The sequence below is a fragment of the Allorhizobium sp. Av2 genome (assembly GCF_021462805.2).
Taxonomy (GTDB): Bacteria; Pseudomonadota; Alphaproteobacteria; order Rhizobiales; family Rhizobiaceae; genus Allorhizobium; species Allorhizobium vitis_G.
In genome coordinates this window covers 3,310,019-3,495,000 of the sequence record NZ_CP192696.1, presented here as the reverse complement: position 1 = coordinate 3,495,000, position 184,982 = coordinate 3,310,019, and the positions used below count along the sequence as shown (strand labels likewise).

The following is a 184,982-nucleotide window of genomic DNA, read 5'->3' as shown; positions in this document are numbered from 1 at the left end:
TCTCTGCCAAGACACGGATTGAAGTGGTCACGGAGGGCGTATTTGCCCGGATGATTCTGGAGGATCCCGAACTGTCAGGCATTGCCGCCGTGCTGTTTGACGAATTTCACGAACGGTCACTGGATGCGGATTTCGGTCTCGCGCTGGCATTGGATTGCCAATCGGCCCTGCGCGACGATTTGCGGCTGATCGTCATGTCGGCGACGCTGGATGTGCAGCGGGTGGCAGGCCTGATGCAGGACCCACCGGTGCTGGAAAGTGCGGGGCGCAGCTTTCCCATCGATATCCGTCACCGCGACCGGCCCGGCACCGAGCGGATCGAAGACAGCGTCACCAGCGCTATTCTCGATGCCCATGCCCATGAAAGCGGGTCGATCCTGGCCTTTCTGCCCGGACAGGCCGAGATCCGCCGCGTGGCGGAGCGGCTGGAGGGCCGGGTGCCAACCGCAACTTTGATTGCGCCGCTTTACGGCAATCTTTCGCAGGGCGAGCAGGATCAGGCCATCAAACCCGCCGCCCCCGGAACCCGCAAAGTGGTTCTGGCCACATCGATTGCCGAAACTTCGATCACCATCGATGGGGTGCGGATCGTCATCGACAGCGGGCTGCAACGCCTGCCAGTCTATGAACCCTCAACCGGTATCACGCGACTGGAAACCACCCGTGTTTCGCGGGCGTCCGCCGATCAGCGGGCCGGGCGAGCCGGACGAACCGAGCCGGGTATCGCCATCCGGCTCTGGCATGCGGGTCAAACGGCGGCGATGCCAGCCTTTACCCCGCCGGAAATTCTCGCCAGCGATCTATCCGGTCTGGTGATGGACATGGCCCATTGGGGCGTGACCGATGCTTCCGCCTTATCCTTTATCGATCAACCGCCCGCCGCCGCCTTGAAGGAGGCGCGAAACCTGCTGCTGGCTCTTAGCGCCCTGGATGATCAGGGACACTTGACGGCCAAAGGCAAGATCATGCGCGGCCTTGGCCTGCCGCCGCGGCTTGCCGCCATGGTGATTGCCGCCGCAGAAGAGGGACAGGCCAAAACAGCCAGCGAAATCGCCGTTCTACTGACCGAACAAGGATTGGGTGGAACGGATATCGATCTGGAAGAACGCCTGCGCCGGTTTCGGTCGGACCGTGGCGAGCGAGCCGGTGCAGCGCGCAAGCTGGCGGATCGGTTGACGAAAGACCTGCCGAAACATCAGGCTGCCGCCACCCCGGCCCTGGCCGGAATGCTGCTTTTACATGCCTATCCAGACCGGATCGCGCTGAAACGGGGCGCACCCGGGCGATATGTCATGGCAAATGGGCGCGGCGCGGAACTGGCGCAAACCGAACGACTGGCGGCAAGCGATATGCTTGTCATTGCCGATCTGACCGGGCGGGCAGCGCAGGGGCGAATCCTCAGCGCGGCGGAAATCCGCCTTTCCGATATAGAAGAGAGCCTGCCAGCGGCAATCATTCAGGGCGATGAGAGCTTTTTCGACCCGCCAAGCGGCCAGGTCCGGGCGCGGCGGGTCAAGCGGATCGGTGCGATCATTCTGGAGGAAACACCGCTAGGGCGGCCCAGTGGCGAAGGCGCCACCAGGGCACTGGCTGAGGGTTTGCGGCAATTGGGCCTCGAACGCCTGAATTTCAGCAAGAATGCCGAGCAATTGCGCCAGCGCATCGGTTTTCTGCATCGCACGCTCGGAGCACCCTGGCCGGATATGCATGACGAGGCCCTGCTGGATCGGCTTGAGGACTGGTTCATTCCCTTCCAGACCGGTGTGCGCAGCCTTGCCGATATTTCCATGGGCGGCATCATCGACGGGCTGAAGGCGCTGGTGCCTTACGAGGCGCAGCGTGATCTGGACCGGATGGCGCCGACCCATTTTACCGCGCCGACCGGCATGAGCCATCCGATCCAGTATGACGGCGACGAGCCGAAGCTGACGATCCGCGTTCAGGAGCTGTTTGGCCTGAAAACCCATCCGGCGATTGGCGGCGGACGGTTGCCGCTGCTGCTGGAACTGACGTCGCCAGCGCATCGGCCAATCCAGACCACCCGCGACCTGCCCGGTTTCTGGGCCGGATCGTGGAGTGACGTGCGTGCCGACATGCGCGGGCGCTATCCCCGCCATCCCTGGCCGGACGACCCTGCGGCTGCTGCCCCCACGACACGGGCCAAACCGCGTGGTACATAGACCTTGCCCGAAGGAGGACGGGCGGGGGGAAACGTGAATGAGCGCAAAGACGGATATTCGCATGCATTTTGGTACATCCAGCCGCAGATTGCGGCTTGAAACGCTGGTTCGGCTTCGCTGGCTGGCGGTTGCAGGGCAGACCATCACCCTGGCAATTGTCGCGCTGGTTCTGCAATTTCCAATGCCGGTACTGGCCGCCGCCATCTTGATCGGTGCCTTGGCAGTGGTGAATTTCCTGCTGCAACTGGCCTTTCCGTCCACCCAGAGGCTGGAACCGATCTGGACCTTGGCGATTCTGGCGCTGGATCTCTGCCAGATGGGTGCGCTGCTGTTCATCACCGGTGGACTGGCCAATCCCTTCGCGCCGCTGATCTGCGTACCGGTCATCGTGGTTTTTGCCTCCCAGCCGCTGCGCCATTCCATGGCCTTGCTGGGCCTGGCGATGGTCTGCATTTCGGTGCAGGCTTTCACGCCTTTTCCTCTGCCCTGGTATGCCGACTATATCGATCGCGGCGGCCCTGTGATGCTTACGGCAATCTGGTGCTCGATTGTGTCGATGACCGCCTTTGCTGCTTTCTATGCCTATCGCGTATCCAAGGAAGCCAATCTTCTGGCCGATGCGCTGGCGGCAACCGAATTGGTGCTGCAAAAGGAAAAGCATCTTTCCCAGCTGGATGGACTGGCGGCGGCAGCGGCCCATGAATTGGGGACGCCTCTGGCGACGATCAGCGTCGTTGCCAAGGAAATGGAACGGGAATTGGGTAAAGACCCCCGGTTTGGCGAGGATGTCCAGTTGCTGCGCAGCCAGAGCGAACGTTGCCGCGACATTCTCAAACGGTTGACCACCCTGTCCGCCGAGGATGAGGCGCATATGCGGCAATTGCCGCTCTCTTCCTTGATTGAGGAAGTGATCGCGCCTCACCGGGACTTCGGCATCAAGCTGACGGTAGTTGAGGTTTCGGACCGCACCAGCGAGCCGGTGGGTAACCGCAATCCCGGCATTCTCTACGGACTTGGCAACCTGATCGAGAACGCCCTGGACTATGCTCGGGATCAGGTCACCATCACGGTAGAGCATGACAACCGTCATGTGACGATCATGATCGAGGACGATGGAGAAGGCTTTGCGCCCGATATCCTGCTGAGAATCGGCGAGCCTTATGTCACCAGCCGCAAAAGCGATGCGCGGGCGGGCGGGCTTGGGCTGGGCCTGTTCATTGCCAAGACCTTGCTGGAACGTTCCGGGGCTGTCCTGACCTTTGAAAACCGGGGCGTTTCCAACCCGGGGGCACGGGTAACAGTGCGCTGGCCGCGCCGGGAAATGGAAACACCGACAAAGTGACTTTACCGACAGAGGCGAGTGCGCAATAACGCTGCAGACACTAGAGTGTCTCTGCTCTTCATGGAATCGCAGCAACGCTCTAGCTCGTCGTTTTTACGCATTTCCGGACGGAAAACCGGTTTCCACTTTTCCTGGAAATGCTCTAGGGATTAAGAGAACATGACCCAGGATATGCCGATCACCCACGAAGACGGCGCTGCCGATCTCGGCCCGGACGCCACCTTGTTGATAGTCGATGACGACCAGCCCTTTCTGCGACGGCTGGCCCGCGCCATGGAAACCCGCGGCTTTAAAGTGGATATTGCCTCCTCCGTGGCCGAAGGCATTGCCAAGGCCAAGACCGCAGCACCGAAATATGCCGTGGTCGACCTGCGGCTTGGCGATGGCAATGGTCTTGATGTGATCCAGGCCATTCGCGAAAGCCGAACCGACACGCGGATTATCGTGCTGACCGGCTACGGCAATATTGCCACCGCCGTCACCGCCGTCAAACTGGGCGCGGTGGATTATCTGTCGAAACCTGCCGATGCCGACGATGTCTTCAACGCCCTGACCCAGCGTCCAGGGGAAAAGGCCGATGTGCCGGAAAATCCGATGTCTGCCGACCGGGTGCGCTGGGAACACATCCAGCGGGTCTATGAGGCCTGCGAGCGCAATGTCTCGGAAACTGCAAGGCGGCTGAACATGCACCGCCGCACCCTGCAACGCATTCTGGCCAAGCGCGCACCTAAGTAACAAGCATGCGCCGAAATCATCAGGGCAGAAATTGCGGGGCGGCATCCCATTCGGCCCGCATCAACCGCTGGGCCGCCGCACGCGAAAAGGCCAGCATAACGGATTTGCGGGTGGCGGGGGCAAGCCTGTGTTCCGGCGCATCGCGCAACAGATGCGCGCCATAGCCGTCTGAAACGATCAGGCCGCAATCCAATGGAAAAATCTCCTGCGGTACATCGGGCAGCGTGGCGAAAAACAGCCGGTCGCAATGCTGGCGATAGTCTGGCCATTTGCGGTCGACCCGGAAATCCTCGATCGAGGATTTGATCTCGGTAATCCAGATTTCACCCTTATCCGAGACGCTGATCAAGTCGGCCCGGCGGCCGCTGGCCAGCGAAAGCTCCGGCAGCACGGCATGGCGCATCTGGTCGAGGAGCAATTGCGTGCCACGGCGAATCATTAAGGCCCGCTCCGACTGCCGTCCGTCGATTAATGTATTCTTAACGGAAATACTAAGAATCGTCATAATCTTCTCTTTGCCAGCCTCAAGTCTGTTGCAAAAAAGCCAGTCTTCAGCAATTTGCGAGGCCAGAGACGGCATGGGTCTTCTGTTCCCTTGCAAACTCCACTGTAATCAAAAATATACCACTATCAAAGCTGGTAACACAGATCATTTCCCGCCCGAAAGTCGATGAGCCTCCCATGCGAATCCGCAATGCACTGACCGTGCTCGGTCTATTCTCCACCCTCGCCATCACTGGCTGCTCCACCACGTCGGAAGCCGACAGCAAAAAGACCGCTGAGGCCGCACCTGTTGTCGCCCCCGCCTCGGTCGAAACAGCACAGATCTTCGATGATTCCTATGGTCCTGTTACGGATGCCGGCTATGCGCTGCCTGGTATTCCGATCCAAAAGGTCAATCCGAAGTTCCGCCGCCAGATCATTGCTTTCGACACGACAGAGCGGCCCGGTACGATCATCGTCAACACCAAGGAACGCTTCCTGTATTACGTTCTGCCGAATGGCAAGGCGATCCGCTACGGCATCGGCGTCGGCAAGGACGGCTTCGCCTGGCAGGGTCAGGCCTATGTCGCCTGGAAACAGGAATGGCCAACCTGGCATCCGCCGAAGGAAATGGCCGTGCGCAAGCCGGAAGTGGCCAAATATGTCGAAGGCGGCATGGGCCCCAGCATCAGCAATCCGCTTGGCGCCCGCGCCATGTATCTGTTCAACGAAAAGGGCCAGGATACGCTGTTCCGCATCCACGGTTCACCGGAATGGGCTTCGATCGGCACCGCCGCCTCTTCGGGCTGCATCCGCATGATCAACCAGGATGTCATCGACCTCTACAGCCGCGTCCTGCCGGGCAAGGCCACCAAGGTCATCGTTCAGCAGTCCTGATTTCAGCCAATCGATAGCCTTCATCAAAAAGCCGCCGGAGCGATCCGGCGGCTTTTTGTTTCACGTGAAAATCATTGGCTAAGGTCTATACCGCCAAAACCGCTTCACACTTTTGCTGGAATTGGCTTCTTGCTGGCGCAATTCCGGACGCAAAACCGCTTCACACTTTTGCTGGAATTGCTGTGGCCTTCAACTCAAGCCGGCGACGGTGCAGAACCGGTTCGGTATAGCCGTTCGGCTGTTCCCTGCCCTTCAACACCAGATCAAGTGCCGCCTGGAAAGCGATGGAACTGTCGAAATCGGTAGCCATGGGGCGATAGGCCGAATCATCAGCATTCTGCTTATCGACGATGGCTGCCATCCGTTTCAACGTTTCGACAACCTGAGCCTCGGTGACAACGCCGTGATGCAGCCAATTGGCCATGTGCTGGGCGGAAATGCGCAGGGTCGCACGGTCTTCCATCAAGCCGACATTGTTGATGTCCGGCACCTTGGAGCAACCGACGCCCTGATCGACCCAGCGCACCACATAACCGAGGATGCCCTGGGCATTGTTATCCAGCTCGCGCTGAATTTCTTCCGGCGTCCAATTGGGGCGCGAGGCCACCGGCACCGACAGAATATCGGAGAGCTTGGCCCGTGTCCGGCTTTTCAACCCGGCCTGGACGCCCGCGACATCCACCTGATGATAATGGGTGGCATGCAATGTTGCCGCCGTCGGCGATGGAACCCAGGCGGTATTGGCGCCGGCTTTCGGATGGGCGATCTTCTGTTCCAGCATCGCCGCCATCAGGTCCGGCATGGCCCACATGCCCTTGCCGATCTGCGCACGGCCGGACAGGCCGCATTGCAGACCGATATCGACGTTCCAGTTTTCATAAGCCGCAATCCAGGCCGCCTGTTTCATGTCACCCTTGCGGATCATCGGCCCGGCCTCCATCGACGTATGGATTTCGTCGCCGGTGCGGTCAAGGAAGCCGGTATTGATGAACACCACCCGATCCTTGGCGGCGCGAATGCATTCCTTGAGGTTAACCGTCGTGCGGCGTTCCTCATCCATAATGCCCATTTTGATCGTATTGGGTTCCATGCCCAGCGCCTGTTCGACACGGGTGAAGATTTCGACGGCAAAGGCCACCTCTTCCGGCCCATGCATCTTCGGCTTGACGACATACATCGAACCGGCGCGGGAGTTCTGGCGACGGCCGTTCGGCCCGATATCATGCAGCGCGATCAGCGCGGTCACCATCGCATCCATAATGCCTTCCGGCACCTCGGCACCATCGCGATCCAGAATGGCCGGATTGGTCATCAGATGCCCGACATTGCGAATCAACATCAGCGACCGGCACGCGACGGTAAAGGGCTTGCCCTGCGGATCGGTGAATTCAAGATCGGGATTGAGCGTACGGGTAAAGACATGATCGCCCTTGGTAACCACTTCCTCCAGATCGCCCTTCATCAAGCCGAGCCAATTGGAATAGGCCAGGATCTTGTCCTCCGCATCGACGGCGGCAACCGAATCCTCGCAGTCCATGATGGCGGTAATCGCCGATTCCAGCCTGATATCGTTGATATGCGCCTTATCGGCAGCGCCAATCGCACCTTGGGCGTCAATACAGATTTCCACATGCAGGCCGTTTCGGCGCAGAAGATAGGACGTCACGCTGCCGTCCTCGCTTAACGTTCCCGCCAATTGCGAAGGGTCCATCAACCCGGTCGCGTCGCCGGAGGTCAGCGTCACATCGAGATAGCCATCGGCAAGCGCAAGCCCAGCCACATCTGCCCAGCGGCCACCCGCCAGTGGCACGGATTGATCCAGGAACGCCCGCGCCCAGGCAATGACCTTTTCACCGCGTTTGGGATTATACCCCCTGCCCTTTTCGGCACCGTCAGCCTCGGAGATCGCATCCGTGCCGTAGAGTGCGTCGTAAAGCGAACCCCAGCGCGCATTGGCGGCGTTCAGGGCATAACGGGCATTCATCACAGGCACGACAAGCTGCGGCCCGGCAATCGAAGCGATTTCCGCATCGACATTGCTGGTCGTCACGGAAAAATCCGGTCCTTCCGGCAGGAGATAGCCGATATCGCGCAGGAAAGCTTCGTAAGCCGCAAGATCCGAAGGAGCGCCGTTTTGCTTGTACCAGCTGTCCAGCTGCACCTGAAAGGCATCGCGCTTGGCCAGCAGGGCGCGATTCTTCGGCGCAAGCTCATGCACGAGGCTAGAGAAGTGCTGGAAGAAGGCCTCTGGCTCCACGCCTGTCCCCGGCAAGGCCTTGCTCACCAGAAAATCATAGAGATCCTGCTCGATAGCCAGACCAAACTGTTCAAAACGCGCCATTTCAACCTCCTGCGGTCATCCATTCTTCAAGGGGCAAAGCCTGTTCGCGGTGCAGTATGCGCCGACGCCATCTAGCCCTGCCTCCAGCCGCTTTCGCCGCCCACGCTACCATCCCCGTTCTTGATTGACTGTCAACCGGGCATAAATCTGAAATATCGATGCTAATTTGGGCAAAATAGGAAATCAGCCTTTTGTTGCGCCTGAACGCATCGTGCAAGACGTGAAAATCGGCACAATCGTTCAGGTGTTTTGAAAAGTCTGAAGCTCCTGTAATGCGCCGTGCAACCCCGCCTCCGTCAGCGCCACCACATGCGGCCCTTCGGTATAGACCAGCAGGCAATCGATCACTTTTCCCGGATAGAGCGGCTTCAGCAATTCGCGGTAGATGGCAAGCTGGGCCGAATGGGACAGTGGCACTTCACTTTCCTGACGCGGCGGCTGCCGGTTGGTCTTGTAATCCAGCAGAATCACTTTCTCGTCCGTGACAGCCATCCGGTCCACCCGCGCCGAGACGGCGCGCTGTTCAGCGCCAAGCCGGATGGTGCCCATCAGCGAAAATTCCGTCTGCGCGTGGCTGGAAAACACCTCGCTCAAGGCAGGATGGTCAAGAATAGCCAAAACACTATCCACCAAGCGGTCGCGCTCATGGGCGGGCCAGAACCGGGCGGCGCGCTCGCCATAACGGCGGGCGGCGGCCATCCGTTCCTCGGTAGGCAGACCCGGCAACATTTGCAGCATCCGGTGCACCAATCGGCCCTTTTGCAGGGCAAGACCTGCATCTTCACCCTTGCTGAACAACGGGGAGCGCAGCATCAGGTCGCCGTCCTCTTCATTTACCTCGATCCCGGCCCCGGACGGGCTCAAAGGTCGTGGCAGGCGTGGCGGTGGCGGCGCTGGGCGCAGCAACGCCTCCGGCAAGGCTTCCAGCTCCGGTTTTTCCCGGCGTTTTTCCTGGCGCTCGAATCGGCCCGGAACGACGGCATTTTCCCAGAGCAACCCTGTCCAGTCACCCTCTGGTCCGCCAAAGCGCTGCTGACGGCACCGCTCCGTGTCCAATTCCAGCGCAGACCAGACCATCTGGTGCCAGATTTCGGTCTGCACCTGCTTGCCGCGATAGCCACAGACCACCAGCCGGTCAGCAGCCCGCGTCATGCCGACATAGAGCAGGCGTCGATACTCCTCCTCAATCGCCTGTTTTCGCTTTGCCACGTCCTGCGCGGTCAAAGGATTATCAACCGCCTTCACCGGCACCCAGACCGGGCATTCCGGGGGCTGCGCCTCGGTGTCGATCATCCGGAATTTTGGCAGATGCGTATGGTTGAAGGCTTTGGAGCCATCATCGACCAGAAACACGATAGGCGCTTCCAGCCCCTTGGAGGCATGAACGGTCATGATGCGCACCTCGCTGCGCTCCTTGTCCTGTTCGCGCTTTACCTCAGGCGCTTCCTGCTCCAGCGTGGTGATGAAGGATTGCAGGCCCGGCAGGCCCGCCTGTTCATGGGACAGGGTAAAGGTCAGAAACTCATCGATGATGTCGCTGACCTCGCTGCCAAGCCGAGCCAGAAAGTCGCGTCGGCCTCCCAGGGGACCAAGCACCCGACCATAGAAATCATGCGGCAGAAGATCCCGCGCCAAGGCCAGATAGCGGTGCAAACGGGCAAGGGCCGCCTGCCATTTTTCCGACCCGGCCTCCGCCAGCCGGGCGATCTCGGCATAGACAGAGATTTCGCCGCGCCGCGCCGCCACTTCAAACACATCGTCTTCGCTCAGGTTGAACAATGGACTTTTCAGCAGCGCCGCCAGCGACAGGTCATCGGCGGTGAGCAGCACGAATCGCCCCAGCGCCAGCAGATCCTGCACGGCAATATGCCCGGTCAGCCGCAACCGGTCGGCCCCGGCCACCGGAATATTGCTGCGCCGCTTCAAGGCTCGCGTCAGCGCATTGACGAAAGCGCCGCGCTTGCGCACCAGAATGAGGATGTCGCCTGCTGCTATAGACCGTTCCACACCCTTTTCCACGATGGTCTCGCGGGCCAGCATGATCTCGATCCGCTGGGCGATCCGTCGGGCCAGCATGGCAGACGGTGCATTTTCCGGCGTTGCATCGAAGGGCGCAGTCCAGTCCTCTTCACTTTCGCTGCCTTCCGGCGCGATCATTTCCCAGACTTCAACCGCGCCGGGATGGCCGATGCGGCTCGACATATGCACCACTGGTTCCGCAACCGCCGAAAGGCCCCTGGCATTCTCGGTGACCGAAAACACCTGATCGACGGCAGACAACACCGCATTGGTGGAGCGGAAGGATAGCGGCAGGCGCACCGCGCTGAAGCTTTCGCCGCCACGCGCCACTTCCTGCTCGGTCTCGCGGGCTTCCTGTGAAAACCGTTCCGGCTTTGCGCCTTGGAACGAGTAGATCGATTGTTTCTCATCGCCAACAGCAAAGAAGGTGCGGCGCACCGGACGGGCGCTCAGGCCGGAGAAAAAATCCTCTCGCAGCGAGCGGATCACCGACCATTGTACCGGGCTGGTATCCTGCGCCTCATCGACCAGAATATGGTCGATGCCCTGATCCAGCTTGTAATGCACCCAGGGGCCGACCGTGCTGCGGGTCAGAAGCTCGGCGGTGCGGGCAATCAAGTCCTCGAAATCCAGCTGGCTGCTGCGCTTTTTCAGCTCTTCATAATCATGGTCCAGCCGCTCGGCCAGCGTTAGCGCCGCTCGCGTCGCCTTGAACAATCGAAACAGCCGCAGGCGCTCGCGGCAGGCCACCACATGGTCGCGGGCCGCAAAGATGGCATCGGACAGATAAGGTGCCGCCTTGTTCATGGCGGCGGCAATCAGCGAACGGTCGGCTTTCGGCTTGTCGGAGCCGGTATAGAAGGCCTCTTCCAGCAATTGCGCCCGCACGAGCGAATCAGGCTGGCGCACGGCGCGCTCCAGCGTCAGGGCGACGCCCTGCACAAGGGAACCACCCTTGGTGAGCGCCAGATCAATATAGGTGGAAAGCTGCGGACCGGAGAGGGTCGGAAGTGGCCAATAGGCCTCGGCCAGCGATATCTCGGTTTCTTCAGGCTGAAGGCCCAAGGCATTGCGCAAGGCAGTCTCCACGCCGCCCTTGCGGCGGGCCGTGGCCAGAAAACCGCGCACCGCATGGCGGTTGGCGACGATATCCGACAGCAGGTTTTCCAGCCCGAATTCATCGCCAAGGCTCAACACTTCGGCAAAGGCTTCGGCGAGGTTGGCATCGTCTTCGGCAGCGGTTGCCGTCAGAAGCGAGCGACGGGCATCAGCCAAAAGCACCGAGGCCGCGCGGTCGTCCAGCACCGAAAAATGCCCGGCCACATTGGCTTCCAGCGGAAACTGGTGCAGCAGCGCCTCGCAAAACGCATGGATGGTCTGGATTTTCAAGCCGCCCGGCGTTTCCAGGGCGCGGGCAAACAGCCGCCGCGCCTCGGCAATCTTCATGCGATCCGGCGGTCGGCGCTCGATGGTTTCAATGCGCCGGGCAAGCTCCTCATCAGGGAGAGTCGCCCATTCGGCAAGCCTGTCGAACACCCGGTTCGACATTTCAGAGGCCGCCGCCTTGGTATAGGTCAGGCAAAGAATCGAAGAGGGGCGAGCGCCCGCCAGCAGCAGGCGAATCACCCGCTGCGTCAGCACATGGGTCTTGCCGGACCCGGCATTGGCCGAGACCCAGGCGGACCGGGCCGGGTCGGAGGCCAGCGATTGCTGCCGGGTGGTCCAGTCAATGGGGTCATCGCCATCGCGCAGCATGTCCGGATCAGTCATCACTGCCGCTCTCCTCTGCCGCTTCCGCGGTGGACCATTCGGCCACACGCGCCAGATGATCGTAGTCGCCGCTGAAATCATTCATCATCGCCGGCATCAGCCGCGAGACATAGCCACGCTCGCCCGATTGCAGCAGGGTAACGAAGCGCGTCAGTTGGGCGATGGATTCATGCGCCAGATCCAGTGCCGACTTTGCCTTGTCGCCCTTGCCGGTCAGCTCGTTATTAACCTGATCGGCCTTGAAGCGCCCGCCGGGCCGCAGCCGGACATAAATCAAATTATCCGGATTCAGCCTTCCGACATCCTTGAAGGCCCCCATGGTCAGGGCCGCAGCTTCCAAGGCCAATTGCGGGTCAAGCAGGCTGCGGGCCTGGGAAACGCTGGGGTTGAGACCCGTCTTGTAATCGATGATATCGGCGTGACCGGCCCGGATATCGATCCGGTCGGCAATACCAGTAAGCCGGATATCGATCTCGCCGAGTTCCACCCCGGCGCGGGCTTCCGTTACCAGTTTGGCTGGATCGCGCTGGCGCTGCCAGTCAATGAAGGCGAGGCCAACCTCGGAGAAGCGCTTGCGCCAGACGACGTGAATATGCGGTGGCAGATTTTCCTCGGCAAACAGCGTATCAGCAATCTCGCTCATCAACTGTTCAGCGTCAGGCCCCAGCTTTTCGGGCATACGCGCCACGAATTGCTCAACAATCGCATGGTAAAGCGTGCCGCGTTCGGAGGCGCCGGGATCGCTGTTGAACGGTTCAACCGGATCGAGCTTCAAAATGCGGCGGGCATAGATCGAGTAGGGATCGCGTCTGAGACGCCCGACCTCGCTGAAGGAATAGGTTTTCGGGTGCAGATCGGCAGGCGGCTTTGGCTGTGGCCGTTGGGCGGGGGCTTGATCTGCGCCTTTATCGAGCAGGTCAGCAAAATGCCGGTAACGCTCACCTCTGGCTTTCAGGGCCTCAGCAAAATCCTTGCCACCCAGCGCCAGCAGCCGTTGCAGCCAGCGCGAGGCAACGGTTGGGGCCGACCCCTGCCGCAAGGCGCGGCAATAGATCAGGTGGCGGGTGCCATTGGCCATTTCGAAATCATGGGCAAGCTGGCCGATCTGCCGTTCCGGTGGCTCCAGCCCCATTTCGGTTTTCATGCTGCGCGACAAAAATGGATTATTGGTGGTGGTGCCGGGCCAAGAGCCTTCATTCAACCCACCGAGGATCATCGTATCAACGTTTTGCAGACGCGATTCCAGCGCACCGAAAATGAAGACCCGCGGATGGCGCAGCGATTTCGGCTTGACCGATTCGCTGGCGGTCAATGCTGCAACAATCTCGATCCATTGCGGACCATCGGCGCTCAACTGGCCATCGGTTTCCATGATTTCGCTGAGCAGCCGCGCCAAAACGGCACCGGCCTCATTGGCCCAAAGGGGGCCAAGATCGCCTTCATCGGTGCGGGCCACAGCTTCCAGCACCTGACCGGTGCGTTCGGCCCATTCCCTCAAAGACAAACGGGTGGTGAAATGGTGACCATCCGGCTTGGCAACCACATGACCGGCAAGCGGCTCCACCGCCTCTGCGATTGCCTCGGCCAGTATCCGTGCCTGCTGGCGGGTCTGATCGGTAAAAGAACGCCGCCAGGCCGGTGGATGGCGGTCATCGAACTGGGCGACTACCTGTTCATCAAACAGCGGTGCCAGCGCGGCAATATCGATGGCACCAGTGCCGCCGCGCAGCGCAATGGCTTCCAAAGCGTCGGCGGCTTCACGATGTCTATCATCGGTCAGGCCAAACCGGGCGAGTGGATGCTTGAGCAAGGAGACGATGGCAACGGGATCGCCGGGCCGCAACACGGCTTCCAGCACCAACACCAGCAAGGTGCCCTGCGGCGTCGCCGAAAATGGCGTACCCGCCGAATCGTCGGCCTCGATGCCGAATCGGGCCAGTTCTGACGCGACCCGGCGGGCAAGGTTTCGGTCAGGGGTAATCAGCGCGGCGCGGCTCTCGCCGCCATCGGCACCGGGCCGCTCCAGGGCCAGCCTGAGGGCAATGGCAATGGCAATCGCCTCTTCCCGCTCGTTTGCGGCCTCGATCAGCGCCACATCGGCAAAGGCGGCCTGAAACCTGTTATCCCCGAATGCCTGTCGCCAGGCGGTCCATTGGTCGGTCGCCTTGGCAGGCGACAGCGCCCGGGAGAGAATTTCGCTGCGGTCGGCAAGCTCGGGTTCTGCCTCTTCCAGCACGCCAACGTCGTCACGTGTCAGGCCGAGACGACCCAAAAGCCGGTGCAGCCCATATTGCGGATGGGTGCGGGCGGTTGGCTCCGGCGGCATGCCGGGAGGCTGTTCCCCGCCAACGCTTTGCCACTGATCATCAGGCATGGCCTTGTCCAACCCCGGCAGCACAATCACCCCTTGGGGCAGACGCGCCACCGCCGCGATCAGCTCGGACGCGGCAGGGATCGAGCCGGTCGAGCCCGCGACGATTACCGGATGAGGATCGGACAGTTGACCAACACGGTCGCGTTCAGTGCGCAGCAAGGCGTTGCGGTGGAGAACCGGCGAAGACCGGTTCAACTCTTCCAGCCGGGCTGGCCAATAGGCACTGGCAATGCCGAGGAAAGCCAGCGTTAGCTGCCACCAGGAGGCAAAATCACGGGCATCGAGCTTGTCGAGATCGGCCCAATCACGCTCTTCGGTTTCCACCGAATCGATCAGCTCCACCAGCGCCCGCGCCAGCCAAACCGCGTCGGCCGGGCTGGCCGGAGCGACAAGCGGGGTTTCGGTGTGAATGCTCAGCACGATATCCGGCAGCTTGTTGCGCCACGCAAGAATCAACTGCGCCAGTTCCAAAAGCCGCACCGTATTGCTGATCGGCGGGTTCAACGCCAGCAGCGCCGGGGTCTCTGCGTCGAAATAACTGGCATCGTCCTCGGCTTCACCCAGGGGCTTGATCATCGGCAGAATGGCGGATTGACCACCCAACACCTCGACGAACTGGGCGCGCAACACGCGCACCGCACGCCGAGTTGGCACCAGAATCGTGACCTTGGACAGGGACAGGGGATCGGCTGGATCATAGCGAAAGCCGGGGGCGAGACGCCCATCGCATAGCGTCTCGGCAATCAGCCGCAGGAAAGGCCGATCCGGGGGAATGGTGAAGATGCGGGCTTGCAGGCTGGACATCAGCTCAAGCGTCCTGTCGGTGGCGGGCCAGCACCGTTTCCGCCTCTTCAATCGCCTCCGGCGTACCAACCGTCAGCCATTGGCCTTCCAGCATCAGGCCGAACAGTCGGCCCTTAGCAATGGCCCGGTCGAAATAGATGTTGAGATTGAAGGCATCCTCCGGCGCATCGTCCAGCAGGGAATGCTCCATGGCCAAGGCCCCGGCATAGACCACCGGATTCGGATCGCCGGGCTGGTAGCGGGTCAACCGGCCATCGGCACCGAGATTGAAATCGTTTTTGCCATTATGGCCAGTGGTCTGTTCCAGCGTGACGCAGAGCATCAGCATGTCCATCTGCGCCGGGTCAAAGGCGTCCCCCAGTCGTTGCAGATTGGTGGGTTGATCCTTCGGCTCACCGATCCAGAACAGGTCGGCATTCATCACCAGCAGGGGGCCGGGAGCCAGATGCTTGATGCCTTTAGCCAGTCCGCCGCCATTGTTCATCAAGCCATCGCGCTCATCGGAAATCACGATGCGGGGCTGATCGCGCCCAGTCAGATGCGCCAGCATCTGCTCTGGAAAATGGTGAATGTTGACCACGGCGGCTTCTACGCCCGCCTGCTGCAAATGATCCAGCGCATAATCCACCAGCGTCTTGCCCGCCACCCGCACCAGAGGCTTCGGCAGGGTCTCGGTGATGGGACGCATTCTTGTGCCGAGCCCTGCGGCCAGCACCATGGCTTGAGAAATCTTCATGGCTCTCGTATCTGTCGGCGATCTGCGGCATCGCTCGTGTGTGACGCATCATCTTTACGAGACACGCTCTATCGCAAATCCCGCCAGAGAACCACTGTCGAGAGGACCAGAACCACTGTTCCAGAGAATGAACGTTCAACCGCGCTGTAACAGGCCGTGTGTTGAAAGCCAGTCTTTCAAAGGCGTGAGCGCCTCATGCTCCAGCGCGCCAGCGAGATAGGCGAGCGTTCGGGGCATATGCTGCACATAGCCGGGTTTGCCATCGCGTTTCATCAGCCGCACCCAAAGCCCGACCAGTTTGCAATTGCGCTGAGCAGCCATGATGGCGAAGTCTTGAAGAAAGGCGCTTTCATCAAATCCGGCTTCGGCACGGCGCAGCGTCAGATAATGATCGAGCAGCCGCTTTTGCAGCTCCGGTTCGATGGTGACACGGGCATCCTGAATCAGGGAGGCGACGTCATAGGCCGCCGGGCCGATCATCGCATCCTGGAAATCGATCAGGCCGACGCGGGCGATGCCCTGTTTCCGTTCCTGCCAAAGGAGATTGGGGGAATGGACATCGCGCAGGACCAGACTGTTGCGGTCATGGATCTGGCGAAACATGTCCGACCAGAGAGCAAGATAGGCCTCCCGTTCCTCGTCACTTGGTTGCCGTGAGAGCGTAAAAGGCATGTACCAGTCGAGCAGCAATTCCGTCTCGAACCCCATGGCCGCCGCGTCGAAATCGGGAATGCGGTGGATATGGTCAGGCGAGACAGAAATTTCACGTGAAACATTTTGCCCATGCAGGAAAGCAAGCGCTGCAACAGCGTCCATATAACGCTCGGCGACCGGCTGACCCTGTGCATCCAGAATGCCGTCCTGACCGAGATCTTCGATCAGTAAAATGCCATCGGAGTCACTGGCATAAATCTTGGGGACGGTAAGCCCCGCATCCTTCAGCAGCTGATCGATAGCCACAAAAGCCCGATGGTCTTGTGCCAGATGCACGAGTTCCGGGTAGGTCTTGCCGAGGCGGATGATCGGTGTGGCCGGTCGTTTGGGGCTGTCCATCACGATGCGCTGCGGTTGACCTTCCATCCTTGCCGTTTCATAGGCGCGGTAGTCCGCATCACCAGTCAGGAAGCGGCGTCGGGCGCCCGCCATGCCATTGGCATCGAGGAAAGTGCGGATAGCGAGCACCCGCCGGATTCGGCTCAGCCTGTCCTCAGGCCCGCTGATGGTCAGTTGACGCCCGCCATCCGGGGGGAAACCGTAATGCAGGCCGATTGTCGTCTTCGGGAGCCGGTCTTCAGCCCGTTCCGGCCATTCGACGAGGCAAATGCCGGTATCCAACGCCTCATCGAAACCCAGTTCATCAAGCTCGGAAGCATCACCCAGCCGGTAGAGATCAAAGTGAGCAGCGGGAATGCGCAACTCATAGCTTTGGACCAGCGTGAAAGTCGGGCTTGGCACTTCCAGATCATCGTCATCGGCCAAGGCCCGCAGCAATGCTCTTGCAAGGGTAGACTTTCCCGCTCCGAGATCACCATGCAGGGCAAGGCAGTCACCCGGCTTCAGGGCAAGCGCCAGATCTTCCCCGAACTGGATCGTCGCCGCCTCATCGGCAAGCGAAACATGAAGCGATGCCTGGGAAAGCGATGTTGTAGATGCGATCATTCTGCGGCGACGGAATGGACAAGCACACCGGACGGAATTCTGCAAAGAACCGTGGTGCCTTGGTTCGGAACACTGTTGATCGAGACGGTGCCGTTATGCAAATGCACGAAGCTTTCGACAATCGACAGGCCAAGACCAGCCCCGGTGCGCTTGCCGCCCTTGGCATTTGAGGAAAAACGCTTGAACACCGATGGCAGCATGTCCTCGGGAATGCCACATCCGGTATCGGAAACCGAAAATACGAAGTCCGCATCCTCGCGCCAGCATTTCAGCACGACCTTGGCGCCTTCCGGCGAGAAATTCACGGCATTGGTGATGATCTTGATCAGGATCTGCTTCAGCCGTTGCTGGTCGGCGACAATGTCGCCCAGATGCGAAGGAGCAAGGATTTCCAGCGTCACGCCGCCTTCCTGTAACCGGTCGGTCATCTGCATCGACACATCGTCCAGAAGGTCGGTGAGATCGATATCCGAATAGGTGAGCCGCATGATACCGGCATCGACTGTGGCAAGGTCGAGAATGTCGTTGACGATAGTCAGCAGCACCGCAGACGAGGTGGAGATATGATCGACATATTCCCCCTGCCGTTCATTGAGCGGACCGATGGCCGTCGATTTCAACAGATCGGTAAAGCCGATAATATTGGTAAGCGGCGAGCGCAGCTCATAGGAAATATGCTGGACGAAATCGTTCTTCAGCTCGTCAGCCTTGCGCAGGGCTTCGTTCTTTTCAAGCAGCGCCCGTTCCGCCCGAACGCTATCGGTAATGTTGACGAAGGTCAGCATCGTCTGGGCATTGGGCAGCGGGATGACCGCGTAATCCAGCACCAGACCGGACATCAGCTCAATCGTGCCCTGGCTAGACGGCCGCTCGTCCTCGAAACTGGTGATCATCTTGCCGAAGGCGCGCCAGCCATCCGGCTTTTCGTAGGAAAGAGCGCAAGCCTCTTCGATGGCGCGGATATGGGTGCCAGGTGCGGCTTGCGTCTCGGTAATGCCCCAGAGCGCCCGGAAGGCCGGATTGGACAGCCGGATTCGGCCATCGGGACCAAAGACTGCAACGCCTTCGGACAGATGATCGATGGTTTCACCCTGAACCCGGACCAGCGTATTATAGCGGGTTTCGAGATCCACCTGTTCAGTCAGGTTCTCAAACACCCAGGTGGCACCGCCCTGCGGATGGGCAGAGGCGATGACCCGCAGGGTCTGGCCGTTGGGCAGGTGCCAGAGCACGGTCTGGGTATCGATGGAGCGATAGACGGAAAGGGTATTTTCCTTCCATGCCTTCCAGCTCAACTGTTCCGGCAGTTTGCCAGCGCTGCGCAGCCGGTCCAGCAATTCGGCATGATCGGGACGGGATTCGAGGAAAGCCAGATCCAGATCCCAGAGCTGCTGGAAAGCCTGATTATAGAATTGCAGCCGCCGCTCGCCGTCAAAAATCGCCACCGGCGTTGCCAGATGATCCAGTGTTTCGGCGTGGCTTTTCAGGGTGCGGCTCAATTCCTCGCGCAGGGCTTCTTCGCGCGAGACGTCAATGGCCATGCCGCAAGAGCCCTTCGGCGTCTTGGTATCGACCACGGAAAAGAAAGTGCGGTTTCCATGCACAACGGTGGAAACCGTATCATGGTAGGGCGAAACCGGCGTCAACGTCGCGCGGATCTTTTCCCGGGTAATGGTGTTGAGGATTTCACGGCCTTCCTGTATGGCCTGATCAGGGGTCAGCGCTTCAACGGCATCGCTATAGGCCTGATTGACCCAGACAAGACGACCCTCGGAATCGCGCTGCCAGACGGGTTGTTCGACGGATTCCAGCAGGCTTTCGAAGGTTTCGATGGCGGTGGAGAGCCGGGTCTTCTCGATCTTCAGTTCGGCCAGTTCGGCGCGCAGATTATTGAGCGCCACGAAACGGGCAAAAGCCCGACCCCCGGAAACACGGCCCTGCACTTCCAGCACCTCGTCGCGATAGGTCTCGACGATCAGGTCGAAGCTCTGGGCGTTAAAGCGCAGTTTCTCAATGGCATTGTCCAGGTCGGCGGCCGAACCGGGCTTCATCCAGCGGCCAAAGGCCAGGAAATCGCCTTCGGTCTGCGGTGCGCCGGTCTCCACGGGCAATTGGCCCAGCTGTTCCGGCTTGGTTTCACCACCGTCCCAGATGACGATGCGACGGTTCTTGTCGGCAATCAGCGCCTGATAACGGGAAATGCGCTGGTTGGCATCCGACAGGGCCGATCGTATCTCCCGGCTATCCGCCTCGATACTGTTGCGCTGACGCACCAGCCAGAGTGTGGACAGAAGCGTCGCGGAAATCGCGCCGATTACCAGGGAAAGGCCAATCATTTCAGTGGATGAAAACGTGCCGATGCCGCCCGCATTCAGCTGCGGCACGGCAATCGTTTGCGCTAGGGCAGAATGGCACACGAGCCCACCAGCAAGAACCGTGCTCCCGTGCAGCCACCAGCGCGATAAACGCAGGAAGCCACGTCCGGCGATGCCGCTGGCCGCGCCTGCGCTGGGTCCTGTGTCCCCGAAGGACGCAGATTCGGCGCGCATGGTTTTACCCGCGCTTCCCCGTAGGCCCGTCCTTCCCCGTAGGAACGGGTATTTCTTCTGAACCGTCATTTCCGGTCTGTCTCCGTCCACTGTGCCGCAATTCCGACAAGACATCCCCATTTCGCGTGTGCACATGCCGAATGCATCACCCGAGGGTGACGTCATGCAAACGGCTTTTTGCTTCACGGGGTCATAGGCAGCGTGACCGGAAAAAACATCCGGTCACCAAACACTGCCTGCGCACCTGCGAGGCACACGAATCAAGTTTTAAAACAATACTGTGGATAAGATTTTGAAAAAAGGGGCAAAGAAAAAAAGAAATCGCAGCCTTTGTCAAGGCTGCGATTTCTATATCTTGTGTATATCTGGCTACGGATTAGTATCTGTAGTGGTCGGCCTTGAAGGGGCCTGATGGCGTGACACCAATATAGGAGGCCTGTTCGTCAGAAAGTTCAGTCAATCTGACGCCGAGCTTTTCCAAATGCAGGCGTGCGACCTTTTCATCGAGATGTTTCGGCAGAACGTAAACCTGGTTCTTATAGGCGTCGGGCTTGGTGAAAAGCTCGATCTGGGCCAGAACCTGGTTGGTGAACGACGCGCTCATCACGAAGGACGGATGGCCCGTGGCATTGCCGAGGTTGAGTAACCGGCCTTCCGACAGCAGGATCATCCGCTTGCCGCCTGGAAACTCGATCATGTCGACCTGTGGCTTGATATTGACCCATTTCAGGTTCTTCAGCGCAACAACCTGAATTTCATTGTCGAAATGGCCGATATTGCCAACAATGGCCATGTCCTTCATTTCGCGCATATGCTCGATACGAATGACATCCTTGTTGCCGGTGGTGGTGATGAAGATATCCGCCGTCTTGATGACATCTTCAAGCCGCACCACTTCAAAACCGTCCATAGCGGCCTGCAAAGCGCAGATCGGGTCGACTTCCGTCACCTTGACGCGGGCGCCAGCGCCGCTCAACGAGGCAGCCGAGCCCTTGCCGACATCGCCATAGCCGCAGACCACGGCGACCTTGCCGGCCATCATCACATCGGTGGCGCGGCGAATGCCGTCGACCAGCGATTCCTTGCAGCCGTATTTGTTGTCGAACTTCGACTTGGTGACGGAATCGTTGACATTGATCGCCGGGAACGGCAGCAGGCCCTTCTGGCTGAGCTGGTAGAGACGGTTGACGCCTGTGGTGGTTTCTTCCGTCACACCCTTGATGGCGTCACGCTGTTTGGTGAAGAAGCCCGGTGTTGCTGCTAAGCGCTTCTTGATCTGCGCGAACAGGATTTCTTCTTCTTCGGACGAAGGGTTGACTAGAATATTCTCACCGGCTTCGGCGCGCGCACCGAGCAGGATATACATGGTAGCGTCGCCGCCATCGTCGAGGATCATGTTCGACTGGCCACCATCGGTCCATTGGAAGATCCGGTCGGTATAATCCCAATATTCCGTCAGGCTTTCACCCTTGACGGCAAAGACCGGCACGCCCGATGCAGCGATGGCGGCAGCGGCATGGTCCTGGGTGGAAAAGATGTTGCAGGATGCCCAGCGTACTTCGGCGCCCAGCGCCGTCAAGGTCTCGATCAGCACAGCTGTCTGAATGGTCATGTGCAGCGAACCGCTGATGCGGGCGCCTTTCAGCGGCTTGGTTTCGCCAAGTTCCGAGCGGCAGGACATCAGGCCCGGCATTTCGGTTTCGGCAATATCCAGTTCCTTGCGACCGTAATCCGCAAGGCCGATATCGGCGACGATGTAATCCTGTACAGTGCTCATGGCGTTCTCCAGACCGGGTTGAAACGCAAGGCCAGCACCGATCCGAAAAGATGGCCAGGCCTATGCGCCGCCCGCCATTCTGCGGCAGGCCAGTGTCATCCGTGTATCAGGGAACGTCGGGGAAGGCAATAATCACATAAAGAGGTCTTTATATCTTTATGTTCGATCTTGGTTTACATTTCCTCGCCAAACTTGTCGCGCACCAGCGCATCCAGCGTGTCGATTGCCTTTTCAGCTTCTTCGCCTGAGGTAACGACGGTAATCGTGCAGCCGGGGCTCGCCGCTAACATCATCAGCCCCATGATCGAGGTTCCGCCGACGGTGGTTCCATCTTTGCTGACGGTGACTTCGGCATTGAAGCCCTGCACCGTCTGGACGAATTTGGCTGACGCCCGGGCATGAAGGCCGCGCTTGTTGACGATCAGCAGGTCTCTGGTGAAGGAGGTCATCTTACTCGCCGTTCCTATTTGCCGCTCAGAACGCGGCTGGCCACATTGATGTATTTGCGGCCGGCTTCCGACGCATCGACGAGTGCTTTTTCCATGTCGTTCTCGCCGCGCACTCCCGCCAGCTTGATCAGCATAGGCAGATTGACGCCGGCGATCACTTCGATCCGCCCGGTATTCATCACCGAAATTGCGAGATTGGAAGGCGTTCCCCCGAACATATCGGTCAGGATGATCACCCCATGCCCATCATCGGCGCGCATCACAGCATCCAGGATATCCTGGCGGCGCTGATCCATATCGTCCTCCGGACCGATACAGATTGTCTCGATGAATTTCTGCGGACCAACGACATGTTCCACGGCATAATGAAATTCTTCAGCCAGCTTGCCATGGGTGACAAGCACAAGTCCGATCATTCGCTTATAGCTCCCTGCTCAACTGCTGACCGCCAGTTATCGCACTGCAATAGTTTCGTCCACCGATCTGTTGAGTCGCAAGGCACGCGCTGGCACAAGAAAAGCCTTATTTGAAAATCCAACACACAACCTTTGCGAGCAACAACGCCTTGCCGATCAACTATAATTCACCCCTGAAGTCTGTCAGGTTCGGCTTGAACCAGACACCCTCTCGCTTATCTTGCTTTCGTTTGTCTTTCCGGGAAAACCGCGTTCCACTTCCCACATGACAAACTCCAATATTACCCAATCAATTCTGTGCAGTGCATCTTGGCGATGAAAACACGAAGTGCAAGTGCAAAATAGTCTTGATGCCACGCCTTTAATCTGCCGCCCACGCCTCATGCAACCGTTGCAGCCCCGCAACGCTTGGATGATGGGCCGGGCATAGGCGAAGGACAGGTAAGGATTGACCCGGAAAAAAACACCTGCTTTCAGCGCTTTGCGGCAGGCGTTCCGTCATCGACGATGGCTCCACCGAAAGGACGACGGCATCGATCACCGCCGCATCGAGGCTTGGAACGGTCACCAATCCGCTGAATCGGATTTCCATCAACCCGGCAATTGTCTGGGGGCGGGATGCGATCACTCTGCCGCCTCGGGCTTCCAGCCATACCCTATCATCAGCCACAAGAGCGGCAAAAAGGCCATTTTGCCGCGCATTTTCCAGCAGGAGGCGGGCCAGTTGCGACTTCCCCGACCCGCTCGGCCCCATGATCAAATAGCCTCGCCTGCCAAGCACGACACCGGTTGCATGCAGGTTGAGCCGGCTCTCGTTCATGGAGATGGCTCTGCCGGCAGGGTCAGGATGAAGCGGGCCCCGAGTATTCGCGCGGTTTCCGGTTCCAGGATGTTTTCAGCCCGCAACGATCCGCCATGCGCCTCAGCGATCTGCCGGCTGATAGAGAGGCCAAGCCCTGAATTCTGGCCGAAGCTTTCGCCATCGGGACGGTCGGTATAAAAGCGCTCAAAGATCCGGTCAATATTCTCGACCAGGATACCGGGACCGTTGTCTTCCACCTGCACGACGCAGCGGCTGCGGGTGCGCGACAGGCGCACCACGATACGGCCTTCCTTTTCCGGCACAAAGGAACGGGCATTCTCAATCAGATTGGTGACGATCTGGCCAATGCGCAGGTCATGACCGTTGACGATATAGCGGACCTGCTGGCCCTGCTTGTGCTCCACGACATATTCGATATCGACTGGCTTCTTGCTGCTGCGGATCTGCCTGGAAATCTCCACCAGATTGCCAAGCACGACTTCCATATCGACCGGTGCCGCATCCGTGCGCGCCAGTTCTGCATCCAGCCGCGAGGCGTCGGAGATATCGCTGATCAACCGGTCAAGCCGGCGGACGTCATGCTGGATCACATCCAGCAGCCGCTGCTTCGACACATCGGTCTTGGCAAGCGGCAGGGTTTCGACGGCGCTGCGCAGAGACGTCAGCGGATTTTTCAACTCGTGACTGACGTCGGCGGCAAAGCTCTCGATGGCATCGATCCGGTCGTAAAGCGCCGTGGTCATTTCCCGCAGAGCCACGGACAGATTGCCGATTTCATCCTGACGTGCGGAGAAATCCGGGATTTCCTCACGCTCCTTGGCGCCGCGTCGCACCCGGATGGCCGCTGCCGACAGGCGCCGCAGCGGATTGGCAATGGTCGAGGACAACAGCAGCGACAGCACGATATTGACCAGAGTGGCCACGCCGAACACCCGCAGGATCGCCAGGCGTTCCGCATGGACGATCTTGTCGATATCGCCAGCCTGTGTGGACAACAGCAGCACGCCAAGCACGGCGCGGAACCGCTGGACCGGCACCGCCACGGAGACGATCAACTCACCCTGTTCGGTCACGCGCACCACGGCGCCGCGCACCCCTGTCAGCGCATTCATCACTTCAGGATAGATCGACCCGTCGCCACCAGGCGCTTCCTTGTAGAGCGGTACATTGCTTGGTTGCAGCATTCGGTTGAATTGCTTGGCCAGCCATTCCGTCCAACTGCCGGTATCGCCCTCGACCGGTGGAAGATCGTAGCGTAGTACCTGACCACGGGAATAGAGATGACGTGAATCCAGCAACAGATTGGCGTCGGCATCAAACAGCCGCGCCCTGGTGCGGGTCGGCGAAATCAGGCGGCGCAGCACGGGGGCGACCCGCTCCGGCTTGATGGGAAATTCCAGGTCTTCGTCATTCGGCACCGGGGTGATGCTTTGCCCCGCCTGCAATTCCAACAGCTTCTGCGGGTCGATGGTGATGGAATTGGTGTCGACCGAGGCCGAGGCGGAAATCGCGCCAGCGATAATTTCGCCTTGAGTCAGCAGGCTTTCCACCCGCGCATCAATCAGCCCTTCGCGAAACTGATTGAGATACATGATACCGGCGACCAGAACGATCAGCGCCGCAAGATTGAAGAAGACGATCCGTCGCGTCAGACTGGAGAAAACGGCATTGCCGAAGATGCGTCTGATCAGCGTAAAAGGATGAGAAAAGGACAGGCGCAAGGGCAGCCTGCGGCTCTCGCCGGGATCCCCGTCCTTATCGTCCATAGGCCTTTTGGATAGAATTCCCCTCACACGGCACACTTATCCTGTGGGGCAATCGAATCCCACCGAACACCATCATGTCTGCCGTCAACGTTCATTCTCAACCGGGCCTGGTCCTAGAGTTTGTCAGGGAAACCGGTTTTCCCGAAAAGACAAACGAAAACAAGAGAATTAAGAGCCTGTCTGGTTCAATCAGACCTCGGCAGGCTCTCAATCCGCAAGCAATGCCCGCAGGCGGCATCAGGCCGTTTCGCGGAAGCGGTATCCAACGCCGTACAGCGTTTCGATCATGTCGAAATCATTGTCGACCATTTTGAACTTCTTTCGCAGGCGCTTGATATGGCTGTCAATGGTGCGGTCGTCGACATAGACCTGTTCGTCATAGGCGGCATCCATCAGCGCATCACGGCTTTTCACCACGCCTGGCCGCTGGGCCAGCGAATGCAAGATCAGAAATTCGGTAACCGTCAGCGTGACCGGATCACCTTTCCAGGTGCAGGTATGGCGCTCCTGGTCCATGACCAGTTGGCCACGCTCCAGGTTGCGGGCCTGCTGCTCGGCAGCGCTCTTGACATTGCCGGGTGCGTTTCCGGTTTCGCGATTGGCGGCGCGACGCAGAATGGCCTTGACCCGCTCTACCAGCAGGCGCTGCGAAAACGGCTTGGTGATGAAGTCGTCGGCCCCCATTTTCAAGCCGAACAATTCATCGATTTCCTCATCCTTGGAAGTGAGGAAGATCACCGGGATATCTGACTTCTGGCGCAGGCGGCGCAGCAGTTCCATCCCATCCATGCGTGGCATCTTGATATCGAAGATTGCCAGCTGCGGCGGCCGCGCCAGAAGCCCGTCCAGCGCCGAAGCTCCATCCGTATAAGTTTCGACCTTATAGCCCTCGGCTTCGAGAGCGATCGAAACCGACGTCAGAATATTCCGGTCGTCGTCAACAAGCGCAATTGTCTGCATGCCGTTTATCTCCGTCATTACCGATTGCCGCCACCGCCCATCAAGAAGGTGACGGCCCGCAGCCACATTCCATATAGGGGCCGCGAAGCGCTTCATGAGGGTAAAGGTGGAACAAATTGTGGCAAAGATAAAGGGGGCAGGCATATCCGGCGTCAACGCAGTCCCGTTTCGACAGCAAAAGACAAAGGCGCATCGCGTTTAAACTGAACCGATTTAAAACTAACATACCAGTTTAAAACGATTAAATATATGATATTATTGATGTTTTCAAGATTTTTCTCTTGCGTTTTTAAAATTCGGTCATTAGCGTTGACCCATAATTATCTGGCCATCCCGCTGAAGAAGGAATTGCATCATGGAGGAGCTTGGAGTGAACAATAGCCGTCTTGGGATCGAGACCATTGGCTTGGGCAAGGCCGCCAATGTCCATTATAACCTGCTGCCCGCCGCCCTTTATGAGCATGCGATCCGCAATGGCGAAGCTGTTCTGACCGCGGACGGCGCGCTTCTGGCCGAGACCGGACAGCATACGGGCCGCTCGCCCAAGGACAAGTTCATCCTGCGTGACGCCAATACCGATGGCCAGATCTGGTGGGACAATAACAAGCCGATGTCGAAAGAGCATTTCGACATTCTGCATCAGGACATGCTGGCGCATGTGGCTGGCAAGACCCTGTTCGTCCAGGATCTGATTGGCGGCGCCGATGCCGCCAACGCTTTGCCAACCCGCGTAGTAACGGAACTCGCATGGCATTCGCTGTTTATCCGTAACTTGCTCATTCGTCCGAATCGCTCCGCGCTTGCCGATTTCGAAGCGAAATTCACCATTATTGACCTGCCAAGCTTCAAGGCTGATCCGGCCCGTCACGGCTGCCGGACCGAAACGGTCATCGCCTGCGACTTCACCAACAACATCGTGCTGATCGCTGGCACCTACTATGCCGGTGAAATGAAGAAGTCGGTATTCACGGCGCTGAACTACATGCTGCCTGCCAAACAGGTCATGCCGATGCATTGCTCGGCCAATGTTGGCCCGGCTGGCGATTCGGCTGTGTTCTTCGGTCTGTCCGGCACCGGCAAAACCACTCTGTCCGCCGACCCTGCCCGCACGCTGATCGGCGATGACGAACATGGTTGGGGCGAGGACGGCATCTTCAACTTCGAAGGTGGCTGCTACGCCAAAACCATCCGCCTGTCGGCAGAAGCCGAGCCGGAAATCTACGCCACCACCAAGCGGTTCGGCACGGTGCTGGAAAATGTCGTTCTGGATGAAAACCGGGTCCCGGATTTCAACGATGGCTCGAAGACCGAAAACACCCGTTGCGCCTATCCGCTGAACTTCATTCCCAATGCGTCGCCCACCGGCCGCGCTGGTCATCCGAAGACCATCATCATGCTGACAGCAGATGCGTTTGGCGTCATGCCGCCGATCGCCAAGCTGACACCAGAACAGGCAATGTACCACTTCCTTTCCGGCTACACCGCGAAAGTGGCTGGCACGGAGCGCGGCGTAACAGAGCCGGAAGCAACCTTCTCGACCTGCTTCGGCGCACCGTTCATGCCGCGTCATCCGGCAGAATATGGCAATCTGCTCAAGGAGTTGATTGCCCGCCACGAAGTGGATTGCTGGCTGGTCAACACCGGCTGGACCGGCGGCGCCTACGGTATCGGCAGCCGCATGCCGATCAAGGCCACCCGCGCCCTGCTGACGGCGGCCTTGTCCGGTGAGTTGAAGAAAGCCGAGTTCCGCACCGACGCCAATTTCGGCTTCGCGGTACCGGTTGCTGTCGACGGCGTCGATACCAGCATTCTCGACCCACGCTCGACCTGGGCAAATGGGGCTGACTATGACGCGCAGGCCAAGAAACTGGTCGGCATGTTCATCGCCAATTTCGAGAAATTCGAAGCCCATGTGGACAGCAATGTCCGCGATGCGGCTCCGGTTCTGGCCGTTGCTGCGCAGTAAACGTTTCACGTGTGACGATTTTGGAAAGCCCGGCGATGACTATCGCCGGGCTTTTTCCATGGTGCTTAGGCTCCAGGAAAACAGCCTGAGATACCAAAGAACCGAGATTTGCCTGAACTGGCGTTTTCCGCTACAGCCTCACGGCGAAAAGGCTGGACAGGACCATGGCGAGCGACCCGCTCTATATCAATGACAGGATTACGATTGCCGGTTGGGAATTGACCGAGCAATTCGTGCTGGCCGGTGGTCCGGGCGGGCAGAATGTCAACAAGGTCTCGACCGCCGTCCAATTGTTCTTTCCGCTGACAAGTTCTCCCTCGCTCCCGGACCGTATCAAGACCAATGCCATCAAATTGGCGGGCCGCCGCCTGTCCAAAGAAGGCGTGCTGTTGATCGAGGCCAGCCGCTTTCGCAGCCAGGAGCGCAATCGGGAAGATGCCCGCGAACGGCTGAAGGAATTGCTGCTTGAAGCAGCCAAACCACCACCGCCGCCGCGCCGGAAGACCAAACCCACCAAGGGCTCAATCGAACGCCGGTTGAAGGCGAAGGTGGGACGCGGCGAAATCAAGAAAATGCGCGAGAAACCGGGTCAAGATTGATCGCTCCCCACACGCAGCACCCTCCAAGGCTAACGTCTCCTCGTGTCCCTGGACTTAAACCAGACTAAACACGCGAATCAAAACCATCGGTTTGGGCCGTAAGCTGTGCAGGGTGCCGACAAAGACACGGCGGTTCAGCCAGTCATGCGGTCCATCCGGTGCGGTAATATCGATATGCGAAAAAGCATATTGCGTGCCGTCCGGTTGACGGTCGATCAACACCCTGTTGTTGACGGTAATGACGGCGCCGTCATCCGCCTGCAATTCATAAAGCGCGTTGAGAAGGCGCACACCGTCCTTGCGGAGCACTTGCCGGTCGGCCCCACCAGGCATGACCCTGCCCTTGATTCGCGGCCCGGCAAATTCTCCGCCGGTAATATTGATGATACGCCTGTCCCCCAGCGGGGACGCACCCATCTCAATCGTATCCTGAAGGGTAAAAATCGCCTCGTAAACAAACTCTGTCCGGGGCAAAGTGATGGGCAGATCCGATAGCGGGCCACCGCCAGCTTTTGTATCCGCTGCCTGTCCGCTTTGCCCTGTGGCGGTCGCGGCTATCGCTGTCGCTGCCGCCCCCAGAAATACACGCCTGCCGGAAACCGGCGCGGTTTTGTGGGGATCAATCAATGTCATAACTCTCCTCCCAGAGATAAAACCTTATGAAAACATCAACTTATAATAATAGATGGGCGCATTGCCCTATAATTTTCGCAATGCCACCTGCTCTACCAGATGATTTTCTCCCTTGCGCAGGATCAAATCGGCCCGGGGCCGGGTGGGCTGGATATTGTCGCGCAGATTGATCAGGTTGATGTGGCTCCAGAGATTTTCGGCAATGGTTGAAGCTTCATCTTCGCTGATCGTCGCATAGCGATGAAAGTAGGAATTCGGATCGCGGAAGGCCGTTTGGCGCAGCTTCATGAACCGTTTGACATACCAATTGTGAATCAGGCTTTCCTCGGCATCGATATAGATCGAGAAATCGAAGAAATCCGAGACCATCGGCACGATCTTGCCATCCCTCGGCAGGTCGCGGGATTGCAGCACATTGATGCCCTCGAAAATCAGGATATCCGGGCGGTCGATGATGGTATGTTGATCAGGCAGCACGTCATAGGTCAGATGGGAATAGCGCGGCGCCTTGACATTCTGCTGCCCGGCTTTGATGGCTGACAGGAACCGCAGCAAAGCCGCCGTATCGTAACTCTCGGGAAAACCTTTGCGATTGAGCTTGTTGTCGCGCACCAGCGTCGCGTTCGAATACAGAAAGCCATCGGTGGTGACCAGATCAACTTTCGGGCTGGAAGGCCAGCGGGCCAAAAGCTCCTTCAGCACGCGCGCCGTGGTGGATTTACCCACCGCCACCGACCCGGCAATACCGATAATGAACGGCGTCTTGGTCACATTGGTACTGAGAAAGCGGTTACGCTGCTCAAACAGCAATTGCGACGATTCGACATGCGAGGATAACAGCCGCGACAACGCCAGATAGATCCGTCGTACCTCGGCAAGATCGATCGGGTCATCGATGGATCGCAGGCGATGTACTTCGTCCAGCGTCAAGGTCAGCGGCGTATCGGCCCGAAACCGCGCCCATTCCTCCGACGAAAAGAACAGATAGGGCGAGTAGCTGCCTACCTGGAAATGATCAAGGGCTTCCTCCCCCTCGGCCTGCCTGATCGCTGTCGTCATGTGTCCTACCGACTGGCCTTTTCGCTGAGGCCCGATTGGGCAGTGCGCCGTTGCAACTCTTCCATCACCGTTTCTATCGGGATATCGGCAATTTTCAATACGACCAACAGGTGATAAAGCAAATCGGCACTCTCATAGATCAGGTTGGCGCGATCATTTTTGACCGCTGCCATCACCGCCTCGATAGCCTCTTCGCCAAGCTTCTTGGCGGCCTTGTCCTGGCCTGCCGTCACCAGCTTTGCTGTCCAGCTTTCGTCCGGCGAAGCCTTGGCGCGGGTGGCAACGATGGCCTCCAGATCGGACAGCGTGAATGTGGTCATGAAATTGCCCCTTCAGGCCTGGTCGAGACGCATGGGGATACCGGCATTGGCCATATGGGCCTTGGCCTCGGCAATCGAATAGGTCCCGAAATGGAAAATCGACGCTGCGAGAACGGCAGTGGCATGGCCTTGCCTGACACCCGCCACCAGATCATCCAACGTGCCAACACCGCCAGAGGCAATCACCGGCACCCGAACCGCATCGGCAATGGCGCGGGTCAGCTCCAAATCATAACCGCTTTTGGTGCCATCACGATCCATAGAGGTGACAAGCAATTCGCCTGCGCCACGCTCGACCATTTTGACTGCAAATTCGACAGCGTCAATGCCGGTCGCATTGCGCCCTCCATGGGTATAAATCTCCCAAGCGCTGAGATTGTCGCCACCGCTGGCCTGGCTTCGGCGACGTTTTGCATCAATGGAAACCACAATACATTGATTGCCGAATTTATCGGCGGCTTCCGCAACAAAATCGGGATTGCTCACGGCTGCCGAGTTGATTGAAACCTTATCGGCACCGGCCAGCAACAGCTTGCGAATATCGCCAACCGCCCGCACACCGCCCCCCACCGTGACCGGCATGAAGCAATGATCTGCCGTGCGGGCGACGACATCAAAAATCGTCTCGCGATTATCGGATGAGGCGGTAATGTCCAGAAAGCAAAGCTCATCGGCACCGGCGGCGTCATAGGCCTTGGCCGCTTCGACCGGATCACCGGCATCGATCAGATCGACAAAGTTCACGCCCTTGACGACACGGCCATCCTTCACGTCGAGACAAGGAATAATACGGGCCTTGAGTGTCACAGGATGGCCTCTCTTGTTGTTTGCGTGTCCTCGCCGCTTTGCGGCTGCGAGCATCGCGGGCTATCCTTCACATCGAGGCAGGGAATAATACGGGCTTTCAGCGTCATAAAATGCTCCCCCCTCAGCCCTTGGCAGCTTGGATCATCGCCAGCGCTTCCACCGGATCAATCCGCCCATCATAAAGGGCGCGACCGGAAATTGCACCTTCCAGTTTGCGCGCATCCGGCTCCAGCATCCGGCGGATATCCTCTATTGACGCAAGTCCGCCAGACGCGATGACAGGGATGGAGACAGCATCCGCCAGTTCCAGCGTCGAAGCCCAGTTTATTCCGGTCAGAATACCGTCCCGGTCGATATCCGTATAGATGATTGCCGCAACGCCTGCGCCTTCAAACTTTTTTGCCAGCTCGACCACGCCAAGCTCAGAGGCTTCCGCCCAGCCTTCCACGGCCACCTTGCCACCCTTGGCATCAATGCCAACAGCGATCTTGCCGGGAAAAAGCTTGCAGGCCTCAATCACCAGGGCCGGATCGCGCACGGCGACCGTGCCGAGAATGACGCGCGACAAGCCATGCTGAAGCCAGGTCTCAATATGGGCAAGGCTGCGGATGCCGCCGCCCAGCTGGACCGGATTTTTCGTCGCCTTGAGAATGGCATCCACCGCCGCGCCATTGACGGTTTCACCGGCAAAGGCACCGTTCAGGTCAACGACATGCAGCCATTCAAAGCCCTGGTCTTCAAAGGCCTTGGCCTGCGCACCGGGATCGGGATTGTAGACAGTGGCTTGCTCCATATCGCCCAGCTTGAGGCGCACGCATTGGCCGTCTTTAAGGTCGATGGCGGGAAAGAGGATCATCGTATGCTATCCATCGGCACGGGCTCACGGCGCCCAATTGAGAAAATTAGAAATCAGCTGGAGGCCCAGTGTCTGGCTCTTTTCCGGATGGAATTGTGCGCCTGCCATATTGTCACGCCCCACAAAAGCGGTCATCGGGCCGCCATAGTCGGTCGTGGCAATGACATCATCGGCATTGCTGGCCGCCAGATGGTAGGAATGCACGAAATAGGCATGCAACCCGTCATTGCCGGTGGCAATCCCGTCAAATAGCGGATGAGGACGGGCAAGTGTCAACGTGTTCCAGCCGATCTGTGGGATCTTCAGGCCCGGATCAGAAGGCGTCATTTCCACGACATCGCCCGCAATCCAGCCGAGGCCTTCGGTGACGGTCTTTTCCAACCCGCGCGACGACATCAGCTGCATGCCGACGCAGATGCCGAGAAACGGGCGGCCCTTGACCTCCACCGCTTCGACCAGCGCTTCATGCATGCCGGGCACAGCATCGAGGCCCCGCTTGCAATCGGCATAGGCACCGACGCCGGGCAGCACGATCCGGTCGGCGGTTGCCACCCGGTCTGCCTTGTCGGTCAGTTCGATCTCGGCATCAAGGCCGGATTCCCGGGAGGCCCGCTCGAACGCCTTGGTGGCGGACCGCAGATTGCCTGATCCGTAGTCAATAATCACAACACGCATGGAGGCTCTGATCCTCAACTTGATCGTTTATAGCATTCCCTTGGTGGACGGAATGCGGCCCGCCTGGCGCGGATCGATTTCGGTGGCGCTGCGCAGGACGCGAGCGACGGCCTTGAAGCAGGTTTCGGCGATATGGTGGTTGTTGGCGCCGTAATGATTGAGGATATGCAGGGTAATACCGGCATTTTGCGCCAGCGCCTGAAAGAATTCCCGCACCAGTTCGGTGTCGAATGTGCCGATCTTCGGTGCCGAGAATGCGACGTTCCAAACCAGAAAAGGCCGGCCTGAAACATCGATGGCCGCCTTGGTCATCGTCTCGTCCATGGCCAGATCAATCGACGCATAGCGCACAATGCCGCGCCGGTCGCCCAATGCCTTGGAAATCGCCTGGCCGATGGCAATGCCAGTGTCTTCGACGGTGTGGTGATCATCGATATGGAGGTCGCCCGTCACGTCGATATCCATATCGATCAGCGAATGGCGGCTGAGCTGATCCAGCATGTGGTCGAAGAAACCGACCCCCGTCGAAATCTTCGAAGTGCCGGTGCCGTCAATATTGACGGAAACCGAGACCGAGGTTTCGTTGGTCTTGCGCGAAATGCTGGCGCTGCGGCTCTCTGCCATGGCCTTCTCCTTGAAAATATGCCGTTCCTTATCAGGCGGGGGTTGAAATATCCAGCAGGATGAGCCGGGTTTTTCGGCGATCCGGCATCAGGATAACGGCCAACCGTCTTGGCGTTTGCAATTGTGTTTTGGCCGCTTACATAAAGGTCAATCGAAGCGCCGGATTGAACGGCGATGGACTGGAACGGATCGATATGAGCGAACATAATCCCTATGGAACCATGCATGGCACCACGATCATCACGGTGCGCAAGGGCGGCATGGTGGTGATGGCCGGTGATGGTCAGGTCAGCCTTGGTCAGACCGTGATGAAGGGCAATGCCCGCAAGGTGCGCCGCATTGGCAAGGGCGAGGTGATCGCCGGTTTTGCTGGCGCGACGGCGGATGCCTTCACCCTGCTGGAGCGGCTGGAAAAGAAGCTGGAGCAATATCCCGGCCAGTTGATGCGCGCCGCCGTCGAGCTTGCCAAAGACTGGCGCACCGACAAATATCTGCGCAATCTGGAAGCGATGATGCTGGTGGCCGACAAAACGGTGACGCTGGCCATTACCGGCAATGGCGATGTGTTGGAACCCGAACATGGCACGATTGCCATCGGTTCGGGCGGCAATTACGCGCTGGCTGCGGCTCTGGCCTTGATGGACACAGACAAGTCGGCGGAAGAAGTGGCCCGCAAAGCCATGAAGATCGCCGCCGATATCTGCGTCTATACCAATGAAAACGTGCTGGTCGAAACGCTGGAAAGCGCCAACTGATCGCCCTCCTTTTCCACTCCTTCCAGGTGTAATCTCAATGACAACTTTTTCACCCCGCGAAATCGTCTCGGAACTCGACCGTTATATCATCGGTCAGAACGATGCAAAGCGTGCCGTGGCAATTGCGCTGCGCAACCGCTGGCGCCGCCAGCAGCTCGATGAAAGCCTGCGCGACGAAGTCATGCCCAAGAATATCCTGATGATCGGCCCGACCGGCGTCGGCAAGACTGAAATTTCCCGGCGCCTCGCCAAATTGGCGGGCGCACCCTTCATCAAGGTCGAGGCCACAAAATTCACCGAGGTTGGCTATGTCGGCCGCGATGTGGAGCAGATCATCCGTGATCTCGTGGAAATCGGCATCGGCCTGATCAAGGAAAAGAAGCGGCTGGAGGTGGAAGCCAAGGCCCATGCCGGGGCCGAGGAACGGGTGCTGGATGCGCTGGTCGGTGCCACCGCCTCGCCTGCCACCCGTGATAGTTTCCGCAAGAAACTGCGGGCCGGAGAGCTGGACGACAAGGAAATCGATATCGAGGTTGCAGAGACAAGCTCCGGCATGCCCGGCTTTGAGATTCCCGGCATGCCGGGGGCCAATGTCGGCATTCTCAATCTGTCCGACATGTTTGGCAAAGCGATGGGTGGCCGCACCAAAAAGGTCCGCACCACCGTCAAGACCTCCTATGCCGATCTGATCCGTGACGAATCCGACAAGCTGATCGACAATGAAGTGATCCAGCGCGAAGCGGTGAAGTCGGTTGAAAACGATGGCATCGTCTTCCTGGACGAAATCGACAAGATCGCCAACCGCGAAGGCGCCATGGGCGCCGGTGTGTCGCGCGAAGGTGTGCAGCGCGACCTTCTGCCCCTGGTGGAAGGCACGACAGTTGCCACCAAATACGGGCCGGTGAAGACCGACCACATCCTGTTTATCGCATCGGGCGCCTTCCACGTCTCCAAACCGTCCGACCTCCTGCCGGAATTACAGGGCCGGTTGCCGATTCGCGTTGAGCTAAAGGCACTGACCAAGGAGGATTTTCGCCGGATTCTGACGGAAACCGAGGCCAGCCTCATTCGTCAATATATCGCGCTGATGGCCACTGAACAGTTGGATCTCGAGTTTACCGAGGATGCCATCGACGCGCTGGCGGATGTTGCCGTCAACCTCAATAGCTCGATTGAAAATATCGGCGCGCGGCGTTTGCAGACGGTGATGGAGCGGGTGCTCGACGACATTTCCTTCAACGCGCCGGATCGCGGCGGTGCGAAAGTGATGATCGATTCGGCCTATGTGCGCGAGCATGTCGGTGAAATCGCCGCTGACACAGACCTGTCGCGCTATATTCTGTGATGTTTTCGCACCGGAATGGGGTGAAATCGGCAAATCAGCGCCCTAATTCGGCCTTGTGACCGGTCGAGAGTCGACAGTACCGGCCCTCCCTCTATAAGGAGGGCCGCTCGCCGTAATAGGGCAAGGCGGTATCGGGTTGGTGAAACATCGTTCCGATCTGCAATATATACGGGATGGAAATGGTGCGTCGCTTAGCTCTGGTCTTTATTCTTTCGGTTTCATGTGCTTTTTCCGCCGCCTTCGTGCCGGAAATCCAGGCCGCCGAGGTGCGGATGGTGCCTGCGGGCAATCGCAATGCCGAACAGCCCCCCATTCCCGGCGCATCCAAGCAGCGCACCAAGGAAACCAAGACCACCTTCGACCTGAAATACGAGAAGATTCGCGATCTGCTGATCAAGGACCGCCAATTGATCGGCAAGATCAAGAAAACCGCGGCAGCCTATAATATCGACCCGATCCACATCGTTGGCGCGCTGGTCGGTGAGCATACCTATAATGTCGATGCCTACGACACATTGCAAAGTTACTATGTGAAGGCCGCTTCCTATGCCGGTCACACCTTCCGCTTTGCCTATGACGGCGAGGAGGTCGATGATTTCGTCGCTCGCCCGGAATTTGCCGCCTGCGCCGACTTGAAGGATTCGGCAAAGCTGTGGACCTGCCGGGAAAATGTCTGGGAAGACAAGTTTCAGGGCAAGCGAGTCGGCAACAAGAGCTTTCCCAACAATCGCTTCAGCGCGGTATTTTTCCAGCCTTTCTATGCCGGGCAAACCTTTGGCCTTGGCCAGATCAATCCGCTGACGGCATTGATGCTGACCGATATGGTCCACCAGACATCCGGCTATCCCAAACTGGACGAGAAGGATGCTGCTGGGCTCTATAAGGCGATCATGGACCCGGATACCTCACTCGCCTATATCGCGGCGATCATCCGCAAATCCATCGATGACTATAAAACCTATGCCAATGTGGATATTTCCAACAATCCGGGCCTGACAGCGACGCTTTACAATGTCGGGAATTCCGAAGCGCGAGCCCGGGCGCTGGGACGTCGTGGCGGCCTGCCGGAAGAAAATTACTATGGCTGGCTGGTCAATGACCGGCTAAAAGAACTTGAAGGCCTGCTCTAGGCCCTGTGAGGGCCTCATCTGTGTAATTCCTCTGTAAGTTCAAGCATTTCAACCGCATTGCCATGCGAAACAAAAATCGGCGCGGCGCTATAACGTTTTGTGCTGGCTGACGCCCGACAATTGCAATGCGCTTTAAGTTGAAATCCTCACAATAACCATCATATATGTGACAACAGGAATTCTCCAAGGAGCAGCCAATGGCTACGGTAAAAGTCGATGCAAACAATTTCGAGGCAGAAGTTCTACAGTCTGTAGAGCCTGTCGTGGTGGACTTCTGGGCAGAATGGTGCGGCCCCTGCAAGATGATCGCCCCCAGCCTGGATGAAATTTCCACGGAAATGGCCGGCAAGGTCAAGATCGCCAAGCTCAACATTGACGAAAACCCAGAACTCGCCGCCAAATTCGGCGTCCGCTCCATCCCAACGCTCGCCATGTTCAAGGGCGGCGAAGTCGCCGACATCAAGGTTGGCGCCGCTCCGAAAACGGCCCTGTCCAGCTGGATCGCTGGCGCTGCTTGAGTGGTGGCTGGATATAATTGGATGCGAAGAAGCCCGGTTTTGCCGGGCTTTTTTGTGCGACTGTCGTAAGAAAACAAATCGCAGGGTGAATGGGGCTTGGCGCCCTCACCTTAGATGCTCCACCCTCCTGCCTTGCTTATTTTCGAAGGCTTTGGAAAAAATCGGCAGCCTCTCGCGTGATAACGATGATCTCGTTAGTATTTCCGATTTCCCATGGCGGAAGTTGTTCCCAGCATCGAGTGCTGGGCCCCCATAAAATGGCCTCCCGATGAAGTTCGCCGCCCAATGTCCACCAGCAAATTTGAATACGCACGCATCCGTCCGCGAGAGCTGATCCAATTACAAAGCCTTGCCTTGTGACTTCGGCCGGATCAATGGTCGAGACGACGCGCGATGTTATGAGATATTTCATAAGCGTTAGAACCTCTAGAGCATCAATTGCAGCTTCCGAGGTCGGCGAGGTAAGATAAAGCCTGAAACACCATCCTTGCTCGCACCAGTCTTCTTGCGCATATGTCATCGCTTCAAGAGCTTCCATCATGCTTCAGCCTCTTGCCCGGAGCAAGCGTAAAGGAACAGTCACAGCGATCACCCCGAGGACGATCAGTGTCATGCCGATGAGGACTGACCATGTAAAACTTTCCCCGAGGAAGAGAATGCCGAGGGCGACGGCGAATCCGGCGCGCAGATAGCTGCCGCTGGTGGTGCCAAGCGGGCCAAGGGTCTGCACCAGGCGAAAATATATGACCATAGCGATAGCCGTGCAGAGGACGGCGAGCACCAGCACGGCGACGATTGCCTCTGGCGTCGGGGTAAGGGTCCAAGGATGTTCGATGACGATGGCCGCTGGCAGCATCATGATTGCCGCGCAGCTCATGGCACCTGCCGCCGTGACGATTGCAGGGAGACCGGCAAAACGCTGCCCCCACATTGGAGCCACCGCGTAACAAAGACTCGCCCCCAGGACTGCCGCTTGGGCTAAAGGGGCAGCGGTGTACCCAAACGACTGAAAGCCGATCGTGATGACGACGCCAGCGAGGCCAACCACAACGCCGACGATTTTCTGCGTGGTGATGCGCTGGCCTCCATATCCAGTTGTCATAGCGATCAGCAGCACGAACATGGGAGGTGTCGCATTAAGCACCCCAGCTAGGCCGCTTGAGATATGTTGCTCGCCCCAACTGATGAGCGTGAAGGGGAGTGCGCTTTGAAGCAAACCTTGAACGAAGAACGCGGCCCATGTCGCGTCCGTTCGAGGGAGAGAAAGCCCGCGCATCTTCACAAAAAGAACCAGCAAAAGCGCCGCGATCGTTACACGCGCCGCCGTCATGGTCAGAGGCGGCACAGTGTCGGCGGCAACTTTGATCAAGGTGAAAGAGCTGCCCCAAATGAGTGACAGCAACAGCAGCAAGCCGATCTCTGCGGCAATGCGCATATGCCCTTGACCACCTGGTGCAATTCCAATTTCAGTGCCTGTTGTTTTTGATTTCACGACGATTCCCTCTCGAATTGATCGGCAAGATCGATCGGAGTCCTGAAGGATGCTCGCTGGAATCGGACTTCATCGCCCGATCAGGTCCGATTCCAACTACTCTGGGAAGGGTAGCGGCGCTAAAGTCCTTTGATGGTTATAGTTTCTCCCGACTTGCAGACGTTGCCACCGCATCTGGACCGCGAAACGTGCGATAGCGCGCGGCTTGCCCGCGATAAGACTTTTGACGGCCTGTTCTTTTCAGGTGTTCGCTCGACGCGGATTTATTGCCGCCCGGTTTGCCCAGTGCGGCCCGCTCACTCGAAGAATGTCACATTCTATGCAACAGCAGCGTCAGCGGAGCGGGCGGGCTTTCGGCCTTGCCTTCGTTGTAGGCCAGAGGCAGCGCCCGGCTCGCCAGCATGGATGGGAACAGCAACCACGGTCGCGCGCGGGATGCGCCTGATCGAACAAGGGTTCCTCGATCAAGGGTCGGTTGCCGATCTTGCCGACATGCTTGGTGTTGGCCCGCGCCATCTCCTGCGGCTGTTCAGGCATCATACAGGTGCGAGCCCAAGTGAAATAGCAGCAACGAGGCGTGTGCAGAAGGCAAAGAGGTTTATCGACGAGACGGACATGCCCCTAACAGAGGTCGCATTTGCATCCGGTTTTGGTAGCGTCCGGAGATTCAACGACTCGTTTCAGGCACTCTATAAGCGAGCGCCATCGTCGTTTCGACGTCCGAATGGCAGGGTTATCTAGGCATCAGCTCCAACCGCTCGCACCTGCGGCCACCGCTTCAGCGCGTCTTGCCCTGCATCCGTCAGCCCATAAACGCCTCGCTCAACCCGCTCAAACCAACCATAGACATTAGAGAGCAGAATCTTCCCGGCATCCGGGACCGCTTTGCGCACATCACCAACCCGCGTCGGCCCGGCGAGAAGAATTGCGGCACAGGCAAGGGCGTTCTGGCGGTAGGCGGTCATCACAGGCATTCGGGTGCTGCCGCCAAGGGCCGGGTCGCCGCGCCGGGTCTGGTGTTCGCGCATCAGGCGGGAGCGTCGTTTGGGATTAGTGCGTGGCATGGGCGAAACGGAGCCGACGATGATGCTAACGTCACCGCTGGCGGAGACGCCGAGCATGCCGATGCCGAGACGGCGGCAGAGGTCGCGGTAGCGCTTGTCGGCCTCCCTCCCCCTGCCCTTGGCGGAGATTTTCGCGGCAATCCAGACCTCGTCGGATATGGCTGCCCGGTCTACGGCCTGGAGGATGAGTTCCAGATTGAAACTCAGTTTCAGTTCGCAGATCACCACGACGGATGGATCGTCGGCGCTCAAGCCCACGAGATCACAGCCGCCGATTTCGCCTTTGACGGTATATCCTGCTTTTTCGAGAAACGATTTCACAGGTAGATAAAGGGATGTTTCCATGGGGATCGCGCATTGGGCCGGAGAATCACTCGGCCACCCTATAGTGATGCCGATGGGGAAACATCGTTTATCGCAATGTCAGGCAGGATATGACGCAGGACGCAAACGCTATCTCGGCGGCGTGCCATTATCCGCCAGCACATTGCCGACCACATAAAGCGAGCCACCAATCAGGATTCGCGGGGCAATCTCTTCTGCATTAACCCGGCTACGGATCGCCTCAAGCGCTTCCGCGACCGATGACACCGGCTCTGCGGGAATTCCGGCATCGTAGGCAGAACTGGCCAGCGCAACTGGGTCTAAGGCGGCGTCGGTGCCGCGGATTGGTACGGTGAAGGCCTGGACAGCCAAGCCTTCAAACGCTTTGAAATAGCCAAGCGGGTCCTTGGTGTTGAGCATGCCGGTGATCAGATAGAGCGGGCGGGACTGGCGTTCTTCAAAGCCTGCCATGGCCTCGGCAATCACTTCACCGGCACCGGGATTATGGCCGCCATCCACCCAGATTTCGGCGCCCTTCGGCGCATGGTCCAGCAATGCGCCTTCCGTCAGCCTTTGCAGGCGGCCTGGCCATTCGACGCTGTGCATCGCCGTTTCAGCCATGGCTTCGGTCACGGTAAAGCCAGCGGAGCGCACGGCGCGGATGGCCGCTGCGGCATTGGCGAACTGGTGGCGACCCGGAAGTTTTGGCAGGGGCAGATCCATCAGGCCCGTTTCATCCTGATAGACCAGCCGCCCATGTTCCTCAAAGGCCAGATAATCTTGACCGAACACCGAGAGCGGGCAGCCCAAACGCTCGGCAATATCCACCAGCGCCTCGCGGGCCGCGGCAAATTCCTGATGGCCGATTACCACCGGTCGCCGTCTTTTCATGATCCCGGCTTTCTCAGCTGCGATCAGTTCAACCCGGTCGCCCAGATAGGCCTGATGATCAAAAGAGATCGGCATGATGACGGAGACGGCTGGCCGGTCCACAACATTGGTGCAATCCAGACGTCCACCCATGCCGACTTCCATGATGACCGCATCGGCGGGAATTTCAGAAAACAGCAGGAAAGCGGCAGCCGTCAAAATTTCAAAAACGGTGATGTGCTGGCCCGCATTGGCTACGGCCACTCGTCTCAACGCATCGGCCAACAATCCGTCTTCAACGATCTGCCCTTTGCCGCCTTTAACGCCAATCCGGTAGCGTTCGTGCCAATTGACCAGATGCGGGGACGTGTGAACATGAGCGGCAAGGCCGCCTGCTTCCAGCAGCGCCCGGGAAAAGGCGCTGACGGAACCTTTGCCATTGGTGCCAGCCACGTGGATGACCGGCGGCAAATTGTCCTGCGGATTGCCCAGCACTTCGAGCAAGCGCCGCATACGCTCAAGGGTCATATCAAAACCCTTGGGATGCAGCTGCATCAATTCGTTGATGACCTGTTCAGCCTGGCTCAGCGTATTCTCTATCATAGTGCGGTTCCAGGCTTGCAAGTCGTTTTAAGGGCCGGAGGCAGTGATACTGCTTCCGGCTTTAAGCATGTCATGCGGCGATTGCCGTCAGTATATCACCCAAAGCGATCAGGCGGAAACGGCGCGCGAGGCCTCAATGACCGACAAGGTCTTGTCGTCATTGGCGCCAACCACCGTTGCCGGCTGCCGGGTCAGGATTTTCAGGGTGCGGGCCAGGGTGGCCGGAATATCGTGGCGCTTGACCACCATATCGACCATGCCGTGCTCCAGCAGGTATTCCGAGGTCTGGAACCCCTCCGGCAGCTTTTCGCGGATGGTCTGCTCGATCACGCGCTTACCAGCAAAGCAGATTTCGGCACCCGGCTCAGCGATATGGAGATCGCCCAGCATGGCATAAGAGGCTGTCACGCCACCCGTGGTCGGATTGGTCAGCACAACGATGTAAGGCAGGCCTGCTTCCTTCAGCAAATCGACGGCAACAGTAGTGCGCGGCAATTGCATCAGCGACAGAATGCCTTCCTGCATACGCGCCCCGCCCGAAGCCGGGAACATCACCAGTGGGCATTTTTCCGCAATGGCCCGCTCGAACGCCTTGACGATGGCTTCACCAGCAGCAATGCCGAGCGAACCGCCCATGAAGTTGAATTCATGCACGACGGCCACTAGCTTCAAGCCTTCGACCGTGCCGAGACCGGCGACAATCGTGTCTTCCTGCTCGGTCTTGGTGCGACTATCCTTCAGGCGGTCGCTGTATTTCTTCGAATCGCGAAACTTCAACGGGTCCTGCGCCACTTTCGGCTGGGCGAAAGCTTCGTACTTGCCGCCATCGAACAGATCGGCCAGCCGCGCCTTGGCAGGCATTTTCATGTGATAGCCGGAGGCGGGAACAACCCATTTGTTCTCTTCCAGATCCTTATGAAAGACCATTTCGCCGGTTTCGGGGCACTTGATCCAGAGATTGTCCGGAACATCGCGACGGCCCAGCATGGAATTGATGCGGGGGCGAACGTAATTGGTAATCCAGTTCACTTTGAATACTCCTTGATCGAGCAGTTCCGGGATCGGCGGGCCGGCATCCGAAAAGGCTGAAAACAGACAATCAGGAAGAGGTGGAACCCGCTCAGGCTCCGCGTCTTCCAAGGCAATAGCCCATTTTAGAAGGACTATTGCGCAGCCGCAAGCCGGGCGGTCTGGACGCCACTTGCCAGCCCACGCACTAGGGTTACCACCGATTGCACGGTATCTGACGTCGCCTTATCATCCTTGGTCAGGCTCAGTGCGACCTGATTGACGATGGCCGTGCCAACCACAACGCCATCGGCGCTGGCGCCAATCAGCCTTGCATGTTCTGCCGTCTTCACACCGAAGCCAACGCAGATCGGCAGATCGGTATGGGCCTTGATCCGCCCGACAGCACCGGCAACCTTGGACGGATCGGGCAAAGCCGAGCCGGTAATGCCGTTCATTGACACATAATAGACGAATCCAGAAGTGTTTTGCAGCACCATCGGCAGGCGCTTTTCATCCGTGGTCGGCGTCGCCAGACGGATGAAATTGATGTCGCGCTGGCGGGCTGGCAGGCACAATTCATCGTCCATTTCCGGCGGAAGATCGACGACGATCAAGCCATCAATGCCCGCTTCCAGCGCATCATCCAGGAATTTTTCGACGCCATAGACATAAATCGGATTGTAATACCCCATCATGACGATCGGCGTAGCCTGATCGCCCTTGCGGAATTCCCGCGCCATATCCAGGGTTTTTACCAGGGTCTGCCCGGCCTTCAGGGCGCGCTGACCGGCCATTTGGATGGCAGGACCATCGGCCATCGGGTCGGAAAACGGCATTCCAAGCTCGATCACATCGGCACCAGCCTGCGGCAGCGCCTTCATAATCGCCAACGACGTTTCGAAATCCGGATCGCCGCCCATGAAATAAGTGACGAGAGCCGGACGGCCCTCTTCCTTCAGATCGGCGAACCGCTTGTCCATACGCTGCGTCATATCAGAGCCCCATTCCCAGAATCTTGCCGACCGTAAAGATGTCCTTATCACCGCGTCCGCAGAGGTTCATCAGGATGATCTCGTCCTTGCCCATTTTCGGAGCGCGCTTCATCACTTCGGCCAGGGCGTGGCTGGGCTCAAGCGCCGGAATAATGCCTTCGGTGCGAGTCAGAAGCTGGAAGGCCTCAAGCGCTTCGGTATCCATGATCGGCACATATTCAACGCGGCCCATATCCTTCAACCAGGAATGTTCCGGACCGATACCCGGGTAATCAAGTCCGGCGGAAATCGAATGGCCATCCTTGATCTGCCCGTCGCTGTCTTGCAGCAGATAGGTGCGGTTGCCATGCAGGACGCCAGGTGTGCCAGCGGTCAGCGAGGCGCAATGCTCTTCGCCATCCAGCCCCTTGCCGCCAGCTTCGACGCCGATCATCCGCACGCTCTCATCATCGAGGAACGGATGGAACAGGCCGATAGCATTGGAGCCACCGCCGACAGCTGCCACCAGCATATCCGGCAGGCGGCCTTCAGCAGCCATCATCTGATCGCGGGATTCCTTGCCGATCACCGACTGGAATTCGCGGACCATTTCCGGATAGGGATGCGGACCGGCAGCCGTGCCGATCATGTAATAGGTATCATCGACATTGGTGACCCAGTCGCGCAGCGCCTCGTTCATCGCATCCTTCAAGGTGCCATGCCCTGAACTCACCGGGCGGACTTCCGCGCCGAGCAGCTTCATGCGGAAAACGTTCGGCGCCTGGCGCTCCACATCGGTGGCGCCCATATAGACGATGCAGGGCAGGCCGAAACGGGCTGCGACCGTGGCTGAGGCCACGCCATGCTGACCGGCACCGGTCTCGGCGATGATCCGGGTCTTGCCCATGCGCTTGGCCAGCAGGATCTGACCGAGACAATTGTTGATCTTGTGCGAACCGGTATGGTTCAACTCGTCGCGCTTGAAATAGATCTTGGCACCACCAAGCTCCGCCGTCAGCCGTTCGGCAAAATAGAGCGGGCTCGGACGCCCGGTATAATGAGTGTTGAGGTGATCGAGTTCAGCCTTGAAGCTGGGGTCAGTCTTGGCATTTTCCCATTCCGCCTGCAGATCCAGGATCAGCGGCATGAGGGTTTCGGCCACGAAGCGACCGCCGAAAATGCCGAAACGGCCATCTTCATCCGGCCCGGACCGGAAGGAATTCGGGATTGGGTTCTGGTTCACTGTACACTCCCTGAAACCGGCGCTGTGGCCGTTGCCAGCCTGACGGCGGCGAAGAACTGATCCATCCGTTCGAGATCCTTGACGCCTGGCGCGCTTTCGACGCCGGAAGATACATCCAGGCCTCGCGCTCCCGTCTCGGCAAGGGCTTGCCCGACATTGTCCTTGTTGAGCCCACCCGAAAGCATGTAATCGACCTCTGCGTCAAGATCACGCAGCAGACGCCAATCGAAGGTGACACCATTGCCGCCCGGCAGATCGGAGCCTTCAGGCGCCTTGGCATCCAGCAGAAAACGATCTGCTATCCCTATATAGGCATCAATCTGCAAAAGATCAGCGGGTTCGCGGATGGAAAACACCTTCATGACAGGAAGACCGTAGAGCGCCTTGATGGTCAGCACCTGCTCCGGGCTTTCGTGGCCATGCAATTGCAGGATATCCGGCTTCAGCAGATACACAATATCATCAAGGTCATCGGTGTCTGCATCAACGGTGACGGCAACGATCTTCGCCCTGCCCCGCGCCTTTTCGGCAATGCGTCCGGCGATATCGGGTTCGATATGTCTTGGGCTTTTCTCAAAGAAGATGAAGCCGACATGGGTGGCGCCAAGGGTCACGGCCTTTTCAACGGCTTCCTCGGTCTTCAATCCACAAATTTTGACATCAGGTTTCATGTCAGCGAAGTGACATGAAATCGGCTCGGAGTCGAGCCAAATCAGTCAAAATCGAGGGCATGCAGTTCCGATCCATGACGCTTCAACCAGCTCTTGGCCTCGTCCATGCCGGGGCAGAGACGCTTGCACAGTGCCCAGAATTGCGGGCCGTGGTTCATTTCCTTCAAATGCGCCACCTCATGAGCGGCGAGATAGTCGATCACCGAGGGCGGCGCCATGACGATGCGCCAGGAAAAGCTTAAATTGCCATCCCAAGAGCAGGAGCCCCAACGGCTGCGTGTGTCCTTCAGCGCCAGGCTCTTTGACGGTTTTCCAAGTCGCCCGGTATGGATGGCGACCAGCCGCTCCAGATCGTGCCGCGCTTCCTTTTTCAAAAAAGCCGACAGCCGGCGACCGGCATGTTCCGGGAGGCCGCTGATGCGGATCACCGGCTCGCCATTCTCCATCTGCACCTGGGTCACGCCGCGCAGCTGGCCGGTATGCTCGATACGATGCGCAATGCCGCGCAGCGAAATCACGCCCCCTGCCCTGACTTTCGTATCATCGGAAAAGCGGGCCAGTTTGTTTTCCAGCCAGCCGCGATGCCGCTCGATAAAATCGTTGACGTCGCCTTGGCGCACCCCTTTGGGAATGGTCATTTTCAGGCCCCGGCCACCGGGCTCGATCCGCAGGGTAATGCGGGTGGCGCGAAGATTTTCGCGAATGGCAAGCGGCACCGCGCGCCCTGCCACGATCAGCTCGCGGCTTTCCGGCACTTTCGTTTTTTTTGCCACTCTGGTCGGGCTTCGCAAAAACAAGGGAAACATGCGGGTCTTTTACCTGATTCGGTCCAGTCATGGCCTTATATCGCTTATCGAGAGCCATAAAAAAGGCCGAGATCCAGATGGATCTCGGCCTTTGTAGACACACATGACGGTTAGTCCTGAGTGAAGGTCTGGACATCGCTGCCACGCTCATCGCGACGGCTGGCATTGCGCTGGTTCATGAAGCGGTTGAATTCATCCTGATCCTTGGCGCGCTGCAATTCCAGGACATAGGCCTCGAATTCCTCACGCATTTCTTCAAGCTTGCGACGTTCCTGCTCGATACGCTCCAGCTCGGCCACACGCCATTCATCGAAGGCGAGGTTACCACTGGAGGCGCTAAAGCGGTTGCGATTGCGTGAGCGGCGGCTGCCGCAGCATTTTGAAAACATGGCGTCCATAGCCTCATTTGCGTTCCGTTTCGATGTGCGGAAGCGATCGCCCCATAAAATATAGGCAAGCATGGCAAGGCCAAGCGGCCAGAAGATCACGAAGCCGAGCACCATCATGGCAATCGTCGCAGGCGTCCAGCCCGGACGCAGCAATGCTGATTGGTTCATTCCATTATCCTCGTTATGTCCGGCAAGCACCATGCGACCGGACATATTCGAGATGGGAATGGCGGGTACAACCTTCAAGCGTGCGTCATTCGCAATTTGCTAAATCACTCGAAAAATTCGGGAAATTCGATTTCTCCTCAAGCTGATTTTCCACCCTTAATCACGCGCTTCACCATCGTTGCCCGCTTTACAGCCGAGGTCGGTTGATTGGAATGCTGCTTGGCAAAAGCAACGATACGCGGTGCGATCTCACGACGGAACCGAGACCCTGTGAAGACGCCATAATGACCAACATCGGGCTGCATGTAATGCATACGCTTGTCATCGGCGAGATTGGTGCAGAGCGTTTGTGCCGCCTTTGTCTGGCCGACGCCGGAAATATCGTCGTTCTCGCCTTCGACCGTCAAAAGCGCCACATTGCGGATGGCGCCACAATCGACCGGTTTGCCACGGTGCATCAGCTCACCCTTTGGCAGGGAATGCCGCATGAACACGGCTTCCACCGTTTGCAGATAGAATTCAGCCGTCAGGTCCATGACCGACAGATATTCATCGTAGAATTCCCGGTGCTTTTCGGCGGAATCGCCGTTGTTCTTCACCAGATGCACATAGAAATCTTTCTGGGCAATCATATGCCGATCGAGATTCATCGACATGAATCCTGAAAGCTGAAGGAAGCCCGGATAGACGGGCCGCAGGAAGCCCGGCTGTGGCCAGGGAACGTTCATGATGACGTTTTCCTCAAACCATTCGATCGGCTTGTTCTTGGCCAGTTCGTTGACGGCGGTCGGATTGATACGCGTATCGATCGGGCCACCCATCAATGTCATGGAGGATGGCACGAACTCATCGTTTTCCGCCTCCATGCGGGCCACGGCTGCCAAAACCGGAACGGAGGGCTGGCAGACGGCGACGAGATTGGTGTTTGGGCCGAGATGATGGAGGATCTCGATCACGTAATCGACATAGTCATCGAAATCGAAAGTTCCGTCCGTCATCGGCACCATGCGGGCATCGATCCAGTCGGTGATATAGACATCGGCACTGGGCAGCAGCGCTTCGACAGTGCCGCGCAGCAAGGTGGCGTAATGTCCTGACATCGGCGCGACGATCAGGATTTTCGGGTCGTCACTCCGGGGCTGGGTCAGGCTCCGGTTGAAATGAATGAGATTACAGAACGGCTTGGACCACGTGACTTCCTCGGTGATCTTCACAGGCGATCCGTCGATCACCGTGGTCGGAAGACCGAATTCGGGCTTGCCATAGCGCCGCGTGTTGCGCTCGATCACCTCGAAGCCTGCGGCCATTGTCCGGCCGATGACGGTATGGGTCAGCGGGTTCAGCGGATTACGGAAGGCCAGACGCATGGCATCTGCCGTGGCACGCAAAGGAGCCATGGCTGCGTGATTCATTTCATACAGTTGATAAAACATCGATGCGATCCGCCTCTTCCCTGTTGTCACTCATCCAAAGCTAAACTGGACCAGTCGAGCCAAGGTTCCGGCCGGAGTTCAAAGGGGTAAAGAAATTGCTTAGCTCCACCACTATCCAACCTTTGACGAGATAGTATGCACAGAAACCTTTATACTTCATAGATTTTATTGCGCGAATCCGCCCATGGGATTTCACACCTTGACAAAGGAGTGATGGAGCTTTCCGGTGCATTTCGGCCATGGTTGTCACACCTTGCCGGTTGCGGCCACACACCCTATGTGCCGCGAAGAGGTTTGGTCAGGTGTTTCGCAACTCTGCCGTAAAAGCAGTGACAATGTCTCGGTATAAATATGCTGATCGCAATGATGCGACCCCTGCACCTTCCTTGTTTCGAGACTTCCACATTTTGAGGTTTGATAATGACAAGCAGCAATCATCGTAACGCCACCCATGACATTCACCCGATCTTCCTCGATCGCTGGTCGCCCCGCGCCTTCACAGGCGAGACTATGAGCAAAACCGAATTGCTGACCATTCTTGAAGCAGCGCATTGGGCGCCGTCGGCTTTTAACTACCAGCCCTGGCGCTTCGTCTATGCCTTGAAGGGCGACGAACATTTCGATGCCCTGCTGGGTGCCCTGATCGAATTCAACCAAGGCTGGGCGAAGAATGCCTCCGCTCTGGTTTTCGTCATTTCCGATACGCTGAGCCGCTCGCCCGACGGCTCCGCGCCGAAGCCTTCGCGCAGCCACAGCTTCGATGCCGGTGCCGCCTGGGGTTATCTCGCACTTCAGGCCATCCATTCCGGCTTCCATGCCCATGGCATGACCGGCGTGGATTTCGACAAGGCTGCCAATGTGCTTGGTGTTCCCTCCGATTTCCATATCGAAGCCGCCGTTGCCATTGGCAAGCTGGGGGATAAATCGATCCTGCCGGAAGGCTTGCAGGCGAAGGAAGTGCCCAATGACCGCAAACTACTGGAAACCGTGGTTTTTGAGGGTAAATTCAAGGCCTGAACGGCTATTCGGAAGGGTCAGTGAAATGATCCTTCTCTTGTGGCACCGTCCACCAAAGGCAGCCTGCGCGGTGCTGTAAGGCCGAATGTTTCACGTGAGTCACGAAAAAGGCCGTGCTTTTTTACAAAGCACGGCCTTTTTATTTTACTACCTGTGAGGTCCGTCAAATGTCCAGATTGGCGACATTCAGGGCGTTTTCCTGGATGAAATCGCGACGCGGCTCCACTTCATCGCCCATAAGGCGGGAGAACAGGCTGTCAGCATCGGTGGCGTCATTGACCCGGACCTGCAACAGTGAGCGCACATTCGGATCGAGCGTGGTTTCCCACAGCTGCTCGGCGTTCATCTCGCCAAGACCCTTATAGCGCTGCATGGATAGGCCCTTGCGACCGAAGGAGAACACGGCATCCAGCAGGTTGCGCGGACCGGAAATGGTCTGCTGACCATCCTTGCGGGTCAGGACTGGCGGTTGGCCATAGATATCGTTCAAGCGGGTGGCGAGCTGGTCGATATGGCGGGCGTCTGACGAACCAATCAGCGCCACATCCAGCGCCGCCACTTCCTTGACACCACGCACCATGCGCTCGAAGCGCAGGCCGCCTTCTTCCGTTACGAAGCCTTCCCAGCCCCGTTCGGTTTCCTCGGCGATCAGGTCGAGACGCTTGGCGACTTCCGCCGCCGTCTGCTCGGCCCGTTCGCGGTTGGCGGTCAGTTCGTGATTCAATGCGCCGACAACGGCAGCCTGTTCCACGACATTGCGATTGTAGCGGGAATGCAAGCCATCGATCAGGCTGCGCAGCCGCAGCGCGTCCTGCACCACTTCGCGCAGATCCTGTCCGGCGCGTACTTCGCCGCTGCCGAGCTTCAGCGAAGCATCGTCGAGGCCCATGCCGATCAGATATTCTTCCAGCGCCTTTTCATCCTTCAGATACTGAATGGATTTACCGCGTGTGACCTTATAGAGCGGCGGCTGGGCGATATAGAGATGGCCGCGCTCGATCAATTCCGGCATCTGACGGAAGAAGAACGTCAGAAGCAAAGTGCGAATATGCGCGCCGTCGACGTCAGCATCGGTCATGATGATGATCTTGTGATAGCGCAGCTTGTCGGCATTGAACTCGTCCTTGCCGATGGATGTCCCAAGCGCGGTGATCAGCGTGCCGATTTCCTGGCTGGACAACATCTTGTCGAAGCGGGCGCGTTCCACATTGAGGATCTTACCGCGCAGTGGCAGGATCGCCTGGCGCTCACGCGAGCGGCCTTGCTTAGCCGAGCCACCAGCCGAATCACCCTCGACGAGGAAGAGTTCGGATTTGGCCGGATCACGCTCGGAGCAGTCGGCAAGCTTGCCGGGCAGCGAGGCAATATCCAATGCGCCTTTGCGGCGGGTCAGTTCGCGCGCCTTGCGGGCGGCTTCGCGGGCGACGGCAGCTTCCACCACCTTGCCCACCAAGATCTTCGCTTCGGTCGGATGTTCCTCGAACCAGGTGCTGAGCGCTTCGTTGACCAGGCTTTCGACCACGGGCCGCACTTCGGATGAAACCAGCTTGTCCTTGGTCTGCGACGAGAATTTCGGGTCGGGAACTTTGACGGACAAAACAGCCGACAAGCCTTCACGGCAGTCTTCGCCCTGAAGTGTAACCTTTTCCTTCTTGGTGATACCGGAACTGTCGGCATAAGAAGTGATCTGGCGGGTCAGCGCACCGCGGAACCCGGCCATATGCGTGCCGCCATCGCGCTGGGGAATGTTATTGGTGAAGCACAGTACATTTTCATGATAGCTGTCGTTCCACCACATCGCCACTTCGACGGTAATGCCATCCTTCTCGCCACGGATGGCGACAGGATTGCTGACCAGCGGCTTTTTCGAACGGTCGAGATAGCGCACGAAGGCTTCGAGGCCGCCGTCATACAGCATTTCTTCCTGGCGGATATCGGACTTGCGTTTGTCAGTCAGCAGAATGCGCACGCCGGAATTGAGGAAGGCGAGCTCGCGCAGGCGATGCTCCAGCGTTCCATAATCGAACTCGACCTGGGTAAAGGTTTCCGTGCTGGGCAGAAAGGTGATCTCCGTGCCGGAGCGGCCTTGATAATCGCCAGTCACGGCCAGCGGTGCATCGGCAACGCCATGGGTGAAGCTCATTTCATGAACCTTTCCATGACGGCGGATCTTCATGGAAAGCTTGACGGACAGCGCATTGACTACAGAGACACCAACGCCGTGTAGACCGCCGGAGACCTTGTAGGAATTCTGGTCGAACTTACCGCCCGCGTGCAGCTGGGTCATGATGACTTCGGCGGCCGAAATGCCTTCGCCGGTATGTATGTCGGTGGGAATACCGCGTCCGTTGTCGGTCACGGTCACTGAGCCATCTGCGTTCAGCGTCACCGTGACGATATCGGCATGACCGGCAAGTGCCTCGTCAATGGCGTTGTCGACGACTTCATAGACCATATGATGCAGGCCGGACCCATCATCCGTATCACCGATATACATGCCGGGACGTTTGCGGACAGCATCGAGGCCTTTCAGCACCTTGATGGAGTCAGCACCATAGGCAGTGCTGGCGGCATTTGCTTCATCGGTTGTTTCAGTCATTCAGCGATCTTTCCAGTGTCATAAGCAATATGCGTGGCCGCAACAAAAATTATGGCGAATCACACACGTTGGCACTTTCCGACTATAGGGATTTTGCGGCGACTTCCAAATCGCAGCTATGAAATTCAGCAGGCTTCCACGGGATTTCCAGGGTTTTGACGGTCCCGCTCGCTTCTGCTGAGGAGTGCGTTGAGATCTTCTATCACATCGGGCGACAAGGTGCGAATCATCCCTGCAAGCCGGTTGGCAAAAGCGGTATGGGCAGCAGGCAGACCAGCGGTATCCAGCGTCACCCTGGGATGGGAAAGGCCCGCTATTGCAAACAGGTCATCGGCCTCATCCCATATGATGTTGAAATAGCCGGCAATGCGCTGCAAGAGGTCGAAACTCGGCTTGCCGCGCCGTCCGTGCTCGAGCGCCGAAAGATAGGCTGGCGTCACGCCAATCGCCTTGGCCATGTCTTTCTGGCTCACGCCCTTGCGCTCCCGAAGCCCACGCACCGCATCGCCGAAGGGTGTCATTGTCCATCCCCACCAACTCTCTCTCCACCCCGGCGCGCCAAGCGGACGTAAAGCGCGCCCTCCCCGCCATGATGAGGAGCCGCTGGCTCATGGGAGGAAATCAGGTAGCGAAACTCCGATTTGGAAAACCATAGCGGCACCGCTCGTTTCAAGGCGCCTTCGCTGCCCATCGAACTGCCCTTGCCGGTGATGATCAAGACGTGCCGAAGTCCACGCTCATGGGCGCGCACCAGAAATTCCAACAGGATCGCATGGGCCTCGCTCTGGAACAGTCCGTGCAGGTCGATGCGGGCTTCCAGCTTGAGCTTGCCACGCGACAGCTTGCGCTTGACGGGACGCTCCAGCGGATGGTGGAGGCCGGAGGGCTTCTTCGGCTCAGGCTTTGCGGCAGAACTTTCGAGCGAGGCACGCATGGCGGCAAGGCCGGGTTCCAACACTTTAGACGCTTCCAATTCTGTCAAGGCGTCTTCAAAGGCAGTCAATTCTTCCAGGCGACCGGCCATGGGTCGGGTGGTGCGTGCCACCTTGCCCCACAAAATACGGTCTTCCGTACTGATCCTGTCCCTGCCCGCCATCAACCAAACCTCGACTCGACCCTTTTAGCGGCCTGTTTCGGGATCAGGATATAGAAATCCGCGTCGTTGCGCACCGCCCCGGCAAGATTTCCTGCTTCATCGCCAGAGCCGGTAAAGATGTCGCCGCGCGCCGGTCCGACAATCGCCGAGCCCGTATCGAGCGCCAGCATCAACCGCGCAAAAGGCTTGCCGCTATCCAAACCCATCGGGTCTTGGGACGTCAGGGTTTGGGAATGAATGAAAAACGGGAAGCCGAATGTATGGATCGTCCGGTCCACTGCCAGGGATCGTCCCGCCACCAGTGGCACTTTCGCCGCCGCGATAGGACCGCGCGACAGGTCACCGACCTCAGCTTCACGGAAAAAGATATAGGAGCGATTGTGCCACAAGACTTCATCGACCTGATCGGGATGAGACGCGAGCCAGGAGCGGATCGCTTGCATCGACATCGCCTCGGCAGAAATTTCACCGCGCTTTAGCAGCAACCCGCCAATACCGGAAAAAGGATGACCCGCCTTGGCGGCATAGGTAATCCGTCCAACCCGCCCATCCGCATAACGCAGCCGTGCGGCACCCTGGACATGGACGAAAAACACATCGACTTTCGATTTCGCCCAGGCAATTTCCAGCCCGCATCCCTCCAAAAAGCCCTGGTCGATGGCCTGACGATCCGGATAACAGGTTATGCCGGACTCGCTCTTGCGTGCGAACACATAGGACGGATCGATGTTTTCAGGCCGGTTTTGATCATCAAGATCGATCAAATCGTCAGGTCGGCGGTAAAAGGGAAAGCGGTAGAGATCGTCGGGATAATCGGAAACCTCGATATCCGGCTCGTAAAAAGCCGTAACGAAACCCGCCTTCCCATTCGTGCATACTACGCGGAAAACCTGGCATTCGTCTTCCAGCAGGCGCCGCAATGCGTCGCCGTCTACTCGCGGTAAAGCCGCTGCCTTTTCAAGCAGCGGCACGAGATCCTGTGCGGTCAAGCCCAACTGGCCGGGCCGGTAAGGCTTGACCGTGGTCAGATAATCCAGGCAATCGGCCATGGCCGGCAAAAGCGCCGAGGGATCATCCGCGTCCCAGCCGGGGAGTTGGTCGAAACCAACAGGCTCCAGCCGAAACTTGGTCGCTTCACCACTCATTGGTCGGATTCGGTGGCGATCAGCTTCCAGTTCGGATCGCGTGAGCGCGTGTCGCGGGCAAAGGTCCAGATATCGTTGACATCGCCAACCGATTCCGCATCTCCCTCGATCACTGCGCCTTGACTGTCATAGGTCGCGGAAATCAACTGGCTGACGAGGCGGACAGTGATCTGGACTTCCTGGCCTCGGACTTCCGCACCGGTGATTTCCGCCTTGTCGATACCAACAAAGGTTGACTTCATCACTTCGCCGCGCTGTTCGCGCTCCGTAATGGCCGTGTCGAAACCGTCATAGACCTCACGCGACAGCAGATCCTTCAAACTCTTCCTGTCGCCAGCGGCAAAGGCAGTGACGATCATTTCATAAGCCATGCGCGCACCGTTGAGGAATTCCTTCGGCACAAAGCTCGGATCAACCTCCACGACCTGGCGCAATTGCTGGTTCAGCGGGGTGCCAACCGGGGCATAGGCGTCGATTGCCGTCTGGCGTTCCTCGCCATCGGCCTCGTCGCGTCGGGGTAAAGTCACGACCCGCGCATCTTCCGCTGCTGGAGATGTAGCGTCCGGACGTCCAGCGAAAGGATCTTTCGGTGGCTTTTCATTGCCAGTGCGACGTCCCAATACGCTACGCAGCTGCCAGAAAATCAGGACCGCAGCCACCAGAAAGAAGAGAGTCACAAAATCATTAGAACCCATTGCCACCGCACCGCTGTTTAATTTGAAGCTTTCTCACTCCATATAGTCTGCCTGCATGCTGCATTCAAATAGCCGATGCCACTTCTTTAGAGTCTCACGATAATCGTTTAAAGGAAACCAAATGCGACTGACCGCCCTTTTCCTGTTGCTACTGCCTTTGATGGAGATCGCCGGCTTTGTCCTGGTCGGGCAATGGCTGGGTGTTCTGCCCACGCTGGCGCTGGTGATCGGCTCCAGTCTGCTCGGCCTGCTGGTGCTCCGCAGCCAGGGGATCAGCCTCGCCCAGCGCCTGCGCCGTCCACGTTCGGGCGATCCGGAACGAGCGGCCAAAGGCGTCCTGAGTGGCACGGCACAGATGTTCGGCGGGCTGCTGCTGATATTGCCGGGCTTCATCACGGATATTCTTGGCCTGCTGCTCCTGGTGCCAATGGTGCGCTCTGCGCTTTGGAAGATCATCAGCCCAAGACTTGTCTTCGTGCAGCGCGGCGGGCGGGGACCTGGCTGGCAAAAGCGGCCAGGCGGACCGTCGTCATCAGGACCAGGGCCGGCAAAAGCGGAGGACATCATCGATCTCGATGAAAAGGATTATCAAAGGCACAATCCCAACGGCTCCTCTCCGTGGACCCGGTTGCCAGGGGATGAGGGCAAGGGATGAGTGCCAATGGGTGAGCGCCAGGGGTGAAAGGCTTGTAAGGCCCACCTTGAAATGATAGATGGCCTCGAACCATAAAAGCCTTGAGGAACCCCAATGGCCAATGAAAACAGCAATGGGGCGGAGAGCCCGTCCCTGAATATCCTTGCACAATATATCAAGGATCTGTCCTTCGAAAATCCGGGTGCGCCGCGCTCGCTCCAGGCCCGGGACAAGGCCCCTTCGATCAACATCAATGTCAATGTCAACGCCAACCCGCTGTCGGACAATGATTTCGACGTGGTCCTGTCGCTGACCGCCGAAGCGCGCGACGACGATAAAGTGGTTTTTGCAGCCGAACTGGTTTATGGCGGCGTCTTCCGCATCACCGGTTTCCCCCAGGAACACATGCTGCCGGTGCTGTTCATCGAATGCCCGCGCCTGCTCTTCCCGTTTGCACGCCAGATCATCGCCGATGCCACGCGCAATGGCGGTTTCCCGCCGCTGATGATTGACCCCATCGATTTTGCACAGATGTTTGCCCAGCGCTTTGCCGAGGAGCAGGGTCGGGTCAACTGATCCTTGCGTCATCCCGCTGTTTTTTAAGCACAAAAAAGCCCGGTCGATCCGGGCTTTTTTTATGCCGAATAAGGCGATGACGATTATTCGACTTGATTGTAATGCGCCCAGATCGCCTTCTGGCCAAGCCGCTTGACCAGGGCTGCATGGCGTTCCTGCTCAACCTCGGTTAGACGCGGCGCCAGTGTTTTCGGACGGGCGGCAATTTCGACCGTCACATTGCTATCCTGAGTGCGGGATCGCTTGTCGCTGTTTCCAGACTGCTCAAGACCGAAGGTCGCCTGGCGGCCGCCCAGCATTTCGATATAGACTTCAGCCAGAAGTTCGGAATCGAGCAAGGCGCCATGCTTGGTGCGATGAGAATTGTCGATACCATAGCGTCGGCAAAGCGCATCGAGCGAGTTTGGACCCATCGGGTGTTTGCGCCGCGCCAGAGACAAGGTATCGACGACATGCTCCGGCCCAACCGGCGGGCGACCCAACCGCTCAAACTCGGCATTGATAAATCCCATGTCGAATGTGGCATTATGCGCCACCCATTTTGCGCCATCGAAAAAAGCGACCAGATCCTCGACAATATCGGCGAAGACCGGCTTGTCCTTCAAAAACTCCGGTGTAATGCCGTGAACCGCCAAGGCATCCGGGTGAATGGCCCGGTCGGCAGGATTGATATAGACATGAAAACTACGGCCGGTCGGGAAATGATTGAACAATTCGATACCACCGATTTCAATCACCCGGTCCAGCTTGCTTTCCAGTCCGGTGGTTTCCGTATCGAAAACGATTTCCCGCATCATTGCTCCAGTGTTTGATTTTGTGTTTAGTTTTGGCTGGTAGCAGATCGCTATTCCGACGCCACGCCAATTTCCATATTCCCAGAAAAACTTTGGCGGTTCGATGTCAGGTTTCACCGCGCAGCGTGGAAACGACGGCTTTCACCTGTGCCTGTGCCACCTTAAGGCCTTGTCCGGTGTCAATCACGAAATCCGCGCGGGCGCGCTTTTCGGCATCCGGCATCTGCCGAGACAGAACCAGTGCCAGCTTTTCTTCGCTCCAGCCCGGTCGCGCCAGAACCCTACGCCTTTGAGTATCGGCATCGCAACTGACGACAACGACCTTATCAAGTCGTTTTTCTCCGCCTGTTTCAAACAGCAGTGGAATATCGAAAACAACCAGATCGGCGCCCGCCAATTCCTGATCTTCCAGAAAGTCCTGTTGCCTGTCACGCACCAGCGGGTGAACGATTGCCTCAAGCTGCTTAAGTTTACCCGGATTCTGAGCCAGAGTCCGACTGAGAATTTCCCGATCTACGACTCCAGAAACAACCGCTTCAGGAAACACCGCGCCGATCGGAGCGACCGCATCACCCCGGTACAAGTCATGCACGGCGGCATCGGCATCATAGACCGGCACACCTTCCTGACGAAAAAAATCTGCCGTCGTTGTCTTGCCCATGCCAATCGAGCCGGTCAAACCAATGCGGATCATGGCTGCTTCTCCAGATCGGCAATCAACAACTGGCGTAACTCATCCGTCACCTGTGGCCGGACGCCGAACCATTTTTCAAATCCGGGTACCGCCTGATGCAAAAGCATACCCAGACCATCCACCGTGGCAAAGCCCGCCGCCCTCGCCTGCCGCAGCAGACCGGTTTCCAGCGGCGTGTAGACGATATCCGTTACCAAAGCGCCGGGAGAAAGCTTGTCCCAGTCGATTTGTGGAACATCTTCGCCATTCATACCCAGAGACGTGGTGTTGACCAGAAGTTCCGCGCTAAGCACAACATCCTGCAACTCCTCTCTTCCATGCGCCTGGACGGCAGCACCAAAATGATCTGCCAGATCCTGCGCTCGCGCCAGGGTCCGATTGACCACATGAACATGCTGCAATCCGCGATCCAGCAGTCCCTGGATGATCGCCCGACTGGCACCACCGGCCCCCAGCACAACAGCCTTGCGTGCCTTGTCCCAGCCCGCATATCCCTGATCCAGATTGGCTAGAAAACCGTAAACATCGGTATTGGTGGCATGAATAAGCCCATTTTCAAGCCAAAGCGTATTGGCAGCCCCAAGCTGCCTCGCCACCATGTCAGGAACATCTGCTATCTGAAAAGCAGCCTCTTTATGCGGAATGGTAATGTTACCACCGAGATAGCGGGTCTTGCCTGTTTTCAGTCTGGCGAAGAAATCTGCGATGTCTGCCGGCTGGATCTCCAGTTTCTCATAGCCACCCGCGAGACCGTGCTGCTGAAGCCAATATCTATGGATAACAGGCGAACGCGAATGCTTGATTGGATAGCCGGCAACAAAGGCGCCCTTCAGAAATGTTTCACGTGAATCATGCATGCACAATATCCAATTCGCGCAGTTTCTCCATCAGAGGCAAAAGCGGCACGCCGACGATGGTAAAATAGTCCCCGACGATATCCGAAAACAACTGCACGCCCAAGCCTTCGATCTGGTAGCCACCAACGCTTTTCAGGACCGCCTCGCCTACCTGTTCAAGATAATCGTCCAGAAACGTCTCACTGAATATCCGCATCGTCATCCGGGCCTGGGAGACATGCCGCCAGATCACCTCACCCTGTTTCGCGAGTGCCAGCGCGCTATAAAGCACATGGGTTTCACCCCGCAGGCTGAGCAATTGGTGACGAGCCGAGAGGAGATCCTTTGGCTTGTGATAGATCCGTTCGCCCAGAGCCAAAACCTGATCGCCGCCGATCACAAGACCACCCTGCGCGTGGCGGCTCACGGCCAAAGCCTTTTCGCAGGCCAATACCTGTGCCAGTTCTAGTGGCGACACGTGCTGGTGCTCGGCCCGACCTTCGATTTCGCGTTCATCGATATCGGGTGCCATAGCCGTGAAGCGCAAACCAGCCTGCTCCAGCAATTGCCGTCGGAAAGGGCTGGTCGATGCAAGAATAACGGGAATTGTCATGATTGCCTCAACTTTAAAAAACCATCCGGCATTAGCGCGGCTTGGCACGCAGCGCAATGATTGCCGCCGCTGTCTCTTCAATTGATCGCCGCGTCACATCTATCACCGGCCAATTGTGACGCGCACATAGCGAACGGGCATATTTCAATTCTTCTGCAATGCTCGCCCTGTCCGTATAATCGCTTGGATCGAAGCCGCTGACAGTGCCCAATTCACGATGGCCCCGAACTTGTGAAATCCGATCAGACGTCGCGATCAATCCAACGATCAATGGCCCTTTTGCTGCGAGCAGCGATTCGGGTAAGGGCGAGTCTGGCACGATAGGAATATTGGCGGTCTTAATGCCACGATTGGCGAGATAGATACTGGTCGGGGTTTTCGAGGTACGACTGATCCCGACCAGAACGACATCGGCCTGATCGTAATCCTCGGCCATCTGGCCGTCATCGTGATCCATGGTGTAATTCAGCGCTTCGATACGCGCAAAATAATCGGCATTCATCACATGCTGGGCCCCCACGCGACGGCGGGCCAATGGACCAAGATAGGCCTGAAACGTCCCGATAATAGGCTCAAGCACGTTCACGCTGGGTACACCGATCTCGATACAACGCCGGTCGATGAAGTCCGCCAGTTCCGGATCGACGATTGTGTAAAGAACGATACCGGGCTCCTTATCGATCGATTGGAGCACAGCATCGGCCTGCCGGCGGTTCCGCACCAGTGGATAGACATGCTCGATCGGATTGGAATGCTGAAACTGAACCGCTGCTGCCCGTCCAGCCGAGATCAGGGTTTCTCCTGTTGAGTCAGAAATCAGGTGTAGATGAAAGAAGTTTTTTCTGTTCTCCACGCTATCCTGACCCTGCTGTTGATAGACCTGTAGAAATCGGCCTCACTTTCCCCCTGGCTTTTCACCCTGGGGATATCAGCCGGTTTTTCCACAGCACTAACCCGTTCAGCGTCGTTTTCACAGGCCCTGTGCATAAGGTGGCTGATTTTTATCTGTTCAGCCGACATCCCCAATCCATCCACAGGCCGATCTCCTCTTTACGCTATCCTTATCATTTTGATTTTGATTGGTTTTTTTTGATATCTCGATATAATTATCCAAATTGCCCCCAACCCACTCCCCGCCGCACGCGCTCGCGCCTTAAAACATCGTTAATCTGTGCACTGTCTTTAACCCTTGCTACTCACAGACTCTTAGAAATAGAAAAAAAAAAGATCTCTCTTTTTATAATTTGAAAGGCATGACTTTGAGCGCTGAAAACCGTAAAGTTCTGAAAGTGCTCGAAGGCAAGAGCCTTTCACCACCGCCAATCTGGCTAATGCGTCAGGCTGGCCGTTATCTTCCCGAATATCGTCAAACGCGGGCACAGGCCGGAAGTTTCCTCGATCTCTGTTATTCACCGGAACTGGCGACGGAAGTGACGCTCCAGCCAATCCGCCGTTACGCATTCGATGCTGCCATTCTGTTTTCCGACATTCTCGTCATTCCCGATGCCTTGAGTCGAAACGTCACCTTCACCGAAGGCAAAGGCCCTGAAATGACGCCGATCACCGCCGATGAGATTCTGGCTTTACCGGAACAATCGGTTTTCCCGCATCTGAACCCGGTGATTGAAACAGTGTCGCGATTGCGCCAGACATTGCCGGATGAAACCACTCTGCTCGGATTTTGCGGTGCCCCCTGGACCGTCGCAACCTATATGATCGCCGGCCACGGCACCCCGGACCAGGCCCCAGCCCGCCTGTTTGCCTATCGTCATCGCCAGGCTTTCTTACGGCTTCTGAATTATCTCGCCGATCTTTCTGCCGAATATTTAGAGGCTCAGATCGATGCTGGTGCAGATGCCGTGCAAATCTTCGATTCCTGGGCTGGGGTTCTGGGCGAAGAGGAATTTGCGGATTTTTGCGTCAAGCCAGTCAAACGGATCATCGACAAACTCCGTCTCAGCCGTCCCGATGCGAAAATCATCAGTTTTGCAAAAGGGGCTGGAACGCTCCTGAAGGATTACCGTCGCCAGACCGGAGCGGATGCAATTGGACTGGATTGGAGTGTGCCTTTGTCCTTTGCCGCCGAGTTGCAAAAAGACGGACCTGTTCAGGGTAATCTCGATCCGATGCTGGCGGTTGCCGGTGGCCAAGCAATGCGCGATGGCATAGACAGGATCCTCGATCGGCTTGGCTCCGGTCCGCTGATCTTCAATCTGGGCCATGGGATTACGCCACAAGCCGATCCGGAAACGGTGCGAGAGCTCGTGCAGCATGTCAGGCAGAGGGTGCAATGAGATGAATGGCAGGCAAAGCGGAGAAACGACGGGCAAGACCGCACGCTTGCGGGCCTTGGTGGCCCTTGCCATTTTTTGCCTGATCGCGATTGCCTTGTTTTGGGCCGGTCCCGATCAATCCTATCTCTGGATAAAGGCCTTGCATGTCATCGCGATCATCTCCTGGATGGCAGGCCTGCTCTATATGCCGCGGCTTCTGATCTACCATTTCGATGCACCAAAGGGATCACTCCAGGCCGAGACATTTGCGGTTATGGAGCGTCGCCTGATGAATGTGATCATGCGGCCGGCCATGGCTCTGTCCTGGATTCTGGGTCTCTACCTCGCCTGGTCGGTTTTCGGATTCCAGGGCGGATGGCTGCACGCAAAATTGGCTGCGGTTGTCTGTCTCACCCTCGCCAACGAATATCTCGGCATGGCCACGAAATCCTTTGCCAAAGGCGAATATTTGAAAACCCCGCGATTTTGGCGGGGTTTCAATGAAATCCCGACAGTGCTGATGATCGTGATTGTCATTCTGGTCATTGTAAAACCCTTCTAAACCGGGGTTCCCACTGACAAGTTGACCGAAATGTGAATGAAATTTCCGCCGCCTCTTGCGGCGCGCCCTATGAATCGCTATTTTCCCTTTACCCCTCTTCATGGCATGCATTTCTCGTATTCGCCGGTCTCGCTGGCAGAACCGAATTTATCCCCCGCACGCCTTCCCCAACAGTTTTAAATTATGGTCCCCTTCATGGCTGAAATGAAGCTACAAGAACTCAAGAGCAAATCGCCAACCGATCTGCTGGCCTTTGCGGAATCGCTTGAGGTCGAAAATGCCAGCACGATGCGCAAACAGGAATTGATGTTTGCCATTTTGAAAATGCTGGCCAGCCAGGATGTCGAGATCATTGGTGAAGGCGTTGTCGAAGTCCTGCAAGATGGCTTCGGTTTCATGCGCTCGGCCAATGCCAACTATTTGCCGGGTCCGGACGACATTTATATTTCGCCATCGCAGATCCGCCGGTTTTCACTGAAGACCGGTGATACCGTTGAAGGTCCGATCCGCGGACCCAAGGAAGGCGAACGTTATTTCGCGCTGCTGAAAGTCAATACGATCAATTTCGAGGATCCGGAAAAGATCCGCCATAAGGTTCACTTCGATAACCTGACGCCGCTCTATCCGAATGAGCGGTTCAAGATGGAACTGGAGATCCCAACCTCCAAGGATCTTTCGTCGCGGGTCATCGATCTGGTTGCACCACTTGGCAAAGGCCAGCGCGGTTTGATCGTCGCCCCACCAAGGACCGGTAAAACCGTCCTCCTCCAGAATATCGCTCATTCCATTACCGCCAACCATCCGGAATGCTATCTGATCGTTCTTCTGATCGATGAACGTCCTGAAGAAGTGACGGATATGCAGCGTTCCGTCCGGGGCGAAGTCGTTTCCTCGACCTTTGACGAGCCGGCCGTGCGCCACGTTCAGGTCGCTGAAATGGTCATTGAGAAGGCCAAGCGGCTGGTTGAGCACGGTCGTGACGTTGTCATCCTGCTCGATTCCATTACTCGCCTTGGCCGCGCCTATAACACCGTCGTTCCCTCTTCTGGCAAGGTCCTGACGGGTGGTGTGGATGCCAATGCGTTGCAACGCCCCAAGCGCTTCTTCGGCGCAGCGCGTAATATCGAAGAAGGCGGATCGCTGACGATTATCGCAACGGCATTGATCGATACCGGCAGCCGTATGGACGAAGTGATCTTTGAAGAGTTCAAAGGCACCGGCAATTCGGAAATCGTGCTTGACCGCAAGGTCGCCGACAAGCGTATCTTCCCGTCCATGGATATTCTGAAATCCGGAACGCGCAAAGAAGACCTCCTTGTGCCGCGTCAGGATCTGCAGAAGATCTTTGTTCTTCGCCGGATTCTCGCCCCAATGGGAACAACCGATGCAATCGAATTCCTGATCGACAAATTGAAACAGACCAAGACCAATGGCGATTTCTTCGAGTCGATGAATACCTGATCGCTATCGCTTTCTTAAGCCGGATTCATAGTTTCAACCTCCGACCGCAAGGTCGGGGGTTTTGCATTTAAAGCATACTGGTAATTATGAGAAATTTGAAAAGCGTCCTGGTGGTGTTAGATGCCTTTCAAGTTAAAGGAGTGAGTTCAGGCAATGGCTGGCGATACAATTTTTGCCCTCTCGACTGGATCGCTTCCGTGCGGTGTAGCGGTCATTCGGCTATCGGGTCATAATGTCAAAGCGGTTCTAACAGAACTCTGTGGGATTGTTCCTGAACAACGCAAGGCCACGTTACGATCGATTCGTAACCGTGATGGACTGGTGATCGATCGCGGACTGGTGCTTTTCTTCGCTGGCCCCACCTCGTTCACTGGTGAGGACTGTGGGGAGCTGCATGTTCATGGAAGCCGCGCTGTGGTCAGCAGCTTGATTTCAACGCTGGCGTCGTTCTCTGCTTGCCGGATTGCGGAACCAGGTGAGTTTTCCAGACGGGCTTTTGAAAACGGTAAGCTTGATTTGGTCGAAATTGAAGGCCTGGCTGATCTGCTGGCAGCGGAAACAGAAATGCAGCGGCGGCAAGCTCTCGCCCAGGCCAGCGGTAACGCAACCGGTATCTATGAGAGCTGGCGTGAAAAATTGATCTATGGCCGAGCAATGATCGAGGCCGAGTTGGATTTTGCCGATGAAGGCGACATTCCCGGATCGGTGTCTGATCAAGTATGGGATAGCGTTAGGGACCTCCGCACGCAGATTTCCGCAGCTATTGCCGATGACCGGCGAGGTGAAATCATTCGTGATGGTTTTAATGTGGTGATTGCTGGGCCTCCTAATGCTGGCAAGTCGAGCCTCATCAATGCACTTGCCGGTCGGGACGTTGCAATTGTGACCCATTATGCCGGGACGACGCGGGACATTCTCCAGTGTGATATAGACCTTGAAGGATATGTCGTTCGCTTGTATGACACCGCCGGTATTCGAGAGACCGAAGAGGTCATCGAACAGGAAGGTATACGGCGGGCATTGCGCAAGGTCGAAGAAGCCGATCTCGTTTTGTTGCTTGATGACATTTCATCTCCAGGCCAGACAATCAATATTGTTTCGGTTCCGGTTGTCACCATTGGGACAAAAGTTGATCTTCTGACAGCGAGTGAAGGGATAGATCGAGATCTCGTCATTTCGACTTACGTTCGTGATGATGTGGATAGGGTTCGAAGCGTCATTCTCGATTCGATTCGGAAACGGTTTGGTCATACGGAATCAGTGATCCCAAGTCGTTTACGTCATATCGAATGTCTGAGAGACGCTCTTTCTTTCATTGATGAAGCTTCGAATAGCCGACTGAACTTGGAAATTAGAGCGGACTTCCTGCGTTTGGCAAGTGATGCGCTGGGTCGTCTAGTTGGACGTATCGATACCGAAACGCTTTTGGGTAAAATCTTTTCGGAATTTTGCGTCGGAAAATGATTCACGTGAAACATTGGTGGTCGAGATGAAAATGATGCCGCGGCGATTTGATGTGATTGTGATTGGCGGCGGGCATGCCGGCAGCGAAGCGGCCTATGCGAGTGCGCGACTTGGTGCAAAAACCTGCCTTGTAACGCATCGACGCGATACGATTGGTGTTATGTCTTGTAATCCGGCCATTGGCGGTTTGGGCAAAGGGCATCTTGTCCGGGAGATTGATGCACTGGGCGGACTCATGGGCAGATGTGCTGACGCCTCCGGTATTCAGTTCCGGTTGCTGAACCGAAAAAAGGGACCGGCTGTGCGAGGGCCGAGAACTCAGGCTGACCGGAAGCTTTATCGTCAAGCCGTACAGAATGTACTTTTCAACCATCCGCAGCTCGAGATCATTGAAGGGGACGTGTTCGATCTTGATGTCGAAAATGACACCGTTAAAGGGGTCATTTTGGCAGACGGGCAAAGCCTGTCCAGCGCATCAGTGATATTGACCTCCGGTACTTTTTTGCGCGGTCTCATCCATATTGGACAGACAAAAATTCCGGCCGGACGTGTGGGGGAAGCCCCGTCACTTGGTTTGAGTGCGACATTGGGACGGTTGGGGCTAAGGCTGGGTCGTTTGAAAACCGGAACTCCGGCCAGGTTGGATGGTAGAACCATCAATTGGTCGCAGCTCGAAATGCAGGCGGCTGATGAGCAACCGGTCCCGTTCTCTTTCATGACCGACCACATTACCAATCCGCAGATCGAATGTGGAATCACTCGAACCACTGCCGCAACCCACAAAATCATTCGAGATAATATTCATCTCTCTGCCATGTATTCCGGGCAGATCGAAGGCGTCGGTCCACGCTATTGTCCGTCGATTGAGGATAAGATTAGCCGGTTTGGAGATCGGGATGGCCATCAGGTTTTTCTGGAGCCTGAGGGATTGGATGACCACACAGTCTATCCAAACGGTATATCGACCTCTTTGCCTGAGTCTGTGCAGAAGGAGTTCATGAGAACCTTGCCGGGTTTGGAAAATGTGACGATTCTCCAGAGTGCTTACGCAATCGAATATGACCACATAGATCCGCGTGAGTTGTCGGGGAGCCTCGAATTGAAGCGGTTGAATGGTCTTTATCTTGCCGGGCAGATCAACGGAACGACTGGTTATGAGGAAGCTGCGGCACAAGGTCTGGTGGCTGGACTGAATGCCGCGCGCGCCGCGGGTGGCCAGGATGTGGTAAATTTCAGCCGGGCCCAATCATATATTGGCGTGATGATTGATGATTTGATCAGCCATGGTGTGACTGAACCCTACAGGATGTTTACCTCCCGTGCCGAGTTTCGTTTGTCGCTTCGGGCTGATAATGCCGATATCCGTTTGACGCCGATTGGTATTGAACTTGGATGTATTGCTTCAGACCAGGAGAAACGATTTAAGCACTACCAGCATCAGATTGATGAAACGATTAATTTGCTTGAGTCGAGAAAACTGACACCCAACGAAGCCGCCGCCGTTGGCATTCCAGTTAACCAGGACGGTCGGCGACGCGCTGGGCTTGAGCTTTTGGCCTATCCCGATATTTCGATTGCCGATCTCTCGCGGATTTGGCCTGACTTTTGCGCCCTGGATAATAAGGTTGCGGGTGCTGTCGAAATTCATGCGACCTATGCTGTCTATATGGATCGACAGAATGCCGATATTGCCGCAACCAAACGAGATGAAGACAGGCTGATTCCTAAGGAGTTCGATTATGCGACGCTGTCGGGCCTTTCCAATGAGCTGAAACAAAAATTGGAAAAGATCCGTCCTGAGAACCTTTCCCAGGCTGCCAAAGTTGAGGGCATGACCCCAGCGGCTATTTCTCTGCTTATTGCTTTCTTGAACAAAGGTGTGTTGCGACATGTCGGCTGATGCAATGTCCGCGAGTCTCTTTCAGCGGCTTACCGGCCTACGTGTTTCACGTGAAACATACGAAAAACTGGACCACTTCGTTGATCTGTTTGGAAAGTGGTCCAAGGTCATCAATCTTGTTGCCAACTCCACGAAAGATCAGGTCTGGCACAGGCACGTCGTTGATAGCGCGCAGCTATTTAAACTTCGCCCGAACCCTCAGCATTGGATTGACTTGGGAAGCGGTGGCGGATTTCCAGGTGTGATTACTGCGATTTTATTGACGGAAACGAGCGGCGGCTGGGTTGATTTGGTCGAGAGCAATAACAAAAAAGCAGCTTTCCTCCGCATGGCTCTGATGGAAACCGGCGCCCGAGGCAGGGTTCATCCCGTGCGAATCGAGGAGGCACATAAAAGTTTGTCGGATTGCGATTTAATTTCGGCACGAGCGCTTGCGGATCTCGATCTTCTTTTCTCTTATGCGTCTCCTTGGGCCGAAAAAAACAAAGATCTTAATTTTCTCCTGCATAAAGGCCGGGATTATCAGCTGGAAGTTAACAATGCGCGTGACCGATGGACGTTTGATCTGGTAATACATCCTAGTGTGCTTGAAGCCGACTCTGTCATCCTGGAAGTGAGCGGACTTGCACGATCAAAGTAAGATCAGTCAGGTGACCTCATGCCCTACGAGAAGAACCGGATCATAACCATTGCCAATCAAAAAGGCGGTGTCGGTAAGACCACGACCGCTATTAATCTTGCAACCGCATTGGCTGCGATTGGCGAAAGAGTATTGATCGTCGATCTCGATCCCCAAGGTAACGCAAGCACGGGTTTAGGAATTGACCGCCGTGACCGAAAATTGTCCTCCTATGATTTATTAATTGGAAGCCATAGCGTTTCCGAAACGGTTATCGATACGGCTGTGCCTAATCTGTCGATTGTCCCCTCCACCCTCGATTTGTTGGGGCTTGAGATGGAAATCGCCCAGAAAGCGGATCGCGTATTTCGCTTGAAAGCTGCCTTACAGTCGCAAGATGGATTGGCCTATTCCTATGTCCTGGTCGATTGCCCCCCGTCTTTTAATTTGCTGACAATGAACGCCATGGCTGCGGCGCATTCTATTCTGGTGCCTCTTCAATGTGAGTTTTTTGCGCTGGAAGGTCTTAGTCAATTGCTTGAAACGATTGGCCAAGTCAGGCGCAACGTTAATCCCACCTTGGATATCCAAGGTATTGTGCTGACAATGTTCGATTCGCGGAACAATCTTGCCCAACAGGTGGTGACAGACGTCCGCAGCCATTTGGGCGAAAAGGTTTATCACACGCTCATTCCGCGCAATGTAAGGGTCTCGGAAGCGCCGTCCTATGGCAAGCCGGCTATTCTTTACGACCTGAAATGCGCAGGCAGTCAGGCTTATCTGCAGTTGGCGTCAGAGGTTATCCAGAGGGAGCGGCAACGTCGCGCGGCTTAGATCGGCTTTCTTACACCTACGGGTGCGGTTCTGACGATTTGAATGGTGTTGACGTGGCGAATAAAAGCCTGTTCCAGCGTGAAGAGTGAACGAAGAGGTTCGTGATGAACGACGATATTTCGAAACGGCGTCTTGGTCGTGGTTTGGCCGCCTTGATTGGTGAGATGGATCAACCCGTTCCTGTCGATGAGAGCAGAGCCGTGGTCTCTGCTGACCGGATGGTGCCGATTGAGTTTGTGTCCCGTAACCCACGCAATCCTCGTCGTTACTTTGACGAAACGGTTCTGCAGGAGCTTGCTGGCTCCATTCGCCAGCACGGCATTGTGCAGCCGGTCGTGGTGCGAACGATTGGGACAGGCCGCTACGAGATCATTGCTGGCGAACGACGCTGGCGTGCAGCCCAGCTGGCGGGACTGGTGGAAATACCTGTTATTGTCCGCGATGTGGATGATCGCACAGCTCTGGAATTGGCAATTGTCGAAAACGTTCAACGCGCTGATCTCAATCCGCTCGAAGAGGCGATGGGATATGAACAACTGATTGCAGAACATGGATATACCCAGAATGATCTCGGGGAGATTATCGGCAAGAGCCGCAGCCATGTGGCCAACAGCCTGCGGCTATTGAAGCTTCCTGATCCCGTTCGCGATATGCTGGCCGATGGTTCTCTGTCCGCAGGTCATGCTCGGGCTTTGGTCTCGACGTCAGATCCGAATAGCTTGGCACGCCAGATCGTGTCCAAGGGCATGTCGGTCCGAGATGCTGAACGTCTGGCGCAAAACGACATCAAGGGTCAAGGCCAGCCAAAGCCACACGTGGTGCCCGTAAAGGATTCAGATACGGTCGCATTGGAGAGAAGCCTTTCGGACCGTTTGGGATTGGACGTATCGATTAACCACAAAGGTGGCGGTGGCCAGCTTCGAATCAATTACAAAACCCTAGAGCAGCTTGAGGAAATTTGCCGGTTGCTCGAGGCGCGCTAACGTCTGAATGGATTTTCTGCTGCCGTTTATCTATGGCATAGAGGCGAAGATCATTTTCTTTGCCATTTCCGACCTTGAAAAGATCAATAGGAGAAGCCGTTAGCGGCTCCTCCGCGCTGATTGCAGGGTAATGGCCAGCAGGGTTTGAAGCGACAGGCTGTCCTCGAGAGAGGGCTGTCGCCTGCTGGCGAGGATAGCTGCTTGTAGTCGCCGCATCTCGACTGCAAGGGCGTCGGACGGCCAATTCTTCAGAGATTTTTCAAACAGCGGCTTTCGCTTGAAGTGGATCTGACGGCCAAGCGTTTGCATGACTTGGCCAGCCTGTTGGCGCTTTTCATCCATCTCACTTCGCATGATGTCCAGTAACTGAAACTGTCGAAGGCATCCCTGAAGAACCAGAAACATCGGTGTTTTGGAGGTGGCAATTTTCTGGACGGCATGCAAGAGGGCATCAGCATTGCCAGCGAGCACGGCATCTACCGCTTCATCCGTCGAGACGGCGCTGGCATCGCCAATAATCTGCTCGACATGGGCTTCGTCAACCAGGTCATCATGCAGAGAATAGATCAGCAACTTGGATATTTCATTGCGAGAAGCCCTGCGGTCGCCTCCCAGGCTTTCGCTGAGCAGCGAACGAGCCGCAGGCGTCAATCTCTTTCCGGCAGCGCTAAATTCGGCATCAATCAACGCATTGATGGCCCGTGCATCGTCCTGATAGCAGGGAATAACCGCGATATTGCGGGCCGGTTCGGCTATTTTGCGGGTCGCTGATCCCTTTTTGAGATCCCCAGCCTCCAAGATCAGACAACTGGAGTCTGGTGGGTCCTTGGCAAGAATTTGTAGCCCATCCACCACGCTTTTTTCATTGGCGACACCTCTGATCCAGACAAGCCGGTCGCCGCCGAAGAGGCCGAGGGCATTCATTTCATCTAATAGTTTTCCCGGATCGCTCTGCAGGTCGCTGCTGTCCAGCCGAATGACCGAGAAGGGATCGTCCAGCACAACGCCAGTCGATTTGGCAATCGCTGCCGCACGTTCCGCCACAAGTCCGACATCCGGGCCGTAGACCAGGAACATCTTGTAGTGACGAACTGATTTTTGCAGAAAGCCATCGAATTCGTGTGACTTGACTTCAACCATGGGCTTCAAGTCTCTCCGCTTGGCCGTGTACCAGACAGGCAGTGCAGCAAATTTAGAGTGCTAGAGCAAAAAGCGTTTGATCAAACACATGTTGCTCTAGAGTTTGTCAGGAAAAAGTAGAATCGGTTTTTCAAAGAGACAAGCGGATTGAAGGATGGCTATAGCTTGTCTGTTTCAATGTGATCCCAAGCAACCTATAGCGCTGCGCTATTGCGATTTCAGGCGCATCCTCGCGAAGATACGCTGCTCTCCGTCTTGGCAAAGCCCGCAATTATTATTTACGAACCAGTAGGCTAGCCAAATCGGCTGAGATCAACTCCGCCAATTCTCTTGCAGCTCGGTTTTCGGCATCTCTTACAGCGCGCAGCTTGGCAAATTCCTGTGTCGGAAAATCAACCAATGCGACGGACTGGCGATGGGCGATACGCATGACGGAAAGATCACTTGCCTTCTTCAGCGTATAGTCAGCGCTGACTGTCACGCGACCCGCTGTCGCCCGGTCGGTACTTTCGTTGATCAGAACTTCCGTTGTGTCGGTATGTACGACCAGTGTGACCAGATATTCGGGATGGGCCGGTTCCCCCTGCCCGCCTGCGGCAAGGAAGATCAACCGGTTGCGAACTTCTTGCCCAACTCTGTCCGTTGCCGGGGAGAAGCCGATGGACGCCATCAACTTGCGAGTACCCTGGGCTTCGCCGTAGAGCGGTCTGACCTGGCAGCCCGCAAGGGCGCCAAGCAGGCCAACGGACGCGGCGAGAACCGCGCGACGGGATAAATTTACGCGTGAATCAGACGACAATGTTCACAATCCTCTGCGGAACCACAATGATCTTCTTAGGCGTCTGCCCTTGAAGAGCGGCTTTGACGGCATCCAGATCGAGCACCGCTTGGCTGACGGCATTCTGATCCGCATCGCGCGCAATTGTCAATTCGGCCTTCTTCTTGCCGTTGATCTGCACCGGCATGACCACTTCGTTTTCAGCCACCAATTCAGCGTCGAAAACCGGCCAGTCTGCTTGCGACACCATTCCGGAATGGCCCAACACCGCCCAGCATTCTTCGGCCAGATGCGGCATCATCGGAGCGATGATTTGGATTAGTATTTCTGTAGCGTTGCGCACCGCAGCGGCGAAGTCAGCATCGGCCTGTCCAGATGCCACCTGCGCCAGCGGCGCTGCCAGAGCATTGAGCAACTCGTAAATCCGCGCCACGGCCTTGTTGAAGGCCAGTTTGTCCAGATCGGCACCGACAGCCTGCAAGGTCTTGTGGGCAGCTTGAGAAACCGACCTGCCCGCACCATCCTTAGCCGGAGTCGATGCAGAGATTCTGAGCACTTCAGCAGCCTCGGAAACCAGCCGCCAGAGCCGCTGAACGAAGCGATGCGAGCCTTCGATACCGGCTTCCGACCAGATCACGTCGCGATCCGGTGGCGAGTCCGACAAAACGAAAAAGCGGGCGGTGTCGGCACCGTAGGAGCCCAGAATATCGTCGGGGTCGATGACGTTCTTTTTCGACTTCGACATTTTTTCAACGGAGCCGATCGTCACTTCCTCGCCGGAGGAGAGAAGGAAGGCGCGGCGTGTGCCATCGACATCCTCGACGCGGATATCCGCAGGCGCGACCCATTCGCCGTTTGCGCCACTACCAAGACGGTAGGTCTCGTGGACGACCATGCCTTGGGTAAACAGACCTTTGAAAGGCTCGCTGACGGCCACATGGCCGGTTTCGCGCATGGCACGGGTGAAGAAGCGGGAATAGAGCAGGTGCAGGATCGCATGCTCGATACCGCCGATATATTGATCGACTGGCAGCCAATGATTGGCCACAGCCGGATTGGTCGGCTTGTCTTCCCATGGTGCGGTGAAACGGGTGTAATACCAGCTGGAATCGACAAACGTGTCCATCGTATCCGTTTCACGCCGAGCCGCCTTGCCACAGCAAGGGCAGGAAACGTTGCGCCAGGTTGGGTGGCGATCCAGCGGGTTTCCAGGCACGTCAAAGGTGACGTCATCCGGCAGCTTGACCGGCAGATCCTGTTTCGGAACCGGAACAACTCCGCAGTCATCACAGTGAATAACCGGGATCGGGCAGCCCCAATAGCGCTGGCGTGATACGCCCCAGTCGCGCAGGCGGAAGTTCACCCGGCGCTCTGCGACAGGTTCATTGCCGAGCTGTGCAGCGGTGAGTTTGCCGGCAACGACATCGAAGGCTTCCTGTGTCGTCAGGCCATCCAGAAAACGGGAATTGATCATCACGCCATCGCCGTCGTAGGCGGTATCGCCGACGGTAAAGCTGGCTGCATCGCCATCCTTTGGCATCACAACAGGCACAACAGGCAGATCGTATTTGCGGGCGAAATCCAGGTCGCGCTGGTCTCCTGACGGGCAGGCGAAGATCGCGCCAGTGCCATAGTCCATCAGCACGAAATTGGCGACGTAAACAGGCAATTCCCAGTTAGGATCAAGCGGATGCTTGACCTTGATGCCGGTGTCCAAGCCCTTTTTCTCGGCGGTTTCCAGCGCAGCCAGTGAGGTCCCTGCCCTGCGGCATTCGTCGCAGAAGGCCGCAATGTCGGTGGATGTTTCGGACAGCGCCTTGGCCAGCGGATGGTCGGCGGCGATTGCCAGGAAGCTGGCACCGAACAGTGTGTCAGGGCGGGTCGTATAGACCTGCACGTCGGCAAAGCCCTGAGGGCCGGTACCGGCGGCGATCTCCCAGCGAATGGCCAGGCCTTCAGAGCGACCGATCCAGTTCTTCTGCATCAGCCGGACCTTTTCCGGCCAGTGATCCAGCGTGTCCAGGGCGTCCAGCAGATCCTGGGCGAAATCGGTGATCTTGAAGAACCATTGGGTCAGTTCGCGTTGCTCGACCAGCGCACCGGAGCGCCAGCCACGGCCATCGATCACCTGTTCATTGGCCAGAACCGTTTGATCGACCGGGTCCCAGTTAACCTTGGACTGCTTGCGATAGACCAGGCCCTTTTCCATCATGTCGAGGAAGAGATATTGCTGGCGTTGGTAATATTCGACATCGCAGGTGGCGAATTCACGTGACCAGTCCAGCGACAGGCCCATGGATTTCAGCTGGGCGCGCATGGAGGCGATGTTCTGGTAAGTCCAGTCCTTGGGATGAACCTTGTTTTGCATGGCGGCGTTTTCGGCTGGCATGCCGAAAGCGTCCCAACCCATCGGATGCAACACGTTATAGCCGCGCGCGCGCTTGTAGCGAGCCACGACATCGCCCATGGCATAATTGCGCACATGGCCGATATGGATGCGGCCAGACGGGTAGGGGAACATCTCAAGTACGTAGTATTTTTCGCGAGGATCGTCGTTATCGGTCTCGAAGATTTTCGCCTCAGACCATTTTTCCTGCCAACGAGGTTCCGCATCGCGCGGATTGTAACGTTCTGTACTCATGGGATGCTACGTCCGAATTGCTTGAAAATTTGGGTGGACCTTCACCATGAAACAGCCCTAGCGTCAAGGTTTTGCGCCGGAATCGGGCCATCCTGGGACGCATTCCTTGCTGCGGTGCCGATAATGCGCTTGCAAGGCTCTTGCCTTTCGCGGCCAGTGCCGCGAAAACAGGCGTAATTTTAAAATATGGATGGCTGGCGATGACCATTGAAGAACGACTGGATGAGGTACGGACCCGGATCGCCGCTGCGGCCCGCGAAGCTGATCGGACCCCGGAGGCGGTCACGCTGGTCGCGGTTTCCAAAACCTTCGATGCGGAGGCGATCCGCCCGGTCATCCTGCATGGCCAGCGGGTGTTCGGTGAAAACCGGGTGCAGGAATCGCAGGGAAAATGGCCGCAGTTGAAGGCTGAAACGCCTGAGATCGAGCTGCATCTGATCGGGCCACTGCAATCCAACAAGGCAGCGGAAGCCGTGGCGCTATTCGATGTGATCGAAACGGTGGACCGGGAAAAAATCGCCCGCGCGCTGGCCGAGGAAATGGCCAAGCAGGGCCGGCAGCTGCGGCTTTATGTGCAGGTCAATACCGGCCTGGAGCCGCAAAAGGCGGGCATTGCCCCGCAGGACACGGTGGATTTTGTCGCCCTTTGCCGGTCGGAACTCGGCCTCGATATTGTGGGATTGATGTGCATTCCGCCAGCCGATGAAAATCCCGGGCCACATTTCGCTCTTCTGGCGAAGCTGGCCGGGCAATGCGGCGTCGAGCGCCTGTCGATGGGCATGTCGGGTGATTACGAGACAGCTATTGCCTTTGGTGCCACCAGTGTTCGGGTGGGATCGGCGATTTTCGGCCATCGCTGACAACCCGTTCAATAATCGCCGCTGGCCGTCTGCAATCAAAATAAAACCCCGGGGCGGAGCCACCGGGGTTTGAATTTTCCAACGCTGATATGCCGGATCAGTACTGATCGTCTTCTTCTTCGGGAGTGGTCGATTTCAGCGATTGCAGCTTCTTGAACACGGCATTGGCGTCGATTTCCTTTTCCTCTTCCTGGGCGTAGAAATCGAGATGTTCGGTCTGCGATGCCGATTGCAGGGTGGCGCCCAGCTCGGCAGCTGTCGGCAGCGGACGGCCCTTCGAGGCCTTTTCCACTTCCATGTCCAGATCGATCTGGCTGCACAGGCCAAGCGTCACTGGGTCCATCGGCGCGAGATTGGCCGAATTCCAGTGGCTGCGGTCGCGGATCTGCTCGATCGTGCTCTTCGTGGTGCCAACCAGCCGGGAAATCTGTGCATCCTTCAGTTCAGGATGATTGCGCACCAGCCAGAGAATGGCGTTCGGGCGGTCCTGACGCTTGGAGACCGGCGTATAGCGGGGGCCACGGCGCTTCGAATCAGGCACGCGCACCTTTGGCTCGGAAATCTTCAGCTTGTGGGCAATATCTTTTTCGCCGCGCGCGATCTCGTCGCGGGAAAGCTGGCCGGTGGCAATGGGATCAAGACCCTTGATGCCTTGTGCGGCTTCGCCATCAGCAATGGCTTTTACCTCAAGCGGGTGCAGCTTGCAGAACTGGGCGATCTGCTCGAATGACAGCGCCGTATTGTCTACGAGCCATACGGCCGTTGCCTTTGGCATAAGCAGTGTCTGGGCCATGCAATTACAATCCTTCTGTAGGTACGCGCCGTCGGGCGCGAGCCGTGGATACAACCAGAATTTCCGGGAAATCAACGGCTATATACGCCGGTTGACGCAGAAATGCAATTCTTTGAAAGACAAATGACCTTTGTCTAATTGCCGCCATGTGGCGACCTGATAAGAATTGGCAGTATGACACCTATATCATGATGCAGAGCCACTGCACCGCATCATGCCGGGTCGCATGTTGAGAGAGGTGAGGAGCTCTCCGCAGCCTGTCATGGCTGCGTCACATCAGGAGGATTTCATGTCTGCGAAGACCTATCCCGTTTTAAAGGCCGCCAAGGCCCAGGCTTTGATCGATAACGACAAATACCTGAAATGGTACGAGGAAAGCATTGAGGAGCCGGAGAAATTCTGGTCGAAACACGGCAAGCGGATCGATTGGTTCAAGCCTTATACCAAGGCCAAGAACACCAGTTTCAAGGGCAAGGTGCCGATCAAATGGTTCGAGGACGGGCTGACCAATGTCTCCTATAATTGCATCGACCGGCATCTGAAAACCCATGGCGAACGCACCGCGATCATCTGGGAAGGGGACAATCCCTATATCGACAAGCGGATCACCTATAATCAGCTTTATGACAATGTCTGCCGGCTCGCCAACGTGCTGAAGGCTCATGGCGTCAAGAAAGGCGACCGCGTTACCATCTATATGCCGATGGTGCCGGAAGCGACCTATGCCATGCTGGCGTGTTCGCGTATTGGTGCTGTGCATTCGGTGGTGTTTGGCGGTTTTTCGCCTGAAGCCCTGGCTGGCCGGATTGTCGATTGCGAATCGACCTTCGTGATCACCTGTGACGAAGGGGTGCGCGGGGGCAAGCCGGTGGCGCTCAAGGAAAATACCGATGTCGCCATCGACATTGCGGCAAAACAATATGTCATCGTCAACAAGGTGTTGGTGGTGCGTCGCACCGGCGGCAAGGTCGGTTGGGCTCCGGGGCGCGATCTCTGGTATCATCAAGAGATTGCCAAGGTGAAGCCGGATTGCCCGCCGGTGAAGATGAAGGCGGAAGATCCGCTGTTCATTCTCTACACCTCCGGCTCCACCGGCAAGCCAAAGGGCGTGCTGCACACGACCGGTGGCTATCTCGTCTATGCGGCGATGACCCACGAATATGTGTTCGATTACAAGGACGGCGAGATATTCTGGTGCTCGGCAGACGTGGGCTGGGTGACCGGCCATTCCTATATCGTTTACGGGCCGCTGGCCAATTGCGCGACGACCGTGATGTTCGAAGGCGTGCCGAATTTCCCCGACCAGGGACGGTTCTGGGAAATCATCGACAAGCACAAGGTCAATATTTTCTATACCGCGCCCACCGCCATCCGGTCGCTGATGGGGGCCGGAGACGATTTCGTCAAGCGCTCCTCGCGCTCAAGCCTGCGATTGCTGGGCTCGGTCGGTGAGCCGATCAATCCGGAAGCGTGGGAATGGTATTATAACGTGGTCGGCGACCAGCGCTGCCCGATTGTCGATACATGGTGGCAGACCGAGACTGGCGGCATTCTCATCAGCCCCCTGCCCGGCGCCACGGATCTCAAGCCCGGTTCCGCGACCCGGCCGTTCTTTGGCGTCAAGCCGGAACTGGTGGACAATGAAGGCAAGGTGCTGGAAGGGGCTGCCGATGGCAATCTCTGCCTGATCGACAGCTGGCCGGGCCAGGCACGAACGATTTACGGTGACCACAATCGCTTCGTCCAGACCTATTTCTCCACCTATAAGGGCAAGTATTTCACCGGCGACGGCTGCCGTCGTGACGAAGACGGTTATTACTGGATCACCGGCCGCGTCGATGACGTGCTGAATGTGTCCGGCCACCGTCTGGGGACTGCCGAGGTGGAATCAGCACTGGTTTCCCACCATCTGGTCTCGGAAGCCGCTGTGGTCGGTTATCCGCACGGCATCAAGGGCCAGGGCATTTATTGCTATGTGACGCTGATGGCGGGCCATGAGGGCGATGAGGAATTGCGCCAGACGCTGATTAAGCATGTCCGTTCCGAAATCGGCCCGATTGCCTCTCCCGACAAGGTTCAGTTCGCTCCCGGCCTGCCGAAAACCCGGTCCGGCAAGATCATGCGTCGTATCCTGCGCAAGATCGCCGAGGACGATTTCGGCGCGCTGGGCGATACATCGACGCTCGCCGATCCTGGCGTTGTCGATGACTTGATTGCCAACCGGCAGAACAAAGCATCCGCCTGAGGCTATTTATCTCACGCTTTGCAAAGGGGGCGGGGTCTCTCCGCCCCTTTACCAAGTCGCTCACGCATTCTCGTTGTGAACGAATAAGAAAATGAACTATCGGCTTCAATGGCAGTTCATATTACCAGCATTTTCAAGCGGAACTGGCCGGGTTTTGAATGGCACTCGTAAAGTGCAATTAAACAGACTATATGGGGGATCTTACTGTGGAACGACCCTTACCTGACCTTCGAGCCGGTCGGTGACAGGCCTCCACAGTCCATTCGAGTGTTATGGCGGGTGCGCGATGTCAGTCCTGCGCGGCGCTGTAGTAGGAGTTCCCATGGCCCGGGTAGACCAATCCGACGACTGGCGCGAAAAACACGCGCCGACAATCAGCACGTTCGAGTCGCTGGCGATCGAAGCTTTCGGCAATTTGCCGAAGGAGTTTCGGGACTTGACCGGAAACCTGATCATCGAGATTGCCGATTTTCCCACCGACGACGTGTTTGAAGACATGGCCCTCGAAACGCCCTTCGATCTGCTGGGCCTGTTCGAAGGGCGCGGCATTTCCGAGCGTTTCAGCATGGAAACTGGTGAGGTGCCCAATAAGATCACCCTCTATCGCCGCCCCATTCTCGACTACTGGGCCGAGAATGAAGAAACATTGGGCGATATCGTCACCCATGTGCTGATCCACGAGATTGGCCATCACTTTGGCCTGTCCGATGATGATATGGAACGGATCGAGGAAAGTGTTGATGATGGAATGGCCGACCGGTCGTAACGTCTGCGAAAACACAACAGGATACGGGCGGCGCATCCTAAGGTACGCGCCGCCTTTTTAGTTTGTTATGCCTCAAGGCCGATCAGCAGGTCCTTGGCGTCGATCTGGTCACCGGCCTTCACCAGCACTTCGGCAATCTTGCCATCGCGTTCGGCATGCAGCGCGGTTTCCATCTTCATCGCTTCGATGGACAGCAGCACGTCTCCGGCTTTCACGGCCTGCCCTGCCGAGACAAAGACCCGCGAGATGACACCGGGCATCGGCGCACCGATATGCGCGGCATTGGCGGCCTCCGCCTTGCGGCGGGCGGCGGCACCGGACGCGCCATGGCTGCGGTCCGGCACCTTGATACGGCGTGGCTGACCGTTCAGCTCGAAAAACATCGTAACCAGGCCCTGGGCATCGGGAGCACTGGCCGCCTGATTGACGATGACAAGTGTCTTGCCCTTCTCGATTTCGGCAAACAGCTCCTCGCCATCGCCCATGCCGTAGAAATAGGAATGGGTCGGCAGGACCGAGACCGGGCCATAGGTATCGGAGGCCAGGGCGAAATCCGTGAACACCTTCGGATACATCAGGTAGGACGCGAATTCGAAGTCACTGACACTGCGCTCCAGCTTGTCCTCGATGGTCTTGCGTTCGGCATCGAGATCGGCGGGCGGTAAAAGCGAGCCCGGCACATCCGTATATGGTTTTTCGCCCTTCAACGCCTTCTTTTGCAGGCTCTGTGGCCAGCCGCCGGGCGGTTGGCCGAGGTCACCCTTCAGCATCGAGACGACCGAATCGGGGAAGGCAATGTCCTTATCCGGATTCTCGACATCGTCCACCGTCAGGTCTTGCGCCACCATCATCAGCGCCATATCGCCCACCACCTTTGAAGATGGCGTGACCTTGACGATGTCACCGAACATCTGGTTGACGTCGGCATAGGTCTGCGCCACCTCGTGCCAGCGGGTTTCCAGCCCCAGTGAGCGGGCCTGTTCCTTCAGGTTGGTGAACTGGCCGCCGGGCATTTCATGCAGATAGACTTCGGAGGCCGGACCCTTGAGATCGCTTTCGAAGGCCGAATACTGTCCGCGGACTGCTTCCCAATAGAATGAAATACGACGAATCCATTCCGGATCGAGCCCCGGATCGCGCTCGGTTCCGGCCAGGGCCTCGACGATCGAGCCCAGGCAGGGCTGGGACGTATTGCCCGACAGCGCATCCATGGCGGCATCTACCGCATCGACACCGGCATCAATGGCTGCCAGCACAGTGGCGGCGGAAATACCCGATGTGTCATGGGTGTGGAAATGGATCGGCAGGCTGGTTGCCTCACGCAACGCCTTGAACAGCACTTTCGCGGCAGCGGGTTTCAGCAACCCGGCCATGTCCTTGACGGCAATGATATGGGCACCGGCCTTTTCCAGTTCGGCGGCAAGAGCCGTATAATATTTCAGGTCGTATTTTGGCCGGGCACTGTTCAGGAGATCGCCGGTATAGCAGATCGCTGCCTCGCACAGCTTGTTCTCTTCCTGCACGGCATCCATGGAGACGCGCATATTATCGACCCAGTTCAGGCAATCGAACACCCGGAAAAGGTCGATGCCACCCTTTGCCGCCTGGCGGACGAAATATTTCACAACATTGTCGGGGTAATTGGTATAGCCGACACCGTTTGCGCCGCGCAGCAGCATTTGCAGCAAGAGGTTGGGTGCGCCTTCGCGAATCAGTGCCAGTCGTTCCCACGGATCTTCCGTCAGGAACCGCATTGAGACGTCAAAGGTCGCGCCGCCCCAGCATTCCAGCGAAAGCAGATTGGGCAGGGCGCGGGCATAGACACTGGCGATCCGGGCAATGTCATTTGTGCGCATCCGGGTGGCCAGCAGCGATTGATGGCCGTCGCGCATGGTCGTATCGGTCAAAAGCACACGCGGTTCGTTGCGCATCCACTCGGCAAAGCCCTTGGGCCCCAGCGCATCGAGTTTCTGCTTGGTGCCATCGGTGATACTGGCATCGATATAGGGAATGACTGGCTTTGCCGCCTTGTCCGAGGGCTTGGGACGGCCTTTGGTTTCCGGGTGGCCGTTGACGGTCACGTCGGCCAGATAGGTCAGCAGCTTGGTTGCCCGGTCCTGGCGCTTGACCTGGGCGAACAGTTCCGGCGTCGTATCGATGAAGCGTGTCGTATAGGTATTGTTGCGAAATTTCGGATGGCCGATGATCGCTTCAAGGAAGGTGAGATTGGTGGCGACACCGCGGATACGGAATTCGCGCAGCGCCCGATCCATCCTGCTGATCGCCTCCTGCGGCGACGCGCCAGCAGCGGTCACTTTCACCAGCAGTGGATCATAAAAACGGGTGATGATCGCGCCCGTATAGGCGGTGCCGCCATCGAGCCGGATGCCGAAACCCGCCGCCGAGCGATAGGCGGTGATGCGACCGTAATCGGGAATGAAATTATGCTCCGGGTCCTCGGTCGTGACGCGGCATTGCAGGGCATGGCCATGCAGGTGGATATCCTCTTGGCGGGGAACACCCGATTCAGGCGTGCCGATGGCAAAGCCTTCAAGGATGTGGATCTGCGCCTTGACGATGTCGATACCGGTGACCACTTCGGTCACGGTATGTTCGACCTGAATGCGCGGGTTGACCTCGATGAAATAGAATTTTCCAGTATCGGCATCCATCAGATATTCGACGGTACCGGCACCGATATAGCCGGTGGCTCTGGCAATTTTCAGCGAATAGGCGGCAAGTTCCTGGCGCTGGGCCTCGGAAAGATAGGGGGCGGGGGCGCGTTCCACGACTTTCTGGTTGCGGCGCTGCACCGAGCAGTCGCGCTCAAAAAGATGCACGGCATTGCCATGGGTATCGCCGAGGATCTGGCTTTCGACATGGCGGGCATTTTCCACCAGCTTTTCCAGATAGACTTCATCCTTGCCGAAGGCGGCCTTTGCCTCGCGCTTGGCCTCCGTCACTTCGCGGGCCAGATCGCTTTCGGAGCGGATCACCCGCATGCCGCGCCCGCCGCCGCCCCAGGAGGCCTTGAGCATCAGCGGATAGCCGATCTCGCCAGCCATTTTGGCCACGGTGTCCATGTCATCAGGCAGCGGTTCGGTGGCGGGCACCACGGGAACGCCCACTTCGACGGCCAGATTGCGGGCGGCGACCTTGTTGCCCAATTGCCGCATCGTATCGGATCTTGGGCCGATGAAAATCAGACCTGCATCGTTACAGGCATCGACAAATTCAGGGCTTTCGGACAGGAGGCCATAGCCCGGATGGATGGCATCCGCGCCTGACAATTTGGCGACGCGGATGATTTCCTCAATGGAAAGATAGCTTTCGATCGGGCCCAGATCCCGCTTCAGATGTGGGCCGCGACCGACCTGATAGCTTTCGTCCGCCTTGAAGCGATGCAGGGAGAGCTTGTCCTCCTCAGCCCAGATGGCGACCGTTTTTATGCCGAGTTCATTGGCAGCCCGAAACACGCGAATGGCGATTTCGGAGCGATTGGCAACTAGGATCTTGGAAATAGACAAATGGGCCTCCTCTTCATCAGGCGCTCATTGTGCGCCTGCGAAGAGAATCCATAGCGGTTTGCAAGACATCGCGCAATTTAGGCAAGTCAGCAGAACGATGAAAATATCAGCTGATCAGGCCAAGGCGGTAAGCAATTGCTACCATATGTTGCCGGTTCTTGGCGTTCAACTTATCCTGCAATTCGTTGACGTACCAATCGACGGTGTGGTTCGAAATTTCGAGCAATTTGCTCATCTCGTTCGAGGTCATGCCCTCCCCGAGATAATTGAGAATTTCAAGCTCACGCCGGGTTAAGCGCACATCGACTTTTTGCACCATCGACAGCAATTCGTCTTCGCCATTGATTTCCGCCAGCCGCCAGAAAGCGCATTTCGCCACCGTGTCGAACAGCATGATCTCAATCGGGGTCAGTTCCACTGGTCTCCCGCCAATGGTCATGTTGGCCAGCAATCCGCCCCGTCCGTGAATGGGGAAGATGTAGCCTTCCTCGAGGCCAAAACGCTGGGCATCCATCATCATCCGCTGCATGCGTTTGAAATGTGGGTCCTGGGCGAAGGCCGTCAGCGTTTCGCTCCAGCGGAACGGCCGTTGCGCTTGCGCCAGATAGCGAATGGCAGGGTCAATCAGCACGAATTTTTTCGTGATATAAATCTGCGGCCATTTTTCCGGCCAGCGTCCTGCAAGCACCAGCGACATGGGGTTTTGGTCAGGTTTGGGACTGCGCACTAGGCCGTAATAATCGAATTTATAAAATTCGAGGAGTTTCTCCAATTCCAGGATCAGCTCCTCGCGACTTCGGCATCCCTGAGATACAGCCAAAAACTGTATGAGATGATTGACACTCACACGCACCCCCTAGGTCCAGCACCAGACTGAACATTAACATTCTCTAATTATTATCAAACACTATTTCTTAAAATACACGTTAAGCTTATGTGTTTGTTAATTCGGCTACCTGAAATTTTACCCATAGCAAGCATGGTGAAAAAGAGAATTCCAAAACCGGACTTTGCACAACATCTGCGGGTCTGTATAGGCAGCGTTCAGGTTCGTCTCCTTAAAATATCGTGATACGATGCCTCAACCGGCCAATTCGAAGCCGATCAGGAGAAACTGACGCCATGTCCCTGTTACAAATTTATTGGCGAGCCTTGCAATATCTTGCCGCTTACCGTCTGAAGGTCAGCATCGTGGTGACGGCCAATATCATATTGGCGGTGATCACCATTGCCGAGCCGATCCTGTTTGGTTGGATCATCGATGCAATTTCCAGTGGCAAGCCGGTCAAGGATATTCTGTTCCTCTGGGGCGGCTTTGGCATATTCAACACCATTGCCTTCGTGCTTGTCGCCCGCGAAGCCGACCGGCTGGCCCATGGCCGTCGAGCCAGCTTGCTGACGGAAGCCTTTGGCCGGATCATTTCCATGCCGCTGTCCTGGCACCACCAGCGCGGCACATCCAATGCGCTGCATACGCTGCTGCGCGCCAGCGAGACACTATTTGGCCTCTGGCTGGAATTTATGCGGACCCATCTGGCGACGGCGGTAGCTCTAGTCTTGCTGGTGCCGACAGCCTTTTCCATGGATGTGCGGCTCTCCCTGGTGCTGATCGTGCTTGGTCTGATCTATGTGGCGATCGGCAAGATGGTGATGGACAAGACCAAGGATGGACAGGCCTCCGTCGAGAGCCACTACCACACGGTGTTTTCCCATGTCAGCGACACGATCAGCAATGTCTCGGTGGTGCATAGCTATAACCGGATCCAGGCCGAAACCTCGGCGCTGAAGACCTTTACCAGCAAGCTGCTCGATGCTCAGTATCCGGTGCTGGACTGGTGGGCGATTGCCAGCGGCCTCAATCGTATTGCCTCTACCGCCTCGATGCTGATCATCCTGATTATCGGCACAATGTTGGTGCAAAGCGGCGAATTGCGGGTTGGCGATGTTATCGCCTTCATCGGTTTTGCCAATCTGCTGATCGCCCGTCTCGACCAGATGCGCCAGTTTTCAACGCAGATCTTCGAGGCGCGCGCCAAGCTGGAAGATTTCTACGTGCTTGAGGATTCCGTGCAGGAGCGCGACGAGCCGGTCGGCAATCGCGATCTGACGGCTGTGCGTGGCGACGTTGAATTCCGCCATGTCTCCTTCGATTTCGCCAACACGACCCAGGGCGTCAAGGACGTGTCCTTTACGGTCAAGGCCGGACAGACGATTGCTATCGTCGGGCCAACCGGTGCCGGCAAGACCACCTTGATCAATCTGCTGCAACGGGTGCATGAGCCGCAGCAGGGCCAGATCCTGATCGATGGCGCCGATATTTCCACCATTACCCGCCAGTCGCTGCGCAACTCGATTGCGACGGTGTTTCAGGATGCTGGCATTCTCAACCGGTCGATTGCCGATAACATCCGCATCGGGCGCGAAAATGCGACGGACGAGGATATCGTCAAGGCGGCCGAGGCTGCCGCAGCCACCGACTTCATCGAAAGCCGTCTGTCTGGCTTCGATACCGATGTTGGTGAGCGTGGCAACCGTCTGTCGGGCGGTGAACGGCAGCGGATCGCCATTGCCCGTGCGATCCTGAAGGATGCGCCGATCCTGGTGCTGGACGAGGCAACCAGTGCGCTCGACGTGGAGACCGAAGAGCGGGTAAAATCCGCTATCGACCGGCTGCGCCAGAACCGCACGACCTTTATCATCGCCCACCGGCTATCGACCGTGCGCGAAGCCGATCAGGTTCTGTTCCTCGACCATGGCCGTATCGTCGAAATGGGTGGCTATGACGAATTGAGCGCCAAGGGTGGCCGTTTCGCAGCCTTGCTGCATACCAGCGGTCTGCTAAACGATGACGACAAGGCGGTGGTGAAGGCCGGATAATTCAATTGATCTAGCTGGTGAAAAGGCGCGGTTTCGAAGGGAGCTGCGCCTTTTGTCTGTCCGTGTTCGCCCTCAACGAGGGCGTTTTTGTTATCTTGGACGACCCTATTCCGGCTTTAGCCGGCTTTCCACCAGGTCCACCCAGAATGCGGTGCCGGTTGGAATGATATCGTCATTGAAATCATAGCGCGGATGATGGAGCGGCGGGTCGTTTTCGGTGCGTTTGGTGCCGAGGAAGAAGTAGGTGCCGGGCTTTTCCTGGAGCATATAGGCGAAATCCTCGCCACCCATGGTTGGACGCGGCATATCGAAAACCTTGCCTTCGCCGGCAAAGCGTCTGGCAAGATCGCGCACATAATCGGTTTCCGCCTTGTGATTGACGGTGGCCGGATAGCCCCGCTCATAGTCGATCTCCACACTCATGCCGTAGCTTGCCGCCTGCCCCTCGGCAATCGCCCGCACGCGGCTTTCCAGTTCATCGCGCACATGATCGTCAAAGCTGCGGATGGTCAGGACCATGTCTGCCCGCTCCGGTATCACATTGCTTGCGGCACCGGCATGAAAGCCGCCGACGGTGACGACGACGGGATCGAGCGGGTGGATATTGCGCGATGCAATGGTTTGCAGCGCCATGATAATGCTCGCGCCTGCCACGATCGGATCGCTGGTGCTTTGCGGCTCTGCACCGTGGCCGCCCCGGCCAATGACCGTGATCTTGCATTCATCCACCGAGGCCATGATCGGCCCTTCCCTAAAGGCGAAATGGCCAAATGCAATGCCAGGGTCGTTATGCAGGCCAAAGACCGCATCGCATGGGAAGCGCTCGAACAAGCCGTCTTCGATCATCAGTCGTGCGCCGCCGAAATTTTCTTCCGCCGGCTGGAAAATCAGATGTACGATGCCATCGAAATTGCGGCGCTCGGCCAGAATACCAGCGGCACCGAGCAGCATTGCCGTGTGACCATCATGACCGCAGGCATGCATCAGGCCGGGAGTGAGGCTTGCATAATCGAGGCCGGTTTCCTCGGTGATCGGCAGGGCATCGAAATCCGCGCGTAGTCCGATGGACCGCTGACTGGTCCCATTGCGCAGCGTGGCGACAATGCCGGTGCGGGCCAGGCCCCTGGTCACCTCATAGCCCATGGCTTCCAGTTTTCCCGCCACATAATCGGAGGTATGAAACTCCGAAAGCCCCAGTTCCGGGTGCTGATGCAGGTAGCGCCTGATCTCGACGACATCTTTCATGGCATTGGAGAAAAAGAGAGACATAGTTAACCTAAAATGTGGATGGTCTGTTTCCGATTCGCAAGCTCCGCCTCGGGCAGAGGGTCTTGGATTTGTTCTCGCTGGATTTATAGAGGGAGACCCTAACACCCGTTCAGCTTCGGTTCAAACTGAGCATTGCAGGGTGGCAGACTAGGATGAACAGTCGTGCCGACAAAACTGTCTGGACGACATCAACTGCAAAAGACAGGCAGATGGATGAGCCCAAACGAAGGAAGTGGTTATCACCGTGAAACTCTGTTTAGAGCATGTCCACCCGTCTTACTGCCGGATTACCTGGCCTGACCAAGCCTTTTTTAAGAGGCGTGTCATGGCCGCATTGATTTTCCCGCAGCCGCGGGCCTTTCCCTAGGCCCGGTTGCGCATATGTAAGTGCTGCATCCACCCCATGCGGCAGATTTCACTCTTGCTGGTAACAGATTCGAAAACATGTCCCCATCTATGACGCAATCCACAGCGCCACGCGATACAGAAACCCGCAATATCGATCATAACGATTCGATCCGGGCTACTTATCTGACAATCGATGAGTTGCAGGAGAAATCCAAGGCTCTCGCCACTTCGGTGATGAGCACGCTTCCGGGTTTCTTCGATTTCGATTTCTTCGCCCGGCATAAGGAAAACGAGCGGGAAATCCTGCGCGTCTATCGCACCACCGCCGCCGATGTCGAGGCGGGTGCGACGATTACGCCCGCTGCCGAATGGCTGCTGGACAATCACTACATTATCGAAGAAGCGATCCAGGAAGTCCGCCGCGACTTTCCCAAGAAATTCTATCGGCAATTGCCGACCGTCAAGGTCGGCGACCGGATCATTCCCCGCGTCATGGCGCTGGCCTGGCTCTATGTGGCTCATACTCATTCCACAGTGACGCGCGAAAGCATGACGGCGCTGGCGGAAGGCTATCAGTCCGAGCATTCGCTTGAAATCGGCGAATTGTGGGCCCTGCCCTCCATGGTGCGCTTCGTGCTGGTGGAAAACCTGCGGCGTATTTCGACCCGGGTGGAAAAATCCCGGCAGATGCGGCGCAAGGCCAATGAAGCCGCCGATGAAATCGTCCGGCTGAATGATGAGGCCGCCTGCCGCGAATATTTGAAGCAGCTGGAATCACTTGCCGACGACAATACATTCGCGACGCAGTTTCTGTACCGTCTGCGCAACGGTTCGCAGACATCCGCCGTTGCCGTCAGCTGGCTGGAGAAGCGGTTGGAGGCCAATGGCCGCACCACCGAAGAGGCGATGGCCGCCGAGCATAACCGGCTTTCGTCCGGCAATGTCAGCATGGGCAGCATCATCAAGGGTCTGCGCACCATCGACGATACCGAATGGTCGGTCTGGGTCGAAGAGGTCAGCCATGTCGACAAGATCCTGCGCAGCCATAGCGATTACGAAGCGCTGGATTTCGGTTCGCGCAACAGCTACCGCAACACGATTGAAAAGTTGGCGCGCCGTTCCGACAAGAGCGAACTGGAGATAGCCCAGATCGCCATCGATCTGTCGAAGGCCGCCGCCTCAACCGGTGATCTCTCCGATGCGCCGTCCAATGTCGGCAGCGTGTTGGTGGGGGCGCAGAAGGAGGCGCTGGAGCGCGCGGTCGGATACCGCGTGCCTGCGCATATTGCGGTCACCCGCAGCTTCAAGCGGTTGCATTGGTTGGCCATCGCCCTGCCTGTTCTGGCGCTGACGGCATTGGCGCTGGCGCTTGTTGCCTGGTACCTGTCTTACGCTGGCCTTTCGGTGCCGCTGATCACGCTTCTTGTCGTGCTGTTTGCCCTGCCGGCATCTGAAGGCGCGACCGGCCTGTTCAACACGCTGTCCACCTTTGTTCTGAAGCCGGCCCGTCTGGTCGGCTATGAGTTCAAGGAGGGCATTCCAGACGATGCGCGTACGCTGGTTGCCGTTCCCTGCATGATCTCCAAGCGTGACCATGTCGATGAACTGGTGCGCAATCTGGAAGTCCATTACCTGACCAATCCGCGTGGAGAAGTCTATTTCGCGTTACTCAGCGACTGGCCGGATGCCAAGGTCGAGGAGACCGAAGCCGATCTCGAGGTGCTGGAATATGCCAAGCGGGAAATGGCTGCGCTGAACGCCCGCTACAACGAAGATGGCAAGACCCGCTTCTATTTCCTGCATCGCCGCCGTCTGTTCAATCCCCAGGAAGACTGCTGGATGGGGTGGGAGCGCAAGCGCGGCAAGCTGCATGAACTGAACATGCTTTTGCGTGGCGACAAGGATACATCCTACCTACCGGGCGCTAATACGGTGCCTGATGGTGTGCAATATGTGATGACGCTGGACGCCGACACCCGGCTGATGCGCGATGCCGTGACCAAGATGGTCGGCAAGATGTATCATCCGATCAACAGGCCAGTGCACGACCCGGTAACCGGTCGTGTGGTCAGCGGCTATGGGATTCTCCAGCCGCGCGTCACCCCCTCGCTGACAACAGGCAAGGACGCCTCGGTGTTCCAGCGGGTGTTTTCGATCAATCGCGGTCTCGATCCTTACGTCTTCACCGTATCTGATGTCTATCAGGACATTACCGGCGAAGGCAGCTTCACCGGTAAGGGCCTTTACCATGTCGACGCCTTCGAGCGGGCCATCAAGGGCCAGATCGACGAGAATACCGTTCTTAGCCATGACCTTCTCGAAGGCTCGTTTGCCCGCTGCGCGCTGGTGACCGATGTCGAGCTGGTCGAGGATTTCCCGACCCGTTACGAAGTGGAAATTTCCCGCCAGCATCGCTGGGCGCGCGGCGACTGGCAGTTGCTGCCTTATATCCTCGATCCAAAGCGTGGCATTACCTCGCTTGGCCGCTGGAAAATGGTCGATAACCTGCGCCGGTCGCTGACCCCGATTGCCTGGTTCGCCGCGTCCGTCATCGGCTGGTTCGCCATGAGCCCGATCGACACGCTGATCTGGCAATTGTTGCTGATCTTCTCCCTGTTCGTTGCGCCAACCATTTCTTTGATCAATGCGCTCGTGCCACGTCAGACGGATATCGTCCCAAGCGCGCATTTCCAGTCGCTCTGGGCCGATTTGCGCGGCGCCAATGCGCAGGTGGCGCTGCGGATCGTGTTCATCGCCGATATGGCCTGCATGATGGCTGATGCCATTGTGCGCTCGATGTATCGTCTGCTGGTTAGCCGCAAGCTGCTGCTGGAATGGCGCACCGCCGCCAGCATTCAGTCCGTGGCGCAAGGCAGCATTCCCACCTATTACCGCACGATGCGCTATGCACCGACGTTGGCCCTCATCGCCTTCGGTCTGTCGGCCTATGAAGCCGGTTATGGCGCGCTGATTGGCCTGCCCTTCACGCTGATGTGGGTGCTGTCGCCGCTGGTTGCCTGGTATGTCAGCCAGTCCGCTGAAACGGAAGACCGGCTGCTGGTGCCGGAAGAAACCGTCATTGAACTGCGCCGCATCGCGCGTCGCACCTGGCGTTACTATGAGACCTTCGCCAATGCCGGTGAACATTTCCTGCCGCCGGACAATTTCCAGGAAACGCCGGAACCAGTGGTGGCACGGCGTACCTCGCCGACCAATATCGGCGTCTACCTGTTGTCGATTGTCTCGGCCCGGCATTTCGGCTGGCTCGGTTTCGAGCAAACCATCGAAAAGCTGGAACAGACCATCGGCACCGTCGAAAAGATGGACAAGTTCCGGGGCCATCTTTACAACTGGTATCATACCGATACGCTGAAATCGCTCGGCAACCGTTATATTTCGGCGGTCGATAGCGGCAATCTTGCCGGCCATCTGATTGCAATTTCATCTGCCTGCCGCCATTGGGCCGAAGCGCCTTCCGCTCATCTCCAGGGCAGCCTCGATGGCATCGGCGATGTCGGCGGTATCCTGATGGAAGCGCTGAAGGAACTTCCCGACGACCGCAAGACCGTGCGCCCGTTGCGCACCCGTCTCTATGAGCGGATCATCGGCTTCAACAATGCGCTGGCGTCAGTTAAGCGTGAGCATGAGTTCGCCTCGATCCGGGTGATCAACCTCGCCGTCTTGGCGCGCGACATCCAGAAGCTGGCCGCCAATCTTCACCACGAGCTGCGCTCTGACAAGAGCACGGACCTGTTGCGTTGGAGTGAGGCGCTGGTGGCGGTCTGCGAATCCCATATCGCCGATAGCGCCTTCGACCTGTCCAACATCGAGCCGCTGCGTCAGCGTTTGGCCAGCCTGCGTGACCGCAGCCGCGATCTCGCGTTCTCGATGGATTTCGCCTTCTTGTTCCGTAAGGAACGGCGTCTGCTCTCCATCGGTTATCGCGTCGAGACCATGGAACTGGATGAGGCGTGCTACGACCTTCTGGCCTCTGAAGCCCGTCTGACCTCGCTGTTTGCCATTGCCAAGGGCGATCTGCCCACCGAGCATTGGTACAAGCTGGGCCGTCAGGTCGTGCCGATCGGCTCGCGTGCGGCGCTGGTGTCCTGGTCCGGTTCGATGTTCGAATATCTGATGCCGCCGCTGGTCATGCAGGAACGGCAGGGGGGTATTCTGAACCAGACGAACAACCTGATCGTCAAGGAACAGATGAACCACGGCAAGCGCCTCAATATCCCCTGGGGTATTTCGGAAGCGGCCTTCAACGCCCGCGACCATGCGCTCGCCTATCAATATACCAATTTCGGCGTGCCCACCCTCGGCTTGAAGCGCGGCCTCGGTCAGAACGCGGTCATCGCCCCCTATGCGTCGATTCTTGCCAGCCAGTACGATCCGAAGGCTGCGGCTGAAAACCTGAAAAAGCTCCGGGCGCTTGGCGCGCTTGGTGCCTATGGTTTCCATGACGCTGTCGATTTCACCCCGACCCGTGTGCCGAAGGGCAAGACCTGCGCGGTCGTCTACAATTACTATGCCCACCATCACGGCATGTCGATTGCGGCGATTGCCAACGTCACCTTCAACGGCTTGTTGCGCGAACTCTTCCACGCCGATCCGGTGATCGAGGCGGCAGAACTGCTGTTGCAGGAAAAGGCACCGCGCGAAATCCCTGTGATGAGCGCCAAATACGAGCCGCAGACCCCCGGCAAGGGCCAGGCCGACTTGCTGCGTCCGGAAATCCGCACCATTACCGATCCGCTCTCCAAGGACCGCGAACTGGTTCTGCTGTCGAACGGCCATTATTCGGTGATGCTGACGGCCACCGGTTCCGGCTTCTCGCGCTGGAATGGCCTGTCCGTTTCCCGCTGGAAGGCCGATCCGACCGAAGACCGCAACGGCACCTTCATCTTCTTGCGCGATACGGCGTCGGGCGAATGGTGGTCAACGACCGCTGCGCCGCGCCGTGCGGCTGAAGAAAAGACCCGCGTCGTCTTCAGCGATGACAAGGCCGAATTTACGAAGTCCGTCGGTGATATCACTTCGACTGTCGAATGCGTTGTCGCCACAGAGCATGACGCCGAAGGCCGTCGTGTCACCCTGCTCAACACCGGCACCGAGGATCGCTTCATCGAAGTGACCTCCTATATGGAGCCGGTTCTGTCGAGCGACGACAACGACAACGCCCATCCTGTCTTCTCGCGGATGTTCGTGAAAACCGAACTGGGCCGCAAGGGCGACGTGATCCGCATCGAACGCAACAAGCGCTCGCCGAGCGATCCGGATATCTGCGTGGCGCATCTGGTCTCCGATACATCGGGACCGGGCCGCAATACCGAATTCGAGACTGACCGCTACAAGTTCATCGGTCGCGGTCGCACGCTGGCCGAGGCTGCGGCCTTCGATCCGAATGCGGTTCTGTCGGGTTCGGACGGGTTTACGCTCGATCCAATCGCCAGCTTCCGCCGCGTATTGCGCGTTCCCGCCGGCAAAAAGGTCAGCGTGGTCTATTGGACCATTGCAGCACCGAGCCGTCAGGAAGTGGATGTGGCCATCGAACGCTATCGTCATCCCGATGCCTTCAACCATGAAATGCTGCATGCCTGGACCCGCACCCAGGTCGAGATGCGCCATATCGGCATCACCTCGCAGCAGGCGGCGGCCTTCCAGCAGCTTGGTCGCTACCTGGTCTATCCCGACATGCATCTGCGGGCCGATCCGGAAACCGTGCGCGCTGGCCTTGCCTCGCAATCGGCGCTGTGGCCAAACTCGATCTCCGGCGATTATCCGATCTTCGCGGTGCGCATCAATGACGAGATGGACACCGAAGTGGTCCGCGAAGCTTTGAGTGCCCAGGATTATCTGCAACGCCACGGCGTCGTCACCGATGTCGTGATCCTCAACGAGCGGGCTGCATCCTATGCGCAGGACATGCAGCATGCCCTGGAACAGTTGGCTGAAGGCATGCGCACCAAGCAGGCCGAAGGCGGCCAGCAGCATGTGTTTGCGGTGCGTCGCGACCTCATGGACGAGAGCGGCTGGAATGCCGTGCTTGCCGCCGCCCGCGTCGTGCTCCATGCCCGCAATGGCAAGATCACTGATCAGGTGACCCATGCCGCCGAGCTGTTTGCAGCGCCGCGCGGTGTGGATGCCATTGATGCCGACTGGTATCCGCCGGTGCCGGTCATGGCTGGCCGTGCCGATCATGGTGCGCCTGCAATCGATGGCAGCGATCTGGAATTCTGGAACGGCTATGGCGGCTTTGCCGCCGACGGTGCCGAATATGTGGTGCGGCTTGGCCCCGGTCAATCAACACCGCAGCCGTGGATCAACGTGATCTCCAACGACAATTTCGGCTTCCATATCGCAGCCGAAGGCTCGGGCTTCACCTGGAGCCGCAATTCGCGTGACTATCAGCTGACGCCATGGTCGAACGATGCCGTTACCAACCGCACCGGCGAGGCCTTCTATGTGGCCGATCTCGACAGCGGCGAAGTCCTCAGCCCGATCTCGGCAGCCAGCAACCGTCAGGATGTGGTGTATGAAACCCGTCACGGTCTTGGCTATTCGGTATTCTCCACCGAAGCTGCTGGACTTGCCGTCGAGCTGACGGTCACGGTCGATCAGGTCGAGCCGGTCCGCTTTACCCGGCTTACAATCCGCAATACCGGCGATAGCGCTCGTCGTCTGCGCAGCTACGGTTATGTCGAATGGATTCTCGGCAACAATCCGCAGAAGACGGCTGCCTTTGTGCTGCCATCCCATGATGCGGAAACCGGGGCGCTGATGGCGACCAACCCCTATAGCATCGACTATTCGGGTCGCTTCGCCTTCCTGACCGCCGTGGAAACGGCATCGGGCTTTGCCTCCAGTCGCCGCGAATTCATCGGTCGGCATGGCGATATCAAGATGCCGCAGGCCGTGGCCAAGGGCTCGCCACTGTCCGGCTCCATCGATCCGGAAGGCGATCCGTGCGCGGCACTGGCCTTCGACATCACCTTGCAGCCGGGCGAAGAAGCATCCGTCACCTTCCTGCTGGGCGATGCCGAGAGCATGGAACAGGCCCGCAGCGTGATTGCGGCTGCCAAAGCCAAGGGCTTTGACGGTGCACTGGCCGAGGCCAAGTCCTTCTGGGGTGATTTCACCGGCCATATCAAGGTGAAGACCGGCGACAAGGCCTTTGACCATATGGTCAATCACTGGCTGCCCTATCAGACGCTGGCCTGCCGCATCAAGGCACGTGCCGGTTTCTATCAGGCATCGGGCGCCTATGGTTTCCGCGACCAGTTGCAGGATAGCCTGGCCTTCCTGCTCTACAGGCCGGAACTGGCCCGCGACCAGATCCTCAACGCTGCTTCACGGCAGTTTAAAGAAGGCGACGTGCAGCATTGGTGGTTGCCGCAGAACGGTGCTGGTATTCGCAGCACAATCTCCGATGACGTGGTCTGGCTGGCCTATGCTGTCCATTCCTATGTTACGGCCACCGGCGACAAGGCGATCCTGGATACAGACGTCAGCTTCCTCGATGGTCCGACGCTGGCACTCGGTCGCCACGACGCCTTCTTCAAGCCGGAGATTTCCGCTGAAAAGGCGCCGCTCTATGAACATGCGGCCCGGGCGCTCGATCTCGCCATCACTCGCACTGGCACCAACGGTCTGCCGCTGATCCTTGGCGGTGACTGGAACGACGGCATGAACCGGGTCGGCGTTGCCGGACGCGGCGAAAGCGTCTGGCTCGGCTGGTTCCTGGCCAATGCGTTGACGGTGTTCACGCCCTTTGCCGAGGAGCGCAAGGACTCAGCCCGCGTCAAGGCCTGGGCGAAATACCTGAAGAGCCTGAAGGCCGCGCTGGAAAAAGCCGGTTGGGATGGCGATCACTATCGCCGTGGCTATTTCGACGATGGCGATCCGTTGGGCTCCGATCAGTCGGACGAATGCCGGATTGATGCTATCGCCCAGTCCTGGTCGGTTCTGTCTGGCTTTGCCGAGCCGGAGCGCCAGCAGCAGGCTATGAACTCGGTGGTCGGACGGCTGATCGATGATGAAGTGGGGATCGTTCGCCTCTTCACCCCACCGTTCGAAAAGAGCCGTCTGGACCCGGGCTACATCAAGTCCTATCCGCCAGGCGTGCGCGAAAACGGCGGTCAATATACCCATGCGGCGATCTGGACGGGTCTGGCTCTTTCCAAGCTTGGCCGCAATGACGAAGCCTGGAAAGTGTTCTCGATGCTGAACCCGGTTCATCATGCCGAGACCACGGATGAAGCTGATCGTTATCGGGTCGAGCCCTATGTCGTGGCAGCCGATGTCTATGGCGGCCCAGGCTATGAAGGGCGTGGTGGCTGGACCTGGTATACGGGCTCGGCTGGCTGGCTCTACCGCTTCGCACTGGAAGGCTTCCTCGGCATCCACCGTCAGGGTGAGGGCATCAGCCTGAAGCCTGCCCTGCCATCCAGCCTTTCCTCCTATGAGGCAGAGGTCAGCATCGGCGGCAAGGCCGTGGCCATCACCGCAAGCCGCAAGGCCGATGGTTCCGGTTACGAGGTGACGGCCAATGGCGCAGCGGTGACTGAAAAGGACGGGGCTTTCGCTATAAGCCTGTAAGGCCTTCATTATCTGAAACAAAAAACCGGCTGAGAGTGATCTCAGCCGGTTTTTTTATGCAGTATTCAGATTTGAAGCTGGATTTTTCAGTTCTTCTTATCTGCCGGGTAGGGCGTTGCCAGCAGCAGGACCAGCCCAACGCCGAGAAAGATGACCAAGCTCGCCATGCCCGCCCGTGATGAGTCCGTGGCGGTGGTGATCAGGGAAAATGACAGGGTTGCCATGAAGCTGGTGGCGCGGCCTGACAGCGCATAGATGCCGAAATAACGGCCTGCTTCCTCAGGAGCGATGCTGCGGGCGAGGTAGGAGCGGGACGAGGCCTGAACCGGGCCGAAGGCAAGGCCGATCAGGATGCCGTAGAGAATATAGACTTTTTCCGCCGCCGTGCCGAACAGGCCGCCGGTACTATCAGGCGAAAGCGGTATCAGACCGAAGGCGGTGAAGCTTGGGCCGGTGGAAATAATGCCGAAGGTGGCCGTCAAAAGCAGGATCAGGCTGATGACCACCATGGTTTTCGAACCAAGCGCCGCATCCAACCGGCTGGCAAGGGCGCAGCCGAAAATGGCGATGACATTGAGAATGATGCCGTAAATGCCGATTTCCATCGTTGACCAGCCGAACATCCCGGCGGCAAACACCCCGCCAAGGATCAGCAGGCCGTTGACGCCGTCCTGATAGATCATCCGGGCAATGAGAAACCTGAGGATACCCGCTCGGTGCCGCACCTCGCGCAGTGTGGCCTTGAGGTCGGTAAGCCCGGCTCTCACGGCTTTTCCAAGCGGATCGCCCTTCTTTTGGTCGGGTGTGAAGAAGAACATTGGCAGGATGAACAGCAGATACCAGAGCGCTGAGACCGGCCCGGTGACGCGGGCATCCTCGCCCGTCGCGGCGTCCAGACCGAACAGCGGCGTGTTGCCCAAAATGGTCTTGCCGCTTTCAGGATTTGCGGCGACGAACAGCACGACGGCAATCAGCACGATCATCCCGCCGAGATAGCCGAGCCCCCAGGCCATATTGGAAATCCGCCCGACATCCTTGGCGCTCACCAGCCTCGGCATCATCGAATCGTTGAAGACGATGGAGAATTCGGCGGCGATCGAGGCAAGGCTGAACAGCACCAGCGGAAAGATTACCGGAGAGCCAGGAACGGCCTCCCAGAGCAGCAGCAGACAGGTGATCTTGATGACAGCAAAGAAGGCGATCCAGGGCTTGCGTGAGCCGCTGCGGTCGGCAATGGCGCCCAGAACCGGAGAGAGCAGGGCGATGACCACGGAGGCGACGGTGGCGGCATTGCTCCAGGCGGCTTGCGCGCTGACGGGGTCGCTGGTGAAGCGGGAGACGAAATAGGGACCGAAAATAAAGGTCGTGACCACCGTGAAGAAGGGCTGGGCGGCCCAATCGAACAGCATCCAGCCCCATATGCCGGATCTGCTGGTCTGCCTTGTCTGCGCATCTGATTGCATTGTCGTGCCTGTCGCCGCCGATGATCTCGGCGGCGACACTGGCATTATCTCATGACAGCTTCAATGGGCCTTCACGCAGCGCCTTGGGCGATGTCCGTCAGCAGGCTGGCGGCAACGGTCAAGCGCGACAGGCTCGGATCACCTTCCGTGAGCGCGATCAACTCGCTGCCCAATCTGTTGATCCGCAACGCATCCGCAGACCGCCAGGCGGCAACCGGATCGCGGCTGTCCCCGTGCTGGGTCAGGGCCTGGACGATGATATTGCGTCGCGCCTTCAGCACCAGATCCAGGCTGCGCAGTCGGGCCAGGCTGTCGTAATGGTCGCTGGTCGGGATTTTTTCGACCGACGACAGCAGCCTGCCAATCCGGAAGATTTCGCTGACCTTGTAATAACCTTCCGTTGCCTTTTGCAGGCTGGCCTCGGCCCGAAGTGCGACAGAAATCACCTCTGGGGTGACCGTCAGGCTCCACAATTCGGCGAGGTCCTCGGCCAGATCCTCCGGCACGCCCGCAGCGGTCATCGTGCTGGCCTCGGCACTGATCTGCGCTGAGAAATCGGCAGGCGTGACCGAGCGGCTGAAGCCCTTGAAGGATTTGATCGCGCTTTTCAACTTGCGCACCACATCCGACAGGTCACCGGCGGCCAATCGCGTATCAATGGCCAGTTTGGTGAAGACGCGGTAGACCGTGGCAACCCGTTGGTAGAGATCGTTCTGCGCTTCGCCGGAAATTTCCCCGTCCAGGGCATCGATCCGGTCCCAATAGGCCCGCAGATCCAGCCCATCGCGGGTCAGAAGAGCGGCTCTGGCGATATCCTCGGCTGTCGCGCCAGTGGCGTCGCTCATCCACGCCATGAAGCCGGGGCCGCCACGGTTGATGATGTGGTTGGCAAGCACGGTGGCGATGATTTCACGATGCAGCCGATGGCCAGCAATGTCATCGGCGTAACCCCGGCGCATTTTCTTCGGGAAGTAATTGCTGAGAATGCTGGCGCAATAGGGATCGTCAGGCAGGCTGGTTTCGACCAGATCGTCGAACAGCGAGATCTTGGCATAGGACAGAAGCACACCGATTTCCGGTCGTGTCAGCGATTGACCGCCAGCGTAGCGCTCGGCCAGTGCAGCATCATCCGGCAGGGTTTCGACCTTGCGGTTCAGCCGGCCAGAAGCCTCTAATACGGTCATCAACCGGGACAGCTCGTCACGATTACCGCTGCCCTGGCGTGCCACCAGCGAAATCGCCAGGGATTGGAGGTAGTTGTTGCGCAGCACCAGCTCGCCGACCTCCTCGGTCATCGAGGCCAGCAGTTTGTTGCGCGCCGGGAGATCGAGGCGACCGCTTGATACCGCCGTTGACAGGGCAATCTTGATATTGACCTCGACGTCGGAGGAATTGACGCCCGCCGAATTGTCGATGGCGTCGGAATTGCAGCGTCCGCCCTTCAGCGAAAAGGCGATGCGGCCCTTCTGGGTGACGCCGAGATTGGCGCCTTCGCCGATCACCTTGGCACCGACCTCATCCGCCGTAATGCGGATTGGGTCGTTCGCACGGTCGCCAACCTCGGCATCGGTTTCCGACAGCGCCTTGATATAGGTGCCGATACCACCGAACCACAGCAGATCGACCGGCGCCTTCAGGATCGCGGTCATGATTTCAAATGGTGTCGCCACTTTCTTGGCTAGGCCAATTGCCTCGGCGGCTTGCGGGGTCAAGGTGACGGATTTTTCCGTCCGCGAAATGATCATCCCGCCCTTGGACAGCAATGTCTTATCGTAATCCTGCCAGCTGGAGCGGGCGAGCCCGAACATCCGCTTGCGTTCCTGGAAGGATTTTTCCATGTCCGGATCGGGGTCGATGAAAATATCCCGGTGGTCGAAGGCACCGATCAACCTGATCTTGCGTGACAGCAGCATGCCATTGCCGAACACGTCGCCCGACATGTCACCAACGCCTGCGACCGTGAAGGGCGTCTTCTGGATATCGACACCCATTTCGCGGAAATGCCGCTTGGCAGCTTCCCAGGCGCCGCGGGCGGTGATGCCCATTTTCTTGTGGTCATAGCCAGCGGAGCCGCCGGACGCGAAGGCATCGTCCAGCCAGAACCCGGCCTCGCGGGCCAAACCGTTGGCCGTATCGGAAAAGGTTGCCGTGCCTTTGTCGGCGGCGACGACGAAATAGGGATCATCTCCATCCAGCCGCACCGTATCAGCGGGGGCGACGACCGCGCCATCCCTGATATTGTCGGTGATCGACAGCAGCGTGCGGATATAGGTCATATAGGCTTCACGGCCCATCCGCAGGTAGTCTTCACGGTTGGCGGGGCTTGGCAATTGCCGGGGAAAAAAGCCGCCCTTGGCGCCAACAGGCACGATTACCGCATTCTTGACCTGCTGCGCCTTGACGAGGCCGAGCACTTCGGTGCGGTAATCCTGGGCGCGGTCCGACCATCGCAGGCCGCCACGGGCGACCTTACCGAAGCGCAGATGCACGCCCTCGACCTCCACCCCATAGACAAACATTTCCCGGAACGGACGCGGTTGCGGCAGGCCGTCCAATTGCTGCGGGTCGAATTTGAAAGCCAGCATTGGCTTGACATTGCTGCTGCTGTTTTTCTGCGAAGAGGGGCTTTTCTGGAAATAATTGGTGCGAAGGGTCGAATCAACAGCGTTCTGGTAACGCCGCAAGATACGGTCCTCATCCAGGCTCGGCACGGAGGCGAGCGCCGTCTCAATACCGTCGCGCAGTTCCGCCAGTTTGCGCGGACGCGATTTTTCAGAAAGCTTCGGATCGAAAGACTGGTGGAACAGGGTGAAGAGATCGGCGGTGATCTCAGGATATTTGTTCAGTGTTTCGGCAATATAGGTGAGGGAATAGACCAGGCCCGCCTGGCGCAGATAGGCCGCATAGGCGCGCAGAATAGCCACTTCGCCGACATTCAGCCCGGTGCTCAGCACCAGCCGGTTGAAGGCATCGTTATCGACCACGCCGTTGAACACAGCGAGGAATGTGGCCTCCACGCGGGCGCCATGCCGGGCAATGTCGAACTCCTGGCCAGCACGAACCGCCAGCTCCATGTCATGCAGCACCACCAGCTGTTCCCCGGTCTTGCCAGCGGCTTGGCCAGTACCCTTGACGGTAATGTCGAAGGTTCGCTCGCTGACGACACTGAAGCCGAGATTTTCCAGCAGCGGCACGCGCCGCGACAGCGGCAGGTGATGACCGGCGTGGAACACTTTGAGATAAAGCGTCTGGCCTTCCGCCGTCTGGCGATTGTGGAAGGCGATGGAGGCTTTCGCGCCGGACAGGCAGGTCTGGATATGGCTGAGATCGGCGACGGTTTCTTCCGGTGAGAATGCATCCTCGAAAGCGCGGCTGACGACCAGTTGCGGTGATTTTGGCGGCGCAAGGCTGGCGAAGCGGTCATCCCATCGGGCGGTAATCGCCTTGACCGCCTCTTCCAGCTTGTTCTGGGCGATACGCGGTGTCTTGCCTTCCGAACGGCCGATGATGAAATGCACCCGCGCCACGCCACCTTCCGGGAAAGCCGGATAATAGGCCGAGAGACGGCCATCGTAGACATTGGTGAAATAGGCGCCGATCTTCTCGCGCACCAGCGAGTTATATTCCTCGCGGGGTACGAAAACCAGCAATGAGACGAAACGGTCGAAATGGTCGATGCGTTGCAGCACGCGCACCCTTGGCCGCTCGCTCAGATCCATGATCTGCTCGCAGAAGCGCGAAAGCGTTTCGGTATCGATCTGGAACAGGTCATCGCGGGGATAGGATTCCAGCGTGTTCTGCAATATCCGCCCGGAATGGCTCAAAGGGTCGAAATTGAACTGTTCGGTGACCTTTTCGACCTTGGCGCGCAGCAGAGGAATGTGATTGACGGAATGGGTATAGGCGGTGGCTGTGAACAGGCCGACGACCCGCAATTCACCGACAACCTTGCCCGAAGCATCGAAGCGTTTGATACCGATATAATCCATATAGGCGCGGCGATGCACCACGGATTTCACATTGGCCTTGGTGACGATCAGGTCATCTGTCCCTTGAAGAAAGGCTAGAATTTCCGGGGTGGTCGTCACCGCATTGCGGCCCTGGCGCAACACCAGAACATTGGGATCGGAGAGGATGCCCAATCCCCGGCCCTTGTCGCGCTCCAGCTTGGCGTTCGCGCCTTCGCCGGAATAGAGATATTCGCGCATGCCGAGGAAGGTGAAGTTATCGTCGCGCAGCCATTCGAGAAAGGCGATGGCTTCAGCTCGTTCCGTCTTGCGTTTGACATTGGCCTGTTCTGTCAATTCGGCCATGGCGCTGTCCAGCAGCGAGATCATCGGCTGCCAGTCGTTGGAAACAGTGCCAACTTGGGCAACGACGGATTGTAGCCGTTCCGCAAGCCCTTTGGCTTGATCTTCGTTCAAGGGCGCCAGATGCAGCTGGATATAGCTGACCCGGTCGCTGGCCTCGGTCTGAGTGTCGGCGAGTGCCCAGCGGCCCTCCGTCTGGACCAGAATGGGGTGGATGGTGAGATGAATGTCACGGAATTGGCTCGTGACCTCGCCCATGACAGAATCGTAGAGAAACGGCTTGTTGCGGTCGACGATGGACAGCACGCTGAGGCTTGCACCATCGGCGGCGATGCCTTCGACCGGGGCAATGCGCACCTGCGCTCCCTTCTCCTGCCTGTCTTGCCCCTGCCAGTCTTGCAGATCCTGGCTGGCGCGAAGCGCTGCGGCCCGAAGCATCGCGGCATCGTAATGCTGTAGATCGTCATCGCTGGCACGTCCGAACAAGGCAGCCGGATCGATGAGGCCGGGCTGGTTTTCTCCGGCTGTTGATCTGGCAAGCTCAAAGAGCTGGTCCCGTTTTACCCGTTTTGCTGCAACCACGACTTTCCTCCAAGGCATTTTGCTGCGGTATCATCGTCACTGTGCACCACCAGTGATTTCAGAATCATATCTGTTAGGGCAAATGTGGGTTCCACAAGCCGAATTTTTGTTTTTTTCATTTTTCTGAAGACAAAATCCCAAAAAGCGGTCGAATTTTCGCTGACAGCCATCAAAATTTGACAAAATGACCTCAAAAGCGTCGAGTAGGATCACACGTTCACGAGGTTTCATCCGTCCATGTCCGAAAGCCCAGTCGGTGCTGTTATCGCCATTTCCAGCCATGTCATTCGCGGATCGGTCGGCAATCGTGCCGCCGTCTTCGCGCTTGAAAGTCTTGGCTTCCCGGTCTGGTCCATGCCAACTGTGGTCTTGCCCTGGCATCCGGGTCATGGTCCTTCCACCCGGATGAGCTTTCCCGACGACGTCTTCGATGCGGCCATTGATGATCTGATCCGCGCGCCATGGCTGTCCGAGGTCAAGGCAGTCATGACGGGTTATTTCGGTAGCGCGCGCCAGCCGCTTGCGGTTGCTCGGCTGGTTCAGGCGTTGAAGCAGCAAAATCCTGATCTCGTTTATCTCTGCGATCCTGTCATCGGCGATCTGCAAGGCCTCTACGTTCCGGAGGCAACGGCGGTTGCGATCCGCGATCACTTGATCCCACTGGCCGATATCGCCACGCCCAACCGCTATGAACTGGCCTGGATGGCCGGTGCCGGGCTGGAAACCAATGCCGCGATTATCGATGCGGCCCTGTCGCTCGGGCCGTCGCTGATGGCCGTCACCTCGGCTGTTCCGATGATGACGGGCAGTATCGGCAACCTGCTCCTGTCGAACCGCAATGCGCTTCTGGCCGAACACCGGGCGATGGACGGGGTGCCGAATGGGTTGGGCGATCTGTTTTCGGCGCTGCTTCTGGCCAGGCTTCTCCAAGAGCACAGCGAGGAAAAGGCCCTGCAACTGGCGACAGCCAGCGTATACGAGGTGCTGGCCCGCTCGCTGAAGCGCCAGAGTGACGAACTGACCCTGGAGCAGGACCAATCGAGCCTGATCACGCCGATGGCGTTGGTGCAAATTCGCAGACTGCTGCATCCGGCCAGCAGGCCAGTTCGCCCATGACGTGTGAAGGCCGCGGATACTGGTGGTTTTCCTTGCTTGTCAACCGTGCTGCGCCGCGATAATCCAGAGCTATGACAGATTTTCCAGCCTCCCTTCTCGCCGGTTACAGCAACTTCATGAACGGCCGCTACAGCGACGAGCGGGACCGGTATCGCGTTTTGGCCGAGCAGGGCCAGAACCCCAAAACCATGATTGTCGCCTGTTGCGATTCCCGATCGGCCCCTGAAACCATCTTCGACTGTGGTCCGGGTGAATTGTTCGTGGTGCGCAATGTCGCCAATATGGTGCCGCCCTATGAGCCGGACGGCCAATATCACTCAACCTCTGCGGCGCTCGAATTTGCCGTCCAGGCATTGAAGGTCGAGAACATCATTGTCATGGGGCATGGGCGCTGCGGTGGTATCCGCGCTGCATTGGACCCGGATTCCGAGCCGCTGTCTCCTGGTGATTTCATTGGAAAATGGATGAACCTGATCAAGCCTGCCGCCGAGCAGCTTCAGAATGCTTCTGTCATGACCGATGCTGAGCGCCAGACGGCCATGGAGCGGATCTCTATCCGCAATTCTATTGAAAACCTGCGCACCTTTCCCAATGTCCGGGCTTTGGAAGAGGAGGGCAAGCTGGCCATCCATGGTGCCTGGTTCGATATCTCCAACGGCGAATTATGGGTAATGGACCCTGAAAGCCGCGATTTTCGACGGTTGGACCCGTAATTTTGGTCGGAAAAATGTCGCCTAACGTCAATGTATTAAAGGCTTGAGAGCCTCTTCTATGCAGCGGGACCGGATAAACCGGTCCCGTTGTTTGTTTTCAGTGGCGTATTTTATTACAGCGTCTTCAGATATTCGAGCAGTGCCACCTTGTCATTGTCGGACAGGTCGGTGCCGAACTCGTGGCCGCAGCGGCTATTGCCGGAATTTCGGTTACTGCAATCCGTTGTCTGCGTGATCGTATTCAACCCGGTTTGCGTGGCGGCGATGCCGACGAGCTTCGGGTCATAATCGGCACCGACAGCGAATTTCTGCGGTCTCTGGGCGGTCGATTTCAGCAGATCGGCAAGGGTTGGAACTGAACCGTTGTGCAGATAAGGCGCCGTCGCCCAAATGCCGTAGAGAACCCGGGACTCGTATTTGAATTCGGTGGTGGGAGAATTCGACGAATCCGGTGCCTGGCCAGCTGTGGTTCCGGTCGCTTTGAGCGCGGCATTTGCCCTTGCGGTGGAGATTTTTGCCTGGACCGCAGCCAATGTCTGACCCTGCGAGCGAGGGAAGGCATTCTTCAATTCCCTGAGATCCGAGGACAGGTTGAGCTCTGGCAGCTTCGATTCGAACGCATCGTCGATGGCGCTCTGCAACAACGGAAATTTCAGGTCGCGCAGATCGAAAATGCTCTCGGCATAATGCTGTAGAATGCTGCCTTCGACCGCAACGGTCAGAATATCGATGGACGGTGAGGTTGCGGCGAGTTTGTCGTTGGCGAAGGGAATGCGGGCGCCGGTCATCACACCGGGTGATGCTGTCCAGTTCATGACATTATATTCACGGCTATCAGTTCCGACATCCACCAGGGGTGTGGCCCAGGTGGCATTACCGAGCGAGGGCGTGCCGGGCTTCTGTCCATGGCAATCGAAACAACTGCTGCCATTTCCATTGGTACCGCGCCAAGTGTTGAAAAGTGTCTCGCCTTTGCTGGCAAGCGTCGCATCGACGGGAAAGGGGTATTTGGGCGGCCCCATCTGCTTGATCAGATCCTCCAAAGTGCTGAGCCCATCAAAGTTGAGGGAGTTACCCTTCAAATAATCATAGCCGAGCAGCGACCATTTTTCCTTGGTGGGTTCGAAAACACCGAACACCCCATAGACTTCACCCACATTGCGCGCCAAGCCCAGAATATCGCTGCCATTGGCGGCAAAGCCTGGCCATTGGGTCCGGTCCTGGATGGCGGCATTCCACAGGAACGGATAACGGACCGGGGCATCGGCGGGCTGGATATTGTCTTCTATCAACCGTGATGGCGGCGGACCGAGATCAAGGCCCGTGAGCCGGTTGAAGATCATGCCTACTGCGTCCAGTCGGCCAACACCCCAACTGTCATGGGGAACGCCCTTGCTGACGATAGCATGGTAGCGTTGTGCCCAAAGCGTAAAATCGACCTGAAATTGCGCGCGGCTGCTAGGATCTTGATAGTCTGTTCCCAGCACCGTCTTGGCAAAACGATCAAAGGCGGCGGGATCGACGACGAGTTTCTGTGTGGCTGCATCCAGATCCAGCAAGAAGCTATGAAAATCGGAGAGTGCTGGCCCGCCATCAATGCGGTATCGGATGTTGGAAACGGCAATTTCCCTCGTGTGGCAGGCGGCGCAAGTCATGCCCACCTCCTTGCGGGAATCCGGTCCCGTTACGGTAAAACCAACCGGAAGCCCGTTATTGGGGCCATCCATTGTCAGATAGCCATATCGCGCCAGATTATCGGCGAGAAACGGCGTGCCATCCGGTAAGGTGAGCGCCTGCATCCAGGAAAGCGGCATCAGGCGCGATCCCTGGTCCTGGGTGTAATAGATCGCTCGATCCATGGCGGACCAATTCTTACCCTGATCCGTATAGACAAGGCTCTGGGCGCTGGCCGAGCCAGCGATAAGACAGAGTATTGCGGCAAGTGATGATGCGACTTTGATATTTTTCACGAAGCCCCCCTCGATCATATCAACCTAAATTTGAAATTTAGAGGGTATTAATGCATGCAATAACTGATATTGCAACCAATAAGATAATTATCAAATTAGTACACTTCTAAGCAAAAAGGCGGTGCATTTTTCAATGCTCCGCCCTTCATTCATGAATTGTTGTAATCTATAGAAACGAAGCGAAAACCATGCCGGTTTTCTCCATCGTGCGATAGGTCTCAGGGTGCGTCGATCTGCTTGCCGATATAGGCAATCGCCTGCTGGTAGACCGTTGCTGCATTCCAGCCGCCGATGGCGGAGAAATTCGGCTCGCCCGGCTGATAGCCAAGGCCTGGCTGCCAGCCGTGGCCTTTCAGGAAATTAGCCGTAGACGATAGGGCATCGGCGCGGGAATGGATGAGGTCAATATGGCGGTCGCCGTCGCCATCGACGCCATAGAGCGTGACGTTTTTCGGCAGGAACTGCGTCTGGCCGATTTCGCCATGGGCAGCGCCACGGGAGTTTACGTCCAGATCGCCATCGGCCACCAGCTTCAAGGCGGCGTAAAGCTGCTCACGGAAATAATCGCTGCGGCGGCAATCGTAGGTCAGGGTTGAGACAGCGGACAGCGTGTGTTCGTTGCCCATGTAGCTGCCAAACCCGGTTTCCATGCCCCAGATGGCGATGATCGGGCCAGCTGGAACACCGAAACGCCGCTCGATGCTGGCGAAAAGTGGTGCATTGGCTCTTTTCATCGACTTACCGCGGCTGATGATGGTTTGCCCACCGCGCTTTTTCATGAATTCATCGAAGGAGAGCTTGAAGCTCTTCTGGCCGCGATCGGCCCGGATGGTCGGGACATTGTAGCGGACATTGGCAAAGGAGCGGTCGAGAACCGATTGGCTGATGCCACGGCCCGCTGCTTCCTGCTTGAAGCCTTCCACCCATTGTTCGAAACCGGCGGACGTATTGCCGCATTGGGCGGCATTTGCAGCCTGTGCTGTCGCCATTGTGGCGAGAGCCGTGAAAGCTAAGGCAAAAAACGTCCTGGTTCGCATCGATACCTCGTCTGGAAAAGGGAAGGGGGGCAGCCGCCTTTCGGCTGCATCCGGCTTATCGGCATTCAAGCCGGGCAAGGCAAAACGGCTGAGCGCGGTTGCGTCCAGCCGTTGCCGAAATCCGGTCTTCAGGCTGCCAGGGCCTTTGGCTTGATCAAGCCGCGATTGACCAGCAATTCAGCGATCTGCACGGCATTGAGAGCCGCGCCCTTGCGCAGATTGTCGGAAACGACCCAGATATTCAGGCCGTTTTCAACCGTGGCGTCCTCGCGGATCCGGGAAATATAGGTGGCATCTTCGCCAGCGCATTCGACGGGGGTGATGTAGCCGCCGTTCTCATGCTTGTCGATCACCAGGCAACCCGGTGCTTCACGCAGGATATCGCGGGCCTGGTCAGGAGAAATTTCCCGCTCGAACTCGATATTGACCGATTCCGAATGACCGATGAACACGGGAACGCGCACGGCTGTGCAGGTCACGCGGATCTTCGGATCGAGCATCTTCTTGGTTTCGGCCAGGACCTTCCACTCTTCCTTGGTATAGCCATCTTCCATAAAACTATCGATATGGGGGATGACGTTGAAGGCGATCCGCTTGGTGAACTTCTTGGATTCGACCGGATCGGCGACGAAGACGGCGCGGGTCTGGGTGAACAGCTCGTCCATGCCTTCCTTCCCTGCGCCGGACACCGACTGATAGGTGGAAATGACGACGCGCTTGATGGTGGCGAAATCATGCAGCGGCTTCAAGGCAACGACCAGCTGGGCCGTCGAGCAATTGGGATTGGCGATGATGTTGCGGTTCTTGAAGGCGGTGATGGCATCCGGGTTTACTTCCGGCACGATCAGCGGCACATCCGAATCGTAGCGCCAGGCCGAGGAGTTATCGATGACCACGCAGCCCTGGGCACCGATCTTTGGCGACCACTTCTGTGAAATCGTGCCGCCCGCCGACATCAGGCAAAGATCGGTATCGGAAAAATTATAATTTTCCAGATTTTGGACCTTCAGAACCTTGTCGCCATAAGACACTTCCGTGCCTTGCGAACGGGACGAGGCGAGTGCCACGACTTCGCTGACTGGAAAGCCACGCTCGACGAGAATGTTGAGAATTTCGCGACCGACATTGCCGGTGGCGCCTACGACTGCAACTTTGAAACCCATTTTCCTGCTCTCTTTCTGTCTCTCCTCGGTTTTTTGAGGGGGAAGGCGCGTGACCGCGTCTTCCTTGTCCCCGGCCGTGCCGGGGAGAGAGCGGAGGCCAGAGACGTCAGACGGTTTTGGTCGTCGTTTTGGCCTTGGTGGTTGAGGACATGGCAAACGCCATCATCGCCCGGGCAGATCCTGCCGGTTCCAGATGATCAGCACTGTAAAAGCCGAGTGCGCGCATTCCATGATCCTTTCGTCCTTGCCTTTACCGGGTTTTGTGCCGGTGTCAAGAAATTCACGCTGTAAATAGGGGACACATGCGTGCAAATTCCGGAACGGATTGTCCATTTGCATGCCGACGAACCGGCTATAACATTAGACGAAAGTCATAAGCCCAAAGCATGCCTCTCGATTTTCCCTGAATTCTGTCAGTCTGTTGGTAATTCGGAGCCGCGAATTGAGCCTTGGAGGAAGGTGCGCGGCCATCGGAGAACTCGTTCTGGAGGAACAGCAATGGCAAATGCCGCAAGCCTGCATGCCGCGCCGCGCAGCATGACCAAGGAAGAGCGAAAGGTCATCTTCGCCTCTTCGCTCGGCACGGTTTTCGAGTGGTATGATTTTTATCTCTACGGTTCGCTGGCGATTTATATCGGCGCGACCTTCTTTTCCCAATATCCTGAAACCACCCGTAATATTTTCACGCTGTTGGCTTTTGCCGCCGGCTTTCTGGTGCGGCCTTTCGGCGCGCTGGTGTTCGGACGGCTGGGCGATCTTGTCGGGCGAAAATATACGTTTCTGGTGACGATTCTGATCATGGGCGCCTCGACCTTCCTGGTCGGTATTCTACCAGGGTCAGCGACCATCGGCATCGCTGCCCCGATTATCCTGATCATATTGCGCATGTTGCAGGGCCTGGCGCTGGGCGGTGAATATGGTGGCGCTGCGACCTATGTGGCCGAACATGCGCCGCATGGCCGTCGCGGCTTCTATACGTCCTGGATCCAGACCACGGCAACGCTTGGCCTGTTCCTGTCGCTGCTGATCATTCTCGGCATCCAGACGGCCATGGGCAAAGAAGCCTTTGCTGCCTGGGGCTGGCGTCTTCCTTTCCTTCTGTCGGTCATTCTGCTGGGAATTTCCGTCTGGATTCGCATGCAGATGAACGAATCGCCCGCCTTCAAAAAAATGAAGGAAGAGGGCACCCAGTCGAAAGCGCCGATTTCTGAAGCGTTCGGCCAGTGGAAAAATGCCAAGATCGCCATTCTCGCCCTGTTCGGCGCCGTCGCCGGTCAGGCAGTGGTCTGGTATTGCGGCCAGTTCTATGCGCTGTTCTTCCTGCAGAATGTTCTGAAGGTCGATCCACAGGCCGCCAATATCATGGTGGCGATCGCGCTGGCGTTCGGCACGCTGTTCTTCGTGGTCTTCGGCTGGCTTTCCGACAAGATCGGCCGCAAGCCGATCATTATGGCGGGGCTGCTTCTGGCCATGGTGACCTATTTCCCACTGTTCAAGGCGATGACCTGGGCTGGCAATCCGGCTCTGGCACAGGCGCAGGATACGCTGAAGGCAACGGTCACTGCCGATCCCAAGGATTGCAATTTCCAATTCAATCCGACCGGCACGGCAAAATTCACCACCTCTTGCGATATAGCCACGGCGCTTCTGACCAAGAATTCCGTGCCGTATGAAGTGTTGCCCGGTCCGGCTGGCTCGGCTGCGACGGTAAAACTTGGCGATAGTCAGATCGAAAGCTATGACGCCGTCAAGGCTGGCGCCAACGCCAAGGCTCTGGATGCCGCCCTGCAGAAAAAGATCAATGTCGCCCTGCAACAGAATGGTTATCCGCTGGTTCGGGCGCCGGTTCAGGTCCCCGATAGCAAGCTTGACGGCTTTATCGCCGCCAATGCGGAACTGGGTCTGAGTGCCGACACTGCCCGTACTGGTGCCAAGACCATGGTGCCCACGGCAAAGCTCGTCACCGACAAGTTGCTGACCCCGGAAGAGGCAACAGCTGCCGCTGCGCCTGAAATGGCGGTCTATACCGTTGCCAATGGCGGTGCATTCAGGATGGTGGCGGACCCTGCCCAGGTCAAATGGGTGCCGCTGATTGCCGTGCTGACGGTGCTGGTGATCTATGTCACCATGGTCTACGGGCCGATTGCCGCGATGCTGGTGGAGATGTTCCCGACCCGCATTCGCTATACCGGCATGTCGCTTCCCTATCATATCGGCAATGGCTGGTTCGGCGGCCTGCTGCCAGCAACGGCCTTCGCGATGAGCGCGGCCAAGGGCGATATCTATTACGGCCTCTGGTATCCGATCATCATCGCCGGGATGTCCTTCATCATCGGCATGATCTTCCTGAAGGAAACCAAGAACAACGATATCGACGGCTGATCCTCTTCCCGTCACACGTCAAGGCGCCTGGAAATCATTTTCCGGGCGCCTTTCTTGTGCGCTAAGATCACGCCGCAGCCGCAGACAAGGACGGGTCCGGTTCCTGTTGGGGTGTCTGGGCCCTCTGCGGCATGTCATACCGTTGGCCACTATCCTGGATCAGTCTTTGCCGTAGAACGAGATTGCCGTCGGAGGAGAGGCGGAAAACCAGTCCGCGACGGGCAAAGCCGAGCGCTGTGATCCAGGCGAACCAGGCACCGAACCCCAGACCGGCCACCACGTCACTCGGGTAATGCGCACCGACCATCACCCTCGTCATGCCGAGCCAGAGGGCGGCGATGGCAAAACCCAGCCGGTAGCGGGGCGCGATCAGGGCGGCAATCATCATCAGCGCTCCGATGGTGGTGGCGTGGCCAGAGGGGAAGCTTTCAAAGCGCGCTGAATTGGCAAAGGGCAGGAAATCGAAGGCGCCGGTATCGGTGAATTGATCTGGCCGGGCGCGACCGAGGGCGCGTTTCAGCAGGTTTGCCGCAACACCTGAACCTGCGATCGCCACAAAGGCGTAGAATCCGAGCAGGGAGATAAACAGTGCTCGGCAGCGCTCCTCTGCTGTGGTGGCCAATCGTGATTTGGCCGCAGCTTGGACGGCGATCACAAAACTCGCCAAAAGACACCAGTCCGATTGGCCAATGCGGGTCAGGATTGTGGCAAGCCGGTAAAAGAATGGGCAGGTCAGGCGACCAGCATGGCCGATAGCCGTATCGAACAGCAGTGCCATCAACAGCACCAGGCTTGCACCAACCAGCAGGCATAGACGTGTTCGACAGTCGGGGACGCGGTGTCGGCCGGTCTTAATCCTGGTCAGAATTGTCATCGCGACCCCCGTGCGCTGCGTCCCTTATCAGAGAACCAGCACATACAGGCGGATGTCTTCAACTATGTGACACTGCACTCCTGTTCCAGCGCAAGCCTGCGTCTCGCGCTGGAAATCCTTCGATAAACCCGGTCGGTCAGTTCATCAGGGACTGGAATTCGGCGAGGATTGCATCGCCCATTTCGACAGTGCCGACCTGCTTGCAGCCGTCCGCCATGATGTCGCCGGTACGAATGCCCTTGTCGAGCACGTTGGCAATGGCCTTTTCCAGCTTGTCGGCTTCATCGACCATGGCGAAGGAATAGCGAAGGCACATGGCAAACGAGGCGATCATCGCAATCGGGTTGGCAATGCCGCGACCGGCAATATCCGGTGCCGAGCCATGGACGGGCTCATACAGGGCCTTGCGCTTGCCGGTCTTGGCATCCGGTGCGCCAAGCGAGGCGGAGGGCAGCATGCCGAGCGACCCCGTCAGCATGGCAGCCACGTCCGACAGCATGTCGCCGAACAGGTTGTCGGTGACGATGACGTCGAATTGCTTTGGTGCGCGCACCAATTGCATGCCGCCAGCATCGGCCAGCATATGCTCCAGCTTGACGTCGGAGAACTTGGCCTTGTGCAGCGCTGTTACCACCTGGTTCCACAACACGCCTGATTTCATCACATTGCGCTTTTCCATCGAGCAGACCGCATTGCGGCGGGTGCGGGCCAGTTCGAAGGCCACGGCAGAAATCCGCTCGATTTCGTAGGTGTCGTAGACCTGGGTGTCGATGGCGCGCTTCTGGCCATTGCCGATGTCGGTAATGGTCTTCGGCTCACCGAAATAGACGCCACCGGTCAGTTCGCGGATGATCAGGATGTCGAGGCCTTCGACCAGTTCAGGCTTCAGCGAGGAAGCAGAAGCCAGCGCCGGATAGCAGATCGCCGGACGCAGGTTGGCGAACAGTTCGAGGTCCTTGCGCAGCCGCAGAAGACCGGCTTCCGGGCGAACGTCGTACTCGACGGCATCCCATTTCGGGCCACCGACGGCACCGAACAGCACGGCATCTGCTGCCATTGCCTTGGCCATGTCAGCCTCGGAAATTGCTGCCCCATGAGCGTCGTAGGCGCAACCACCCACCAGACCTTCATCGGTCTCGAAACCGGCACCCAGCGCGGAATTCATATAGGAAACGATCTTGCGTACTTCGTTCATGGCTTCAGGCCCAATGCCATCGCCAGGAAGAAGGAAGAGTGTGCGAACTGTCATGAGCCGACCTCGTTTGAAACAGGAGTGCGGCGGTTTTATCGGGCGATCAAGGGCAATTCAAGGACGCCAGCGCTGCTATCGGTACGGTTTGGCCATGCGACATGGCAAAGAAAAAGGCGGAACCTGCGTTCCGCCTTAGCTATGACTGCCACGGGTTGTGGCGAATGACTTCAGATCACGCCCAGGGGCGCGATGCGGCGTTGGACGTCTCGAACGAAGCAATCGCGCTGGATTTTTCCATGGTGAGGCCGATGTCATCGAGGCCGTTCAACATGCAATGGCGCTTGAATTCATCGATTTCAAAGCTGATGCTGCCACCATCCGGGCCGGTGATTTCCTGGCTTTCCAGATCCACGGTCAAGACGGCATTGGAGCCGCGCTGGGCGTCATCCATCAGCTTTTCCAGGTTTTCCTGGCTGACGACGATCGGCAGGATGCCGTTCTTGAAACAGTTATTGTAGAAAATATCGGCAAAGCTGGTGGAGATCACGCAACGGATGCCGAAATCCAGCAGAGCCCAAGGCGCATGTTCGCGCGAGGAACCACAGCCGAAGTTGTCGCCGGCGACCAGGATCTTGGCGTTTTGATAGGCGGGCTTGTTGAGCACGAAATCCGGATTGATCGAGCCGTCCTGATGATAGCGGGCTTCGGCAAACAGGCCTGTTCCAAGCCCAGTGCGCTTGATCGTCTTCAGGTAATCCTTCGGAATGATCATATCCGTATCGACATTGACGACCGGCAGCGGTGCCGCGACCCCGGTGAGCTTCGTGAACTTTTCCATAGACGTTACCTTCACTGGACCTGAATGAGATTGGCTCTTCGCATAACCGAAAAGCCTGTCGATTTGAAGGAGAATCTTGGAGCCGCTTGCTTCATCGACGCATGGTCTCACGCGTGTACGGCGACCTATTACATATCGATAATGGTTCCGCGCCCATCATTCCAAATCCGCACCGGCTGCTGCTCTTCAGGCAGGCGTTTGCGGGCGTGAACGGCAACCGGCTTAGGCTTGAGCGTCAACGCACGCCAAGCCAGCGTTCCCGTCAAGACGGCACCGAGCACGAGCGTCAGCGAGAAAGTCAATAAAGCTGCCGCAGTCAAGGCGATGACCCCAAGGCCGAGCAATCCAAGAGCACGAAGGTTCTGCATCATAGTGTTCCTTTCAATGGTTTGAAGGTGGGGCTTCTCCTGACGCTTTACAAGAGTTATTGAGGTCGCAACCCTTGTCGCAATGAAGGTCAGACAACCGAAAGGCGAAGTGCAATGCAGACCAATCCGCCCAATCGCAGGCCGCGCTTTCGTCGCTCGTTGATCAGCGTTCCCGCTATCAACCTTCGTGCATTGGAAAAATCCCTGTCGCTTCCTTGCGATGGAATGATTTTCGATCTGGAGGATTCGGTTGCAGACGGTAGCAAGGCCGAGGCACGCGATATCCTGCGGCAGTTTCTGCAACACGCGGATTTGAACGGTCGTGAAGCCATTATCCGCGTCAACAGCCGTGATACGCGCTGGTTTGCCGAGGATTTGGCCCTTGTAGAGGCGATCAAGCCGGACGCGGTTTTGCTGCCCAAGGCTGAACGGGTGGAAGACCTGGACCGGCTTCGCACCGCAGCCGGGGCGGGGCCTGCCCTCTGGGCGATGATCGAGACACCGAAGGCCGTACTGGCGGCGTCGGAGCTTGCCAAGGCGGGCGCGGCACTAGGGCTGGAATGCCTTGTGGTCGGGCTGAATGACTTGCGCAAGAAAACCCGGGTGCCACCGGGCCTTGGTCGTCAATATCTGGTTCCCTGGCTGATGCAGGTGGTCCTGGCTGCCCGCGCTTACGGACTTGAGGTTATCGATGCGGTTTCCAATGATTTTCGCGATCTGGACGGCTTTGCAGCCGAATGCAGCCAGGGCCGTTCGATGGGCTTTGACGGAAAGATGCTGATCCATCCGGCCCAGATCGAGGCGGCCAACCAGTATTTCGGCCCATCTGAAGCCGAAATCGCCGAGGCGCGGGCGATTGTCGCGGCTTTCTCGGCGCCGGAGGCTGCAAATCTCAATGTCATCAATCTGGATGGCCGGATGATCGAGCGGCTGCATGTCGCCGAAGCCGAGCATCTTCTGTCCAAGCTGTCTCTTCTTGAACCAACACCGTCATCTCCAATCCAGAAAGGATGATCTCCATGAAAGTCTATCGTTTTCTCACCGGTCCCGACGACGCCACCTTCTGTCACCGGGTGACCGATGCCCTTAACAAGGGCTGGGAACTGCACGGCTCGCCCAGCCTGACATTCAACCCTGTCGTCAACCAGACCTATTGCGGCCAGGCGGTGGTGAAGACCGTCGAGGGCAAGACCTATGATCCATCCATGAAGCTGGGTGAACAATAAGCGTTTAAGTCGCTGGTAAGTCACTGGCCGGGTGCGAAAATGCATCCGGCTGGAGGGCTGGCTTGAAGGTTTGTCATTATCTCGAATTCGATGCGAATGTTTTGCAGAATTTACCTGTCATTCTTGAATTGGAGCTAATGTGCCGGAATATCGCTCTTGTGAGGTGTATTCGTGCGACCAGTTTTCAAGGCCCATTCGACCGGCAATTCCCACTCCGATTTTGAGGTGAAGCTTGCCTCCGCCCATTCGCGGATCGAGAAGTCCTTTCTCGATGGCGGCGCCGTACTGGTATCGGTAATGGACAATCTTGGCAGTCTGGTGGATAGCCTCGACCATTTGACCGGCGTTCTCGATGGCAAGACGACAGCGGACACCGTGCAGGGTCTTCGCAAGACGGTGTCCGATCTTGCCTTGCTGCCCGCACGGGCATCTGCGCGTCAGGACTCCTTCAGCCAGATCTCCGATCAATGTGCCTCGACCTATTCGCATGTCGAGGAAATGCGTGAGACCATTCGCTACCTGCGCACATTCGCCATCACCGTGAAGATCACCGGGGCGGGGCTTGCCGAGTTTTCAGGCTTTGCCGATGAAATCCGCGAACGTATCCAGTCCGGTGCCGAGGAAATCGACCGGTTTGCCGAGCAATTGGCGGGTATGCGCGGCCAATTGGACACGGCACGGGCATTTTCCGATGGCATCCTGTCGGATTTCAGCAATACCATTCCAACCATCGTCAGCTCACTGACCCTGAGCTCTGACCAATTGGCAACCCAGCACAAGTCAATGGCTGGCATTGCCAATGATGTGAAAGGGCTCACCCGCGCCATTCAGGGCAAGATCGCCAACGTGCTCTCGGCCTTGCAAATCGGTGACATCACCCGTCAGCGCATCGAGCATATTCAGAGTAGCCTGGACTATCTGGAGGAATTTTTTGCGGCTGGCGGAATGCGTGATCCGGCTGAAAAAGAGGCGCTTCGTCAGGCTGTCCTGCATCTTGCCCATGCGCAATTGCAGGAATCCCTGGATGATTTCCGGCAGAAATGCACATCGATTGCCGCCAATATGTCGAGCTTTACCAGCGATGCTGCCCGCGTTCTGGCGCTGCGTGACGAATTGAACCAATCAGGCGGCGATAATGACCGCAGCCTGCTGCGCAAGATGGAAAGCGATATCAGCCATGCCTGCGCGCTTTCGGCGCGCGTCCAGGACCGCAGCCATGAATCGGATGCTGTCGTCAGTTCCGTTACCCAGTCCGCTCAGGCGCTCCAGGAAGGCATTGAGACGATCCGGTCGATCAAGACCGATATTCACTACATGGCGCTGAATTCCAATCTTCGCTGCTCCCGTCTTGGTGATGCCGGTCGGTCCGTCAATGTCGTCAGTGGCGAATTGCGCACCTTTGCCGCCAAGCTAGAAACCCCAGCCGATGCCATTGTTGAGGACATGCGCTGCGTCGAAGAGGCGACGGCGTCGCTGACCCGCGACGACAGTGACGACATCAACCATATTCATGAGCCGCTGAACCTGGCGCTGGATAAGATCCGTGTTGTCGCGACGGATATGGAAAAGGGGCTTGAGGCCTTTGGGGCCGAAGGCCAGCTGGTGTTCAGCCGGATCAGCGCGGCGGTGACCAAGCTTGATTTCGATGGCGAATTGGGTGGTCTGCTGCTGGATTGCCTGGCAATCGCCGACCGCGCCCGCGGGCATATGCCGTCGCTATCGGCTATTCCCGCTGCTGCGCTGCCACTCAGCCAGAAAATCTTTGCCATCTACACGATGGCGCAGGAGCGCGATATCCATCAGCGTTTCCTGCCGTTGCAGGCTGGCTTGGTGGTAGATCAGGCCGAGGTTTTTGAAGACGATGAACAGTTGTTTGCCGGAGCATTGTTTTAGAGTTTTCAGCGAAAACTGGACATCCATTTTCGGAAAATCCGCTGCAAAACCTGAGCCTCAGCATCCATGGATGCGCAGAAGACATAAAAAAACCCGGCAATGCCGGGCTTTTTTATGTTGGAATGAGCAAGCTTACGCTGCTTCTTCCTGAGTTTCGTCTTCTTCCACGGACTTGCCGCGCTTCGGGCCTTTGGCAAGATTGACTTCCACCAGCCGGACGGCTTCGGTTTCAGACATCTTGTTGACGGCGGCGATTTCACGCGCCATGCGGTCCAGTGCGGCTTCATAGAGCTGACGCTCGGAATAGGACTGTTCCGGCTGGTGTTCGGCACGGAAAAGGTCACGAACCACTTCGGCAATGGAAATCAGATCGCCGGAATTGATTTTCGCATCATATTCCTGTGCCCGGCGTGACCACATGGTCCGCTTGACACGTGCTTTGCCCTGAACGACTTTCAAAGCCCGATCAACAAAATCGGTTTCCGAAAGCTTGCGCATTCCAATGGTGACAGCCTTGGTGACCGGCACTTTCAAACGCATTTTATCTTTATCGAAATCGATTACAAAAAGCTCAAGCTTCATGCCCGCGACTTCCTGCTCTTCAATGGCGGTGATCGTACCGACGCCATGGGCCGGATAAACGATCGCCTCACCTGTCTTGAAGCCCTGACGCGTCGAGGATTTTTTCTGCTGGGTCGTCATTCGCTCTAAAAACTCCCTGTTACTGTATCGGCGACAGCCGACCCCAGGCCGAAAGACCCGGATGAGACGGGGGAACCGTCGGGTGACTCCATGCTGATCCAGTTACGATCAAACGAATAAAAGCACATCAGTGACAGAACCGGCGAGGTTTACATGTCACAAACATAACTTTCGTGGATTTTTCGGCTTTCGCGGTAGGTTTGGGCACACAAATGCCCTCACGTGTGGATCAGTTCTATAGGCTTAACATAAAAAAGTGAGGAAATCAATATTTTGCTGCCTTGCGACCGCTTGACGGCGGAAACTGTTCTTCTTTAAGGGTGCGGTTTGACCTGTCATTGGCTAACCTCGCCAAGGTAAAATAAAATATCTTTTAACCTATTGATTTTTTTAGAATTTCAGAAAATCGCACACGCTGTGGCAGCGATTCTTTTTGCTGCTTTGCTCCCGACCGGTCACGTCAATTCTTCGCAGCGACACGCAATTGCATGGCTGCTGTCATAAAAAACAGAAGCTGCCATGCAGTTTTATGCGAAGTCTCAAAGATGTGAACCTGAAGGCATTGCAAATATCTCAAATGCGACAAAGGCTTGAGGTATCCGGCAAACAATAGGACGAGGTAATCTTCAACTGGCTTCGCATCGTCCGTTGCCGCCCAACAGACGACATCCGGGGGGGGCGACATCCAGAATCGGGTGAGACCGCGTCGCAACTCGCCAATCAGTCGCCCGTGCCAGGCTTTTCCGAGAAATAAAGTTCGAACTTGCCTTCGACGCCATCCATTTCCTTGGCTTCGGGCAAAGCATCGCGCTTGGTGGTGATGTTTGGCCAGATCTGGGCAAACTCCGCATTGATTTTCAGCCACTTATCGAGACCCGGTTCCGTGTCTGGCTTGATGGCTTCAGCCGGACATTCCGGCTCGCAGACGCCGCAATCGATGCATTCATCGGGATTGATGGCCAGAAAATTCTCACCTTCGTAAAAACAGTCGACCGGGCATACTTCCACGCAATCGGTATATTTGCAGCGTATGCAGTTGTCAGTCACGATATACGTCATGCGGTACTCCAGAGATCTCTCGATGGCGAGTGCGACGCCGCGTCTTGCAGGAACGAATTAGGCAAGGAAAAATCGACTGTCCCATATCATGCACAGCTTTTTCCACAAGGGCAGTGAGCTACTGCTTTCCAGACCTGTTAGCAAGGATAAATCATCCCTATCTCGATGCGATAGAGGTCGATTTTCCTAGTGGCCACCAAGCGCTTCCCAAACCGGACCGGCCAGCTCTGATACCAGGCTCAACGATGTTGGCATATCCTCGCCTTGCGCAGATTTCGAATATCTCCAATGCATCAAAGGCTTGAGATATTCGAAAATGGAAGAGGAACTTTTATTTTCGATGACCCGACGTGTCAGTCTTCGCCATCCATCAGACGGTCCACTTGCCGACGCTCGCGCTTGGTTGGACGGCCTGAACCGGGAAGTCTTTGTGCCTGTTCAAAAGCGGTGAGGGCGTCGCGGGGCTGGCGCGGCGGTGACTGGTCCTCATAGAGAAGTTTTGCCTGCTCGTAAGGGCCGCGATGCGTGCCGGGCTGGCGAACGACAAGTTTCATGTCGTGATTGGCAAGCGTAATATCCAGCACGTCGCCGGGCCGGACAATGATGCTGGGCTGCTTGGCTGGTTTGCCATTGACCCGGACCCGGCCCGAGACGATCTGCTGCTGGGCCAGCGTACGGGATTTGAAAATCCGCGCAAAAAACAGCCACTTGTCGATCCGTTGCGAGGGTCCGGCGAGTGGCTGTTGTTCGCTCATGGCTTACTTCTTCATCTGCTCCTTCAAGGCAGCAAGTTTGGCGAAAGGAGAATCCGGATCGATCGGCTTTTCCTTGCGCGGCGGCTTTGCCTCGAAACGCTGCGGCTGGGCTGACTTTGTGTCCCTGTCGCGGTCCTTACGCGGACCGCGATCATCGCGGTCGCCCCGGTTTGCGTGCTTGTCGCGGTTGCCGTCTCGGTCGCGGGGCTTGCCATGATGGCCACCCTCGCGGCGCTTATCGTCGCGGTCACGTCCACCTTCTGTACGGACACCGTCCGTACGAGCGTCTGGCTTCTGCTCGCCCTGCTGCGGGGCGCGCTTGGCACCCTGCGGACGGCGGTCGCCCTGTTGTGGACGTCCAGCCTGGCGCTGGTTGTCGTTGCGTCCGCCGGGACGCCAGAGCAGAACCGGCTTGGGTTCCGTGGGTCCTTCCGGATTGGCAAGAAGGTCAGCGGATGGAGCCTCGGTCGCTGCAACTTCGGCCTCTTTGACCTCCGCTGGTGCTTCTGGCGTTGCTTCGGCGCTGATTTCAGCACTTGGGACGGTCTCGAGCGCTGCCGGTTCAGCCGCGACTGTTTCCGCCGCCGTGGCTTCGCTCTGCTGATCTGCATCGTCTTCGTCGGCCTTTTCGACGCTTTCGGATGTCTGTGTCGAGGCATTGGCAGGTGTTGCGGCGGGCTTGTCGTCCTGGGTTCCGAGGAAGGCCTGGGCCTCTTCCGCCTTGACGGCATCGGCGCGGTAGCCGAGACCTTTGAGGATTTCTTCCATGTCATCGGGCGTTGCGCCGAGGATGGAGAGCATGGCGGTCGTTGTGGTGAACCGACGGCCATCATAGGCGCCGTCCGGACGCGGCGTGGTGCCGGGCTTCCATTGCAGCAGCGGACGGATCAGATCCGCCAACCGCTCCAGAATGTCGATGCGTACGGCGCGCTTGCCGAGGAAACGGAAACCGGCGAGCTTGTAGAAATTGCGCTCGAAGCTCGGATCGGTCACCACGGAGGTGCGGCCTGCGGCCAAAACCGGGATGAGATCGCCATAGCCGGGCTTGTCCAGGCCATCGTTCTTCAAGGCCCAGAGGAGAGTGATCAACTCGGCCGGTGCCGGCTTCAACAGGGCCGGCATGAAGATGTGATATGCACCGAAGCGCACGCCGTAGCGGCGCATGGAGGCGCGTGCATCCTGGTCCAGCGATTTCACCTCTTCGGTGACATCACGGCGGAACAGAATCCCAAGCCCTTCGACCAGCTGGAAGGCCAATCCCTTGGAAAGGCCCTGCAGGTCTTCGGCCCGCGACAGATCGTCGAGCGGCTTCAGAATGGTCGAGATATGATGATTGACGAAGCGCTCGATGCGGGCGACGACGTGATCGCGCGCATTGCCGCTCAGCGGTTCGTCCGCCAGCAGCAAAATGCGAGGGCGCATGATATGATCCGAACCGGTCAGCTTGGCGACGGGATCGCCCAGCCAACGGACGAGACCGTCGGAACTGAGCGCCAGATCTCCATTGCCGGAGGCATGCAGTCTTGCAGCCCGCGCTTCGAATTCCAGGCCAAGCGCCTTTTGGGCAGCGGTTTGCACCGCCTTGGCGTCCGGCCCCTCGGTTCCAGAGATCGGCGTAAACCGGAATCCGGAGAGTTGGCCCACGTGATGTCCCTCGACGAAGACATCACCGTTCACACTGATTTCAGCTTCCAGCATCCCATTCTCTCTCAAGCGCTTCATAAGCACAGATGTCCTGCGATCAACAAAGCGTTTCGTCAACCTTTCATGTAACGCGTCAGACAATCGATCTTCGATTTCCCGCGTCTTTTCTTGCCAGTGTGTCGGATCGGCAAGCCAACCTGGCCGGTTCGACACATACGTCCAAGTTCGGATCTGCGCAATGCGCGCAGAAAGAGTATCTATCTCACCGTCTGTCCGGTCGGAGCGATACACCTGCTCTGCCATGAAATCTTCGTTCACACTACCGTGCCGGGCAAGGTCGGAATAGAGGGTAAGAATCAGATCGGCATGTTGTGCCGGGGTAATTCGTCGATAATCCGGTAATGCGCAGGCATCCCACAGTAGCGACACCCTGTTTGGTGACGAAGCAAGGTCCTGGACTTCCGGATAGCGAGCCAGATAATCCAATGCCTGCTGGTCGATTGCCGGCAGCGCCCGCACCAGTCCCGCTACCTTGGGTGCAGCATCCAGGCTACGGCGCAGGTTGGCAATCGAGGAAAAATCGAATTGGGCGGTGCGCCATTGCAGCACCTTGACCGGGTCGAAATGATGGCTTTGCAGCCGCTCCACCAGTTCCGGCTCGAAGGGGTCGACCCGTCCCGTCACGCCAAATGTGCCATCTTTTAGATGGCGTCCGGCACGTCCAGCAATCTGGCCCAGTTCTCCGGGATTGAGATTGCGAAACTGATAGCCATCGAATTTGCGGTCCTGGGCAAAGGCAACATGATCGACATCGAGGTTCAGGCCCATGCCGATCGCATCGGTCGCCACGAGATATTCGACATCGCCGGATTGGTAGAGGCCGACCTGGGCATTGCGGGTGCGCGGGCTGAGTGCGCCGAGCACCACAGCGGCCCCGCCGCGCTGGCGACGGATCAATTCGGCAATGGAATAGACCTCGTCGGCGGAGAAGGCGACGATTGCCGTGCGCTGCGGCAGCCGGGTGATCTTCTTTTCGCCGGCATAAAACAGCTGCGACAGGCGGGGACGCTCGATAACGGTGATGCCCGGCAGCAGATGCTGAAGGATCGGCTTCATGGTCGCCGAACCAAGCAGCAGGGTTTCTTCGCGTCCACGCAGATGCAACAGCCGGTCGGTGAAAATATGCCCGCGCTCGAGATCGCCCGCCAACTGGATTTCATCGATGGCGACGAAAGCGACTTTGGTCTCGCGCGGCAGCGCCTCGACGGTGCAGACAGAAAACCTTGCATTGGGGGGCGTGATTTTTTCCTCACCGGTGATGAGGGCGACATGCGCCGCGCCGACCCGCTCGACCACCCGGGTATAGACTTCACGCGCCAGCAACCGCAAAGGCAGGCCGATCATACCCGATCCATGGGCAACCATGCGCTCGATGGCATAATGGGTCTTACCCGTATTGGTCGGCCCCAGCACAGCAATGACGCTGCGGCCGCTCAGGATCATGGGTTGCGAAGTCAAATCGTCGCTCCGGACTGCACTGTCAAAAGAGGATAGCCATAGCCGATCTTCCTTCGGGACCACACATGGCGATGCCTTGGAGCAAAGGCAAGAAAAGAATTACCCAGGCGCTGCTTTTCCGGCTCCAGAGGCGAATAGAAGGGAAATAACCTCCGGTTGTGGTAAATTTTGGTCGTTTTGAGCGTCAGGCTTTGATTCGGAACAGCTAAAGAACGAATCGGCGACGAATCACTGACTCCAGCTCTTTCATGTTTTGTTCCAGCCTTCATCTTGTGGGTCCGTAGCATGAGGGGAACAAGATAATGGAGGCCACGCACAACCGAAAACGGTGCCGGTCTTTAAAACTGTGGCTGATGGAGGAAAGGGCAGACCGGGTGGAACAATACAGGACCAGGATCATTATAGGGTCACATGAATTAAGACATGCTGAAAAGTAAAGGGAAACACCATGCTAGGCACAATTCTCGTCATCATCCTCATATTGTTGCTGCTTGGGGCGCTTCCGACTTGGGGTCATAGTCGCAACTGGGGTTATGGTCCGTCCGGCGGCCTGGGTCTGGTTGTCGTCATCATTATTATTCTGCTGCTTATGGGCCGTATCTAGTGGCTGGCCAGGCCAGGAAGAAGAGGAAGCTTTCATGAAAAAGACAGTTATTGCCATAGCCATGCTTGTGCCGATGATCGCGTCTTGTACGCCAACGGAACGTGGTGCCTCAATTGGTGCGGCATCCGGCGCTGTGATCGGTGGCGTTGCCACCAATTCGGTTGGGGGCGCTGCTGTAGGCGCCGTCGGCGGTGGCGTTATTGGTGCGTTGATCGGCCAGTCGACCGAACGTCGGGGCTACTGCGTTTACCGCGACCGTTATGGCCGCCAGTACGAGCGCCGTTGCCGCTAAATCGCATGCCATTGAATATAAAAAGCCGCCGGAGCGATCCGGCGGCTTTTTTTGGATATTAGGCCAGGGTATCAGACGAAGAACTGGCCACCATTGGCGGAAATCGTCGAGCCAGTAATGAAACCGGCGTCATCGGAAGCGAGAAACACCACGATGCGGGCAATTTCTTCCGGTTCGCCGAGGCGTCCGACTGGAATTTGCGGAATGATCCGCTCGTTCAAGACTTTTTCCGGGATCGCCCGGACCATTTCCGTGCCGATATAGCCTGGGCAAATCGCATTGACGGTGATGTTTTTGGCAGCACCTTCCTGTGCAAGCGCCTTGGTAAAGCCGAGATCGCCAGCCTTGGCGGCAGAATAATTGGCCTGGCCCATCTGACCCTTCTGGCCGTTGATGGAGGAAATGTTGATGACGCGGCCAAAGCTGCGGTCGCGCATGCCCGTCCAGACCGGGTGGGTAACATTGAACAGACCGGTCAGATTGGTGCCAATCACATCGTTCCATTGCTCAGGGGTCATTTTGTGGAACATGGCATCGCGGGTGATGCCGGCGTTGTTGACCAGGATTTCAACCGGCCCGAGGGCCGCCTCGACGGCAGAAATACCCTGCTTGCAAGCCTCGTAGGAGGAGACGTCCCATTTAAAGACCGGAATGCCGTTTTCGGCTTCAAATGCCTTTGCGGCCTCGTCATTGCCAGCATAATTGGCGGCAACCGTATATCCAGCTGCCTTCAATGCCGTTGAAATCGCTGCGCCGATGCCACGCGTTCCGCCGGTTACCAAAGCTACCCTGCTCATTCCAGTCTCCTCTCAATAAGTGTTTTCTTGTGTTGCGCCTCTCCGTACCCTAGGGGGCAAGGAGTGACATCCCCCAATTCAATGGGTGCTTCTGCGAAATACACAGAGAACGCCAGTCATTACGGTTTGACACCGGAAACATTGAACTGGAATGATGCAGGTAAAATATGGCCGGATCGGTTCTCGGCTCGTTTATTGTCTCGGCGGTGCGCATGCGGTCCGCCGCTGAAACCAGTTTCGCTGATTCCATCCGGCAAAAGGAAAGGGAGGTGATCAGGCGATACCCTCACCGTTTACGATATCAAAGCCCGATGGTTCCCCATCGGGCTTCAGGCTCGATAGGCTCAGAGACCTTCGATGCACATGGCAACGCCCATGCCACCACCGATGCACAGGGTCGCCAGACCCTTCTTTGCGCCGCGCCGTTTCATTTCAAACAGCAGGGTGTTGAGAATACGGGCACCAGATGCCCCGACCGGGTGGCCGATGGCAATGGCGCCGCCATTGACATTGACGATCGACGTATCCCAACCAAGATCCTTGTTGACGGCGCAGGCCTGGGCGGCAAAGGCTTCGTTGGCCTCGACCAGGTCGAGATCGTTCACACTCCAGCCGGCCCTTTCAAGCGCCTTGCGGGATGCAGGGATGGGACCTGTGCCCATGATCTTCGGATCGACGCCAGCCGTTGCCCAGGAGGCAATGCGTGCCAAGGGCTGGATGCCGCGGCGGACGGCTTCAGCTTCGGTCATCAGCAGGGCGGCGGCGGCCCCGTCATTGATGCCGGATGCATTTCCAGCGGTGACGGTGCCTTCCTTGTCGAAAGCGGGACGCAGCTTGGTCATGCTGTCCAGTGTCGCACCTGCGCGGATATATTCATCGGCATCGACGATCACATCGCCCTTGCGGCCCGGCACTGTGACCGGGACGATTTCGTCCTTAAACCGGCCTGCGGTCTGGGCGGCTTCGGCCTTGTTTTGCGAAGCAACCGCAAAGGCGTCCTGTTCGTCGCGGGTCAGCTGCCACTGGCGGGCAACATTTTCGGCGGTGACGCCCATGTGATAGCCGTAAAAGGCATCGGTCAGGCCGTCCTTGATCATGGTGTCGATCATTTTCATGTCGCCCATCTTGGTACCGGCGCGCAAATGGGCGCAGTGGGGGGCAAGCGACATGGATTCCTGGCCGCCAGCAATGATGATCGAGGCGTCGCCGGTGGCGATCTGCTGCATGCCGAGTGCCACGGCGCGCAAGCCGGAGCCGCAGAGCTGGTTCAGGCCCCAGGCGGTTTTTTCCTGCGGGATACCAGCCTTCATGGCGGCCTGGCGGGCGGGGTTCTGGCCCTGGCCGGCAGTCAGGATCTGGCCGAGGATCACTTCGTCGACTTCGGCGGCCTCGATGCCTGCGCGTTCCAGCACGGCCTTTATCGCGGTCGCACCCAGATCATGCGCGGCAACGTTGGCAAAAGCCCCGTTGAAAGAGCCAACTGCCGTTCGAGCCGCGCTGGCAATGACGATGGAAGGCGTAGACATGGGTATCTCCTCGATAGTGTTCTTTGCTGCGGCTGAGACTGTCAAAGCTTCCCCGAGAAGTCAAACTCAAAGCATTGGGAAATTTCAGTCTTTGGTTGCATTTCAGCGGATGGCTATCGCTGCTTTCGATAGCGCAATCCCGCGACGCACAAAGAGATTGTCACGCCCGTCGATTTGCGATTACACTTCTCTTTCAGGGAAGAGCAATAATAACGACATAAGCCGGGTTAGGAGACACAATGGCCAAGACCGATGGCGAAATCATCATTAAGAAATATGCCAATCGCCGCCTCTACAACACGGGGACCAGTACCTATGTGACGCTGGAAGATCTGGCCAAGATGGTAAAAAAGGGCGAGGAGTTCACCGTACAGGATGCAAAATCCGGCGAGGATATTACCCATTCTGTCCTGACCCAGATTATTTTCGAGCAGGAAGCCAAGACCACCAATACGTTGCTGCCGATTTCCTTCCTGCGCCAGTTGATCAGCTATTATGGCGATCAGATGCAGATGGTGGTGCCGAGCTTTCTCGAACATTCGATGAAAGCTTTTACCGAACAGCAATCCCAGATGCGCGACCAGATGACCCGGGCTTTCGGTGAGACACCGCTTGCCAAGAATTTACAGGCACCGATCCAGCTGATGGAGGAGCAGGTCAAGCGCAATACCGAGATGTTCCACCAGGCCATGCAGATGTTTTCGCCGTTCATGACGCCGACGCCAGCACGCGAGACGAAGCGGCCGGAAACCAAGGACATCGATGATCTGAAAGAGCAGTTGCGCAATCTGCAAACCAAGCTCGACAAGCTCTGACAATTGGTGCCGCAACGGCGTTGTGCAGGGGTGTTTTCCTGCACCGCGCGGTTTGTAATATCTGTGAAGGTCACTGCAAGCAGGCGGTCTTCACCAGAAAATGGCAAAGAAAAAGGCCGGAAAAACCGGCCTTTTTTAATATAGTCAGATAGAAAACGCTTATGCGCTTTCCTTCGGCGTCAGAACCTGACGGCCGCGATACATGCCGGTCTTCAGATCGATATGGTGCGGACGGCGCAGTTCGCCGGAATTCTTGTCTTCGACATAGGTCGGAGCCTTCAGACCGTCGGCAGAACGGCGCATACCGCGCTTGGACGGGCTTGTTTTTCTTTTTGGTACAGCCATTTCAATTACTCCACGTGACGGTCGAAAACCGATGAACCGGCCCTTTTGGAGCCGAACAATCACTCATCCGATCTTCGAATTTGGCGGCCTTATACATGCCGCCCAGGGGTTTGACCAGTCCCCGGCGGGATTTTTTTGACATCGTGCGGTCGCAAAACGTCGCCTCTGCCCGGCCTTTGCGGGCATCGGGCAATCAGTTCAGGCCTCGTCCTCCGGCACGATCCAGGGTTCGGCCAGGGCAGCATCGCGCCACTTGATCCAGGCGGAATGGGCCTGCATGTGATCCATATAGGCAAGACTAACCGGATCGGCGGTCAGTTGATAGGCCGAAAAACGGTTGACCACAGGTGCATACATGGCATCCGCCGCGCTGAAGGCGCCAAACAGGAAAGGACCGCCGGAGCGAGCCAATTGCTCGTGCCAGATGGTTTCGATGCGGGAGACATCGGCTTGCACTGCCGCCTTTTCTTCAGGGCTGAAGGCAAGTGCCTGTGGCGGGCGGCGGAGATTCATCGGGCAGGCATTGCGCAAGGCCCGGAAGCCAGCCAGCATTTCGAGCGAAATTGCTCGAGCAACAGCCCGGTCCGACTGCGCCGATGGCCAGATACCGGCATTGGGGAAAAGCTCCGCAGCATATTCGATAATGGCCAGCGATTCCCAGACCTTCACATCCCCATGCACAAGGACTGGCACCTGGCCGGTCGGCGATATGGCCTTGATGCCCGGATTGCCGGCTGGAAAGTCGAAGCGGATCAGCACCTCTTTGAAGTCGATCTCGGCTGCGGTCAGAGCAATCCAGGGCCGGAACGACCAGGAGGAATAATTCTTATTAGCAATATAGAGTGTTAGGTCCGTCATCGGTTTTGTCTCCTGAAATGTCCGCAATCCTAACCGGCGCATACGGCTCAAAGCCAATGCCAAGTTTTGACATCACTTATCAATGCAGCTGATATATGGATCGGCGCCCCGGGCGCGGCGCTCCACCATGGCGGCGAGCCGCCGTAGACCGGGGCCAGGCTTGCCGGCATTGCGGTCGATAGGATTTGGCAGCGAAACGGCCAGCAGGGCGGCCTGGCGGGCGGAAAGTCGGGCGGCCGGGATTTTGAAATGGTGGAGTGCTGCGGCCTCGGCACCGTAAATGCCCGGCCCCCATTCGGCGATGTTGAGGTAAATCTCCATGGTTCGGCGCTTCGACCAGACCTTGTCGGCGGTCAGTGCCAGGGGAATTTCCATGCCCTTGCGGATAAAGGACCGGCTGTTCCACAAAAACAGGTTTTTCACTGTCTGCATGGTGATGGTGCTGGCGCCACGGGTTTCCTCGCCGTCCAGCGCATCGTCGATCACCGAGCGCATCTGCACCCAGTCGACGCCGCTATGGCTACAGAATTGTCCATCTTCCGACATCATCACAGCGCGGATCAAGTTTGGCGATATGCGCTCCAGCGGCACCCATTGCCGATCATAGCCGCGAAACAGGGCGAGATCGGCCAGCATCAAGGTGGAAGGCGGGTGAATGAAGGGCAGCAGATAGAGCGCCATCAGCGCGAAAGGCAAAAGGGCAAGAGCAAGCAGTGCCTTGGCTATTCGATGCAGCACCAGCCGCCGGTCTCCTTTTTCGCCCTCCTGGTCGAGGTGCTCGTCTTGTCCGGGCACGGTCGCGTCCAGAGGGTCGATAGCATCAGGTGCGTTGTCCGTCGTCAATCCTGTCACCTGCCCCGACGCCTGCTTGATTTGCGCATTTTTTTTCTTAGCCGTGAATAAGGCCAAGCGCCAGACCAAGGCACTTTGGCGGGCCGATACCCCACAGATAGTCCCCGATACATTACAGATAGTCATTGTATCTTGCACCTTCTGAGGGCGCATGGCAAAGAGCAGCCGGCAAACCTGAGGCATGCGATGTTTGACGATCATCTCCGCGATACAGCCGCGCGCGTTCAGGCGCTGCTGACCGAGCTTTTGCAGCCCGCATCCCAATTGGATGAAATCGCCAGACCCGGTCAATTGCTGGCGGCAATGCGCCATGCCGTGCTGAACGGCGGCAAGCGGCTGCGGCCATTTCTGGTGGTGGAAAGCGCCCGGCTGTTTCGCGGCCAGGACGATGCCGCCCTGCGGGTTGGCGCTGCGCTCGAATGCCTGCACTGCTACTCTCTCGTCCATGACGACTTGCCCGCCATGGATGACGATGATCTGCGTCGTGGCCAGCCAACTGTGCATATCGCTTTTGACGAGGCGACGGCCATTCTGGCTGGTGACAGTCTGCTGACCTTTGCCTTTGAGATCATTGCCGCACCACAAACCACGCTACCTGACGCTGCCAAGACCGCGCTGGTTCTGGCGCTGGCGCGGGCTGCGGGGCTGGGCGGTATGGCGGGCGGTCAGGCGCTGGATCTGGCTGCTGAGAAACACGCTCCTGATGAGTCTGGTATCGTGACATTGCAGGCGATGAAAACCGGCGCGCTGTTGCGCTTTGCCTGCGAGGCTGGACCAGTGATTGCCGGGGCATCCCAGGAGGACCGGCAGCGGCTACGCCAGTTTGGCGAGCTGATCGGCCGGGCCTTCCAGCTTGCCGACGATCTCCTCGATTTGACGGCTGATGCTGCGACCATGGGCAAGGCGACCGGTAAGGATGCCGGGCGCGGCAAGGGGACATTGGTCGGCCTGAAGGGCCAGACCTGGGCGGAAGCCGAGCTGGACCGGCTGGTCGATCAGGCGGTCGGCTTGCTGGCTCCCTATGGCGAACGCGCCGCTGTGTTGATGGCTGCCGCCCGTTTTGTCGCCAATCGCAGGAATTGAATTGCCACTGTGACAGGTTTTCGGGTGCGCATTCCGGTTTGGTGTTTTAGGGCTCAGTGACCGTTATTCTCTCGCGAAAGCGCCTGACATGATTGCCGATCATTTTGCGCAGTTTTTCTCCGCCTATCTCGTCTATCTGGTGGCGGTGATCAGCCCCGGCCCGGCGAATATGGCGATTATCTCGACGGCCATATCGCAAGGGCGCAAGGCGGGTCTGGTGATTGCGCTTGGCATATTTGCAGGCTCTTTCACCTGGGCAATGGCTGCATCCTTTGGCCTTGCCGCGTTGCTGCATCACTATGGCCAGGCCCTTATCCTGCTGAAAATCGCTGGCGGGCTTTATCTTTTCTATCTCGCCATCAAGGCTGCAGTATCTGCCTTGCGAAAACAACAGCCCGCCGGGGAGCAGGTTGAGGCGTTCAAGCGGGCCCGTTATCGGTCAATCTTTCTGCGCGGCTATCTCATTCACTTGACCAATCCGAAAGCGATTTTCGGCTGGCTGGCGATTATTTCGCTGGGCGTGCCAGTGGATGCCTCACTGGGGTCCGTGGTGCTCGTGGTGGGTGGCTGCTTGACGACCGGTTTTACAGTCTTTTGCGGCTATGCCCTGGTGTTTTCCACCACCCGCGCCGTGCAGGTCTACAGGGCCAGCCGGCGCTATGTGGACGGGGTTCTTGCGCTTCTGTTCGGCGCGGCGGGCGTGAAAATGCTGACAACAAGCTTGTAACAGGCCCGCTTGTAACAAAAAAGCCGCCTTTCGGCGGCTTTCTTTGTCAATGAATGGACTGTGGCCTTGGCCGTCCTCAATTGTCCTTGAGCGGCGAAATCGCCACTTCGACGCGACGGTTCTGAGCGCGGCCTTGTGGCGTGGCGTTGGTGGCAATCGGCTGGCTGGGGCCAAAGCCCATGGCCGACATGCGGCGCGGATCGACGCCCTGTGAGCCGAGATAGTTCAGCACCGATTCGGCGCGGCGCTGCGACAGATCCTGATTGTGCTGCAAGCCGCCGGTCGAGTCGGTATGGCCGTTGACATCGACCAGGGTGCGGTTGAACTTCTTCAGCACAATGGCGACTGAATTCAGCGTTGGATAGAACGGCGGCAACACCTGGTCCTGATCGGTCGGGAAGGTGATGTTGGACGGCATGTTGAGGATGATCCGGTCGCCCTGACGGGTGACGGACACGCCGGTACCCTGAAGCTGGGCGCGCAGTTCGGATTCCTGATTGTCCATATAGCTGCCGATGGCACCGCCTGCCAGCGCACCGATGCCAGCGCCGATCAGGGCGGCATTGCGCTTGCCATGACCGCCGCCGCCGACCGCCAGGCCGCCGAGCGCGCCGAGGCCCGCGCCGATCATCGCGCCACCGGCGGTGTTCGACATTTTCTGTTCCCCCGTATAGGGGTCTGTGGTGGTGCAGGCACTCAGATAGGTGGCAGTCAGGGCAAGATGGACGAATTTCTTCAGCATCGGGATAGGGCTCCGTAGGTTCATTTCATCCTGAACATAGCAATTGCGGCAATATGAAGAAAACATCCCACCTGCTACAGAACTGCTTGCTGACAGAATGGGTTTCTTACTCCGCCGCCGACCGCTGACCGTAGCGTTTTTCGATATAGTCGATCACCAGGACCTCGAAATCCTCGGCGATTTTTGGACCACGCAATGTCAATGCCTTCTCACCGTCGATAAACACCGGTGCCGCAGGGTTTTCGCCGGTGCCGGGCAGGGAAATGCCGATATCGGCATGCTTGCTTTCCCCTGGGCCATTGACGATGCAGCCCATGACCGCGACATTCAGGCCTTCGACGCCAGGATATTTTTCCCGCCAGATCGGCATGTTCTTGCGGATATCGCTCTGGATCTTCTGCGCCAGTTCCTGGAACACCGTAGATGTGGTGCGCCCACAACCCGGACAGGCAGCAACGACGGGGATGAACTGGCGAAAGCCCATGACCTGCAACAGTTCCTGTGCAACCTGCACTTCGCGGGTCCGGTCGCCGTTCGGCTCTGGCGTCAGCGAAACGCGGATGGTGTCGCCGATGCCCTGTTGCAGCACATAGCCCATGGCCGCCGATGAGGCGACGATGCCTTTCGAGCCCATGCCCGCTTCCGTCAGGCCCAGATGCAATGCGTGGTCGGAGCGCGAGGCCAGCATGGAATAGACGGCAATCAGATCCTGCACCTGGCTGACCTTGGCCGACAGGATGATGCGGTTGCGCGAAAGGCCGATCTCTTCGGCCAGTTCGGCAGACAGAAGCGCCGATTGGCAGATCGCTTCACGGGTCACCTGACGGGCCGAGAGCGGAAAGCCCTTGGCCTGGTTCTCATCCATCAACTGGGTCAGCAGTTCCTGGTCGAGCGAGCCCCAATTGACGCCGATGCGCACCGGCTTGTCATAGCGGATCGCCATTTCGACGATATCGGCGAATTGCTTGTCTTTCTTGTCCTTGAAGCCGACATTGCCCGGATTGATCCGGTATTTGGCCAGCGCTTCGGCACAATCAGGATGATCGGCCAGAAGCTTGTGGCCGATATAATGGAAGTCACCGACCAGCGGCACATCAAGGCCAAGCCGCTCCAGACGGTCGCGGATTTTCGGCACGGCGGCCGCACTCTCGTCGCGGTCGACGGTGATGCGGACTATTTCCGATCCGGCTTTATGCAGGGCTGCGACCTGCGCCACCGTGCCGTCGATATCGGCTGTGTCCGTATTGGTCATCGACTGGACGACGACAGGCGCGCCGCCGCCTACAATGACGCCGCCGACATCGACGGCCACGGATGCGCGGCGTGGTTTCGGGTCAAAGTCTTCGGCTGGCGCCATGGTTGTCATCCCGATCTTGCGGATAATTCGCTTTCAGGTGGATCAATCATGGTCGCTTGTCAACATCGTGACAGCGGCGCATGTCGATCAAACTTTGGGCCGGTCGGCATGCCGAGCAAGGTTTGAGAGCAGCAGGGCAACCAGGATCAGCACTGGGAGCACGCGAAACACCAGCGCCAGCGACGTATGTTCGGCGACAAAACCAATCAACGATGGCGCCACCAGAATACCCGAATAGCCCATGGCGCTGACCACCGACAGGCCGACGCCCGGCGCCATACCCGGCAGGTTGCCTGCGGCAGAAAAGGCGATGGGGACCAGGTTGGAAATGCCGATGCCCATGATGGCAAAGCCGATGACGGCGGTCCATGGATCGGTTGCAAAGCCAGCAATGGCCGTACCTATCATGGCGATCACCGCGCAAAGCCGCATGGTTGTCACCGCCCCCAGCCTGTCGCGGACGATGTCCCCGGCAAAGCGCATGATCGCCATGGTCAAGGAGAAGCCGGCATAGGCATAGCTGGAGGTGGCAATGGAGCCGCCCAGTTCATTGCGCAGATAAAATGCGCCCCAATCAAGCACCGCGCCCTCCGGGATCATGCAAAATAGCGCGACGAGGCCGAGAAGCCAGGGTAGGGGCGTCATCGGCAGACGGGCCTTGTGGTGTTCGGCATCGGGATGGGGCGGGTCGCGAAGGGTGATCGGCCAGGCGACAAATAGCATCAGGGCAGCAAGGACAGTTGCAACAAGGCTATGCGCCGTCGATCCGGCCATAGCCAGCAGGGGGCCGCCTATGCTGGCGCCAATCAGGCCGCCGAGGCTCCAGAAGGCATGGCAGGACGACATGATCGAGCGCCCCATCTGCCTTTCTGTCTCGACCGCATTGGCATTCATCGCCACATCCATGGCGCCCATGAAGCCGCCAAATAGGAAAATCGCTATGGCCGCCAGGGGAACGTTGGGGGCAAGTGTCAGCAGCAGCAGGGTCGGTAGGAAAATCAGCGCGCAGGCCAGCGTCACCCGCCGCGAGCCGAAACGGGCGATCTGGGCACCGGCCACCGGCATGCAGGCGAGAGAGCCAAGCCCCAGAACGAGGATCATCAGACCGAGCTGTGCTTCGCTCAGGTCGAGATTGCGGGCAAATTCAGGAACTTTGGGCGCCCAGGAGCCGATGATGAAGCCGTTCATCAGGAACAGAAGTGAAACGGCCAGACGTTCCCTGTTGAAAAATCCTTGCTGCATGTCTGCACTCCTCCGAATGCGCGAAAACTCTCTTAAATCGATTAGAGTTGCAAGCGCAGACCGGGTTTGCGCTGTCACGAATCGTATCTTCCTGTTGGGAATGTTTGTTCAGGTGGGTGTTGATACCGACATTGCAATTTGGCGGCTTCCTTTCAAAGGTCTAAAACCGCCATCTTTTTTGTCAAGAAACGACGGAACCGTCCATGAGGACAAAGGCACGAACGGTATTGGATAACCTGCTCATTTTAAGAGGAAATTCGGAGCGGGCATGTTAGTTTTCGCTCTCATATCCGGCAGGATCGAAGTGGTTTGCGGGGCGGGTTTCTCTCTGGCTGCCAACTCTCATCAGGTTAAAAAAATCGTTCTACGCCATAAGTTTCCGGCGTTTTTCTTTCATGAGGCGGAGGCCTGCCTATGTGAATCCTGATTGACGCCCCTATGTCGGTTCTCTAAGTGAAGGACAATTATATCTGAGGACATCTGAAAGGCTATCAGACCTCGTTAAACTGTTGAGATCCGTAAGAATAGATGACAGTAGAGATTATAGGGCGCGCCTGCGCCGCGCCGGGAGCCACGTCTCCCGAAGAACTGTTTGATCTTTTGCGTTCCGGCGCATGCACTGTCTCGACCTTGCCCGGGGATCGTTGGGATATTGCGCGCTATTGGCATCCCGAAATCGGCACGCCTGGAAAATATTACACGTTCGCTGCCGGTGTGATGGATGGAATCTATCAGTTCGATCCCGCCCTGTTCGGCATGTCACGGCGTGAAGCCGCCTTTATGGACCCGCAGCAGCGCATCCTGCTGGAGCTGACCTGGCGCGCGCTTGAAGATGCCAATATCCCCGCCAATAGTCTGTCCGGCCAGAATGTCGCGGTCTATGTCGGCGCATCCAGTTTTGACCATGCCAATCTGGCGGCGGAAGATCCCGCTGGTCCCGGTCCGCATTTCATGACCGGCAATACGCTCTCGGTGGTCTCCAACCGTATCTCGCATGTCTTCGGCCTGAATGGTCCGAGCATGACGGTGGATACGGCCTGTTCGTCCTCGCTGGTCGCGCTCGATCACGCGGTGCGCGCCATTGCTTCGGGCGAAGTGGACACAGCGATTGTTGCTGGTGTCAACGTGCTGGTTCATCCGCTGCCTTTCGTCGGCTTCGCGCAGGCGCGAATGCTGTCGATCGACGGTTTGTGCAAGGCCTATGCCAATGACGGTATCGGGTATGTTCGCTCCGAAGGCGGTGCCGTGCTGGTGCTGCGCTCCAGCGACAAGGCAAGGCGCGAAGGCGACCGCAGTCACGCGACCATCGTTGCCAGCGGCACCAATGCGGCCGGGCGCACCAACGGCATTTCGCTGCCATCACGCGAAGCGCAGGCCGTTCTGCTGCGCGCCGTCTATGACGGCAATGGTCTCGACCCGGATCGGCTGGCCTTTATCGAAGGCCATGGCACCGGCACCAAGGTCGGCGATCCCGCGGAAGTCTGGTCGCTTGGCACGGTCATCGGCCAGCGCCGCAAGGAGCCGGTCTGGATCGGCTCGATCAAGACCAATATCGGCCACACCGAACCCGCATCCGGCCTGCTTGGCGTGGTGAAGGCGATGATGGCCTTGCAGCACGATCTGCTGCCCGCCTCGCTGCATTTCAACGAGCCAAATGACACGATTGATTTCGATGGACTGAATGTCCGTGTTGCCTCGCAGGCCGTTGCACTGGAGCGAGATGGCTTGCCGCGCCTTGCCGGGATCAACTCCTTTGGCTTTGGCGGCGCCAATGCCCATGTGGTGATTGCCGATCCCCAGATACCTGATTTGGTGTCTGGTTTGGCCACAGGCGTGGCGAATCCAGCCGGTGTCGGTCGCCTGTTCATGGCCAGCGCCCATTCTCAGGACAGCCTGAAAGCTTTGCTGGACAGCTATGACAAGGCTTTTGCAGCGGCTGACAGCGATGGTGATCTGGAAGACCTGATCTCGGCTGCCGCTTCAAACCGTGCGCCGCTCCGGCACCGCTTCGTTGCCAGTGGCAGCGCGGATGCCATCGTCAAGGCGGTGCAGGAACGGCTTGCCACGGCCAAGACCGGCGGCGAAATCGGTGAAGCCTCGTCGCGCAACGGTAAGCTCGCGTTTGTGTTTTCTGGCAATGGCGCTCAATGGGCGGGCATGGGCCTCGATGCCTATCGGGCAAATGCCCGATTCCGCGAGAGCTATGAGCGGATCGCCGCGCTGTTTACGGCGCATTCGGCTCTTGATCTCGTTGCGGCACTGACCGATCCGGATCTGGAAGCCCGATTGAAAGATACCAGGCTTGCCCAGCCCATGCTGTTTGCCATCCAGGCCTCGCTGTCGGATGCATTGCAGCTTGCTGGTCTGGTGCCTGATGCTGTTTACGGTCATTCGGTCGGTGAAGTTGCCGCCGCCTATGTGTCGGGTGCGCTGTCGCTGAAGGATGCCGTCTGTGTGATCGCCAAACGGTCGCAGCATCAGGCGGTGTTGGCCGGTGAAGGCACGATGGCGGCCCTGAAGCTTGGCGAGGCCGATGCGCGCGCCATGCTGGCCGAGCTTGGCTTTGATGACCTGACGATTGCCGCGATCAATGCGCCCAATTCTGTAACCGTTTCGGGTCGTGAAGACGCGGTCCGGGCACTGAGGGAACATGCCCGCAAGCAGCGGGTGCCAGCCCAGGTGCTGGACATCGATTATCCCTTCCATCATCCGCTGATCGATAAGGCGCAGGCTGCTTTTTCCGCCGATCCGCCGCTGATTACCCCGCGCCAGACCACCCTTCCATTCATCTCCACGGTGACGGGTGAGCAACTGGAGGGGACTGCACTGACCTCGGATTACTGGTGGAAGAATGTCCGCCAGCCAGTGCAGTTCCAAGGGGCAACGGAAGCGGCCATTGCGCTTGGTTGCAGCGTGTTCGTTGAAATTTCTCCGCGCGCGATCCTTGGCGGCTATGTGTCGGAAACGGCGCAACATGTGTCTTCGACGGTTGCCGTCAGTGCCAGCCTCAGCCGTGAGGCTCTCGATGAGACGGTTGATCCGGTGGCGCGGGCTTTGGCGCGCGCTGTCGCCAGTGGCGCCAAGGTGGATGAGACCAAGGTCTTCGGTCCGCGCCGCGCCGATATCGTCCTGCCGGGCGTGCCTTTCGAGCGGGCCGATCTGCGACCGGAGCCGACCAGCGACCGCGTCGATCTCTATGGCCGGTTCGGCCAGACGGCGTATCGGTTAAGCGGCTGGCGGGTCGATCTGAATGGCGGCCATTGGAAAAACCATCTCGACGCCCATCTATTTCCGGATCTGGCCGAACATGTGGTCGATGGCCGCGCCATTTTGCCGGGCAGCGGTTTTGTGGAAATTGCCATTTCTGCGGCGCAGGCGCATTTCGGCTCCGATCAGCTTGAGATCAGCAATGTCGAGATCATGCGACCGCTGGAATTGAGCGACAGCCGGATCGTTGAGCTTTCCACGCTGATTTCCGCTGCGACCGGTGATCTCCAGATCCGCTCACGTGAGCGTCTGAGCGATGACGACTGGACGGTCAATGCTGTTGCCCGGGTTCGCAAACTCACCGCCTCCGAATTGGACGATGCGGTTGATTTCGACCTGTCCAGCCCGACATCGGAACTGGATAAATCTGCCGCCTACCGGACGGCGCGCAATTTCGGCCTGGATTATGGGCCGCGCTTCCAATTGCTGGAAAAGGCGATCTGCCATGGCGAGCGGCTTGTCGAAGTGTTCCTGAAACCGGCAGCCGCGCCGGGCCACCCGTTGCTGCGCTATAATCTCAACCCGATGTCGGTTGATGCGATGTTCCACGGGCTGGTGGCGCTGTTTGGTCGCTTCAGCGGCGAGCAGGGCGGAGCGCCCTATATTCCCGTGCGTTTCGGGCGTGTCCGCACGCGGGTTCTCGGTGTTCCCGTCCATCGGGCGGTGATCGAGATCGAGCGGATCAGCGATAGTTCGATCAAAGCCAATTTCCATCTCTATGGTGAGACGGGCGAGCGGATCGCCAGCTTGAGCGATAGCCGGTTCCGCCGCACCTATCTGAAGCAGCACAAGACGCTTGACGGACTTGCCTATCATTATGAAGCCATCGCGCTACCCCTGGTGAAAGATCAGGGTGCGGCCCTGGTTGCACCGTTGGGCGATGTTTTCGCCTGCCAGGAGCGCGACCTGGACAATGCCACGGTGCTGATCCATGCCTGCGTGCTCAGCGCCTCCTATGCGCTTGCTGAGCGTCTTGCCGGTCAAGACCGGCGCGTGTCGCTGGTCGATCTGCCGGGCGATGTGCGGTTGCGACGGTTCCTGGCCAATGCCCTGCACAGTCTGACCGATAGTGGCTTTGCCCAGTATGCGGATGGCATTTGGACGCTTGAAGACGGCAGCGATCTTCCGCCCGCTTTCGAGTTGATCCGGGAACTGTACCGGGATTTCCCCGAACGCACCGTTGAACTGGTGATGATCAATGACGTGCTGACAGCCGTTAATGCGTCGCTCAATCAGCCTGCAGGCGCTGTGGACGAGGGTTTGGATTGGGATGCGGTGATCAGCGAAGCGACGCTGGACCATTTCGCCGTTCATTCGACGCTCGCCACCGAGAGTCATAGGGTGTTGTTGAAGGCGGCGGTCGACTGTCTCTCGACGCTGGATGCCGATGCGCCGCCGCTGGTGGTCGAGCTTGGCGCCAGTTCGCTTCACCTTAGCCGCAAGCTCGCCGATCTGGTTCGTGCGGCTGGCGGCAATCTGGTGATTTACGAGCCTGAGGCAGGCCTGCGCCGCAACCTTGAACTGTCTTTCGAGGCCGATCCGCGCGTCACTGTCGTTGACGCAAAGGGGCTGGACCAGCTTTCGCTCCTGAAGGCGCCGGTCGATCTGATTGCCAGCGCCCATGCCGATCTTTGCCGCTTGCTGGATGGCGAAATGCTGGCACGGCTCAGCCATGGCGCCTTGGCCTCGGCGCGCCGCCTTGTCGCCGTGCAGCCAGCGCCCGGCCTATTGCACGATTTCGCCTTCGGTTTGCTGGATGGCTGGTTCGACAGGACGGTTTCGGAGGAATTTCCGCTCGGCCGATTTGGCGATAGCGAAGACTGGATGAAATCCCTGCAACAGGCCGGTTTTGCCGCAGTCCATGCCCGGCAATTGCAGGTGGATGGCGGTAGCCTTATCGTGGCGGAAGCCCAGGGCCGGGCTGACGTGGCTGAGCCATATGATGCGACGCGTCAGGACGATGGGTCGGTGGACGAGGTTGTGGCCAGAGGGCCGGTGATCATTGTCCATGAAAAAACCGCGGATCTTGCCCGGCTTTCGGCGGCGGCAAGAGCGTTGGGCGGCTCCCAGGTGTCTTTGCTGTGTCTGTCAGGCAGCTTTGAAACGGACCGGTCGATGCTGGCCGCCGCACTGGGCAAGGCTGGACCAGCCGTGGGCGGAATGGTCTGGCTGATGCCGGATACCGATGCGGCTGCGGATGGATCGCTGCTGTTGCAGGACCGGGTCGGCGCTCTTAGTGCGCTGGCCATGGCGCTTGGCGACGTTGCGGCGTCAGCGTCTGATGCTGTGAGGGCGCTTCCCGTCACTCTGGTTCTGCCCGGCGGTGCGCCCGTCACCGGGATTGCCAGCAAGCCAGTTACCGGCCTTGCCGGCAAGCCCATCACCGGCCTTGCCGGCAAGGATATGGCCCGCTCCAGCCATGCGGGGCCTGTCAATGCAGGCCTTTGGGCCTTTGCCCGGGTATTGCGCAACGAGTTCGATCTGTTCGACATGCAGGTCGTCGATACCGGCCCCTCCAGCAACACGCTGGAAATCATGCTGGACTGGGGCATGCGCCTGCTGGTCGCCAAGGGCGACAACCGCGAATGGCTGGTTGAGCCGGAAACCGGGCGGATGGCCGAGATTCGCGCTGTGCCTGGTCCTGCCCCGCTGACGGCACAGCGTACTGATTCATTCGAGGCGGCGGTTATTCGCCAGCAGGTACCGTCGCAGGTTGCCAGCATTCGCTGGGAAAGCTGCCCGGTCCCAGTCATCGGCCCGACCGAAGTGCTGGTGAAGACCGCAGCGACAGGCTTGAATTTCCGCGATGTGATGTGGGCCATGGGCCTGCTGCCGGAAGAAGCGCTTGAGGACGGATTTGCCGGGGCCTCGATCGGCATGGAATTTGCCGGTGAGGTAGTCGCTGTGGGCGCCAAGGTGAGCGATCTTGCCCTCGGTGACAAGGTGATGGCGATCGCTGCTGCGGCTTTCGGCACCCATGTCAAGGTTGAGCGCGCGGGTGTGGCCAAGTTGCCGGATGGCGTGGACCCGGTATCGGCGGCCACCATTCCGGTGGTGTTCCTGACGGCTTATTATGCCATTCACGAACTTGGGCGGGTGCGCCCGGGCGAAACCATTCTTATTCACGGGGCCGCTGGCGGCGTTGGGCTTGCAGCCTTGCAGGTTGCCCGGCATTTCGGCGCTAAGATCATTGCCACGGCTGGCACAGAGGAAAAGCGGCGTTTCCTGGAAACGCTGGGGGCGGACCATGTGTTCGACAGCCGCTCGCTCGGTTTTGTCGGCGATGTGCTTGACGTGACCGACGGCGAAGGTGTCGATCTGGTGTTGAACTCGCTGTTTGGCGAGGCGATGGAAAAATCCCTGTCGCTGGTCAAGCCGTTCGGGCGCTTCCTGGAGCTTGGCAAGCGGGATTATTACGCTGACAGCAAGATCGGCCTGCGGCCTTTCCGTCGCAATGTCAGCTATTTCGGCATCGATGCAGACCAATTGCTGGTGCTGCATCCCGATCTGTCGCGCCGCATGCTGGCCGAAATCGGTAGCCTGTTCGAGCAGGGCGTGTTCACGCCGCTGCCGTTCCGCGCCTTTGAGCACGACGAGATCGGCGACGCCTTCCGTTTGATGCAGAATGCCGGCCATATCGGCAAGATCGTCGTGCTGCCGCCGGTTGCGGGCCGTGACCGCGTGGCGGTTAAGTCGGCGCGCCGGATGGTGGTCGATGCCGATGGCATGCATTTGGTGGTCGGTGGTATTGGCGGCTTCGGCCTTGCCGCTGCCGATTGGCTGGTGGAGCAGGGCGCGCGCCATATCGCCTTGTCGACGCGGCGCGGACTGGTTGATGCCGAGACGCAAGCCCTGGTCGACCGCTGGGCCAAGCAGGGCGTGACGGCCTATATTCGCGGCTGCGACGTGACCAACGAAGCGGCCTTGTCGGCGCTTTTGACTGAGTTGCGTGCCATTGCGCCGTTGAAGACCGTTATTCATGCGGCGATGGTGCTTGACGACGCCTTCGTCTCCAATCTGACGCGGGGGCGAAACCAGCCGGTGATCGACGTCAAGGCCAAGGGTGCGGCATGTCTTGACCGGTTGACCCGGCAGGACGGGATCGACAATTTCATTCTGTTTTCGTCGATCACCACCTATGTCGGTAATCCCGGCCAAGGCAATTATGTCGCCGCCAACGGCTTCCTGGAAGGCTTGGCGCGGGCGCGCCGCGCCGAGGGGCTGGCTGGTCTTGCCATCGGCTTCGGGGCAATCGGCGATGCCGGTTATCTGGCCCGCAATGCGCAGGTTAATGAACGGCTTGGACGCCGGATCGGCAAGACGGCGCTGGATGCGCGCGATGCGCTGTCGGCGGTCGGGCGCTATATCGCCGCCGATACTGGCTCCGTCGATGCGGCCGTGGCGATGATTTCCGAATTCGATTGGGCCGCCGCGCATTCGCTTGCCGTGGTCAACGAACCGCTGTTTTCGCTGATTATGCGCCGCAGCAACCAGCATGTTGGTAGCGGTGAGGGTGGCGAGATTGATCTGGTGGCGCTGATTGACGGCAAGGCGCCGGCTGCGGCCCAGGACGTGCTGTTTACGGTGCTTGCCGGTGAAATTGCCGATACGCTGCGGGTGCCCAAGGAAAGCATCGGGCTGAACAGCGTGCTGAAGGATATCGGACTGGACAGTCTGATGGCCGTCGAACTTGGGATGAATTTCGAGCAGAATACCGGCTTCGACATTCCCCTCAGCAGTCTTGCCGATAATGCCACTGTCGGGGATCTGACGCGCCGCCTCTATGAAAAGGTTAGCCTGCGTGGGCGGACGGGCGACAAGGACGAGGCGACACCTGAGGACAGTAAGATCATGGACGATCTGCATCGCCGCCACAGCGGGCAGGGCCAGTAAAACTGGCCCAGTTTTTGCTGTCCGTTACGCTGCTGTTCATGTTTGTGTTGATAAACATCATTCTGTTCGGCATAGGTTATAGACGACTGACTAAAATTCTAGGGTTTTCTGCGGATGAATGAGAACAAGCGTCAGGATCTGCTGGCCCGTATGCGTGGCGTACAAAAGGATGTGGACCGGAGCCGGGCCACTCGCAGCCAGCAGAGCGTGTCGCGCAGCCAGCCTGGTTTTGCCGAACTGCCTGAATATAAGCAGGTGGTGATGCAGAAGCTTGTCAGCGAGCAGCTGAATATGCCCAATCCGTTTTACCGGGCGCATGAGAGCGCCTCCGGGGCCACGGCCGATATTGACGGGCGCGCTTACGACAATTTTGCCTCCTATGACTATCTCGGCTTGAACAGCGATCCGCGCATTCGCGACGCTGCCATGACGGCCATTGATCAGTTCGGTATCTCTGCGTCCGCAAGCCGGGTCGTTGCCGGTGAGCGCACCATTCATGCCGAGCTGGAAAAGGCCTTTGCCAAGAACTACCAGACCGAGGATGCCATCTGTTTCGTCAGCGGCTATCTCACCAATGTCACGACCATCGGCAGCCTGATGGGGCCGAAAGACCTGGTGATCCATGACGAGTTCATTCACAACAGCGCCCTGACCGGCATCAAGCTGTCGGGCGCCAATCGCCGCTTCTTCAAGCACAATGACATGGCGGATCTGGACCGTATTCTTGCGAGCCTTGCACCGCTGCATGAACGGATCCTGGTGATCTCGGAGGGTATTTTCTCCATGGATGGAGACGTTGCCGATCTGCCGGGTCTTCTTGCGTTGAAAAAACAGTATAATTTCTGGCTGATGATGGACGAGGCCCATTCACTGGGCGTGCTTGGACAGCGTGGCCACGGCATTTTCGAACATTTCAATCTCGATCCCGCCGATGTCGATATCTGGATGGGAACGCTGTCGAAAACCACCTGTAGCTGCGGCGGCTATGTTGCTGGCAGCGAGGCGCTGATCACGCTGTTGAAGGCGCAGGCCGGTGGTTTTGTCTATAGTGTCGGCCTGGCGCCAGCGCTGGCGGCTTCTGCCATCGCCAGCCTTTCCGTACTGGACGAAGAACCGGACCGGGTAGAGGCCTTGCGTCGCAACAGCCAACTTTTCTTGGAGCAGGCCAAGCTTCGGGGTCTGGATACCGGGCTTAGCGAAGGTTTTTCGGTGGTGCCTGTGATTGTTGCCGATTCGGTGCGCGCCGTGCAGCTGTCGAATGAATTGTTCGAGGCGGGCATCAATGCCTTGCCGATTATCTATCCGGCGGTGCCGGAAGGCCTGGCGCGCCTGCGGTTCTTCATCACCAGCGCCCATACGCCCGAACAGATTACCCGCAGCGTTGATAAAACCGCGGAAATTCTGGACCGGCTAAAGGCCGAGAATTTCGGCATGGGCTCGATGGATGTCCAGAAGGTCATGCTGCAATTGGCGCAGCGCTAAAGGACAAGAGCGTGAAAAGCCGCATCCCGCCGCGCCACGTGATCATTACCGGCGGATCGAGCGGGATCGGGCTGGCCTTGGCGAAAGCCTATCTGTTGGCTGGGTCGAGGGTCAGTCTTGTTGCCCGTTCGCAGGCACGGCTTGAAGCGGCCCGTAACAGCCTGCCGCAATCCTGTTTTTCACATATCGGACTTCATGCAGCGGATGTGACGGATTATCCGGCTCTGTCGGTCGCCTTGCTGGCGGCTGAGGATAGTTTCGGACCCTGCAATCTGCTGATCACCTGCGCCGGTATCGTGCATCCAGCCAGCATGGAAGCCTTGGACGTGGCCGATGCACGCCAGCAACTCGATATCAATGTCATGGGAACGATCCACGCCATCAAAGTCTTGTGGGCGGGGATGAGCGCACGGGGCGGCACCATGCTGTTGATTTCCTCTGGGGCCGCATTCATTGGTCTGCATGGCTACGGTCCCTATTGCGCCTCCAAGGCGGCGCTGGTCGGGCTGGCCGATTCGCTACGCATGGAAGCGGTTGGCACGAAGCTGACGGTGGCGATCTGTTTTCCGCCCGATACCGATACGCCGCAACTGGCCGCAGAATTGCCCTTGCGCTCGCCTCAGGCACAGAGGGTTATGGGGACGGTCAAGCCCTGGAGCCCCGATGCCGTCGCAGCGCGGATCGTTCGCCAGTTGCAAAAAGGCCGCCGGGAGATTTTTTTCGGAATGACGCTCCTGCTGCTCGCCCGTTTTGGTTCGCTGGTGCGTCCGGTTTTATATTGGTGGTATAGCCGCCGTTGACGGCGCGCGTGCGGCTTTACAGCGCGCCAATCTCGTCCTTGAGCACCTGAACTCGTCCAGCACTCACGTCACTGAGCATGCCGAGGGTCGCGTCCAGCCGTTCCTCCGGGATGGCGATGATCAGTTCGGCACCGGTATCGATAAAACTCTCCTTGATGACAAGCAGATCTGCGATAGCGGTAAGCCGGGCCTTGACCAGCGCAAGATCGGCAAAGCCGATTCGGATGGCCTTTGTGGTCCTGTTGATGATTTCCACCTTTTCGGCTTGCCGCAGGCATTGCGCCGCTGTGCCGCCATAGGCCCGGATCAGGCCGCCACTGCCCAGCAAAATTCCGCCGAACCAGCGGGTAACGATGACCAGCACGCCGTCCAGCATCTGGCCGTCGATGGCTTGCAGGATCGGTTTTCCCGCAGTGCCGGAGGGTTCGCCATCGTCATTGAAGCGATAGGTCTGCCCCAGTCGCCACGCCCAGCAATTGTGGTTGGCGCTAGAGTCTGTCAGGTTCAGATTGAACCAGACAGACTCTAGCTACTCTTGTTTTCGTTTGTCTTTTCGGGAAAACCGGGCTCCACTTTTCCCTGACAAACTCTAGCATCGGATTGGCCCTCCAGAAGGGGGCGGATGTCATTTTCATGGGAGATCGGAAAAGCGGTGGCGCGAAACCGGCTCTTCTTGATCTCCTGTTCATAGCTGTGTAGGCCGGGAAGGGTAAACATCGCCTTTTGTGACGTGATTTGAGTCGCAAGAAAAGGCCGATGGGTGCCGCGACAGCGGCTAATCAGAAAAAAGGAGACGATCCAGTCCCACGCAAGCGACGGCTTTTAAAGTTGTCAGGGAGAGCTAGGAGATCTGGCTCGGGTTTTAGGCTTTGATCCGGCAGTTTGACTGCACACCTGCTGCATAATTCCATAAATCGGAGTCGATTTAAGGAGAAAATTATGAAGCAGAATCAAAGTATTACAGCATGCTTTGTGCGTTTTATAAAACGCACGGCGCTGTAGGCTGACCCGGTCGAACTCCGCAGAAAATGACAGTGTTGCGGCGTCTTTTCGCGTCATGATGACGTTGGTCGCCGCCAACGGAAAGCCGGGATGATCCCGGGGAAACAGGATAGGCCTATGTCTGACGATTTTGAACCGGAAGCGACCATCGAAACCTCCAATCTGGCGGCTCTGGTTCTGAGCCAGGAAATCGATTCGCTCACCGATGTCCTCGTCAAGGCCCTTTACGAAGTCTATCGCATTCTCGACGACAGCCATCCGCAGCCCGGCACCGTGCATTGATGGGCAGGGTCGGCAAGACAAAACCGTTTACCGCCCATATTCTTTGACCGCCTGCATGACGACGAAGGTCGATGTGCTCGCCACATGCGGCAAGCTGGAGATCTTCTCACCCAGAACCTGCCGATAGCGACGGATATCGCCGGTGCGCACCTTCAACAGATAGTCGAAGGCGCCGGCGATCATATGGCACTCCTCCACTTCCCGGATCTTGCGGACCGCCGCGTTGAATTCCGTCAATGCCGTTTCACGGGTGTCGGACAGCTTCACTTCGGCGAAGGCGATGTGATCAAGGCCGAATTTGCGGGCATCCAGCACGGCGCGGAAGCCGAGAATATAGCCTTCGTCCATCAGCCGTTTCAGTCGCACCTGGCAGGGTGTTTTCGACAGTCCGACCCGTTCGGACAAGTCGGTAATCGACATGCGGCCATCCTGCGACAGCGCCTCGACAATTTTCATGTCGAATTGGTCGATCCCACTGTCCGATTCAATTTTTGCCATCATATTTCCTGAAAAACTGCGGTTTTTTAGAGAATTTACCTAGATTGGCCTTGAATTCAAGTTCGCTGATTTTATTGGCCCCATGGTATGATCCGGTCATTGCAAAAATCTCCATCGAGCCAGGATAACAGTGATGAACCAGACCGTTTCCGTCGCATCGCAGGCCGTTTCATCCTCTCCAGATCCAATCTTTGCCGCTTTCGCGCCGCCGCTGCGTCAACCAAGCCCTTTGCGCCAGGCGATTACGGCTGCCTATCGCCGCCCAGAACCGGAATGCCTGGCACCGCTGCTGGAGGCCGCACGCTTGCCGGATGCGATGCGCCGGGCCGTTGAGGATACCGCCCGCACATTGATCGAAGCCCTGCGCGCCAAGCACAGGGGCAGCGGCGTTGAAGGGCTGGTGCATGAATATTCGCTGTCCAGCCAGGAAGGGGTGGCACTGATGTGCCTCGCCGAAGCGCTGCTGCGCATTCCCGACCACGCCACCCGTGATGCGCTGATCCGCGACAAGATTGCCAAGGGGGATTGGAAAGCCCATCTTGGCGGTGGCCGGTCGCTGTTCGTCAATGCGGCCACCTGGGGACTGGTGGTGACTGGCAAGCTGACCTCGACCGTCAATGATCGCGGTCTTTCGGCAGCTTTGACCCGGCTGATTGCCCGGTGTGGTGAGCCGGTCATTCGCCGGGGTGTCGATATGGCCATGCGGATGATGGGGGAGCAGTTTGTCACCGGCGAAACCATCGAGGAGGCGCTGAAACGCGCCCGCCCGCTGGAAGACAGGGGCTTTCGCTATTCCTACGACATGCTGGGCGAGGCAGCGACCACGGCTGGCGATGCGGCGCGGTATTTCCGGGATTATCAGCAGGCCATCCATGCCATCGGCAAGGCTTCGGCGGGGCGCGGCATTTATGATGGTCCGGGCATTTCCATCAAGCTGTCAGCCCTGCATCCTCGCTACAGCCGCACCAAGGCCGAGCGGGTGATGAGCGAATTGCTGCCACAGGTCAAAGCGCTGGCGCTGCTGGCCAAGCAGTATGATATTGGCCTCAATATCGATGCCGAAGAGGCCGACCGGCTGGAACTCTCGCTGGATCTGCTGGAAGACCTCTGCCTCGATCCCGCCTTGTCGGGCTGGGATGGCATGGGCTTCGTGGTGCAGGCCTATGGCAAGCGCTGCCCCTTCGTGTTGGATTTCATCATTGATCTTGCCCACCGTGCTGAGCGCCGGATCATGGTGCGGCTGGTCAAGGGGGCCTATTGGGATGCCGAGATCAAGCGGGCGCAGGTCGATGGGCTGGAGGATTTTCCGGTCTATACCCGCAAGGTTCACACCGACGTGTCCTATATCGCCTGCGCCAAAAAGCTGCTGGCGGCGCGGGATGCGATCTTTCCGCAATTTGCCACCCACAATGCCCAGACGCTGGCGGCGATCTATCATCTGGCCGGTCCGGATTTCAAAACCGGTTCCTACGAGTTTCAGTGCCTGCATGGCATGGGAGAGCCGCTCTACGACGAAGTCGTGGGCAAAGCGAAGCTGGATCGCCCCTGCCGGATCTACGCGCCTGTGGGCACGCATGAGACGCTGCTGGCCTATCTGGTGCGCCGCCTGTTGGAAAATGGCGCCAATTCTTCCTTCGTCAACCGCATCGCCGATCCGACTGTCTCAGTGGACGAGTTGATTGCCGATCCGACCGAAACCGTGCTCGCCATGGCGCAGCCGGGTGCAAAGCATGACAGGATTGCCTTGCCCGCCGATCTTTTCGAAGGCCGTAAAAACTCCGCAGGCCTTGATCTTACCAATGAAGCTGTGTTGCAGGCGCTTGGCGAGACCCTGCGCCAAACCGCTCTCGGGTCTTGGGATGCGGTGCCCGCTTTGATCGCGGGGACAAGTGCCGGGCCTGTCCGTCCCGTCGTTAATCCCGGCGACCACCGTGATGTGGTCGGCAGTATCAGGGAAGCAACCGAGGAAGAGGCTCGCCAGGCGGTGGCCGATGCCGCGCTTCATGCGCATACCTGGGCGCAGACGGTGCCTTTGGAGCGGGCGCGGATGCTGGACGAGGCTGCCGACCTGATGCAGGCGCGGTTGCCGGTTCTACTGGGGCTGATCATGCGCGAGGCGGGCAAATCGGCGGCCAATGCGATTGCCGAAGTGCGCGAGGCCATCGACTTTCTGCGCTACTACGCCGAGCAAGCGCGTCGCACCCTGGGACCGGTACATGCGCCGCTGGGGCCGATTGTCTGCATCAGCCCCTGGAATTTTCCGCTGGCGATTTTCACCGGACAGGTGGCGGCAGCGCTGGTGGCAGGCAATCCGGTTCTGGCCAAGCCCGCCGAGGAAACACCGCTGATTGCCGCTGAGGCCGTGCGCCTCCTGCATCAGGCGGGTGTCCCCGGTGCCGCCCTCCAGCTTCTGCCAGGCGACGGGCGGATCGGGGCGGCGCTGGTTGCCTCGCCGCAGGTGGCGGGCGTGATGTTTACCGGCTCGACCGAGGTCGCCAAGCTGATCCAGAGCGAGCTTGCCGGGCGTTTGCTGGCCAATGGCAAGCCGATCCCGCTGATTGCCGAGACCGGCGGACAGAACGCGATGATCGTCGATTCCTCGGCGCTTGCCGAACAGGTGGTGGCGGATGTGATTGCGTCTGCCTTCGACAGCGCCGGTCAGCGGTGTTCGGCGCTCAGGGTTCTGTGCCTTCAGGAGGAGGTGGCGGATCGCATTCTTGCCATGCTGAAAGGCGCACTGCATGAACTGACCTTGGGCCGCACCGACCGGCTGTCCACGGATATCGGCCCGGTGATTACCGCCGAGGCCAAGGGCGTGATCGAGGCGCATATTGACGCCATGCGCGCCAAGGGCAAGGCGGTGGAGCAGATCGGCGCAGGCGAGGGTACCGATCACGGCACCTTCGTTGCACCGACCATCATCGAGATCGGCGCATTGTCCGATCTTGAGCGGGAAGTATTTGGGCCGGTCCTGCATGTGCTGCGCTACCGGCGCAACGATCTCGATCGTCTGATCGACCAGATCAATGCCACCGGCTATGGCCTGACCTTCGGCCTGCATACACGGCTGGATGAGACCATTGCCCATGTGACATCCAGGGTGAAGGCGGGCAATCTCTACATCAACCGCAATGTCATTGGTGCGGTGGTGGGCGTACAGCCGTTCGGTGGCCGTGGCCTTTCCGGCACCGGGCCGAAGGCTGGCGGGCCGCTCTACCTGGGCCGTCTGGTTGAAAAGCCGCCGGTGCCGCCACAGCATAGTTCGGTTCATGTCGATCCGGGCCTGCTGGATTTTGCCAAATGGCTTGACGAGCAGGGTGAAACGGCAGCGGCTGAGGCAGCGCGCAGCCTCGGAAGCCATTCCGCTGTCGGGTTGGTTCAGGATCTGCCTGGGCCAGTCGGCGAACGCAACCTTTATGTGTTGCATTCGCGTGGCACTATTCTGCTGCTGCCCCGCACCAGGCAGGGGCTTTACCGGCAAGTGGCCAGCGCTCTGGCGACGGGCAACAGCATGATGGTCGATACAAGCGCGGGCGTTCATGATGGGCTTGCGAGCCTGCCGGATAGGATGCTTGCCCGTATCCGCTTTGTCGCAAGGTCAGACTGGGCTGAGGCTGGTCCGTTCGCAGGCGCATTGCTGGAAGGGGAGGGTGAGCAGATCATCGAGCAGGTAAAAGCAATCGCCGCACTGCCTGGCCCGCTGGTCTTGACCCAGGCGGCTTCAAGTGATGAGCTAGCTAAGAAACCTGGTGTTGATGATGCCTATTGCCTAAACTGGCTGGTCGAGGAGGTTTCGGTGTCCACCAATACGGCTGCCGCCGGAGGCAATGCCAGCCTGATGGCAATCGGTTGAGGGTTCCGCTTGCTTTTAACCTGTGCTTTGCCCAAAAACGCCTGATATTCGAAAGCAAGGGACGGGCATGACAGGCAAGACAGTTGCGATCATCGGCGGGGGGCCTGCGGGCCTGATGGCGGCTGATTGTCTTTCGCGGGCTGGTTTGACCGTAACGATCTACGAGGCGATGCCGACCCTGGCCCGGAAATTTCTTCTGGCCGGCAAATCCGGGCTGAATATCACCCATTCCGAAGAGTATGCGCGGTTTTCGAGCCGCTTCGGGAAGGCAGGAGGCCATTTAAAGGCAGCTCTCGATGATTTTACGCCGGATGATGTGCGCGCCTGGGCGGCTGATCTTGGAACGGAGACCTTCATCGGCTCTTCGGGCCGGGTCTTTCCAAAGGCAATGAAGGCCTCGCCACTGCTTCGGGCCTGGATCAAGGCATTGCAGGATCGGGGCGTGATGATCCGCACCCGGCATCGCTGGACCGGCTTTTCCAAAAATGGCTATCGGTTTGCAACGCCGGATGGCGATGTCACTGTTATGGCAGATGCCGTGGTGTTGGCGCTGGGTGGGGCAAGTTGGCCACGGTTAGGTTCGGATGCTTCCTGGGTGCCGTGGCTACGGGACATCGGCGTTGCGGTCACGGATTTCAAGCCTGCCAATTGCGGCTTCGACGTCGCCTGGAGCGATGTGTTCCGTGAAAGGTTTGCCGGTCAGCCGATCAAATCGGTTGTCGCCACGTCTACGTCGGGTCAGAGTCAGGGCGAATTCGTCATTTCCCGGCATGGTATCGAGGGCAGCCTGGTCTATGCCCATGCGGCAGCCCTGCGCGATGATCTTCACCATCATGGCAAGGCAGAGCTTCTGCTCGATCTTGCACCAGGCAAGCGGCTTGAAAAACTGGTGGAGGATCTCGCCCGTCAACCCGCAAAGGCCAGCTTCTCGACCAGGCTTCGCAAGGCGTCCTCGCTGGATGGCGTCAAGGCGGCGCTGTTGCGGGAGGTGATGCCCGATATCGCCACCCGGGATGCCAAGTCGCTTGCGGGTCTCATCAAGGCTTTGCCGGTGCCGTTGCTGCGGCCAAGACCGCTGGCGGAAGCGATTTCCTCAGCAGGTGGCATCGACTGGAGTGGGATCGACAACAGTTACATGTTGGTGGACCGGCCTGGCCTGTTCGTCGCTGGCGAAATGCTGGACTGGGAAGCGCCAACCGGTGGCTATTTGTTGACCGCCTGTCTTGCCACCGGGCGTGCGGTGGCGGTTGGCGTGATTCGCTGGCTCACCGATGATGCAGGTGGTTGATGCAAAATATGGTATGCCAAAATTGGCGGGTCTGATCCTGTCTGTTTTCGGGGCATTTGATCTATTGACGGCAGGAAGTTTTTTACGCCCATTGGTTGTTTTTTGTCAAAAAAATATGGGATGAATCAACGAAAACAACGCGTTAATAAACCCCAAAATCCTATGGCTTATTAGAGCTATCAATTAAATATAGTTGTGGCCTAACAGTGTTAGCTCTATCTTAACTTACTAACGTGAGAATTCGTTTCAGAAACCTGGAAATATTGATGGCTTTGCCACGATGTTCCAGAATTCGCTCCCCGCATGATGCGGAATGGTCCCAAAAAATTCACAGATATTAACAGTGCTTGAGATGGCTTGTCACATCGCATGGGAACATGCGCATGTCACCTTGCCTGTCCAAGCCGTCATGGCGGAATGGAGCTTCCCTTGCATGCCGTTGTGATAGACGACAGCCGATCCACATTGCTGGCACTGCGTCTGGAACTCCTTGAAATTACGGGTCTGGAGGTGGAGACCTTCGCCGATCCCGAGGACGCAATTCGCGTTTGTGAGACCCGGCAATTCGACCTGGTGCTGGTGGATTACAATATGCCAAAGCGCTCGGGTATCGAGGTGATTACCGCTTTGCGGGCCATGCCAAACTATGAGCTGGTGCCGATTTTGATGATCACTTCGGAAACCGAAACGGCGATCTGCTTGAATGCACTGGAAGCCGGGGCGACGGATTTTTTGCGTAAATCCGCCGATCCGGTTGAGCTGAAGGCCCGTGCGCGTAACCTTTTGAGCCTGCGGCGTGCCCAGGTGGAACTGTCGTTGCGGGCTGATGGTCTTGCTGCTGCCGTGACGGCGAAATCCGCGGCACTTGTTGCCAGCGAAGAGGAACTGATCTGGCGTCTGGCCCGAGCCATGGAATATCGCGACGGGGAAACCGGCGATCATGTCTCGCGTGTGGCGCAGATCTCCAGGCTGCTGGCGCAGGATCTTGGGCTGGACGAGGACCGGCAGCGCAAGATCTATCTGGCGGCTCCGCTGCACGATGTCGGCAAGATCGGTATTCCCGATGGTGTTCTGTCCAAGCCCGGTCGGTTGACCGACAGCGAACGGGACATGATGCGCAGGCATGTCGATATCGGCGTCAAGATTCTGGAGAACGGGACCTCCGATCTCTTGCGGGTCGCCGAGCGGATTGCTGGCGGTCATCATGAGAAATGGGATGGAACGGGCTATCCCAAGGGATTGTCTGGGCGGGAAATTCCGCTGGAAGCGCGCATTGTCGCGCTCGCGGACGTGTTCGACGCTTTGTGCTCGCCCCGTGCCTACAAGCCGGCCTGGTCGCTGCAAGACGCGCTGGATCACATCAGGTGCGAAAAGGGTCGTCATTTCGATCCTGCCTGCGTCGAGGCTTTCGAGCGGCAATGGCCAAAGATCGCCTCGGTCATGGGAGCGCGTGAGACAGATATGAGGATCCACATGAAAGGGGCGCCGTCGCTAGATGCCGCCCAACCTGAAAACGCCCTTTGCCTCCACAAGCAGACGAAATACCGATCAACACCCCAGCCAGCGGGACGGGAATGACGATGATAACGCAAACATTGCCGCATGAGACCATTGCCTTGCCACAGGCGCTGACCATTCGCACTGTGCAGACCACCCGTGACCAGCTTCTGACGGGCCTTTCGGCTGGTCAGGCCGTCGTTATCGACATCCCCGCGGACGCGGAGGTTGACCTGAGTTTTATTCAATTGATTGAAGCGGCGCGCATGTCTGCGCAAACGAATGGCCAGGACCTCACGCTGCAAAGCGCTGCGGTTGGTGGTGTTCTGTCCACGCTGGAGCGCAGTGGCTTCTTGACCGACATGGATCCGTCCGCTCGATTTTTCTGGTTACATGAAAGGTAATGCCATGAGTGCCCATATTCTCACCGTTGACGATTCCGCCAGCATCCGCATGACAACGAAGATCGCCTTGACCAATGCCGGCTACAAGGTGACCGAAGCCGTCGATGGATTGGATGGTCTGAACAAGGCCAAGTCATCGCAGTTCGATCTGATCGTTACCGACCTCAACATGCCTAACATGAACGGTTTGGCGATGATCGAGGCTCTGCGCCGGTCTCCGGCCCATACGGGTATTCCGATCATCTTCCTGACAACAGAATCCGACGCCGACATGAAGAACAGGGCCAAGGCCGCTGGTGCGACCGGCTGGATTACCAAGCCGTTCGATGCCGAACAGCTGGTGAAAATTGCTAGAAAGGTTCTCGGCAAATGACAAATCTGGATCCCATTCAGGTTTTCAGGACAGAAGCAGCAGAGCTGTTCGAGCAGATCGAAAACGGCCTGCTCGACCTGTTGCATGACCTGTCCAATCAAGATCAGATCGACTCGGTATTCCGCGGTCTTCATACCCTGAAGGGATCCGGAGCCATGTTTGGCTTCGAGGCTCTGGCCGCTTTCACCCACCATTGCGAAACCGCTTTCGACCGTGTCCGCAAAGGTGAAGTACCGGCAACCGCCGAGCTTGTGGCAGCTGTTCTCGACGCCCAGGACCATATGAAGGCACTGGTTGCTACACCCAATGGCGATCATGAAGCCGCTGGAGAGCATCTGCTGGCCAAGTTGCAGGACGCGGTCGGCGACCATGGTGGCAATGCGCATGCGGTCCCGGCTGCAAAGCCCGGCAATGGCGGAGCAGCCAAGCCGCAGCCGGCAGCCCGGTCGGCGACGACGACATGGCGGATGAAATTCCGCCTCCCAGCCAATTCCATGGTCAATGGCACCAATCCACTCGGCCTTCTGAATGAGCTTCGCGACCTTGGAAAATGCACCGTTAAAGCGGATTTGAGCGCTATCCCGGGCCTTGAGGAGATTTCACCTGCCGATCTTTATATCGGCTGGAGCGTGGAGCTTGTTACCGAAAAGCCGAAGTCGGATATCGAGGATGTCTTCATCTTCGTCATGGATGACATGGATCTCGAACTGACTGAGGATGCGACCGCTGTCTCTTCCGAGACCATTGTCGCCGATGATCAAGTCGAACAGGCCGTTGCCGCGCCGGTGACACCTGACAACAAGCAGCCGCCAAGCCAGGCTCAGGCCGCGACACCTGCCGCTGCTCAGACTGGTTCCAATGACGCCAAGCATGGCCGTGCCGCTGAAAATGTCCGCGTTCCGGCCGAGCGGCTGGACGAATTGATGGACAGGGTCGGCGAATTGGTGATTGCCCAGTCCCGCCTGTCGCAGCTGGCCAATACCAGCGCTGACATCATGCTGCGATCCGTTTCTGAAGATGTCGAGCGGCTCTCCGGTGAGCTGCGCGACACGATGATGGTGCTGCGCATGGTGCCGGTTGGCAGCCTTTTCACCCGCTTCCGTCGCCTTGTCCACGATCTCGCTCGCGAGACCGGCAAGGTCATCGAGCTGGAGACGGAAGGCGAAACCACGGAAGTGGACAAGACCGTTATCGAGCGGCTGGCCGATCCACTGGTGCATCTGGTGCGCAATTCCATCGACCACGGGCTCGAACCGCCGGAAGAACGTCTGGCGGCGGGCAAGAACAAAGCCGGCAAGGTGGTGCTGTCAGCCCATCAGTCCGGCGGCGAAGTGATCATCACCATCAAGGACGATGGCCGTGGCATCAACCGTGACCGGGTCCGGGCCAAGGCGGAATCCTCAGGGCTGATCCAGCCGGGCCAGCAGTTGATGGACCAGGAATTGTTGCAGCTGATCTTCCAGCCGGGCTTTTCTACCGCACAAACGATCACCAATCTTTCCGGGCGTGGCGTCGGCATGGATGTGGTGAAGAAAACCGTCGAGGCCCTGCGCGGGGTGATCGACATCCGCAGTGAAAACGGCAAGGGCTCGGAAGTCTCCCTGCGCATTCCGCTGACGCTGGCGATCATTGACGGTCTTTTGGTGCGCGTCGGTACCGGCTGCTACGTTATTCCTCTGTCGGCGGTAGAGGAATGCCTGGAACTGTCGATCGAGGACGATCTGCGCTCCAGGGGCCGCAGTTTCATTTCGCTGCGCGACAGTCTGGTTCCTTTCCTCAGGCTCAGGGATCTGTTCCGCACGGGAACGCAGCCTGATCCGTTCCAGAAGGTCGTGGTGATCTCGACCGGTGATGAGCGCGTCGGCCTGGTGGTCGACCAGATCATTGGCGATCACCAGACCGTCATCAAATCCATGTCCAAGCTCCACCACGACGTCGTGACTTTCTCGGGTGCGACCATTCTGGGTGACGGCAGTGTCGCGCTGATCCTGGATGTGACGCATCTGGTCAACGCAGGCCAACAGCAGGAGGCGCAATTGCGTGTAGCAGGATGAGCATCGTACCCGGCAAACATGATTTCCAGCATTTCTGGGCGGACCGCGACGAAGTCGCCGTGCTGACATTTAATCTGAACGGTGAGACGTTTGCGATTGAGGCCATCACCGTGCAGGAGATCATTGATCTCCTGCCGGAAACCAAGGTGCCCGGCGCAAAGCCTTTCGTCTCCAGCGTCATCAATTTCCGCGGCAAGGTCATTCCACTGGCCGATATCCGGCTGGCCTTCGGCATGGAAGCGACGGAGCCGACCATCGACAGCCGTATCATCGTCATCGAGCTCGATCTTGATGGTGAAACCACCCTGACCGGCATTCGCACGGACCGGGTGTTCGAAGTCACGACCTTGGCGCACTCCGCCAGCGAACCGCCCCCCAGCGTCGGAATGCGATGGCGTCCCGACTTCATTGAATGCCTGGTCAAGCGGGATGGAGAGTTCATCATTCTCCCCAATCTCCAGGCAATTTTCTCCAGTACAAGTGACCGGATCGCCGCTCCCACGGCTGGTCTGGCAACAAATTGAGGTCTGTTATGCGATTTACCATCAAACTAAAGCTGGGGTTGGCTTTCGGCATTGTCGTCGCCCTGCTGGTTGGAAGCTCCATTCTGGGCATTTCAAGCCTCAACTCCTTGAATACGGCCATGGGCGATGTTCTGGCAGGTCCCGTTGATCGCCTGAAACTGGCGCAGGAGCTTGAGGTTGAACAACTTCAGCAGATCCGCCAGCAGAAAAACCTGCTGCTCTCGCAATCGGCTGATGAGGGCCGTGCGATCATCGGAAGAATCAAGGAAGCCCGTAATAATTTCGACACGGCTTTTGCCGCTGTCACTGCCAAGGCGACGGAAGAAGGTAAGGTGACCTGGAACAAGCTGGCTGCCCTGGAAGCGGATTTCCGCAAGCAGGACGACGTCATCCAATCGTTGGCTTTGAGTGGTGACACTACGGGTGCCCTGAAGGTTTCGACCGGCGAAAACCGCGTGACGACCAACAATATCGACGAGATGATCTCCAGGATCATCACGCTTGAGCAAACGCGGCTGAAGGAGGCAGATGATGCTGGCGATGCCGAATATGCCAATGCACGCCTTATCCTGGTCAGTCTGGCAATTGGCGCGACCCTTGTCGCCATTCTTGCCGCATTGTGGATCGTTATCAGTATTACCCGCGGTCTCGGCCAGGCCGTGGCGTCGGTCCGCAAGGTTGCCGATGGCGATCTCACGCAATTTGCCGATATTCGCTCACGCGATGAAATTGGCGACCTGCTGCAATATGTCAACACGATGATCGAGCGTCTTCGCGGCGTGGTTGGCGATGCGCTGTCGGCGTCCGACAATGTGTCTTCGGGTAGCCAGCAGCTGTCGTCTGCCTCCGAGCAGGTCAGCCAGGGCGCGACGGAACAGGCATCGTCTGCCGAAGAAGCCTCCGCCTCGATGGAAGAGATGGCAGCCAATATCAAGCAGAATGCCGATAATGCCGCCCAGACCGAAAAGATTGCCCGCCAGTCCTCCAAGGATGCGGAAACCTCCGGCGAAGCGGTGAACCGGGCTGTCGGTGCGATGCGTACGATTGCCGAGAAGATCTCGATCGTCCAGGAAATCGCTCGTCAGACCGACCTTCTGGCCTTGAATGCGGCGGTTGAAGCCGCCCGTGCGGGTGAGCATGGCAAGGGCTTTGCAGTGGTTGCCTCCGAAGTGCGCAAGCTTGCCGAACGCAGCCAGGCGGCAGCGGCTGAAATCAGCACGCTATCGGGTCAGACGGTACAGGTGGCAACGGAAGCCGGTGAAATGCTGACCCGGCTGGTCCCTGATATCCGCAAGACAGCGGAACTGATTTCCGAGATCTCGGCGGCTTGCCGTGAGCAGGATATCGGCGCCAGCCAGATCAACGAGGCGATCCAGCAGCTCGACAAGGTGACGCAGCAGAATGCGGGTGCTTCTGAAGAAATGTCGGCGACCTCTGAAGAACTGGCCGCTCAGGCCGAGGAACTGCAAACCTCCATCGCCTTCTTCAAGGTCGATGGTGCGCATCAGAAGAAGCCCGCACAACAGACCCGTGCCGTTGCTGCTCGCGCAGCGCCAGCCCGGACGGCTGCACCGGCAAAATCCCGTACACCGACGTCGTCTCAGACGGTTGCTGCTCAGCAGGCGAGAGCCAAGGGCTTTGCCCTCGATCTCTCCATGGGCGGGCCGGATGAGGAGGATCTGGATTTTCGCCAGACAGCCTGACCTAGGCTCATATTCGATTTCGCACCGGGCCGATTAGCGGCCCGATGGCACCCGACAGGCATGTATGTGCGCCGAGCCGGACCTTACCCGCTTCGAACGAATGATGTTGTTCGGCACGGGCTTGCTTCTCAAATTAATTTAGGGATGACGCACATGCGCTTCACAATAAAACTCAAACTTGCGTTGGCTTTCGGGCTTATGATCGCCATGCTGATTGCGGTCGCATTGTATGGCATCTCCAGCATCGGGACGATCAACCAGGCCGCTTCTGATATTATCGCCGGACCGGCTAAACGGCTCGAATACGCATTGTCGGCTTCCGGCAAAATGTCAGAAGCCATTCGCGCCCAGAAAAATGCTCTGCTTTCCAAGGATGATGCGGAAGCCAAGGCATATTATCTGACATCCGACGCCAACATCAAAGATATGATCGGCTTGGCACAGGCAGGTCTTACGATTGCAAGTCAGCAGGGCAGACCCTACTGGGAAGCCGTGATCAAGAATGCTCTGGATTTTAGAGAATCTGCGGCTCGTTTGCCAGATATTCAGGCGGCCGGCAAAGTGAATGATGCCATAGTGCTTTCAAATGGCGACCTGCGCGCTTTGGCGACCAATATGGCTGAAGCCATTACAAAACTGGTCGAAATTCAAAAGCAGGGCATGTCGAAAGCGGACGAGGATACAGACAATCTCTATACCGAAACGAAGACCATGGTTCTTGTTGTCGCGGGGATCGCTACGCTTCTCGCGATTGGGGCGGCCTTATGGATTGCCTTTGGCATCAGCGCCGGGCTTCGCAAGATCGAAACTGTTGCCAATGCCGTTTCCATCGGTGATCTTGACCAGACCGTTGAGGTAAAAACCAATGACGAGATCAAGGATCTTGTCACGACGATTAACGGGATGACCGAAAACCTGCGAGCAACTGCCGCTTTGGCAAACCGCATCTCCGAAGGTGATTTGTCTCAGGATATCACGCCCCTCTCGAGCAAGGATTCATTGGGCATCGCGATGCGATCCATGACCCTCAATCTGCGTGAAACGACAGGTGTAGCCGATAAGATTGCCAATGGCGATTTGACGGTGACGCCGACGCCGCGCTCCAATGTTGACACGCTGGGCCTTGCCTTGCAGAGCATGGTGGAGCGTCTTCGGGGTGTTGTTGCCGATGCCTTGTCGGCGTCTGACAACGTCTCTTCCGGCAGCCAGGAACTGTCCTCAAGTTCCGAGCAACTGTCACAGGGCGCGACGGAACAGGCGTCGTCTGCCGAAGAAGCCTCCGCTTCGATGGAAGAGATGGCAGCCAATATCAAGCAGAACGCTGACAACGCTGCCCAGACTGAAAAGATCGCCCGCCAGTCCTCCAAGGATGCGGAAGCCTCAGGCGAAGCGGTAAACCGGGCTGTCGGTGCGATGCGCACAATTGCCGAGAAGATCTCGATTGTCCAGGAAATCGCTCGTCAGACCGATCTTCTGGCCTTGAATGCGGCGGTTGAAGCCGCCCGCGCCGGTGAGCATGGCAAGGGCTTTGCAGTGGTTGCCTCCGAAGTGCGCAAGCTTGCCGAGCGCAGCCAGGCGGCAGCGGCTGAAATCAGCACGCTGTCGGGCCAGACGGTACAGGTGGCAACGGAAGCCGGTGAAATGCTCGGCCGGTTGGTTCCTGACATCAGAAAGACAGCGGATCTGATTTCCGAGATCTCGGCAGCGTGCCGCGAGCAGGATATCGGCGCCAGCCAGATCAATGAGGCGATCCAGCAGCTCGACAAGGTGACGCAGCAGAATGCGGGTGCCTCGGAAGAAATGTCGGCGACCTCGGAAGAACTGGCCGCTCAGGCCGAAGAACTCCAGGCTTCCATCGCCTTCTTCAAGGTTGATGGACTGAAGGCGCAGAAGAAGGCGGCCCAAAACTATACGTCGCAGCCTGCAAAACCGGCCAAAATTACGACAGCGGCGGCTGTTGTGCGCAGGCCGTCAGCAGGACAGACCGTTTCCGCTCAGCAGGCGAGGGCCAAGGGTTTTGCTCTCGACCTCTCCATGGGCGGACCGGATGACGAAGATCACGACTTCCGCCAACAGGCGTGAAACCGGCCCACAACAAAGACCGGGACAGGCAAGAAATTGGCTGTCCTACCACGCCTAAATACATGGGAATATCTGGGGGACTAACATGCGATTCACGATCAAACTTAAACTGGCCGTAACGTTTGGCTTGATGATCATCATGCTGGGTGTCATGGCCTTTTATGGGATTACAAGCCTTTCGACAATCAATCAGGCCAGTTCCGATATTATCGCCGGTCCGGCCAAGCGTCTTGAACTTGCGCTATCTGCATCAACTGAGATTTCGGAGACAATCCGCGCCCAGAAAAACGCGCTACTGTCTAAAGAAGCAGATGATATTAATAAATATTATCAGGCTGCGACTCAAAACATTGAAGATATGCTTAAACTTGCTGATTCTGGTAGGAGCATTGCCAGTGTTGAAGGCAAGCCATACTGGGAAGCATTGATTGAAACTGCTACAATGTTCAAGCAGGCTTCGAGCCGTCTTCCCGCTATGCAGGCTGCTGGTGATAACGATGGTGCGATTGCGTTGTCGAACGGAGCCATCCGAGAGAATGCAGCAAAAATGGGAGAGGCTGTCACAAAACTTATCGATATCCAGAAGAAGGCAATGACCAAGGCCGACAATGACTCGGACCTTCTCTATGAGCAGACGAAAACGCTGATGATAGGCATTGCTGCTGTAGCCATGCTTGTGGCGTTTATCGCCGCTATCTGGATCGCTTTGAGCATCAGCTCAGGCCTGAAGAAAATCAAGACCGTTGCAGATGCCGTTGCCCTCGGCGATCTCGGTCAGGATATCGACATCAGGACCAATGATGAAATCCGCGATGTCGTCGAAAGCGTCAAGATCATGACCGGGAACCTCAGGGAAACGGCAGCGGTCGCCAATCAGATTGCCGATGGTAATTTGACGGTGACGCCGAAATCCCTGTCCGACAAGGACACACTTGGTCAGTCATTGCAGTTGATGGTGGAGCGCCTTCGCGGCGTGGTTGGCGACGCGCTGTCGGCGTCCGACAATGTGTCTTCGGGTAGCCAGCAGCTGTCGTCTGCCTCCGAGCAGGTCAGCCAGGGCGCGACGGAACAGGCGTCGTCTGCTGAAGAAGCCTCCGCTTCGATGGAAGAGATGGCAGCCAATATCAAGCAGAATGCCGACAATGCCGCCCAGACTGAAAAGATCGCCCGCCAGTCCTCCAAGGATGCGGAAGCCTCTGGCGAAGCGGTGAACCGTGCGGTCGGTGCGATGCGCACGATTGCCGAGAAGATCTCGATCGTCCAGGAAATTGCTCGTCAGACCGACCTTCTGGCCTTGAATGCGGCAGTTGAAGCCGCCCGTGCCGGTGAGCATGGCAAGGGCTTTGCTGTGGTTGCCTCCGAAGTGCGCAAGCTTGCCGAACGCAGTCAGGCAGCAGCGGCTGAAATCAGCACGCTATCGGGTCAGACGGTACAGGTGGCAACGGAAGCCGGTGAAATGCTGACCCGGCTGGTCCCTGATATCCGCAAGACAGCGGAACTGATTTCCGAGATCTCGGCGGCATGCCGTGAGCAGGATATCGGCGCCAGCCAGATCAACGAGGCGATCCAGCAGCTCGACAAGGTGACGCAGCAGAATGCGGGCGCTTCTGAAGAAATGTCGGCGACCTCGGAAGAGCTGGCTGCTCAGGCTGAGGAACTTCAGGCTTCCATCGCCTTCTTCAAGGTCGATAGCACTGGTGCTGGCGCAAGAAAACCAGCTTCTCCGGGCCGGGCAACTGCCGCACGCGCGGCGCCAGCCCGGACGGCTGCACCGGCAAAACCCCGTACACCGACGTCGTCTCAGACGGTTGCTGCTCAGCAGGCGAGAGCCAAGGGCTTTGCCCTCGATCTCTCCATGGGCGGGCCGGATGAGGAGGATCGCCTCTTTCAGGAAAGCGCGTAACATGAGTGGACAGTCGTCAGAATCGCAGTTTGTCACCTTCAGCCTTGGTGAAGAGGTGTTTGCCGTGCCCGTTACCGTGGTCCGGGAAATTCTCGATCACGAGGACCCGTTCAAGATCCCGCATGGACCGGACTATCTTCTGGGCCTGCGGGATGTCCGGGGCCAGGGCGTGCCGGTCATCGATCTTCGTCTGCGGCTCGGGATGTCGCGCACGGTGAAGACGCCGCATACCCGAATTCTGGTGATGGATGTGCCGCTTTCCGACCGCAGTCTTGCGGTCGGGGTGGTGGCCGATAAGGTCTTCGAGGTCATTCCCTTCCGGCATGCCGACATCGAGCAGGCGCCCGATATCGGTATCCGCTGGCGCTCAGATTATATCCAGGGCGTGGTGCGCCGTGAGGCGGGCTTTGTGGTGATCATTGATCTGGCGCGGTTGTTTTCGGGCGATGAAACCGCCCTTGCCTCTTCTTCTGCACCGGCTTTTGCCGTCGCGTGAAAAACCATTACAGGGAGGCCGCCAGCGTGAATGCATTGGCAGAAGCAGTTGTTGGAGACCACAGAATCAGCCCGAAAAATTTCAGGCGTCTGTCGAACTACATTTTTGAATATAGTGGCATCAAGATGCCGGAGACCAAGACGACGATGCTGGAAGGCCGGTTGCGCAGGCGTTTGCGCGCCACCGGCTTTACGGACTTCGACAGCTATTGCCATTATATTTTCGAAGAGGGCGGCCTTGCGACCGAATCCGTCCATCTGATCGATGCGGTGACCACCAACAAGACGGACTTTTTCCGCGAGCCCAACCATTTCGACTATTTGACGCAAAAGGCCTTGCCGGATCTGGAGGCCAGGGGCGCGCGTCGGGTTCGCATCTGGAGTTCGGCCTGTTCGATTGGTGCGGAGCCCTATACGCTTGCCATGGTGATGGCGGAATATTTGGAACGCCGCAGCGGGATGGACTATCATATCCTGGCAACAGACCTGTCGACCGATGTGCTGCAGAAGGCCCGCCGGGGTGTGTATCCTGCCGATATGCTGGAGCCGGTGCCGCGCACCATGGCGGCGCGGTATGTGATGCACGCGCGTGACAAGCAGCGTAACGAGGTCCGGATCGCGCCTGCACTTCGCACCCGTGTCGGTTTTGCCCGGCTCAACCTGATGGACGACAGCTATCAGGTGGGGGAACCGATGGATATTATATTCTGCCGTAATGTATTGATTTACTTTGATAAAAAGACACAGTTCAACGTACTGCGACGCCTATGCGATTGCCTTGCCCAAGGGGGCTACATGTTCATAGGCCATTCCGAATCAATTACTGGGTTGGATCTTCCGCTCAAGCAATTGGCCAATACGGTTTTCAGGAAGGTATGATTGTCAGATGCCGAAGAAAATTCGCGTCCTTATTGTCGATGATTCAGCCAGTGTCCGGCAAATCCTGACAAATGTCCTGCAATCTGATCCGGACATCGAGGTGATCGGGGCCGCTTCCGACCCCTTCGTTGCCGCCCGGCGCATTGCCGAGGAAATTCCGGATGTGATCACGCTGGATGTGGAAATGCCGCGAATGGATGGCATCACCTTTCTGCGCAAGCTGATGTCGCAGCGCCCCATTCCGGTGGTGATGTGCTCCTCGCTGACGGAGGCAGGCAGCGAAACTCTGATGCAGGCCATGGAGGCTGGCGCAGTCGACATCATTCTCAAGCCGAAGATTGCCGCTGCGGATCACCTGGCTGAGCAGGCCGAACGAATTTGCCAGGTGGTGAAAAGTGCCGCCCAGGCGCGGCTCGGGGCGCGAAAGTCCAGCGTGATGGATCGTGCTTCCGCCAGCAATGAGCCAGCAAAGAAACTGACTGCGGATGCCATGCTGCCACCACCGTCAGGCCGTGCCATGGCCAAAACCACGGAAATGGTGGTCTGTGTGGGGGCATCGACCGGCGGCACCGAGGCGCTTCGGGAATTCCTGGAAAAAATGCCTGCCAACGCGCCAGGCATCGTCATCGTGCAGCATATGCCGGAAAAATTCACCGCGGCTTTTGCCAAGCGACTAAACGGCCTGTGCGAAATGGAAATCAAGGAAGCGGAAAACGGCGATCCGGTGCTGCGCGGCCATGTGCTGATTGCGCCCGGGGATCGCCATATGATGCTGGAGCGCCAAGGGGCGCGGTATCATGTGTCGGTCAAATCAGGTCCGTTGGTGTCGCGCCATCGTCCGTCAGTGGATGTGCTGTTTCGCTCGGCGGCCCGCTCGGCAGGTGCCAATGCCATGGGTGTTATCATGACCGGCATGGGGGATGACGGCGCGCGGGGCATGCTGGAAATGCATCAGGCCGGAGCCTTTACCGTCGCGCAGGACGAGGCAAGCTGCATTGTTTTCGGCATGCCCAAGGAAGCCATTGCCCATGGCGGCGTGGACCGCACCGTGCCGCTCCATCAGATTGCGCCGGAAATTCTGGCGGAGGACCGCAGGCGCTAGAGTTGGTTTTCGGACAATTGGCGACCGGTTTTCCCGATAAGACAAACGAAAACAGAAAGATATAGCATCGGACTTTTTCAGTTTTCATAGTATACGACGCAACTTGATCAATTGGCTTCGCCCCCCTCATCCCCTGCCGGGGACTTCTCCCCGTTGGGGAGAAGAGGTCAACACGACAACACTGAGCCTCATCTTAAGGCTGCGGACAAAGGAGTTTATCGGCCTTTGCTGCGCATAGAAGGCACAAGAGGATGCCGCAGGTTTCTTCTCCCCATCGGGGAGAAGGTGGCGGCAGAGGCAAGAGGGGGCGGCAAAGCCGAGAACCGTTTGTGTCGTGTGCTCTGGAGTCCGATTTTCTTCACGATACAATCGCTCACGGTGCCGGGGCGTTCCGCTCGGTATCATGATCCAGGAAGACCTGTCGCGCACTATGCAGCGCTTCTTCCGGGGGGCGGTTGTTGCGGTATTTTTCGACAATGATCTGGTGAATTTGGCTGCGGATCTCTTCATTGTCTCTGGCTGCGGGAGGCAACGAGGGTATGAGAGCGTGTCCGCTTTTCATTGAGCCGCCCAAATTCTCACCCTCTTTGTTTTCAGGCATTTCCGAACGCAAAATCGCTTCACACTTGTCCTGGAAATGCTTCAGATCCGGGTGCTGGAGTGCTTGCTTTGCCTCCTCCAGCCGGGCTTGCAAATCCATCAGTGAATTCAGCAGGAGCATGTCGACCGTTTCAGCGGCGATGCTGTCTCCAGTCGGCTGCTCCTTCATCCACTGATAATGACCCGACAAAGGTGGCTCTGTTTGCAACCGCGCCCGGTGGCGCAGCAACAGCCCTAACACGCTCAATCCGAAAGCAGGCGGGGTGATAATCAGCAAAGCCTTGATCCAATTGGATGAGGATTGCCATGTATCGAAAAGATCAGCCCAGAGATTGTAATCGGTCATTGTCCATCCTCCCGCACCTGGAAACCGATCGACCACCGGAGGCGTGAGCCTCTGGTGGCCGGGGAGCTAGAAAAATCGCTACAAAACGACCGCCTCGACCTTTAAGCCGAAGCTCTGGACATGCGTCGAGGCCTCCCCGACCATATAGAATGGTGGGAGCGGACCATATAAACATGGCCCACCGCCTCAGCCACAAACCTATGGCTGAGGGGTGTCATTTAACGGCCGACACCGGCCGTTTGTAGAGGAGTTTTCTAGGCTCCGGGACCGGCCCCGTTCCGACCAATCCTGATGCAACCATAGGGTATTGTCGGCGGGAGGGGAACAGGGAATTTTGGGGGGTGGGCGCGAAACAATTCAGTCGAGTTTGAAGTGCTCGACGAGGTTAAGGAGCCTGCACTATGCGACCGCTGCCGTTGATTTCTGAACGCCGCAATGTCGGGTGACCGGAGAGATCAACATTGCCGCTCCCGGAAATCGACACATCCGCATCTTTCAGCGCGGTCATGTCTGCGTTCCCGCTGCCAAGGATCACGATCCGTGCGGACTGAGCCGTCAGCCTCCTCAGCTGGGCGGTACCCGACCCTGAAATGTCTACATCAACCGTGTCGGCAGCTCCCGTCGCGGAAACGTTGCCGCTCCCTTTGATATCCAGTCGCAATTGAGGCTGGTTGATGTGCGATAGGGATAGGTTGCCGCTTCCAAGCAGTTTCCAGTCTGTTATCGCAGGTCCCGACACGCTGATATCGAGTTTTGATTGCGACCAGCCCAGATGACAATCCAGGCTCAGCCGATGGCCATCCATTCGAACATGCCCAACAAGGGTAGGGTCGCCACTGACGATGACTTCCGCCTTATCGCCAGGCTGATAGCGGACCGAAGCCGGCAAATCGATGGTGAGACTGTCGCTGGCGGTAAAGGGCAGCGTGACCTGCTGGCTGGTGGATTGGCCCGATCCGCAGGTGGAGGATGTTGTTGCCCACAATTGCCGGGCTCCACCCCAATTTTCTCCTGAAATCCCGATACCCAATGTTAGAAAAACGACTGCACCAATCAGTCCCGTCGTTGCAACGAATGCCAATTTCCTCGTCATTGTCCGTTCCTTCAATGAGGTGTCAGGGAAAGCTCAAGCGTGATCCGGGCTTAATTGAGCCAGGCGAAAATGCAGCCGCGCATAGTGGCCGAGTATGCGGATACCGGTGCCAAGCCCCATCAACAACAACGCGCCACCGCCCAGGAATCCGCTGACAAGGCCCGCGCCGATCAGCAGTTGCGACAGTGTTTCTGTTGTTGGTCCATCAAGCTGAAACAGCATCGTGGTAATGATGATCTTCACGCCCGCCGCTCCGATGGCCGTGACTGCGATCCCAAGGCCGAACACGGTAAAGAACGCCACGGTGAGCAGGGGCAGTAAAAACAGGATGTCAACGATGGCGAGCCCCGCCAGCGCCATCATGGCCGCCAGCATGTTCGACAGGCTCCAATGGGATTCGAAACGGCGCAGCCCCATTTCGGCTCTGAGTTCTCTGGCAATTCTGGCCGGATTGCCCAAGGCCATCGCAACCTCCTGTTCACCGCGACCGGAGGCGGCTGATTCGGCAAAATGAGCCTGATAATCGGCGACGATGTCGTCCACTTCTTGAGCGGGCAAACCGGCCAGCCCCAGTCTCAGCATGCGTAAGAAGGCATCCTTGGTCATGGCAAATCCTCAAGAAGTTTATCGACGGCGCTTGCAAAGGAGCGCCAGTCGCGGCGATGAGCTTCGAAAATTGTTCGGCCCTGTTCCGTGAGCCGATAATATTTGCGCGGTGGCCCATTGCTGGACTCAACGATGCGGGTGGCCACCAGTCCGTCATTCTGCATTCGACGCATCAGCGGATAGATCGTGCCTTCTCCCATGCCGACGGCGCTGACCAATGTACTGGCGATTTCGTAGCCATAGCTTTCGCCGTGAGACAGCACAGCCAGGACGCAGAGGTCGAGGGCGCCTTTCCGCAATTGAACCTGGATCGAGTCAGTCATGGGTACCTCAGTTTTGTATTTTGAATATAACAAGCTATCTGTTTATGCAAGGTAGTGGTTAGAGTTTTTTGGAAGGAGACGAATGATTGAGGGGTGTCGGGCTTGTGGTTGTGAACGAACCTGGAAAGCCCAGGGGAATTGTCGTATTTTGTCCAACAGATAACCTCCGGTTAACCATGTCGCGTCACTATGGATCTGCCCGATGCGAATGGGTTGCCCGATATGTTTGGGCCTTGGAGAGCGATGCATGGCTCCGTTATGGCTGACCGAGGTTGCTTCATGCCCATCATTACCTTCGCCAATACCAAGGGCGGTGCCGGAAAGACCACGGCGGTTCTGTTGCTTGCGACGGAACTGGTGCGCCGGGGCTACTCAGTTTCGGTGATTGACACCGATCCGCAGCGCTGGATTTCTCGCTGGTTCGAGGGCGCGGACGGTTATGCCAGCAACTTGCGTGTCGCCACCTATATCTCCGTCAATGCCTTGGCCCGCACCATTGAGGCTTATCGTGGCAGCTCCGATTATGTGATCGTCGATCTGCCGGGCGCGCAATCACCCTTGCTGGCGACGGCGCTTGGTCTTTCCGATCATGTGCTGATTCCCATTCAGGGCAGTGCCATGGATGCCCAGGGCGGCGCGCAGGTGATCGAACTGCTGCAATATCTCTACAGCAAGGGCAATATTCGCATTCCCCATTCCGTCGTTCTGTCACGGGTTAATTCGCTGGTCACCACCCGCGCGCTTCGTGCCGTCAAACTGCTTCTGGCCGAACGGTCGGTGCGGGTTCTGGCGACGCCGATCATCGAGCGCGCCGCCTATCGCGATATGTTTGAATATCGCACCAGCCTGCACCGCCTCGACCCGGAGCGGGTCAGCAATCTGGATAAGGCTATCGCCAATGCCGAGCGCTATTGCGACGAGGTGGAAATGCTGGTGCCGACCATCCGCATGCCGGTTGCCGATAACCTGACGAATAGCCGGGCCGACAACGGCAATCGCGGCTTTATGGAAATGCCGTTGTTGCGAGCCGCCTACTGATAAACCTCAGGCCTCGGCAGGGGAAAGATGCCGGAAGGCGGCGACCACCTGTTCGTAGACGCCACGTTTGAACGGCACGATCAGGTCCGGCAGTTCTGCCATTGGCTTCCACTGCCATTCATCGAATTCGGCATGCTGGCTGGTCGGCGGCGGATTGATCTGGATTTCGCTTTCGTCGCCGTCGAAGCGAAAGGCAAACCAGCGCTGTGTCTGGCCGCGAAACTTGCCGCGCAGGCCAATGCCGATTAGGGCTGGCGGTAGATCGTAATTGATCCAGTTCGGCGCTTCGGCCAGCAGGGTCACGGTTTTCATGCCGGTTTCTTCGTAAAGCTCGCGATAGGCTGCCTCTTTCGGGTCTTCACCCGGATCGATCCCGCCCTGCGGCATCTGCCAGAGCTGCGGCGAGCCATCATATTCGGAATTGAGCAGCGGAATGCGGCGACCGGCCCAGACCAGACCCTGCGCATTCAGCACCATGATGCCGACACAGGGGCGATAGGGCAGATCCTCGGCTTTGACGGTGGTCTGGGTCATGGTGTCCTCATTGGGGGTATTGTGTGACTGTAAAAATCACTGTTGCGCTTCCATGGCAAGGGCGGAAACGCCGACGATTTCGATGCCGCGCGCCTTGGCGCCTTCCGCCCATTTGGCAATGGCATTGACGCTTTCATCAAACGCCGAGGCAACGCCGATGGCAGAGCCATTGCGCCGAGCAATCCGCTCCAGCTCGTCCAGCCGTTTCAGGATGGCCTGTTCCTGGATCTGGTCGTCCAATTGCAGATCGGCGACGGAAAACGGCATGTTCATCGCCTTGGCGAATGTCGATGTCAGGGATCGTGCCGAGGAGCCGTCATCGAGAAACAGCAGGCCACGCGCCGCAATATCGCGCATGACAGGGTCCATCGCGCCGCTGTCGGACAGGAAACGCCCGCCCATGTAATTCATCAATCCGGTATAATTGGTCATGCTGGCCATGGCCTTATGCAGGTCGCGCAGGTTGTCAGCGGCGGGGCGCCCAACCTGCAACGTGCCTCGGCCCGGATCGTTTGCCGGATAACCAACCGGCTCTAACGGCACCTGCAACAGGATCTCATGACCGCCGCGCCGTGCCTCCTGCATCCAGCGCGACAGGCTGTTGCCGCTGGCAGCAAAACCCAGTGTCACTTGTTCCGGCAGGTGCTTGATTGCTCTTTGGGTGCCGGTCTGGCTGAGGCCGAGCCCGCTGACGACGATGGCCACCCGTGTTCCATGCGCGCCGGACCAGGGCCGTGCATATTGCTCGACGGGTCGCAACCCGTCGCGTCCCGTCACCGGGATTTGTCCCTCTGGACTGTTTTCCAGCAGGTCCGGATTGGGCGTGGCCGCTACACGCGGGTCCTGGCCGAAATGGGGCGTGGCGACCAGGGCCGGGCCGGAGCCGTCGCGGCTGGCGGGTGAATATTTGGTGACAACCGTACCGTCCGGCAGGGTCGAGCGCTCGACTGTAGCGCCAGAGGTCGGTGCACGGGCTTCCATGCTGCGGGACGGGCCGGGGGCTTTCGCGGCTGGCTCCTCGGCAGGAACGGCAGCCGCAACCGGCTGCGAGGTAGTGAGCGGTTGCGGACTGCGCAACGGAAGCGGCGTGAGTGTTGTGTAAACGGACAGGCCGAGAAGAGCGACAGAGCTTGCTGTCGTCAGCGCCGCGAAGAGAGACATTTTCGGACCGGCCGTGCGGCGCTTCTTGCGGTTCTGGCCCAAAGCTGCGTGCAGATCAGCGCTCAATGTCATGTCCTTCGGCGCATTGGATTGGACTGTCCTCTCCATGCCGCGAATCACTTCGCCATTTCGATGACCATGCCTTTCCATCTCATGCGGTTCAAGCTTTGCCTGCGTGCAACGGGAAGGGCGCTATAAACGAGAAATGCCGGCCCTAAGGCCGGCATTTCGAGGACAGTCAAAACGATCCTTACTTCTTCTTGGCGCTTTCCAGCACGGCTTTGCTTGGGTCCGGCGGGAAGGACGGGTCTGTCTTGGCGCCACGCAGCAGGTCGAGTGCGTAGTTGAGCTGCACGTCATCCTTCGGATCTGGCGGCACGTAGGCAACCGAGCCGGAGCCTTCTTCCGTCTCGCTCTGGCCCTGGATATGGCCCGGCAGCGAGGATTCGCCCTCGGTGCGCAGCTTGCCTTGCAGATCGGCGGGCAGCGGCTCTTCCACCTTGATATCAGGATGGATGCCGGTCCCCTGGATCGACTTGCCGGATGGCGTGTAATAGAGCGCCGTCGTCAGGCGCAGCGCGCCCTTGTCGCCCATCGGGATAATCGTCTGAACGGAGCCCTTGCCGAAGCTGCGGGTGCCGACCACGGTTGCCCGCTTCAGGTCCTGAAGCGCGCCAGCGACAATTTCAGATGCCGAGGCAGAGCCACCATTGACCAGCACGATCAACGGCTTGCCATCGGTCAGATCGCCAGCGGTGGCATTAAAGCGGCGGGTGTCTTCCGGATCGCGTGAGCGGGTGGAGACGATTTCGCCCTTCTGCAGGAAGGCGTCGGAGACGTAAATCGCCTGATCGAGCAGACCGCCCGGATTGAGGCGCAGGTCGAGAACGAAGCCCTTCAGCTTGTCGGCGGGGACTTCCTTCTTGATCTTGTTGATCGCGGCTTCCAGATCGTCATAGGTCTTTTCGGTAAACGAGATCACCCTGACATAGCCCACATCGCCATCGACGCGAGACTTGACGGCGCGGATCGGGATGATTTCGCGCATGACGCTGAGCTCGATCGGCTTGTCGGCGCCCTTGCGCAAAATGGTCAGCTTGATCGGGGTATTGACCGCGCCACGCATCTTTTCAACGGCGTCATTGAGCTGCATGCCGCGCACGGGGGTACCATTGATCTCGGAGATCATGTCGCCGGCCAGAATGCCGGCCTTGGCGCCGGGTGTGTCGTCGATGGGGGTAATGACCTTGACCAGGTCGTTTTCCATCGTCACTTCGATGCCGATGCCACCGAATTCACCCTTGGTCTGGGTCTGCATGTCCGCCGCTTCCTGAGCGTTCATGTAGCTGGAATGGGGATCGAGAGAGCTCAACATGCCATTGATGGCGGCTTCGACCAGCTTTTTCTCGTCGGGAGGCGTGACATACTGAGCGCGGACACGCTCGAACACGTCTCCAAAAATCGCCAGTTCCTTGTAAGTGGAATTGCCTGCCGCCTCGGCAGGAACGCCAGCCGAATAAACAACGCTCATCGCCGTCGCGCCCATCAGCGCGCCAACCAGCATTATAGAAGCCCTACGTATCATTGCGAACCTTTCCGGCGTCCTTCGCCCACCATGGTCGGGAATCAACCGAGTTACCGTCTTTTCTGAATTCTATGTAAAGGGTTGGGCGATCTGTTTCCAGCGCGAAAGCAGCTGCGCTGACGACTCTCTTTTCACCCATAGCACCAATCGGCTCGCCGGACAGCACGAATTGTCCGGCATGCACGTTGACACGGTCCATGCCGGACAAAACTATGTGATATCCGTTGCCTGTGTTGAGGATGGCCATTTTCCCGTAACTGCGGAACTGTCCCGCATACACCACCGTGCCGTCGGCGGGCGCAATCACCACGGCTGCGGGCGCTGTGGCAAGCACAATTCCCTTGGCCTCGTGACCGGTGCCGTCGGGATCGCCGAATTGCCGCAATACATCGCCCACAGCCGGAAGTTCCAGCTTCGCCTTCAACTCTTCAAAGGAAAATGCCGGGGCAATGCGGTTTTTATCGGGCGGCGTGGTCTGGGCCTCAAGGCGCGCCTGATCCCGTTGCGCGTCGGTCATCTGACGGCGCTTTTCCTCTTCCAGCTTTGCCTGGTCGGTGGCTTGGCGCACAGAGGCGATCTCGTTTTCCAGGCTGCCGATCAGGCCCTGGAGCGACGAGGATTTCTGCGCAAGCTCCTGTGAGCGCGCCAGTTCTTCTTGCAGTTGGGCGTTGTTTTGCTGGCTCAGCCGGGCGTTTTCAGCCAGAAGCATGTCCATCCGGGCTTCTTCTTCCTGGCGGCTTTTCAGGCTGGCAACCGTTTTTTCGCGCTCATCGATGCTGGCCTTGCGCAGGTTGGTCAGTTCCTGCAAGTCATCGGCAAGCTTTTCGGTTTCCTTGCGCATCCCAGGCACGACAGCGCCAAGCAGAATGGCGGTGCGCACCGCCCCCAAGGCATCTTCCGGCGTGACCAGCAGAGCTGGCGGCGGATTGCGGCCCATGCGCTCCAGAGCGCCCAGCACCTCGGCCAGCACGGCGCGCCGCGCCCGGAAGGATTTGTGGATGACGTCTTGCCGGACACCGTAGTCCGCCAGCTTCTTCTCACCATCGGCGATCTTTTGTTCCAGATCCTTGCGGCGTGCGGCAGAATCGATCAGCGCCTGGCGCAGGCTGGTGCTGCTTTTGTCCAGCGCATCAATGCTCTTGCGTAGCTCCTCGGACTTTTCCGAGGAAAGCTGCATGGATTGGGACAGATCCTGCAACTGACGGGAAACGTCCTCACGCTTGGCCCGCAAAGCACCGGCGGGATCGTCAGGGCTCGTCTGGCTCGAAGCTTCGGGACTTGCAGCCGGGGCGATGTTGCTGGGGCCTTGCGGGAGTGTCTGGGGCTGCGTCGAGGCTGGACTATCCGGGGCCGGCACTTGCTGGGCCTTCGCAGAGGACAGGGCCATGGCACACAGGATTGCGATTGTCCCGCACGACAGTGTTCGAGTGGCTAGACGCCTGCGTGCGAAAGAGTGGGGTGTCATCGCTGTCTTGATCGTGCCTCTGTCTCTTTGCCTGTCTCTTTGCGGTCTATCCCGGCTTTATATCCGGACGAGGAAATCCGTTTCAGCTTTTCCCGATAGACGACGCGAAACCCAGACGATCACGCCAATCTAACCGATTTGCATCGAAGCGAACAGTACAGCAGAGAAAAGTGTAGGCTTCTCAATAAAACTGAGGCCCGCACGTGCTATCCACGTGCAGGCCTCAGCTTGAACAATCACTGTTGATTGCGGCAATTATACAGCATTGGTATGCGTCATGCCATTAACGGCAGACCCGCACCCTTTTGACGATTTTCTCACCATGGTGCCAGCGCACCACTTTGCGAACCTTGCACTGCGGCGGCGGCGGTGGCGGACGGTGCATATGGCGCGGCGGCGGGCCACGGCGCTCGTCCGGTGGAGGCATCATGCCCGATTGCGCGTAAGCCGGAATGATACTGCCGGCCATCGCCGCAACAGCAAAAACCGAAGCAAGAAAAATTTTCTTCATGGAGTTCCTCTGAACATTTCCTGAGTTCCGCTGGCATGAACGTCGCACAGGGCAAAAGGTTTCATGGTAAAACAAGCTTTCACCGAGACGTGATTACGAGAGGAAAACGGCCATTGGAGGGCAGGGGCTTTCGTTGCCCAGCCGGGCCTGTCGTCTGGCTGGTTCAATCTGAACCTGACAGACACTAGAAATCGATGGCGCGGCCGTTGATTTCCCAATCGCCGAACCGGGCCGGGTCCGCGCCGCCGCGTCCGCCAACTTCCGGTGCGGGCTTTTGGGCCTGCTCGGCCTTGCGGCGCTCCTCGGCTTCGGCCAGCGCGCGGGCTGCGGCAGGCGACAGCGTTTTCAGTGCGGCTTCGGTGCCAGCACTGTTGGCGGTGCCGGAATCTTGTTGGGTGTTCTGGTGCTCGTCCATTCGGCATCCATCCTGTAGCAATTGAAAATGATCGATGGTCTTTACATATGTAGGACATCGCAGCGAGCTGGAAAACCCTCTCCGCTGCCGGACCCTTTTGGAGCACCCGATGAATATCATGCGCACCGCCATGCTTCTGGCTTTCATGACCGCCCTGTTCATGGGCGTCGGCTTCCTGATCGGCGGCAAGGGCGGGATGATGATCGCGCTGGTCATCGCCGGTGCGATGAACCTGTTTTCCTACTGGAATTCCGACCGGATGGTTCTCTCGGCCTATCACGCCCAGGAGGTCGATCCGCGCAATGCGCCGGAATTTTATGAGATTGTCCGTGGTCTCACCCAAAATGCCGGTCTGCCGATGCCCAAGGTCTATATTTTCGACAATCCGCAGCCCAATGCCTTTGCCACGGGCCGCAATCCGCAAAACGCTGCCGTTGCCGCCTCGACGGGTCTGCTGCAGGCCTTGACGCCGGAAGAAGTGGCAGGCGTCATGGCCCATGAGCTTGCACATGTCGAGCACCGCGACACCTTGACCATGACGATTACCGCGACGCTGGCCGGGGCGATTTCGATGCTAGGCAATTTTGCCTTCTTCTTCGGTGGTCGCCGCGACGAAAACGGCAATGGCGGCGGCATTATTGGTCCGCTCGTGGCGATGATCGTTGCGCCCTTTGCCGCTATGCTGGTGCAGATGGCCATCAGCCGAACCCGCGAATATGCCGCTGACCGGCGTGGCGCGGAAATCTGCGGCAATCCGCTATGGCTGGCTTCGGCACTGGCAAAAATCGCCGGCGCTCACCAGCCCAATTATCAGGCCGAGCGCAATCCGGCCACAGCGCATATGTTCATCATCAATCCCTTGTCGGGCCAGAAAATGGACAGCCTGTTTTCCACCCATCCAGATACTGGCAACCGGATCGCGGCGCTGCAAGCCCTGGCGCAGGAGATGGGTGCGCGTCAGGAAAATGTCTACCGCCCGCAGCACAGCAAGCCTGCGGCTTCAGGCCCCTGGGGCAGCAGTGCGGAAAGATCGACGGATGATCCCTGGGGTGTTAAGGGAGGCGCAAGCACGCGCTCCGTTCCCAAAATCGGGCGGCGCGGCAAGGATAATGACGCCCCGAAGGGACCATGGAATTGAACGAAAGACGCGGCAAACCTCCAACCGATAAATCATCCTCCGGCCATCGGGAGTCCAGCCTTGGGACCATTGGCAAACAGGATGGCCAATCCAGGCACAAGTCCGACAGACCCCGCAGGCCAGCGTATGACGACAAGCCGGGGCTGGAAGCGCGCATGGCCGCGAGCCGCCTTCTGGCAGCGGTGATCGACCGCAAGACCTCGCTGGATGGCATGATGGATGGCGACCACGGCAATCCGGCCTATGCCGCCCTGTCGGAGGCCGATCGTGGTCTGGTGCGCGCTATTCTCAACACCTCCTTACGCTTTCTGCCCCGCATCGAGGCCATGCTGGCCCGGCTGCTGGACGCGCCTTTGCCCGACGGTGCGCGCGCGCTTTATCATTCGCTGATCGTTGCCGCCGCGCAAATGGTCTACCTTGATGTCCCCGATCATTCCGCCGTCGATCTTGCCGTCGAGCAGGCCAATCGCGATCCGCGCAGCCGCCGGTTCGCCAAGCTGGTCAATGCCGTTTTGCGCAGGCTGGGCCGTGAAAAACAGGCACTCTTGGCGGATGTCGAAGATGTCATCTGCATGCCCGACTGGTTCTTCGAACGGTTGATTGCAGTCTATGGGGAGGAGGAAGCGCGGCGGATCGCGCAGGCCCAATTGACCCCGGCTGCCATCGACCTGACCGTCAAGGCCGACCCTGCACTTTGGGCCGAAAAGCTCAATGGCGTAGTTTTGCCGACCGGTAGCATCCGGCTGGCAAGCTTTGCCGGTGCGGTTTCAGCGCTTCCCGGTTTTGAGGAGGGCGCCTGGTGGGTTCAGGACGCGGCGGCGGCTCTTCCCGTGCGGATGTTCGGGGCCATCGAAGGCAAGCGGGCCGTGGATCTCTGTGCCGCCCCTGGCGGCAAGACCGCGCAATTGGCTGCCGCGGGCGCGGTGGTGACGGCGGTCGAGCAATCGGCCAACCGGCTGAAGCGGCTGGATGGCAACTTGCAACGGTTGGGTTTTTCAGCGCAACTGGTTCATCAGGACCTGATGGAGTTCACGCTAGGCGAAGACCATCCGGGCTTTGACGCCGTGCTGCTGGATGCGCCCTGCTCTTCGACCGGTACGACGCGCCGGCACCCTGATGTGTTTTACACCAAGGGTCCGCAGGATATCGTCAAGCTGGCGGGCGTGCAGGAACGGTTGCTGCGCCACGCCGTGACGTTGCTGGCGCCGGGTGGCTCCATCGTGTTTTCCAATTGCTCGCTCGACCCACAGGAAGGCGAGGACGTCGTGGCCCGGGTTCTGGCCGATCATCCGGAACTGGAGCGGGTTGCGATGCAGGTTGCCGACTGGCCGGGGCTGGAAGATGCGATCACGCCGCTTGGCGAATTTCGCACCACGCCTGCTATGTTACCGGGCGGCGATAGTCATGCGGGCGGGTTGGATGGGTTTTATGCCTGCCGTTTACGCCGGGTTTAAATAAATCTTTACATAATTGGCGGCTGATAAACTGACATCCTTCGATTTTGGTTTGTCAGCCTCACACTTTTATCGCGCAAGGCCAAAGCGGGATTGCGCGCAACGGAATGTCGAATGCCACAGAGACAGGGCCAGAGTTTGCCGGTGCTCTACGTCCGCGAAGGCTGGCGGCGATGGAAGCGGCGCGGCTGGTTGCCCGTACGTGCTGCTTTTTCGCGGCTGCATCGTCGGCAGGTTCGCCTTCTGGTGGCGCCGACCGATCTGCGGGTGGTGGATTCCCATGTGGCGACAGAGATTTTCGAGGGACGCTTTCCACTCGCGGGACGCTTGCTGGAATGCGGACGCGCCTCGCCCTTCACCCTGGAACTGCCGTCGCAGGTCTTTGCCGCCAGGCTCCATTCCTTTTCCTGGCTTCGGCATATCCGCGCCAACAAGACGCCGGAAGCATCGGCCCATGCGCGCGCCATTGTCGATAGCTGGATCAAGTTGAACGGCAAGCGGGTCGGGATCGGCTGGGAGGCTGGGGTACTGGGACAGAGGATCATTGCCTGGTTGTCCCATTCGCCGGTCGTCCTTCAGGATTGCGAGAGCAGCTTTTACCGGCGTTTCCTGAAAAGCCTCAGCCGTCAGGTTGCCTATGCCGGACTGAGCGCCGACCTTGCCCCTGACGGAGTGGACCGGCTGAGACTGCGTATCGCTTTGGCGATGGCCTCGATTGCCATGTCGGCCTCGGCGCGCCAGATCCGCAAGGCAGCCCATTTCCTCGACCTGGAACTGGAGCGGCAGGTATTGGCCGATGGCGGGCATATCTCCCGCAATCCGCAGGCAGCACTCGACATCCTGTTCGATTTGCTGCCGCTGCGGCAGACCTATGTCAATCTCGGTCATGACGTGCCGATCAAGCTGATTTCCACCATCGACCGGATGTTTCCCGCCATAAGGTTCTTTCGCCACAGCAATGGCGATCTGGCACTATTCAATGGCGCCACGGCAACGCTTGCCAATGATCTGATGTCGGTGCTGCGCTATGACGAAAGCGGCGGCCAGCCATTCCGGGCCTTGCCGCACAGCCATTACCAACGGCTGGCGGCAGGCGGTGCCGTCGTTCTCGTCGATACCGGCGTGCCTGCGAAAGGCGATCTCAGCCGCACCGCCCATGCGGGTTGCCTGTCGTTCGAACTGTCTTGCGGGCGCCATCGGTTGGTGGTCAATTCCGGCACACCGCGTTTTGCCGGAGAGCGATACCGGCAGATGGCGCGGGCAACGGCGGCCCATTCGACCCTTGTCATCGCCGATCAATCCTCCTTCCGTATCTCGACCTCGCGGTTTTTGGGACCGATCATTGTCGGCGGCGTCTCTTCGGTGGAGGTGATGCGCCGCGCCGGTGACGATGGCAGCGACCATCTGACGGCCCGCCATGACGGCTATCTCAGGGGGTTCGGCATTCTGCACGAGCGGGATCTGCGCCTTAATGCGGCAGGCACCAAGCTGGTGGGGCATGACCGGCTGCTCTCGGACAAGGAACAGCCGCTGGCCGATATGCCGAAGGGCGGGGTCATCATCCGTTTTCACATTCACCCCTCGGTGCGCCTCACTCAGGAGGATGACCATAACATCCGGCTGGTGGCCAATGGCGGTAGCGAGACCTGGATGTTTTCCTCTCCGACCGGCTTTCCTGTCATTGCCGAGGACGTGTTTTTCGCGGGCCTGTCCGGCATTCAGGCTTCCGAGCAGATCGAGCTTGTCCTGGAAACGCCGGAAATCTGGTGGTTTTTTTCAAAGCTGGGATAAGGCTGTTTCCTCTGGCAATATGCTGTGCTAGGCGGGCAGGCATCATGCTTGCCGCCGGTCTGCGGGCTGTCTCGGTTATTTTTGTTCACGCAATTCCACCTCTGGGATGCTTTTGAAGTCCATCCAGGAATTGCTCTTTCGGAGTGAAGGCCATGGCTGTTGTCTCGAAGAAAATCCCTGTTCCAGACAGAGTGCAGATTCGCACCGCCCTGCTGTCTGTGTTCGACAAGAGCGGCATTGTCGATCTTGCCCGGGCCTTGAACGATATGGGCGTGCGGCTGCTGTCAACCGGCGGCACCTACAAGGCGCTGATCGAGGCAGGCCTGCCCGCAACCGACGTGTCAGACGTGACCGGCTTTCCGGAAATCATGGATGGCCGGGTCAAGACCCTGCATCCTTCCGTGCATGGCGGTCTGCTTGCCATCCGCGACGATGAAGACCATGTGAAGGCCATGCAGGCGCACAAGATCGAGGCCATCGATCTCGCCGTCATCAACCTTTACCCGTTCGAGGCCGTTCTGGCAGCGGGCGGCGATTATCCGACCACGGTCGAAAATATCGATATCGGTGGCCCGGCGATGATCCGCGCTTCCGCCAAGAACCACGCCTATGTCACCGTGGTGACGGACCCTGCCGATTATGCCCAGCTTCTGGAAGCCCTCAAAGCTGGCGGTTGCCATACGCCTTATGCGCTGCGCCAGCAATTTGCCGCCCGCGCCTATGCCCGCACCGCCGCTTATGACGCAACGATTTCCAACTGGTTTGCCGAGGCGCTTGCTATCGAGACGCCGCGCAATCGGGTGATCGGCGGCAGCCTGCGCGAGGAAATGCGCTATGGAGAAAACCCGCACCAGAAAGCCGGTTTCTACGTCAATGGCGATCAGCGTCCGGGCGTCGCCACTGCCACGCTTTTGCAGGGCAAGCAGCTTTCCTATAACAATATCAACGATACCGATGCCGCCTTCGAGCTGGTCTCGGAATTTCTGCCCGAAAACGGCCCGGCCTGCGCCATCATCAAACACGCCAATCCATGCGGTGTCGCGGTCGGCAAGACGCTCGCCGATGCCTATCGCCGGGCACTGGGCTGCGACAGCGTTTCGGCTTTCGGCGGCATTATCGCGCTGAACCAGACTCTGGACGCTGAAACCGCCGAAGAAATCGTCAAGCTGTTTACCGAAGTGATCATCGCCCCTGATGTCACGGACGAGGCAAAGGCCATCATTGCCCGCAAGGCCAATCTGCGGCTGTTGACCACCGGCGGTCTGGCCGACCCACGTGCGCCAGGCCTGACGGCCAAGACGGTATCGGGTGGCCTGCTGGTGCAAAGCCGTGACAATCTGGTGGTGGAAGATCTGGACCTCAAGGTCGTCACCAAGCGCGCGCCGACCGCAGCCGAGCTGGAAGACATGAAACTGGCCTTCAAGATCGCCAAGCATGTGAAATCCAACGCTGTCATTTATGCCAAGGACGGCCAGGCGGTCGGCATTGGCGCGGGCCAGATGAGCCGGCTGGATTCCGCCCGGATCGCCGCGATGAAAGCCGAGGACGCGGCCAAGGCCATGGGGCTTGCCGAGCCGCTGACCCGTGGCTCTGCCGTTGCCTCCGAAGCCTTCTATCCCTTTGCCGATGGATTGCTGGCTGCAATTGCCGCCGGTGCGACGGCGGTGATCCAGCCGGGCGGTTCCATGCGCGATGCCGAGGTGATTGCTGCCGCCGACGAGCACGGCGTCGCCATGGTCTTTACTGGCGTGCGTCACTTCCGGCACTGATTGGCTATTATTCGTCAAAAAAGGGCGCGGAGTTTTTCACTCCGCGCCCTTTTTTATGAAGTCCTGACTGGCGAATTCAGCGGGTTGGGCCGGACCGCGCATAGGTCATATCAGGCACCGCCGCGTCTTCTTCCCAATCGAGTTCGACGGGTCTTCCCAGAACGGTCAGGATGCCCTTGGGCGAGGTAAGCCGCGGTGGCGGATCGATGAAGGCGTCGGGCATATTGACCGTTCCCTCGATAACCCGCTGCACCATGGCGCCAATGGCCGCCTGACGGCCTGCCTTGTTGAAGAAATCGCCTTTGATCTGAATGGTCGCGGCCAGGGCCTTGACGAGATCGCGCATCAATTCGGGATCGACCGGCTCCGGCCGCTTCCAGAAATCATCCAGCCGGCCCTGATGGGTCAGCCCTGGCACGTCAAACACCGCGCAGCCCAGCACGATGGTTGGCTTTTGGGCGCGCAGGCTGTGAAGGCCGACCGTGGAATTGACGATGACAACACCCGCCGTCTTTTGCAGAATATCGTGCAGGTCGCCTTCCTCGATAAAGACGACGCGATCCTCGATCTTGAACTCGCGTGCGATATGGCGAAGCACCTTTTGCCAACGCTCCAGGCCATTGTCGAGCGGGTGCTGCTTGAACAGCAGCTTGCTACCCGCTGGCGCATTCTTGACGAAGGAGGCGATTACCTGCCGCATCATGTCGCGCAGATGCCGGTAGGGTGAATTGGCACGGATCTGGTAATCGCTCTGCAATTGCAGGGCGACGAGATAGAAAGGCGGCTGGCCGTCCTCCAGAAATCCCTCCGGCAGTCGGGCAGGCTTGACGCCGGCTTTCAGCAGCCAAGGCAGATAGTCCACCAGGGCGGAATAATATTTGTCGGCGTTATAGAGCGGATAGAAGGGCCTGCCGAAGAAATTCAGCAGGTTGTAGATCACTTCGTTGAAGGCTTCCTGTCCGAACGTATGCGGATATTTCACCGCGATATCAGGCTCTTCCACCTTGGCGGCAATGGCGCGAATAGTCTTCGGATCGTTGGGAAAATGCGAGAAGCGGCCCATGCCGTCGCGCTCGAAGGTCAGCCAGTCCGGCCGCAGATAGCCCCATTCGACCGCATGACAGCGGACACCGATTTCAGCGCCGATTTCAGCCGCTTTGGCGTGATAGGGCAGGCGGTCCGCATAATAGACGATATCGGTAATGCCCTTTTCGGCAATCAGCCGCCGCAGATAGGCTGGCCATTTGGAAAAGGAACCGCGGTAATTTTTGGCGCCGCGTTTGCGCCAGAACAGAAAATCGCCCAACGTAAAATTCACATGATGGGTTTTTACGCCCGCTTGTTCAAAAGCTCTTGCAAATTCCGTCCAGAGAATGGAGGGAGGCCCCTGAAGGAACAATACGGCCTTTGTCGGCTCAGATGATGTCATTGCGGACGGGACCCCTCGTCTCAATTTCCACGCAAGGTTTTCAATTCAACGGCTCTTATAGGCCATGTTATAATTTTGTCGTATGACTTAAACACCACAGAAGGCAGGGATTCGTTAGAGAATCGTTTATATCGAGTGACAAAGCGACGCACATTTCTGTTTCTCCAAGGCCCGGCCTCGCCGTTTCTTCCAGCGCTCGCAAGAGCCTTGGAAACGCGCGACGTAGCCGTGCGTAAGGTCAATTTTTGTTCAGGTGATGTCATTTTCTGGAGAAAATGGCCTTTTGACTTTTTTCGTGGCCGGGACGATGCCTGGCTCGGCTTTCTTGAACGGCTCATTCTGCGTCACGGCATTACCGATGTGCTGATGCTGGGCGATGGCCGTCCCAAACACGCTGCCGCCGTTGAACTATGCACCAGGCTTGGCCTGCGCGCCCATATTTTCGAACATGGCTATCTGCGGCCAGACTGGCTGACGGTGGAGCCGTTCGGCATGTCCAGCCAGTCGCGGTTTCCAGTCGATCCGCAGGCAATCGTGGCCTTGGCGCAGGGCGTCGAGGCTCCACCGCCGCGCAGTCCCTATCCCTCCAGCTTTCTCACCTATGCGCTTTATGACCTGATCTATCATATCCCGAATGTCGCACTCGGCTGGCTGCTGCATCCGCATTACAAGGCGCATGGCCCTGTCCATCCCGTCGTGGAATATAGTGGCTGGATCGTCAAGGGCCTGACTGCGCGCAGGCGAAAGGCACAAGCATTGCGCCTGCAACACCGCTATCTGGCGCCGGACAAAGATTTCGACTTCTATCTTTTTCCGCTCCAATTGCCGGGGGATTACCAGATCCGCCGTCATGCGCCGATGGGCGATCTGTTTCGCATCCTGCAAGCCGTGATCCGTTCCTTTGCCCGCCACGCGCCATCCGGCAGCAGGTTGCTGTTCAAGACCCATCCAATCGACAACGGTCTGCGTGACTGGTCATCAGACATTGCCCGCATGGCGGCGCGCTGCGGCATTGCCCATCAGATCGATGTGATCGACGGCGGTGACCTGACCGCTTTGATAAGGGCGAGCCGAGGCCTGGTGACGGTCAATTCCACAGTCGGCCTGACAGCGTTGCAACATGCCGTCCCGGTCATGGCGCTTGCGCCAGCAATCTACGACGTACCCGGCCTCACCCATCAGCAAAGTCTCGCCAGCTTCTGGCAGGTACCCGAATTGCCTGACGCCACCCTGCTCAATCACCTGATCCACGCCATGACCGCCACCATCCAACTCCCCGGCGGCTTCATCGGCAAACGCGCCATCACCGACGGTGCCACGGCAATGGCCAACAGACTGCTGGCCGAAACAGAACCGCTTGCCCGTGAGCCTTCACCGGAGCGCAGCCGTTTCCGTTATGAGAGTGAGCTTTTAGACTTGGAAGCAGGGGAGTGAGGTAATAAATGGTAGAGAGGGTGGGACTCTTCCATAATTACATAAAAATCAAGGGTTTCCGCCAATACACTGACAGATAATCCCGATTACGATACTTGGAGCGATACATGGCGCGATACATTTTGACGCGTATTTTTCCCTCCATTTTTGACTTGACGATTGCGTGCTTCCGAGCCCTTTGCGTCAGATCGGTGGGGTCGCTTGTTCGCTAAAAGCGGGAGTAACCTGCGGCGGGTGCTACCTGCCCTTCTCCAGCCTGGAACGCACGACGGCAGCGTGTGTGGCCGCGTCTACGGGATGCTTCGCCTTATGTCGTGTCGTGTTGCAGAAGAGGCATGCCGCGACGATGTTCGCAGCTGATTGACAGCTGAGGATCGGGAGTTCACGAACCGTGGTAGATGGAGCTACAGAGTGAAGGCGCTCGTCACGGAACGACGCAATGTCTTGTTGGCTTAGGCCGATCAGCGTCCGATAGGCGAGATCATGGCGGCGTAGCACATCGATCCGTTGGATCTCCTGGATGGAACCGCGTTTGGTGGGCAAGATCTCGCGCTGGTAGCGCTCCAGGAGCTGCCCCAGCGTCGTGCTTTCGAGGATCTTCGTGTCTGGAGCTGCATCGAAGCGATCGACCTGGGCTTCCAGATCGCGCGCCCACTTCTCCGCTTCCTGCTTGCTGTCAAAGGACTTGCACCGGGGCTTCATTCCACGACGGCGCACCTGGGCTTGCCAGCGTCCTCTCAGTTTTCTGATCGTTGCCATCTCAATCTCCGTTTGCGATCGAGACGATGCGTAGGATGCCCGGTTGAGGGGGCCAAGGATGATTCCGGCACTACCACGGGAAGATCTAAAGCGCGGCTATGATAAGGATTCGCCAGATCGTTGGGGATGATAGCGCAGCCGAACCGGCTGCCCTTGTCCGGCCTTCGTTCGTGGGACGGAGCAAGGACAGCGAGCCGCAATGCTGCCAGAGCAGATTAGGCGGCCTTCGTCAGGTCTCCATGAGGGTCCAGCACGTATTTTACCGCTGCCCCCTGATCAAAGCTTTCATAGCCCTGCGCGGCGTCATCAAGCGAAATGATCTTTGCGTTGACGATGTCGGCGATCGGTAGCCGGTCGTGAAGGATGGCTTGCATGAGCTGACGATTGTATTTCAGCACGGGCGTCTGGCCGGTGTGGAAGGACTGGGCCTTCGCCCAGCCAAGACCCAGTCGAAGGGACAGGCTGCCCTTTCTGGCGGCGTCATCTACGGCACCGGGGTCGTCCGTGACATAGAGGCCTGGAATGCCGATCGAGCCTGCCGCGCGGGTGATCTCCATCATCTGGTTCAGAACTATGGCCGGCTGCTCGCTGCCCGAATGTCCGCGGGCTTCGAATCCGACGGCATCGATAGCGCTATCGACTTCATCAATCCCAATGACCTGGGCAATCATGTCCCCGAGCCGGTCGCTCTTCGACAGATCGATCGGCTCGAATCCGACCTTGGCGGCATGGGCAAGGCGATCCTTGTTGAAATCACCGATCATCACGACCGCTGCACCAAGAATGCGCGCTGATGCTGCTGCTGCGAGACCGACCGGACCGGCGCCTGCTACATAGACCGTCGATCCGACACCGACCCCCGCCTTCACTGCCCCGTGAAAACCCGTCGGCAGGATATCGGACAACATCGTAAGATCGCGGATTTTCGATAAAGCCCTATCGCGATCCGGAAATTTCAAGAGATTGAAATCCGCGTAGGGGACGGTAACGTAACGGGCCTGGCCGCCGATCCAGCCGCCCATGTCAACATACCCATAGGCCCCGCCCGCGCGTGATGGATTGACGGTCAGGCAGACGCCAGTATCCTGCGACTTGCAGCAGCGGCAGCGGCCACAGGCGACGTTGAAGGGCACTGAGACGATATCTCCGATTTCCAGCATCTCGACATCGACGCCCTTTTCGATGACCTCACCAGTAATTTCATGGCCCAGCACGAGACCTGGCAAGGCCGTAGTGCGTCCACGTACCATATGCTGGTCGGACCCGCAGATATTAGTAGAAATGACTTTTAGGATGACGCCATGCTCGATCCGACGACCGTCCGGTGCCTCGAGCTTGGGATCATCGATATCTCTCACCTCGACTTTGCCCGGCCGCAAATACACGACACCTCTGTTCCTGCTCATTCCCATTCCTCCTCTGGGTTTAGATTCGAAGCTACTGCTCGCCTGACAGTTCTTTGAACACAGCAGTTCTGCCGTATTCAAAACCTTTTCCTCCTCGAAAAGATCAGTCAGGTAGACAATGCACCTTAACCCCATCAGCAGAACATCAACATCGCTATTCGACTGCCGCGACAACGACATGCGGAGGCGAAATGGCGACGAGCGTCGATTTGTGAAGGGATCGAACTATGCTTCGGCTGTCTCGACCACTTCTCGCATCACCTTCGCTGTCGAAACTCGCGGCTCGCGGGTTCATACACCTCGATGCACCCTGAGCTTGCCAGCGTCCTCTGAGTTTCCAGATCATTGCCACGTGATCTCCAATACATATTGAAGCTCATGCGTAGGATTCCGTTGGAAGAGCGCCAAGAATTATCCTGGCAATGGATACTCGACGGCATCGCTCACTCACCGCATGGCCGGAACGGACATTGTCGGTTTAAACCTCGACAGTCTCTCGGACATCATCCAGAAGAAAATGCACAATCACATAACGTGTCGTATAGTGCTGACCGCTATCGGAAACACTCTCAACGCTGCCACCGTCGGACGGATGCCAGTTACGGTAATGCGGGTTGTTGGTGATCAACGTGATCGCTTTACCCGAAAAG

General features: G+C 58.0%; 146 protein-coding genes and 3 pseudogenes (2 of these 149 running past the window's edge). 62 read left to right on the top strand and 87 right to left on the bottom strand.

What is annotated here, in order from left to right; genetic code table 11:
- From hrpB to FS819_RS16260, 3 genes are all read left to right on the top strand, one after another.
- A protein-coding gene (gene hrpB / locus FS819_RS16270; protein ID WP_156548185.1) for an ATP-dependent helicase HrpB crosses the window boundary here: on the top strand, positions 1–2,180 show its 3' portion. 283 nt of this gene lie to the left of the window's left edge; only the last 2,180 of its 2,463 coding nucleotides appear in the window; its start codon lies beyond the left edge, outside the window; its stop codon occupies positions 2,178–2,180.
- 37 nt (positions 2,181–2,217) lie between these two features.
- Entirely contained in the window at positions 2,218–3,522 is a 1,305-nt protein-coding gene (locus FS819_RS16265; protein WP_156548184.1) for an ActS/PrrB/RegB family redox-sensitive histidine kinase, read from the top strand.
- Between the two features lie 159 nt (positions 3,523–3,681).
- On the top strand, positions 3,682–4,257 hold the full coding sequence (locus FS819_RS16260) for an ActR/PrrA/RegA family redox response regulator transcription factor (protein ID WP_156548183.1): 576 nt from the start codon (positions 3,682–3,684) through the stop codon (positions 4,255–4,257).
- 19 nt (positions 4,258–4,276) lie between these two features.
- Here the strand turns inward: FS819_RS16260 and FS819_RS16255 are convergent, their stop codons facing one another.
- Positions 4,277–4,762, bottom strand: a complete 486-nt coding sequence (locus FS819_RS16255) for an MmcB family DNA repair protein (RefSeq protein WP_156548182.1) — start codon at positions 4,760–4,762, stop codon at positions 4,277–4,279.
- Between the two features lie 176 nt (positions 4,763–4,938).
- Here FS819_RS16255 and FS819_RS16250 point away from each other — a divergent pair, with 176 nt between their 5' ends.
- Entirely contained in the window at positions 4,939–5,637 is a 699-nt protein-coding gene (locus FS819_RS16250; RefSeq protein ID WP_070165174.1) for a L,D-transpeptidase, read from the top strand.
- Positions 5,638–5,797: 160 nt separating this feature from the next.
- Here the strand turns inward: FS819_RS16250 and FS819_RS16245 are convergent, their stop codons facing one another.
- The 12 genes from FS819_RS16245 to FS819_RS16190 form a co-directional block, all read right to left on the bottom strand.
- Positions 5,798–7,978, bottom strand: a complete 2,181-nt coding sequence (locus FS819_RS16245) for a malate synthase G (protein WP_156629817.1) — start codon at positions 7,976–7,978, stop codon at positions 5,798–5,800.
- A gap of 240 nt (positions 7,979–8,218) precedes the next feature.
- A complete protein-coding gene (gene addA / locus FS819_RS16240) occupies positions 8,219–11,767 on the bottom strand; it encodes a double-strand break repair helicase AddA (protein WP_156548180.1) in 3,549 nt (1,182 codons plus the stop codon).
- Positions 11,760–14,945: a double-strand break repair protein AddB gene (addB, locus tag FS819_RS16235; protein WP_156548179.1), complete on the bottom strand. Its 3,186-nt coding sequence runs from the start codon at positions 14,943–14,945 to the stop codon at positions 11,760–11,762. The genes addA and addB overlap by 8 nt, the downstream gene beginning before the upstream one ends.
- Positions 14,946–14,949: 4 nt before the next feature.
- Positions 14,950–15,681, bottom strand: a complete 732-nt coding sequence (locus FS819_RS16230) for a nucleotidyltransferase family protein (RefSeq protein WP_156548178.1) — start codon at positions 15,679–15,681, stop codon at positions 14,950–14,952.
- Between the two features lie 135 nt (positions 15,682–15,816).
- The gene (gene tsaE / locus FS819_RS16225) at positions 15,817–17,340 is read right to left on the bottom strand and encodes a tRNA (adenosine(37)-N6)-threonylcarbamoyltransferase complex ATPase subunit type 1 TsaE (protein WP_156548177.1); all 1,524 of its coding nucleotides are present in this window, start codon (positions 17,338–17,340) and stop codon (positions 15,817–15,819) included.
- Positions 17,337–19,889, bottom strand: coding sequence for a sensor histidine kinase (locus FS819_RS16220; protein WP_409050051.1), 2,553 nt, complete (start codon positions 19,887–19,889; stop codon positions 17,337–17,339). The genes tsaE and FS819_RS16220 overlap by 4 nt, the downstream gene beginning before the upstream one ends.
- 376 nt (positions 19,890–20,265) lie before the next feature.
- Positions 20,266–21,666: an adenosylhomocysteinase gene (ahcY, locus tag FS819_RS16215; protein WP_156548175.1), complete on the bottom strand. Its 1,401-nt coding sequence runs from the start codon at positions 21,664–21,666 to the stop codon at positions 20,266–20,268.
- Between the two features lie 173 nt (positions 21,667–21,839).
- Complete coding sequence (locus FS819_RS16210) at positions 21,840–22,115, bottom strand: HPr family phosphocarrier protein (protein ID WP_012654539.1); 276 nt, start codon at positions 22,113–22,115, stop codon at positions 21,840–21,842.
- A gap of 14 nt (positions 22,116–22,129) precedes the next feature.
- Complete coding sequence (locus tag FS819_RS16205) at positions 22,130–22,531, bottom strand: PTS sugar transporter subunit IIA (RefSeq protein WP_012654538.1); 402 nt, start codon at positions 22,529–22,531, stop codon at positions 22,130–22,132.
- A gap of 361 nt (positions 22,532–22,892) precedes the next feature.
- Complete coding sequence (locus FS819_RS16200; protein WP_156548174.1) at positions 22,893–23,351, bottom strand: HPr kinase/phosphorylase; 459 nt, start codon at positions 23,349–23,351, stop codon at positions 22,893–22,895.
- Positions 23,348–25,120, bottom strand: a complete 1,773-nt coding sequence (locus FS819_RS16195; protein ID WP_156548173.1) for a sensor histidine kinase — start codon at positions 25,118–25,120, stop codon at positions 23,348–23,350. Before FS819_RS16195 ends, FS819_RS16200 begins: the two co-directional genes overlap by 4 nt.
- A gap of 237 nt (positions 25,121–25,357) precedes the next feature.
- Positions 25,358–26,080, bottom strand: a complete 723-nt coding sequence (locus FS819_RS16190) for a response regulator transcription factor (RefSeq protein ID WP_087729524.1) — start codon at positions 26,078–26,080, stop codon at positions 25,358–25,360.
- Between the two features lie 355 nt (positions 26,081–26,435).
- On the opposite strand from FS819_RS16190, the gene FS819_RS16185 reads away from it, so the two are divergent.
- Together FS819_RS16185 and arfB are read left to right on the top strand one after the other, a co-directional pair.
- Positions 26,436–28,046 carry a phosphoenolpyruvate carboxykinase gene (locus FS819_RS16185; protein WP_156548172.1) on the top strand — a complete coding sequence of 537 codons (1,611 nt, stop codon included), beginning with the start codon at positions 26,436–26,438 and terminating at the stop codon, positions 28,044–28,046.
- A 164-nt stretch (positions 28,047–28,210) separates the two neighbouring features.
- A complete protein-coding gene (gene arfB / locus FS819_RS16180; RefSeq protein WP_070165185.1) occupies positions 28,211–28,645 on the top strand; it encodes an alternative ribosome rescue aminoacyl-tRNA hydrolase ArfB in 435 nt (144 codons plus the stop codon).
- Positions 28,646–28,699: 54 nt separating this feature from the next.
- Here arfB and FS819_RS16175 read toward each other — a convergent pair whose 3' ends face one another.
- The 7 genes from FS819_RS16175 to hisB form a co-directional block, all read right to left on the bottom strand.
- A complete protein-coding gene (locus tag FS819_RS16175; RefSeq protein ID WP_156548171.1) occupies positions 28,700–29,278 on the bottom strand; it encodes a DUF3237 domain-containing protein in 579 nt (192 codons plus the stop codon).
- Between the two features lie 66 nt (positions 29,279–29,344).
- Positions 29,345–30,337: a type I pantothenate kinase gene (coaA, locus tag FS819_RS16170; protein ID WP_012654531.1), complete on the bottom strand. Its 993-nt coding sequence runs from the start codon at positions 30,335–30,337 to the stop codon at positions 29,345–29,347.
- A 5-nt stretch (positions 30,338–30,342) separates the two neighbouring features.
- Complete coding sequence (locus tag FS819_RS16165) at positions 30,343–30,657, bottom strand: phosphoribosyl-ATP diphosphatase (RefSeq protein WP_070152457.1); 315 nt, start codon at positions 30,655–30,657, stop codon at positions 30,343–30,345.
- A 12-nt stretch (positions 30,658–30,669) separates the two neighbouring features.
- Positions 30,670–31,464, bottom strand: a complete 795-nt coding sequence (hisF, locus tag FS819_RS16160; RefSeq protein ID WP_060718847.1) for an imidazole glycerol phosphate synthase subunit HisF — start codon at positions 31,462–31,464, stop codon at positions 30,670–30,672.
- 121 nt (positions 31,465–31,585) lie between these two features.
- Positions 31,586–32,320 (bottom strand): 1-(5-phosphoribosyl)-5-[(5-phosphoribosylamino)methylideneamino]imidazole-4-carboxamide isomerase, encoded by a 735-nt coding sequence (gene hisA / locus FS819_RS16155; RefSeq protein ID WP_156548169.1) that lies wholly within the window; start codon positions 32,318–32,320, stop codon positions 31,586–31,588.
- A 24-nt stretch (positions 32,321–32,344) separates the two neighbouring features.
- A complete protein-coding gene (hisH, locus tag FS819_RS16150; RefSeq protein WP_156548168.1) occupies positions 32,345–32,995 on the bottom strand; it encodes an imidazole glycerol phosphate synthase subunit HisH in 651 nt (216 codons plus the stop codon).
- 27 nt (positions 32,996–33,022) lie between these two features.
- Positions 33,023–33,619 (bottom strand): imidazoleglycerol-phosphate dehydratase HisB, encoded by a 597-nt coding sequence (hisB, locus tag FS819_RS16145; RefSeq protein ID WP_156548167.1) that lies wholly within the window; start codon positions 33,617–33,619, stop codon positions 33,023–33,025.
- Positions 33,620–33,813: 194 nt separating this feature from the next.
- Between hisB and hslV the strand changes: the two genes are divergently transcribed.
- The 4 genes from hslV to trxA all read left to right on the top strand — a co-directional run bounded on the left by hslV (position 33,814) and on the right by trxA (position 37,367).
- On the top strand, positions 33,814–34,374 hold the full coding sequence (gene hslV / locus FS819_RS16140) for an ATP-dependent protease subunit HslV (protein ID WP_156548166.1): 561 nt from the start codon (positions 33,814–33,816) through the stop codon (positions 34,372–34,374).
- A gap of 37 nt (positions 34,375–34,411) precedes the next feature.
- Positions 34,412–35,719 carry an ATP-dependent protease ATPase subunit HslU gene (gene hslU, locus FS819_RS16135; protein WP_156548165.1) on the top strand — a complete coding sequence of 436 codons (1,308 nt, stop codon included), beginning with the start codon at positions 34,412–34,414 and terminating at the stop codon, positions 35,717–35,719.
- A 272-nt stretch (positions 35,720–35,991) separates the two neighbouring features.
- Entirely contained in the window at positions 35,992–36,849 is an 858-nt protein-coding gene (locus FS819_RS16130; protein WP_234624579.1) for a DUF1402 family protein, read from the top strand.
- A gap of 197 nt (positions 36,850–37,046) precedes the next feature.
- The gene (trxA, locus tag FS819_RS16125; RefSeq protein WP_070152468.1) at positions 37,047–37,367 is read left to right on the top strand and encodes a thioredoxin; all 321 of its coding nucleotides are present in this window, start codon (positions 37,047–37,049) and stop codon (positions 37,365–37,367) included.
- 136 nt (positions 37,368–37,503) lie between these two features.
- Here the strand turns inward: trxA and FS819_RS16120 are convergent, their stop codons facing one another.
- A complete protein-coding gene (locus FS819_RS16120; RefSeq protein ID WP_156548163.1) occupies positions 37,504–37,908 on the bottom strand; it encodes a hypothetical protein in 405 nt (134 codons plus the stop codon).
- Positions 37,909–37,911: 3 nt separating this feature from the next.
- Positions 37,912–38,859: a DMT family transporter gene (locus FS819_RS16115; RefSeq protein WP_234624571.1), complete on the bottom strand. Its 948-nt coding sequence runs from the start codon at positions 38,857–38,859 to the stop codon at positions 37,912–37,914.
- 132 nt (positions 38,860–38,991) lie between these two features.
- Here FS819_RS16115 and FS819_RS16110 point away from each other — a divergent pair, with 132 nt between their 5' ends.
- Positions 38,992–39,600 carry a bifunctional transcriptional activator/DNA repair enzyme AdaA gene (locus FS819_RS16110; protein WP_156548162.1) on the top strand — a complete coding sequence of 203 codons (609 nt, stop codon included), beginning with the start codon at positions 38,992–38,994 and terminating at the stop codon, positions 39,598–39,600.
- On the opposite strand, the gene FS819_RS16105 is transcribed toward FS819_RS16110, so the two are convergent.
- The 9 genes from FS819_RS16105 to FS819_RS16065 all read right to left on the bottom strand — a co-directional run bounded on the left by FS819_RS16105 (position 39,597) and on the right by FS819_RS16065 (position 48,412).
- The gene (locus FS819_RS16105; protein WP_156548161.1) at positions 39,597–40,268 is read right to left on the bottom strand and encodes a DUF2161 domain-containing phosphodiesterase; all 672 of its coding nucleotides are present in this window, start codon (positions 40,266–40,268) and stop codon (positions 39,597–39,599) included. The two genes, FS819_RS16110 and FS819_RS16105, sit on opposite strands and share 4 nt — an antisense overlap.
- Positions 40,269–40,376: 108 nt before the next feature.
- Positions 40,377–41,720 (bottom strand): bifunctional folylpolyglutamate synthase/dihydrofolate synthase, encoded by a 1,344-nt coding sequence (locus FS819_RS16100; protein ID WP_197434103.1) that lies wholly within the window; start codon positions 41,718–41,720, stop codon positions 40,377–40,379.
- Between the two features lie 108 nt (positions 41,721–41,828).
- Positions 41,829–42,749, bottom strand: coding sequence for an acetyl-CoA carboxylase, carboxyltransferase subunit beta (gene accD / locus FS819_RS16095; RefSeq protein WP_234624570.1), 921 nt, complete (start codon positions 42,747–42,749; stop codon positions 41,829–41,831).
- A gap of 134 nt (positions 42,750–42,883) precedes the next feature.
- A complete protein-coding gene (gene trpA / locus FS819_RS16090; RefSeq protein ID WP_156548160.1) occupies positions 42,884–43,723 on the bottom strand; it encodes a tryptophan synthase subunit alpha in 840 nt (279 codons plus the stop codon).
- 1 nt (position 43,724) lies between these two features.
- Complete coding sequence (gene trpB, locus FS819_RS16085) at positions 43,725–44,945, bottom strand: tryptophan synthase subunit beta (protein ID WP_234624569.1); 1,221 nt, start codon at positions 44,943–44,945, stop codon at positions 43,725–43,727.
- The gene (locus FS819_RS16080; RefSeq protein WP_156548159.1) at positions 44,942–45,616 is read right to left on the bottom strand and encodes a phosphoribosylanthranilate isomerase; all 675 of its coding nucleotides are present in this window, start codon (positions 45,614–45,616) and stop codon (positions 44,942–44,944) included. Before FS819_RS16080 ends, trpB begins: the two co-directional genes overlap by 4 nt.
- A 41-nt stretch (positions 45,617–45,657) precedes the next feature.
- Positions 45,658–46,413: a M48 family metallopeptidase gene (locus FS819_RS16075; protein WP_409050054.1), complete on the bottom strand. Its 756-nt coding sequence runs from the start codon at positions 46,411–46,413 to the stop codon at positions 45,658–45,660.
- A gap of 119 nt (positions 46,414–46,532) precedes the next feature.
- Positions 46,533–46,979 carry a DUF2852 domain-containing protein gene (locus tag FS819_RS16070; RefSeq protein WP_070166265.1) on the bottom strand — a complete coding sequence of 149 codons (447 nt, stop codon included), beginning with the start codon at positions 46,977–46,979 and terminating at the stop codon, positions 46,533–46,535.
- 137 nt (positions 46,980–47,116) lie between these two features.
- Positions 47,117–48,412, bottom strand: a complete 1,296-nt coding sequence (locus tag FS819_RS16065) for a polyhydroxyalkanoate depolymerase (RefSeq protein WP_071203220.1) — start codon at positions 48,410–48,412, stop codon at positions 47,117–47,119.
- A gap of 420 nt (positions 48,413–48,832) precedes the next feature.
- On the opposite strand from FS819_RS16065, the gene FS819_RS16060 reads away from it, so the two are divergent.
- Positions 48,833–49,429 carry a nitroreductase family protein gene (locus FS819_RS16060; protein ID WP_156548157.1) on the top strand — a complete coding sequence of 199 codons (597 nt, stop codon included), beginning with the start codon at positions 48,833–48,835 and terminating at the stop codon, positions 49,427–49,429.
- Between the two features lie 163 nt (positions 49,430–49,592).
- Here FS819_RS16060 and gyrB read toward each other — a convergent pair whose 3' ends face one another.
- From gyrB to FS819_RS16035, 5 genes are all read right to left on the bottom strand, one after another.
- Positions 49,593–52,028 (bottom strand): DNA topoisomerase (ATP-hydrolyzing) subunit B, encoded by a 2,436-nt coding sequence (gene gyrB, locus FS819_RS16055; protein WP_070152498.1) that lies wholly within the window; start codon positions 52,026–52,028, stop codon positions 49,593–49,595.
- A 125-nt stretch (positions 52,029–52,153) separates the two neighbouring features.
- Positions 52,154–52,549, bottom strand: coding sequence for a helix-turn-helix domain-containing protein (locus FS819_RS16050; RefSeq protein WP_012654509.1), 396 nt, complete (start codon positions 52,547–52,549; stop codon positions 52,154–52,156).
- Positions 52,546–53,124, bottom strand: coding sequence for a Smr/MutS family protein (locus FS819_RS16045; RefSeq protein WP_156548156.1), 579 nt, complete (start codon positions 53,122–53,124; stop codon positions 52,546–52,548). Before FS819_RS16045 ends, FS819_RS16050 begins: the two co-directional genes overlap by 4 nt.
- Positions 53,124–54,269, bottom strand: a complete 1,146-nt coding sequence (gene mltA, locus FS819_RS16040; protein ID WP_156548155.1) for a murein transglycosylase A — start codon at positions 54,267–54,269, stop codon at positions 53,124–53,126. The genes FS819_RS16045 and mltA overlap by 1 nt, the downstream gene beginning before the upstream one ends.
- Positions 54,266–54,964 (bottom strand): Tim44/TimA family putative adaptor protein, encoded by a 699-nt coding sequence (locus FS819_RS16035; protein ID WP_156548154.1) that lies wholly within the window; start codon positions 54,962–54,964, stop codon positions 54,266–54,268. The genes mltA and FS819_RS16035 overlap by 4 nt, the downstream gene beginning before the upstream one ends.
- Positions 54,965–55,085: 121 nt before the next feature.
- On the opposite strand from FS819_RS16035, the gene FS819_RS16030 reads away from it, so the two are divergent.
- Together FS819_RS16030 and secB are read left to right on the top strand one after the other, a co-directional pair.
- Positions 55,086–55,619: an FxsA family protein gene (locus tag FS819_RS16030; protein ID WP_156548153.1), complete on the top strand. Its 534-nt coding sequence runs from the start codon at positions 55,086–55,088 to the stop codon at positions 55,617–55,619.
- Between the two features lie 93 nt (positions 55,620–55,712).
- A complete protein-coding gene (secB, locus tag FS819_RS16025; protein WP_012654504.1) occupies positions 55,713–56,174 on the top strand; it encodes a protein-export chaperone SecB in 462 nt (153 codons plus the stop codon).
- A gap of 83 nt (positions 56,175–56,257) precedes the next feature.
- On the opposite strand, the gene dnaQ is transcribed toward secB, so the two are convergent.
- From dnaQ to FS819_RS16000, 5 genes are all read right to left on the bottom strand, one after another.
- Positions 56,258–56,968, bottom strand: a complete 711-nt coding sequence (dnaQ, locus tag FS819_RS16020) for a DNA polymerase III subunit epsilon (protein WP_156548152.1) — start codon at positions 56,966–56,968, stop codon at positions 56,258–56,260.
- Positions 56,969–57,074: 106 nt separating this feature from the next.
- A complete protein-coding gene (coaE, locus tag FS819_RS16015; RefSeq protein ID WP_156548151.1) occupies positions 57,075–57,662 on the bottom strand; it encodes a dephospho-CoA kinase in 588 nt (195 codons plus the stop codon).
- Positions 57,659–58,519: a shikimate dehydrogenase gene (locus FS819_RS16010; protein WP_156548150.1), complete on the bottom strand. Its 861-nt coding sequence runs from the start codon at positions 58,517–58,519 to the stop codon at positions 57,659–57,661. The genes coaE and FS819_RS16010 overlap by 4 nt, the downstream gene beginning before the upstream one ends.
- On the bottom strand, positions 58,512–59,111 hold the full coding sequence (locus FS819_RS16005) for a Maf family nucleotide pyrophosphatase (protein WP_156548149.1): 600 nt from the start codon (positions 59,109–59,111) through the stop codon (positions 58,512–58,514). The genes FS819_RS16010 and FS819_RS16005 overlap by 8 nt, the downstream gene beginning before the upstream one ends.
- 31 nt (positions 59,112–59,142) lie before the next feature.
- Positions 59,143–59,964 (bottom strand): pyruvate, water dikinase regulatory protein, encoded by an 822-nt coding sequence (locus FS819_RS16000; RefSeq protein ID WP_234624568.1) that lies wholly within the window; start codon positions 59,962–59,964, stop codon positions 59,143–59,145.
- A 400-nt stretch (positions 59,965–60,364) separates the two neighbouring features.
- Here FS819_RS16000 and hemE point away from each other — a divergent pair, with 400 nt between their 5' ends.
- The 8 genes from hemE (at position 60,365) to FS819_RS15960 (ending at position 69,207) form a co-directional block, all read left to right on the top strand.
- Positions 60,365–61,405, top strand: coding sequence for a uroporphyrinogen decarboxylase (gene hemE, locus FS819_RS15995; protein WP_409050050.1), 1,041 nt, complete (start codon positions 60,365–60,367; stop codon positions 61,403–61,405).
- Position 61,406: 1 nt separating this feature from the next.
- Positions 61,407–61,946, top strand: coding sequence for a protoporphyrinogen oxidase HemJ (gene hemJ, locus FS819_RS15990; protein ID WP_156548148.1), 540 nt, complete (start codon positions 61,407–61,409; stop codon positions 61,944–61,946).
- Positions 61,947–62,141: 195 nt separating this feature from the next.
- The gene (gene rho, locus FS819_RS15985; protein WP_015917602.1) at positions 62,142–63,407 is read left to right on the top strand and encodes a transcription termination factor Rho; all 1,266 of its coding nucleotides are present in this window, start codon (positions 62,142–62,144) and stop codon (positions 63,405–63,407) included.
- A 153-nt stretch (positions 63,408–63,560) separates the two neighbouring features.
- Positions 63,561–64,871 (top strand): tRNA uridine-5-carboxymethylaminomethyl(34) synthesis GTPase MnmE, encoded by a 1,311-nt coding sequence (gene mnmE / locus FS819_RS15980; protein WP_156548147.1) that lies wholly within the window; start codon positions 63,561–63,563, stop codon positions 64,869–64,871.
- Positions 64,872–64,905: 34 nt separating this feature from the next.
- Complete coding sequence (gene mnmG, locus FS819_RS15975) at positions 64,906–66,771, top strand: tRNA uridine-5-carboxymethylaminomethyl(34) synthesis enzyme MnmG (protein ID WP_156548220.1); 1,866 nt, start codon at positions 64,906–64,908, stop codon at positions 66,769–66,771.
- Positions 66,772–66,775: 4 nt separating this feature from the next.
- Positions 66,776–67,411 (top strand): 16S rRNA (guanine(527)-N(7))-methyltransferase RsmG, encoded by a 636-nt coding sequence (gene rsmG / locus FS819_RS15970; protein ID WP_156548219.1) that lies wholly within the window; start codon positions 66,776–66,778, stop codon positions 67,409–67,411.
- An 18-nt stretch (positions 67,412–67,429) separates the two neighbouring features.
- Positions 67,430–68,224, top strand: a complete 795-nt coding sequence (locus tag FS819_RS15965) for a ParA family protein (RefSeq protein WP_015917598.1) — start codon at positions 67,430–67,432, stop codon at positions 68,222–68,224.
- A 104-nt stretch (positions 68,225–68,328) separates the two neighbouring features.
- Positions 68,329–69,207, top strand: coding sequence for a ParB/RepB/Spo0J family partition protein (locus FS819_RS15960; RefSeq protein WP_156548146.1), 879 nt, complete (start codon positions 68,329–68,331; stop codon positions 69,205–69,207).
- 99 nt (positions 69,208–69,306) lie between these two features.
- Here FS819_RS15960 and holA read toward each other — a convergent pair whose 3' ends face one another.
- The 3 genes from holA to leuS form a co-directional block, all read right to left on the bottom strand.
- The gene (gene holA / locus FS819_RS15955) at positions 69,307–70,347 is read right to left on the bottom strand and encodes a DNA polymerase III subunit delta (RefSeq protein WP_156548145.1); all 1,041 of its coding nucleotides are present in this window, start codon (positions 70,345–70,347) and stop codon (positions 69,307–69,309) included.
- 274 nt (positions 70,348–70,621) lie between these two features.
- On the bottom strand, positions 70,622–71,146 hold the full coding sequence (gene lptE / locus FS819_RS15950) for an LPS assembly lipoprotein LptE (RefSeq protein ID WP_070166212.1): 525 nt from the start codon (positions 71,144–71,146) through the stop codon (positions 70,622–70,624).
- Entirely contained in the window at positions 71,136–73,766 is a 2,631-nt protein-coding gene (gene leuS, locus FS819_RS15945) for a leucine--tRNA ligase (protein ID WP_156548144.1), read from the bottom strand. The genes lptE and leuS overlap by 11 nt, the downstream gene beginning before the upstream one ends.
- A 200-nt stretch (positions 73,767–73,966) precedes the next feature.
- Between leuS and FS819_RS15940 the strand changes: the two genes are divergently transcribed.
- Positions 73,967–74,626, top strand: a complete 660-nt coding sequence (locus tag FS819_RS15940; RefSeq protein WP_156548143.1) for a YggS family pyridoxal phosphate-dependent enzyme — start codon at positions 73,967–73,969, stop codon at positions 74,624–74,626.
- 97 nt (positions 74,627–74,723) lie between these two features.
- Here the strand turns inward: FS819_RS15940 and FS819_RS15935 are convergent, their stop codons facing one another.
- The gene (locus FS819_RS15935) at positions 74,724–75,419 is read right to left on the bottom strand and encodes a DUF1013 domain-containing protein (protein WP_015917592.1); all 696 of its coding nucleotides are present in this window, start codon (positions 75,417–75,419) and stop codon (positions 74,724–74,726) included.
- A gap of 289 nt (positions 75,420–75,708) precedes the next feature.
- Here FS819_RS15935 and acs point away from each other — a divergent pair, with 289 nt between their 5' ends.
- Together acs and FS819_RS15925 are read left to right on the top strand one after the other, a co-directional pair.
- Positions 75,709–77,664 carry an acetate--CoA ligase gene (gene acs, locus FS819_RS15930; protein WP_156548142.1) on the top strand — a complete coding sequence of 652 codons (1,956 nt, stop codon included), beginning with the start codon at positions 75,709–75,711 and terminating at the stop codon, positions 77,662–77,664.
- Between the two features lie 322 nt (positions 77,665–77,986).
- The gene (locus tag FS819_RS15925) at positions 77,987–78,430 is read left to right on the top strand and encodes a metallopeptidase family protein (RefSeq protein WP_015917590.1); all 444 of its coding nucleotides are present in this window, start codon (positions 77,987–77,989) and stop codon (positions 78,428–78,430) included.
- A gap of 65 nt (positions 78,431–78,495) precedes the next feature.
- Here the strand turns inward: FS819_RS15925 and pyc are convergent, their stop codons facing one another.
- A complete protein-coding gene (pyc, locus tag FS819_RS15920) occupies positions 78,496–81,957 on the bottom strand; it encodes a pyruvate carboxylase (RefSeq protein ID WP_156548141.1) in 3,462 nt (1,153 codons plus the stop codon).
- Between the two features lie 106 nt (positions 81,958–82,063).
- Entirely contained in the window at positions 82,064–82,804 is a 741-nt protein-coding gene (locus FS819_RS15915) for a helix-turn-helix transcriptional regulator (protein ID WP_234624567.1), read from the bottom strand.
- A gap of 275 nt (positions 82,805–83,079) precedes the next feature.
- On the opposite strand from FS819_RS15915, the gene FS819_RS15910 reads away from it, so the two are divergent.
- A complete protein-coding gene (locus FS819_RS15910) occupies positions 83,080–84,834 on the top strand; it encodes a glucan ABC transporter ATP-binding protein/ permease (protein WP_156548140.1) in 1,755 nt (584 codons plus the stop codon).
- Positions 84,835–84,939: 105 nt separating this feature from the next.
- Here the strand turns inward: FS819_RS15910 and FS819_RS15905 are convergent, their stop codons facing one another.
- Positions 84,940–86,079 (bottom strand): M20 aminoacylase family protein, encoded by a 1,140-nt coding sequence (locus tag FS819_RS15905; RefSeq protein WP_156548217.1) that lies wholly within the window; start codon positions 86,077–86,079, stop codon positions 84,940–84,942.
- 468 nt (positions 86,080–86,547) lie between these two features.
- On the opposite strand from FS819_RS15905, the gene FS819_RS15900 reads away from it, so the two are divergent.
- On the top strand, positions 86,548–95,049 hold the full coding sequence (locus tag FS819_RS15900) for a glycoside hydrolase family 94 protein (protein WP_156548139.1): 8,502 nt from the start codon (positions 86,548–86,550) through the stop codon (positions 95,047–95,049).
- An 86-nt stretch (positions 95,050–95,135) separates the two neighbouring features.
- Here FS819_RS15900 and FS819_RS15895 read toward each other — a convergent pair whose 3' ends face one another.
- The 3 genes from FS819_RS15895 to FS819_RS15885 all read right to left on the bottom strand — a co-directional run bounded on the left by FS819_RS15895 (position 95,136) and on the right by FS819_RS15885 (position 101,574).
- Positions 95,136–96,512 (bottom strand): MFS transporter, encoded by a 1,377-nt coding sequence (locus FS819_RS15895; protein WP_156548138.1) that lies wholly within the window; start codon positions 96,510–96,512, stop codon positions 95,136–95,138.
- Positions 96,513–96,583: 71 nt separating this feature from the next.
- The gene (locus tag FS819_RS15890; RefSeq protein ID WP_234624565.1) at positions 96,584–101,404 is read right to left on the bottom strand and encodes an NAD-glutamate dehydrogenase; all 4,821 of its coding nucleotides are present in this window, start codon (positions 101,402–101,404) and stop codon (positions 96,584–96,586) included.
- The gene (locus tag FS819_RS15885; protein WP_234624564.1) at positions 101,383–101,574 is read right to left on the bottom strand and encodes a hypothetical protein; all 192 of its coding nucleotides are present in this window, start codon (positions 101,572–101,574) and stop codon (positions 101,383–101,385) included. The genes FS819_RS15890 and FS819_RS15885 overlap by 22 nt, the downstream gene beginning before the upstream one ends.
- Before the next feature lie 67 nt (positions 101,575–101,641).
- Here FS819_RS15885 and pdxY point away from each other — a divergent pair, with 67 nt between their 5' ends.
- Together pdxY and FS819_RS15875 are read left to right on the top strand one after the other, a co-directional pair.
- On the top strand, positions 101,642–102,520 hold the full coding sequence (gene pdxY / locus FS819_RS15880) for a pyridoxal kinase PdxY (RefSeq protein ID WP_156548135.1): 879 nt from the start codon (positions 101,642–101,644) through the stop codon (positions 102,518–102,520).
- A 71-nt stretch (positions 102,521–102,591) separates the two neighbouring features.
- Positions 102,592–103,233, top strand: coding sequence for a carbonic anhydrase (locus FS819_RS15875; RefSeq protein ID WP_156548134.1), 642 nt, complete (start codon positions 102,592–102,594; stop codon positions 103,231–103,233).
- 113 nt (positions 103,234–103,346) lie between these two features.
- Here FS819_RS15875 and FS819_RS15870 read toward each other — a convergent pair whose 3' ends face one another.
- The 3 genes from FS819_RS15870 to FS819_RS15860 form a co-directional block, all read right to left on the bottom strand.
- On the bottom strand, positions 103,347–105,203 hold the full coding sequence (locus FS819_RS15870; RefSeq protein ID WP_234624563.1) for a di-heme-cytochrome C peroxidase: 1,857 nt from the start codon (positions 105,201–105,203) through the stop codon (positions 103,347–103,349).
- 218 nt (positions 105,204–105,421) lie between these two features.
- Positions 105,422–106,240: a lytic murein transglycosylase gene (locus FS819_RS15865; protein WP_070166222.1), complete on the bottom strand. Its 819-nt coding sequence runs from the start codon at positions 106,238–106,240 to the stop codon at positions 105,422–105,424.
- A gap of 128 nt (positions 106,241–106,368) precedes the next feature.
- Positions 106,369–107,403: an aspartate-semialdehyde dehydrogenase gene (locus FS819_RS15860; protein ID WP_015917578.1), complete on the bottom strand. Its 1,035-nt coding sequence runs from the start codon at positions 107,401–107,403 to the stop codon at positions 106,369–106,371.
- A gap of 498 nt (positions 107,404–107,901) precedes the next feature.
- On the opposite strand from FS819_RS15860, the gene FS819_RS15855 reads away from it, so the two are divergent.
- On the top strand, positions 107,902–109,785 hold the full coding sequence (locus tag FS819_RS15855) for an MFS transporter (protein ID WP_197434102.1): 1,884 nt from the start codon (positions 107,902–107,904) through the stop codon (positions 109,783–109,785).
- 67 nt (positions 109,786–109,852) lie between these two features.
- On the opposite strand, the gene FS819_RS15850 is transcribed toward FS819_RS15855, so the two are convergent.
- The 4 genes from FS819_RS15850 to FS819_RS15835 all read right to left on the bottom strand — a co-directional run bounded on the left by FS819_RS15850 (position 109,853) and on the right by FS819_RS15835 (position 113,057).
- A complete protein-coding gene (locus tag FS819_RS15850; RefSeq protein ID WP_156548131.1) occupies positions 109,853–110,659 on the bottom strand; it encodes a phosphatase PAP2 family protein in 807 nt (268 codons plus the stop codon).
- 136 nt (positions 110,660–110,795) lie between these two features.
- Complete coding sequence (leuB, locus tag FS819_RS15845) at positions 110,796–111,908, bottom strand: 3-isopropylmalate dehydrogenase (RefSeq protein ID WP_015917575.1); 1,113 nt, start codon at positions 111,906–111,908, stop codon at positions 110,796–110,798.
- A 175-nt stretch (positions 111,909–112,083) separates the two neighbouring features.
- Complete coding sequence (leuD, locus tag FS819_RS15840; RefSeq protein WP_156548130.1) at positions 112,084–112,689, bottom strand: 3-isopropylmalate dehydratase small subunit; 606 nt, start codon at positions 112,687–112,689, stop codon at positions 112,084–112,086.
- A gap of 128 nt (positions 112,690–112,817) precedes the next feature.
- Positions 112,818–113,057 (bottom strand): hypothetical protein, encoded by a 240-nt coding sequence (locus tag FS819_RS15835; protein ID WP_156548129.1) that lies wholly within the window; start codon positions 113,055–113,057, stop codon positions 112,818–112,820.
- Between the two features lie 114 nt (positions 113,058–113,171).
- Here FS819_RS15835 and FS819_RS15830 point away from each other — a divergent pair, with 114 nt between their 5' ends.
- From FS819_RS15830 to FS819_RS15820, 3 genes are all read left to right on the top strand, one after another.
- Positions 113,172–114,071: an HpcH/HpaI aldolase/citrate lyase family protein gene (locus FS819_RS15830; RefSeq protein ID WP_156548128.1), complete on the top strand. Its 900-nt coding sequence runs from the start codon at positions 113,172–113,174 to the stop codon at positions 114,069–114,071.
- Between the two features lie 5 nt (positions 114,072–114,076).
- Positions 114,077–114,283, top strand: a complete 207-nt coding sequence (locus FS819_RS15825) for a DUF1737 domain-containing protein (RefSeq protein WP_156548127.1) — start codon at positions 114,077–114,079, stop codon at positions 114,281–114,283.
- Positions 114,284–114,454: 171 nt separating this feature from the next.
- On the top strand, positions 114,455–116,176 hold the full coding sequence (locus tag FS819_RS15820) for a methyl-accepting chemotaxis protein (protein ID WP_234624562.1): 1,722 nt from the start codon (positions 114,455–114,457) through the stop codon (positions 116,174–116,176).
- Between the two features lie 132 nt (positions 116,177–116,308).
- Here FS819_RS15820 and FS819_RS15815 read toward each other — a convergent pair whose 3' ends face one another.
- The 5 genes from FS819_RS15815 to FS819_RS15795 form a co-directional block, all read right to left on the bottom strand.
- On the bottom strand, positions 116,309–116,878 hold the full coding sequence (locus tag FS819_RS15815; RefSeq protein WP_041697279.1) for a CarD family transcriptional regulator: 570 nt from the start codon (positions 116,876–116,878) through the stop codon (positions 116,309–116,311).
- A gap of 720 nt (positions 116,879–117,598) precedes the next feature.
- Positions 117,599–117,937 carry a ferredoxin FdxA gene (fdxA, locus tag FS819_RS15810; RefSeq protein WP_070166230.1) on the bottom strand — a complete coding sequence of 113 codons (339 nt, stop codon included), beginning with the start codon at positions 117,935–117,937 and terminating at the stop codon, positions 117,599–117,601.
- A 353-nt stretch (positions 117,938–118,290) separates the two neighbouring features.
- Positions 118,291–118,692 (bottom strand): RNA-binding S4 domain-containing protein, encoded by a 402-nt coding sequence (locus FS819_RS15805; protein ID WP_156548126.1) that lies wholly within the window; start codon positions 118,690–118,692, stop codon positions 118,291–118,293.
- Between the two features lie 3 nt (positions 118,693–118,695).
- Positions 118,696–121,839: a helicase-related protein gene (locus tag FS819_RS15800; RefSeq protein ID WP_156548215.1), complete on the bottom strand. Its 3,144-nt coding sequence runs from the start codon at positions 121,837–121,839 to the stop codon at positions 118,696–118,698.
- An 11-nt stretch (positions 121,840–121,850) separates the two neighbouring features.
- Positions 121,851–122,123 carry a hypothetical protein gene (locus FS819_RS15795; RefSeq protein WP_156548125.1) on the bottom strand — a complete coding sequence of 91 codons (273 nt, stop codon included), beginning with the start codon at positions 122,121–122,123 and terminating at the stop codon, positions 121,851–121,853.
- A 179-nt stretch (positions 122,124–122,302) separates the two neighbouring features.
- Here FS819_RS15795 and FS819_RS15790 point away from each other — a divergent pair, with 179 nt between their 5' ends.
- Together FS819_RS15790 and FS819_RS15785 are read left to right on the top strand one after the other, a co-directional pair.
- A complete protein-coding gene (locus FS819_RS15790; protein ID WP_015917565.1) occupies positions 122,303–122,458 on the top strand; it encodes a DUF3309 family protein in 156 nt (51 codons plus the stop codon).
- 34 nt (positions 122,459–122,492) lie between these two features.
- Complete coding sequence (locus FS819_RS15785; RefSeq protein WP_156548124.1) at positions 122,493–122,750, top strand: YMGG-like glycine zipper-containing protein; 258 nt, start codon at positions 122,493–122,495, stop codon at positions 122,748–122,750.
- A gap of 71 nt (positions 122,751–122,821) precedes the next feature.
- Here FS819_RS15785 and FS819_RS15780 read toward each other — a convergent pair whose 3' ends face one another.
- Positions 122,822–123,547, bottom strand: coding sequence for a beta-ketoacyl-ACP reductase (locus FS819_RS15780; RefSeq protein WP_156548123.1), 726 nt, complete (start codon positions 123,545–123,547; stop codon positions 122,822–122,824).
- Between the two features lie 344 nt (positions 123,548–123,891).
- Positions 123,892–125,073, bottom strand: a complete 1,182-nt coding sequence (locus FS819_RS15775) for an acetyl-CoA C-acetyltransferase (RefSeq protein WP_156541251.1) — start codon at positions 125,071–125,073, stop codon at positions 123,892–123,894.
- A 239-nt stretch (positions 125,074–125,312) separates the two neighbouring features.
- On the opposite strand from FS819_RS15775, the gene phaR reads away from it, so the two are divergent.
- Positions 125,313–125,888, top strand: a complete 576-nt coding sequence (gene phaR, locus FS819_RS15770) for a polyhydroxyalkanoate synthesis repressor PhaR (RefSeq protein ID WP_015917562.1) — start codon at positions 125,313–125,315, stop codon at positions 125,886–125,888.
- Between the two features lie 159 nt (positions 125,889–126,047).
- On the opposite strand, the gene rpmF is transcribed toward phaR, so the two are convergent.
- The 3 genes from rpmF to mtgA all read right to left on the bottom strand — a co-directional run bounded on the left by rpmF (position 126,048) and on the right by mtgA (position 127,832).
- Positions 126,048–126,233, bottom strand: coding sequence for a 50S ribosomal protein L32 (gene rpmF, locus FS819_RS15765; RefSeq protein ID WP_007604390.1), 186 nt, complete (start codon positions 126,231–126,233; stop codon positions 126,048–126,050).
- Between the two features lie 198 nt (positions 126,234–126,431).
- Positions 126,432–127,091 carry a glutathione S-transferase family protein gene (locus FS819_RS15760; protein ID WP_156548122.1) on the bottom strand — a complete coding sequence of 220 codons (660 nt, stop codon included), beginning with the start codon at positions 127,089–127,091 and terminating at the stop codon, positions 126,432–126,434.
- 72 nt (positions 127,092–127,163) lie between these two features.
- Complete coding sequence (gene mtgA, locus FS819_RS15755) at positions 127,164–127,832, bottom strand: monofunctional biosynthetic peptidoglycan transglycosylase (RefSeq protein WP_156541494.1); 669 nt, start codon at positions 127,830–127,832, stop codon at positions 127,164–127,166.
- Between the two features lie 297 nt (positions 127,833–128,129).
- Between mtgA and FS819_RS15750 the strand changes: the two genes are divergently transcribed.
- Both FS819_RS15750 and FS819_RS15745 read left to right on the top strand, forming a co-directional pair.
- Entirely contained in the window at positions 128,130–129,026 is an 897-nt protein-coding gene (locus FS819_RS15750) for a polyprenyl synthetase family protein (protein WP_156548121.1), read from the top strand.
- 88 nt (positions 129,027–129,114) lie between these two features.
- On the top strand, positions 129,115–129,753 hold the full coding sequence (locus FS819_RS15745; RefSeq protein WP_156548120.1) for a LysE family translocator: 639 nt from the start codon (positions 129,115–129,117) through the stop codon (positions 129,751–129,753).
- A 76-nt stretch (positions 129,754–129,829) separates the two neighbouring features.
- Here FS819_RS15745 and FS819_RS15740 read toward each other — a convergent pair whose 3' ends face one another.
- The 3 genes from FS819_RS15740 to FS819_RS15730 all read right to left on the bottom strand — a co-directional run bounded on the left by FS819_RS15740 (position 129,830) and on the right by FS819_RS15730 (position 133,094).
- On the bottom strand, positions 129,830–130,495 hold the full coding sequence (locus tag FS819_RS15740) for a YiaD family glycine zipper/OmpA-like lipoprotein (protein ID WP_156548119.1): 666 nt from the start codon (positions 130,493–130,495) through the stop codon (positions 129,830–129,832).
- A gap of 106 nt (positions 130,496–130,601) precedes the next feature.
- A complete protein-coding gene (ispG, locus tag FS819_RS15735) occupies positions 130,602–131,852 on the bottom strand; it encodes a flavodoxin-dependent (E)-4-hydroxy-3-methylbut-2-enyl-diphosphate synthase (protein WP_156548118.1) in 1,251 nt (416 codons plus the stop codon).
- An 87-nt stretch (positions 131,853–131,939) separates the two neighbouring features.
- Positions 131,940–133,094, bottom strand: a complete 1,155-nt coding sequence (locus FS819_RS15730; RefSeq protein WP_156548117.1) for an MFS transporter — start codon at positions 133,092–133,094, stop codon at positions 131,940–131,942.
- 528 nt (positions 133,095–133,622) lie between these two features.
- Between FS819_RS15730 and FS819_RS15725 the strand changes: the two genes are divergently transcribed.
- The 3 genes from FS819_RS15725 (at position 133,623) to FS819_RS15715 (ending at position 143,536) form a co-directional block, all read left to right on the top strand.
- Positions 133,623–141,254, top strand: a complete 7,632-nt coding sequence (locus FS819_RS15725) for an SDR family NAD(P)-dependent oxidoreductase (RefSeq protein ID WP_156548116.1) — start codon at positions 133,623–133,625, stop codon at positions 141,252–141,254.
- 114 nt (positions 141,255–141,368) lie between these two features.
- Entirely contained in the window at positions 141,369–142,736 is a 1,368-nt protein-coding gene (locus FS819_RS15720) for an aminotransferase class I/II-fold pyridoxal phosphate-dependent enzyme (protein WP_156548115.1), read from the top strand.
- 11 nt (positions 142,737–142,747) lie between these two features.
- Positions 142,748–143,536 carry an SDR family NAD(P)-dependent oxidoreductase gene (locus tag FS819_RS15715; RefSeq protein WP_156548114.1) on the top strand — a complete coding sequence of 263 codons (789 nt, stop codon included), beginning with the start codon at positions 142,748–142,750 and terminating at the stop codon, positions 143,534–143,536.
- Between the two features lie 16 nt (positions 143,537–143,552).
- Here FS819_RS15715 and FS819_RS15710 read toward each other — a convergent pair whose 3' ends face one another.
- Positions 143,553–143,996: a YigZ family protein gene (locus tag FS819_RS15710; RefSeq protein ID WP_322192642.1), complete on the bottom strand. Its 444-nt coding sequence runs from the start codon at positions 143,994–143,996 to the stop codon at positions 143,553–143,555.
- Between the two features lie 659 nt (positions 143,997–144,655).
- On the opposite strand from FS819_RS15710, the gene FS819_RS15705 reads away from it, so the two are divergent.
- The gene (locus tag FS819_RS15705; protein ID WP_085946601.1) at positions 144,656–144,820 is read left to right on the top strand and encodes a hypothetical protein; all 165 of its coding nucleotides are present in this window, start codon (positions 144,656–144,658) and stop codon (positions 144,818–144,820) included.
- 27 nt (positions 144,821–144,847) lie between these two features.
- Here the strand turns inward: FS819_RS15705 and FS819_RS15700 are convergent, their stop codons facing one another.
- A complete protein-coding gene (locus tag FS819_RS15700; protein ID WP_156548112.1) occupies positions 144,848–145,318 on the bottom strand; it encodes an Lrp/AsnC family transcriptional regulator in 471 nt (156 codons plus the stop codon).
- 133 nt (positions 145,319–145,451) lie between these two features.
- Between FS819_RS15700 and putA the strand changes: the two genes are divergently transcribed.
- The 14 genes and pseudogenes from putA to FS819_RS15630 all read left to right on the top strand — a co-directional run bounded on the left by putA (position 145,452) and on the right by FS819_RS15630 (position 163,475).
- Positions 145,452–149,171, top strand: a complete 3,720-nt coding sequence (gene putA, locus FS819_RS15695; RefSeq protein WP_156548111.1) for a trifunctional transcriptional regulator/proline dehydrogenase/L-glutamate gamma-semialdehyde dehydrogenase — start codon at positions 145,452–145,454, stop codon at positions 149,169–149,171.
- A gap of 67 nt (positions 149,172–149,238) precedes the next feature.
- A complete protein-coding gene (locus tag FS819_RS15690; RefSeq protein ID WP_156548110.1) occupies positions 149,239–150,459 on the top strand; it encodes a TIGR03862 family flavoprotein in 1,221 nt (406 codons plus the stop codon).
- A gap of 429 nt (positions 150,460–150,888) precedes the next feature.
- Positions 150,889–152,037: an HD domain-containing phosphohydrolase gene (locus tag FS819_RS15685; RefSeq protein ID WP_156548108.1), complete on the top strand. Its 1,149-nt coding sequence runs from the start codon at positions 150,889–150,891 to the stop codon at positions 152,035–152,037.
- 2 nt (positions 152,038–152,039) lie between these two features.
- Entirely contained in the window at positions 152,040–152,360 is a 321-nt protein-coding gene (locus FS819_RS15680) for an STAS domain-containing protein (protein ID WP_197434101.1), read from the top strand.
- Between the two features lie 4 nt (positions 152,361–152,364).
- On the top strand, positions 152,365–152,733 hold the full coding sequence (locus tag FS819_RS15675) for a response regulator (RefSeq protein WP_015917544.1): 369 nt from the start codon (positions 152,365–152,367) through the stop codon (positions 152,731–152,733).
- Positions 152,730–154,787: a chemotaxis protein CheA gene (locus FS819_RS15670; protein WP_156548106.1), complete on the top strand. Its 2,058-nt coding sequence runs from the start codon at positions 152,730–152,732 to the stop codon at positions 154,785–154,787. Before FS819_RS15675 ends, FS819_RS15670 begins: the two co-directional genes overlap by 4 nt.
- Positions 154,784–155,311, top strand: coding sequence for a chemotaxis protein CheW (locus tag FS819_RS15665; protein ID WP_060718778.1), 528 nt, complete (start codon positions 154,784–154,786; stop codon positions 155,309–155,311). Before FS819_RS15670 ends, FS819_RS15665 begins: the two co-directional genes overlap by 4 nt.
- An 8-nt stretch (positions 155,312–155,319) precedes the next feature.
- Entirely contained in the window at positions 155,320–157,014 is a 1,695-nt protein-coding gene (locus FS819_RS15660; RefSeq protein WP_156548105.1) for a methyl-accepting chemotaxis protein, read from the top strand.
- 60 nt (positions 157,015–157,074) lie between these two features.
- A pseudogene (locus FS819_RS15655) lies at positions 157,075–157,650 on the top strand (MCP four helix bundle domain-containing protein); the annotation flags it as partial.
- A 90-nt stretch (positions 157,651–157,740) separates the two neighbouring features.
- Positions 157,741–159,096, top strand: a pseudogene (locus FS819_RS15650) (methyl-accepting chemotaxis protein); the annotation flags it as partial.
- An 85-nt stretch (positions 159,097–159,181) separates the two neighbouring features.
- Positions 159,182–160,999, top strand: coding sequence for a methyl-accepting chemotaxis protein (locus tag FS819_RS15645; protein ID WP_156548103.1), 1,818 nt, complete (start codon positions 159,182–159,184; stop codon positions 160,997–160,999).
- Between the two features lies 1 nt (position 161,000).
- Complete coding sequence (locus tag FS819_RS15640; RefSeq protein WP_015917538.1) at positions 161,001–161,495, top strand: chemotaxis protein CheW; 495 nt, start codon at positions 161,001–161,003, stop codon at positions 161,493–161,495.
- Entirely contained in the window at positions 161,492–162,373 is an 882-nt protein-coding gene (locus tag FS819_RS15635; RefSeq protein WP_234624561.1) for a CheR family methyltransferase, read from the top strand. The genes FS819_RS15640 and FS819_RS15635 overlap by 4 nt, the downstream gene beginning before the upstream one ends.
- 7 nt (positions 162,374–162,380) lie before the next feature.
- Entirely contained in the window at positions 162,381–163,475 is a 1,095-nt protein-coding gene (locus FS819_RS15630) for a protein-glutamate methylesterase/protein-glutamine glutaminase (protein ID WP_156548102.1), read from the top strand.
- 373 nt (positions 163,476–163,848) lie between these two features.
- On the opposite strand, the gene FS819_RS15625 is transcribed toward FS819_RS15630, so the two are convergent.
- From FS819_RS15625 to FS819_RS15610, 4 genes are all read right to left on the bottom strand, one after another.
- A complete protein-coding gene (locus tag FS819_RS15625) occupies positions 163,849–164,421 on the bottom strand; it encodes a hypothetical protein (RefSeq protein WP_156548101.1) in 573 nt (190 codons plus the stop codon).
- Between the two features lie 385 nt (positions 164,422–164,806).
- Positions 164,807–165,514 (bottom strand): GIN domain-containing protein, encoded by a 708-nt coding sequence (locus FS819_RS15620; protein WP_071203127.1) that lies wholly within the window; start codon positions 165,512–165,514, stop codon positions 164,807–164,809.
- 33 nt (positions 165,515–165,547) lie between these two features.
- Complete coding sequence (locus FS819_RS15615) at positions 165,548–166,120, bottom strand: DUF1700 domain-containing protein (RefSeq protein ID WP_156548100.1); 573 nt, start codon at positions 166,118–166,120, stop codon at positions 165,548–165,550.
- Positions 166,117–166,443, bottom strand: a complete 327-nt coding sequence (locus tag FS819_RS15610) for a PadR family transcriptional regulator (protein WP_060718769.1) — start codon at positions 166,441–166,443, stop codon at positions 166,117–166,119. The genes FS819_RS15615 and FS819_RS15610 overlap by 4 nt, the downstream gene beginning before the upstream one ends.
- Positions 166,444–166,722: 279 nt before the next feature.
- Here FS819_RS15610 and FS819_RS15605 point away from each other — a divergent pair, with 279 nt between their 5' ends.
- Positions 166,723–167,481 (top strand): AAA family ATPase, encoded by a 759-nt coding sequence (locus FS819_RS15605; RefSeq protein WP_156548099.1) that lies wholly within the window; start codon positions 166,723–166,725, stop codon positions 167,479–167,481.
- Positions 167,482–167,487: 6 nt separating this feature from the next.
- Here FS819_RS15605 and FS819_RS15600 read toward each other — a convergent pair whose 3' ends face one another.
- The 6 genes from FS819_RS15600 to FS819_RS15575 all read right to left on the bottom strand — a co-directional run bounded on the left by FS819_RS15600 (position 167,488) and on the right by FS819_RS15575 (position 173,152).
- Positions 167,488–168,015 (bottom strand): RNA pyrophosphohydrolase, encoded by a 528-nt coding sequence (locus FS819_RS15600; protein WP_156548098.1) that lies wholly within the window; start codon positions 168,013–168,015, stop codon positions 167,488–167,490.
- A gap of 36 nt (positions 168,016–168,051) precedes the next feature.
- The gene (locus tag FS819_RS15595) at positions 168,052–169,248 is read right to left on the bottom strand and encodes a divergent polysaccharide deacetylase family protein (protein WP_197434112.1); all 1,197 of its coding nucleotides are present in this window, start codon (positions 169,246–169,248) and stop codon (positions 168,052–168,054) included.
- A gap of 178 nt (positions 169,249–169,426) precedes the next feature.
- Positions 169,427–170,761: a S41 family peptidase gene (locus tag FS819_RS15590; RefSeq protein ID WP_070166261.1), complete on the bottom strand. Its 1,335-nt coding sequence runs from the start codon at positions 170,759–170,761 to the stop codon at positions 169,427–169,429.
- Entirely contained in the window at positions 170,751–172,226 is a 1,476-nt protein-coding gene (locus tag FS819_RS15585) for a murein hydrolase activator EnvC family protein (RefSeq protein WP_197434100.1), read from the bottom strand. Before FS819_RS15585 ends, FS819_RS15590 begins: the two co-directional genes overlap by 11 nt.
- A 283-nt stretch (positions 172,227–172,509) precedes the next feature.
- The gene (locus FS819_RS15580; protein ID WP_156548096.1) at positions 172,510–172,737 is read right to left on the bottom strand and encodes a hypothetical protein; all 228 of its coding nucleotides are present in this window, start codon (positions 172,735–172,737) and stop codon (positions 172,510–172,512) included.
- 184 nt (positions 172,738–172,921) lie between these two features.
- Positions 172,922–173,152 carry a DUF1674 domain-containing protein gene (locus FS819_RS15575; protein ID WP_156548095.1) on the bottom strand — a complete coding sequence of 77 codons (231 nt, stop codon included), beginning with the start codon at positions 173,150–173,152 and terminating at the stop codon, positions 172,922–172,924.
- A 34-nt stretch (positions 173,153–173,186) separates the two neighbouring features.
- On the opposite strand from FS819_RS15575, the gene htpX reads away from it, so the two are divergent.
- From htpX to purH, 4 genes are all read left to right on the top strand, one after another.
- Entirely contained in the window at positions 173,187–174,290 is a 1,104-nt protein-coding gene (gene htpX, locus FS819_RS15570; RefSeq protein WP_409050049.1) for a zinc metalloprotease HtpX, read from the top strand.
- Positions 174,281–175,744 (top strand): RsmB/NOP family class I SAM-dependent RNA methyltransferase, encoded by a 1,464-nt coding sequence (locus FS819_RS15565; protein WP_156548093.1) that lies wholly within the window; start codon positions 174,281–174,283, stop codon positions 175,742–175,744. The genes htpX and FS819_RS15565 overlap by 10 nt, the downstream gene beginning before the upstream one ends.
- 114 nt (positions 175,745–175,858) lie before the next feature.
- A complete protein-coding gene (locus tag FS819_RS15560) occupies positions 175,859–177,535 on the top strand; it encodes a heparinase II/III family protein (RefSeq protein WP_156548092.1) in 1,677 nt (558 codons plus the stop codon).
- 152 nt (positions 177,536–177,687) lie between these two features.
- Positions 177,688–179,304 (top strand): bifunctional phosphoribosylaminoimidazolecarboxamide formyltransferase/IMP cyclohydrolase, encoded by a 1,617-nt coding sequence (purH, locus tag FS819_RS15555; RefSeq protein ID WP_156548091.1) that lies wholly within the window; start codon positions 177,688–177,690, stop codon positions 179,302–179,304.
- 76 nt (positions 179,305–179,380) lie between these two features.
- Here the strand turns inward: purH and FS819_RS15550 are convergent, their stop codons facing one another.
- Positions 179,381–180,733, bottom strand: coding sequence for a capsule polysaccharide biogenesis protein (locus tag FS819_RS15550; protein ID WP_156548090.1), 1,353 nt, complete (start codon positions 180,731–180,733; stop codon positions 179,381–179,383).
- Between the two features lie 135 nt (positions 180,734–180,868).
- Here FS819_RS15550 and FS819_RS15545 point away from each other — a divergent pair, with 135 nt between their 5' ends.
- Positions 180,869–182,167 (top strand): capsule polysaccharide biogenesis protein, encoded by a 1,299-nt coding sequence (locus FS819_RS15545; protein WP_234624559.1) that lies wholly within the window; start codon positions 180,869–180,871, stop codon positions 182,165–182,167.
- 366 nt (positions 182,168–182,533) lie between these two features.
- Here the strand turns inward: FS819_RS15545 and FS819_RS15540 are convergent.
- From FS819_RS15540 to FS819_RS15530, 3 genes and pseudogenes are all read right to left on the bottom strand, one after another.
- Positions 182,534–182,926: pseudogene (locus FS819_RS15540) on the bottom strand (site-specific integrase); the annotation flags it as partial.
- 215 nt (positions 182,927–183,141) lie between these two features.
- Positions 183,142–184,332, bottom strand: coding sequence for a formaldehyde dehydrogenase, glutathione-independent (gene fdhA, locus FS819_RS15535; RefSeq protein ID WP_070166286.1), 1,191 nt, complete (start codon positions 184,330–184,332; stop codon positions 183,142–183,144).
- Between the two features lie 478 nt (positions 184,333–184,810).
- Positions 184,811–184,982 carry the final stretch of a hypothetical protein gene (locus FS819_RS15530; RefSeq protein ID WP_156548212.1) on the bottom strand. 191 nt of this gene lie beyond the right edge of the window, so the window shows 172 of its 363 coding nt (coding positions 192–363); its start codon lies off the right edge, out of view; its stop codon occupies positions 184,811–184,813.

Bases quoted from the DNA above. Each gene is read 5' to 3' on its own strand.
- rpmF (WP_007604390.1), bottom strand. From the start codon at position 126,233: ATGGCTGTACCAAAAAGAAAAACAAGCCCGTCCAAGCGCGGTATGCGC.
- FS819_RS15625 (WP_156548101.1), bottom strand. From the start codon at position 164,421: ATGACCGATTACAATCTCTGGGCTGATCTTTTCGATACATGGCAATCC.
- arfB (WP_070165185.1), top strand. From the start codon at position 28,211: ATGGCGAGCGACCCGCTCTATATCAATGACAGGATTACGATTGCCGGT.
- FS819_RS15595 (WP_197434112.1), bottom strand. From the start codon at position 169,248: ATGACATTGAGCGCTGATCTGCACGCAGCTTTGGGCCAGAACCGCAAG.
- FS819_RS15670 (WP_156548106.1), top strand. From the start codon at position 152,730: ATGACAAATCTGGATCCCATTCAGGTTTTCAGGACAGAAGCAGCAGAG.
- FS819_RS15905 (WP_156548217.1), bottom strand. From the start codon at position 86,079: ATGAAAGATGTCGTCGAGATCAGGCGCTACCTGCATCAGCACCCGGAA.
- rsmG (WP_156548219.1), top strand. From the start codon at position 66,776: ATGTCCGCGAGTCTCTTTCAGCGGCTTACCGGCCTACGTGTTTCACGT.
- rho (WP_015917602.1), top strand. From the start codon at position 62,142: ATGGCTGAAATGAAGCTACAAGAACTCAAGAGCAAATCGCCAACCGAT.
- ahcY (WP_156548175.1), bottom strand. From the start codon at position 21,666: ATGAGCACTGTACAGGATTACATCGTCGCCGATATCGGCCTTGCGGAT.
- FS819_RS15960 (WP_156548146.1), top strand. From the start codon at position 68,329: ATGAACGACGATATTTCGAAACGGCGTCTTGGTCGTGGTTTGGCCGCC.
- FS819_RS15825 (WP_156548127.1), top strand. From the start codon at position 114,077: ATGAAAGTCTATCGTTTTCTCACCGGTCCCGACGACGCCACCTTCTGT.
- addA (WP_156548180.1), bottom strand. From the start codon at position 11,767: ATGACTGATCCGGACATGCTGCGCGATGGCGATGACCCCATTGACTGG.
- FS819_RS15935 (WP_015917592.1), bottom strand. From the start codon at position 75,419: ATGGCCCAGACACTGCTTATGCCAAAGGCAACGGCCGTATGGCTCGTA.
- trpA (WP_156548160.1), bottom strand. From the start codon at position 43,723: ATGACGCAGCGTATGGACAAGCGGTTCGCCGATCTGAAGGAAGAGGGC.
- FS819_RS16120 (WP_156548163.1), bottom strand. From the start codon at position 37,908: ATGATGGAAGCTCTTGAAGCGATGACATATGCGCAAGAAGACTGGTGC.
- FS819_RS15630 (WP_156548102.1), top strand. From the start codon at position 162,381: ATGCCGAAGAAAATTCGCGTCCTTATTGTCGATGATTCAGCCAGTGTC.
- FS819_RS16200 (WP_156548174.1), bottom strand. From the start codon at position 23,351: ATGAACGAGAGCCGGCTCAACCTGCATGCAACCGGTGTCGTGCTTGGC.
- FS819_RS15605 (WP_156548099.1), top strand. From the start codon at position 166,723: ATGCCCATCATTACCTTCGCCAATACCAAGGGCGGTGCCGGAAAGACC.
- hslU (WP_156548165.1), top strand. From the start codon at position 34,412: ATGACAACTTTTTCACCCCGCGAAATCGTCTCGGAACTCGACCGTTAT.
- FS819_RS16100 (WP_197434103.1), bottom strand. From the start codon at position 41,720: ATGATAGAGAATACGCTGAGCCAGGCTGAACAGGTCATCAACGAATTG.
- hisH (WP_156548168.1), bottom strand. From the start codon at position 32,995: ATGCGTGTTGTGATTATTGACTACGGATCAGGCAATCTGCGGTCCGCC.
- FS819_RS15700 (WP_156548112.1), bottom strand. From the start codon at position 145,318: ATGGCAAAAATTGAATCGGACAGTGGGATCGACCAATTCGACATGAAA.
- FS819_RS16110 (WP_156548162.1), top strand. From the start codon at position 38,992: ATGGTTATAGTTTCTCCCGACTTGCAGACGTTGCCACCGCATCTGGAC.
- FS819_RS15860 (WP_015917578.1), bottom strand. From the start codon at position 107,403: ATGGGTTTCAAAGTTGCAGTCGTAGGCGCCACCGGCAATGTCGGTCGC.
- FS819_RS16080 (WP_156548159.1), bottom strand. From the start codon at position 45,616: ATGAAACCTGATGTCAAAATTTGTGGATTGAAGACCGAGGAAGCCGTT.
- FS819_RS15615 (WP_156548100.1), bottom strand. From the start codon at position 166,120: ATGACCAAGGATGCCTTCTTACGCATGCTGAGACTGGGGCTGGCCGGT.
- FS819_RS16190 (WP_087729524.1), bottom strand. From the start codon at position 26,080: ATGCAGACAATTGCGCTTGTTGACGACGACCGGAATATTCTGACGTCG.
- coaA (WP_012654531.1), bottom strand. From the start codon at position 30,337: ATGACGACAGCGATCAGGCAGGCCGAGGGGGAGGAAGCCCTTGATCAT.
- FS819_RS15855 (WP_197434102.1), top strand. From the start codon at position 107,902: ATGGCAAATGCCGCAAGCCTGCATGCCGCGCCGCGCAGCATGACCAAG.
- FS819_RS15865 (WP_070166222.1), bottom strand. From the start codon at position 106,240: ATGCGAACCAGGACGTTTTTTGCCTTAGCTTTCACGGCTCTCGCCACA.
- FS819_RS15580 (WP_156548096.1), bottom strand. From the start codon at position 172,737: ATGAAGAAAATTTTTCTTGCTTCGGTTTTTGCTGTTGCGGCGATGGCC.
- FS819_RS15885 (WP_234624564.1), bottom strand. From the start codon at position 101,574: ATGGCTGTCAGCGAAAATTCGACCGCTTTTTGGGATTTTGTCTTCAGA.
- coaE (WP_156548151.1), bottom strand. From the start codon at position 57,662: ATGATCCGCATTGGTTTGACCGGCTCGATTGGCATGGGCAAGACAACG.
- FS819_RS16230 (WP_156548178.1), bottom strand. From the start codon at position 15,681: ATGAAGATTTCTCAAGCCATGGTGCTGGCCGCAGGGCTCGGCACAAGA.
- FS819_RS16260 (WP_156548183.1), top strand. From the start codon at position 3,682: ATGACCCAGGATATGCCGATCACCCACGAAGACGGCGCTGCCGATCTC.
- FS819_RS15675 (WP_015917544.1), top strand. From the start codon at position 152,365: ATGAGTGCCCATATTCTCACCGTTGACGATTCCGCCAGCATCCGCATG.
- purH (WP_156548091.1), top strand. From the start codon at position 177,688: ATGGCTGTTGTCTCGAAGAAAATCCCTGTTCCAGACAGAGTGCAGATT.
- FS819_RS16210 (WP_012654539.1), bottom strand. From the start codon at position 22,115: ATGACCTCCTTCACCAGAGACCTGCTGATCGTCAACAAGCGCGGCCTT.
- FS819_RS15620 (WP_071203127.1), bottom strand. From the start codon at position 165,514: ATGACGAGGAAATTGGCATTCGTTGCAACGACGGGACTGATTGGTGCA.
- FS819_RS15590 (WP_070166261.1), bottom strand. From the start codon at position 170,761: ATGATACGTAGGGCTTCTATAATGCTGGTTGGCGCGCTGATGGGCGCG.
- FS819_RS16030 (WP_156548153.1), top strand. From the start codon at position 55,086: ATGCGACTGACCGCCCTTTTCCTGTTGCTACTGCCTTTGATGGAGATC.
- FS819_RS15680 (WP_197434101.1), top strand. From the start codon at position 152,040: ATGATAACGCAAACATTGCCGCATGAGACCATTGCCTTGCCACAGGCG.
- hemE (WP_409050050.1), top strand. From the start codon at position 60,365: ATGACTTTGAGCGCTGAAAACCGTAAAGTTCTGAAAGTGCTCGAAGGC.
- pdxY (WP_156548135.1), top strand. From the start codon at position 101,642: ATGTCCGAAAGCCCAGTCGGTGCTGTTATCGCCATTTCCAGCCATGTC.
- hemJ (WP_156548148.1), top strand. From the start codon at position 61,407: ATGAATGGCAGGCAAAGCGGAGAAACGACGGGCAAGACCGCACGCTTG.
- FS819_RS15775 (WP_156541251.1), bottom strand. From the start codon at position 125,073: ATGTCTACGCCTTCCATCGTCATTGCCAGCGCGGCTCGAACGGCAGTT.
- leuD (WP_156548130.1), bottom strand. From the start codon at position 112,689: ATGGAAAAGTTCACGAAGCTCACCGGGGTCGCGGCACCGCTGCCGGTC.
- FS819_RS15965 (WP_015917598.1), top strand. From the start codon at position 67,430: ATGCCCTACGAGAAGAACCGGATCATAACCATTGCCAATCAAAAAGGC.
- FS819_RS15725 (WP_156548116.1), top strand. From the start codon at position 133,623: ATGACAGTAGAGATTATAGGGCGCGCCTGCGCCGCGCCGGGAGCCACG.
- acs (WP_156548142.1), top strand. From the start codon at position 75,709: ATGTCTGCGAAGACCTATCCCGTTTTAAAGGCCGCCAAGGCCCAGGCT.
- FS819_RS16050 (WP_012654509.1), bottom strand. From the start codon at position 52,549: ATGACACCCTTCGGCGATGCGGTGCGTGGGCTTCGGGAGCGCAAGGGC.
- FS819_RS15690 (WP_156548110.1), top strand. From the start codon at position 149,239: ATGACAGGCAAGACAGTTGCGATCATCGGCGGGGGGCCTGCGGGCCTG.
- FS819_RS16165 (WP_070152457.1), bottom strand. From the start codon at position 30,657: ATGACCACATTCACGCTGTCCGATCTGGAGGCCATCGTTGCCACCCGC.
- htpX (WP_409050049.1), top strand. From the start codon at position 173,187: ATGGTCTTTACATATGTAGGACATCGCAGCGAGCTGGAAAACCCTCTC.
- FS819_RS15750 (WP_156548121.1), top strand. From the start codon at position 128,130: ATGTTTGACGATCATCTCCGCGATACAGCCGCGCGCGTTCAGGCGCTG.
- FS819_RS15645 (WP_156548103.1), top strand. From the start codon at position 159,182: ATGCGATTCACGATCAAACTTAAACTGGCCGTAACGTTTGGCTTGATG.
- FS819_RS15705 (WP_085946601.1), top strand. From the start codon at position 144,656: ATGTCTGACGATTTTGAACCGGAAGCGACCATCGAAACCTCCAATCTG.
- FS819_RS15940 (WP_156548143.1), top strand. From the start codon at position 73,967: ATGACCATTGAAGAACGACTGGATGAGGTACGGACCCGGATCGCCGCT.
- leuB (WP_015917575.1), bottom strand. From the start codon at position 111,908: ATGACAGTTCGCACACTCTTCCTTCTTCCTGGCGATGGCATTGGGCCT.
- FS819_RS16255 (WP_156548182.1), bottom strand. From the start codon at position 4,762: ATGACGATTCTTAGTATTTCCGTTAAGAATACATTAATCGACGGACGG.
- FS819_RS16045 (WP_156548156.1), bottom strand. From the start codon at position 53,124: ATGGCGGGCAGGGACAGGATCAGTACGGAAGACCGTATTTTGTGGGGC.
- hslV (WP_156548166.1), top strand. From the start codon at position 33,814: ATGAGCGAACATAATCCCTATGGAACCATGCATGGCACCACGATCATC.
- FS819_RS16220 (WP_409050051.1), bottom strand. From the start codon at position 19,889: ATGCGCGCCGAATCTGCGTCCTTCGGGGACACAGGACCCAGCGCAGGC.
- phaR (WP_015917562.1), top strand. From the start codon at position 125,313: ATGGCCAAGACCGATGGCGAAATCATCATTAAGAAATATGCCAATCGC.
- FS819_RS15835 (WP_156548129.1), bottom strand. From the start codon at position 113,057: ATGCAGAACCTTCGTGCTCTTGGATTGCTCGGCCTTGGGGTCATCGCC.
- FS819_RS15780 (WP_156548123.1), bottom strand. From the start codon at position 123,547: ATGAGCAGGGTAGCTTTGGTAACCGGCGGAACGCGTGGCATCGGCGCA.
- FS819_RS16035 (WP_156548154.1), bottom strand. From the start codon at position 54,964: ATGGGTTCTAATGATTTTGTGACTCTCTTCTTTCTGGTGGCTGCGGTC.
- FS819_RS15900 (WP_156548139.1), top strand. From the start codon at position 86,548: ATGTCCCCATCTATGACGCAATCCACAGCGCCACGCGATACAGAAACC.
- mltA (WP_156548155.1), bottom strand. From the start codon at position 54,269: ATGAGTGGTGAAGCGACCAAGTTTCGGCTGGAGCCTGTTGGTTTCGAC.
- FS819_RS15895 (WP_156548138.1), bottom strand. From the start codon at position 96,512: ATGCAATCAGATGCGCAGACAAGGCAGACCAGCAGATCCGGCATATGG.
- FS819_RS16130 (WP_234624579.1), top strand. From the start codon at position 35,992: ATGGTGCCTGCGGGCAATCGCAATGCCGAACAGCCCCCCATTCCCGGC.
- FS819_RS15610 (WP_060718769.1), bottom strand. From the start codon at position 166,443: ATGACTGACTCGATCCAGGTTCAATTGCGGAAAGGCGCCCTCGACCTC.
- FS819_RS15790 (WP_015917565.1), top strand. From the start codon at position 122,303: ATGCTAGGCACAATTCTCGTCATCATCCTCATATTGTTGCTGCTTGGG.
- fdxA (WP_070166230.1), bottom strand. From the start codon at position 117,937: ATGACGTATATCGTGACTGACAACTGCATACGCTGCAAATATACCGAT.
- FS819_RS15640 (WP_015917538.1), top strand. From the start codon at position 161,001: ATGAGTGGACAGTCGTCAGAATCGCAGTTTGTCACCTTCAGCCTTGGT.
- FS819_RS15565 (WP_156548093.1), top strand. From the start codon at position 174,281: ATGGAATTGAACGAAAGACGCGGCAAACCTCCAACCGATAAATCATCC.
- FS819_RS15600 (WP_156548098.1), bottom strand. From the start codon at position 168,015: ATGACCCAGACCACCGTCAAAGCCGAGGATCTGCCCTATCGCCCCTGT.
- FS819_RS15745 (WP_156548120.1), top strand. From the start codon at position 129,115: ATGATTGCCGATCATTTTGCGCAGTTTTTCTCCGCCTATCTCGTCTAT.
- holA (WP_156548145.1), bottom strand. From the start codon at position 70,347: ATGGTTGAAGTCAAGTCACACGAATTCGATGGCTTTCTGCAAAAATCA.
- FS819_RS16065 (WP_071203220.1), bottom strand. From the start codon at position 48,412: ATGTTTTATCAACTGTATGAAATGAATCACGCAGCCATGGCTCCTTTG.
- FS819_RS15815 (WP_041697279.1), bottom strand. From the start codon at position 116,878: ATGACGACCCAGCAGAAAAAATCCTCGACGCGTCAGGGCTTCAAGACA.
- mnmE (WP_156548147.1), top strand. From the start codon at position 63,561: ATGGCTGGCGATACAATTTTTGCCCTCTCGACTGGATCGCTTCCGTGC.
- FS819_RS16205 (WP_012654538.1), bottom strand. From the start codon at position 22,531: ATGATCGGACTTGTGCTTGTCACCCATGGCAAGCTGGCTGAAGAATTT.
- ispG (WP_156548118.1), bottom strand. From the start codon at position 131,852: ATGGCGCCAGCCGAAGACTTTGACCCGAAACCACGCCGCGCATCCGTG.
- FS819_RS16060 (WP_156548157.1), top strand. From the start codon at position 48,833: ATGACAAGCAGCAATCATCGTAACGCCACCCATGACATTCACCCGATC.
- FS819_RS16185 (WP_156548172.1), top strand. From the start codon at position 26,436: ATGGAGGAGCTTGGAGTGAACAATAGCCGTCTTGGGATCGAGACCATT.
- FS819_RS16265 (WP_156548184.1), top strand. From the start codon at position 2,218: ATGAGCGCAAAGACGGATATTCGCATGCATTTTGGTACATCCAGCCGC.
- FS819_RS15850 (WP_156548131.1), bottom strand. From the start codon at position 110,659: ATGACAATTCTGACCAGGATTAAGACCGGCCGACACCGCGTCCCCGAC.
- FS819_RS15785 (WP_156548124.1), top strand. From the start codon at position 122,493: ATGAAAAAGACAGTTATTGCCATAGCCATGCTTGTGCCGATGATCGCG.
- secB (WP_012654504.1), top strand. From the start codon at position 55,713: ATGGCCAATGAAAACAGCAATGGGGCGGAGAGCCCGTCCCTGAATATC.
- FS819_RS15800 (WP_156548215.1), bottom strand. From the start codon at position 121,839: ATGATCCTGAGCGGCCGCAGCGTCATTGCTGTGCTGGGGCCGACCAAT.
- FS819_RS15830 (WP_156548128.1), top strand. From the start codon at position 113,172: ATGCAGACCAATCCGCCCAATCGCAGGCCGCGCTTTCGTCGCTCGTTG.
- dnaQ (WP_156548152.1), bottom strand. From the start codon at position 56,968: ATGCGGGAAATCGTTTTCGATACGGAAACCACCGGACTGGAAAGCAAG.
- FS819_RS15585 (WP_197434100.1), bottom strand. From the start codon at position 172,226: ATGACACCCCACTCTTTCGCACGCAGGCGTCTAGCCACTCGAACACTG.
- FS819_RS15550 (WP_156548090.1), bottom strand. From the start codon at position 180,733: ATGACATCATCTGAGCCGACAAAGGCCGTATTGTTCCTTCAGGGGCCT.
- FS819_RS15910 (WP_156548140.1), top strand. From the start codon at position 83,080: ATGTCCCTGTTACAAATTTATTGGCGAGCCTTGCAATATCTTGCCGCT.
- FS819_RS15560 (WP_156548092.1), top strand. From the start codon at position 175,859: ATGCCACAGAGACAGGGCCAGAGTTTGCCGGTGCTCTACGTCCGCGAA.
- FS819_RS16245 (WP_156629817.1), bottom strand. From the start codon at position 7,978: ATGGCGCGTTTTGAACAGTTTGGTCTGGCTATCGAGCAGGATCTCTAT.
- FS819_RS15875 (WP_156548134.1), top strand. From the start codon at position 102,592: ATGACAGATTTTCCAGCCTCCCTTCTCGCCGGTTACAGCAACTTCATG.
- trxA (WP_070152468.1), top strand. From the start codon at position 37,047: ATGGCTACGGTAAAAGTCGATGCAAACAATTTCGAGGCAGAAGTTCTA.
- FS819_RS16105 (WP_156548161.1), bottom strand. From the start codon at position 40,268: ATGGAAACATCCCTTTATCTACCTGTGAAATCGTTTCTCGAAAAAGCA.
- FS819_RS15795 (WP_156548125.1), bottom strand. From the start codon at position 122,123: ATGAAGGCTGGAACAAAACATGAAAGAGCTGGAGTCAGTGATTCGTCG.
- FS819_RS15805 (WP_156548126.1), bottom strand. From the start codon at position 118,692: ATGAGCGAACAACAGCCACTCGCCGGACCCTCGCAACGGATCGACAAG.
- FS819_RS15575 (WP_156548095.1), bottom strand. From the start codon at position 173,152: ATGGACGAGCACCAGAACACCCAACAAGATTCCGGCACCGCCAACAGT.
- FS819_RS15760 (WP_156548122.1), bottom strand. From the start codon at position 127,091: ATGACGGACCTAACACTCTATATTGCTAATAAGAATTATTCCTCCTGG.
- FS819_RS15665 (WP_060718778.1), top strand. From the start codon at position 154,784: ATGAGCATCGTACCCGGCAAACATGATTTCCAGCATTTCTGGGCGGAC.
- hisA (WP_156548169.1), bottom strand. From the start codon at position 32,320: ATGATCCTCTTTCCCGCCATCGACCTTAAAGACGGCCAATGCGTGCGC.
- fdhA (WP_070166286.1), bottom strand. From the start codon at position 184,332: ATGAGCAGGAACAGAGGTGTCGTGTATTTGCGGCCGGGCAAAGTCGAG.
- FS819_RS16175 (WP_156548171.1), bottom strand. From the start codon at position 29,278: ATGACATTGATTGATCCCCACAAAACCGCGCCGGTTTCCGGCAGGCGT.
- FS819_RS16070 (WP_070166265.1), bottom strand. From the start codon at position 46,979: ATGAACCAATCAGCATTGCTGCGTCCGGGCTGGACGCCTGCGACGATT.
- FS819_RS16005 (WP_156548149.1), bottom strand. From the start codon at position 59,111: ATGACAATTCCCGTTATTCTTGCATCGACCAGCCCTTTCCGACGGCAA.
- FS819_RS15730 (WP_156548117.1), bottom strand. From the start codon at position 133,094: ATGCAGCAAGGATTTTTCAACAGGGAACGTCTGGCCGTTTCACTTCTG.
- FS819_RS16195 (WP_156548173.1), bottom strand. From the start codon at position 25,120: ATGGACGATAAGGACGGGGATCCCGGCGAGAGCCGCAGGCTGCCCTTG.
- putA (WP_156548111.1), top strand. From the start codon at position 145,452: ATGAACCAGACCGTTTCCGTCGCATCGCAGGCCGTTTCATCCTCTCCA.
- FS819_RS16010 (WP_156548150.1), bottom strand. From the start codon at position 58,519: ATGCATGATTCACGTGAAACATTTCTGAAGGGCGCCTTTGTTGCCGGC.
- mnmG (WP_156548220.1), top strand. From the start codon at position 64,906: ATGCCGCGGCGATTTGATGTGATTGTGATTGGCGGCGGGCATGCCGGC.
- FS819_RS15740 (WP_156548119.1), bottom strand. From the start codon at position 130,495: ATGCTGAAGAAATTCGTCCATCTTGCCCTGACTGCCACCTATCTGAGT.
- leuS (WP_156548144.1), bottom strand. From the start codon at position 73,766: ATGAGTACAGAACGTTACAATCCGCGCGATGCGGAACCTCGTTGGCAG.
- addB (WP_156548179.1), bottom strand. From the start codon at position 14,945: ATGTCCAGCCTGCAAGCCCGCATCTTCACCATTCCCCCGGATCGGCCT.
- FS819_RS15660 (WP_156548105.1), top strand. From the start codon at position 155,320: ATGCGATTTACCATCAAACTAAAGCTGGGGTTGGCTTTCGGCATTGTC.
- FS819_RS16250 (WP_070165174.1), top strand. From the start codon at position 4,939: ATGCGAATCCGCAATGCACTGACCGTGCTCGGTCTATTCTCCACCCTC.
- FS819_RS15720 (WP_156548115.1), top strand. From the start codon at position 141,369: ATGAATGAGAACAAGCGTCAGGATCTGCTGGCCCGTATGCGTGGCGTA.
- FS819_RS15925 (WP_015917590.1), top strand. From the start codon at position 77,987: ATGGCCCGGGTAGACCAATCCGACGACTGGCGCGAAAAACACGCGCCG.
- tsaE (WP_156548177.1), bottom strand. From the start codon at position 17,340: ATGATCGCATCTACAACATCGCTTTCCCAGGCATCGCTTCATGTTTCG.
- gyrB (WP_070152498.1), bottom strand. From the start codon at position 52,028: ATGACTGAAACAACCGATGAAGCAAATGCCGCCAGCACTGCCTATGGT.
- hisB (WP_156548167.1), bottom strand. From the start codon at position 33,619: ATGGCAGAGAGCCGCAGCGCCAGCATTTCGCGCAAGACCAACGAAACC.